Genomic DNA, 230,686 nt, shown 5'->3' with positions numbered 1-230,686 from the left:
GAGAACCTGTACAGCATCATCGAAAGTGATTTCTCCCCACGCATCAACCCTGTGCAGGCTTATTTCCACAGTTTACCGATAATGGAAGAAGCCAAGAAAGGAGCAATTACCGCACTTGCCGACTGCGTGAGCGTAGCCAGTCCAGAGAAATGGAGGGAATACCTCACCAAGTGGCTGGTTGCAGTGGTCGCCAATGCGATGGACGACAGGCAGTGCCGTAACCACACCTGCCTTGTACTGACAGGTGAGCAAGGGAAATTCAAAACCACATTTCTTGACCTGCTCTGCCCACCTGCACTGTCAGACTATCAATATACGGGAAAGATATATCCGCAGGAAAAGGATGTGCTGAGCCTTATCGGTCAAAACCTCATCATCAATATTGATGACCAGCTCAAAGCCCTCAACAAACGAGACGAGAACGAACTGAAGAACCTGATTACCTGCCCACAGGTGAAGTACCGTATGCCTTATGAGAAACACATCGAAGAGCGACCGCACTTGGCAAGTTTCGTGGCATCGGTCAATGGTAATGACTTCCTCACCGACCCGACAGGGAGCAGACGTTTCCTCCCCCTTGAGGTGTTGGGAATAGATATAGGCCGAGCCAAGACAATCCCGATGGATGCCGTGTATGGCGAAGCCAAAGCATTGCTGAAAGACGGATTTCGCTATTGGTTCAATGATGAGGAGATTGCCGAACTGCACCGAAACAGCGAGGCATTCCAAGTCTATACGGCAGAAATGGAACTGTTGCTCCGTTACTTCACCTTTCCCACGGAAGCCGAGAAAGCCGCCAAGCGTTTCTATATGACCAATTCGGAAATCGTGGGTTATCTCTCCTGCTATACCAGACAGCAGCTCTCACCCAAACGGATGGGCGAAGCCCTGCGAAAGGCAAGCTATGCGAGAGAATGCCGCAGGGTAAATGGCAATCCCGTATATGTGTATGCCGTCCGCAAGATTTTTCCCGAGCAACCTCCATAGCATTCAGTTATTACCAATCCCTTTGTTATACTCCTTTCTCTTTTCTTTCCTATTCTCCTTACTACATTACTACAAACAAGGATAATACGGTGAAAGAAAAAGGATTGCAAGGGGTATTCATCTTGCGACACAGCTTACTACCATCTTTCTACGCTTCTACGATAGTATGAATGAGGGAGGTGTAGAAAGGAGGTGTAGAAAGATAAAACCGAATGAAGCGTTACACTTTTCTCTTTCACTGTCAATTACTTATCCGACTGTAGAAGGGTAGTAAGATAAAAAGGGGAAAATTCCAAAAAGAGAAAACAGAGCGAACAATAAAATATCGAACAATCCAAATCCAACGATAACAACAATGAACAGCGAATATTACAATTTACAAAACATCAAGAACATACCCATAGTGGACTATCTTCATGCCTGTGGCATACAGCCCGTCAAGGAATACGGCAGTTATGCCCTTTACAACGCACCTTATCGGGAAGACCATAACGCCAGTATGAAAGTGGATTTTACACGCAACCTCTAGTACGATTTCGGCTTGGGAAAAGGTGGTAGCATCATAGACCTCGTGATGTTGTTGCAAGGGTGCGATGCTCACAAATCAATGTACCTTTTGGCAGGGAATAACCTTTCCTTTCATAGTGCAACTCCTCCAAAGGAAAAAGTCGCTGCACTGTCCCCGAGCGCAAGACATATTCTTGGTATCAGCGAGGAGTTGCCCCCACACCTGCAACACTATTTACAGGAGGAACGCAAGATAGACCTTTCGTTTACCAAACCCTATCTGCGTTCCGTATGCTATGAGGTGGAAGGAAGAACTTACACCGCCATAGGATTTTCCAACCGATCAGGAGGGTATGAACTTCGGGACGACAAGACGTTTAAGGGAACAATCGCTCCAAAGGATATTTCCGTGATTGCAGGAGAAGCGAACAACGTCCCTCACTGCATCTTCGAGGGCTTTATGGACTTCCTTTCCTATCTCACGATGAAAGGGAAAGAAATCGCTCCCTGCCTTGTGCTGAACTCCGTAAGCAATATCCATAGAGCCGTTGCATTTCTCCGTGAGCATCGTATTGCACACGTCCGTGCGTTTCTTGACAACGATGAAGCAGGACGGCAAGCCTTGCAGGTTGTTCAATCGGCAGGAATGAGCGTAGAAGATATGAGCCGACATTATGGCGGATATAAAGACCTTAACGAGTACCACGTTTCTCGCCAGAAAGCGATGGAACAGAGACAGAAGAAACCTCAATCGATTGTCAAACGGGGATTTCGCAGATAAGGCAAAAGAGTGCAATCAAAACCAAAAATCAATCGGGTATCCTTAGGGACTAAAAGAGAACAAAAGCAGACAGACGGCTTTGTTTCGAGAGCGATAGCAGTTTTCCCAACTGCAAGTTTCCTCAAAAGAAACTTAGAAACAAAGCCCTCTGCGCATTCAGAGAATGCAATTACCGTAAAGGCAGACTTCGGACAGGGCGGAGCGGCATTTAGAAGAAATGCCATAGCTCATTAGGGCATTTTCTTCACGCTCCACTCCGTTACCGCTGAAAAAAAACTCCTGAGCCAAGGGACTCCGCCCCTTTGGATACCCCTTAAAGCAATATTCAATTTATGGGCTACGCAGTATTACACATAGACAAGGCTCGGGGCAACGATTCGGCAATGACCGCCCACATCGAGCGTACATTCGTGCCGAACAATGTCGATGCCACCCGCACGCACCTCAACCGTGAGTTGGTGCTATTCCCCGCAGATGTCACCAACCGCACGGAAGCTATAGAACACCGCATTGCCACGGCAAACATCTATCGAAAGGTGGCAGACAACCAAGTCAAGGCTTTGCGATTTATCCTTTCTGGCTCGCACGAGGATATGCTCCGAATTGAAAGCGAGGGGCGTTTGGGAGAATGGTGCGACAGCACGATGCAGTGGCTTTACTCCACCTTTGGTAAGGAAAATGTAGTGGCAGCCACACTACACGCAGACGAGGATACACCGCATATCCATGCTACGATAGTACCCATCGTGCAAGGAGAAAGACGGAAAGCCAAGACGGAAGCCGAAAACGGCAAACGGAAGTACAAGACAAAGAAAGACAAGGTACGGCTCTGTGCTGATGATGTGCTTACCCCGAAGAAATTGGAGGAATACCAAACCACATACGCAGAACAGATGAAACCTTTCAGATTGGAGAGAGGTATATACGGATCGGAAGCCAAGCACCGCTCCAATATGGAGTATTATAAGGAGATACTCAAGGAGACGGAACAGAAACAAGCCGAAGAAGCCGAACTCATCGAAAAGGTAAGGGATTTGGAGAAGAAGGCAGGAAAACTTCGGATAAAGGATACGCTCTACTCGCTCTTTGGTAATACGGAACTTGACAAGGCGGAGAAGCGTATCGGAGAGTTGGAAAGGAAGATGGAGCATCAGAAGTTCCTTGCAGAAAAGGAGAAAGCTGAAATCCGTAAGGAGGTTATACTCCTGCAAGATACCGTTGCAGTCAAAGACAAGACCATAGCTGGACAGCAAAAGGAAATCAAGACGTATGAGGAGGAGTGGAGTTTTATTCGGCGTTTCTTCCACAGTTTCTACCTTTTGCTCAATATCCGTCTGATGCTCCGCAAGATGGGCGTTGATGACGACACCTTTGTCAGAATGCACCAAAAGCAGGTAGCGGTACATGGTACTGTCGATGTATATTCAGGAATGTACAAACGTAACTTCACAGAAGAGAATGCCGAACTCCGTATAACGACCAATGAGAAGCGTCAGCCTGTCCTCACCATCAATGGTCTGTCCGTCCCAGATTGGTGTGAGCAGAAGTGGCAACAATTCATTCATCGCAACCGCTCACAACGGCTGTAATCGCTTTTTCTTTCATCGCCAAAGAAGAAAAACACGAAAGAACGCTCACTTTTCCACACAAAGTGTTACTTTTGCAACTGAAATAGTGAGTGTTCTATACGACCTGCATCTAATCGCAGAACCTTGTAATTTAGGCACCTAGTCCGAAATCATATTTTTAGGGGAGCAAACTATTTTTGCCTTACTGGGTGGTCAATAACTCTCGCCCTGACGGGTTTATTTTCTCGACTTTTTCATAAGGTATTGGGAGGAATATAAAGTTCTACAACTTTAAACTACCCTGCCAAAGTATTAAAAATAATTGGTAGCATATAATATGGATAGTAGCAACTACATAGCAACAGCAAATAACTATGTTATAGAAAGGAAAAAAGTAGGTTTGTAACAGTAAAATAAACACCAACCTGTTGTCTAAAATGGGGAGGATACTAAAGGAATAAATTAATATGTCACAAAAGGGAAGTGTATTTCAAAAAGGAGGAGGTGGGACAAACTTTGAACAACTCGTTCAAACGGCGTTTCTTACAACTCTTATCATTCATGGTAATGCTCCATGTCTTGATTCTGGTGAATTATCGGAGGTTGCACTACAAGTAACTAATAGAGGCTATGAAACTGATGATTTTATGGTTACAGCAAAATCAGCAAGTGGTGAACATCGTATATTAATTCAGGTAAAACACGACATATCATTTACTGTTGGTAATGAAATATTCAAAGATGTAATTAATGCTTTTTGGAAAGACTATAATAATACTTCAATTTTTGACAAATCAAAAGATAAACTTATTATAGTAAAGAATGGTTTAACTAAAGATGAAAGAAATCATCTTAAATCGCTTTTTAATTGGGCAAAAAATCACGCAACAGAAGCAGATTTTATTACCGAAGTAAACAGGATAAAAGGAAAGAAAGACCGATTAGATGTTTTTCGTGAGGTGCTAAAAGAAGCGAATACAAATACATATTTGACAGATAAAGAACTTTGGGAGTTTTTGAAATGTGTTGATATTTTGGAATATGATTTCCTAAACGAAGGGAGTATTGATAAAACATATTTTCTCAATCTGATTAAGCTCAGTAAAAACAAAAAAACGGCAACAACCGAAAAAGAAATTTGGGACAGTATTTTTGCTTATGTTGCTACGCTTAATCCAAATGGTGGAAGTGCAACACTTGAAAGTATTAAAGATAAAGATTTCTTTCAGCATTTTGATAACACACATTTAACTCCATACTTCAAAGCCGTTGAAAAACTTAAATCAGACAGCAATGAGATTTTACGACCAATAAAAACTTATATTGGAAAAGGAGAAAACAAATTTCATTTACAACGATCAGAATTAAGAGAAAAAATTTTAGTAGGTCTAAGTAATTCCCAACTAACGATTGTGACAGGAAAACCTGGAGTTGGGAAATCAGCTGAAATCAAAGAGATCCTTGAAAAAGATTATCCTAATGCAAGTGTGTTTGTTTTCAGAGCAGACCAATTCAATGAATCTACGCTCGCCAATGTTTTCTCAAGTCAAGGGGTAAATGAAACGATACAAGATATTTTCTCATGTATCTCCCTCATTCCTGAAAAAATTATTTTCGTTGATAGCTTGGAAAAGCTATTGGAAGCAGGCCCCGAATGTGCCTTTAAACAGTTATTAGCGTTACTTAAAGAGCATCCAGAAATTAAATTAATTGCTTCGTCACGGAAATATGCGATTGATTTAATTACATTAAAATTTGGTGTTGACAAAGACAATATATGTATAATTGACATTCCAACGCTTAATGAAGAAGAATTAAAACTTGTAGCTGAAAAGTTTCCGCAGTTAAATAGTGTTCTAAAAAACGACAAAGTCAACAAGTTGTTGCAAAGTCCAAAATATCTGGATTTCTCAATCTTAGCAATCGGTAAAACAAACGATGATTATACTAATGTTTCGCTGACAGAATTTAAGGACAAGTTATGGAACTCATTAGTTGTAGATTCTACCAACACGAAAAATGGACTTCCAATTAAACGTGAAGAAGCTTTTAAAGAAATTGCAGTAAAGAGAGCAAGAGAAATGAAACTCTTTACTAAACCCGATAAGTCTGATGCAGAGGCAATAGCTTGTTTAGAAAATGATGAAATTGTATTTCAGGAAAACAACAACAGGAAGTATTCCCCTACTCACGATATTTTAGAAGATTGGGCATTAGTAAAATATGTTTCTTCAAAGTTTGAAGACTTTCCAAATCCAAAAGATTTTTTCAACAATTTAGGAAACGAGCCGGCTATCAGACGAGCATTTCGTCTTTGGGTGGAAGACTATTTAATTGACAACAACGGTAAAATAAATGAACTGATCAAGGTAACAATTGCTGACCAAACTATTGAAAAATATTGGGCAGATGAATTGTTGGTAGCTGTATTTAAGTCAGAAAACAGTAATTCATTTTTTACTTCTTTTGAAAAAGAACTTCTTGAAGACAATTCTGTTTTCTTCAATAGATGTTTGCATATCATAAAAACTTGCTGCAAAGAAAGCGACCAAAAAACGAACAACAGCAATTTGCTTTTGCCGATTGGTTCGGGTTGGAAAGAAGCATTGTTTTTTATTCAAAAGAACAATACTCAATTAGAATCAATAAAACTTACAATACTCAATTTTCTCACTAATTGGTATTACCGATTACTTTTTCAATACAAAAAAATTGAAAACGCAGAATTAGAGGCGGCCAAATCTATTGTCCTAACCTATTTGAAAGAAGTTGAAGAAGAAAAAGAATTTTGGCAAGAAGAAAATGCCAAAGGTAAATCATCAAACTTGATTTCAATTTTATTTGACTTGGCTTCAATTTCAAAGGAAGAAATTAAACAACTTATTGCAAGAGCATTTACCAAGAAAGAAAATCGGGAATCTTGGAGATCAAATTCTTTTTACGAAAATGTAATTGAAAGTTGTCTTTCAGGTATAGGAAACCAGCGTTTGATAAAAGAATTGCCTGAATTGATTATTGAAACAGCTTGGAAAAATTGGAAATATATACCACCCCAAAAAGAAGATTTTCCTGAAGATAGATTTGGCATATTGGCAAGGAATTCTTTGAGTTATGAAGAATGTTGGGGAATAAGAGATAGACATTCCTTTTTCCCTTCGGGAATTTACAAAACGCCTTTTTATCATCTATTGTGGATTTATCCTATGATTGGGATGAAATTCATCATTGATTTTATAAACTATTCGGTTGAATTTTATGTAAAGGCTTCTTGCGAACACAAGCACAACATTTCTCAAATAGAAATCGAACTTAATGACGGAACTGTAGTAGAAAAATGGGCAGCTTGGGAATTGTGGGCGGCATACAGAGGCTCAAGTGTTACAAACTACGCATTGGAATCATTGCTAATGAGCCTTGAGAAGTTTTTATTAGAAACGGCTAAAAGAAAGACAGATGTTAGTAGAGAGGACTTGAAGTTTATATTTGATTATGTTCTTAAAAACAGCAATAATGTTGCTCCATTAGCGGTTTTAACGAGTGTTGCTATTGCTTATCCCGGAGAAGTTGAAGAAGCGATGTTGCCATTATTGTCTGTCAAGGAATTTTATGAGTGGGATTTAAGTCGAGCACTTGAAGAATACTCTTCGTTTGCCACAATGGATTATGATATTTCATTTGCACAAAAAGAGCGTTTGGAATCAAATCAACTTCCACATAGAAAAAAATATCAAAGAGGGCTTCGAGATTTTATTTTAGACTACCAATTTAATGTTAGAAAATTAAACAAAGAAATTCACCAAATAATTGATAAACTAAAAGCACGAAATGATGGTAAAGATGTTATATGGAAAAAGAATTTAATTGAAATGGATATCAGAAACCATAAAGTTGGAGAATATGATGAAAAACTTGGTGGTTTTCCTATTCAACCTGAATACGATGATGAAGTTGTAAAGTTTATTGAATCCAATAAAGAAAGTTTTGAAGCAGATACAAAGTCTTTGAATATTTCAGGACAACTTTCAAAAACTTACGAAAAGAAAGAAATTATTGATTTTTCATCTTGGTTATCTTGCTATGAACAATATTCTTCATCAAAATCCCTAAATATCCTTTATGACAGACCAATCACGTTAGCTGTATTAGGACTGAGAGATTTTGCAACAAACATAAATGAAGAGCAAAAAACAAAGTGTATAAAAATAATTACTGATGCAACAACTTCTATTCTTCAAGATACATTTAGCAGAGATTATAGCCTTAATATGAGTGTCAGCATAATGGAAAAAGAAATTGCTTTATCTTCTTTCCATTTACTTTTGCAAAATGTTGATAACGAAGAAGATAAAAACGGCATAATAGCTACAATGATTTATATGCTATTCGCACCGTTCCACGACCACGAATTTGACAAAATCATACGATACTTTAGAGAAGTATTTTTCAAACAATTTCCTAATGAAGCAAAAAGAGTTTGGCTTGGTCTCATTATGTATTCCAATTTCAAAAAAGCAAATCCTAATTTCTATGGAAATCAAGATGAAAAAAGTTTGAAAAAGGAAAATGATTTTGTTCAGGAAATTGCATCTAACAAAAACTTAAAATTAGACCTTGCAGAAATAAGTTTAGAAAAATCAGAAGGTTATTTATTGGCAAGAGCTTTTGTAATTACGCCATATGACACAGCAGATAAAGATTTTACATATTTCATAAACCACATATTACCGATAGTTATTGGCGACTTAACTAAAGAAGAAGATTTTTCATATAACAGAGGAAGGGAATCTCGACAATTTCATCACGAATCAATTTCAGATATTGAACAATATCTTGCCAATTTATTTTTGGACGCAAATTTTGATTTTTCAAAATCTGTTTTAACTACATTGGTCAATTCACTGTCAAAAAATACGCAAAGACAAAGATTTGGAAGAGACGATTTGTTTCAATTTGTGAATACTACTTTGGATTATTTTGTATTGAAATTATATGACAATGGAAATTTAAAAATTGACCAAACAAAATACTCACAGCAACAGACCAACTTTTGGAATCTATGGGAAGTTCTGTTTGATTTAATCCCAAGTGATGGAACACACCCGCTAATTCAAAAACTTCTGTTGGACATTAGATATTTGCTATGGGATTATCAAGGTAATCCGAATGAAAGTGATTGGAGCGTTTTAAATGGGAAAAAAGAGTTTTATAAAAAAGTGTTTCTTGAAAAAGGGAAAAACAATGCTTCATCAGTAATAAACGTGTTTTCTACAATTGGAGGAAAAGAATTTTTGCCCGAAGGAATAAGTTGGCTGTCAGGCCTTTTCAAATCAAATAACATTGCCTCTTTGTCATTGACATCTGTTTCATCGGAGAGAATGATAAAACGACTTTTCTATAATCATATTTCAAAAATCAAAAACGACAAAACTCTAATAGATGACTATGTTTGGATTTTAAACCGGATGGTTGATTTGGGTTCGTCAGAAGCATATTTATTTAGGGAAAATGTAATTACGTATAAAAGCATTAAGTAAACTGCGAGTAGAAGGAACTCTCTACTCGTTCTTTGGAAACGCTGAACTTGAGCGTATTACGGAATTAGAGAAAGAAGGTAGGACAACAACGCTCCTCAAAGAGAAGGAGAAGAACGAAATCCGTAGGAAGGTGATTCTCTTATAGGATACCATCAAGGGAAAAGACAAAACAATCTCAGAACAACAACGAGAAATCAAGGTCTATGAAGAGGAGCTAAGTTTTATCCAGAGATTCTTTAATAGCTTCTACCTCTTTTGTGCAATATTTGTTTGATGCTCCGCAAGATGGCTTCTATGATGGCACCGTAGTAAAGATGCACCAAAAGCAGGTGGCGATACGAGTACGGCAACAGCTCATTCATCGTAACCGCTCACAACGACTATAATCGCTTTTTTCTTTCACTGACAAGAAGAAAAACATGAAAAAACGCTCACTTTTCCTCGAAAAGGGTTATCTTTGCAAGTGAAATAGTGAGCGTTCTTTGGCTATTCAAAATATTGTGTATCAGTGCACTTCGCTCATTTCTAAATCGTTACCTATACGACCTGTGTTTTATCGCAGAGCCTTGTAATTTAAGCATTTAGACCGAAATCATATTTTTCCTGAGGACAGCCTCTCTATAGTCAGATAATAAGATTGCTTGATAAGACAAAAATTTTAAAGTTGAGCAGCGAACTTGGTGGAGAACGCTATATAAAGCGGTTTGATTGTTGGACACATACCGTTGTCATGCTTTATGCTGTAATAATGCGTTTTGATTCATTACGTGAAATTACCGCATCCCTACATGTTGAAGCACGAAAGTTAAGTCATCTTGGTATCTCAATTATGACATCCCGTAATACATTGTCTGATGCCAACAAAAGACGTTCTGAAGCTGTGTTTGAATGCATATATCGTGATTTGTATGCAAAATATCATAATCAACTTTCTTCGGACAGCCACTCTCGCAAGGAGCCAAAATGGATGAAACGACTTCAAATAATAGATTCTACTACCATATCGTTATTCTCGAATCTGATTTTTAAAGGTGTTGGTCGTCATCCTAAAACAGGAAAGAAGAAAGGTGGCATTAAAGTCCATACTGTAATACATGCCAATGAAGGTGTACCTTCGGATATAAAATTCACTTCTGCCGCGACAAACGTATGCGTTCCAAGAGAGTGGTATTGACAGCCTAATAATTAATTATGAGTTTTGCAAGACATAATAATTATTAGCCATGGAGCAACAGAAACATGATTTTTCGCGTGAGTGGGCACAATACAAATCTGTCCTGGAACAAGATCTGAGTTTAGAACTAAAGACCTTCTGTACAAATAATGGATATCACTATCGAAAAATGCAGGACTGGATATACCGCCGTCATTTCAAGATATCTACAGTAAAGGCAAGGATTGCATCAGGATATAAAGGCGCAAAGCAAACAGATGCGCCTTCATTCGTCGAGGTTAAACTTCCTGCAACTCCTCAAGAACCAGCCATTCAATCTTCTACGGCAACAATAAAGGGACTTACTTTAGATCATGGAGATTTACATGTCCGCATAGACGAGTTACCCGTCGAAAGTATAGTTTCATTAAGCCAACTAATAAAAGAGATGCGGTCATGTTCTCTTTGACATCCTCTATCAGATATTGGGTATGCCGTAGGACAGTATACATGCGCAATGGGATAAATGGTCTTAGCATTATAATCCAAGGAGAGTTCAAACAGGACCCTACATCAGGAGATGCATTCGTCTTCTTCTCAAAGGACTGTTCATCCGTCAAGATACTAAGGTGGGATGGAGATGGGTATATCATTTACCACAAGAGGTTGGCCAAGGGTACGTTTGAACAGAGCAGACCCACCTCTGACGGATCAGTAAAATACGAGCTTCAATGGGAACGGTTTTGTCTTATAATGCAAGGCGTAAGTCTTAAGAAAATCAGGTTCAGAAAGCGGTTCAGACTACCTTCTAACAGTGATTTACAATGATAAAAAATATAGACTTTATCGCATAATACCTTGTGATTTATTAGGTTAACTCACTGGTTTTTCGTATCCTTAACACATGGTAAGGATGAGAAAATATCTAAATTGGAAGCAACAAACAAGCTGCTTAATGAGACAATAATGTCCCTAAAATCTACTTTAGAGACTATGCACTCTCTACTTATAGAGGCCAAGGCATCCAAGGAAGCAGACACTCTCCTTATCAAGGAACTATGCGCCACTATCGAGTCCCTTAAGCAGAGGCTCACTGAACGTGAAGCCGTTACCGAAAAAGTTGTAAATGAAAACAGGCAGCTGTCTGCAATGGTACGTAATGCCAACAAACAGAACGAGTCTGTAAAGATACAGTCGTCTTCAGCTGACAGGAAGGAAGATGATGATAGCAAAAAGGATGTGAGAAAAGTAATCAGAAGAAGTCATGCAGGATGCAAGATTATAGTCAGGCATGTTGACCTGTACCCTGATTCAAAAGATGGCGATGTAGTAGAAAATACCGGTCTCGAAGAAGAGACTGTACATTACAGCTATAAGAAGGGCTATATCGAAGAGATACATTATCATCGCCATAAGCAAAGGATCAATGATACATTAAAATGTGCCAAGGCTCCTCTCACACCTTTACAGAACTCACAATATGAGTCCTCTTTTATTGCCCATATAATAGCTCTGAGGTTCGGTTATGCATTACCTATTGAGCGTGTAGTGAAGATGGTTAATGCCGAGGGCTTTGACCTGTCGAAGACAACTGCATTTAATCTGCTTGAGGGTGCATATGTCTTATTGGAGAATATAGGCACTGCCATATATCAGACCATAATCGGGGATACTTACATAGGCATGGATGAGACATATCATCGTCTGACTAACTGCGTGGAACCAAACAAGAATGGCAAGCGCACAAAGAAAGCTTATATGTGGGAGATGTTCTCATATCAATATAATCTTGTACGCTACCACTTCTCTTCAAAGGGCTCACGTAGCAGTGAGACAGGTGCTGAGTTCCTTGGATCTTATAAAGAATTGCTTCAGTCAGATGCTCTTAGGTTCTATCGTAACCTTGGTGAGGAACAGGGCAACGGGATAACAAGACTTGCCTGTGTACAGCATGTAAAACGTGAATGGATCAATATCGGTGATACGATACCGGAAGCAGTAAAGATAGCAAGTCTGTATTCTGAGTTATATCACAAGGAACATATGCATAAGATAGGAGAAGACGGATGGACGGAGACCGATAATCTAAGATGGCGCGAGGAATATGCTTCACCTATCCTTGATGAGATTGAATCACGATGTAGGCTGATTATGAAATCAGGAGTGCCGAAGACTCCTATGTATATGGCGGCGCAATACTCGCTGAATGAGATGCCAGCCGTCAGGGAAATATTTAAAACGGGACATTGCAGGCTCGGTAATAACCTTTGTGAGATATTAAACCGCGACATATCGTTATCCAGAAGGAATTCTCTCTTCTTTGTAAGTGAAAACGGAGCAGTGTATGCTACATTGTTCTACTCAATTGTGGCTTCATGTAAGCTACATAACATAGATCCCGAAGAGTATCTGACATGGTTAATGGATAAGGTTATAAATATGTCGCCTTTATATAATTATGATCTCCTAAGACCATTGCTACCTGATATGTATAAGAAGGACGAGCCCGAACTTATATAATATAAGGTATCAGGTTAGCAATACGCCTCTCTTGGAACGCATACGATTGTTTGATTAATATTAATTTGTCCCGATTTTAACGGGACACTAATTTATATTGAGATATTTTCTACTAAAAACAATATTTATTAGCCTAGATGTTAATATCCAAAAATAAACTATATTTTATTTGAATCTACAAAATTTAGTTCTGAAAGTATTTTAGCTATTTCGTCTGGTTCTAAACTGCCCAGTACAAATATCAATCATTTTAGCAAATCTAAGTTTACAATTTCAAAATATCATCAAAGCGAGAGACACTCACTTACAACGCTATAAACAACTACTATTTATTAGAAAGTCTGACAACATACCTTTTCAGATGAAATCTCATGTAAGTTACTTATAGAACAATTGCTTTTGAATAGGAGATACCATTTTTTGAGATGATTCTATGTTTTTTCTTGTTTTACTTTCCGTTTCTTTGTATTCAGAAAAAATGTTATAAATAAATTTAGTATATCATGAAAAGAGTAAAACCATTTGCTTATCTATTGATTGCAGTAGGGCTATACTCCTGCAATACGCCACAAAAGGAAACTTCCTTTCAGAAAAACGAGCCTGTAAATTTTGCACAAGTTAAGATTGAAGATAATTTTTGGTTACCAAGAATAAACAAGCATGCTGAAGTTACATTGCCAGCTTGTCTAAATCAGTGCGAAGTTGAAACCCAACGTATAAAGAATTTTGCTATTGCTGCAGGAATGGAAGAGGGAGAATTCAAAGGGTTGGTTTATGATGACTCAGACCTTTATAAAATGATTGAAGGTTGCTCTTATTCCCTGATGAATCATCCCAATCCTGAGTTGGAGAAAAAATTAGATGAGATTATAGACAAAATTGCTGGTGCACAGCTTGAAGATGGCTACTTGATGACATACTTCATTTTAGGAGATTTGAATCAACGATGGACAAATATGGATAAGCATGAGATGTATTGTTGTGGTCACCTTATAGAGGCTGCAATTGCATATTACAATGCTACCGGTAAACGTACGCTGCTGGATGTAGCCATTAAATTCGCAAACCATATAGACAATACTTTTGGAAAAAATAAACGTAATTGGGTACCGGGACATCAGGAAATAGAACTAGCATTGGTAAAACTATATCGCGTGACTCAGGATGATAGATATTTAAAACTCGCACATTGGTTGCTTGAGCAACGTGGACACAACCACGGTGACTGGAAGGCTAAGGACTATTATCAGGACTTAAAACCAGTTAGCGAACTTTCCAAAATTAGTGGGCATGCAGTACGTGCCATGTATATGTTTACAGGTATGGCTGATTTAGCTTCCATCACACAAGATACAGCATATGTACGTGCCCTCGATCGGCTCTGGGAAGATGTGACTAAGACCAAGATGTATGCTACTGGTGGAATAGGTTCTTCACGTAAGAACGAAGGTTTTACTGAGGACTATGATTTGCCAAATGCAGAGGCATATTGTGAAACTTGTGCATCTGTCGGTATGGTTTTCTGGAATCAGCGTATGAATATGCTGAAAGGAGATGGTAAATATGTAGATATACTGGAAAGATCCATGTATAATGGTGCTTTAGCAGGTATCTCTCTGTCAGCTGACCGCTTCTTTTATGTTAATCCTTTGGAGTCAGCAGGAACACATCACAGAAAACCTTGGTATGGTACTGCATGCTGCCCAAGCCAAATCTCTCGTTTCTTACCTTCTGTAGGTAATTATGTCTATGCTACCTCTTCAGATGCTTTATGGGTTAATCTGTATATTGCCAGCGAAACAAACGTAACGATTGAAGATGTTCCTATGCACGTAAAACAGTTGACAGAATATCCTTGGAAAGGTGACGTCAAGCTGGTAATGACTCCTGAGAAAGAAACAAACTTTACGTTGAAAGTTCGTATCCCGAACTGGTGTAAGAACTATGAATTCATGGTTAATGGTGAGAAAGTAAAGACTGAAATAGATAAACAATACCTACTGGTTGAGCGCACTTGGAAAGCAGGTGATGAGGTTTCATTCAGTATGGCTATGCCAGTAGAAGTCGTAGCTGCTGATCCGCGTGTAAAAGCCAATATCGGTAAGCGCTGTTTGCAAAGAGGCCCATTGGTATATTGTATGGAAGAAATTGATAATCCCCTTTACAATAATGCCACTTTGCTACATTCTACAAACTATATGGCAAATTTTGAGCCCGATTTATTAGGGGGTGTTGTCAGCATTACTGCAGTTAACGGTGATGATACTTATAAGTTTATTCCATATTATGCCTGGGATAACCGTGAAGCCGGAAAAATGCAAGTATGGGTAAAATATGAAGAATAAAAGTGTGAATGCTTATGATGGTATTGAAAGAACATTTTCTAGTCTTAATGGTTTTGTTCAGCTGTATAAATGCAGCTGCAATGACTCCTAGGACCCCTATTGAAGGTCCATATGTAAACAACCGGTTTCCACTGGAACGGAAACCTTACATCGAACTACCTTTAGGCACCATAAAACCTACGGGTTGGCTGAAAGAGATGCTATTGCGCCAGTCAAAAGGTATGACATCTCATTTGGATAGTCTTTACCCAGAAGTAATGGGACACCGAAATGGTTGGCTAGGTGGTGATGGTGATCAATGGGAACGTGGGCCATATTGGATTGACGGGCTGTTGCCACTAGCATACATAATGGATAATGAAAGTCTGAAAAAGAAGGCACAACCTTGGGTAGAGTGGGCACTACAAAGTCAGCGTGCAGACGGATTTTTTGGACCAACAGTCAATTACCCACCTGAAAAAGGGCTTCAACGCAATAATTCAGAAGACTGGTGGCCTCGTATGGTTGTATTAAAATTCTTAAAGCAATATTACTCGGCCACACAAGATGAACGAGTAATTGACTTTATGACACGTTATTTCAAATATCAGTTGGCTACTTTGCCTGAGAAGCCATTGGACAACTGGACTTTTTGGGCCAAAGACCGTGCTTGCGATAATCTGCAGATAGTATACTGGCTATATAATTTGACGGGAGACACATTTCTGTTAGATTTAGGTAAACTATTGCACGAACAAAGTTATGATTACGTGGATATGTTCCTCAATAGGGACGACTTAACCCGTATTAATACCATTCACTGTGTCAACCTAGCACAAGGTATAAAAGAGCCGATTATTTATTACCAACAGGAACCTGACAAAAAGTATATTCAGGTTGTAAAAAAGGCATTTAAAGATATTCGCCAGTTCCATGGTCAACCACAAGGTATGTATGGAGGTGATGAAGCTATTCATGGGAACAATCCAACACAAGGGTCTGAACTTTGTTCGGCAGTTGAATTAATGTTTTCATTGGAAGAAATGGGACAGATAACGGGGGATATACAATTTTTCGATCATTTGGAGCGAATTGCCTTCAATGCATTGCCTACGCAAATAACAGATGATTTTATGGCACGACAATATTTCCAGCAGCCTAATCAGGTTTTGATAACTAGGGCACTGCATAATTTTGACATCAATCATGGTGAAACGGACCTTGTGTACGGACTTTTGACTGGTTATCCGTGCTGCACTTCTAACTTTCACCAGGGATGGCCGAAATTCGTTCAAAACCTGTGGTATTCTACAGCAGACTGCGGAGTAGCAGCTATGGTTTATTCTCCATCGGTAGTAGAGATGAAGGTTGCCGATGGAGCCACAGTAAAAATCACCGAGGAAACCTGTTATCCAATGGATGATGCTATTGTGTTCCATATAAACTTCACTAATGGAGAATCAGGAGTCACTTTCCCTTTCCATTTACGTATCCCAGAATGGTGCAATGAGGCTACAATTACTATCAATGGTGAAGTATATAACACGTATAAAGGAAATTCTATAGCTATCATCAACCGTAAGTGGCACACAGGCGATATTGTAAAACTAATGCTACCTATGTCTGTACGTTTGGAGAGTTGGTACGAGAACTCAGTGTCAGTCAACAGAGGTCCGTTGGTATATGCACTTCGAATAGAAGAGGAATGGAGGAAGAAAAAAATACCAGCAAGCGAAATCTATGGGAAAATGTATTATGAAGTATATCCTAAATCAAAATGGAATTATGGTCTACTAGATGTAAAACAACTCAATCTTGATGAATATTTCAAGGTAATGATTGACCATGAGAAAGTACGTGCAGATTTCCCTTGGACACTAGAAGGAGCTCCTATTCAAATAAAAGCTAAAGCCAAAGAAATACCTTCATGGCAATTATATAATAATATGGCTGGACCTCTGCCTTATAGCTGGATGATATATGGTCCTGGAACAGACGATGTCCCTGAAGAGGAGATCACATTGATACCTTATGGCTGTACAACATTACGCATCTCCGAATTTCCGGTAATATAAAACAGAAAAAATAATAAATGACATTATGAAGAAACTTATTTTATTTGGAATGTGCATTTCGATGTTGTTTTCCTGCCAACAGAAGGAGAATATCACTCTATCAGGTTTACAACGTGAACATTTTCAGACTAATATTGATGGTAATAAGACTGATCTATATGTGCTTACTAATCATAATGGGATGGAAGTATGTATTACCAATTTTGGTGGACGTGTTGTTTCAATTGTGGTACCTGACAAGGCCAGTAATATGCAAGATGTTGTATTAGGTTTTGATTCAATTCAAGACTATATGACAATTCCTACAGATTTCGGAGCCTCTATTGGCCGTTATGCCAATAGAATAAGCCAAGGCAAGTTAGTCATGAATGAAGATACAATTCAGTTGCCTCGCAATAATTTCGGGCATTGTCTGCATGGCGGTCCTAACGGTTGGCAATATAAAGTATATGATGGGTTACAAATTGATGCACAGACACTCGAATTAACTTTGAATTCACCGGATGATGATGAAAACTTTCCAGGAAATGTACTGGCAAAAGTAAAGTATAAGTTGACAGATGATAATTCCCTACAAATAAGCTATGAGGCTACAACCGACAAGAAGACAGTTATTAATATGACAAATCATAGCTATTTTAATTTGTCCGGCAATCCATCAAACCCGATTACAGACCATATACTTTATCTGAATGCTGGAGCATTTACTCCTGTTGACAGTACATTTATGACTACAGGTGAAATTAGACCGGTAAAAGGAACACCAATGGATTTTACAGCACCATCTATAATAGGAGATAAGATGAATATGAATGATGAACAAGTCGCTAATGGAAAAGGATTTGATCACAACTGGGTACTAGCGACCAAAGGAGATATGAATATACTTGCTGCACGTTTGGTATGTCCTTCAACCGGAATTGGAGTAGAGGTCTATACGGATGAGCCAGGCATACAAGTTTACTCGGGTAATTTCTTGGATGGAACAGTAACAGGGAAAAAAGGTATTGTATATAATCAGCGTACGGCAGTATGTTTAGAAACACAACATTATCCAGACTCACCCAATAAGCTTGACTGGCCTAGCGTATATCTAATGCCTGGTCAGAAATATACAAGTCATTGCACATACAAATTTGTGACAATGTAATTATTTATTGGTGTTGTTTACTATATTACGGTTAGATTTGAGTATTATGGGATAAGATTGTATGGGATAAATAACACATTAAAATATTGGATGTCTAAATGCGTGAAGTATTTAGGCATCCAATTTACATTTTGTGGTTTAAATTTCTAAGATAACCATATAATATTAATTAATACTCATTTTTACCTGTGATCCAAAGAACAACTTAATGACATGGATTCGCATTGTTTTTGATAAGTAGTCGTGGAAGTCATGGCTCCATTCGAGGGGATTTGTGTACCTTTGCATCGCAAAAAACTTTCTTGATTCGGGGGAGAAGTATTATGATGAACATAGAAATGAGTTAGTATGAAATCAGAAGACTTGATAAATGAATGTAGCGGATGTTCTTGTGGTGAAGAGTGTTCGTGTAATGGTGACTGCCAGTGTGATGGCCAGTGTCATTGCTCTTGTTGCGAACATGAAGCTGATGAGGTTGATTTGTATGTGAGTCGGTATTCAGGTATCCCTATAGTAGAACTTGATGAGGAGGATTTCAATGACTGGGATTAGGCGCTTTTGTGTCGCTCAAAATAGAAACGACAGGGAAACATATTTGTCGCCCCGTCGTTTGCTTAATCATAACTTTATTTATTAACTACTAGTTATTCTTGATAAACTTCGGTAAATTATTGTCTGCTGCTGAACCTAAAGCAAATTTATAATCATATTTAGTGATATAACCATCCTCTAGGGCAAGTCCAATGCCTTCGTTTAAGTCGTTAATTACATCATTGTTGTTCAATTCTGACGTTGGTGCAATTGCAGCGACACCCTTTTCTCCAATGCCGTTAGTCGCTTTGTGATTAGTAACGGTTTTCCAGTACGATTTATTGATGCTGTAAGAACCTCCGTTATTATACCCCATAAGACCTCCATGATATAAGGCAACGTTTGAGTATCTGCTAGAAGAGGAAATAAGGCCTGAAGCATAGCAACCATAGATGTTGGCGTCTTGACCTGTAATGCCACCGATATAAACATATCCATCCCATGTGATGTTTCTATCATAACTTATATCTCCTTGGTTGAAACATCCTACAATGGTGCCTTCTGATCCGTTGATGCCTCCTATGTTTGTATTTTGAGCCGTATTGTCATCCGCTGTTACTTTAATGGTTGCATAATTTTTACAGTTAATAATCTTCCCGCTGGCTCTTCCTGCAATTCCGCCCACTTCGCTAGCGTTTTTGACATTAATAGTTCCTTTAAAAGTACAGTTTGTAATAATATCACCACCAAATGCAAACCCTACTATTCCACCAATATATCCTGAAAAACCAGAAATTGTTGTGCCATTGATTTCACCTGACAAATTAATGTTTTTTAGCGTGGCCGCTATTGTTTCTGCAAATAGTCCACATTCATAATAGCTGATGCTTTGGTAAAAATTTGAGATTAGGAAATTTCCTCCATCAAATTGTCCTTGGAACCATCGCGTCGTATTACTGGAATCTACTCCGATTGGAATCCAATTTTCATTTTCCAGGTCTATATCGTTTGTGACCTTGTAATAATATTTGGCTTTTAATACACCAATATTTGTAAGCATTGCTAAATTTTTTAGATGTTCTTTGCTTGAAATACGAAAAGCCGTTTCCTCGGTTAATCCGTCTCCCCCAGCAAAGAAAGTTGAAAGATTCTTGGTGGAGATAAGTTGTTTTGTTACTGTGTATTTTTTTCCCACCTCAAATGCTTTTGTGTTTTTAATGGTTGAAATATAGGTTCTATCCGCAGTGCCGTCGTTAGTACAAACTGTAAGATTAATGTTTTTGCCTTGTAAACGATCCGTTTCGTTTGATACGCCCACCATCATGTAGGCTGTGATTTTTTTATCAGCGGGAACTACGACGTCACTAAAGGAAAGTCTAATATCTGTAGTGTAATCAAAACTTGAAGCACTTCCGTCAAAAGGAATATAAGCTTTCTGAACGAATATTTTTTCGCCACGATCAGAATAAATCTTTATGTATTGTACGTTTTCGCCGATAGCATCATCTGGGAACGTGATGTCGAATTTCAGGACCGCGCCATATCTTTTAAATGTGAATGTAGGGTCTTGTCCTTCTGTATATAACGAAGATGCCATCTGCAAATCGTAAGAACCAAGATGCTCTGTGTTATTGTTTCCTGTTTGTTTCTGGCTACTGTCGAATGCAACTTTGTAATCTATTGTTGCACAATATATGTTGTTTACTTTCGTGCTATATATTTTTGTGTCACCACACGAACATGCATAAAGCCTATTTCCTGTTGACCAACTGCCTGTACCTGTAAAATCAGCTTTTTTTTCGCCGCTGCCTGATGATAAAGTATAAGTTTGCCATCTACTTGCAATGTTTGCGTCTGCCAGTTGGCTTTTCAAACCAACATAGATTACGTCACCTTCACTCCAGGTGACTTCCATTCCGCTAGTCTTGTCACTATATCCCATTCTGGAAGATGATTCTTCGCTTTGAGTTCCATGTATAGTTATTACTTTCTCGGATATTTGGTTTTCTCCATTGTTTATTTCTGCTATATCTGAATCTTTGTTGCATGACGTGCCGTATGGCATGGAACAAAACAGTAAACTTGAATATAATAATGCGTTTATTTTTTTCATGGTATTAAGCTTTTGTTGAAATTATATGTTCATCATTTCCTCCAAATGGAGTGGCAATTGAAGATTCCCAACCTCCGCCATCTCTAAAATCATCTACTGAACTTTGTAATACTGAACTTTCTAATTCCAATGTGTATACTTCCATGGTAGGCTTTGTGTAAGTCTGTTTTTTCGCAATAATTGCTGTCTTTTCTTTTGTCTTTTCCATATATATGTATAGTTAACATTAAAAACATTTTCGTCAATACTAACTATTCCGAACCGCCTATTGGAGCGTTGTCAGTTGAATATGCATTGTGTTGTAGTACTACAATAGAATCCATGTTTTCTTGTTAAGAGAATATTGTATCATGCTTACGATGTAGATATTCCTCGCAAACATAGTAATTAATTGGAAATATGGCACACGAATTACATATATTATCATTAGTGTCCACTAAAACTTAGTGGATATATTTGTAATTTATTTGAATTTAGTGTGTTATAACGAGAAAATAACGGTGACGGTTTGAATTGGGTACATTTGCTTTTTAAAAGTAAATTAGTCATTCTATGAACACCGGTAAATATATTTTCTCTCAACTTATAGAGTTCTTGCCTCAGAGAATTTTTGATAGAATTATAATGAAATACGAAGGGAATAAATACGTAAAGCATTTCACCTGTTGGAATCAGTTGCTCATCATGATGTTCGGACAGCTGAGTAATCGTGACAGTCTTCGTGACCTCATTAGTACGATATCTGCTCATTCCACAAAAAGCTATCATCTTGGTTTTGGCAAGAATGTAACGAGAAGTAATCTGGCAAAGGTCAACGAAAGACGTGAACCTCGTATCTTCGAAGAATTTGCCTACCACATGATAGGTATTGCGAGAAAGAAGAGAATAAATAAGGACTTTGAGATAGCCGGAAAAGTCTTTGCATTCGACTCTACTACCATCGACCTTTGTCTTAGTATCTTCTGGTGGGCAAAGTTCCGCAGGACAAAAGCAGGTATCAAGATGCATACGCTCTATGAGATTGAAACGGAGATTCCTACGTTCATTCATATTACGGAAGCAAAGGTACATGATCAACGGGCTATGGACGTAATCCCTTATGAGCAGGGAGCTTACTATGTGTTTGACCGAGGGTATTTTGACCTTAGGAGACTCTATCATATCAATGAGATCGAAGCTTTTTTCGTAATAAGGCAGAGAGGAAATCTTCTGTATGATACCATCAAAGAGAATGATACCATGCATAATGCAGATGGTGTACTTTCTGACCAAATTATCAAACTTACCGGCTATCAGACGATGAAAAAATATCCCATATCTCTTCGTCGTATTGCATACTATGCTACAGATAAAAACAAGACATTTGTTTACCTGACCAATAATATGCAGATACCTGCCACTCAAGTAGCACTTCTTTATAAATATCGTTGGCATATGGAGCTCTTTTTTAAATGGATTAAACAGCATCTTAAAATCAAATCCTTTTGGGGAACTATTGAGACTGCTGTAAGAATCCAGATATACTCTGACATCACTGCATATTGTATGGTGGCCATTATTGAACATGATCTTAAACTGCATAGGAGCACATACGAAGTGTTGAGAATTTTGAGCGCTTCGTTGTTGGATAAGACTCCAATTAAGGAACTCTTTACCAAAAAATCTGAATATGTTGAAGATTATGGTCAATATAATCTTAATTTTTTTTAGTGGACACTAATGATATATTATAATAAAACTTATGTCAAGTGTATTTATTGTATGATAGAATTCTTATGGTTGATTCTTTCCGACTCGTTCTTTCTTCTTTTGTGGCTATATCTGCATGCCTTTCGATTGATTGAAATCGCTATATTCATTCATCCCCAAAGAAGGTTCAAATTATTGTAGATATGAACTGTTTTTGCCTTATAATCATGGTGTTAGTATGAGAAAAAAATCATATCTTTGCAAAGTGAATTAGTAATGACTAAGAACAATTGCAGGGATGATTTGCCATCTTTTTCCAATCAAAAAGCTTGGTGGAAAATTTGTTCAATGGTTATAAATGATAAAGATTTCCGGTCCATATTCTAGTAGACCGGATCGATATTCAGATAGAGATCGTTCCCGTCCCCTTCGAGAAGCTGTCGGAAGACAGATGCGGAGAGAACAGCGCGACCATCAGGGCCAGAGTTCTCCGGGCGAGAAAGATACAGGAAGAGCGGTTCGAGGCTTACCCCGGCATCTACTGCAATGCGCAAATGGAGAGCAGGTTGCTTCGGCAATTCGCCAAGCCGGATGAGACGGGACTTCGCCTGCTGAAGTCGGCCATGACGAAGCTAGACCTTTCGGCTCGGGCGTACGATCGTATCTTGAAAGTCTCGCGCACCATCGCCGACATGGAAGGGAGCGAACAGATCAGAACCGCTCATTTAGCCGAAGCCATCTCTTATCGGAATTTGGATAGAGAAGGGTGGACGGAATAATCTTCGTCCGTCGTTTGAGCAAGCAGATGCCGACGTAAAAGCGTAAAAACCGAGAGAAGCAGGTCGATAAAAAATAGCGAGGGAGAAACGGGTTAGTCGGTAAAATTCACTAACTTTGCAACTGAATCGAGAAAAAAAGATAAAACGTACCGATCCGTATGGAAAGAAAATTCAAAAGAACGACCGTAACAGCTGCCCTCCCTTATGCTAACGGCGGCGTACATATCGGCCATTTAGCCGGCGTATACGTACCGGCCGATATTTATGTCCGTTATTTGCGGATGAAAAAGCAAGCTGTCAAATTCATTTGTGGTTCCGACGAACACGGGGTTCCCATTACTCTTCGGGCGAAAAAAGAAGGTACGACGCCGCAAGCAATCGTCGACCGTTACCATCAATTGATAAAAGATTCGTTTAAAGACTTCGGCATCTCTTTCGATATATATAGCCGTACCACATCGGACATCCATGCCCAGGTGGCGTCCGATTTCTTCAGAAAACTGTACGAAACCGGCAAACTCGTGGAGAAAGAAAGTGAACAATATTATGACGAGGAGGCGCATCAATTCCTTGCCGACCGATACATTATCGGAGAATGTCCTTATTGCCATAATGAAAACGCTTATGGCGACCAATGCGAGAAATGCGGACACGACCTCTCGCCCATGGAACTCATCGATCCGCGTTCTACTGTGAGCGGTTCGAAGCCAGTCGTGAAGAAGACCAAGAATTGGTACCTCCCTCTGAATGAATACCAAGATTGGTTGAAACAGTGGATATTGGAAGACCATCCAGAATGGCGTCCCAATGTATACGGCCAATGTAAAAGCTGGTTGGACATGGACTTGCAGCCTCGCGCTATGACTAGAGATCTGGATTGGGGTATTCCCGTGCCCGTGAAAGAGGCGGAAGGCAAAGTGCTGTACGTCTGGTTCGACGCCCCTATCGGTTATATTTCAAACACCCAAGAGCTGCTTCCTCAAGAATGGGAGAAATGGTGGAAAGATCCGGAAACCCGGTTGATTCATTTCATCGGGAAAGACAATATCGTCTTCCATTGCATCGTCTTCCCCGTCATGCTGAAAGCTCACGGAGATTACATCCTTCCGGACAATGTGCCTGCCAATGAGTTTTTAAATTTAGAGGGAGATAAAATCTCGACTTCCCGGAATTGGGCTGTCTGGTTAGACGAATACTTAGTCGATTTTCCGGATAAACAAGATGTGCTCCGGTATGTATTAACGGCCAATGCGCCGGAAACAAAAGATAATGATTTTACTTGGAAAGATTTCCAGGCTCGCAATAATAACGAACTTGTCGCTATCTATGGCAACTTCATCAATCGGGCGTTGGTCCTTGCACAAAAGTATTTTGAAGGAAAAGTTCCTGCGTGCGCAGACTTGAAAAAGATTGATCGAGATACGCTGGCAGAGTTTGCCGATGTCAAAACGAAAGTAGAAAATCTGTTGGACGTCTTTAAGTTCCGCGATGCACAAAAGGAAGCCATGAACTTGGCCCGCATAGGGAACAAGTACTTAGCGGATACGGAACCTTGGAAAGTAGCCAAGACGGATATGAACCGCGTGGCAACCATCCTGAATATTGCACTGCAATTATCTGCGAACTTAGCCATTGCATTCGAGCCGTTTTTGCCGTTCAGCAGTCGGAAACTTCGCACCATGCTGAAGATGGAAAATTGCGATTGGAATCAATTGGGCAGGACGGACTTGTTGAAAGTCGGGCAACCGTTAGACAAACCGGAGCTTCTTTTCGAAAAGATAGAAGATGCGGCCATCGACGCTCAAATACACAAACTGGAAGATAGGCGGAAGGCGAATGCCGCAACCGCTTATAAGGCGAATCCGATCAAACCTACCATCGCTTACGGGGATTTCGAGAAACTGGATATTCGAGTGGGGACGGTGCTCGATTGTCAGAAAGTGCCGACAACCGACAAATTGCTTCGGTTCACTCTTGCCGACGGTTTGGCAAACCGTACCATCGTAAGCGGTATCGCAAAGTTTTATAAGCCTGAAGATTTGATCGGTAAGCAAGTTTGTTTCATCGCAAACCTTGCTCCCCGGAAACTCAAAGGCATTGAGAGCCAAGGGATGATTCTCAGCGCCGAAAACGTGGATGGAAATCTTTCTGTCATTACTTCTCTGAACGAAGTAAAACCGGGAAGCGAGGTAAAATAAAGAGATCGTTTTATAGAAGAACGGATGAAAATCCGTCTTCCTCATCTGGTGAATAAATGTCCGGACAATCCTTGAAAGAAAAGACAGCAAAAGGCCTCTTATGGGGGGGGGTGAACAATGGTTTTCAACAATTGCTCGGTCTTCTCTTCGGCATTATCTTAGGACGCCTGCTTTCTCCACAGGAATATGGTATGGTCGGCATGATAAGTATTTTCGCACTTATCGCGACAGCCTTGCAGAGTAGCGGCTTCAAAAATGCGATTGCCAATTTAAAAGAACCTGTTCACCAAGATTATAACGCTGTTTTCTGGTTCAATATCATCGTCGGTTCTTCCTTGTATGCCATCTTGTTTTTCTGTGCTCCTCTCATCGCTCGATTTTATCACAATGCCGCGTTGATCTCGCTTTGCCGTTACGCTTTCCTTAGTATTGTCTTTTCTTCTTTAGGAACAGCTCAATCAGCTTACTTGTTTCGTAATTTAAAGGTCAAACAGCAGGCAAAAGCCGGGATGATTGCGGTCGTAACATCTAATTTGGTCGGTGTGACAATGGCATGGAAAGGATTTTCTTATTGGTCATTAGCGACACAAACGTTGGTTTTCGTCTCCTTGAATACCGTTTTTTTATGGTATTATTCGCCTTGGCGCCCTACGTTTAACGTAGATTTCAAACCCATCCGAAAGATGTTCAGGTTTAGCTGTAAGATCTTGGCTACAACGATTCTTACACATATTAATAACAATATATTAACGGTCTTCTTAGGAAAACACTTTACTGCCAATGAAGTAGGAAATTATAATCAGGCATATATTTGGAATTCTAAAAGTTATTACCTGCTGCAGGGGATGGTCGATCAGGTGGCACAACCGGTGTTTATAACCGTATCCGAAGAAAAAGAACGGCAACTGAAGATCTTACGCAAGTTAGTACGTTTCACCTCATTTATTTCTTTTCCGCTTTTGTTTGGACTGGCTTTGGTTTCGCATGAATTTATCGTATTGACCATTACCGAGAAGTGGCTTACCTGTGCCGATTATTTGCAGATGCTTTGTATTAGTGGTGCTTTCATGCCTCTATATACTATCTTCTCCAATTTGATTATCAGCAAAGGGAAGTCGGGGATTTATTTATTGCTTACGTTTTTATTCTGTATCATGCAGATAGCGTTAATGTTGCTGATGTATCCGTACGGCATCCTTTGGATGATAATTGCTTATGTCATTCTGAATATTGCCTGGGTATTTGTAAATCATTGGTTTGTCAACCGTTACACCGGATATACGTTATCCTCTTTGTTGAAGGATATTTTGCCTTTCTGCTTGACGGCTTTAGGGGTGATGGGTATCACTTTTGTCTGTACGTCTGCAATGACTGACTTATGGGCTTTGTTCGTGACCAGGCTCGTTCTTGCCGCATCCCTTTATTATTTGGTTATGCGTGTCGCTAAAGCTAATATATTGACGGAGTGTATTCGTTTTATCTTCAGGAGGGGAGACGATGAATAGACCGACAAGCCTTACACTGGTTCCCGTCGGAGGGCTTGCCAACAGGATGAAGGCGATCGACGCGGCCCTCAATATGATTCAAGGAACGGAATGCCGATTGCATATTATCTGGTTTAAAGACAAAGGATTAAATTGCCGCTTCGAGGAATTGTTTAAACCGTTCGACAGACGGCATGTCGTGCTGAGAGAGGCAAGAAAAAGCGATTTCATCGCATATGATCGCCCTCGAAAGAGAAACGGATGGTTGCCACGGTTATTTCAGCTGATAGGTTTTGACGATTGTGTTTACGAAGATCGTGCAACGCAACTCTTTTATCAACATTTTGATTTCCGTTCTTGGATAAATGGAAAGAATGTGTATTTGGCAAGTTGTGTCTATTTTCAACCGATCGAGGAAGGCATGCCTTTTCGCTCTTTTCAGCCAATAGACACTTTACAAAAGCGAATAGACGAGGTATGCACGACTTTCCCCGATCGTACAATCGGCATACATATTCGTCGGACCGATAACGTCGCATCCTTAAGAGAGAGTCCGACGGAATTATTTATCGAACGTATACGACAAGAGATAGACAAAGATCCGGATGTTCGTTTTTATTTGGCTTCCGACTCCGACGAGGACAAGTACTTACTGAAGAAACGCTTCGGCCACCATATTATGACTTCTGGCAGACCGACTGATCGTAACAGCGTAAAAGGGATGCAGGATGCGCTTGTCGAACTCTTTATCCTCTCTAAAACGGAGAAGATTATTGGATCGGTAAAAAGCTCGTATTCCGAGACCGCAGCGCAATTAAGCAATATCCCTTGTGAATTATTAAAAAGGCCGTTATGAAAGTGTTAGCCATTGTCATATCTTACAACTTCGAGCACTGGATGGATCGCTGCCTGTGCAGTTTGCGAGCGTCCGACCTCAAGGTGGACGTGATGGTTATTGACAACGGTTCGCAGGATAAGACGGTGGAACGTATCCGAAAAGATTACCCGGAAGTCCGTTTGATTCAAAACTCCACGAACGTAGGCTTCGGCCGTGCCAACAATATTGGGATGAAGATAGCTCTCGAGGAACGATACGATTTCGTCTTTTTGCTGAATCAGGATGCGTGGATCGATCCGAATACCGTTGCGACGTTGGTAGCATTGAGCGAGCTGCATCCGGAATTCGGCATTCTGTCGCCGGTGCATCTGACGGGGAAGGGCGATCGGTTGGATTTCGGCTTCGCCGACTATGCCCATTTGCAACACAAGACAGATGTTCTTGCCTCCTCTTACACGGAAGTGTCTTTTGTCAATGCCGCCTTTTGGCTGATACCGGTTCGAGTGCTTAGAGAAGTTGGAGGATTTTCTTCGCTCTTTTATCATTGCGGCGAGGATTTGGATTTTACGAACCGATTGCGGTACCATGGTTATAAAATAGTGTATGCGCCGGTCTTCGGCTACCACGACCGCGAGAAAAGAGCGGTTACGAAACCGATGGAATATCGGGCGAAGACCGTCTATCTTTTCGCCGCTTATGCCAATATCAATCATTCGTTTGATTATTGTTTCGTAAAAGCGATCGGCGGAGGTTGCGAGCAGGTGGCAAAAGCGCTTCGTCGCCGGGCATGGAAAGATGCGGCAATCTATTTGAAGGTGACCGCCCATTTGCTGTCTCAAAGCATACATATCTGTGCCATTAGAAAATCGGTTGCTCGGAAAGCTCCGACATTTATTCTCCCATAAACGCATACGATCATGAGTTACGCACCCATTCTCCTGTTTGTCTATAATCGATTGGAACATACCCGGCGATGTGTGGCCTCGCTTCGACAAAATAGCTTGGCTGCAGAGAGCGACTTGTTCGTCTATTCGGACGGAGCAAAGGATCCGAACGGATGGAAGAAAGTAGAAGAAGTTCGAAAATTCGTCCATTCCATCGAAGGATTCAAGTCGGTTACCGCCATAGAAAACGAATCGAACCGAGGATTGGCGGAAAGTATTATCCGCGGTGTGACGGAAAAAGTAACGATACATGGCAAGGTCATCGTCGTCGAAGACGATTTGATCCTTGCTCCTTATTTCCTGTCATTCATGAACGATGCACTGGAAATCTATAAGGACGAACCGAAGGTGGGACATGTTCAGGCCTGCGATTATGTTCGAAACGACAAACTTCCGGATACGTTTTTGATCAAATGGACGGGAAGCTGGGGATGGGCGACGTGGAAACGCGCCTGGAAATACTTTAATCCGGATGGAAAAGCCTTGCTCCGCGAGTTACGGCAACGGAAGTTGACGCATGCCTTCGATTTCGACGGGAAGTATGGCTATACCCGAATGCTTCGTCGGCAGACCGAAGGTAAAAACGACTCGTGGGCTATCCGTTGGAATGCTTCTCTGTTTCTCCGCGACATCCTTTCTCTGAATGTCGGGAAGTCGTTGGTAAGGAATGCGGGCTTCGACGGAACCGGGACCAATGCTGGAGGGGGCGGACTGTATTCGTCGGAACTTTACATGCATCGGCTGACAGTCGATCGAATCGTTCCCGTCGAGGAGAATGAACAGGCTCGCAACGCTTATTCCGATTATTACGCCAGAACGAATTCCTTCCGCGCAAAAGCGATACGAAGGATCAAGCGTATGCTGCGGGGAGATTTCGGTGCATAAAGTCTTTATAAAAGCTGCACCCTATGCTTAAAAAATATACCTTTGCAGAAAAAGAAATCATGAGGGTACTGATCGTCAACACATCCGAACGTATAGGAGGTGCGGCTATCGCAGCCGACAGACTGATGAAGGCCTTGATCGACAACGGTATGAAGACAAAGATGCTTGTCCGGGACAAGCAAACGGAGGAGAGCAGCGTCGTCCAGCTCCGTAAGTCGTGGAAAACGACTTGGAACTTCCTTTGGGAGCGATTCCTCATCTGGGTGTCCAATCGCTTCAGCAAAACGAACTTGTTTGCGGTAGATATAGCCAATACGGGAACGGATATTACCTCTCTGCCGGAATTTGCACAAGCCGATATCATTCATTTGCATTGGATCAATCAAGGGATGCTTTCGTTAAAAGGCATTCGGAAAATAATTCGGTCCGGGAAACCGATCGTGTGGACCATGCACGATATGTGGCCGGTGACGGGTATATGCCATCATGCCGATACGTGCGAGAAGTATCGGACAGAATGCTACGATTGCCCCTTACTTGGCAGGAGAGGGAAAAGAGATCTGTCGTACCGGACTTTTCAGCGTAAGAAACGTATGTATCAGGGAGCGAATCTTACTTTTGTGGGATGCAGCCGGTGGATAGCCGAGCGAGCAGAGGAGAGCCGGCTCATTCAAGGGATGACGGTGAGGAGTATTCCTAACCCGATCGATGTAGATCTGTTCCGCCCGCGTGATAAACGGCAAGCCCGCAAGTATTGCCGCTTGCCAGAAGATAAGAAGTTGCTGCTCTTCGGCTCGGTCAAACTAACGAATAAACAAAAGGGCATCGATTACCTGATCGAAGCGTGTCGACTTTTGGCCGGGAGGAGTTCGCATTGGAGTAAGGACTTCGGAGTCGTCATATTTGGACAAAATGCAGACCGCTTTGCAGCTTTGTTTCCTTTTCCCTGTTATGCCATGAACTATATCAGCGATGAGAAAGAATTGGTAAACATCTACAACGCCGTCGATCTGTACGTCACCTCTTCCTTGATGGAAAATCTCCCGAATACCATAATGGAAGCCATGTCGTGTGGAATTCCGTGCGTGGCCTTCCATGTCGGGGGAATTCCGGAGATGGTTGATCATTTGCACAACGGATACGTTGCTCGCTATCGATCTGCCGAAGATTTGGCAAACGGTATCGAATGGGCTTTATCTCAAGAATACGAAAGATTGAGCGAAAGTGCACGCCGCAAAGCCGTATCCGCTTATTCCAAAAATCAGGTAGCTAAGCAATACATCCATTTATATCACATGATTACCGCCGGCCATGCCTAATATTCATCCTGCCCACCCGCACCCCAGATTCTCTATCGTCACCGTTACGTACAATGCGGAGAACGTGTTGAACGATACGATTCAGAGTATCGTTACGCAAACTTATCGCAACGTAGAATACATTATTGTCGACGGAGGTTCGACAGACGGTACCATGCATATCGTCGATCGCTACAGGCCAATGATCAGTATTGTCGTCAGTGAGCCCGATAACGGACTTTACGATGCCATGAACAAAGGCATCGCCCTGGCGACGGGCGATTATATCTGTTTCCTGAACGCCGGCGATGCGTTTCATGAGGACGATACGCTGCAACGGATGGTCCATTCCCTACGCGGTATGGAGCTGCCGGATGTGATCTACGGCGATACCGATATCGTAGACGCCGAGGGGCATTTCCTTCATAAGCGCCGCCTCTCTCCTCCGAAAAAGTTAACGTGGAAAAGTTTTGAGAACGGGATGCTGGTCTGTCATCAGGCTTTCTTTGCCAGAACGAAATTGGCGAAAGCTACGCCGTACGATTTAACCTATCGTTTTTCGGCCGATTTCGACTGGTGCGTCCGGATTCTGAAGCAGGCAGCTGTTACTCACCATACTCACCTGACGTTGATCGACTATTTGAATGAGGGTATGACTACCGAAAATCACCAGGCTTCCTTGAGAGAGCGCTTTCGCATTATGTCAAAGCATTATGGGTTTTTTGCTACCGTACTTCGGCACGCCTGGTTCGTTCTCCGCAACTTTACCTTTTAGGTACCGGTGCACTGTGCGATCGGACATTTTCATGTATCGTCCAAACGGATAGAGTCGCGTCCCACAACGTAGCCGGACACGTTCCGAATCCCGTCGGCAAGGTTGTTTATCCCGTCGGATAGGTTGGATAACCTATCCGGATACGTCCGAAACGTCAAATTTGAGGTCGTCTAACCTCAACGGACAGGTTGTCCAACCTATCCGACAAGATACGGAACGTCGAATTTTAGGTTACCCAACGTATCCGGCGGGATCCGGGACGTCAACGGGCAGGTTTTCCAACGTATCCGGCAGGGTTCGGGACGTCGACGAACAGATCTTTTTTTAGTTCCTTTCATACTAATTTCGTATTACTTTTCCTCATTCGAGAGTGAATAAGGAAAATCGCGGTCATCGATTCCTCGGTTGGTCACAGGTCGATTATTCATATCGAAAGAGATTTGAGCGCCTTTCAGTAAGTCGAAATGATTCAGATAATTCTTGGTGTACTTGTGTTTGTTGTAAGTCATCGATTTGATGTAGCAGTTTTCGTCACTGTTATTCGGAGCGCTGATAACGATTTCCTTACCGTTTTCCAGCGATACGACTGCCTTCTTGAAATAAGGAGTGCCGACTACGTATTGATTGCTGCCCGGACAAACGGGATAGAAGCCCAAGGCGGTAAAGACGTACCAAGCCGAGGTCTGTCCGTTGTCTTCGTCGCCGCAATAGCCGTCGGGCGTGGCAGCATACAGGCGGTTCATGACTTCGCGCAGTAAGAACTGCGCTTTCCAGGGCCGACCGGCATAATTGTAAAGATAGATCATGTGTTGGATCGGTTGGTTGCCGTGTGCATAGTTGCCGAAGTTCATGATTTGCATCTCGCGAATCTCGTGAATGGTTTTTCCGTAATAGCTGTCGTCGAAGATCGGCGGAACCTTAAAGACGGAGTCCAGCATCTGTACGAATTCTTCCCGGCCGCCCATCAAGTCGATCAAACCTTGCACGTCGTGGAAAACGCTCCATGTGTAATGCCAGCTGTTCCCTTCGGTAAAGGCGTCGCCCCATTTGAAAGGGCTGAAAGGCGATTGGAACTGCCCGTCCTTGTTCTTTCCCCGCATGAGTTTGTGCGCCGGATCGAACACATTCCGATAGTTTCGACAACGTTGCTTGAAGATGGCGATCTCGCTTTCCGGCCGTCCCAATTCCTTTCCCATCCGATAGATGCACCAGTCGTCGTAAGCATATTCCAAGGTACGGGCTACGTTTTCGTCGATATGTACGTCGTAAGGGATATAGCCCAACTCGTTGTAATAGCGATAACCGGTGCGGCCGGTCGAACTAATCTTCGGATGCACGCTGCCGGCGCCTTTCAGCAAGCCTTCGAACATCTGTGCCGCATCCGCTTTCGTGACGCCTTTTAAATACGCGTCGGCCACGACGGGAGCCGAGTTGTTGCCGATCATGCAATCGCGATGTCCCGGACTGGCCCACTCGGGGAAGAATCCGCTTTCCATATATGCGTTCAACAGGCCTTCCTGCATCTTCTCTCCCATTGAAGGATAAACGAAGTTGACTAACGGGAAGAGGCAACGGAACGTATCCCAAAAGCCGGTATCGGTGAACAGATAACCCTCGTGCACTTCTCCGTCGTACGGACTGTAATGGACAGGCTTTCCGGCCGCATCGTACTCGAAGAACTGGCGAGGGAAGAGGACAGATCGGTAGAGGCAGGAATAAAACGTGCGCAAATGATCGACGTTCGGATCCTCTACCTTTATTTTCCCCAAGACCTCGTTCCATCGATCGTATGCCGCTTCTTTCGTATCGTCGAAACTGAGGCCTTCCAACTCGTTCAGATTCCGTTCGGCCTGTTCCCAACTGATGAACGAAGAAGCTACTGCGGCATGAATCATCGTTCCATGTTCGGCATCGAAACCGACGGCGGCTCCTGCGTGATCGGCGGTCAGCTCCAGTTGATTTTCCACGATATTATTGTCCGCCCATACTTTGTTATACGTAAAAGGGGCGTCGAATTTGACGATGAAATAGTTTTTGAAATTCGACGGTACGCCGCCGCTGTTTCGGGTGGTGTATCCGATGATTGTCTGCTCTTCAGGAATGATCTTGATGTACGATCCCTGGTCGAAAGCGTCGATTAAGAGGTAAGCGTGATTTGTCTGAGGGAAATGAAAACGGAAGTAAGCCGCTCGTTCGGTCGGAGTGATTTCAGTCGTTACGTCATAGTCGGCCAAATAGACGCTGTAATAAAAGGGAGTGGCTACCTCCGCCTTGTGCGAGAACCAGGAAGCGCGTTCATTTTCGTCGATCTTCAGGTGGCCGGTGAGCGGCATGAGGGAGAACTGGCCGTAGTCGTTTATCCAGGGGCTCGGCTGGTGCGTCTGCTTGAAGCCGCGGATCTTGTCCGCACCGTAGGTATAAGCCCATCCGTCGCCCATTTTCCCCGTTTGAGGCATCCAGCAGTTCATCCCCCACGGCAAAGCGATAGCCGGGTACGTGTTGCCGTTGGAGAGCGTGAATTTCGAATCGGTTCCCATCAACGGATTGACATAATCCACCGGATTCTTGTAATCGTTTGTCGACCTTACCGCCGCCCAGTTTATGGCATTCCCGTTCAAGCTGAACAAAAGCGTTGCCGTCCATAATCCTAATTTACGCATATTGAGTATTTAATTTGTTCCTGTTTTGATGTTTTTCTTCAGATATTGAAAGGTCTGGAAGGCGAGGACGATTGCGACGAGCACCAATAGGCCTATGCCCGTGTAAGCGATCTTCTCGGTCAAAGCCAACGACTTCGGATGGAAATCGAAGACGACGGTATGCCTTCCTGCCGGGACGCTCATCGCCCGCAGGATATAGTCGGCCCGTCCGAAGGGCGCCTCCTGTCCGTCGATGGTTGCCGTCCATCCGGGATAATAGATTTCGGAAAAGACGATCACGCCTCCGTTTTTCGAGTCCGCTTCATATGTTAAGCGGTTGGGCTCGTACGCGATCAGTTTGACCGATCGGGTGGAATCGATAACATTCGTTGTTTGGATCCGTTTGCCGAACGATTCGTCGACGACAGCGATCTCCTTAGGATTGATCTCATGCAAAGCGTTTATTTCCTCGTTCGCATTTTTTACGGTTCGAACCTTGTCGACGAACCACGCGTTTCCCAACGCATAAGGATTCAGTACGGAGGTGGTCTGCCCTCCCTGCAAAGGTAGGATCACGTACCTTGTGTTCAGCATGTTCAAGACGGGGAATTCCGAAGCGTCTAACCGCGTCATATCGCCGTTCGCCTGCACGATGGCCTGATAGAGCCGAGTCATTTCTTTGGAAATATGCGCTTCTATCATTTCCTGATATCGGCGAAGTTTTGCCGCATGGTAACCGCCTATGCTCTTATGCCAATAAGCGGTGAAGTTTTCGTTAAAAGTATTCGTCGACAAATTCAGCACGCGGTAATCCAAAGCCTTATCCGCCAAGATCTGCTTGTCGGTATCCGACGGCAGGAAGGAATCGATCCGGGCCGACTGTGGGACGAATAGGCCGTCGTACAGATACCGTTTATTCACCGTCCATAGATCGATCAGACAAAGCAAAAAGAGCGAGACGACGGTCAGTCGTACTTTGATCTTCCCCGTGCAATAGGCTAGCAGAATCGCCGATCCGATCAGAATGAACAGGAAGCTGCGCCAGGCATCCGAAGTGAAAATGCTGACACGCATATCGGTCAGGTTACTCAGCAGTGGGGCTAACTGTTCCGCGGGGATGCTTTGCAGCGCTTGTATCTCCGCCGAAGAGACGAAACTGGGAAAAAAGAATGTCGGCGCGATGGCGAACAGCAAACAAACGATGCCTGTTGCGGCGAAGCTGACGACAAAAGCTTTCGGACGCTTTTTCCATAGCTGCGGTTGACGGATGATTTCTCTCAATGCCATGATGGCCAATAGCGGCATGGTAAATTCGGCGATCACCAAGATGGATGAAACGGCCCTGAACTTATCGTACATCGGTACGACATCGAGGAAGAAATCCGTGAAACCCATGAAGTTCTTTCCCCAAGAGAGGAGGACGGACAGGATGGTGCCCACCAGAAGCGCCCATTTCATCGGCCCTTTTACAATAAATGAACCTAACAGGAAGAGGAATGCCACAAAGGCGCCCACATAAACGGGGCCGGAGGTGCCCGGCTGTTCTCCCCAATACTGTCCCAACTGATTGTATATGTAATTATAAGCGGGATTGGCCTTGCTCATCGCCTTCTCGTTCTGCGACAGCGGGACGGAGGCGCCTCCCTTTACGTTCGGGATCAATAACGAGAATGTCTCCCCCGTTCCGTAACTCCATTGGGTAATGTAATCGCGTTCCAAGCCTCCTTTCGTCTGGTTTTCGCGATCCTGTTTCACAAGCTCGCTTTTGCTTCGCATTGTCTCTTTGCTGTATTGGTACGTATGGTATAAGTTGGAGAGGTTGATGCAAATCCCCGTCATTCCCGCCAGCGCGATGACCCCCGTCGCTTTCCAGAATCGGGACATTTCTCCCTTTCGGTATGCTTGGACGGCAAAAGCGACGACCATGAACAAGATGACAAAGAGGAAATAATAACTCATCTGGACATGGTTCGACATGATCTGCAAGGCGACGAACAGAGCGGTTAGAAATCCCCCCCACAGATACTTTCCCTTATAAGTCAGGACCAGGCCGGCGATGGTCGGCGGGATGTAAGCTAAGGTGACGAATTTCCAGATATGTCCTGCCGCAATCAAAATGAAAAAATAAGAAGAGAAAGCCCAAATCATCGCGCCGAAAGTGGCTAACCAAACGTTGAAATCGAATGCGCGCAATAGGATATAGAACCCTAACAACATTGCGAAAACGTACCAGACATACGTCGGAAGGAATAGGTGATAAAGCTTTTCCACCCCCTTTAAGGTATCCGTCGATGAATAACTCGGCGACATCTGATAGGTGGGCATGCCTCCGAAGATCGAATTCGTCCAGCGGGTCCGTTCACCCGTCCGTTCATAATAGGCTTGGGCTTCCCTCCCGGCACTGACTCCCTCTGAAGCGTCGTGACGGAACAGGATCCGCCCTTCGAACACTGTCGGCGTAAAATAGGCGAAAGAGATGACGATGAATACGATCACAGCGATAAAATCCGGCAGGAGTCTTTTGATGACATTCATAAGGCTTTCTTTTTATTTCTTACGCAAAGGTAATGATATACTCTGATAAAATTTATACATTTGCATGACAAAAAGAAGAGAGACGATCATGAATATAGGTATCGTAACGGCCATGGAGGCGGAAAGGGAGCAGGTGGATTCATTGCTTTCGGAAAAGGAGGCTTTGAGCGAAGGACCTTTTCGTTTCATGAAAGGAATGATCGGGTACAACCGGGTGATCCTGATGCAATGTGGCATCGGAAAAGTGAATGCTGCCGTCGGCACCGTGGAGCTGATCCGTCGCTTCCAACCCGATTGTTTGATCAGCACCGGCGTGGCGGGAGGCATAGATACCCGTTTAAACGTGATGGATGTGGTGGCGAGCAGGCAGGTCGTCTACCACGATGTTTGGTGCGGCGAGGGGAACGAATACGGGCAGGTGCAGAACTTTCCAGCGCGGTTTGAAGGAAACGAAACCTTGATGGATTGCGCCTTGAAACTGAAAACGGATATGAAAATCTACGACGGACTGATTTGCAGCGGCGATCAGTTTATTACGGCCGGCGAGCGACTCAAGCAAATCAAACGACGCTTCCCCGAAGGGCTGGCCGTCGATATGGAATCCGGAGCTATTGCGCAAGTCTGCTATCTCTATGCAGTACCGTTTATCAGCTTCCGTACCGTCAGCGATACGCCGGAGGCGGAAAACAGCTGGCAACAATATACGGACTTCTGGAAAACGATAGCCGACCGCTCGTTTAGTGTCACCCGAGCTTTTCTTAACGCTTTACCTCAAACTCTATCATTGAACAGCATATGAAAACCATTCCAAGTTTTACCATTGATCACATTCGCTTGTTGCGCGGTATTTACGTCTCCCGAAAAGATTATGTCAGCGGAGAAACGGTCACCACTTTTGATATCCGCATGAAAGAACCCAACCGCGAGCCGACGCTCCATGTCGGAGCTCTTCATACTATTGAGCATTTGGCGGCTACTTATTTGAGGAACCATCCCGTATGGGCTGACAGAATCGTCTATTGGGGACCGATGGGATGCCTCACCGGTAACTATCTGCTGGTAAAGGGAGATTGGGAATCGAGCGACATCGTGGAACTGATGAAGGAAACGTTCCGCTTTATGGCGGAATTTGAAGGGGAAGTGCCCGGGGCCCGACCGAAGGATTGCGGCAATTATCTGCTGCACGACTTGCCCATGGCTAAATGGGAATCGGCCAAATTCCTTCACGAAGTGTTGGAAAATCCCGCGAAAATTCATCTCCGTTATCCGGATTGAGGACGGGCTTCGCCAAGTCCGGTAAGAAGGAGGAGAGTCTGTTTGCGCCGACCTGTAAAGATGACGATGCATCTGAGGGGAATCTTTTGTCTATGCTATGGAAAGGGAACAAAAAATCGTAGAGGCACTCAAACGGGGAGATGAAGCTGCTTTTCGTTACGTGTACGATCGTCACTATGTACTATTGTGTCGAATGGCCGAGGATTTTTTGCAAGATCCCCTCTTGGCTGAAGCGATGGTGGAGGATACGATTTCTCATCTGTGGGAAATTCGAGAGGCGTTAGACATACAAACGTCGTTGCGGAGATACCTCATGCAAGCTGTGCGCAACCGCTGTCTCAACTGTTTGGAATCCGAACAGGCGAAACGGGAGATCCGTTTTCCCAATCTCCCGAATCAGCAGGCCGAATTCCGTTCGCTCTTTGAGAGAACCGATCGACATCCGTTAGGCTACCTGTTGGAAAAAGAATTGGAAAGCGAAATCGTCAAAGCGGTAAAAGCCCTCCCCGTCGAATCCCGGAGCGTTTTCAGAAAAAGCCGCTTCGAGCATAAAAAAAACGAAGAAATTGCCCGAGAGTTGGGAATTTCGGTCAATACCGTCAAGTATCATATCAAAAAATCGTTGGCTTTTCTTCGGGAAAGGTTGAGCCGTTATTGGGTTTTCTTCCCTTTGTTGTTTTTCCGAATTGCCGCTTTGTGATGATGCGTCGGAACTTCCATTTTGACACGCCCCCTTTTTAATTTCCCCCGGAATGCTTGCGGGAGGCCCGCAAATTATTTTTTTCTTCGTTTTGAAGGCTTCGAGAGTTCCGCAAACCTCTTTTTTCCTTTGTGAGGATTGATTTTTGAAAAATAAAATCGTGTTCTGCTACCCACCCTCCTTTTTTGTCTGTCTTTTAGGTATGAAAGAGCAAGAAAAAAGAGCAGACGATTTGTCCGATTTCCTTTTTCCGATGGAAATGGACGATACGGACGAAGAACTTTGGTTTTCGTCTCTCGCAGCCAACGATAGGCATACTTATGAGGCGGAAAAGGCTTTCGTACGGTTTCGAAAACGGATCTTCGCCAGTAAGCGGCAGCGGAAGTCATTCCGTCTGCTTCGAAGGCTGGGTTATGCCGCGGCGGCGGCCATCCTTTTGGGGGTGGTTTCCGTCGTATCGTATTGGCAAGGCCAGCAACGATTCGAAAAGAGTTTGACGGATATGGTCGTAGAAGCTCCCTTAGGTTCGAAAACCAAGTTGCAACTGCCCGACGGTTCTACGGTGTGGCTTAATGCCGGTTCCAGGCTTATCTATTCGCAAAGTTTCGGAATGAAAAGCAGAACGTTGACCCTTCGGGGAGAAGCCTTTTTCGAGGTGAAAACGAATAAAAACCTTCCGTTCTGTGTACGGACTTCCGACCTGAATGTGACGGTGCTCGGAACGAAATTCAATTTCCGGAATTACGAGGAAGACCGAGAGGTGATGGTCGAGTTGGAAGAAGGATGCGTAGCGTTGGATAATCGGGTGAAAAAGACGGATCTCCGATACCTTTCCCCTTCGGAGAAAATGACCTTGAACAAGCTCACCGGAGAAATGCGAATCTCGTTATCTGAGCCTCAAAAGGCAAAAGGGTGGATGGACGGCGTCCTGTTCTTCGATGAAGAATTGTTCCCCGACATCGTCCGCGAGTTGGAAAGGAGCTATCACGTAAACATCCGGATTGCCGATCCGAAATTGTGGAACGAGCGTTTTTACGGATCTTTCAACCGCGAGGAACAAAACGTGTATCAGGTCTTGGACATGCTCTCGGGCACACAGCGACTGAAATACAAAACCGAAAATGATACGCTCGTCGTATATAAATAAACCTTTGATGTCGAACCTTAAAAACGAATACGGTATGAACATGAAAATCCTTTGAACAGAGAGGATGGAAGATAAAAAAGTACCGGAAAATCTGACCATCTTCCGGTACCTCCATCTTCAATCCCAATGAAATTGCGGTATTAGGATCTACTAGCGATGCAAAGTTATACATTCTTTCTAAAAGATCCAGTTTATTTTATTTTTAATTCCTAAAAAATCAATTCATTTATGATTGCTATCAGAAAAGCCATTTATGCGGGAATGGTTTGCTGTGTCTTGTGTGGCACAGTCAATGCGCAGGGAATGATGTTGAAGATGGATAAGGTAACCGTCAAACAGGCGATGGACGAATTGAAAGAAAAAAGCGGATATACGTTCGTCTTCTCGTCTTCAGACTTGGATACCGGAAAGATCATTTCCGTCTTCGTGGAAAATAAAGGCCTCGAAGAAGCCGTCCGCCAGATTTTAAGCGGGCAGGATGTCACGTATGAAATCAAAGAAAAAAATATTATTGTTCGCAACATTGTCCCCGTACGGGGAGACGGGGGAAAAAGGAAAAAAGTGACGGGAAGAATAGTCGACTCGAACAAAGAACCCGTTATCGGGGCCAATGTCTTCGAAAAAGGAACGAACCGGAACGGAACCATTTCGGATACGAACGGGAATTTTTCTTTGGAGATTCCGGCAGGAGCCATCTTGCATATTTCGTATATCGGCTATTTGGATCAGGACGTCCCGGTCGACAACCGGGACAATTTCCATATTACGTTAAAGGAAGATGTCAAAACCTTGGACGAGCTGATCGTCATCGGCTACGGAACGGCTAAGAAATCGGATTTGACCGGATCGATCCAGCGGGTGGATGCCAACGCTTTTAAGAACCAGAATATGACGCAAATCGTCGATATGATCTCCGGTTCTGTGGCCGGTCTCAATACCACGCAAGGAACGACTGCCGCAGGCGGAGGTAGCATCGAAATACGAGGACAATCTTCTTTAAAAGCATCGAACGAACCGGTAATCGTGTTGGACGGATCGATTTTCAACGGCAGCTTTCGCGATATCAATCCTTCGGATGTGGCTTCGATTGATATTTTGAAAGACGCCAGCTCGTCGGCCATTTACGGATCGAGGGCGGCCAACGGAATCATTATGATTACCACCCATCGAGGAAAAAAGGGAAAACCGCGGATCAATTTCTCTACGCAGTTAGGCGTTTCGGACGTCACCCATACCTTCCCTCCGTACGATGCGAAAGGATACCTGACTCTCCGAAGAGATGTAATGAGAGCGAAAAATACGCAGCGCCCCTCCTATTTTTACGACGATCCGAACAACTTGCCGCCCGGGATCACGATAGACGACTGGCGCAACGCCAGTAACAATCCGCAGGCGGATAATACGCAGGAATGGTTGACCCGATTGAATTTCTTTCCCATCGAAATAGAAAATTATGTCAAAGGGAATTCGATTGACTGGCAAGGGGAAGTGCTTCGTACGGGAAGCAAACAGAAATACGATTTGAGTGTGAACGGAGGCACGGATAATCTGTCTTATTTCTGGTCTGTCGAGTACCAGCATAATAAGGGAGTGATCAAAGGCGACGACTATTCAACGGTCAGAACCCGGCTGAATTTCGACTTCGATATCAATCGGTGGCTCAATGTAGGCATCAATGCGCATTTTTCCGATCGAAACGAAGATGCCGTGCCCGCCGTATTGGACTGGACCTATTATCTGAGTCCGTACGGCTCGATGTACAACGAAGACGGCACGCTGAGGTGGTATCCGAGTTACGGAACAATTGAAAATCCATTTGTCGATTATTACGGATTGGACAAGCTCAGAAGGGTGTACTCGCTCTTCGCGACCATTTATTCCAATATCAAATTGCCGTTCGGGTTCAATTATAAAATTTCTTTTCAGCCTTATTACGAATTTATCAAAGATTATAGATTCTGGTCTTCCCAAACCTTTGCGGGCGGACGAGATCATTCCGGAGGATATGGAACGAGGAACGACTTCTCGTCCTATAACTGGATGCTGGATAATATCGTCACCTGGAAAAAACAGTTCGGCCCTCACCTTTTCGATGTAACATTGCTTTACAGTGCGGAACAGACCAGATCGTGGAATACTTTTGCCGCCAATCAATCTTTTATTCCCAATGAGAAGTTAGGATACAGCGGGCTCCAGTTCGGAACAAACCCGGCTGTCGGCACGACGGATACGGAGACTTCGGGCGATGCCGTGATGGGACGAATCAACTATACGCTGTCGAATCGCTACCTGCTCACCGTTTCCATCAGGAGAGACGGCTATTCGGCTTTCGGTTCTAAAAATCCCCGAGCGACGTTCCCGGCGGTAGCGTTGGCCTGGAAAATCTCCGAAGAAGAATTTTTCAAAGTTCCGAGTATCTATCAGCTTAAGTTACGAGCCTCTTGGGGGAAGAATGGCAATCGGGCGGTAGGTCCCTATTCGGCGTTAGCCCAGTTGGGGTCGACGCTGTATTATAACGGCAGCGAAACGAAGGTAGGCACTTATTCGAGCACCATGTCGAACAAGAATTTGTCGTGGGAGAAAACAGAGGCCTTCAATGTCGGTATAGACTTGGGACTCTTCGATAACCGGATCGATCTTACCGTGGATGCCTACCTGATGAAGACCCACGATCTGCTCATGGATCGCCAGCTTCCGCAAATAACTGGCTACAGGAGTATAACTTCCAATTTGGGAGAATTGCAGAACAAGGGATTGGAATTGACGTTAAATACGGTCAACATCGATCGCCCCCGATTCAAATGGCGTTCTAATCTCGTTTTCTCTATGAACAGAAATAAAATTCTGAAATTGTTCGGCGACTATGAAGAGATTGAAGTAAACGGGAAAAAAGTCAAACGGGAAGTACCCGATTATACCAACAATTGGTTCCCCGGTCGGGCCATCGACGTGATCTGGGATTACAAAATCAAAGGAATCTGGCAGGAAAACGAACGAGAAGAAGCGGCCAAGTACCGCTTGGAGCCGGGAGATTGGAAAGCGGAAGATGTCGACCAGAACGGAAAATACGAAGCCCTTGCCGATAAGATGTTCATCGGGTATAAGCAACCTCGTTATCGAATCGGTTTCCGGAACGATTTCGAATTCCTCAAACATTTTACGGCTTCTTTCTTCCTTCGAGCGGAATTAGGTCACAAGGCCCCCTTCGGAAACGCATTGCACCGGAGCGGCGCCGACTCTTACGATAAGATGAATATCTGGAAGTTTCCCTACTGGACGCCGGAAAATCCGATCAACGATTATGCGCGTTTGACGACCAACATCAATGTCTTCGGCGGAGGGTTGATGATCTATAAATCGAGATCGTTCGTCCGTTTGCAAGATGTTTCTCTTTCGTATGCTTTTCCCAAATCCCTTCTCGGACTTTTCGGGATAGAGAGCATGGATGTCTATTACTCCGGCCATAATTTATTGTATTTTTCCAAGTGGCCGGCTTGGGATCCGGAATCCTTGATGACGCCGATGCCTCGAACGCATATAGTGGGTGTCAGAATTTCTTTATAAACTATCATCACAAGCGATATGAAACAAAACATAAAAATACCGATTGTCGGACTTTTTCTGGTCCTCGTCCTGTTTTCGTGCGACGATGAATTTCTAAAAGTTAAACCGAAGTCTTTTTTCACTCCGGAAAATGTGTATGTAGATAAAGCCGGATTCGAATCGGCCTTGATCGCCATGAAAATGGACCTTCGAGCTGAACATACGGGCTATATCAACTATATTGCGGCTGATTTTTCCGCTTCCGACTTGGGCTCCCCTTGGTCGCAATTGGATTTCTATAACCTCACGCCCAGCACTTCCCGATACTATCCCTATCTGGTCTTTTTCAGAAATGCGTACGGGGCAATCAAAAATACCAATGTCGTAGTCTCTCGAATCGACGATATCGAATGGAAGAATCCGGAAGAACGGAATCGGATTCTTGCGGAAGCGCTTTGGTTCAGGGCCTACTGGTATTATCGATTGGTCAATACGTATGGCGACATCCCGTTTGTCAATGGAGAGATAACCTCTCCCAAACTGGATTTTTACACTCATAGCCGATGGACTATTTTGAATAAACTACAGGAAGACTTGGAGTTTGCGGAAACGTGGCTGCCCGAAAAAACGGAAGCCGGAACTCCCTCGAAAGGAGCTGCCCGACATTTGCTGACCAAGGTTTATCTGGCCAATTTGAATTTCGACAAGGCCATCGAAACGGCGAGCAAGGTGATCGAAGGGCCTTATAAACTGATGGCGCAGCGATTCGGCATCGATCGTAACAATCCCGTCAGGAATCTGATTTGGGATTTGCATCGCCCGCAGAATTTCAATTTACCGAATAATACGGAAACTATCCTGGCTACTGTCGATCGCTACGAGGCGCCTCCGGCGGCAAGGACCCCGGGTTTGTACACGATGCGCATCTATCATTGTACGTGGTTCCAGCCTCAGGTGCTCGACAGCGAAGGAAAGCAAGGCATGGTTGCAGAAGGCCTGATGTATGATTCGTTAGGAAGAGGGAATGCGAATGTCACGCTGACTTATCATTATCAATACTCTTTATGGAACTATAAAGGTCAACGTTGGAACAATACGCAGGACCTCAGACGGGCGAATATAAACTGGGTAGATGTGGATGAGATTCTCTATAACAACCCGAAATCCGTCGACTTCGGGAAGCCGGTAAACGTTAAAAACTTTGCCAATCCGATCGATACCTTCAAATCGATTTATGCCATGCCTTTCTATATTACGTACGCCCCGCAACAGGATGCCAAAGCCACGCCCGTAGGGGGTAATTACGATTGGTATGTCTTTCGGTTGGCCGAAACTTATCTTCTCAGAGCGGAAGCTTATTATTGGAAAAATCAATTGACTGAAGCAGCCGAAGATATCAACGCGGTGAGGGAAAGAGCAAATGCCCTTCCCGTTAGCCCGGAAGAGGTTACTATCGACTTTATCTTGGATGAACGAGCCCGGGAGCTTTTTGCCGAAGAACCCCGCCATTCGGAATTGATACGGATCTCCTATATCTTGGCGAAAATGGATAAGGAAGGGTATAGCCTCGACCGATTCAGCCAGAAAAATTTTTATTATGATCGAGTCATGAAGTATAATAAAACATACGAACAAAAAATTACCCAATTAGGAAATACTGCCAATATGGCTCCTTTCCATGCACTTTGGCCGATACCCGATTATATTATTCTGGAAAATACGCTCGGGGTCATCAATCAAAATATCGGATATAACGGGGCGGAAAAAAATCAGCCGCCATTGGAAAAGATAGAATAACCAGTTGCTTCTCTGAAGACCGAGGGCGTATCGGATTTTTGGTACGCCTTCGGTTAGAAGTATCGACAATGATTAAAGAAAAAGGAATTAACTGCATGATCAATTGAAAAGACAACGATGGAACGAAGAACTTTTATTAAACAGATGGCAATGGCCGGCGTAATGGCCGGATTACCGGGGGGAATCGCCGCCCGTCCTTTTGTACAGAAAGTAACGGCGAACAAGAGAGAAGAGATGATATGGGCGAACCTGATCCATTTGAGTTTCAATATGTGGTTGGATAATTCGCATACCATCTTCCCGGGAATCACTCCCGATGTATGCAAGCAAGATTTTCAGCCTAAGAATTATCTCGAACAGAATACGTGGGCATTGGAATATCATCCGTTTCTGACATTCGACGAAGCGATCTGGAACAAGCTGCTTCTTCAGATGAAAGAGGAAGGGTTCAATACGGTTATCATCGATTTGGGAGATGCCATTCGGTATGAAAGCCACCCCGAAATAGCGGTAAAGAATGCGTGGAGTACGGAGAAATTACGCACGGAATTGGCGAAAATAAGGAATTTAGGGTTGGAACCCGTTCCCAAACTCAATTTTGCGACAGCCCATGACGCTTGGTTAGGCGAGTATGCTAGAATGGTTTCTACCCGAAAATACTATGACGTTTGTGCCGACCTGCTTTCGGAAGTCGTCGAACTCTTTGACACGCCGCGCCTCTTCCATATCGGAATGGACGAAGAAGATGTCTTTAACCAGAGAAATCTGGACTATTTGGTCATCCGACAAAAAGATTTGTGGTGGGAGGATCTTTATTTCTATGTCAAGCAATTGGAGAAAAAGAATGTCCGGGCATGGGTATGGTCGGATTATGCCTGGGCGAATCCGGAAATGTTCTATAAAAAGATGCCGACTTCCGTATTGCAGAGCAACTGGTATTACGATGCGGAATTTGATCCGGAAAAAATCGAAGAATCGCGAAAGGTAATGCTTGAAACCTATTATACTTTGGAAAAACACGGATATGATCAGGTTCCTACCGGGAGCAACTGGACGGTCGATACCAATATGGAAGACACTGTCGGCTATTGCAAAAACATCATCGATCCTTCGCGTTTGAAAGGGTTTATGATGGCCTCGTGGCGAGTGACTTTGGACCGATGCCTCGACAAACACCGGGATGCGATCGAACAGTTGGGAAGAGCGAAAAAAGACTTTTATAAAGAGATCTAAATGGTTAAATACAGTAATTTGCAAACCTTTTCGTTAGTGGTGCTCCGTTTGTTGATAGGATGGCATCTTCTCTATGAAGGAATAGCGAAATTGTTAGATCCTCAATGGTCTTCGCTCGGATTTCTGAAACAGTCTCAGGGGCTGTTGGCGAGTTTTGCCCACTGGATCGTATCCGATTCTTCCATGTTGGCGATTGCCGATTTGCTGAATATTTGGGGGTTGATCTGTATCGGTCTGGGATTGCTCCTGGGCTTGTTTGCACGGGCGGCTTCCATCGCAGGTTTCCTGTTGGTTTTTCTTTACTACCTGAACTACATTCCGTTTATCGATACTCCGACCACGGTAGTTGACGGGAGTTGTCTGTTAGTCGACAAAACCCTGATCGAGGCGGCTGCTTTAGGGATGTTGGCATTATTCCCGACCAGCCGCATTTACGGATTGGACCATTTTCTCTGTAAAAATAAAGACGCGGATAAATAATGGAAGCAAACAATAATAAACAAACACCCCCGGAAAAAGAAAAACGGGAAGGGGTGAACGCCGAACGCCGGAAAGTGCTGAAAACAATAGTCGGACTTCCCGTCGCCGGTTTGTTAGGATTCGAAATCCTGAAAAAGAAAAACTATGACGCGGAACGCAAACGAATAATGTTAAAAGAATTGGGTCTCGACTCGTTCGAATACCCGGAGTGGAACTATGGACAACAGCAACATTCCGGAGATTTGCTTCGCATCGGATTCATCGGATTCGGTAGCCGAGCCAAATCCCTTGCCAACGCGCTCGGATTCATGCATCCTGCTGACGTGGAAACTCACCGAAAGAATCGCTCGCTCGAGAACTGGCAAGCACAGGAATGGATGAATGTCGCTATTACCGGAATTTGCGATGTGTTCGACCTTCATGCCCAAGAGGGTATCGCCACGGCAAATAACAGTCTGCACCCGGAGAAAACGCCGACGGTGGAAGTTAAACGATACAAAACCTACGAAGAGATGCTCGACGACCCCGCCATCGATGCCGTCGTGATTGCCACCCCCGACCATCACCATGCCCGTATGACGATCCGTGCGATCCGCGCCGGGAAACATGTTTACTGCGAAAAATCGCCAGCCATACGGGAAGCGGAACTTTTCGAACTGTACGATACGGTTAAGAACAGCGAAAAAGTTTATCAGTTAGGGCATCAAATCACTCAGAGCGCAGTGTTTCAGCAAGCAAAAGAAATTATTCGAAAAAATATATTGGGGAAAATTACGCTGATCGAAACGACGACTAACCGAAATACGGCCGATGGCGCGTGGATCCGACATCTGGATGCTGAAGGAAATCCGAGACCCGGAAACGACAAGACGATCGACTGGGAGCAGTGGCTGGGAAATACTCCTTATGTGCCTTTCAGCATAGAGCGTTATTATAATTGGACCCAATGGTTCGAATACGATATGGGAATGATCGGGCAGCTGTTTACGCACGAATACGACGCCGTCAATCAACTTTTACACCTCGGAATACCTCGGTCGGTGACTTCTTCCGGAGGAATTTACTATTGGAAGGATAGTCGGGAGATCCCCGACGTGCTGCACTGCGTATTCGAATATCCGGCACGGGAATTGACCCTTTTATATAGCGGCGACTTGGCCTCAAGCCGTAATCGGGGCAGAATATTTTTCGGGAACGAGGCTTCGTTGGAATTGGGCAGCAATGCGATTGTGACCGCTGATCAACATTCTGTGCGATATGCGCAAAGCATCCGTTCGGGAGTGATCGATCCCTCTTCTCCGATGATGTCGTTCAATCCGAATGCCGGACAAATAGATGCGGTAACTTCCGCTTCCGAGAAATATTACGCTATGCGTGGGCTTACCACGACTTCTATCAACGGTAGACAGGTGGATGTCACCCACTTGCACATGCGGGAATGGATTCAATGCATCCGAAACGGAGGCACTCCGAGCGCCGATATCGAAATGGCTTTCCAGGAAGGTATTACCTGCATTATGGCCCATCGTTCCTATTTAGAGAAAAGACCGGTCTTTTGGGATGAAGTCTCCCGAAGGATCGTATGACAAGTACTGCCGACGACATGTAATTCCGTTATAAATGAGTGATTTCCCTGAAAAAATATTGGCAGAATATTTGATTCTATGACATAAATTCAATACTTTTACCCTCGCATCGGGTGCACTCTACACGAGTGATTAAAAGGGAATCGGGTGGAAATCCCGAACTGTCCTGCAGCTGTAAATCGCATATCCAGGCAAACATGACGTCACTGAGATTCTTGGGAAGACGTTTGCCACCGGGCGACAAGTCAGAAGACCTGCCTTTGCATTGTCATTCAAAGCACCCTCGGGATGGGCTAAGATTGAAAATGTCGAAAAGGAAACTCATATTCAGCAGACGCTTGCTGTCGGTATTTGTGTTGTGCGCATTTGCCAAGTGTATGATGGCGCAGCATGTCGGGAGTTCGGACAGACCGAGCCGCCTCGACAGTATCCAACATCTATCGGAAGTACTCATCACCGCCCGGCAGACCGGGCATGCCGTAATCCCCGTACAACAACTCTCGGGCAAGGAACTCCGGCGCCTGAGCGTGCACAGCGTGGCCGACGCCATGCGTTACTTCGCGGGGGTGCAAATCAAGGATTACGGCGGCATCGGCGGCTTGAAAACCGTGAACGTGCGCTCGTTGGGCACCAATCACACGGGCGTTTTCTATGATGGTGTGCAACTGGGCAATGCGCAGAACGGACAGATAGATTTAGGCCGCTTTTCGCTCGACAACATGGAGGCCCTGCAACTCTACAACGGACAGAAGTCCACCATCCTGCAACCCGCCAAAGATTTCGCCTCGGCATCGGCCGTCTATTTGCAGACGCGTAAGCCCGAATTTGCGGGGAAAGGCAGGAAAGACAATCTCGACGTCGCGCTCAAAGCCGGGTCGTTCGACACCTACAACCCCTCTCTCCTATGGGAACATAAGCTTTCCGACAACCTCAGCTCACAGCTCAGCGCCGAGTATATGACTACCTCCGGACGCTATCGTTTCCGTTATGCCAAGAAGAACGGCTACGACACCACCGAAGTGCGCCATAACGGCGATGTGCGGGCCGTCCGTACGGAGTACGCCTTGTTCGGCAGGATACCCCGCGGCGAGTGGCGGGCCAAAGTGTACTTCTACAACAGCGAGCGGGGCTTTCCCGGCGCCGCCGTGCGCGAAGAGCCCGGAAAGTTCCGCCACCAAGACCGGCAGTGGGACACCTCCCTCTTCGCTCAAGGCTCGCTCCGCCGGAAAATCAGCGGGCACTATACGTTGCTTGTCAACGCCAAAGCCGCCTACGACTACTTGCACTACCTCAGCGACCCGCGATTGGACGTCACCACCATGTATACCGACAATCACTACCGCCAGACCGAAGCATACCTCTCGGCCGCGCACCTCTATGAGGTAGGCGGATGGTGCTCGCTATCCTTGTCCAACGACGTGCAGTACAACTATCTCGACGCCGACCTCACGGACTTCGTCTACCCCACCCGGTGGACGTTGTTGTCCGCCTTGTCCGCAAGTCTGCGCCGGGGCAGACTCTCCGCCCAGCTATCGCTGCTCCATACCTATGCCGTCGACGAGACCCGCAAGGCCGGAGGAGCGGCGGGAGACAAGAGCAGGCTGACTCCCACCGTGGCACTCAGCTACGAGCCTTTCGGCAGTCCGACCGACAAACTCGCCCTTCGCGGTTTCTATAAACGCATATTCCGTATGCCCACGTTCAACGACCTGTACTACACCTTTATCGGCAACAAGGACTTGAAACCCGAGTACACCACGCAGTATGACCTCGGCCTGACGTACACCAAGATCCTGCCCGGACGGCTGCTGCAAAAGATAGAGCTGCAAGCTGACGGCTATTATAACGAAGTGGAGGATAAAATCGTGGCTATGCCCACCAGCAACCAGTTCCGATGGACGATGATGAACTTCGGCCTGTGCCACATTTGGGGGCTCGACGCTTCCGTAAGGGCGGACTGGCGCATCGGGAAAGCCGACGTCTCCTCCCACGTCACCTATACCTACAACAAAGCGATGGACCACACGGACAAGGAAAGCCGGTTCTACGGCGGACAGCTGCCTTACATCCCGTGGCATGCCTTTTCGGCCATCCTTGCCGCCTCCTATCGCCAATGGACGGCCAATTACAGTTTCATCTATACCGGCGAGCGCTACGAGGCGAGCGCCAACATTCCGGAGAACTATTCCAAACCGTGGTACACCAGCGATCTGTCGTTGTCGCGCACGCTCCCCCTCGGTAAGCTGACCCTCCGGATTACTGCCGAAATCAACAATATCTTCAATCAGCAATACGAAGTGGTGCAGTGCTATCCCATGCCCGGCACCAACTTTAAAGTAAAACTAAATGTAATGATATGAAAAGGTTAGTGGAGTATTTGATGGCATTTCTGTCGCTCTGTGTGGCCATATCGGCTTGCCGCAGCGACGACGAAAGAATCGTTCCCCGCCAAGAGGAACAGGTAGAGCCCGGCAAGACCGATACGATTAAGAAGGATACGACTACCATTAAGGGATTCTTCCTGCTCAACGAAGGGAACATGGGCTCGAACAAGTGCACCCTCGACTATTACGACGCCTTGACGGGCAAGTACATCCGCAACATCTATGCGCAAGCCAATCCGGGCGTGGTGCAGGAGTTGGGCGATGTAGGCAACGACATACAGATTTACGACGGCAAGATATGGGCAGTCATCAACTGTTCTCACTTCGTGGAGGTGATGAATCAGACTGATGCGCGGCACATCACCCAAATCTCCATACCCAACTGCCGCTACATCACGTTTTCAGGCCGTCATGCTTATGTCAGCTCCTACGCCGGCCCCGTACAGCTGGATCCCAATGCCCGCTTGGGATATGTGGCGAAGATAGACATCGACCGTCTGGCTGTTGTAGATACTTGCAACGTGGGGTATCAACCCGATGAACTGGTGGTTTACGACGGCCGGCTCTACGTGGCCAACTCGGGCGGTTACCGCTTCCCCAACTACGACCGCACCGTGTCTGTCATCGACTTGCAGACTTTCCGCGTCGTCAACACCATCGATGTGGCCATCAACCTTCATCGGTTAGAGGTAGACCGGCAGGGCTATATCTGGGTTTCATCGCGAGGCGACTACTATGGTGTACATTCCAAGACCTACGTCATCGACCCGCGTACCGATACCGTTTGCGATGCTCTCGACGTGGCGAACACCGAAATGACCCTGTCGGGCGACTCCCTCTATATCTACGGAACGGAATGGAGCTACGTCACCAATTCGTGGACTTTCAGCTATGCCATTATCGATACCCGAAGCCGGGATATCGTCACCCGCCGCTTTATCACGGACAATACGGAACGGAGAATCAAGATGCCCTACGGCATAGCTGTCAACCCCGATACGCACGAGTTCTATATCACCGATGCCGGCAATTACGTATCTCCGGGAGACCTTTATTGCTTTACTCCCGACGGGCGTAAGAAATGGAGTGTCCGCACGGGCGACATACCCGCACACTTCGCCTTTACAAAGAAGAAACTTCATTATTAATCACAATTATATTACTCATTTAAACATTTTAGCACGTATGAAAAAGTTTATGAATTTATTCTGCACGATGTGCGTTGTTGCAACCGTATTTGCGGCTTGCGGTAAAGATGACCCGGAACCTCTGACTATCGGTTTGCAGGCGCAGTATGAAACTCCCAACTGCAAGGTGCTGGAGATTAAGCCGACGATTGCCAACGGCACGGCCGCCAAGTACAAATGGAGCTGCGGCGACTCTATCTACAGCACGGATGAAGTCTTTACCTTTATCACAGCGGAAGTGGGCAAGAAAGACTTTGTGCTCACCGTGACCGATGCCGAAGAGAAGGTTTACACCGCCAATTTCGCCATTAATGTGAAGGACGGCGGATATAAGCATATACAGACATCCGTTATAGAATACGACCCGACACCGTATGAGTTTATCAATACTTACGTGATTAAGAATAGGAACAAGGCTACGGTGATGAAGGAACTGAACGATATGCTGAAAGAGGGTAAGAAATTTAAGGAGATCGACATCGATAACGGTTATCGTTTGGGGCTTCCGATAGGGAGCATGGGCGGTTCTGCCGTACTGGGTTTCGACCACACGATTGTCAATGTGCCCGGCGAGGATGATTTCAAGATGGAAGCATCGCCGGATGGCATGACAGGCGTGGTATATGTGGCCTACGATAAAAACCGGAACGGGTTGCCCGATGAAGACGAGTGGTATGAACTGAAAGGCGACAACTATGGTAATGAAAAAGTCGAAACCCTCAATGCTTTTGTCACCTATTCATCCGTAGTTTATCTTCAGGATTTTGACTGTTTTGAGATCCATTATAAGGATGATTTGGATGAACTATCCTTAATGACAGGGATTGCTTGTTTTCCCGGTTATGACGAACAGGGTAATTTCATGAAAGGATCCGGATGGAGAGAACCGCCGTTCACGATTAATTATAAAAGAGTTTTTGCCAATGAAGATAACAAGGGATATGTATGCGCTTTTAAGAATGCATTCAATATAGCAAATGCGGTGGACCAAAAGGGAAATAGCGTGAATTTGCCGGGTATCGACTTTATCAAGATTGTTGTAGGAGGCTCTGCTGTTGATGAACTTTCTGTTCCCGGTATAATTGTTGAGGATATTTATGATTGTCATTTAACCAAATGACTTTTTTATTAATAATTTTAAATTTTATTTTTTATGAAAACAAAAATTTTTGTGCTGGGTGTCATGGCTTTGACCTTTGCTGGTTGCAGCAAAGATGATCCGAAGCCTCTAAGCATAGAGGGCTTGGCATCGCAGTATGAGACGCCCAATTGCAAGGTGCTGGAGATTAAGTCGACCATTGTCAACGGCACGGCCGCCAAGTACAAATGGAGCTGTGGAGACTCTATCTACAGCACGGATGACGTCTTTACCTTTATCACAGCGGAAGTGGGAAAGAAAGACTTCGTGCTCACCGTGACCGATGCCGAAGAGAAGGTTTACACCGCCAATTTCGCCATTAATGTGACGGACGGTGGATATAAGAATATACAGACATCCGTTATAGAATATGACCCGGCACCATATAGGCATATCAATACTTATGTGATTAAGAACAGGGATAAGGCCACGGTGATGAAGGAACTGAACGATATGCTGAAAGCCGGTAAGAAGTTGGAAGAAATCAATATCCACAATGGCTACCGCAGAGGTCTTCCGATAGGCTATATGGGCGGTTCTGCCGTATTGGGGTTCGACCATACGGTTGTCAATGTACCGGGTAAAAACGATTTCAAAATAGGAGCATCACCGGATGCCGGTATAACAGGCGTGGTGTATGTAGCTTACGACAAGAACAAAAACGGGCTGCCCGATGAAGATGAGTGGTATGAACTGAAAGGGGATAGTTATGGTCAAGGAAAATATGAGTATCCGAATTCATACACCAAATATTCTGCCCCTTATGATTTTAGTGAGTATGGATATATGAAACTCGATATTGAAGACAGTTTCGGAATAAGCGGTACTACTCGCATTTTACGAGGTTTCCCCGGATATGACGATCAGGGTAAGTATATGGAGGGTTCAGGGTGGAGAAAACCACCATTCACCCTTTATTACAAGGCAGTAGATGTCAATGAAGACAATTTGGGGTATATATGTGATGCTATTAATTTCTTTAATATAGAAAACGCAATAGACAAAAATGGGAAGAGCGTGATTTTGCCGGGTATCGACTTTGTCAAAGTTGTTGCCGGAGGTTATCATATCAAAGCTTCTATTATCGGTCTAACTTTAAGGGATATTTATGATTGTCATTTAACCAAATGACTTGTTGTTTAATTAATGTCTAATTTAAAACTTTTTCAATCATGAGAACAAAATTGTTTGCAATGAGTGTAATGGTATTAGCCTTTGCTGGTTGCAGCAAGGATGATCCGGAGCCTCTAAGCATAGAGGGCTTGGCATCGCAGTATGAGACGCCCAATTGCAAGGTGCTGGAGATTAAGCCGACGATTGCCAACGGCACGGCCGCCAAGTACAAATGGAGCTGTGGAGACTCTATCTACAGCACGGACGAAGTCTTTACCTTTATCACGGCGGAAGTCGGCAAGAAAGACTTTGTGCTCACCGTGACCGATGCCGAAGAGAAGGTTTACACCGCCAATTTCGCCATTAATGTGACGGACGGTGGATATAAGAATATACAGACATCCGTTGTGGAATATGACCCGACACCGTATTGGTATATCAATACTTATGTGATCAAGAACAGAGATAAGGCTACGGTGATGAAGGAGTTGAACGATATGCTGAAAGCCGGTAAGATGTTTAAGGAGATCGATATGAAAAAGGCACTCCGCAGAGGGCTTCCGATAGGTTGTATGGGCGGTTCTGCCGTACTGGGCTTCGACCACACGATTGTCAATGTGCCCGGCGAGGACGATTTCAAGATGGAAGCATCGCCGGATACCGGTCTGTCAGGTGTGGTATATGTGGCTTACGACAAGAACAAGAACGGAAAGCCCGATGAGGATGAATGGTATGAGCTGAAAGGCGACAACTATGGTAAAGAAAAGGTGGAAAACCCGAATGCCTTCGTCACCTATTCATCCGTGGTTTATGATCAGGATTGGAACGAGTTTGAGATCCATTATAAGGATGACTTAGAGAAACAGCCCTTAATGGTAGGGGAGGCCTGTTTTCCCGGTTACGACGATCAGGGTAATTTCATGAAAGATTCCGGATGGAGAGAACTTCCATTCACGATTAATTATAAAAGAGTTTTTGCCAATGAGGATAGAAAAGGGTATGTGTGCAATTTTAAGAACGCATTCAATATAGAAAACGCGGTGGATCAGAAGGGGAATGCTGTAAATCTGCCGGGTATCGACTTTATCAAGATTGTTGCCGGAGGCTTTGTTTTTAATGAAGGAACTCTTCCCGGTATAAGTGTTAGGGATATTTATGATTGTCATTTAACCAAATGACTTTTTATTAACAATTTTAAATTTTATTTTTTATGAAAACAAAAATTTTTGTGCTGGGTGTCATGGCTTTGACCTTTGCAGGTTGCCAAAACACAGAGTGGGAAAACGATTTGTCAGTCGTTAACCAACGTACGGAAGAAGTAAAGGCCTTGGTCGATCGGCCTTTAGTTATGGAAGCCCCTGTCAAGGGTGCCGATTCTTATGCGTGGTTCCGGAACGGAAAGTTGGTTTCTACGGATTCCGAGTACACTTTCCAGGAAGAGAAGTCGGGAACGTACAATGTGGTGTTGGAAACCACTACGCGCGGGGTGCAGAGCAAGGTGACCTATGCGGTGTCAAACGAGATTACCTTGAGTTCGGAACTGAATCAGTTCGTGTTGAATTCCGGTAACGGCATTCAGCCGGAAGGGCAGACGGGCTACTATTGGAAGAAGACCTACACCAATACGAAGTTCCACGAGACTCCTCATTTTACTTTCTCGCACACGGGAGGAAATGTATCCGGTTATGCGTATTGGGACGGGTTCACCGTTTCCAATGTGTACGACGACTCTAACTTCGGTACATATACGACGGATACCATCCATTCGGGTTCCGTCAACTGGATCCTTCACCAGTGGGGATGTATGGACAAGAATAACAGCAATACCAATTTTATGTTGGGCTATTGGGGGTATTACCGTAAGGATATTCAGAGTTTCCCTATCGACCCTGAAAACATTCCTTATCCTACCGCTTTCACCGAAACCGGCTTCTCGAACTGGATTAAGTTAGGGGATGGCAATACCAACTATACCGTAAAACGTATAAAAATCACTAACAGTCCGTGGGCTTACTACGGTTGCAAGGAGGGCGACGGATTCGCCACGCCGTTCAACAGTCCTTCCGACTATCTCCATCTGTTGGTTTTCCCGGTCTACGCATCGAGCGTTATCGGAAGTCCTGTGATTATCGAGCTTGCCAATTTTGGAACTAATGGATTTTGGGGAATCAATGAATGGACTACTAGGAATTTGGGGTTCCATAATGTCAGATACCTGCTCTTCCAGATGCGTTCGTCCGATTCGGGGCAATACGGCATGAATACCGCAGCGTATTTCTGCTTGAACGATATTGAGATGTTTTGATATGCTGAATAGGGATTATAAACAGACTAAGTTCCTAATGCCGCTTTTTGCGGCATTAGGATTGTCCGCTGCCCTCTTCTCCGCGTGCAGCAAAGAGGAGGACAGAAGCCCGATTGTGATAGAGAAATCGGTACCGGCAAAGTTCTACACGATGGAGGAAATCTCCACAAAGGAGGCTGCGGACGGGCATTGCGTGTGGAGGATGGACAGTCTGCCCGATCCGAAGGCCAACTATATCTTGCAGGATACCACGTCCGCCACGGTGCGCTTCATCCCCATCACGGCAGGTACTTACATGCTGTCGATGAACACGATGAAGGACGAAAGAGAGTACAAGGAGGTGTACACCGTCCGGGTGAGTGCGCCGGAAAAGGAGCCGTCGCCTTACATCGCAAAGATTTTTGAAATTCTCCCCGCTCCGGGACAGTTTACCAACCAATTGCCGCTGTATCGGCCGGATGGCGAGGAATGGGCGAGATGGACCGACTACATGAAATGGACGGAGCGCAGCTTGGTGGGAAAGGCGAAGGGCGAGCTTATCAGCTTGGGCGGATTCGGCGGCTACATCATCTTCGGATTCGATCATACTATCTTGAATGTGGCCGGGTTGCGCGACTTCCGTGTGGATGGCAACGCCTTCTTCGCCGCCGCCAACCCTAACCCCAACGCGCCGAAGAAGGGAGGCAGTTGCGAACCCGGCATCATCGAGGTGGCCTACGACAAAAACAAGAACGGCAAGCCGGACGACGGATGGTACGAGATTGCGGGCAGCGAATACAATAACCCCAAGGCCATCCGCAACTACGAAATCACCTACTATCGCCCCGAGACGGAAGAAAAAGATGCCGACTACGACCCTGAAAAGACGTTTGTCACCATCAAGAAGTACATCCGCTGGGAAGACAATCAGGGCCATAGCGGCTATTTGGAAAAGAACACGTGGCACAACCAGTCCTACTATCCCGGCTGGGTGAAGGAGGACAAGCTGACCTTCCGCGGCACGCGCCTGCCCGATAACGCCGTGGAAGAGAGCGGCGAGGGCAAGTATTGGGTGCAGTACTGTTTCGACTACGGCTATGTGGACAACCTGCCCAACGGCGATATCGACAATGCGGTGGACATCGACTGGGCGGTGGACAAGGACGGCAAGAAGGTGCACCTGCCGGGCATCGACTTCGTGCGCGTCTACTGCGCGATGCGGCAAGAGTGCGGATGGCTGGGCGAGACTTCCACCGAAATACAAGGTGCCACCGACCTCCATCTGCGGGGCATCCGCTTGAAAACAAACGGTAAATAGACACGCTTTTTAATGTCTCTCTTCCGCAGGGCACATCGGATTCGATGGCCCTGCGGATTTTTTTTGCCGACGGGATAGACAATCGCGTTGGATGGGTTAAAGATCGGACCGGATACGTTGGATAACCTGTCCGTCGACGTCCCGGATCCCGTCGGATACGTTGGATAACCTGTCCGTCGAGGTCCCGAATCCCGCCGGATACGTTGGATAACCTGTCCGTCGAGGTCCCGAATCCCGTCGGATACGTTGGGTAACCTGTCCGTCGACGTCCCGGATCCCGTCGGATACGTTGAATAACCTGTCCGTCGAGGTCCCGAATCCCGTCGGATACGTTGGGTAACCTCAAATTCGACGTTCCGAACCTCGCCGGATAGGTTGTACAACCTGTCCGACGGGATAAACAACCTCACCGGTGGGGTCCGGGACGTATCCGGATAGGTTGTACCACCTGTCCGACGGGATAAACAACCTCGCCGGCGGGGTCTGGGACGTATCCGGCTACGTTGTGGGACGTATCCGGCTACGTTGTGGGACGTATCCAGCTACGTTGTGGGACGTATCCGGCTACGTTGTGGGACGTATCCAGCTACGTTGTGGGACGTATCCGGCTACGTTGTGGGACGTATCCGACCACGTTGTGGGACGTATCGACGGGATAAATTACGGACGGGATGCATAAAAAAAGAGGATATCCCCCACGGCATATCCTCTTTCCGATAAGTTTCAGTTGCTTACTTGCGTAATTGCAAGGTCTCGACGATAGTACGATAACGCATGATATCGCGATCTTTCAAATAATTCAGCAAACTGCGGCGTTTACCTACCAATCGAGTTAAAGCTCTTTCCGTACTATAATCTTTTTTGTTTGACTTCAAATGTTCGGTCAAATGAGAGATACGGTATGAAAACAAAGCAATCTGGGCTTCGGCAGAGCCAGTATCAGTGTTAGACTTTCCGTACTTCTCGAAGATTTCTTTTTTCTTGGCAGCATCTAAATACATACGCTTAATACTTAATAAAATATGATTTTTTCGCTGCAAAGTTAGGTATTATCTTTTAGATAACAAGTATTTACGTATTTATTTTTCTTCGATCCGATTAATTTATACCTTTGCGTGGTTAAAACAGTTTTGAAGACGATGGAAAGCAAACTGGTCATATATAATACGCTGAGCCGACGGAAAGAGCTTTTCGTTCCCGTGGACGCTCCCCATGTAGGGATGTATGTCTGCGGTCCGACGGTCTACGGCGATGCCCACTTGGGGCATGCCCGTCCTGCCATTACGTTCGATATCTTATTCCGTTACCTGACTCACCTGGGATATAAGGTTCGTTATGTGCGTAACATGACCGATGTAGGGCATTTGGAGCACGATGCCGACGAGGGGGAGGATAAAGTCGGGAAGAAAGCGCGCTTGGAGCAGTTGGAACCGATGGAGGTGGCGGAATATTACGCGAACTGCTATCACGACGCCATGCGAGCGCTGAATGTGTTGCCGCCCAGCATCGAACCTCGTGCCTCCGGGCATATCATCGAGCAGGAGCAGCTGGTCCAAGAGATCATGGATAACGGTTATGCGTATGTCAGCGAGGATTCGGTCTATTTCGATGTGGTCAAATATAACCGGGACTATCGTTACGGCATTCTCTCGGGACGTAATTTGGAAGATGTCTTGCATGCTTCGCGCGAACTCGACGGACAGGAGGAGAAGCGTCATGCTGTCGACTTTGCTTTGTGGAAGAAAGCTCACCCCGAACATATCATGCGTTGGCCGAGCCCGTGGGGCGACGGTTTCCCCGGTTGGCATTGCGAATGTACGGCTATGGGACGCAAGTACTTGGGCAATCATTTCGATATTCACGGAGGGGGGATGGACTTGATCTTTCCTCATCACGAATGCGAAATAGCGCAGGCCGTCGCTTCGCAGGGCGACCAGATGGTGCGTTACTGGATGCATAACAATATGATTACCGTCAACGGGCAGAAGATGGGAAAGAGCTATCAGAACTTCATCAATTTGAACGAATTCTTCCACGGTTCTCACAAGCTGTTGACGCAAGCCTATACGCCGATGACCATCCGTTTCTTTATCCTTCAGGCGCATTATCGCAGTACGGTCGACTTCAGCAACGAGGCTTTGCAAGCGGCGGAAAAGGGATTGCAACGAATCACGGAGGCGATCGGAAATCTGAACCGGATCGTTCCCGCCCAGGTTACGAACGGCATCGAAGTGAAAGGTCTTCGGGAGAAATGTTACGAGGCGATGAACGACGATTTGAATACGCCGATCGTCATCGCCGGTCTTTTTGAAGCGGCCCGCATGATTAACTCGGTGGTAGATCGGAAAGCTACGATCTCGGCTGTCGATTTGGAAGAAATGAAAGCGGTTTTCCGTACGTTTTTCTACGAACTCTTAGGAATGAAGGCGGAGAGCGATGAGAATCGCAAAGCTCGCGAAGAAGCTTACGGAAAAGTGGTGGACATGGTCCTCGAACGCCGCCGACAAGCAAAGGCCGATAAAGACTGGGCGACGAGCGACAAGATCCGTAACGACCTGACGGCATGGGGCTTCGAAATAAAAGATACGAAAGACGGTTTTACCTGGAAGCTGAATAAATGAAACGGCGTAGATACCGGCGCCGTTGTGCAATAAAAATAGCGTAAGCTCGAGGGCTTACGCTATTTCTTTCTCAAAGCGTGTCCTTATTTCTTCTTGCTTAAGTCCAAAATCCGGATATGACGGAATTTAACGCCTGCGCCGTGACCGCAGAAACTGATATGACCGTCCTTGTTGAATAAGCCCGGATGGTTTTTATGATCTACGGTATAGGGGTTTTCGCTCGATCCGTCGGGCGCCACGTTATGCCCTTGGCAGGCTTCGCGGATATTGCCGTCTGTGATCGTTTCGCCGTCGACAATCACGGTAATACGATCGCCGATGGCACGGATTTCTTCCGTATGCCAGGTGTTCAGCGGTCCGAAGTTCACGTGTTTCGGGACGATAATGCCGTATACTGCTCCATGTTGCTGATAATCGTGCAACCCTTTGTAAATGGGCGCATCGTGATCGAGAACCTGAATCTCCATGCCGTCGTATGCCGCATCCGATCCGATATTCGTACGGATGCCGATGCCGTTGTTTACCCCCTCGACGGCGAAACAGAACTCAAAGCGATAAATGAAATCACTGTATTTCTTTTTCGTATAGAGATTGCCTGAACCTCCGTAATTGGCTGAGACGTAAATATTGCCGTCTTCAGGGACATAGGCCGTCAGATTTCCTTGCCAGTTCTCCAGAGAACGTCCGTCGAAAAGAACCACGTAACCGGCTTTCTTTTCCTCGTCGGAAAGAGTGAATACCGGCGTAGCAGGAAGTTCGCGAATGTAAAGGTTGCGAAGTTCCGCTTCGCCTCTTTTTCCCGTGGCGAATTCGATCAATCCCTCCGTGCGGATGGGCTTCGTGTCGGGAGTATTTTTCAAAACGGCATTCTCTACGACCGTTTTTCCGTTCGATTTGACGAAAAGGCGATCGTTCAACACTTTTACGTACAAGGTGTTCCATTCGCCCGGTATGGCCGCAGCTTTACCTTCGCCGTGCAGGAACACGACTTCCGACGGACTCAGACTGACAGCCGGCATCGAGCGAACAGCCAGCACGGCGGCGTCTGCCGATTTCCAATCGATGTAGAATTCGACATTTTCGTACGTTTTCGTCGACTTGAAAGGTTTCTGCCCCGTCGCATTCGTGACGGCGACAGGTTCGAAACCTTCCGGAGCGACTTTCGCCAACAGTCCGTCGATCTCGTCGACCGCATAGCCTGCATCGGCGTCCTGCTCCCCGCGTAAGATCTGTCGGGCCTTCGTCAGCATTTGTTTTACCGACGAGCCTCCCAGTAAATCCGTATTTTTCCCGAGAATATCTTTTATGGCGTAGGCGGCCTGAACAGCCGTAGCTCTGTTGTCCAAGTAGGTGGATATGAGCATCAATGCCGGGAGTGTTCTGGTGGTGCCCAAGGCATTGATCAGCTTATTCTCTACGGCCAAGGAGGGATGCAGCTCGAGGGCTTGACGGTAAAGGCCGAATTTCCAGTCATGATTGGCCGCAGACGCGTTGACCAGTGTCAGATATCTGTTCAGTATACCGTCTTTGGAGGGAGTGTCGGCCTCTTTCGCTAAGCGATAGAGCACTTCGATCATTTCTGGATTGTCGACCTGCAGTAAAGCGTTCAACGCATCCGTATGATTCCCGTTGCGGTAAGCCGTCAATAACTGTTGAATTGCCGCAGGGTTACCCGCCTGCCCCAATAACGGATAATAGAATGTCGGGTTGGAAGTCTTGTCTAACTGCCGGTCGATCAACTCGCATTGCTCGTCGCCGGGAAGCGTCTTGATCGCATTCATGGCCGCAGCCTGCACTTTCGGAACGTTTTCGCCCTTTTCGAGCAGCCTGCACAGCGCACTGAAATGGTCGGGCCCTGCCACTCCGCCGAGTGCATCGTATGCAGCCTCTTTGACCGAGGGATCCGAAGCGTTCAACAAGGAGACAACCTTCTCGTAAGTGCGATACATTTTACGGGCCGACGCCAGTTTCAGGGCTTGAACCTGAGTTGCCGCATGACCGTTCAACGCGCTTACCACACCGTCGTTGATATTGCCGTTGAACGCCATGAGCGCAACGCTGGCCGCAGGGGCATTCTTCCCGCCCAATTGGCCGATCAAAGCGTTCAGCGCTTGCTGTCCGCCGATGATGCCGGCCGCCCGGATTGCAGCTTTCGATAAGTCGTTATCGGGAGAACCGATGGCATGGACTACCGCATCAATCTGAGAAGATACGCGGTGGTCGGCTAACCAGTTCATCACATCCACCTGCGCCTCTGTCGATAGTGCAGTGAATTTCGAGACGACTGCTTCATAGATGTTTGGATCGGCATAGGCGCTTGCATTGCTCAAGGCGGCATTGCGGAGATCCTTATCGCCGCTTGTCAAAGCGGATAAGAGATAGGAAGCGATATGGGCTTTATCCGATTTCATGAGGATTTGTAAGGCTGCATCTTGGATGAAGGTATGCTCGTTCTTCTTCCACAGTTCCTGGGCTTCTCTGGCTGCGATCTTTGTCCGGCCTGCTGCCGACAAACGATGTAAGAGCGTCAGATAGGCGTCTATGGCATTGGAAGGATAAACAGCCTGTTGAGCCGCCGTCTTCAATACTTTCAGCGACTTGACGGTGCCGCAAACGGCCAATGCGGGGTAAATGGCCGAGAGGGTCTTCTCGTCGGCGCCTTTTACCCAAGAGAGCAGAATCGGCTCTGCGGCATCGGCATTCAGCTTGCGGAAGCCGGCGATATTCGCCAACGCTTCTTTTGACGTCGATCCCTGCTGCATCAAGCGAATTACTTCATCGTCGATGCCGGGTATTACTTTTAACCCCCTTTCCGCGAAAGCACTCAGATAAGGATCCGAAAGATATTTCTCGAAGACGGATACGTCGGCGGAAGTGGCGCATTGCTGGAGTTCGGTCATAAGAAAAGCTTTATTGGGATTATCCGTGCAGTTTTCCAATCCGGTGATCAACGCTTTGCGTACGCCTTCGCGGTATTTTTCGTTTTCCGGTGCTGTCGCATAGTTGACGATGCCGCTGATAGCATATTCGAAGGTGGCATTCTTTCCTTTGTCGGCAGGGACTAACATCTGGATAATCGACAGCAGGCCTTCGGAACCGGTATCGGCCAGTTCGCCGATCACTTGGCTGTATGTTTCGGGATTCTGAGTCGGCAATTGTGCCAGATTATCGGCGATGATGGTTTCGGTCGTACGGTTACGGCTGTCCAACTGGGCGAAAGCTGCTGAACTGAACGATAGGAGATACGTCAGTAAAGCGATGGAATATATACTTAATCTTTTCATTTTTTTATTCTTTTCTGTGTGAAACATCATAACTTCCATGGGCCGCGCATCGGCTGATCGATCAATGCGTTAGCAGCATCATCCCCGATAAACAGTTGAGTCGCCGGGTCGAAACCTAATGCCCGACGACCTAAGCGCAAGGCGACGGTAGCCATATTGACCAGCGTGCAGCTGTGATGTCCGTTTTCTTCATTTAACGCAAACTTCTGACGGGTTTTAATACATTCGAAGAAATCGGTGCGTTGGGGTTCCGGATCGGGGAATTCGGCCAATCTGTTCATGATATCCGGAATCGTACAACGAAAGCCTTTGTATACTTTTCCTTTCGGGCCTTCGATATAAGGGGTATCGCCTTTGCTCTCGAAACCTTCCCCTTCGAGAACGATTTGACATCCGTCGGCGTAAGTATACGTGATCTTATGCCAGATACCCACGGCGTCGGGGTGTTGCTGAGGGGCATCCACTTCGACTTTCACCGGCAGGTCGTTGTCTTTTCCTAACAAGTATTGTATCGGGTCCAGATAGTGTTGCCCCATATCGGTCAGTCCGCCTCCGTCATAATCCCAATACCCGCGGAAAGTTTGATGGGTGCGATGAATGTTATAAGGCTTGTATGGAGCCGGTCCTAACCACATATCGTAATCCAGCTCTTTCGGGACGGGTTGAGGCTGCAAATTCTCTTTGCCTACCCAGTAGAACTTCCAGGCAAATCCTGTTATACCGGAAACGACGATTTTCAACGGCCAGCCTAATAAGCCGCTATTTACCAGTTTCTTTAAAGGTTGAACGGTCGTGCCTAATCCGTAGAACGTATCCTCGAAACGGAACCACGTGTTTAAACGGAAGATGCGTTTATAGCGATTGACAGCTTCGATAACCCGTTTCCCCTCGCCGATGGTGCGCGTCATCGGTTTCTCGCACCAGATATCTTTTCCCGCTTTGGCCGCTTCGATAGACATCAGGGCGTGCCAATGCGGAGGAGTCGCGATATGGACGACATCCACGTCGGGATCTTTGATCAGGTCACGGAAATCATGATAGGTTTGTACCGACTCGTTGAATTTCTTTTTTGCCAAGTCGACAGCTTGCCGCACATGATTCTCGTCTACATCGCACACTGCCACCAAGCGACATTTGCTATCGCTGGAGAAGTGATAAGAACTCTTTCCGATGCCGCCGACACCGATAATGCCTTTTGTTAACTGATCACTGGGGGGGATGTGATTGTTCCCTCCTAACACGCGACGCGGAACAATGGTAAATAGGCCAATTCCTCCGAGCGCTTTGAGAAATGTTCGTCTGTTTGTTGTCATTTTTATAATTATAAAGAGTAAAATGTTTTTCGGTATTATCCGCATCATGTTTTAGCAAAGATAGATAAATTATTCTAAATGCGGAATTAAATGAACCACCCCAATTATTATTTTGTTTTAATTTGCTGTTCCGGTCGATGGAACTTTGTTGAATCGGGAAGAAATAATACGTTTCCGGAACGGTGTCCGCCTTTACGCTCGAGAGCGGAGTCTGATGAATGAGGTAACGAAAGTTCTCTCCACTCAGTTCGTACCGGCCGGTCTTATCTTTCGCTTCCTCGACGGACATGCCCGATCCGTCCGTATTGATGGCGATCGATTCGACATTTGGTGCACATATCGGATTCCGTCTTTCCGATCGTACGTTAGGCGTATCGTCGACACGTACGCGCAGCTCGTTTTTTTGGGGGCCAAACTTTCATTTTTGCATACCCTCGGCTATGCCTTCACCAAGTCGAAATCCAGTTGTTTCTTTTCCAAGTCGGCGCGGCTGACCTTGATTCTTACGGTGTCGCCCAAGCTGTATTTGTGGCGATGCCGGCGTCCGACCAGGCAATAGTTCTTTTCGTCGAACTCGTAATAATCATCGTCCAGACAATGCATCGGGATCATTCCTTCGCATTTGTTTTCGTTGATTTCCACGTATAACCCCCACTCGGTGACGCCCGAAACGGTGCCTTCGTATTCCTGTCCGATGCGCTCGCTCATGTATTCCACTTCTTTGTATTTGATGGAAGCGCGTTCGGCGTTGGCCGCCGTCTGTTCCATGTTGGAACAATGTTCGCAGAACTCTTCGTATTTGTCGGCCTGTACGCTTCGTCCGCCGCCCAGATACCGGGTGAGCAGGCGATGGACCATCATGTCCGGATACCGGCGGATGGGAGAGGTAAAGTGCGTATAATAATCGAAAGCGAGTCCGTAGTGTCCGATGTTGTAAATGGAGTACCGTGCTTTTTGCATGGCTCGCAACGAAACGGTTTCGATCAGGTTCTGTTCTTTTTTGTGTTTTACGTCGCGCAACAGGCGGTTGAGCGATTTCGAGATCTCGCCTCGTTTGCCGGAGGTGCGGATTTTATATCCGAAGCGATTGACAAAGGCGTTCAGCCCTTCCAACTTGTCGGGTTCCGGAACGTCGTGAATACGATACGGGAACACTTTCGTCTTCTTGTCTTTCGGTGCCTTTCCGATGCGCTCGGCAACCGTGCGATTGGCTAAAAGCATAAATTCTTCGATCAGCTGATTCGCTTCTTTCGATTCTTTGAAATATACGCCGACGGGCTTGCCTTTCTCGTCGATTTCGAAGTGCATCTCGATACGATCGAAATCGATCGCGCCGTTTGCCAGCCGGTTCTTACGCAGAATCCGGGCTAACTTGTTCAATTCGAGGAGCTCGTCCTTGTAATCGCCCTCGCCTGTTTCGATAATCTGCTGGGCTTCTTCGTAAGAGAAGCGACGATTGCTCCGAATGACCGTATGAACGATGCGGGAGTTCGATATTTCCGCTTTCCCGTTCATTTGAAAGACGACGGAGAAAGTCAGTTTTTCTTCGTCCGGACGTAAGGAACAGAGCATGTTGCATAAACTTTCCGGCAACATCGGGACGGTGCGGTCGACCAAGTAGACGGACGTGGCGCGCTTGAAAGCTTCTTTATCGATGAGGGTTCCTTCCTTCACGTAATGAGTGACATCGGCGATGTGCACGCCGACTTCCCAGAGCCCCGAAGGTAATCGACGGATGGACAAGGCGTCGTCGAAATCTTTCGCATCTTTCGGGTCGATAGTAAACGTGGGTACGTGGCGGAAGTCTTCCCGTTGGGCACGGTCTTCCTTCGAGATCGTTTTTGGCAGTTTGTCCGCCGCTTTTTCTACGGCTTTGGGATAGACGTAAGGCAAACCGAACTCCGCCAGAATCGCATGCATCTCGGTATTGTTGTCGCCGGCTTTGCCTAAGATATCGACGACCTGCCCGATAGGATTCTTTGCCTCTTGCGGCCATTCGATCACTTTGACGATCGCTTTGTCGCCGGTCTTCCCGCCTTTCAGCTTTTCTTTCGGGATGAAGATATCGTTGGCTAAGGTGCGGTTTTCGGTCAACAGGAACGCATAATGCTTATCCACTTTCAGCGTGCCCACGAAGGTACTATTCGACCGTTTCAAAATCTCGATCACCTCCCCTTCGGGTGCACGATTGCGGCGCCGGGCGAAGAAGCTGATCTTCACCTGATCGTTATTCATGGCATGGGCCGAATTGCGTTCGGCGATCATGACGGGTTCGCTCCCGTCTTCGGGAAGAAAGATGTTTTTGCCATTGCTCTTGCGTTGGAAGGTGCCCGTCAGCACCTGTCCGTGGGTATTTAGCATATATTCGTTGCTCGACGCTTTTTTGAGAAAACCGTTGTCGGCCATTTCTTCGAGTATCTCGAAGCAAAGTCGTTTCAAGGGGTGCGTTGCTAAGTGAAGTTCGCGGTTGATTTGTGTTAAACCGACGACTTTATCCGGTCGGGCGATAAAGAAGTTGTTCAGCTTGTCGGCAAGGTTGTTTTTGGTCATTCGTTTCCCTGCTTTCTTTTCTCTGCTTTTGCTCATGGCGAAGTATTTTATTTTCCGTTTGCAAAGTAAACGAAATTATTAGAATGCCAATTCTTTCTATTGCGTTTTTTCAGCAAAGAGTACGAAAAAACGCTTGCTTAAAATCGAAACGATCTTCTGAAAAGAAAATGAAAAATCTTTGATTTTTATTTTTCTCTACATTATCTTTGCCCCACGATAGCGCATAATTCAATGAACGAGAAGATTCTAATTACAGGTGCAAGCGGATTCGTAGGCAGTTTTTTGATTGAAGAAGGTTTACGTCGGCAAATGTTGACGTGGGCGGGAATACGAAAGACCAGCACTCGGCAGTACTTGCAAGATGAGCGCATCCGATTCGTCGAACTGGATTTCATTCATCTCGACGCATTGACCCGACAACTCTCCGCACATAAGAAAGCGCATGGAGGCTGGGATTATATCGTTCATTGCGCCGGTATTACCAAATGCCGGCGTACGGAAGACTTCGAGAGGGTTAACCATATCGGTACGAAAAACTTTGTCGAGGCGCTGCAGGCATTGGATATGGTACCGAAGAAATTCATTTACATCAGCACCTTGGGCGTGTTTGGGCCGATCCATGAAAAGGATTACCGGCCGATCCGGGAGAACGACGAGCCGCAACCCGATACGGCCTACGGCAGGAGCAAACTGGAATCGGAACATGTTATCGCTTCCCGGAAAGGTTGGCCTTACATCATCTTCCGTCCCACAGGGATATATGGCCCGCGCGAGAAGGATTACTTCCTGATGGTCAAAGCGATTAAAAACCATGTGGACTTCTCGGTCGGTTTCAAGAAACAGTTGATCACCTTCGTATATGTAAAAGACTTGGTGCAGGCGATATACAAGGCCGTCGAAAAGAAAGTCGTTCGCCGGACCTATTGCTTGACGGACGGTCACGTATATACCGGTCGTTCTTTTTCCGATTATCTGCGGAAAGAGTTGGGAAACCCTTGGGTGATTCGCATAAAGAGCCCGCTCTTCGTGCTGAAAGCCATATCGTGGCTGGCGGAATTCGCGGCAAGTTGTTTGGGAAAGGTCAGTACGTTGAATCGGGATAAATACAAGATTATGAAACAACGTAATTGGCAATGCGACATCACCCCCGCTGCGACCGAACTGGGATACACCCCCGAATACCCGTTGGAACGAGGGGTAAAAGAGATTGTTTCGTGGTATAAAGAAGAAGGATGGATCTGAATTTGTTCAAAAGGTTAGAGGTGAAAGGATTCTTCGCTGTGGAGAGCATTAGCTTGATATACAATGCCCTTACTGCTATGTTGATCCTCTTGCTGTTCAACCGGCTCGACCACCCCTTTCGGATGTTGATCGAACGGGCGGGCATCGCCGCCGTCACGTTGGGTTTTGTCTTCCTTTACCGAAAAGTTCCCTGTAAACTGACCGCCTTTCTCCGCGTCGCTTTTCAGATGTCGTTATTGGCTTATTGGTATCCGGATACGTACGAGTTCAACCGGCTCTTTCCCAATATGGACTGTTATTTCGCTTCCACCGAACAATTCCTCTTCCGTTGCCAGCCTTCTGTCGAGTTTTCCCGATACTTCCCTTCCATGTGGTTCAGCGAACCTTTTAATTTGGGGTATGTCAGTTACTATCCGATGATTGCGGTGGTGACGGTTTATTATTTTCTATATCGTTTTCAGTGGTTTGAAAAGATTTCTTTCGTCTTGGTCACGTCTTTTTTCATATATTACTTCATCTATATCTTGATTCCCGTAGCCGGGCCTCAATTTTATTTTCCAGCCATCGGGATGGATAAAGTGAACGTGGGAGTTTTTCCGGCCATAGGCGATTACTTTAATAACAACTCCATCCTCTTACCGGGGCCAGGCTTTGATCACGGCTTTTTTTACAATTTGGTCGAGGCTTCGCAGGAGGTGGGCGAGCGCCCTACCGCCGCTTTCCCGAGTTCGCATGTCGGCATATCGACCATTGTCATGATCATGGCTTTCAGGGCCAAGCGGAGTTTGGGATATTTCCTGCTTCCTTTTTACGTACTGCTCTGTTGTGCAACCGTATATATTCAGGCGCATTATTTCATCGATGTCGTGGCGGGATGGGTGACGGCCGTGATCATTTATAAGATCACCACCGTCATGTATAAAAAGTGGTTTATTTCCGCTGCTTTTATGATGGATTAATAATTAATTGTATTTTTCATGTAACATTTCTACCTGTTTGCGAGTTTAATAAACAGGAACAAAAAAATAATCGAGATGAAAAGAACCAATCATTTATTCCAAACCGTCCTTTTTCTTACAACCATGACAATCTTCAACAGTTGTATCTATGCAGGAGGTATCAGACCGAACTTGAATTATGTGACGAAGACCGTACGAGTCGGTTCGTTCAGCGCCGTTTCGTTGAGAGGCAATTGTGACGTGATCTTCACGCCTTCTTCCGACAAGCAGCAGTTGGAACTGTATGCCAGCGATAATGTGATCGACTATTTGGAGGTCTATGTCAAAGGCGAGACTTTGATTGTCGGCGTCAAGAAAGGTGTCAATATCTTGCGCAGAAACAAAGATAAGATGGAGTTGCACGTATCTGCTCCGATGATAGGCAATGCTTCGGTAACCGGCTCGGGAACCATCCGCTTTACTCGCGATTTCGCCCTTGCCGGCCCGTTGACGTTTGAGGTGACCGGCAGCGGCGATATCTTCACCGAAGCGGTTACGTGCAAGGACTTCCGGCTGCATGTAACCGGCAGCGGTGACATCACGGTCAAAGAAGCTAAGTGTGAAGAACTTCGGTTGGGCGTGACCGGCAGTGGCGATATCACGCTCTCTGCGATCGAGGCCAACGTGGTTAAAGCGAAAGTGACTGGCAGCGGCGATATCGAACTGGCGGGAAACGCGGCGGAAGCGCAATACGGTGTAACCGGCTCGGGGGATATCAATGCCAAGAACTTGCGGGTGAAAGTGGTAATGGCCGAGGTGAGTGGCAGCGGTGACATCGACTGCTACGCCGTAGACCATCTGACAACTCATTGGAGCGGCAGCGGCGATATTAGTTACAGGGGAAATCCGCAAATCACCACTTCCCACAAGCAGCGCGGCTTGCATAAGATCGGAGATTGAAATATTTCTTCTCGGCAAAGTGTTTGCTGGCGTTTTCAATTCGTTTTCAGGTGTAGGCAGCATGTCTGCCGGCGGGGGCAAGAGGGCGGAACGAAATGTCGTATCCGGCTAAAAACGGAGTTTCATACCTACGAGGAAGTTCAGCTTTTCCTGCGGATAACCGATCATATCGTACGCTTTGTTCATCAAATTGTGAATGCGGGCGAAAGCGGCTACATGCTTTAAGAATTCATAATCGGCACCGACGTGCAAATCGTTCACGTCATTCAAGAAATCGCCGCAACGCTTCACATAGTAAAAGCCCCCGCCGACAGTCAATCCTTTATAAACCTTCCCTTTGGCATCGATATCGAAAATGAACTTGGATTTGCCGGCATAGACATGCTCGTCTTCGTAGCCGGTTATTCCCTCGATGTTCCAGTCGAAATAAGAGGCATTCATTTCCACCTCGAACCAATCTTTGTACCCGTATTTCCATGCTGCACCCACGTAAGGAACTTTGGCCTTATCCTGTAAAAAGACGATGCCGTAGTAGGAACGGTTGATCAGTTCGGGAATGGCGAACGTTTCGTGAGCGCGAATACGGTACCCGCCGTAAATGTTGAACCAAAGTCCGTTCAGGGGAGCGGCACGGAGTCCTACTGTCGCATCGAGCCGCGTGTAAGTAGGCTGTAACCACGTTTTCAATACCCAGTAAGGAGAAACTCCATCTAATTTCCGGTATTCGTTCAACTGACGTCCGCCATCGGCATGGGCATAGAGTATGAAACTGTCGGAAAAGATGTATTCGGCTTTCACATTCGGTGCGGCGTCGACTCCTTCCTTTTCTCCGGGAAACCAGTCTACATGCGCTCCCAATCTCAATCTCCAGACATCGTCGGTCAGCGTATAGTAAGGATTCAGCGATACGGAGGTGTAATTGTGCATGATGCTGTTCGAATAGCGCAGATGATCCACGTCGAATGCGATGCCGATCTGTTGCTTTTCAGCCGATTCCGCCCAGACATCTCCCGTGGCATGTATTTTCTTTTCGGCGGTATCGTCGTTTTCGGAAGGGGACCGGCCGTTTTCGTTTTCATGCGATATTTCCAAGGGATTATGCTTCTGTGCGAAATATTGAAATCCTGTTTGAAGCCTGAATTGGAAAGGAAGTTCTTTATCGCGCGAGGCCACGTCCACAAAGAAATCGCCCGCCGTGTGCCGTTGCCGGTACCGATTATCCCAACTTAGCGCATCCGTCGGCTTTACGCCCATATAGGTAAACGTCTGCGAGGTATAGTTCCCGCCTGCGTTTAGGCTCACAGGGGCGAATAGATGATTGTACAGGGCTTTGACATCGGTCGTGTAATGTCTCGCTCCCCAATGGCCGTTGCGTCCGAACCCCTTGTTGGGGATGTTCCCGTTCATGCCGTCCAATGCGAAGTCGACTTTTAATCGGTCTGCGTTAGTCATATCCCAGAGATATCCCGTCCCGAGGCATACGTTCCCATAGTTTCCGTATCCTGCTTTCAAATAGCCTCTTTTGGCGGTCTCCGTCTTCTTCCGACTCTCTATAGGAACCATCGGTTCGCGATCCCATGCAGCAATTTTCCTCCAAGCCGTGGCGTACTCCGCCTCTTTCTTGGCGAGAGTCGGCTCCTCCACTATAGGGAGCACGTTGATCTTCGAAGCGTCCATGACGGTGGGATTGTATTCGTTCTCGACCACGATCGTCCGATGCAATGCCGAATCTTTCTGCGCATACAGCGTAATCCACGGCGATAATCCGATCAATGCTATCATCAGTTTCTTCATTTTCATCTGGTTTTATTTATTTTCCAACTTATTCAATCTGCTTGCGATCATCTCGGCAATATCATCGTTTGCCCGGTAATTCTGTTGCAAAGACAGGAGGTATTGCTTGGCATCCAGTTCCCTGCCCGATTTCATATAGATATCCGAGAGCAGGATGAAACTTCTCGCCAGCCAATAAGCATGCGGCGTACTGACGTGGATATAGTCGAGGATTTCTTGCTCGGCGGAGTCCGCATGGCCGGCATCGAAATAAGCCTGAGCCAGCCGATATTTCGCTTCTGCACCATAGACATTCCTCGTATCTGTGCCCAGCGTTTTCCAGTCGGCGACGGCGCCTTCCGTATTTCCGGCATCTGAATAGGCCTTTGCCCGATCGAAACGGGCTTCGTTAGCCAATTCGGGCGATAATTTCGGTTGGTTCAACAGATCGCCTGCCGCAGCGATCGTCTCTTTCGCATCATGCAATGCAGCGGCGCAACGCAGTGCACCTAACAGGGCGTCCTGCCGGCGTTCCGGAGCTGTCGCCCTCTCTTTCAACCGGTTGTAAATCGATAAGGCTTTTTCATAATCTTTCTCGTCGGACGCTATTTCGGCGTTCATGACCATGGCCTCTTCCGAGAACTTGTTATCCGGATAGGCCAAAACCTTATCCAAATGCAAGGAAGCGCTGTCGTACCGCTTTTGATTGTAATCGATCAGTCCGATATAATAGTTTGCATTCAGACAGAATGCTCCTTCGGGAAACGATTGGAGATAACGGGTAAAACTTTCTTTGGCTTCCGTCGTATCGCCTTTCATGTATACCCGCTCCGCTGCGACGAAGGTAAGAGAATCCCGTTCGTTCGTGTCGAAGTTCACGCCGCCGGGAATAGCGGCGGCGAAATCCGCATATTCGTCCACCTTATTCATGTCTGTATAGATGGATTTCAAATCGCGTTGAGCCAATCGGGCTTCTTCGCTGCCGGGATATTGGCGGATTACTTTCTGATAAGCCCGGATGGCTTGTGGATAGTTGTCGTCCTGATAATAAAGCAATCCGATCTCGTTGGATGCTTTCCGCGCCATACGGCTGCCCGGGAATTTATCGACCAGCAACTGATATCGTTCAATCGCACGGGCATTATCTTCCAATTGAACAAACGCTCGCCCCTGTTCGTAAAGGGCTTCGTCCGCATATCGGCTTTCCGGGTAATCCTTCAACAAGCTGTTCAACGTCTGTATTTTCCGGGTGTAATCCCGTTGCAAGCCTTGCACGAATGCTTCCTGATATAGCGAATAATCTCCCAGAGCGGGATCGATGTCGCGGGCGCGATTATAATGCTGACGGGCCACGTCAAACCGGCGCTCGTAGAAGTTACAGTCGCCTATCCGGTTATGCGCGTCGGCCCGCATCGATTTTTCGGCCGTTGCGCCGTCGGCGACAAACCGGTTGAACCACGCCAACGCCTCGGCATAGTTTTTCTGCTTGAAGCAGGTGTATCCTAAGTTATACAAAGCCAATCCGTACTCCGCGCTGTGCTTATCGGTTGCTAACGAGAGGTATTGCCGAAAATCATCGTTCGCCTGCGCATAGCGTTCCAACCGATAGTGCGATTCTCCTCTCCAATAATAGGCATCCGCCTTTGTCTTTTCCTGATACCGACCGATGGTCAACGACCGGTCGAAGTAATCGATCGCTCCCTTAAAGTCGGAATTGGCGAAAGATTGCGTCCCCCTTCGGAACAACAATTTTTGCTTGGCTTCCATCATCCGCTCTCCCGGATGTTCGATCTTCTCTATCGATCGTAAAGCCGCATCGTAGCTTCGGGTGTTCATATATACCTCTATCAGGTAATCCTGAACCTTTCCGATATAGGGCGAATTCGGAAATTCGTTCAGGAAACGCTCGAAGACCGTTACGGATTCCGCAAACGGAGAGTAAGCTGTTTCATGAACGCATAGCGCATAATTGTATAAAGCCTGTTCTTTCACCTCCTTATCGTAATCTTTTGTCGAGGCTTGCTCGAACGCCATACGGGCCTGATTGCGCTCTTTCAGATTCAGATAAGCCAATCCTCTGTTCAGATAAGCATGTTGTGTCAAGGCATCGTCCGTCGAAGCGACTTCCCCCAACACGGCGGCGGCTTTTGAATAGGCGCCGTTCTGATAGTAACTCATACCCAAATCGTATAATGCTTTCCGCTGCGGCCGACCGACGGCCGAGCAGTACTGTTCCAACGGGGCCACGGCTTGCTGATATCGGTTCTGCCCGAAATGCGCCTCTCCGAGAATGCGTTTCATCTCTGCCTCGTCTTTTTCTCCGGCAAAACGCTGCAAATAATCCTCCGCCGTTGCTTGAGCCTGTCGGTAATCTCCCTTCTCCAACAGCGTTTCGCCTATATAGTATGGGACCAATGCCTCGTAAGCTTTATTGTTCTGTAAAGAACGGAAACTTTCCAAAGCTTTATCGTACTGCTTTTCGCGATAAGCGATATAAGCCAGGTTATACGCCGCCTCGTCCCGATACTGTCTGCCGATATCCTGCAGCAGGGTATACCATACCTTGGCATCCTGCATACGGCCGTCTTTCAGATAAGCATGGGCCAGCTGCAGGATAGCTTTTTCCCGCCGGTCGTCCGCCAAGTGTTCGATATCGCAGCTTTTCAGCTGTGCGATCGCTTCTCCGTATCGCCCGGCCTGATAATAGGTAGACCCGATATAAGCCCGCACTTCGTTGGTATGGCGGGAATCGGGGTACTGTTCCAAGTAATCTTCCCATGCTGCGACCGAATTCCGTACGCCTAACCGATATTCTTTTTCCAACTGCCTGAAAGCAGTCTCTCCGCCCGTATCCCGCTGAGCGGAAACAGGTGCGAAAAGGCATGCCGACAGCATGATTCCTATAATCTTTTTCCTCATATCTCCATATTATTTAAGATGTTCTGCCATAAAACGCTTTATCCCTTTTCGAACGGATTCCAACCCGAATGCTTCCGGATGGATCTGATTCAAAGGCATCCAAAAGGCGTCGGCTACGTCGTCTTTCGCTTCCAGGCGGACGGCTTGCCTCACTTTGCAAAGGAAGAATAGGTCCAGCGTATGAACCAGAAACCCGGAATACAAATAGGTATTGGGAAGAGAAAACAGGTAGACGGCCTGTGCTACTTGTAGTCCCGTTTCCTCCATGATTTCGCGGGCGACTCCTTCTTCGCCCGTCTCGTACATGTCGATGAAACCGCCGGAGAGATCCAGGGTGCCTTTTGCCGGTTCCTTTCCGCGGCGACAGACCAGCAGCTCTCCTCTTTCGTTTTGGATGAAGGCGACGGTCGCAGCGCTGGGATTGAAATAATAGGTGAAGCCGCAATCGGCACATCGCTTCGATTTCGCATTGTGTTCCTCGAACAGGGAAGAACCGCACTTGGGACAATGGCTGAATAAGTCCAATGGATGCATGATTCGTCTTTTTAGGATGTAAAGATAGTGCAAATAGGAGATGGAAACAAATTTAAGCCGGTTTATTCAGCTTTGTTACGAACTCTCCGAATACGGGAAGAAAAAACGAAGACGCTTTCTCAGTCTTTCTTCCCGAAATAACGGCGCAGCAAGGTGTTCAACCCCACGAAGAACAAGAGGCAAACGGAGGTCATCGCCCAGAGCGTCGGATTAGATGGGATCGCGTCTACCGAAGGCGCAAGCTGCTTGAAGGAATGGTGGAAAAATTCCTCGAAGAACGGGGTGCAAGTCAAGACCAGCGCCGCGATTCCTCCTGCCGAAACCAGGAAGAGCAAGGCGGCCTCGAGAAGGTGGATCCGTTTCGTCTCCGACGATTTCTTTTCCTGGATACGTCGCATGGTCAAGTACGACAGGTTGGTCGGACATTTCAGCGCGTTCCCCGATTCCAGCTTCCGCCGCAGCGCCTCTCGCAATGCCAGGTCGCGGCTTCGCATGCCCGCTGTCTGTTCGTCGGCGTGTCGCATCGTTTTATCCATTTTCATTTCTATCTTGTTTTATCATGACATAAAGTTTCTTTCGTATCCTGCAGAGTCGTGTAGATAACATATTCACCGCCTGATCGATTTCGTTTTCGGATTTTCCCAGGATGTAGGCAATTTCTTTGAACGAGCGGTTTTCATAATAAAAAAGCATGACGAGCGTTCGGTCTTCCGGCAGCAATCGGTCGATCGCCTTTTCCAATAAGGCGATTCGGTCGTCGTCGTCGGCCGGCGACAGTACCTCGTCCGCCATATTGTCCGAAATGCTGTTCAACAGTTTGTCGTCTTCATCGTAACGGAATAGATCTTTCCGCTTTTTCCTCAGCGAAGAAATGGCGCAATTGTAAGCGATCCGGTATATCCACGTCGAGAACGACGACTGCCCGTTGAAGGAGTCCAAATGAGCGAAGGCTTTGACGAATGCATCCTGGGTGATTTCCTCGGCGTCTTCCTGCTGCATCACGATTCTGGCCACGATAGCGAAGACTTCTCGGCCGTACGTATCGAGGAAATAGCCGTAATCCTCCGTATGTCCGCAGAGGATACGGCTAATCAGTTGCATCTCGTCCGTCTTCATCGAAATCAGATCTCTTTCCGCGTGCCTTTAATCTCCTCGTTTCGTTCTATTAGATAAGAGATAACTAAAGCCATACCGCCGAAAAGGCAGACGCTCGAAGTATACACTACGCTCTTGGCTTCGTAGGTACCCGGCTCGTAGTAGTAATTCAGGTAAAAACCGATCAGCAGGCCCAGACCGATGCCCCACAGGATACACCCCCATCGCAAAGAAGCATTTCTTCGCATTCGGAGCTGGAGGCGGCCGAATAATCCCAAATAAGGGGTTATCACGCCTTTGGCGTCTTCCGAAGAGATCTCCGCCATTTTGCTGATCAACATCTTACGTTCTCCGCGTCGAGCGAAGAGTTCGAATACGGCATAAATGGCGCCGAAAATAATCAGCAAGCATAAAGGTTGTTCTATCCAATCCATCATTCTATCATTTAAAGGTTTTATTTCTACATGATTTGACGTATCGCATTCAAAAATAGTACAAAAAAGCACATTTTTTTTTGCAGAAAAAAATTTTCTGAGGCAGCGGAGATTTCGGAAAAGCCGTGTTACCTTCGGCCGTAAGACTTCGGTGGAGGATTTTTTTTCGGATTTCGCAGATTGCCTGCGAAATTTATTATTTTTGTATCGCTGAATCCATAAATTCTACGAATATGAAAAGAAAAACGGTCGATACCAAAGACATAAAACTGCCGCAACGGCTGCAATCGTTAGACGCCCTTCGAGGCTTCGATATGTTTTTTATTATGGGAGGAGCCGCGCTGCTGGCTACCTTGGTTCATTTCTTCCCCACGCCTTTTTTCGAAGGGCTTGCCCGACAGATGGAGCATGCCTCATGGAACGGACTGCGTCATCACGATACGATCTTCCCGTTATTCCTGTTCATCGCCGGCATCTCTTTTCCTTTTTCCTATGCCAAGCAACGAGCGCAGGGGAAAACGGGCGGCGAGATTTATCGCAAGATCATCCAAAGGGGCCTCGTGTTGGTTCTCTTAGGCGTCGTATACAACGGTTTCCTGACCACGCTCGATTTTGTGAATCAGCGTTATGCCAGTGTTTTAGCCCGTATCGGGCTGGCATGGATGTTCGCCGCCTTGATCTTCATCCGTACGAAGACCGTCGTCCGGATTTGGCTGACGGGCGGCATTCTGATCGGCTATTGGGGCTTGTGCATGATCGGTGCGCCGGATGCGGCCGGGGCCGACCCTTTCTCGCACGACGGCTGTTTGGCGGGTTACATCGATCGTCTGCTGCTGCCGGGTAGGCTCTACGAAGGGAATTTCGATCCGGAAGGCCTGCTCAGCCTCATTCCGGCTATCGCCACGGCTTTGATGGGCATGCTGACCGGAGAATGGGTAAAGAGAAACGACGTGAGCGAGGGTCGGAAAGTGCTTTACATGGTGGCGGCCGGGGCGGTATTGCTCGTGGTCGGGCTGCTTTGGAGCCATGTTTTCCCGATCAATAAGAAATTGTGGACAAGCACTTTCGTCTGCGTGGTGGGCGCGTATTCCGTCCTGATGTTCGCCCTGTTTTACTTCCTGATCGACGTTTGCAACCTGCGCAAGTGGTCTTTCCCGCTGGTGGTGATCGGGATGAACTCCATCACCATCTACTTGGCCCAAGCCTTTATCCATTTCGGTTATACCTCCGAGAAGGTGTTCGGCGGCTTCGTAAAATTATTCCCTCAAACTTGTCAACCTACCTTGAAAGAGTTGTTTTACACGCTTGTCTGCTGGTTGTTCCTGTACTTTCTCTACAGGAAGCGTATCTTCCTTAAAGTATGAAAGACGGCGGCAACCATGTACTTTTTTTCTTCTTTTCGCAGGAAGAATGAAAAAAAACGCTATATTTGCTTACAAAATGAAAATGATTTATCATGGAGAAGATTGATAATTTAGATCGGAAAATCTTAGAGATCATTACGCTCAATGCGCGTATTCCGTTTAAAGATGTAGCGGCTGAGTGCGGCGTTTCGCGCGCCGCAATCCATCAACGCGTTCAACGGCTGATCGACTTGGGCGTTATCGTAGGTTCCGGATACGTCGTAAATCCTAAGAGCTTGGGGTACCGCACCTGCACCTATGTCGGCATAAAATTGGAAAAAGGCTCTATGTACCGAGAAGCTGTGAAACAACTGATGAAAATTCCGGAAATAGTAGAATGTCATTTCACGACGGGGCCCTACACCATCTTGACGAAACTATACTCTCGCGACAACGAACATTTGATGGATTTATTGAATTCGAAGATCCAGGAGATACCGGGCGTTACCGCTACCGAGACGTTGATTTCGCTGGAACAGAGCATTAAACGGGAAATACCTATTAACTATATCCAAGAGCCGGATGGAAACGCTAAGTAATTTCCATTTCGACGGATTGATCATCGGAGTCTGTACCTTTCTCATCATCGGCCTCTTCCACCCGATCGTGATCAAAGCCGAATATTATTTCGGCGTGTGTTGCTGGTGGTTTTTCCTCTTCCTGGGGCTTGCGGGGATCGTTACCTGCCTGTTTGTCGAGAGCATCGCTTTATCTTCCTTGTTAGGCGTCTTCGCCTTCTCTTCTTTTTGGAGTATCAAAGAAGTCTTCGACCAGCGGGAACGGGTACGAAAAGGCTGGTTCCCGATGAACCCCAAGCGCCGGAAGGAATACGGGCAGTAAGAGGGCGGGAAGCCATGAAAAGCGCAAAGGCGAATCTGTGAAAACATTCGCCTTTGCGCTTTCGGTTTTGTAAGGCGTAGCTGTGCGTGGGAAATTTCATAGGCATGAAACCAATATTTCGTAGGCATAAAAATTTGTTAACGTACTTATGTTAACATTTTTTTATAAGCATGAAACGGAGCTGCCTTTGCTACGGAAACCGAATTCCGTGCCGAGGGGCGCATGCCGGAACCGTTTTAATCCGGATGGTATTCTTGCAGAGGCAACTTCCCCTGCAAGGCACCCAGCGCGTTGAAAGCCAAGGCGCCCATCTCGTCCTCGCCCGGCATTACGACTACCGGAGCCAAGTAATGAATGCGTTTTTTCAGCATTTCCACGCAGTATTCGCTGTGTGCGATTCCGCCTGTCAGGATGATGGCATCCGCTTCGCCGTACAGGGTGATGTACATGGCGCCGATTTGCTTGGCTACCGTGTAGATCATCGCGTTCAACACCGAGCGGTAGGGTTCCTCCCCTTGGCTTGCGCGATCCGTAATGGTGGGAATGTCGTTCGTTCCCAGATGGGCGATGAGGCCGCCTTTTCCGTTGAGGAGCTTTTTTATTTGCGTCAAGGCGTATTTCCCGCTGTAACAAAGTTCCGCGAACTGATCGGCGGGAAGCGTGCCCGCTCGCTCGGGCGAAAACGGCCCCTCGCCGTTGAGGGCATTGTTCACGTCGATCACTTTTCCGTGGTGGTGTGCACTTACGGAGATCCCCCCTCCCAAGTGAGCGACGATCAGGTTCAGGCTCTCATAAGGCCTTGATAGGGAGGCTGCATATTTTCGGGATATCGCCTTGCTGTTCAACGCGTGGAAGATGGAAATGCGGCGGATTTCGGGCAACCCCGTCAGACGGGACTCTGGCTGAAATTCATCCACCACCTCCGGATCGGCGATGAAGGCGGGACAACCGCACATCTTCGCCAAGTCGTCGGCAATCAAGCCGCCCAAGTTGCACACATGCTGCAGCCAGGCATGGATCAGATCGTGCTTTATGCGTTCCGTAACCGGATAAACGCCGCTCTGCGTGGGTTTTAACAACCCTCCTCGCCCGATGACGGCGTCGAACTTGAGCGGAATGTCCGACTCTTCTAATTCCCGTAAAATGAAATCTTTTCGGTATTCGTATTGATCGATCACACTCTTAAATCGGTCCAGTTCTTTGGCCGGGTGATGAGTACCCGCCGCCCATACCGACTTTTCATCTTCGTACAGGGCGATCTTGGTGGAGGTCGATCCCGGATTGATGACAAATATCTTCATACCATCTTGCTTAACTATCTCCTATTTTACAAGCTAACGCCAAACTGTGATACTTGGACAAACCGCTATCGGCACGGGAGGTGACGACCACGGGCACGGCGGTGCCCCTCAAAACGGCCGCCATCCTGGAACCTGCAAAAAGGGTCAGGGTCTTGTAAAAGACATTGCTCGATTCGATGTTCGGGAAGATCAATACGTCGGCCTGCCCTTCGATGGGAGAATGAATATGTTTGTCATGGCAACTCGAGATATCGCAAGCCGACTTCACATCCATCGGACCGTCCACGATCGCATCGCCGTAAACGCCTTCGGAGGCACGCTGCTTCAACGCCACGTAATCCAGCGTATGCGGGAACTTCGCATGCTCTTTCTCGGTAAAATGAATCAGGGCTACCCGTGGCGTTGCTATGCCGCACCGATGGCATGCGTCTATATCGTACCGAAGCATGGCGTCGAATTGTTTCAGGTTCGGACGGGGGATGACCGCCGCATCGGAGAAAAATAACAATTTGGGATAAGAAGGAATCTCGGCGACAGCCACATGCGACAAGATCCCCCCTTCAACAAGCAAGCCGTATTCCTTATTCAATACGGCTCGAAGCAATATGTCCGTATTGATCAAACCTTTCATCAATACGTCGGCCTGCCCTTCGTGAACCAACATCACGCCTTTCCGGGCGGCCTCCTCCAGGGAATCGACTTCGAACAGTTGAACGTGAGCAGGGGACAGGCTACGCAACGCTTCGCCATGAGCACGATGCGATCTCTCGACAATCAACAGGAAATCGGTTAATTCTTCTTTCAAACAGCGCTCCACGATATAATAGGAATGTTCATCGTTCGGGCAAATCAACGCGATTCTTTTCCGAACCTTTCGGATTTCTTCTACGAGTTGGCTAAAATTTTTCATCCATCCGTGATCATTAGATTTTTGACAAATATGAAAAATAAATCTGAATTTATACCTATCTTTGCGTAGTTTAAATGAAAAATTTAACTTATGAAAACAGTCCGACAATTTGATATTTCCATTGCTTATGACCAAATGCACCGACATTTCAACCCTCGCCGGCGAACGCCGATCATCGGTCTGACGGGAAATTATCATGACAATGAATGCGGACTTGCAGAAGGATATTACACATCCGTTCTGAAGGCCGGAGGTACGCCGCTCATCATTCCTCCCTTCGAAGACGACGATGCGTTGGTCGATACGCTGAATTCGATCGACGGGCTCATCCTTACGGGCGGAGACGACCTCAATCCCCTTTTCATGGGCGAAGAACCGATAAAAGAATTACACAGTATCAACCCCCGGCGGGATCGGCAGGAATTGCTGCTGACCCGGCTGGCCGCCGATCGGCAGATCCCGATCCTGGGGATCTGCCGAGGCGTTCAAATTCTTAACTTCGCCATGGGGGGGACGTTATATCAGGACATCTATTCCCAACGAGACGGGACATCTATCAAGCACGGGCAGGAGTTGGACCGTGCTTCCGCCTCGCACACGGTCGATATCGAACGGAACAGTCTGCTGTTTCGTATCATGGGCACGGAGCGGCTCCCCGTCAACTCTTTTCATCATCAGGCGATAAACCGTATAGCTCCGGGGTTCCGAGCGACGGCGACAGCTCCCGACGGCATCGTCGAGGCGATCGAATCCGCCGAATGCAAGGCCATGCTCGGCGTGCAATGGCATCCGGAATGTTTCGTCTTGACCGGCGACGAAGCGATGCTGCCCCTCTTCCGCTGGCTGATTGAGGAAGCTTCCGTCTTCAAAGAGGCGAAACGGCTGCACCGAAGGATCCTCACCGTGGATTCCCATTGCGACACCCCCATGTGCTTCGACCGGCACGTAGACTTCGGGAGCAGGGATAAAAAGATTCTCGTCGACCTCCATAAAATGTCCGAAGGAATGCTCGACGCGGTCGTCATGGTGGCTTACCTGGAACAGTTGGGCCTGGACGACGAAGAATTGCAGGCGGCGACGGCAAAGGCCGATCGCATCCTCGACGAGATCGAAGCGATGGTAGAAAAGAATAAAACTTCCGTGGACGTTGCCTATACGCCCGCAGACGTCCGCAGGTTGAAAGATGCCGGGAAGAAAGCTGTCTTCGTAGGCATAGAAAACGGATATGCCATCGGGAAGGACATCCGGAACGTGGCACGCTTCCGCAAGCGCGGAGTGATTTATATGACGCTCTGCCATAACGGAAACAACCTCATCTGCGGCTCGGCGAAATATAACGACGAGGAGGTGGGCGTGACGGCTTTCGGAGAACGGACGATCCGCGAGATGAACCGGGTCGGCATGATGATCGATATTTCCCATGCAGGGCGCCATACGTTCTACGATGCGCTGGATATCAGCGAAAAACCGATTCTCGCCTCCCATTCTTCCGCCCGCGCGCTGTGCGACCATCCGCGAGATTTGGACGACGATCAGCTAAGGGCGTTAGCGAGGAAAGGCGGCGTCGCCCAAGTGACGCTGTACAACGGCTTCCTTCGTACCGAAGGGCAAGCCACCGTCATGGACGCCATTCATCATTTGAATCACATGGTCAGCGTGATGGGTATTGAACACGTAGGCGTAGGAACCGACTTCGACGGCGACGGCGGTATCGTCGGCTGCGCCTGTGCCTCCGAACTCCTCAACTTTACCAAGATGCTGCTGAAAGAGCGTTACGCCGAAAACGATATCCGGTTGATATGGGGCGAAAACTTTCTGCGTGTCATGAAAGAAGTACAAGGAAAGTGATTAACTTTGCATCGATCAAATTCAAGCGATTATGAGAATGACCAAATATCTGTTCTTATCGGCGGTCGCCTTCTTGCTCGTCGCCATTGTCTCGTGTGCCAACAGCCATAAGGTTCGGCAAACCGAAGAAGGTACCAAAGAGGAAATTCCCGTCCCGACTTTTAATGCCGACAGCGCCTTCGTCTTCGTCAAAGCGCAAACCGACTTCGGCCCCCGCGTGCCGAATACCGAAGCTCATAAGGCTTGCGCAGCCTACCTCGCCGCACAGTTGGAGAAATACGGCGCCAAGGTCATCGTCCAGCAAGCCGACCTCGTTGCATGGAACGGAACGATATTGAAAGCCCGAAATATCATCGGAAGCTATCTCCCGGAAAAGAAAAAGCGGATCCTGCTCTGTGCCCACTGGGACAGTCGCCCTTATGCCGACAACGATCCCGACGAACGGAATCATCGCACCCCCATCGTCGGAGCGAACGACGGAGCCAGCGGCACGGGCATCCTGCTCGAAATCGCCCGTCAGATACGCATGAAGCAACCTGCTTTGGGAATCGACATCATTTTCTTCGATGCGGAAGATTACGGAACCCCGCAATTCGAAAAAGATAACAAGGAGGATACATGGTGCCTGGGGGCGCAGTACTGGGCAAGGCGTCCGCATGTGGCCGATTACAAAGCCCGCTTCGGAATCTTGTTGGATATGGTCGGCGGGAAGAGGGCGACGTTCTACTACGAAGGCTTTTCGAAAGAAACCGCATCGACCCCGATGAAGCGTATCTGGAAAGAAGCGGAGAGAGCCGGCTACGGCAACTATTTCGTCAAACGCAACGGAGGCTATGTCACCGACGATCATTACTACGTTTACCGATTCGCCCGCATCCCCTGCGTGAACATCATTCATTACGAACCCGACAACCGCCAGTCGTCGTTCGGCTCTACATGGCATACTTTAGAAGACGACATGAGCCACATCGACGTAAATACCTTGAAAGCCGTGGGACAGACGGTGATGAACGTTATTTATAAGGAACAGTGAGCATGAAGACGATTGACGAACTGCAGGAGGAGGTGATCGAGGAGTTCGACGGTTTCGAGGACTGGATGGATAAGTACCAGTTGCTTATCGACATGGGTAACGGACAGCAACCCCTCGACCCGAAATACAAGACGGCGCAGAATCTGATCGACGGATGTCAAAGCAGGGTCTGGCTGCAGGCCGACTTGGTGGACGGAAAGGTTCTCTTTAAAGCGGAAAGCGATGCGCTGATCGTCAAAGGAATCGTCGCGCTGCTTATCCGAGTGCTCTCCGGTCACACTCCCAACGCAATACTGAATGCGGATTTGTACTTTATCGACCGGATTGGCTTAAGCGAACATCTCTCTCCCACCCGCAGCAACGGCCTGCTTGCCATGGTGAAACAAATGCGGAGGTATGCCCTGGCTTTCGAAGCGAAATTGGCGGAAGAGAATGCCTGATGCCGTTTCGGGGCCTTTGCTGCGCCAGCCGAAGCGTTCTGCTTATGTCTTTCTGAATTTGTTGCCGTTTCCCACCGGTTTATTCGTTGGAATTGTTAAAATCCGCCATATTTCAACTCCTTCCGTCGGCTACGGGAATAGCTTTAATCAGTACCTTTTCTTCGGTTGATAGCGTGGTGGCGAAGAGATAGATGTCGCCTCCTTCTTTAAGTTTCAGCTTCCTTCGCAAGTCGACTACCGACGTGGGGAAGTTACGGATGGTTACGTTCGCCCGATCCGTATCTTTCAAGAAATGCTTCAGTGCTTTCTTCCCGAAGTCGGAGACCGCTTCTACCTCGAATTTCCTTCCGGGGAAATCGGGCACATGGGCAGAAGAGGTATAAAGATGACTGTTAGCATGCAATTTTCGGACGGCATAGCGCTGCGCAAGCAACTTGTAAGCGCCGCCTTTCATCAGGGCGGCATTCGGTTCGTAAAGGTAACGGCTCATCGCTCGGGCATAAGGGCAGTTCGCAGCCTGTTCCTCCTGTTCGGTAAACGCTAAAGACTGAATTCCTTCTTTTGTCAGATTCACGCAACGGATCGGAATCTGCGCATATGCAAAGCGAACGCCTTTTTCGAGGACGAGCAGCAATTCCTTGCATTCGTTGTTCACGGCAACGATGTGGATGGCACTGATATGTTTCAACGCTTTCATGGCCAAGGAAATATCGAACATCGGGGAAAGTTTCACGAGGGTTGTCTTCGCTTTCTTCGTCAGAAGCGGTTCTAACGTCGAAATATTCGGTTCGCAATCGTTCATGGCGACTACCTTGCCGCCGCGTCTGTCCCGTCTTGAAGGATCGAGGTAGAGGACATCGACCGGTGGCATCTGGTAAAGATAATCTACTCCATCGGATGCTACCGCCGTGATTTTATCGGTCAAGCCTAACGTTTTGAAGTTATGTTCGGCCAGTTCGACGAGATGTGTTTGCCGTTCGACGTAAGTCGCCTGACGGAACCGACGTGCCATGAACGAGAAATCGACTCCGAAGCCTCCGGTCAGATCCACCAACGTATTTCCTTTAAGCAACGAAGCTTTGTACCTGGCCGTCTGCTCCGAAGAACATTGTTCCATCGAGAGATGCGGCGGATACAGTATGCCATCCGTTTGATACCAAGAAGGGAGTTTGATCTTGGCGGTCTGTCGTCCTTCTATTTGAGTAAGGACGGTCGGCATGTCGACATCGGGATACTTGTCGCTCTGAAGCGCAAGAGCATGTACGTCATCGTGTACATGTTCCTTTACAAATCGCAATGTCTCGATCGTGTTCATCTTTGGTTCCGTAGACGGTAATGGGGTAATAACTCAGCTTTTGCTGGCGCGTTTCCGTTCTGTCTCGTCCAAAATGATCTTGCGTATTCTCATGCTCTTGGGAGTCACTTCAAGATATTCGTCCGCTTTGATGTATTCGAGCGCCTCTTCCAACGAGAATATGACCGGAGGGATGATGTGAGCCTTGTCATCGGCGCCGGAGGCACGCATATTCGTCAGTTTCTTCGATTTAGTCACATTCACCACCAGATCGTTGTCGTGTACGTGTTCGCCTACGACCTCTCCGGCATACACTTCATCCTGGGGATTGACGAAAAATCGGCCTCGGTCCTGCAATTTGTCCAATGCATAAGCGAATACCGTCCCACTTTCCATTGCGATCATCGAACCGTTGACGCGTCGCACCATATCACCTTTGTAAGGCTGGTACGCTTTGAAGCGATGAGCCATGATCGCCTCGCCTTGTGAGGCGGTCAACACATTGGTGCGTAAACCGATAATACCGCGCGAGGGCATGTCGAACTCGATGTTTACCCGGTCGCCTTGTGTCTCCATGGAAGTCATTTCGCCTTTCCGGCGAGTGACCATATCGATCATCTTGCTCGCATACTCTTCCGGGACACTGATCGTCAACTCTTCTACCGGTTCACATTTCATACCGCCAATCTCTTTGATGATTACTTGCGGCTGACCTACCTGCAACTCGTATCCTTCCCGACGCATCGTCTCTATCAATACCGAGAGATGCAGCACGCCGCGACCGGAAACAATCCATTTACCATCCTCGTTTTCCGCTTTCTTTACCCGAAGCGCCAAGTTCTTATCCAATTCGCGCATCAAACGATCCTGAATATGGCGGGAAGTAACGTACTTACCTTCCCGGCCAAAAAAGGGAGAATCGTTGATCGTAAAGGTCATGCTCATGGTTGGCTCGTCGATCGCAATAGGCGGCAAGGCTTCCGGATTTTCACTGTCGCAGACCGTGTCACCGATCTCAAAGTTCTCTACGCCTATGATCGCACAAATATCGCCCGAGGAGACCTTTTCGACTTTTTTCCTACCCATTCCTTCAAACGTATCGAGTTCTTTGATTTTCTCTTTGAGGAATGTTCCGTCGCGTTTGGCCAATGTGATGTCCATTCCTTGGCACAGCGTACCGCGATGAACTCTGCCCACGGCAATCCGTCCCGTGTAGGATGAATAATCCAGTGACGTGATCAGCATCTGCGGAGTTCCTTCCAGTTGTTTGGGAGCCGGAATATATTTGACGATCGCATCGAGCAGCACATGGATGTTTTCCGTCGGAGTCTTCCAATCGGTACTCATCCAATTGTTCTTTGCAGAGCCATAGAATACGGGGAAATCCAATTGTTCCTCCGTCGCATTCAGGTTGCACATCAAGTCGAACACCATTTCGTATACTTCTTCCGGCCGGCAGTGAGGTTTATCCACCTTGTTGACGACTACGATCGGTTTCAATCCTATGTTCAACGCCTTCTGGAGCACGAAACGTGTTTGCGGCATGGGGCCTTCGAACGCATCGACCAACAGGATGCAACCGTCCGCCATATTCAATACGCGTTCTACCTCTCCGCCGAAGTCGGAGTGTCCCGGCGTATCGATGATGTTAATTTTCACTCCATTGTAGCGAATAGAAATATTTTTTGAAAGAATCGTGATCCCTCGCTCCCGCTCCAGGTCGTTGCTGTCTAAAATCTGGTTGCTGTTGTTTTCCCCTTCCCGGAACAAATGTCCCGCCAGCATCATCTTGTCCACCAGCGTTGTCTTACCATGATCAACGTGAGCAATGATGGCAATGTTTCTAATATCCTGCATATACAACTGATTTGGCTGCAAAGGTATGCTTTTTTAATCGAAAAGCGTTCTATATGAAGCTTTTTTTGAACGGGACTATACCCTTATCAGCAGGGCGACTTCCTCTCTGTCTTTTTTCATTTGTTCGACGAGTTCTTCCACCTGTTCGTACTTTCGTTCCGGGCGAAGGTATTTCAGCAATTCCATACGAAGCGGCTGCCGGTAGATATCGTCGGAGAAATTCAGGATATGCACTTCGACGGTCCGATCCGTTCCATTGTCCATGGTAGGGCGTTTGCCTATATTCAACATGCCGGCGTATCGATCCTTTTTCATGTAGACGTATGCGGCGTAAACGCCATCTGCGGGCACCAGTTTACCGACATCGTCGATTGTCAGATTAGCCGTAGGGAAACCTAATTCTCTGCCGATGCGATGTCCTTCGACAACTATTCCGCTGAGGGAATAAGCATAACCGAGAAAGGCATTGGCTTGTTCCACCTTTCCCTCTTTCAGCAGGCGTCGAATGAGGGACGAACTCACCGTATGACCTTCTTCCACATACTTCTTTGCGCATACCACTTCGATATGCAGTTCTTTTCCATAATGGCAGTAGTCTTCGAATTTCTCCGTGCGGTTATGCCCGAATTGGTGGTCGTAACCGACCACTAACGTACGGATATGAAAACGCTCGCGGAGCAGTTTCATGAAGTCATAGGCGGATGACAGGGAAAGTTCGTACGTAAAAGGCAGCATTATGCAATGCTGGACACCGGTTGTTTCCAACAGAGCTAACTTTTCGTCTGCAGTGGAAAGCAGCTCCGGTTGGAAAGATTTATTCAGAACCTTGCGAGGATGGACGGGGAAAGTAACGACGGCAGAATCGATTCCTCGTTTCCGTGCAGCAGCCTTTACTTGCTCCAACAAGAAACGATGCCCTCTATGGACTCCGTCGAAGAAGCCGATAGTTGCCACACTGTCCTGGAAGGAACCGATCGAAGAGCCGCTGATAATGTCCATATGCTACAAATCGAACAATCGGGTTAAATCCGTCCCTACTCGATATCGATGGGTTGCCATGCCGACGGAGGCTGCACCTCGGCAATTAACGTCCAAGTCGTCGATAAAAAACGTTTCTTCCGCTTTTAACTGTGCATCATACAGCATTTCTTTGTAAATTGCCGCATCAGGCTTCTCCAAATGCATCTCGAAAGAGAGGTAAGGCTTCGTGAAGAAATCGTTTACCGTATGCCCTTGGCATCTGAACAGCTTTTCGCGTGCATAGTTCCAATGCAATTCATTGGTATTGCTCAGGAGATAAACCCGGTACCGTTCTTTCAGTTTTAGCAAGAGATTCAACTTGTAAGAAGGAATAGTGCCTAACATCTCGTTCCACATATCGCTGATATCCTTATCGGACAAACCGGAATTCAGATGCTTTCGAAGTTCATTTCGGAACTTGTCGGTTGATATTTCGCCTTTTTCGTATAAGTCGAATATGCGGTCGCGTTTTATTGCGCTGAATCGATCCTCGATATCGGAAAATCCTGCTGCCCGAAAGGCATGGAAGCAACGCTTGAAGTCTAAATCGACAAGTACTCCTCCGAAATCAAATACTACGTTTTTTATCCGCGTATCCATTTGCTGCTATTTTTCTTTTTAATCTCCGTCGTTTCAGTAACCGATCGATCTCTCCGATCCATAAGATCAGAGAGGTGACACTTATTATAGAAATCCATTCTACAGCACTCAGCGGAACCGTACGGAATATCTCTCCTCCGAATTGCACAATGCCCCACTGCCCTATGAGAATGATTGCGGCGACGCCTAACATCCCCAAGGCATGATGAACTTCCTTAAACGCAGCATGATTCGTTCCGAATACGCTCACATTGAACAAGTTCCAGAACTGAAGCATGACAAATACCGTGAAGAAAACGGTAAGCGCCCAGACCGTTTTTTCAGGGGGGAGCAGTCTGATGACGGACATCATGCCCAGCAATACGGCGAGGAAACCGCTTCCAACGCTTACGATGTTATTTCGCATCGCTTTTGTGATGATGAAATCGCCTGTTTTTCTCGGCTTTTCATTCATCACCTCCGGCGAAGGAGGTATTGACGACAAAGCCATTGCAGCGAAAGTATCCATAATCAAATTCACCCAAAGCATTTGAGTCACGGTTAAAGGCAGAGCCGTCCCGATAAATGCGCCGAGGAGCACGCTTACCAGCGCCACCAGATTGATCGTCAGCTGGAAGACGATGAACCGCTGGATGTTCTTGTACAAAGAACGTCCCCACATCACCGCCGTGGCAATGCTGTTGAACGAATCGTCGAGCAAGGTGATATCGCTGGCCTCTTTGGCAACCGACGTTCCTGATCCCATCGAAAGGCCTACTTGCGCATGGTTTAAAGCGGGAGCGTCGTTGGTGCCGTCTCCTGTAACGGCAACCACAGCTCCTTTCTTCTGAAGCAGTTGTACCAGCCGTTGTTTATCCATCGGGCGAGCACGACTCATGACTTTTATATCCAATACTCTCTCCAAAGCTTCTTCGTCCGACAATACGCCGAATTCGATTCCCGTGATCCTGTTTCTCTCCGTGTCCTTCGAAGTCCACAGACCGATCTGGCGAGCTATTTCCGTCGCCGTTCCCGGCGTATCTCCCGTTACGATCTTTACGTCGATGCCTGCCGAGCGACATTTTTGCACGGCAGCAGGAACGTCCGGACGAACCGGATCGTTGATGGCAAAAAATCCTAAAAAGGTCAGCTCTCCCTCTTCAAACAACTTCTCGCATTTCTTTCCGTCTTCTTCCGATACATATTTATAAGCCACTGCCAAGGTACGCATCGCCTTCCTTTGGCAATCGGCCAACTGTTGTTCGTAGGATCGTTTCTCATCGATTCCGATCCGCGCTTTCGAGAGGATAATTTCGGGCGCACCTTTCACATATAATATCTCCCGTTGGGCGACGGCAGAATAGACCAGGGTCGCCATGTATTTCCTCTCCGTCGAGAATGTCTGCTGATCGAGGATCGTCGCATTTTTCCTCAGTGCGAGATAATCGCCGGCCCGTCGTTTCATCCAGAGCAGCAGTGCCGCCTCTGTCGGATTGCCCACCCCGTTATTTTGTTCGTCTAAGAATGCGGTAGAATTTACGCAGAGGCCTTCGTCAATCAAATCCATGTTCCGTTCGTCCAGCGTTGCTTCATAGACCTGCATCTTGTTTTGGGTCAGCGTTCCCGTTTTATCCGTACAGATCACGGTAATAGCTCCCATCGTTTCGCAAGCGTGCATTTTACGGACCAAGTTGTTCGTTTTCAACATCCGGCGCATATTCAATGCCAGACTGAGTGTCACGCTCATGGGCAAACCTTCCGGTACGGCCACTACGATCAAGGTGACGGCCATCATGAAATATTTCAAGACGATGCGGGCGATGTGCACGCCTTCTTCCCAGCCGTTAATCCCTTGTTCGCTGATATAAAGGTAGAGGTCTCTGACCGTAAAGACGAGGAAGGTGATAATCGCTATGGATAGGCCGACTTTCTCGATGAAATGGGCTAATTTCGACAATTGGAGATGTAAAGGCGTCTCTTCCTTATCCTTCTCGGAAGCTTGCTGAGCCACGTTCCCGATCTCCGTAGCGTCGCCGACCTTCCGTACCTCCATCACGCCGTGCCCGTCCACGACAGTCGTCCCGCGGTACACCCGATTGCTGGGATAGGTCGCCTCCTGCTGGAAAGACGCTTCGTCGGTAGTCTTTATCGCGATCAATTCTCCCGTCAGGTTCGATTCGTTAACTTGCAGAGAAATGGCCTCCAACAATATCCCGTCGGCAGGAATATCCTCGCCGACGTTCAGCATGACGATGTCTCCCACTACCAGATCTTTCTTAGGTATTTCCTGCACTTTTCCGTTGCGGACGACGGTGACCGGAGTCTCTTCGTTCACTTCGTTCAGCAGGTCGAATTTCTTGTTCGCGTCGTACTCGAAGTAGAAGCCGATACCGGTAGCCAGAAAGATGGCGAAGAATATGCCGATCGTTTCGGCATATTCCCCTTCTATCAGGGAGACGATAAAGGACAAGAGGGCGGCCACCAACAGTATACGAATGACAGGATCGCGGAACTTCTCCAAATAGAGTTTCCACGCAGACGGACGTTGGGGAGGTGTCAACAAATTGATGCCATGGGCCTTTCGACTGTCGATCACTTCCTGATCCGTCAATCCGTTGAGTATATTGCGGTGAATGGGACTTATCATACGTTTCTCTAACTTGTTGCAAAAATACGAATTAATATGCTCCCGTTTATTATAAAGAGTCGAATTAATTCTTTTTTATTAATTTTGTGCAGAAAGGTTTTTAGGGACACTGCCATATTTTAAATCGCATTCCGATGAAAAAGATCATCTTGGCATTCGACTCTTTCAAAGGGTCCGTCTCTTCGGAAGAAATTGCCGTTGCGCTCGACAGAGCAATTCGCAAGGATTTTCCCGGCATCACTGTCCGGACATTTCGGATAGCGGATGGAGGGGAAGGTACTACCGAAGCGTTATGTTCATCGCTCAACGCTTCCCGAACCACCTGTTGGGCGCACGATGCGCTGATGCGCCCCATAACGGCTACTTACGCTATCGCGGAAGACGGTAGGACGGCCCTGATCGAGATGGCTGCGGCGGCCGGGTTGTCCCTGTTGAACGGGAGAGAGAGGAATCCGCTGCACACCACGACGTACGGAGTCGGAGAAATAGTCAAAGATGCGCTTTCAAAAGGTTGCAGGGAGATGATCTTGGGGCTTGGAGGAAGTGCGACGAACGATGCCGGAACGGGAATGCTTTCAGCCTTGGGCGTCAAATTCTTTACTGCCGAAGGAGAAGAAATTTCACCCTCGGGAGGACGATTATCCGCCATTTCATCGATAGATACCAGCCTGTTGCTACCCGAATTGAGCGAGACGTCGTTTCGGATCCTCTCCGACGTTGACAATCCTTTCTGCGGCAGGGAAGGCGCAGCATACATCTTCGCCCCGCAAAAAGGAGCGGGCGGGAAAGAGGTCGTTCTCTTGGACAACGGCCTGCACCGTTACGGAGAACTGATCTTAAAAACGACGGGGACGGACATCTTCCATCTCCCCGGAGCAGGCGCCGCCGGAGGCATGGGCGGCGGACTGCTTCCCTTCCTTCGAGCCGAACTCTTGCCGGGAAGCAAGACCATCTTGGAAATACTTCATTTCAGAGAAGCGATTAAGGGCGCTTCGCTCATTCTGACCGGCGAAGGGAAGATCGACCGCCAAACTGTCAGAGGGAAGGCCTTGAAAGGTATTGTCGATATAGCCCGAGAAGAAAACGTGCCGGTAGCGGCTCTCTGCGGGGCGGTAGCAGATACCGAAGAGCTCAACGGGGCGGGCTTCGCGGCGATTTTCTCCGTCCAGTCTTCTCCCGTGACTTGGAAAAGGGCCATGCGGAGAGATATCGTTCTCGGCAATTTGTCCAGAACGGCCAGACAGATAATCCGACTGATGTTTTACAAAGAGTGGACGAATCCGGGCAATCGCTCATGACGATGAGAAACGGCGCGCCTTTCTGCCGACCAGCCTGTCTCCAACTTTTTTATTAATTAACTTGCAAAAGCAGAAAGAATCGATTACTTTTGCAGCGTACTGAATAAAAGCCGTCTGCTGCGAAGGAACTTCGTGGCAGCAGAGCGAGCTTAACGGTATGCCGGACTTGTAGCTCAGTTGGTTAGAGCAACAGACTCATAATCTGGAGGTCCCTGGTTCAAGCCCAGGCTGGTCCACATTGAATATCAAGCACTTACAAAGATTTTGTAGGTGTTTTTTCTTTTATTGGCGAACATAAGGTGAACATAGAGCACTCGGAGTGACCTTTAGGTGACCTTTTGAAATACAAGAGTATTTTATGAGAGTTCACGAAATACTATCCCCTTATCAGTAGACGGAAATGTATGAGTGATAATGAAAAACAACTTTCGTAGGCGTTCCATTCCGTCCATCTTGGTCCATGTTTTGTGAGTCTAACTTAACTACAAAAGTAAACATGTAACTTTGTAGCCAAAATAATTTGTTTAACTCTAAAATACATCAAGAAAATGAAGAAATTAAGCATGTTACTTTTGGCTACAGGTGCATTCTTGTTCACCTCATGTGGGGATTTGAAAAGCTATGTGGCAAACTATTCTGTTGGACTTGCAACTGTAGAAAGCCCTGCAGATGCGAAACAACAGTTCGGAGAAACGAAAGTTGTAAATTTCGATGAAGGTGGTATCAGCAAATATCGCTACGAAGATGATTACATTGACATCGTATGGTATGTAGGATTGAAACAGTTCAATTTTACTCTGAAAAACAAATCTGGACACACATTGAAGATAAACTGGGATGACGTTAGCTATGTTGATGTTAAAGGACAGGTTGGTCGTGTAATGCACTCTGGCGTGAAATATACCAACCGTAACAGTTCTCAACCAGCAACAACAGTTCCCAAGGGAGTAAGCATTAGCGACATTCTTCTGCCAACAGAAAATGTATACTATGTGTCGGGCCAATATGGAGGATGGAGAGAGACCTACCTAATACCTTGTGTATAGAAGACACCAGAGGATTTCAAATCAGAAGTGCCCTCTCTTGTGGGAAAGACCTTGACAGTAATGATGCCCATCATGATTGAGAATGTTCAGAACGACTACACGTTCACATTTAACATCGATAAGCTTCTCAACGAAGCGAAATAAGAATTACACATTATGCTGAACGCCATCCCCAAAGGGTGGCGTTCAGTGCTTAATTCCATATCTTAATAGCAAAAACTTCACCTTGTGTTTTGTAGTTTCCAACATTATTTCCCCTATATACATGTTCAGCTTCAAGAATGGATCCTTTACATATTTTATATATGTCGCATTTGTCTCCTACCATCAAACTACTGTTTTCGGATTTCTCAACTTTTAATATATTTTCGCCGTTTCTTTGAACCACAATAAAAGATACTTCCCTATTCAAATATGAAAGATCTATATGAGTACCGACTTCAAGTGAATGAATATAAATGGTTTCATCTTCATACTCCCATACGCTATCAATATTAACTTGTTGGATTAGTTCTCTCCAATCCTTATATCCAAGATAAATTGCTATTGTATTTAGGGTATAGTCGCTCGCTTTTCTGTCATCATCAACATAATTGAAAAGACGCTTAAGTGTAGTAACTCCTATAGTACGTCCCGTTTCATTAAAGACGTACATAGATAAAAGGTCAAAATCACCAGCTTTATCAAATAGCAGTTTTGACCGTTTCTTAATTTTTTCTATTATAATATTATTCAATGTCATAGTCTTATGATATTTATTTCCAAGCATCCCAATCATCAGCATAACTAAAGCCACCAAAGGCACTGCCAAATTTAGTATTACGGCTGGATTTGTGGTGATGCTCTTCTTCATAACCTCTTATCCCTTCAAATATGTCTTTGAAGGGTTTCATAATGATGTTGTCGTTTTCTGTACTGATTGCCAAACCGTATGCTGTGGAAAGAATGGGGCAAAGTTCTTCATCTATGATTTCATCAATATCTTTAATACTTTTGGCGTTCCATTCTTTATGTGAAATCTGCTTTTTGTCTTGATAACCAGCATAGCTGACTCGAAGAGTCTTGAATGTGCTTCCACCTCCGCAATATACGAGAGGACGGTTTTTTAGGGCATCCATGAGGCGATGCATATTTAAACCAGTCTGTTGCTTAAATTCTTTCTGTAATTTTGAGCGCAGGGTGTCGCACACTTGGTTTACCTCATTGATATAAATGTTTCTACGTCCTTGGATGATTGAAGAAGCATCCTTTACATTGACTTCTGTCCCTGTTTGGTTACTCTCATTGGCTCCTGTCAGATAGTTCAACCCTTTGTTAATTGAATAAAAGTCATAGACTTGTGGCTTGTTGTCTTCAATTGTGAAGAAAGAAATGTCTGTGGTACCACCACCAATATCAATCATTAGGCTCATCCCTGTAGCAAGTTTGCCCTGACTAATAAGAGGTTTCAGACAAGCATAAGCTTCAGGAAAAACCAATAGTCCGTATTCGTCTTTTATCTCTTGTGAATACGGCACGAGATCCGTCAATTCGGTTAGCTCCTTCATTGGAGTAGCCAGAAACTTTTCTTTGTTGTTGGCAAACACATCTTCAACCAGTCTGTATGCTGATGCTATTATCCGTGTTGCGATGACTTTAACTTGATGAACATGGCCACTGTCAGTAGGTGCTCCCATCTGAATAGTGAATTCCTGTCCATACTGTTTTTCCAGATCGAAAAGGATATATGCAAGATACCATGTGGAGAAATACATGGCGTTCACCTGTGACATGCCAGAAGGATAGGGTCGGAATGTACTTTGCTTAAAGTATCTGATAATTCTCCCGTCATATCTGCGAGGAAGATAGCCGTATGACAAGAGCCCGTCTTTCCCCACGCCGACTAAAGAGGGAAGAGTATAAAAAAACCTATTGTATGTATCGAAGAACTTCATGAAGGTGTACTCCTTTTCTACGCCGTCCTTATGCTCGATACAGACCTTTGTCTGATGTGTCCCAAAGTCAAGCCCTACTGTAATCATAACGTCAGATTATATTTATAAGGTTTAGTGATACGATGCTTTCGCCAATCTCTATCTGTGATGCTTCGCGGATTTGAATCAAACGATCCTCTTTCTCTTTTTCCATTTGCTGTATTCGAGCCTGAGCGAGGCGAATAGCACCCTGAAGCTGCTGCACTCTTTTCTCGTCTACATTAAAAAGCATCTCTATGTCAGATTCCCAGTTGCGGATATATCTGCGAAGGTTGTCAATGATAGAGGCATAGTATTCATTCGTCTGCTTTTCGTTTCTTTGTCTGTCACTTTCTACTTGTAGCTTTATTTCGGACAACCTTTCACTTTTCAACTCGCTAATCTCCTCAGCAAAATCATAACGCATATCCTGAAGCATTTCCGCATCGATGTCTCTATTTGAGGCATTGTGTTCCTCACCATCTGTTTGAGAACGTGAGAAAACACGGTCAACCATTTCTTCATTCTTTACAATTTCCCTATCATTTATGCTATACAGTAAAGGAAGCAAGGTTTCCGTATGCTTAGGAACACCAAGCACTTTTCGTGTTACGCTTATCTGATATACAATAAGATAATATGCAGCACCTGCTTGTAACATATCATCTTTTGTCAGGGCATAGCAGAATGATGTTTTTGATGCGTCATCGTGTTTGTGGAAATAACTCAGACAGGCTTGTATGATTGGATGGTAGATATTCATAAACAGCAGCTTGTTGTTATCGTATGCCATTTGTTGATTAAATGTCATACGAAGCACTTGTTTGTCTTCAATCTCACGTTTGAACTGCCTAAATAACGTATCATTTTCTTCACCGCCTGGCTGGTAAAGAGTCAAGAAATTTTTGAGAATACGGGGATTACTCAATGGTAACTGCAACTCGTAAACAGCGTTGTCCACTTTTGTAAGCGTACATGTAGATAGTTCTTGACGGATAGCAGACTCCAGATAGTTTCTTAGTTCTATCTCAGTTACATAAGCATTGTTATTCTGAATCCGATTGATTTCATCCTTGAAATATGCGTCATTTGTAAGAGCGTTGTCCAATCCCTCTTCCAGATGCTTAATGCTTTCTTTTTCATTAGCAACGGCAAGCTCAATTTCAGTAATTTTCCTTCGTTTCTCCTCGTCTGTCAACCGGCTTGTATATAACTCCTTTTCCAATTTATTATACACATCTTGGATTGTGACGCTGCCACCTCGTTCAAGTGGAGCATCCAATATGGCTTCCATGTCACCAATTGTGCCACGGAATATACCGATACGGTCAAGAAGTCGGATATAGATGTCTTCTTGAATAGAATCGGCAACGATGATGTTGTAGATATTTACAGTTGGTGATTTCTGACCGAAGCGGTCAATACGACCGATACGCTGTTCAACAACCATCGGATTCCATGGCAGGTCGTAGTTCACCATAGAATTACAGAACTGCATGTCCAAACCTTCACTACCTACTTCAGAAGAAAGGAGAATATGGGCGTTAGGGTTATTTTTGAACTCATCAAGCACATCTATACGGTTATCAATCATACCGTGAATCATCAATGTGCCAAAACCTCGATTCTTAAACCGAATCTGTAGGTATTTCAGAGTCTTTCGGAATAGAGCAAAGATGACAATTTTCTTTGTTCCATGCTTAAAAACCTCGTCGATAATTTTAAGAAGCTCCTCAAATTTGGCATCCGTATAATCTGCATACTCATCAATGCTTTTGTCAAGACTGTATTCAGAGTTAAGATAGGCATAGACACTACTTGCTACCTGGCGTTTCTTCTGCACCAAGCCTAATGTCCCTCCCTGAGTGAGCACTTCTTCGCCCCAATAGTCCGTATAGGAATTGTCATCAATATATTGCTCGATTACATTATCGAACTCCGTCCGTTCTTTTTCGGTCAAAATAACCTTCCTCATGTGAGGCTTTCGCTCTGCCTGAGACATATCAGTCGTGACCTCGCGTTTGCGGGTACGAGAGAATATGTTATTCATCATGCTCATGGATGATATAAGATATTGCAGACAGGCACGATTCTTCGAGTTGTCTTCACCATTGAGCATTTGAATGATTTCCTTATACATCGCATCATCGGCGAAAGCCTTCCCTACAGTCGTTTGATGAGAGTAGATTTCCACTTCGTCAGAGAAGAAGCGAGTAAGTATTTCAGACTCATTCAGCTTCTTTGCAATAACAGGAAGTGCGACATGATGATTTAAATCAGTCAGTGCCTCGACAAACGGACGGTTTTCTTGAAGCCGGTTATCAAAGATCTGATAATTATAATATCTCGTGTTATCAAGCAGATGAAGCAAGTTATACAGGTTTTCTGTGCTAATCATCACAGGTGTTGCCGTCAAGAAAATGGCTGCGTTTGCCTGACTCATTATAATTTCAGCACCTTTGTATGTCTGAGTCTCACGATTACGCATCTTATGAGCTTCATCACATAGCACAAGACTGAAGTGGAAGTCATTCCCAGAAAGGAAATCGACAATATTCTTAGGCATATTATCCTTTTCCTTCTTAGCCTTATCATTTTCCTTATGTTTCTTCATGCGAATCTTCTCATAATTAACGATTGCATGAACAGAAACACGATGCTCCTGCATATCAGTGATGAGCTCCTTCTGGCTGTCGTATATCTTGAACTGTAGTCCGAATTTGAAAGCCAGTTCATCCTTCCATTTCCTCTGCAAAGATTTCGGACATACGATAAGTACATGATGCAACTCACGGCGAGCCTTCAACTCCAGCATGATATGTCCAGCTTCAATAGTCTTACCAAGACCCACTTCATCCGCAACCAAAAGCCTCCTATTAGGTGAGTTGAGAAATTTGAGCAAGGGTTTAAACTGATATGCCCGGAAGAGCGTCTTCGATGCTTTCAGTGAAGATATGGTACTGTTGTTAGAACTGCGTATCTTAAAAGTCGTGTTCTTTTTCGAATACTCAGAATAAGAACCGAAGATGCCACTCATACAACGCTCAAACGGATCAGCAATATTACAGTCAGGCAACAGATTCACTTCAAGTTCATCAGTCACGATGTTTCCCCAGCTAACTTTGTATAACTGGCGACCACGACGTGGCGGCATGACCTCAATGATTGTGCCATGCCCTTCTGAATCAGCTTTGATGACTTTATTTCCTATATTGAACTTGCTCATTGTCAATTCTTACTTCCTTTATACAACTATTTTTATAAATGAATAGTTGTCATTCATATTATTTGCTTTTGCGTCAAGTTTTTCTGTGGATGACTTTGATTCATTCAAAAGAATGCGCACATCCAGTTCTTTGTGAAAGCCATCTGTACAGAGTATCAGCACATCATTTGGCTCAACTTCCAATTTTAAAGTTTCTATATTGCCAAGCTTGTCATCACCCATAACACAGCGAGTAACGATAGAGGCATATCTGTCTTCATCGTAACCTCGCAGAGTCTTGATTTTTTTTAGCTGGCTTAAAATAGAGTGATCCTGTGTGCAGAATAATTGTTTCCCATTACGGAAGAGATAACATCTGCTATCACCTAACCAAGTAATATGTGCTGCATGTCCATCGTAGTATAGAGACACTACCACAGTACCCATTTCACAACCGCCCATAGCAATGCGTTTAATTGCAAGTGTGTCATTAGCATAGTCGTATGCTTCTGCCATGAGATGCACAACATCTGCTTCCTGTAAATAGTGTGAAGACACACAGTCAATAATCGCATCAGCCACAAGGCGAGAAGCAACGTCGCCATGTGAGTAGCCTCCCATACCATCAGCAACTACGAATATAGCATGATTGTTTTCTAACAATTCATGTGTTACGTAATCCTGATTTTGATTTCTAGACCCTTTATTTGTATATTCAGTAATTGTCATTTATTTAACTGCTTGAATAGTGTCGCCCCCATGTTTTGTAACACGTGGGCGTACATTTATTTTAACAGGCTTGGATGTGATAATACTATCAGATGCCTTGTTGGCCCAGAGATATGCTTCGCCAGACTTCAGGCTTGACATTTCGGCAGCAGTTAATGATCCCAGTGGGGTTATGGACTTTTGAACATGTTTAACCCACTGTGGGGAATTAAAGCGATGCAGCAAAACTATAGAACTAAGTTCTATGATTTCATTTGGCAAACTCATTGGGTCTTGGCTGGCAATCATTATCGAAACTCCTTTGTGGCGCATTTCGCGTATTGCCGTTGTAATTGAACCGACAAGTTCTTTATCATTCATGTATTTGTGTGCTTCATCAAAAACAATGAATTTGTTAAATGCCTGTCCATCAACCTGCATAACACCAGAGAAAATATTGAGCATTACTACAAAAAGACCAAGTGCTTCATTTTTCTCAATAAATTCGTCTCTTAGATCAACAATTATCAAGCGACCAGGTTTCAAGTAGTTGCGTAATTGTGTACCATCAGTAATATATTCCTCAGCAAAATCAAGCCTTTGTGAAGCTAATGCCTTTTGTCCATTCGACAAAGAACTGCTGGCGGCAACACCTCTTCGGATGTTCCGGAGGGACATGTCGCTGCGAATTTTCTTCATTATCATCTTCAATTCTCGGATATAGGTTGAATCATTCCCCATAGCACCTAAAAGGAACATCCAGTCTTTTACCTGTAATTCAGATGAATCGAAACCTATAGGATGAACTTCTATATTCGGATATTCAGCCCTGCGTTCCTCAACCTTACTATCTGGAGCAAGAAGGATAACATCCTCCACAGAACCAGCTTCAGCACCATAGCGTTCTTTCAGCAATGCTAATTGACGCGCATCGTCATTTGGTGCGGCCATCGATGTGAATTCTGGTGCATAATCCATACTGTCACTATAATGGAATATAACACTTGCCAATGGAGCCTGCAGCTTATTTACTTTGCTAAATTGCTTCAGCACCATTTCCGTTACAGTGCCTATGGTGTAACTCTTTCCAGCTCCTTGAACACCGAACAGGCTAAAGGTGTTACAGCCATCCAGGTCAACAGCTACCAGCTTATCTTTCACAACAGTATGGCCAAGTATTCCATATTGTGAGGATTGGGATTCTTTCCCCAACAAAATGTCATATTCAGGCTCCACGTAATTTGTATCCATTACACTTCTTTGAGAATCATTAGAAGTTAATATCTCATTTTCTCTTTGGGAATCTTGTTTTTCTGAAACGCGCTCCACTGAATCTGCCTTTTCTGATGGATTTTCATCTTCAATTTTCAAAGAAGAATCAGAGGAAACTATATCAGAATGGTTTTCCTGATTAACAAATTTAACCGAAGGCTCCGTCTCTTCATCTTGGATGATACGTTCAATTTCGCGTTTTTGTCTGCGCTTTGACATAATTGTCTCTTTACGATTTGGTTCCATGAAAGAGATAAAATCCACGTCTTCTTGACTGAGCCGCTCGGTATTTAGAGTTTTATCTTTAGATAGGATGTCGTGAATAACAGGGTATCCCATTCTGTAGAATACGGCATCCCCCCAACAATCTTTCTTTTGTTTCTCTTGCTGGCTCAGGTCGTAAATGATACCCATTCTCTTGAACTTGATATCATAGCCTTCATTAAGAGTATTCAAGAAATCTCTAAATTCTATCATCATTTCGGGGTCTAATATGTTATATCTATTAGCCCTGTCGATATAGAAATTTAACAGATTTGCCAATTCTAATGTCTTCAGCTCCCTATCCAAACGATCTGATTCTGCAAATGCTTTTTCAAAATGTTCTTTCAGTGCTTCAATTGTATTCTCAATTTGAGCAAGCATTTGTTCTTCGAGATTATCCGTTTCATCTTCTGTGAGTGACTGACGACATTTTACTTCAATAACGGTAAATACAATCTCTCTACTTTCAGTATTGAGATTTACCAAAAGAGCATCGGCTCGATTCTTTTTTTGACTTTCAAGGTTTTCAAACAATTCCTTATGCAAATCAATTGGTATCAAGAATGCCTCTGAAAGCAAATTTTTCTTCTTTAGCAATCTCTTGGTGAAAGTCATGCCGAGCACTTCAAATGCTTTATTTTGCGTGCTGTTTACCTGCATCACTAAAGAACTACTAACAGTGCGCACGTCTTCAAGCAATTCTTTGAATAATTCATCCTCTACATTGATGCCAATTTTTTTGAAATGTGGCTTCATTAGTCCTTCAATTTCGCTTGTAGGACGTGTGGTAAGGAAGGATGAAATTCCAGTTCTTTCTTGTCCAGGAATATAATCAAGAAGATATGGTGCTTCTTGACCTTCTCCTTGTGGAAGGTCATAGAACTCCGGCCCCATATTCTTGTCGAAGGTAACAACCCAGTCGCTTACTTCATGGACAAAAGATAGCATCATGCTTTCATTCTCATTCAAAATAAGCTTTGTAGCAGGTACAGATTCTTTTGCCGTAGAAGAAATAATCTTACCTATCACATATTGAAGATTTGCAAAGAGGCTTACGGCATCGTTTGCGAACTCATTTATTGGAGAAGGTATAGCTTTCTCGGCGAAATATCGATTCCATGAGAATTTATCCGTGGTCACCTCCATTCCCACTTGGCTTTTTACTATTACGCCATTGAGATAGAATGATCGCTGTCCTTTTTGAGGTCTTGCCATTCCTGTAACCACAGGGAAAGGATTAACAAGGAATGACAGATGCGCCTGATATTTTTGATGATTGTTAATGAAGTCCTGAATTGGATTTATTGAGAATCGCAACTTTGGGAATAAACGATTTTTCGAAGCAAGGGAGAATACTTCCGCCGCTTCGCTTTGGTTCGTTTCCGGATTGATTAAGTCGCGTAAGGCTTCTCCTGGCTGAATGAGGCGGTCATCTGCGAACAGCCTTATTTCATAGTCATAATGTTTGCCATATTTTTCCATCTCAACCATAGCATCTGCAAATACATTAGCATCGCCAGCATTGAAGAGGTTCATGACAAGTTTATTTGTATATGGATGGCTCTTAACATAGTTAAGCATGTGATGGAAAACCAAATCTTTACTAACGTCGCTATCAATGGTTTTATCACGACTGATGTTCAACAGTGAAGAGACATAAGATTTCAGCTGGCGGAATTCAGATGCGAATGTGTCATTTACATCTATAGTGGGAATGGCAAATAATCCCCATCCGAAAGTAAGTTCACCAACATACTGATATATCTGCATTGATGTTTCTGGCAAGACTAATGGGGAAACATCCATCGGGAGCTCTCCCATAAACAGTTTGGCCAAATCTTTCCATTGACTTTTGTAATCAGGGTTTTCAATGGTCTTGCTTTCCCAATCTTGGAATAAATCGTAAAGATTTATGAGCCATGCCAAACGCAGAGGATGAAGAGGTGACAAAAGTTTTACTTTTTGTTTACCTCCATCAGGCATTTCTACATTAAGCAGTACGGTATCGATATTTTGTATTGCAATCAATGCAGATTCATTTGGTGCCCCTTCGATAAACGAGTGCAGCCATTGAGAATAAGCGTTAACGTATGCCTTTATTTCTTCTGTGTAATTGTAAATAGGGAAGATGTTCAATACTCCAGATTCGGATGCAGCACACATCTGAATGTGGTTGAACAAGGTGCTACGAAGCTCTTTCAATTCTTGTGGCACGACAACCTCTGCCGGAATTTGTTCAAAACTCCAATCCTGCAGCTTTGTGTCTGTTGGATTTCCGCTAATCTCAGCTAACACTCTTCCTAATTGAGTACAATGTTTGTAGAAGGCGCGTTCAAGTTCCAATAGTTTCTTAGAGCACTGAATTTGGTAAGCGTAAGCAGCTTTGCCGTAATCAAAATGGTACACATCATTAAGTGTTCCTGTTTTCCATTCAGTTTTCTCAGAAATCTCAGGTACTACAATTTCTTCTGTCTGTTCGGCTTTACGCAATGTTTCAATCCTGTATGTGAAATATGCCTGTAGCATATTGTCAGGATGATTACGTTTACTGTTCTCTGTATCAATATCTTCTGGTGGCTCACCATCAACAAGGTTCTTAATTGTAAAATACGTTGTCTCATTGGTGGTAAGATATTGGCCTTGTGTATGGAACTGTTCTTTGGGCAAATCAGGGTTTTGCTCATGTTCCATTTCCCACAATGCCTGTATGCTATCCGGCTTGAAAGGGTTGTCTTTGTCTAACTGAAGCCCTTGTCCATCGAGGGCATGAACACGAAGAAAATACTGTCCATCATCAAATGCGTCATAGTTGATGGGGATGGTGACTGTCTTAGATGAATTCTTGCTATTTATCTTCGCCATCTTCAAGCAGTCTTCCACGACTTGGTAGCCATCTTGATTAACCAGCTGAATCAGATACTTTTCGAGAAGTGGCAACTGAGCGGGTGAAGGATTAAAAGTAATCTTCACTTTAAGTTTTGATTTCTTCCCGTTAGGAATTTGCATGATTAAGTCACCCGAAGTGTCTTTAACCAATTCTTTGTCTGGGTCTTTTCCAGGAACAATCTCAGCTGTAACTACAACATTATTCTTCTCTATATCCTCCAAACTTTTAATTCTCCATTCAGAGAAGTAAAGGTTAGGATAATCCTCCAATATACGAAGACATACGGATAAGTTGTCAAACACATCATTTTCTTTCTGGAAGAATTTGACAATATCCTTTTGTATGGTATCTGGTGCCAACGGTAGGGCAGAAGCCTTATCAACTGGTGAAAGAGAGAAATCGCAAAGGAAATTCGTACATTCCCGATTATAAACAAATCGGCTACGGATATTATCCAAGTTATCCATTAGCTTACTGTCAGGCAGTAAACCAAGTATGGCAAGGCCTTCACCCCATGATGAGAGTTTCCAGCCACATATCTCCATGTAAAGAAGATAGTTAATTCTGTCAGACAAAGGAATGCCAAACTCGTTGAATATTTTATTCAGGTCTTCAATAAAAGGCTTCTGCTCATCAGGCATTTCTCGATTGAGCTTTTGCCAGAATTCAATCTGCAAATCCTTAACTGCAAGATCTTGGAAGGTCGCATCACCGTAAGAGTCTTCTGCAGATGTTCGACTATTAGCTGGAATAAGAACAAGCAATGGCTTTTCATTGTTGTTTCTTAGTTCAATGAGTTTGGTTGCATGGATATAATCTGGGCCAGTTTCGGCATCAGATAAAATAAACACCTGTAACTCCTTATTGATTGGCTTCAATAAAGGGAGCAATTGTTTAAGCTCATTCATGGCAAGCCCAGTCACCTTCATGCAATGACCTGGTTTTGCTTGCTTCAAATCCTCGCGATAGAATTCAACAACAAGTGCAAGGAACTTCTCGTAATATAATGATTGAATATCCATATTTCAAAGTTTATCAGTTTAATAACGAGGACGAATTTTCTGTAACAGGCAAGCATCGCTCATGTCGGTATAGAAACCTATTTGGCGCAACTTGTTTTTAAGAGCATCCATGTTTTCCTTAAATGCAGCGTGTGTTTCCACATCAGCACTTTCAAACCTCGGCTCATTCACGCCATTGATGACGAGACCATATCTTGAACGTATCAGGTTAGCTAATTCGTCAATACTAAGAGAACGGCTGGTATAACTGCCGTTTCCATCCGGCTGAAGAACCAGTAGCTGCACCATAGTTTCTAACAGCTTTGAACCAATCACTCCTCTGCGTGGATGTTTTCGTGACCTTCTGCCATCAGCCAGAAGCATAGAATCCGAGTTTTTCATGCAGAGAGAATCCAGCATCCACAAGTGGTATGAGTATTGATATGCACTACCACCACTTGTTTTTTCGAGTATATGAACATAACGGTCGAAGTAATCATCAGTATCATAGTATTGAAGCATGTCTTCGACAGCTTTTTTATCTTCATCTTCATTTATGCTGTCCATTATTTGTTTGATTTCAGAAACAAACAATGGAGAAGACTTGTCAAGATCATTCTTCAGCGTACTTAAAACACCTTCGATGGAAGCATCTTTGCCCATCACCTCATTGAATGGTTGAACGACATTGATTTCAAAGGTTGTCTTGAAATAACGATTGAGAGTGTTAATCATACGCTCGGTGTCCTTGCAAGCGTATTTAGCCACTCGGCTCTCAAGGTCGTTGGTCAAATCAACAACCATTGACCAATCATCATCAACCTGTGTAGTACCAGCTTCACGCATTTTGGGAAGCAGGTATATGAGTTTCATAACATATAGGCTTAGGTGAAGCCCCACTAGAATACGCAAATACTCGATAAATACTATTCGAGGAAGTTTGTCTTTATAGAAAAGCAATCTGCGTATATCATCATTGAACAAATTTGTTTGTTCTGTCAATAGAGGTTTGTTGTTATTGACCTCTGTGACTGGTTTCTTTTTCTCTCTGGGCAGTGTCTGCTGGAGTAGAAGGATTCCTGCCGTATCAACATCCAGTTTATCAGAATCAACAACATGACCGGCAGCATTATCCCATCCAGTAGTTAGATAATCCTTTAAGCCACTCATCACTTCAGGAGCGGCTTTGAGCATCATATAAAGCTGGTCAGACATACTATAGTCTCGGTTATGCTTTTTGTTCTGGATGCGATAACTCATCAAATGAACAGGTCGCAATGATGTGATATGTTCCTTCACGACATTGCCACGGAAAACCATGTTCACCAGGTTGCTTCTCAGCCAGTCCTCTACAGCTTCAATGTTTTCATTTGCGCCCTTAATCTTTCCGCCATTTTCAAGCACCTTCATACTATCCATGAGCGTATCCATTGTATGCCCTCCTTTGGGGGCTGCCAATGTGATAGGTGCGCCACCTGAAGAAATCAATAAAAACAGGTTGGACAAAACACTTTCCAGGTTGATAGCCTTCGCCTCTCCAGCAAACAACTGAGGATTTCTGAAGACGACATTTTTCTTCCTTAACTTAATTATCATAATGCTTGCTGATTAAGAGGTTCAATAGTAATGGTTTTATCTTCATTCAAGCGAACAACGAAGAACTTCTTGTTGTTCTTTGTCACAAGAATCTCGTTATATGTCTTGCTTTCGAGTAAGTTCTTGAATATCTGCAGTTCAATGAATTTACCCTGCATATCATTGATAGACGGGCTGAATCCGTTGTTAATGTATTGCAGCATTTCAAACAAGTCAAGCGACACAGTAAGTTGGATAAACTGTTCGTTCTTGTGGCGGAATATAAAGCTGTCGCTCTCATATTCGAGATATTCCACAAGATGCTTGTTGTCTTCTTCTGCAATACAGAAATCTTCAATATTGAAAACGCGATAGCTCTTCGACAATGGATCATTAACATGCGTACACGACAGTAGCATGTAATTTTCTATCATGTTTCCGCTATTGATGCACCCCTCACTTCTTGAAATTGCCTTTGCTATGCTGTGCATAATAGCAACATTCATTTCTTCCGTCTTGTTACGCAGGTAATCATAGAAGGCTTTGATATTCTGGTAGGGAAGACGCTTCATGAAGTTAAACTTCTTGATGTCGCTACATCCTTCAAAGTATTGATGACGAATAAAGGATTGGTGACGCTCATTGAGAAGGAACTTGTCGTTATCGCTCAATTCATAGCTGGGGACAACAGTACCTACTTCATTAAAGACCTTCAAAAGTGGCTGCTTGCGTTCCCCAAATACAAGATAATTCCCTTCCTCTTTCTCTTTATAATAGAGGTCGCGGTCGTATGCAGGAAGAGAAACACGAGCAATGTCTGTTTCTTTCAGCATCTGAACAAGACGGTCGTTTGACTCGTTTGTTGGGAATGGGAAGTAGGTGTCTATGCGGTTGAAAAACTCTGGAGCTGTTACATTGAAGTAATAGAACTGCCAGTAGAATTCCGGGCGCATATTATCAGCCTTAATATGTTCAAGCATCAACTTCACCTGCTCACATGAGTAATCACGGGTAAGCATGAAGGCGATGAATGAACGAAGGTCGCGCATTGTAATATGCAATTCACGCTTATATACAATCGTGCGAACCAGCCACTCCAGGCGATTGATGACTTCATCACCAGCGTTGGTGTCTTGGAAAGTGTTTACGTTGTACTTGATGAAGCATCGGTCTTTTATCGGGCAGCTCTCGCATTTAGACCAAAGAATAGGATTGGTGAGCTTTTTAATCTGTGAATGAAGTAGGCTTTCGCCGTTCTCATCACGGGCTGTTACTGACCTGAGATTAAGATTTATAACCATCAATCCAGGCAACAAGTCCACTTTTCCACCTTTGTAGAAGTAGTTGTCGATGTTGTCATGCAACACCTTCAAATCATCCTGCGTGCTTAGGAAATCAACCAAACGGCCTTCATTGATGGCAATGATACGTCCTGTTGTGGCCTGCGTATAGTCAGAAAGCCCCATAAATGGATGGAAGAATGAGCGGAGGACATCATCGTTTAATTTGTCGGCTTCATCCTGCGAACCGTCGTAGTTGCTTTCAAAAGCAACTCCTCCGATGTCAAATCTGGCACCATTCATTCCTTCTATCATCTGGCGATTTTCGCCTTTCTTTTCAATTTCATGTATCAGGGCAGTCTTACCATCACCAGCATTACCTGTAATGATAACCAGTTTGTATTTCCCTGCCACAATATCCTTGATAAGATGACGGTGCAACTTTGTTTCCGTATATGTCAACTCATCCAATGAAGACTGATTCAAAGAGGCTCTTGTTCCTGCGTTACCATGACGGCTTTGGCTGTATAAGGAGTTAATGTAATCAACAATGTCTATTTCATTAACCTTGCCATTTGTGCTTGTTAAGAAAGAAGCCTGTGTCTGAGCTTTAAGAAGCCCATTCACACCAATTGTTTCCAATGCTTCTTTCATCTCACGCGCAGATGTGAAGCGCTTTGTACGATCAGTGACAATGCTTTTCATGATAAAATCTGCAAATGGCTCAGACAAAGTCTGCTTCGAGCTGTTGTAAACCCTTATGTCGGTAGGTGCAACATTTATCTTCGGGCAAGGGTCGCTTCCAGACCACGGATAGCTATGTGCAAGTAATTCATAAAGGGTGACACCCAATGAGAAGGTATCTGCTGAATTGTCCCAATTCACCTTATGACCATTTACAATCAGGTCGGGAGCCATATATGGACGTGTACCAGCAAATGCGGTATCATCTTCTAATGCTGTAGAGATATTGAAGTCTATAAGAACATATCTCTGACGCTTATCCCAGACGATATTATTAGGCTTGATGTCACGATGGAAGATTCCCTTATCTTGCATATACACTAAAGCGTCCAACAGCTGCGTAGCCATCTTGTAAATTTCATCGATGGGAAGACGCAGGTCGCCTTTGGTATTTGTGTAGTCACTTAGACTCTCACCATCTAACAGTTCCATCAATGTGAAGAAAAGTCCTTGGTCGGAAAGTCCATTATAAACGAACTTGACGATGTTGGGATGGTAAAGGTCTTTCAATGCTTCATATTCATTGATGATTTCCTGCGCGGTACTGGACTTGTCAAAAAGCTTAGCTGCATACCATTTTCCCATGTAGATATGCTTTGCCTTGAATACACGACCGAAGCCACCTTTACCCAACTCTTCACCAAGAACCAACTCACGAGTGATGGGCATTGTCGGTTTCAGGTCGCGAAGGTCAAATACTTTAGACTGGTCCGTTTGTTCTCCTGAACCGGCTCCTGAGCCATCAGTAGTTTGGAAAGCATGACTTGTAATATATTCTATCAGCTCATCGACCTTTTCAAAACGATCTGCTGGCTCAATGGCAATGGTTTCTTTAATCACATTGTCTAACCAATCAGGCAGTTCCTTTACATGCGATGGAAGAAGGTCATCTGGGAATTTACCCAAAGCACGGAAAGAACTGGTATCATTGAATGGTGTCTTGCCAACCATAAGTTCATAGATGATAACACCGAGCGAATAAATATCGCTTTGAGCACCTACAGCATTATCTTTGAATTCAGGCGGAGTATATGGGCTTTCTTCACCGGCAAGCATGGAACGAACAGTATAATCCATTTTCTGTTCCTCATGCTCTACAAACCACGACTTTCCGAAATTCGCCAATGCAGCAGTACCATCATTCAGTATGTATATGTTGGCAGGGCATACGTCACGATGGAAAACGCCATTGTCGTGTGCCATCTTCAGCGCATTGGCAACATCAATGATGATTTTAACCTTCTCCATCTGTGTGAGGGTCTTCATTCGCAGGATAGACTTTAAGGTGCGGTCATCCATATATTCCGACACCTCATAGAAGTAAGTACCCTCCTCGTTTAGACGGTATTCACTCTTGATGATATAGGGACTGGAAGAAAGATGATACTGTGCGTTTCGTGCATTCTCAACTTTCTTCTTACGGGCTTGCTGTTCCATAGGGGAAAGACCTGCAACACTCAAAGAGTATTCACGAACCTTGAAATGCTTAAAGTCAATGCCACGAGGGTGTACGAGATATTCAGTAAAGAGTTCTGTCTTCTGTAATATCTCATCAATCTGATAATCAAGAATCTCTGTTTTTTCTTCTGCTGTGCGTTGGCTTGAAGCACCAGTTAGGAAGTTGGTTATAGCTTCCTGGTATTCGGCAATAGCATCTTCACGCTTTCCTGCTCTATCCGCATCCTTGATAAATTCTTCGAGGTCGGAGTTGAGCGTGAATATCTGGTCGAAGCTACGTGCATTAGGGTCAAGTCCGAACTTTGTTTGAGAAGGATTACTCAGTGTGACAAGTGTGATAACCTTTGCAAAGCGCCATTCAGGATTCTTCTCAATGAGCATACTCTTCAGCAGCTTGCTTTTCAGTTCTGCTGTACGCAATGGATTAGGACGCTCATGCCCGTTGATGGTCCACTGGAAATCATCACCGTACAGTTGCCCTGCCCAATCCTTATTCTCTATGTGATAGATTGCATGGGGAGCTATAACAATACAGTCGTATTCCCAGAACTGCACCATTCCCTGTGGGTTTTTATGGGCATATTCTCCATTAGGCACGATGTAATAGTTGTCAGGCAGCTGTACTTCCAGACGTTTAAGCAGTCTTTCTTCTCCAGCATTTACTGGGCCAGCGCCTTGTGTGGGGTTACATATCTTTGCCATATTGTTTAGATGTTATTTTTCAAATTTAGTTCCATTTTTCTATTTCTTGTTCGACTAAAGAGATTGCTTTTTCTTCAGCATTGAAAGCTCTATATGTAAAATCCATGTAGTTGCGAATAATCCCAGTTATCTCCTCACTGAGTTCCTTTGTTGGCTTGACTACAGGAATGGATTCCACATGGAATGGTTCTATGCGTTCAATCACAGCTCCATATTTCATGGACTGAATATAGTCATAGACAAATGGTTGTTGTAGATAAACAAACATGTATTCTTTCGTATAAAGAGCATCATAAGATTCAAGACGAATGATGTCTTGAGAACCTATAGATTGTTTGTCAATATATTCTTTTGTAATAAGCTTTATGTCTCCAACAGAACCCGCACATGTTATCAATATCTGCCCTTCTTTCATGGCCATCTCGTCTATGAATGGGGTGCGTGTTCGACTAAGATAATCACAACGGCGGAATGGATTGTTAAGAAAAATTTCCGAACCTTTAATATAAGGAATTCCATCTTCGACATAATTTCTCTTGAAAATTCCGGGACGATATACTTTTCCATTAATTTTTCCAATAGTTGTATGTTCTAATCTATTTTTCAACTCAAAAATTGTTTTCACACCATCATTTATCAATGCTGGAGGGTCAAGCCTATGCTGAAGAGAATCTAATATTTCTTTATATGATACAGATGACGTTTTGAAATAATGCTTTTCAAATTCTGCATTAATCCACAAAGCAAGGATGTCTTTAGCTTTTTCAAGTGCTGCTGCCGCATCTTCACGCAAACGTGCAGATTCTTTAATAGAAGAATCGACCTTCACCTGAACGTCTTCTGGGAAAAGGGGAATTACAATTTTCCCAACATCTTTATCATTAGTGTGCTTTACAACTCCACCAAACTGCGACTGTGTAATTTGATAATAGCCATATTTTCCTGCGAGGAAAGCATAAACAACTCCTTTCAGGATATTCTTGTCATTGGGTACAATGCGGATAAGATCATGGGTCGCAATCTTATCTTCAAATGTGCTATTGGTATAAGTTACATTACCCAATGTACCAGAACAAGTAACCAAAATCCAGTCTTTTTTCAGCCATAGATGTTTTAACTGTTCCGCTTGTTTATTCGAAAGATAACGGCCTGTCTCTATATTAGAAAGAACAGTATCTGAAGCTGCAAGATATGTTTTGCCATGTGCTTTATCTTTCACAAAGACTCTGGAAAAGATGTTTCCCAAAAACACCTTTTCTGAAACATCGTTTATAGTTATAAGTCCGTATGGTAACTTTGCCAGATCTTCACGAACTTGTAACCCTTCGCTTAGATGAAGCGATGGGTCTAAGCGGAAGCCCATAGATGCAAAGTGCTTTGTTGATGTCACCCCTGTTTTCATAAGCCTCTTTCCTCCTTAAAATGCTTATATTCGGTACTCACCTTAGGTAGATCATCATCCAAATGCTTGATGCGCTCCTTGCGCTGCATCAGGCGTTCACGACCATTATCTTCGATTATCAGGTTCTGCTTGATGTGGTCGAATAGCAATTCTGCTCCATCATCATCACGCTCATAGATGGGTACACCTCGGCGGTCTTTGCCCGCCTTCTCCACTATGGCCATGAAAACATCATAGTCCTCTTGGATGTAATCAACACTGATGTCTTTCTTCTTCTGAAGGAATAATAGGGAGGCTTGCACACCCACCTGCGGAAGGAATGCTTCTACGGGCAGATCGACACTTGCCAACAAACGGAAGTGACGAAGAATCCACTTACGCGTCTCTTCCATGTTGGGATTTCCAAGAATACTATCAGGAAGAACGATAGCCATCTTACCGCCAGGTTTCAAGAAACGATAGCATTGTTCTATAAAAAGAACTTCAGGCGCATTGCTCTGGAGTTCAAACTGAGCGCGTTGAATGATGGCAGGGTCAACTTCCACCTTAGCACCGAATGGCGGGTTCGTGAAAATCATATCGAACTTGCCTTGTGCATTTTCCCTTGCAGTTCCAAAGGGGAAGGATTTATCAGCACTTGCTTCGATACTTCGCTGAACAGCCGGTGCGATGTTGGGAACATCGGGACGGTCGCCATGGGGATAGTCAAGCGAGTTGATGTTGAAGATGTTTGCATGACCATCACCAGCCATCACCATATTCATTCGAGCAGCCTTCTTCAAGTCCGGGTCGAAGTCGAAGCCGAATATCATCCTCTCCGCATACTTGCGCACTTCCTCATTTACATCAGGTGTATTGAGCATTGCTTCCTGATGAAGCGCATCCATATCAGGATATAGACGCTTCACTATCTTATGACGCACATGGTCAAGTACCATCACGAGGAAGCCGCCGCTACCACATGCAGGGTCGAGCACACGGGTATTCTCGTCTGGATCAAGCATCTCAACCATACATTTGATAATGTTTCGAGGTGTGAAGAATTGTCCTGCCTCCTGCTTCAGCGTATTGCTGACAATTGTTTCATAGGCAGTACCCTTCACATCGACGGTAGCATCAAGGAAAGAATATTTAGCTAATTCTGCGGCAACCCTTGCAAGTCCGGCATCCGAAAGATTAATTTGCTCGTTGCCGTCGAAAACATCCTTGAAGGTGCCGTCGGTCTTCAGCTCCTCGAAGAGCGATTTGATGCGCTGTGCAACTGCCTTTTGTCCTTCCTCTGTATTCTGTTCTTTCACACCTACCCAGAACTTACGGCGATAGCTGATGCCTTGTTTTGCATCGCTAAAACGGCGCTTCTCATCAAAGAGTTTGCAGAATATAAGATTGAGCAATTCCCAGAAGGCGGTTTTCTTCATGCCCTCGTTGCCATAAATGTAATCGTGGCAACGCTTGAATGTCTTTACCAGAGACTCATTAGCTGGCTTGCGTGGAACGGAGCGGTCGCCCTGTGCAACAAGTTGTTCAAAGGTTTGGTCGTATGCAGGGAAGTCAGTGATGTCCTCACAGGTCATATAGTGGTACTCATCTTCCACACCATGCATATAATGCAGGTCCTCACCATTAGTCCAGCAACCAAACTCACAATTCGTATTGAGAAGAATAGGTTCAAGAAGTGCAGCAACACCTTGTTTCTGGTCTGTGTCCTTCACCTTGGCATCTTTCACGACTTGAACGAATCGAATCATGTTCCCCACATCGTGGGCGCGACCTTCCTCAAAAACGGCAATTGACACTTTCATTGTTCGACTGCGGCCTTCATCCTGGTCTTCAAACTTGACAGAGAAATCTCGTTCCATGTCATCCAGACTAAAACCATACTCATCTGTCAGCATGGTTATCATTGATTGAAGCGTAAGCTCTTTGTCAGTGACCTTCACAATTTTATTCGTGAGGGCACAGATCATTTGATTCTCATCGAGTACAACCTCGTTTCTTGTTGCCTGTTCTTCTTGGACACTCATATCGTATGATAATTCTTAAATTTGCAAAATTAATTCTTTTTTGTCTCAAATATATGGGTTTAGCCCATCCATGTTAGTCCATCCTTGTTTTTACCTATTTTAAACACATTATGGCATTCTCAGAAGTTCATTCACATCTACCTCCAACACTTTGGCAATCTCCATGAGATTTTCCAAATTTGGCTGTGCCGAGTTGGTACACCACTTACTCACAGTTGCAGGGTCTTTACCCAACTGCTCTGCAAGCCATTTATTGGTGCGCTTCTTTTCTGCAAGCACCACTTTCAACCGGTTCAAATCTTTACTTTCCATGTTTATCGCTTTTAGTTATTGGGTACAAAGATAATGTTTTTATCGCAATTATCGTTCTAAAATCGGAAAAATATGGTTTTATAAATCATATAATTTGCTTTTTAATCAATTTTTGCAGATAAATTCAAAGTCAAAAGTGATAAATTAGCAAGGGGAGCGTCAAAATACCCCCACTCTTGATGTTGTGGAAACATAGTATCACCTTAAATTCCCCAGCCAGTCTTTTTCTTCGTGCCGTCCCAGTTGGTAAGCTCACTGCTGGAACCACCACCGCCAATGCCGACACCACCTCTTCCTCCTGCCATAAGAAGCAAGTTTTGCATCAAATCTTTGGAAACCGTCATCGCATCGCAAAGTTGTCTGGTACGGGAAGCGGTGAGATCAATTTTGAAATCTGATGAGATTCCTGTCCATGACACCTTCTCTAACAGATAGGCGGCAGCAATCCTGCGCTGCTTTTCATCTGTTGGGTCAAGGTCACACTCGAATGCTTCAGCTATGATGCCCCATGCAACGGCCTCACCCTTCTCTGGTTGGAAGTCGCTGTTTTTACCCTCTGCGTAATCCCTGATGGCAGCAACACCATTTTCAATCCATTTGTCAATCTGTTTCTTGAAGGCTTCCTTATTCTGTTGAATACTCTCCCAGATTTCCTTGATTTCAGGAATGCCCAACATTTCTCGGACTTGACCCTCTGCGTGTTCAGCTCGTTTATGCTCACTATACGCCTTGTTGCCTGAACGGACAGCCTCATACTCGGCTTTGCCAAGTTGCTCCTGCAGTTCTTTGATTTCTGCATTCTTCTGGATGCGAAGTCTTGTAATGGCATTCTCGTCAATCGAAGTTATGCGTTTTTTGAGCCCATTGTTTTCTTCGGTCAATCGACCGTTCTCCTTTTGCAGTTGTTTGTTCTGCTCAATAATCGTTCTCGCCTCCTTCATTGCTTTGTTGAAGAGTGACTTTCCCAATTTCAGTATGTCCTGCTTCTGGGCTTCTTTGGCTTGCATGAGTGCAGTCTGCAATTCTGTAAGGATGGTTTTAATTACTTCCCGTCGTTCCTCGCGCCATTCCTTCTGACCGAAAGCAGGAATGGGCTTTTCAAGTTCTGTTTTTATGGTATCCCATGCATCCTTTACAAGTTGATCGGTTTTCAATATTGGCACCATAAGGTCTTCTTCCTTAATGTCCAATGCCGCAGCATATTCTTCCAGTTGGGAGACACTATCTTCGAGGTTTTTCTTCTGCTGCTCCACACTCCGTCTCCGACCTTCCATCTTATCCACCTCTCCTTCCAAACTCTCCTTTTGCCTTCTCATGTCCTGCACCTCACTCGCCATCTTTTCCTTCTGACCTTCCAAACGTTCATTTTCCATTTGGTTCCTGACAATGGCATCTTTTGCCTGACGTTCTGCCTCCAACACGGCCTTGTTCTTGTGAACTCGCTCACGCTTTTCCTCACCTGGCAGCATGGCTATGTCATCGCCACGCTCCAGCCCATATTTTCTGCCAACCTCGTTGTAGTAGTCAGTATGCATCTGGTAGTAGGTTTTTCCTACAGCATATTTGTCCTCGCCCCATACACGGGCATACGATACACATTCCTTTTCCCTCCGTTCGACTTCTGTTCTTACGAAGTTCGAGCGGATTTCTTCAGGCAGTTTCTTCCATTCCTTATGGGAGAGAACCTTCGACTTGTCATCCTTATGTACATACTTGGCGGACGCACGACCTCTGGTTTTTGTCTTTGCCATAGGGATGGTCTGGATTTGAATATGCGGTGTAGTTTCGTCAAGATGAACATCAAAACCGATGATGTTCTCTGCTCCCCAATGGTCACACGCCCAATGGTAGGTGTCCATTGCCCAGTCTTTGAAGCCTTGCCTCAGCACGATATGAGCATTGCTCTTTTGAAGGGTAAAGTCCACATCTTGGTCACCGAAGGCGAGTCGGGTCAGCACATCATGGTCACCACTGACGATGATTCCGACGGTACAATTTGGACTGTTGTCGGAGATTCCCAATGGGTTGTTCTTGTCCATGTAGGGTTTGAAACCGAGTTCATCAAGACGCTTCTGCAAGCGTTCATGAAGTGGCACGGGATTGGAACCGAGAGGAACGATTTCACCCTTTCCGTTAATCTCAAAGTTGAGATGCTTGCGTAAGAAATCGTAGTGGTTGTTGGTGTCCTGATTCTTCAGACGATAAGTTTTCTCGTCCCATCCGCGACGTTCCGGTTCGTAGCCTTCCGCGGCAGAAAAGGACTTTGTTGGTGCGCCAACACGAATGGCGGCACGAGGAATGTTGTTTCTAGCTTTAGACATATTTTTCTTTTTTAAAAGTGAATGGATAAATGTTCTTTGGGTCTCGGGTGGAACCTGAGTGGAGGGTTGAGGGAGAGAGTTACTCCCTCACAGATGCCATTTGGCTACTGGCGTTAGTTTTGGTAATCAGCATAGCTTGCAGGTGTGGTTCAACCCTCGGAGAGCATAATGGGACTTTTTAAGGGAGCGTGCGAATCTAAAAGTCCATATTATGTTATGGGATTATTGCGTAATCCCCTCGGCGTAGCCATGCTTTCGTGAGGAAGTCTTATGAATCGTCCTCTACGATTTCGAGTTCAAGAGCATCTATAAGTTTCTGGAGAACTGGATTTAATTCTATCATTCTTGCCAGAAGCATCTGCTTGGTTTCTTGCATCAGCAGGAAATCAGCGATGTCAAGTCCAGCCTCACGTTGCTCATCGGTTGCCGTTTTCTCCAAAACATCAGATACCATCACACTATGACAAATAGGTTTGAGTATATCAGACTTCACTTGCCATTTTTCCGTGGCTCCAAGGTCGGGCATGAGAATCACATCTCTACCCCTAAGCACTTGTAGGGCATCCTCATTGAAACAACCGTTTTTTCCACCAGTTGCCAACCAGAGGAAATCTGGCATAAAATGTGACGCAATGAGACAAGTCTTCTCACTTTCCACGAGCATGATGGGAGTGGTTGGATGTGAGTTAAGCAAGTGCTCACCAAACAAACATTGCTTCAGGTTATAGTTGGGTAGTTTCAACAGGGAGTGTACCCAACTGACGTATGCCAGTGGTTCCTTGATGCGATGGCCGTTCTGCGGATTGTATGCCATGACTTTTCCTCCACGAATGTTGCTATTCACATCAATCTGCCAGAATACAGTCGAACCATTCCACTTGTTGGAAGTGCCAACACAATAGCGTTCAAACTGACGGTTCGTAGCATTGTTTCCTATTGTCTTGCACAGGTAACGATGTAATGGATTAATCTCATAATGTGAAAGGGACTTTCTCATTAGTTCTTCAGATATAAAAGACGGAACCAGAGGTTCGGTCTTTACATTGTTGGAGTTACGTGACGTATGTGGCTTATAAGTGATGTCGTCATTATCCTTTGCATCAGGTTTTTCCTCTGGGTTATCATGGAAGTAATCCTTGGGAGTATAGTGGTAACCACAAGCGTCCTCATGGTCGCATCGACCTACATAGTCAGGGAAGATGATAATACCTTCCTCGTCAACATACTTGACGAAACAATTACGTTTGCCACATTGAGGGCAGGTGAGCTTGTTGTTTCTCCTGCTCGTATCATATTTCTTCAGATGGAATCTATACTGGTTCATAATAATGGAGTTTGATTTTGCTGATTATCATCGTTACACTTTGGAACTACAGAATTTTGGGTACTTTGGGAACTTTCGGTATCAACATGAGCTTCTGAAAGTGGAAAAGTACCCAAAGTGGAAAGAGTTTGAAGAGAGCAGGAGGGAACTTTCTCATATAGCCCATGTGCTTTCTTGTAAATGTACTTCTGGTGAATTAACTTGGGCAAATTCTTCTTGACACCACTGGCAGACATACCAACCTCCACACCAGCAGCTATCGCCTCCGCTGTAGTGAAAGAATTACCGAGCAAATCAAGGAACTCCTTTTTGTCAGGTTCCATACTGTGCGTATCAACTATACTTAAGATTCTCATATATGATTCCTCCATGAAAGCATGCATACGCAAAGCACAACGGATGGACTTTTCATCAATAAGCGTATCTGTTGCTTCCCCACATGCCCAACGGAGCATCTGGAAGATAAGAGCCAAGCGTCCGACATTCGCCTCCATCTTGGCCGTTCGGCGTACCAAACAGTTTGCTTCTATGTTCCCTTGTCTGCCGATGGCAAAAGCCTCCTCCTTTAGTTTGTTGCGCCAATTATAAAACAAGCATTTGGCATCATAAGTCATATCAAGGACTATAGTTGCCAGTTCCTTGCCATCCTCACTGAATGGACATTCTATCTGAATCAGACGGGTCAGAATATTGTTCCATCGTATATTACAAGGGGCCTTGACTAAGCCCACAGGTTTCTCTTTGTCAGTAATAGTCCAAAGTGTAGGTCTCACCTCTTTGGGAATGACGAACATGAAACGGTCAATCAATCCGCTGTTGACATTCTCATCTGTGAAGAACTCATGAATGCGCTCGGTCTGGGTGGTACCGATGATATTGATGCATGGCTTTCGAATAATGGATGGTATGGGGTTATTGCAACGAGTCACCTTCACCTGCTTTCCAGTATAAGCTGTAAGCATCTGACTCATGAAAGGATTATCATTGTATCGGCAAACGGAATGGAAGAAGCCCATTATCTCGTCAATCAATAGTACAACACCACGTTGGTTGTCATTATGCAGTCGCCACAGACTTTCAGGAGTTGAGTCCGATAGGATGGTTTGTATTAAGACTGGTTTTTCCATACCACTTCCAACATCTGCTTTGCCCTTCTCTGCTGTGGCATTATATTGATCCATTTCGTCCTTGAACTTAGTGTACATGGCATAGTCGTGATCTTCTATGGGCTTATACGCAAAGTCCAAGGGAGGGGTCTTACCCTGCCCTGGCTCACCCACAAGGATGACGTAAAGGCTGGGATTACTCTCCCATGAGGGTTTAAGTCGGATGTGTCGAGTATTTCCAATGGCTGTTGAAACCGCAGAAAGCATGGCAACTGTTGTATACTCTACAGGGAAATTGTCCTCAGCTGCGAGGTCAAGAATAATTTCCTGTACTTTGGCAGGAAACACATCCAAGGGCAATCCTGTGTCAGAAACGTGGGCAGCCTCTGCTCGTACAGCATTGATGGTGGCCAATGCAATACTATTAAGCTTTGTTGGTTCATCCATGGCACTCCTCCTTACATTTTTTATTGTCACCATCTTCTATAGCGGACGAGAATATGTCCGTGACCTCTTTCTTGGAATAGAGGTTACGTCGGCCCATCTTGTGTTTCTTGATGACACCTTCGTTCTCCTTTCGCCAGAGAGTCGTGTAAGTGATGTGCAGCAATTCGCACACCTCCTCACGGGTTAACCACTCGCCTTCTTCAACGGAAGGCTTCTCATTCAGTCCGCGCTTTGTGCAGACTTCTTCTACAATCTCAGTGACAACCTGCCTGAGGTCATCCATCTGTAACATTACAAAATTTCCTTGCATATAATCACTTTTTTTGATTTCATGCCGCAAAGTTATTGTAATGTCATAGGGTGTTCCCTCGGCAAAATTTGGAACGAATTCTGCCGAGGTGCATTTAACAGCTCTTTAACAAATAGGCCCTAAAGAGAACAAAAAAGGATGCCTAAATGAGCATCCTTGAGAATCTAATCGATATTGGGGTTGATGGCCGAAAGTAGCCGGATCTTTATTCTTGTCGTGTACTTTCTGGCTCGCTCTATCTGGGCATTTGAAATATTCAGGTTGCCATCACTGTCTTTGGATATGATGGCGTTATATACTGCTTCAGCCCAGTCAAAGCCTTTATTAATATGGATGTCAGGAAACTTCTCCTGTATGGCGGTATGGAAGGTGCGGTAATTGTATTCGCCGTTTGTAAGTTTGCCCTTGACCAATGCAGCGAAAATATATGCCAATATGGAATCCGTTTCTTCAATCTTTTTCCATTCAGAAAGTACTTTCTCAATTTCTGCAATCAGAACAGACACATCCTCTGGCAGTAACATTTCTTCAAGTAGGACAACTTTTTTCTTCCTACCTCCGCTGCTCTGCACTTCAAGTAAGGCGGCATCTATCACCTGTTTGGCTTCGCCTTTCTTCAGTTGTCTGGCAACCTCCTTCCATTGACCTTTTGAGTAATGGGCCTTATCAACACTTGCACCTATGAGTGTTTCGATGCACCGTCTTCCTAAAAGCCTTTGCCAATAAGGACTTTCTGGCTTAAGGAAAGTTTGTGAAAGAAGGTCGGCAGCATGAAGGAATCCATTATCGAAGACAATCCAATAATAAAGGCTGAACAGATAGGGATTCTTATGAAGCAGCCGTTCACGGATAACTTCATTGTTAAGCGAAGAGTCAAGCATTTCGGACAAACGTCCCTTCAATGGGTTGTCGTCGGTTCCCATCAGGCTTTGTTCGTAGTGCTTGTTGCCAGGGAACAGGCCAGCCACTATTTTCATCATTCCTTTGACTCCACCGAAGGAAAGCATTTCCATGAGGAAGAAATAGTTGTTCTGGATGAAAGTCATGTCGCCATCATAGGCTTTCTGAAACGTGGCTATAAATTCACCATACTCATCAGGATGATCATAGTGCCAGCGACGGAGGGTAAGCAGGTTTAGTTCATCTGATGTTATCTCTGTGGTTTCTCGGTTATGATTCTCATCGCGGAACCGTTTGTAATCCTCTGCGGCATCAATGATTTCTTGGATGCCTGGTTCCTCTGACTTTTCCTCGATGGCTTTTGCCAGTCGGTCTGCACCCTTATCAAAGAGGAGATAGCAGCATAAACAATATGCAGAAGTGTCGCCCTCTTTGACTGCCTTGGAGTATAGCTTTTCTACATCAATATCATCTTTGGATGAAATGGTGACAAGATTGGCGATGACCGATTGCAGCGGTTCGGCATTGCCATCACCAAGGTCTAAGATGTTCTGATGATAAGGTTGCAATAGTTGTGCTTCCAAATCTTGCTTAAACTTGGAATAGACATCTGAGTGGGTTTCTTTCCAATCTAATAGTACTTTCTCGTCCATGAATATAGCAACTATTCTTTTGTTTCTTTATCCCCAATCCCAGTCAGGTCAAACTTATAAACTTCTTCTTCTGTCTGAATCTGCTCAAAGAAGGTTATCATATAGATGGGATAATAAGTGATTTTTCCTTTGGTTTGTACATTTTCTTGACAGAATACAAAGGACTGTGGTACATCATATTCTTCATTTGCCATGACATTTGAAAGTGCGTTATGGCGTTCATAGTCCTTACCGGACTTAACCTCTATTGGCAACACATTGTTGTCATATTCCACTACAAAGTCCAGTTCACCCTGTTTCTTACTATTGAAATAATATAGAGAATGTTGCTGTTCCTCTGTAAAACCATGTGCGTAAAGTTCTTGTGCCACGAGATTCTCGAAAACAGAGCCAAAGTTGATATTGGGATCTTGGCTGAGCAATCTGGTCTGTATGTTCCCTCCGTACATAGCAGCAAGTAGCCCCACATCATTCAAGAACAGTTTGAACAGATTACGTTGTTTGCTTAGAAGCAATGGCACTCGTGGCTCTTCAACATTATATGTCGGAACGGCAACACCAGCATCCTTTAACCACAAGAAACTATCCTCGTACTTGCTGAATCTGGCTTTTTCGTTTAATGCTTTTAGGATGAAACGCTTGTTCTTTGCATTCAGTTCAGATGGAATGAGGTCATATATTTCCTCAATCTGCAACTTGTGATCTGGGTCGTATTTTGTGATGTCTCTTTTGTAGGTACGGATAATACCACGTTGTTCTTCATATACTTTACGAAGATTATTTGTGTCAAGATGCTTTTGTACAGCTGCAGGCATTCCACCTATGATAAGATATAGCCGGACGGCTTCCAACATTCTCTTGTGAATAAAGTTATCGACAGGCTGCTTTCCCTCAAAGCTCTTACGCAGATGACCGATGACATCAGACCCTATGCCAATAGCCTCAAAGAATTCCAGAAGGTCGAGAGGGTACATTTCTATCTCATCCATATACCCGACAGGTACACTGCGCAAGTCTTTCAATTCAACACCCAACAGAGAACCGCTCATTACATACTTATAACTACCCTCGTCCACAAGAAACTTGATGGCCGTTACCATTTCCTTGCATTCCTGAACTTCATCGAAGAATATCAGAGTCTTTCCTGGAACCAATGGCTTTTTCGTAAAAGCAGAAAGACGTAAGAGCAAATCTTTCGCTCCCTTTTGCTCACTGAACAGCTCTATGGCATCGGGCTGCTCTACGAAATTAATCTCAACGACATTTTCAAAGCATTCTTTACTTGCCTTTCTTATAGCATACGTTTTGCCGACCTGTCTTGCACCTGTTACCAACAAGGCGCGTCTGTCGTTGAGTATAAAGTTACGTATTAGCTCGTCAGCTTTGCGTGTAATCATATAAACTTGACTTTGTGGGTGCAAAGATACAACATTTTGCTTATATATAAGAACAAAATGCAAATTAATTACATTTTTCCAAGGTAAAAAACGACGTTATATTACACTTTTCCAAGATAAAACCAATACAAAAATTACATTTTTCCAAGTATTCGGTTAGCAGGTTTATCTTTTATAGAAGACAAAATCAGTCATTTTTATATTTTTATCTTGTATAATTCACATCTTAGGTTCTGATAGTTCTCGATTTGCGTTCTGTATTATCTAATTCGAAAGAAGGGGGAAAATACCCACGTCTATTTTCGTTTAGAGGATTATAATCTTGCGCAATCTCGACTTTTTTGCCAGATTGCGCTAACTTATAACTTATTTTGATGCTTCTGCCATGAGTGCTGCGCGTTCTTCTTCACTCATACCCTTTAGCAGATTAAGGAGAGCAGCCTTATCATCGGCCGGTCCATTTTCATTTAGTAGGTAAGAATTATATTCCAGCATCTTGGCCAGTGGGTAAGTACCAATGTAGTTTGAGGTAATATCACCACTGCTGCTATGTCCCATGCTGTCGCTTATATATTTATAAGGTACACGACCTGAGTTGTTCAGATTTGTTGCGAAACTGTGGCGGGCCCAAGTCGGCGAGGGCTGTTGCTCTATCTTAAGCATTCCTGCCACTTTACGCACGTGCTTACGAATGTATTTATTATAGCGCTGTACTACCCACATTTCTTTTTCTGGAGTAAGAAACTGCTTCATAATAGGGAATACACGCTGTCCGAGCTTAGGCTCATTCGCATACTTATCGAGAATCTTCTTGATTTCTGGGGTTATGGGAAAAATAACCTCACTGGATTTCTTGTTACGTTCTTTAGTTTTGTGGCGTAGAAACCTAAATTGTTTTCCGTGAGTGGCAAAATACCACTCGTCATATTCCAAACGTAGCGTGTCCGCCAAGTTCTGACCATCGCCCAAATACATGAAAAGAAACAGACCAAGGTCACGGAATAAGGCGTACTTTTCCTTAGGGAGAAATTTCTCGTTACCATTCTCATCTTTAGCCTCGTCTTTTTCCCAAAACTCATAGAGTTTATGCATCGTGGCTACATCAAGGAACTCATGTTTACGACTGGCAATCTTGTTGTAACCAGTATCTTTGAACATTTCCTTGGTATTTCCTTTAATATAGCTCTTACTGATAGCTCTGTTGACAATGGTTCGAAACGAGCGCAATATAATACTGATATAGGTCGTACTTAACCCTGATTTCTTCAGGTTTGATTCCCATTTTTGTATAAAGGAACGGTCAATTTCAGCAAATACAACATCCTTACCATGATCTTTAATGAACCGATTCCGAATATCTCTACCCACCCTTGCAGTGCCTGCATCACCTTTTTCTTTCTTTTCCTGGATATACTCATCCCAAATGGAATATATGGTGTTATTATCGTCAGCGATTCCATTGTACCTATCCTTAATTCGGGCAAGAGAAAAAGTACCTGCATCTGCCATCTCGCAAACTATCGGCTTTAGATTGTTAATGTGTTTTTTTAGTTGTGCTCTCCTCTCAGAATCAGCCCTCACTCTGGTACTTTGTTCGTGCTTGCACATTTCCAACCAATTACTCCAAGTGCTTTTTTCGCCTACAGGCAAATAAAGACGTTTAGACTCCTTGGTCACTCTTAGGACAATTGGTAATTCCTGAGACAGGTCATGTTCAGCAGGACGACCAGCTTCATCCCTTTTTGTAACAGTCCATTTTCTTATGTCAATTGTAAGTGACACATAGACACCTTTGTAGCTAAAATTGGCTAAATCGGCCGAATTGGTGAACATAAAGATTTTCTTTGGCATAACAGAATCCTTTATTTATAGGCATTTGCGAATAATTCTTGGCGAACATGAGGTGAACATAGACCTCTAAATTCAGTGCAAATTTACGCATTTTTCTGCAAACCACAAATATATAACTCCCTTATATATCGACATTTATCATTTTTTGTGATTTCGTAAAATTACTATGGAAAAGACTCATAATCTGGAGGTCACAGGTTCAAGCCCTGTCTGGTCCACGGTGAAAATCCACCCCCTGCGGAGGGAAAGGCGGGCGATCCCCCAAGCCGCGAAAACGACCTGCGCGGCAGGCGATGTGCCCGAGCAGTAGGGAATTCGACTTCGGCAGCGGAGGTTTCTCCGTTTCATGCTGATAAAAAAATGAAAACATAGGCACGTTAACAAATTTTTATGCCTACGGAATTTTTATTTCGTACCTATGAAATTCCGGTTTCGTGCCCATGAAATTTTCGATGCGAGGTGTTCGCCCGGATCATTCGGGGACATAGATGATTTCTCCGTTTTCCAATTCATAGGCAACCCCTACTTTCTTCCCTCTTTTACCGGAGGCATTCGACGCTTCCGAGGGGGTATACCGATTGATTTTCTCTCCCTCCTTGGTGATGATTTCCATATTGTCTTTGCCCGGATTCTTTACGATGGTAAAGTTTTCCTTGCTGAACATTTCGGTCATATTATAATGCGCCACCAAAGCGACCATGAGGGCTACGGCAAAGACCATGGCCGCGTCGAAGAGGTTGCCGACTACGCTCATGGGGTCGTTGTCGGCTTCTTTTCGCAACAATCTCCTTCTCATCCTTTCAATGTTTTCTGCGTTAATACTTGCACGATGAATTCCAGATTGCTCATGTCTCGAACGTACCAGCGTTGTTTAACCTGCAGCGTAATGAATCCGATCCCGCTGGAAAAGAGTCCGATGACGGTGGTGGCGAAAGCAACCTGCATGTTATAGGCCATAGACGAGATGTCTCCCGTAGAGAGTCCTACCAACGCCGGCCCCATCGGAATCAGTGTCCCCATCAGACCGAGCATCGGCCCCATCTTTATCAATGTCTTCGAAACGGAAAGATCTTTGTCTGCGAACAGTTCGAATTCGTCGAGCAATTTCTGCATGTGCGCCGGACTGTTCTGGGCATCGATCAGTTTGCGAATATACGAGACGACGGGGAGCGGATTTTTGTCCGGCAACCGACGGCAGATGTCCGTCACGTTTTCGTAATCGAGCTTGTCTAATTCGGCACGGAGCAAGCTCTCCGTTTTGTGAATGGAGACGTACTGTCCGAAAAAATTGCCGATGAGCAGCAACGATCGGATAAAGAACAAGATGAGCAATATCACCACGGGAACCAGAAGCCCCGTCGAGATCCAATATAAAACGCCTGAGATGTAATTCATGATTTATACTATTTTCTTTTTAGTTCGTTTCGAAATACGATATCTTCTAAGCAGATATCCTGCCGATATGCCGGTCAGTACTAGGATAAGGATACCTGATAACGCACCGATATTTACGCTTGTGTTCCCCTCGACGGCAGTCCTCCCGTTGACCGTGGCAATGGTTCCGATAATGGCCGCCGCCGCATTGAGCAGGAATAGCAGCTCTATCCGCAACTCTTCTTCCGGCAACAGCTTCTTCAGCAGCATTCTCCCTGCGGGTATGATGACGAGCACGATCGCCGCCAGGCTCCATGCGATTAGCGGGAACGACTTGCCCGGCATGGAAAAGATAAGGGACACGAGCGTGCTGAAAAGTACGGGGAATATCAACAGTCCCGGATACAGTTTCAGGATTTTGTAAATCCATATTTTCTTTTTGTTACGCGATCGGTCTATGTGGACATATACATAAAGGATGCAGTACACCATTTGCACGATCACGTCGATACTTAGAACCACCGCCGTGTCGAGCATCAGAGACGGGTTTTCCAGCCAACTGGCTATCTGTGTCTTGGATTGGGTGATGGCATACGGCCATATCAATCCCGTAAACAAGGCGCAAGCGACGGCGACGGCGAAGGTAATCCCATACGGACAGTCAGTCTGTTTCAATAAGAAATTGAAGCAAACCAACACCATCAGAACGAATACGAGCGTTTCCATTATCGCAGGTGCTTCCTTTTGTAACGGATAAAGAGAATCAGCGCCAGGATGAGGGTCAAGACGGAAATACCGACGAGGGTGTTGCTCAGTTTGTTGACATGTTCTTTGGCCGACGAGAGTTCTTCCTTTTTCATGACGATGTCTTTCTTGTCGGCGGAGGCAGCGCTCCGCACGTCTCGTATGTTCCGGTTGTAGCGTACGGCCGTTTCGGCATCGGTTTTCGAGGCGATGAACTTCCTCAGTTCGGCGTTGTCGCACACGAAACGGGAGCAGGAGGGTTTGAACCTGTTTACCAGATCCGTATGCATTTTTACGATCTCGGCTATTTGCTCTTCGCTGGCTTTCCACATCCCCTTGCGCACCGTCTCCAGCATCACGGCGGTGATTTCCTCCAGCGCTGCGGGATTTTGCTGCTCGAAATACGGGCGGATGCCCAGGTCGAACTCATCCTTGACATATACTTCGAAGATCCGGTCCCACATTTCTTTGTCGATAGCCTTCGGTTTCATTACGTTCCACCCGTACGTGTTCTGAACGATTTCGGCAAAAGTTCCCGCACCGCCGGCCCCGCCTTTCATCTTTTCCTTGATGTACGTCGGGTTGAACAGGGTCGTCCGGCTCTCTACGCCGATGGCTTCTTTCACTTCCTGCATTTTAAAACGGTTGCGATTGCGATAATCGCTCAGATAAGCATCGGGATCTTTTCCCGTCACATTTCGCACAGCCAGGTTCAGTCCGCCCATAAACTCGTAGACATGATCGAGGCTCAGGGCTCCCCACGTATTGCTTTGACGGGGCTGCACCACCGCATCGGTACGCGTGAGAGCCGCTTCGAAAGCATACGTTCTGAATACCTCCCAGTTCTTTTCGCTTCCGTAGTAGGCGCCCATGTTATGGAGGTAGGTGTCCGCTATTTCTCTTTCGGTTTGCCAACGATCTCCGCTCATCACCATCGCTTGTATGCCCGTGCCGTACCCGCCATTGAGGCCTCCGAACACACGGTAGGTCGATATCTCCCGTGCATCCTTGGGCGTAATGCCTTTTTCGATCAATGTGCGCTCGGTTTCTACCACTCCGTCTGCCACTAAGTTTTCATACTCGTCGTACTTGGCTTCGGCAGCCATTTCGACAGCTTTGTTGATCAGGAACAGCCGGGATGCAGCCAGGTCTCTCAACTGCCCGCTGGTTTGTACTACCACGTCGATACGCGGACGCCCTAACTCTTTCGAGGGAATCAGTTTCAGGTCCGTCACGCGGCCGAAGGTATCCCGGATCGGTTCTACTCCCAACATATAGAGAACTTGTGCGATGGTGGCGCCTCCCGTCTCGATGAATTCTCCGCTCCAGAGCGTGTAGCTGACCTTTCTGGGGATGCTGTCGTGATGCCGGCGCCTATACATTTCGATGGTGTTGTCGGCCAGCATTTTGCCCTTTTCCCACGCCGATTCGCTCGGGGTGGCTTCTGCATTGATGCCGTACAAATTGCGTCCGGTCGGCAAGGTGTTGGGATTGACGATCGGATCGCCTCCCGGCGACGGGAGCGTATAGCCGCCGTTCAGGGCGTTTATCATGGATGCCAATTCTCTGTACGGACTCTCCGTCAGTTCCTTTTTGTATCGATTTACGTTTTGGATGGTTCGTTCGATTTCCATGACGGCCATGGCGAAGTTTATTTCCTCTTTGGAATATGTTTTCTTTTTCTCCGTCATTTTCCCGGCCATCTTCGCCATCGCCGTATCGATCGGTGCGGAGCCGTGTCCGCCTTTCGGGGTATCGGAAGCGTGTTGGCGTTTGTGTGCTCCCTCGGTCGCAGCGTTACCGTTCCGCTTGTTGGGACCGTTTCCTGCGTTAGCCATCATGGCCATCATGTCTACCGGTTTGCTTTTGGAATCGTTGATCTCATGCGCCTTGGCCAATTCTTCCGGCGATATGTTTGCGATGCGACAAACCGATTCTTCCGGATTCGTCGTCCGATTCGCCAATAGTCCGGCGATGAGGGCGCGTGCAGGATTCAAGTACCGTTGGGTGAATGCGATCGCATGTTTTTCGAATTTTTCATCGACCCTGTGACGCAGTTTATCCAACGCCAACACGCTATAAGCTATCGGATCCGTACACATGGCATAGATGCTGCTCGTGATCCTCGCCTCTTCATACGGTACGCCCATCGTGTAAAGCTGCCCGGTTATCTTTTCCGTCGCGAGCTCCTCGGCAAAATTCTCGATCCGCGAAATATCTTCTTCCGAATACGGATCGGTGAGTAGACTATCCAATTCCAAATCGCGGTGAATACCCATCTTCACTGTCAGCGATTTGACGGCGATGGAAGCTTTCTCGGTTTCCGCTTCCAATTTTCGGGTGTTTGCGTGCTCCTTTGCTGCTGCCTCCACCAACTGGTTATATATCTTGATTTTCTCCATCAGTTCGTGATAGGTACTCCTTACGCTGCTTTCCAGGAAAGGAGGCGTTAAGTACGATTGCAGGCCTGCGTAAGAGCGTCGTTTGGCAATCAAACCTTCTCCTACGTTGCCTATCGTATAAATGTAAAAATGAGGCAATGTTCCTACCAACCGGTCAGGCCAATCCTTACTGCTTAAAGCGACTTGCTTTTTCGGCGTGAACTCCAAACTTCCGTGCGTGCCGAAATGGATTAGGGCATCCGCTTTGAACCCGTATTGCGTCCATAGATAAGAAGCGATGTAAGGATATGGAGGCGCTGCGTCGACGCCATGAACCACTTTGAATTCATTGTCGCCTTTACCCGCTGCATTTTGCGGTAGCAATACCACATTGCCGAACGCTAATCTGGGAATCGCCAACGTTCCGTCGACCGACATATAGTCGCCCGGGAATTCTCCGTACTTAGCGACGACTTCCGCCTGTTTCTCATGCCGAAGAGCCTCGTTCGCCCATTGCTCATATTCTTCTTTGCGGACAATTGCCGGATCGGCTGTCTTTACGAAGCGGGCGGACGTTCCTTCCGCATAGGAGCCGAATACGGCGCCTTGTTCCTGGATCATTCGTTCCAGCTCTTTCGACGAGGAGGGCAAATGGTCGACCCGATAGCCTTCCTGTTTCATCCTCGACAACAAGTTGTAAAGCGAGGGGCCGACTTCCATCCCTGCCGCAGTGAGTGCATTCTGCCCCGGTCCTTTGTAATAGTATATGGCGATGCGTTTATCCCTGTTCGGCTTGTGTCTCAGGCTGATATAACTATTGATCGTCTTGACGTAGCTGTCCAATCTTTCGGGCATGGCAAAGGCGTGCCGAAGTCCTTCCTCATCTTTGTAATGACCGAAAAGCGCGAAGGGACGTACGGCGCCGTCGATTTCGGGAGTGACGATGCTCTGCGAGAGGAATCCTCCGCTCATGCCCATTTTATCTTCTTCCCAATCTTCAAGCAGTCTGTTCACGTTCAACGGGTTGAATAGAGGGATGTTTCGCTTCTCCAAATAGCGGACGGCATAATCGCCCAAGCGTCCGTGCGCCATATAAATAACGGCAGAAGGCTGTATGGAATCTATCTGATGCTTATCCACCAAAGTCCTGAAATTTCGGACGGGATATACCACATTTCCGGTTTCCTCCAATTTCTTAATCAGATCTTTCGGTTCTCCCATCACGCCTGTAATGATGATCCGCGGTGCCGTTGCGCTATAGAGATGATGTTTCTCGAGAAAGCCGTTATACTCGGAAACGTGATTGAAGCCGATCTCTTCGTCCTCCGGCTTGTCGGGGTCGAGGTGATACAGAAGTTCATCGGGACGTTTGACCAACGCTTCCGGTTCTTTGATAAAAGTTATTTTCCCGTCTATGTGTTTCCGTACGTAATTCAAGGCACTCCGGTAATTGCGACGTCCGCCGTTGAGTAGATACTGCCTTATCGAATCGGCCTGAATGGAATCGACGGATATGATCTTATTGGCGGGATTGGTCGCCCACGTCGTCAAGACGGGTAAACCTTTCTCCGCATATCTCTTGAGCCGTTCGCGTTGCTCTTCGGTAATACGCATACCCATTGCATTGATAAATACCATATCGTATCTCGGCAATTTGTCTAATTCTTCCGTCGTCACTTCTCTAATTTTAATAAAGGAATTATCGTTCGCTTTCGATATTTCTCCCAGATTTATCACCTGGTAGTTCACAAAAGCGATTCGGGTGGGAGCAAACCATTTGAACCAGACGAAAACAAGTACGACGGCAGCTATGAGAAAGCTGCCGCCTACGATGATATAATTCTTTTTCAAGGTCATTTTATTATAGATTAAACATATCGGCCAAATTGATGTTGACGGTCGCTACATAGGAGGTTCCTTTTTGCGGCAACTGTAAAACGCTGTCGGACGACTTGTCCTTGTAATTGAACAGATTATCGATACCTAAGCTTAAATTGACCCCCCTCGGCAACTGAACTCCGGCATTCAGCGTACAGATGGTGCGGGCATCGTAATGGCGGAGTTCGTACTTCTTTTCCTTCTCTCTGAAGGTGTAACAATCCAATGCCGACGCCCACTGTCCGTTTACGGAAAGATTAGCTCCTATCTTGCCGAACTTATGCGCGTAGAGGGCGCTGAACGTCACCGCATGCGGGCGTACGTACGAGGTATTTTTCCCTTCTATTTCCTCATAGTCGTCGACATACGCGTACGATCCTGTCAATACCAGTCCGTAACCGCTTTTCCATCGCACGATACTTTCTATGCTGGTAGTTTTGGCTTTGTCTGCATTCTCATACCTGACGTCGCTCGATCCGTCGCCGATCAATTTCAGGGCGATTTTGTCTTTGAAACGGTTATGCGCCGCAGAGACGGAAAAATTGAAGCTCCCCAGCGTCAATTCTCCAGATAGCGTGTATTGGTTGCTCGTTTCCGGCTTTAAGTGCTCGTTTCCGTAGATCATCAGCCAGCCTCTGCCGCCCATGTCGTAACATTCGTACAATTCTTTTAGCGTAGGCGATCGGAAACCCTGCGAATAGCCTACGCGGATAGTTAGGATATCTGTCGGGCGGTACATGGCTGAAAGTTTGGGAGTAATGTGCCAATGATACTTTTTATGATAATCGGAACGTACGCCGGTGATGAGGGATAATCTGTCCGTCACTTTCCAATCTTCCTGTGCATATACGGCATGGTATTGCGTTTTGTTATCGGCGCTGTCTTTGAACATATAGTGTTTGAGGTATTCGAAATTAGCTTCGAGGCCTGCGCTGACGGTATGTTTACCGAACGTACCGGCATAATCTACGTGGGCGATGTGATTGAGGTTCTTATAATCGGTACGAGTGAATCCCGCTTCGAAATAATCTTTGTTCTTCTTGTATTCGTCGTAGACGTACGAAACTTTCAGCTGTTGGCGAGGATCGATGATATAGGTCAGTTTCCCGCTCCCCGTATAGTCCATGAAAAAGTCCTGAAATACTTTTCCTTTCCGAATGTCACGTTTATTGTGATAGAACGTGCCTTTTATTTCCATGTTCAGCTTATCGGAAAACGCATAGCCGAATTTCTGAGAAGCGTCCCAAATGCGATAACCGTAGATGGTGGTGGTATATCGCTCGGCCGTTTTTTGGATTGTACCCTCGGGCGTCACGATCGTTACGGTCTTTCCCTTCGAGTCGCCGATAGTGTACGTGTCCCGGGTTCTATAGGTTATATTGGTCAGCGAAGAGAAACGGTTCTGTTTTGTACCGGCCGAGAGAGTATATTTCTGTCCGTTATTGCCGGCGTATCGAGCATTGATATTCCCTGTGAAAGGGCGGTTCGCACTCTTTGTAATGATATTGATTACACCTCCCAACGCATTCGACCCGTACACGGTGGACTGTGCGCCTTTGATGACCTCGATCCGTTCGATATCGTCTACGTTGAAGCGGCTGAAGTCTACGTTATGGTCTGAACCTTCTCCGCTAACCCGTTCTCCGTCGACGAGGAACAGCATGTATTCGCCTTCCATCCCCTGATATTTAATCTCCGGAAGCTGGCTCATGGAGTTGTATACGATTTGCAGGCCCGGCAGTTCATACTGGAGCAAGGATTCCATATTCGCCGGGTTCAGCGTCTCTATGTCTTTGTGCGAAATGACTCTGGTAATAACGGGCACCTCTTTCAGCGGTTTTTCAATGCGCGTTCCTGTTACTATCACATCGTTCAACTGATTATCGGACGGAATGAGCCGTATCTGCAACCTTTCTTTCGATAGGGGGGAAGCCATCAGCTCTACCGACTCATATCCGGTGAACGAGATTCTCAGTTTCACCGGATTATTCGAACGGAGCTGGATACGGAATACCCCTTCTGCATTCGTTCCGGCTCCCACGGTAGTGCCTACGACAAGAACCGACGCTCCGGGCATCGGTTTATTGTCTTCGTCTACTACGATTCCGGTGATGGAATATGGATAGGAGGCATGGTCTTCGTTCGTAGCCCACACGGCTATCGTCGCTAATAACGTGAGGAAAAGCACCAAAAAGAGCGTTTTTTTCATAATCGGTCTTTATTTAGATACGAATTCAGACGAGAAAGTGACGTGGCCGACTTTTCCCGTACTGTTTTGGTGATTCGTAAACTGGAGCTTCGCATAACTGCCGTCTAAGAATTTGACCACATAAATCAGCTTGGTCGGCTCATAGATGTAAGGTGGCATCGAGTTGGTAGGGGTGGCCTTTACCCATTTGCAAAGCACAGGATTGAGTTTTGCCGTCTCAGTGACTCCTATTTTACCTTTCATCATTCCGCTCATATCCGTGTAGAGTTTATTTTTTATGGTTTCGTCGGCAGTATATCCTGTTGCGGGGATCTCGGTTACTTTGCTGAATTCCGTTTCTGTGGTAGCTATTGCCTGTCCGTTGTTCGTTCTGATATCCAAATAATGGATGGCAATGTGCCATTTGATCGTGATGTCTTTCTCCGAGCCCTGGGCTTCTTTCGTCTCGACGAGTTTCCCTTTGCTGAAATAGTTCCATCGATTGAAATCGCGCAATGTCTGAGTTTCGCCTGTTTCCAGATTGATATACGTCCAGTTGGCATAATTGGTAGCATCGACGGTTTGGGTCTTTTTTACCGGATCTTTTACTTGGGGCTCGTCATTATGATTCTTACTGCAAGAGAGCAAGCTTGCACTGATGGCAAGCACCGTTAAATATTTCAGTTTGTTATTCATAACACATAAGTTTAATTGGTAAATTTTGTGCAAAGGTATTGGTTCCTCGGATAGGCGTCAATACCTAAAAAAGGCGATATTTTTATTCGGTGCAAGGGACGGCGTATGTAATTTCTTCGTATCTTGCCGTGCCAAATAAAGAAAACGATGAAGAAGATAAAAAATCCTTGGGTGCATAAAGAAGGCTATTGGTGTTTCGGTTGTTCGCCCGAGAACCCTTTCGGTGTGAAGATGGAGTTTTACGAAGATGGGGACGAGATCGTCAGCTTCTGGCATCCTTCAGCGTATTACCAAGGTTGGATTGACACTCTGCACGGAGGAATAGCAAGTACGTTGCTGGACGAAATCGCCGGATGGGTGGTAACCCGAAAATTACAGACCACGGGAGTGACGAGCCGCCTGAACGTTCGCTTTCTCAAACCGGTATCGACCACCGAAACCGTCATCACGCTCCGAGCTCGTTTAGTAGAGATGAAACGAAATTTGGCTTTTATCGAGGCCCGAATCATCAATGCGGAGGGAGAAGTGTGCACGACCGCCCAGGCCGTGTATTTCACCTTTTCGCAGCAAAAAGCGACGGCAATGGGATGGTGCGGTTGCGAGACGGAAGAATAAGACATCGGGCGTCCTTCCCCTGCTGTCGTTGTGTCAGAAAAGAATTTCTTTTTCGAATACGCGCTTGGAAAATATTAAAGAGAGCCTTCGCCGGAGAGCATTCGGCTGCCGGAGAAACGTTATCGCACTAAAACCATTTAATCTTCTTGAACACGATGAAGGCGAAGAAGGCCAATCCGACAGAGATGCAGACGATGATGGCGAAAGCGAACGGAACGTTTTCGAACCCGATCTCCACATTCATGCCGTAGAAGCTGGCGATCAACGTCGGAACCATCAGGATGATGGATATGCTGGTCATCCGTTTCATGATAGTATTCACGTTGTTCGAAATGATGGAAGCGAAGGCATCCATCGTGCCGGTTAAAATATCGTTGTAAATATTGACCGTGTTGTAGGCTTGCTTCAGCTCGACGACCACGTCCTCCACCAAGTCTTTATTTTGATAGCCCTTCGATTGGAAGAGGCTCTCCAAGCGCCCGATCAGGACTTCGTTGCCTCGGATGGAAGTATTGAAATAAACCAAAGCTTTCTGCAAGTTCCTCAATTGCAAGAGTCCTTCGTTGCGGATGCTTTTCTCCAATTCCTTTTCCGCAACATTGACCTTGTTGTTGATTTCCTTCAAATACTTCTGAAACCAGACGGTAGAGGAGAAGAGCAGCCTCAGAATCAGTTCGAACTTGTCGGAGACGAAAATGTTCTTGCGTTGAGTATGAGCGATGAAGTCGGGTATCATTTCCGTCTTTCTGTAACAGATCGTCACCACTCGGTCGTCATTGATAAGGATGCCGAAGGGTATGGTGGAGTAGGGCAAGTTATCGTCTTGCTGGCGAAGCGGAATCCGGATGATAGTCAACGTCCAATTGTTTTCGCTGTCCGTTCGGGAACGCTCGTCGGCATCGGCGATATCGTCCAGGAAATCTTCGGGTACATTCAAGGTTTTCGTCATGAAGAAGAAGTCGCTTTCATCGGGGCATTCCACGTTCACCCAACAGTCCAGCTGCCACCGGTCACGTTCCTTGAAGCCGGTCTCTTCGCTATAAAAGTATTTTCTCATCTGTCTTGGTCATTTGTTATATTTCTGGTGAGCAAAAGTAGTAAACCTTTCATTATTCGGATAGAAAAGAGCCATAAATAATCGTTTCTGTCCTGTTAAATCGCATCGAAAGAAGTAAAAAGTCGATTCGTGCTATATCGGGAAAGAAATATTTTCTATCTTTGGGGAAATTAAATCAATTGCCAACCTCAAAATAAGATGACCATGACACTCAAATCGAAATTAAGCTTGTGGGGATGCATGCTCGCAGTACTCTTTTCCAGCTGCGTACACAAGGCCCAGAAGCCGGATAATCAACTTCAGGAGGAACGACAGTCGGTGGTTACCGCCTCACTGCCGAGACAAGTACCGACTGAGAAGTTTTCTCAAGGCATGAAGGCTTACCTGAAGGCGGTCGAGGAAGATCGCGAGGATATTCATAGCATCATGATCCTCCGGCAAGGCAAGGTGGTGTACGAAAAATGGATGGGCGATGGAAGCCCAGACAAGCCTCACGCGCTCTGGTCGGTTAGCAAGACTTTCACGTCGATGGCAGTGGGACTGTCTATCGGTGACGGTCTGTTGAAACTCGACGACAAGTTGATCACCTTCTTTCCCGATCTGCTACCTGCGAAAGTCAGCGAAAACTTGAAGCAAATAACCGTTCGCGATTTATTGACCATGAATTGCGGTCACGATACCGATCCAACCGGAGAATTGCTTTCCGGAAAGGGAAGGGATGAGAACTGGGTAAAGAAATTCTTAGCCTGGCCGGTAACACATCGACCGGGAACCTATTTTTGCTATAACAGTTTGGGTACTTATATGCTTTCCGCCATCGTGCAGAAAGTAACGGGGCAAAAGGTTGTCGATTACCTGTCGAAGCGGCTGTTCTTCCCTTTGGGTATAGACAAGCCCGAATGGGAAGAGAGCCCGCAAGGCATCAACTGTGGCGGATGGGGACTCTATCTGAAAACGGAAGACCTGGCGAAGATGGGCTTACTGCTCCTTCAGCGAGGAAGTTGGAATGGAAAACAGATACTGCCCGAAGAATGGGTCGAAGAAGCTACGAAATGTCAAGTACCTTCTGTTCCCGCGGGAATGAGGCCGGAAGATGCGGCGAAGAACGGACTGACTGAGGAAACCAGCGATTGGGTGCAAGGCTACGGATACCAAACGTGGCAATGCCGCCATCATGCTTTCAGAGCAGACGGAATGTACGGGCAATACATCATCGTCATCCCAAAAGCAGAGGCCGTCATCGTCGTTACAGCTCATGTGGACGATATGCAGAAAGAGCTGAATATGATTTGGAATCATATCCTGCCCGTGCTCTGACCCTTGTTTTGCCGTAACAAAAGACGGGATATGTCCGTTACGACTATTCAACTATTCAACAGAATCGTTTATTAAATAGATACGAATATGAGAAAGACGAAAGAAACGGGAAATGCCCGTAACCGATTCAAAGGAAATATTTCCAGAAGAGATTTCCTTTCCCTATCAGCGTTGGGACTTAGCAGCCTAACGATTTTACCGAGTTGGAAAACCGAAAGCGGCATTAAGATCGCACCGAGCGATCGGGTGGTCATGGGATTCGTAGGGTTAGGTCAACAGGGATGCAGCGATTTCAAGAGCTTTTCTTCCTGCCCGGGAGTTCAAGTGGCGGCCTGCTGCGATGTCGATTCCGTCAAACGGGAACGCTTCCGCCGCCGCGTCGCGGAATGGCAGAGAGTGCAGGGCATGAACGAACGGTGCGATATGTACGAGTTCTATGAAGATTTGATTGCACGCAAGGATATCGATGCCGTCGAGATCGCCACTCCTGATCATTGGCATGCACTGATCGCTATCGAGGCTTGTCAGGCAGGCAAGGATGTGTTCTGCCAGAAACCGTTGGCCTATACCATTACGGAAGGCTTGGCCGTTCAGACAGCCGTCCGCACCCATCATCGCATCTTCCAGATGGGTAGCCAGCAGCGTTCGAGCGCTGAATTCCAGCAGGCGATCAAGTTGGTGCGCGAAAAGGCCATCGGACATATCGATAAGGTCTATGTCCGTGTAGGAGATCCTCCCAAGCCCTTGGACTTGCCGGAAATGCCCGTCCCGTCCAATCTGAATTTCAACCAGTGGTTAGGCCCACTGAACGACCCGAAGATTCACTATCATCCGGACCTCTGTCCGCCCATCTCGCTCGATCCGGAGGTAGACGAGCAGCTCTGGGGAGCCTGGCGATGGTATCAGGAGACTGGCAACGGCTATCCTGCAGATTGGGGCGCACACATGTACGACATTGTTCAGGTAGCCCTCGGCATGGACGGGTTAGGCCCTGTCGAATTCATTCCCAAAGGATATGAGGGTATCCTCTATGCAACCATGAATTACGCCGACGGAGTAGTGATGACCGATCAGCCTTTCCGCGAGGATAGGCCAGACGATAAAGGCATCCAATTCATCGGTGACAAGGGATGGCTGAAAGTGGCGCGTGGTTATATTGAATGTTCGGATCCTTCCCTTTTGCAGAAACAGGAGCAGAAAGTAGAAAAGGGACAATACGAAGTAAGTTCTCCGCACATGCAGAACTTTATCGATGCCGTTCGCGCCCATCGGGATCCCATCGCTCCAGTCGAATACGGAATAAGCACCAATACGCTCTGTTGCCTGTTTAACATCGCCCGGGAATTGAACCGCCCGGTACGCTGGAACCCGGCTTTGCTGAGCTTCGAAGGAGATCGGCAAGCGGCGCGCCATCGACTGTATTACTACGAGTATCGCAAACCTTACAAATTGCCTTATCTGAATACGCGAAACAATCTGTAAGTCGGCTGAAGATTCGGTTCTCGAGGGGTTCTGTGCAGCTAGCTCCTCGAGGGCTTTTGCAAAAAAGACGTGGATTTCTGCAAGAAGAGGCGAGGGTTTTTCACAGAAACATTAAACGGATATAGAATATGAAAAAGACGGAAAGGAACATGAGCCGTCGTCGTTTCCTGAAACGGGCGACGATGACGGGAGCTGCTATCTGCATCGCTCCGACTTTGCAGCGAGTGACGGCAACAGGAAAGGCGATAGGCAGTATTCCGACCGAAGCGACAAGTTCGGTCGGTATGCCGGCCGTGCACGGCTCCCGTACGTTGGGTAGCGGTATTGCTGCCATGAACGTGTCGGCAATGGGTTTCGGGTGTATGGGGTTGAACTATCACCGTAGTGAGCATCCCGATAGGAAACGGGAGATCGTCCTCGTGCACGAAGCTGTCGAACGAGGTGTTACCCTCTTCGATACGGCGGAAAGTTACGGCTATCACATAAATGAACGATTAGTCGGCGAGGCGCTGAAAGGATATACCGACCGCGTATTCGTCTCTTCCAAATTCGGACACAAGTTCGTGAACGGCGTGCAGATAAAAACCGAAGAAGATAGCACTCCCGCCAATATCCGTAGGGTATGCGAAAACTCGTTGCGCAATCTCGGAATAGAAGTGCTCGGCCTCTTTTACCAACATCGTATCGACCCCCATACACCTATCGAAGTAGTAGCCGAGACAGTGGGGCAACTTATCAAAGAAGGGAAGGTGTTGCATTTTGGACTTTGCGAGGTGAATGCCTCCACGATCCGCCGCGCTCATGCCGTTTGCCCCATTACTGCGATCCAGAGCGAATACCACCTCATGCATCGTCAGGTGGAGGAGAGCGTATTACCTGTGTGCGAAGAGTTAGGCATTGGTTTCGTACCTTACAGCCCGCTTAATCGCGGTTTTCTGGGCGGTATGATTAACGAATATACCGCATTCGATCCTACGAACGATAACCGCCAGACCTTGCCCCGCTTTCAGCCCGATGCCATTCGCGCCAATACACGGATCGTGGAGGTGCTCAATGCATTCGGAAGGACAAGAGGTGTCACGCCGGCACAAATTGCATTGGCTTGGCTGATGAACAAGAAACCGTTCATCGTCCCCATCCCCGGCACGACGAAACTCTCGCACTTGGAAGAAAATCTGCGGGCTACTGAGATCATCTTTTCGGTCGATGAGATGACGGCATTGGAAAATGCCGTAGCCGCTATTCCAGTCGTGGGCAGTCGGTACGACACATTGCAGGAGTCGAAAGTACAAAAGTAATGAAAGATGGGGTTATGAAAGAGATCGTGTCGCTTTGCATAAGCGTTTTGTTAGCGGGGTGTAACGCTCGTAATAACGGCGTCATGCGAATCGAGGCGCAAGGCAGCTTCGCCGTCGGTGGTACGGTGTTAGCCGATTCGCTCGGACATTCTTTCCATGGCGACCACGCTTATACTTTCTATCAGATACCGCCCCATGCGCGGAAATACCCGCTCGTGTTCGCTCATGGTGTCGGTCAGTTCTCCAAAACGTGGGAAACGACGCCCGACGGTCGGGAAGGATTCCAAAACATTTTTTTGCGACGCGGATTTTCGATCTATCTTGTGGATCAACCTCGTCGCGGAAATGTCGGACGTAGTACGAAAGCGGCCACGATTATCCCGACTTTCGATGAAGAAGTATGGTTCAATCGCTTCCGGGTAGGCATCTGGCCGAACTATTTCGAGGGCGTACAGTTCAGCCGCGATAGGGAAACGCTTGAGCAATACTTCCGTCAGATGACACCCAATATCGGCCCTGTCGACTTCGAAGTGTATTCCGATGCTTACGCCGCTTTATTTGAGAAAACCGGCCCGGCAATATTCATCGTTCACTCGTAAGGCGGTGGCATTGCATGGGAAACTCTTCCGAAAACCAAAAATATTAAAGCGATCGTCGCTTACGAACCCGGCTCCAACGTGCCTTTTCCTGAAGGAAGGATGCCCCAAGAAGCCCGATTTACAACGCTTTCGAAGAAAACGGAAGGTATCGAAGTCCCTCTATCGGTATTCAGGAAGTTCGTGAAGATTCCTATTATCGTGTACTATGGCGACAATCTGCCCGAAACCGACGAACGGCCGGAATTGTATGAATGGACACAGCGGCTGCGTCTGATGCGACAATGGGCGAAAATACTGAACGATGAAGGTGGAGACGTTACTGTCATTCATTTGCCTAAAGTAGGATTGCATGGCAATACACACTTCCCGATGTCGGACTTGAATAACGTGGAGGTAGCGGATCATCTGTCGAATTGGTTACACGAGAGAAATCTGGATTGAACGAAACGTGCACACAAGTTCGAAATGATAAAGGAAGTTACCTGTCCCGTGGAGAATATCTGATTAGGCGTGCTCCTCTCATAACTTTTTCCTTCTCCTCTTTTGAACGACGACAGCCGTTAAAAACTATTTTCTTGGCTCGGGCAAGCGGTGTTTTTAAGGCAATCCGTTCTGGCGGATTTTTATTTTGACGCACCTTAGCTTGATTATGATCGCTGCGTGGTCGAAAAAACGAATGGGTAAAAAGCTTGTAAAACACGCAATTTTAAGAATAAAAAGCGGAATATTACGACAATAAGTAAAAAACAAAACGTATTTTTGTGACTAAATAGCAAAAAGGCGAATTATGGGGGCGAAAGAGCTTTTTCCGACGATAGGGAAAATCGGATTCGAAAAGAAGACAAGCAAGAATCTGATGCCGTTTCATTATTGCTATGAAGCGGACAAAGTCACCTTAGGAAAACCGATGAAGGATTGGTTGAAATTTGCAATGGCTTGGTGGCACACCTTAGAACAGGCGGGCGACAAGAACTCTACGGACGTAGGGTGTGCCTGTACTGCTGACAACTGCATGCCATCATGAAAAAAAATCGGATACCATGGAAACGCTGAAGCAGGAAAGTAAGATGACGAACTACCGATGGGTGATTTGCAGTATGTTGTTCTTGGCTACGACCATTAACTATCTCGACCGCCAAGTTTTATCACTGACATGCAATGAGTTTATCAAACCCGAATTTCATTGGAGCGATACCGATTATGGCAATATTACGTCGATATTTGCCATCGTCTATGCTTTTGCGCAGCTTTTTGCAGGGCGAATCGTCGACAGATTGGGAACTAAAAAAGCATACGCCGTAGCCATTGCCGTTTGGTCGTTCGGCGCATGTATTCATGCGCTCTGCGGGATAGCGACAGAGGCTTACGTAGGAGCTTCGTCCCGGTTGGAACTGCTTCAAGCCACAGGCGAGGCCGCCGTCATGATATCTACTTTCAGTACGTATGCTTTTATCGTTGCGCGATGTGTTTTAGCCATCGGTGAAGGAGGGAACTTCCCCTCGGCGATCAAAGCTACAGCCGAATATTTCCCGAAGAAAGATCGGGCGTATGCAACTGCCATTTTCAATTCCGGGTCTTCGATCGGAGCCTTGATCGCCCCTCTTACCATTCCCGTGTTGGCTGCTCGTTACGGCTGGGAAATGGCTTTTCTGATTGTCGGTCTCCTGGGGTTCGTTTGGATGGCAATCTGGCTCTTCGTCTATAAAAAACCGGATGAAAATCCACATGTCAATGCCGTAGAACTTGCCTACGTGGAACAAGATAAAGTAAATGATGCGACATTCGAACAGAAGGTACAGGATGACGTTCCCCACCAGAAAGTTTCTATTCTCCACTTCTTTAGATTTCGTCAGACATGGGCTTTTGCCTTGGGAAGATTTTTAACGGACGGGGTATGGTGGTTCTTCTTATTCTGGATTCCTCCTTATCTTCAAACGCAGTTTGGAATCAAGGCTTCGGATCCTCTCGGCATGATCTTGATCTTTATGCTCTATCTCATTACCATGCTTTCTGTTTTCGGGGGTAAACTGCCTACTATCTTCATGAATCGTACGGGGAAAGATCCTTATTCTTGCCGTATGAAAGCCATGCTGATCTATGCGTTCATCCCCTTGCTCGTGCTGCTCGCCCAACCGTTAGGACAAATATCTCCCTGGCTTCCGGTAATCTGTATAGGTTTGGGGGCGGCAGCCCACCAGTCCTGGTCGGCCAACATGTATACCGTCGGGACGGACATGTTCCCCAAACATGCTTCCGCAACGATTACGGGTATATGCGGTATGGCTGCAGGGCTTAGTTCTTTTATTTTCCAACAGGTTGCAGGACGTTTGTTCGACTATGCCGAGGCGACCGATCTCCTATTCTTTGGATTCCGAGGGAAGCCAGCAGGCTATTTCATCATTTTCTGTATTTGTGCTGTGGCCTATTTGGTAGGTTGGATGGTGATGAAAAGTTTAGTACCGAAGTATAAATTAGTCGTTATTTGATCAGTATGAATCACATAAAACCTTTCATGGACGAGAATTTCCTCCTTCGGACAGACACGGCCCGCATGCTTTTTCACGAACATGCCCAATCGATGCCCATCGTCGATTATCATTGCCATCTTGTACCGAAGATGATTGCGGACGATTATCGATTCCGTTCCATTACGGAACTCTGGTTGGGCGGTGACCATTATAAATGGAGGGCAGAACGCGCCAACGGCATAGAAGAGCGCTATATCACCGGCAATGCGAGCGACTGGGAGAAATTCGAGAAATGGGCGGCGACCGTTCCTTATACATTGCGTAACCCCTTATACCATTGGACGCACTTGGAGCTTAAAACAGCCTTCGGCATTACGGAACCCTTGAATCCGTCTTCGGCCAGACGCATTTACGAGCATTGCAACGAGCAATTGGCGACGGAAGCGTTTTCCGCTCGCGGACTGATGCGGCATTACCAGGTAGAAACGGTCTGCACCACCGACGATCCCGTCGATTCGTTGAAATATCACCGGGCGATCAGAGAGTGTGGCTTCGAGATCGGAGTGTTGCCGACATGGCGTCCCGACAAGGCGATGGCTGTGGGCGATGGCAAAGCCTATCGCGAATACATGGAAAAGTTGTCGGAAGCGAGCGGCATGACGATTTCCGCTTATCCGGATTTGCTCGAGGCCTTGCGTCGTCGCCAGGATTTTTTCGCTTCCCAAGGATGCAAGTTGGCCGATCATGGAATCAGCTATTTCCCATGGACGGAATGCTCGGAACGGGAAGCGGATGGCTTGTTTCGAAAGGTCCTTGACGGTGAAGAATTAGCCAAGGACGAGATCGATAAATTGCAAACGGCCTTATTGCTCGATTTCGCCAGAATGAATGCGGAAAGAGGATGGACGCAACAGTTCCATTACGGTGCCCAACGCAACAATAATACCGCTATGTTCAAAAAACTCGGTCCCGATGCCGGTTACGATTCGATCGGAACTTATAATTGCTCCGAAGCGATGGCACGTTTCTTAGACCGATTGAATAGCGAAGAGAGATTGGCGAAGACCATCCTCTACAATTTGAATCCGTCGGACAATGCAATGGTCGCCACAATGACAGGCAATTTCCAGGACGGTTCCGTCCCGGGTAAGATTCAATTCGGTTCGGGATGGTGGTTTAACGATCAAATCGACGGAATGAAAAAACAAATGAACGACTTGTCGCTGCTGGGATTGCTGAGCCGCTTCGTCGGTATGCTTACCGATTCGCGCTCCTTTCTCTCTTATTCTCGACACGAATACTTCCGGCGCGTATTGTGCAACCTGCTCGGCGACGATGTGGAAAACGGATTGATTCCGGAGAGCGAATTGCCGCGGGTATGCCGGATGGTGGAAGACATCAGTTACTATAATGCAAAGAATTATTTTAATTTTTAATCGATATGGAAAAAACGTGGAGATGGTTCGGTCCGAACGACAAAATAACCTTGGCGATGCTCCGGCAAATAGGTGTGGAGGGTATCGTGACAGCCTTGCATCATATTCCTAACGGAGAGGTATGGAGCTACGAAGAAGTGATGAAGATGAAGCATTTTATCGAAGCTGGCGGATTGCGCTGGTCGGTGGTAGAGAGTTTACCGGTCAGCGAATCGATTAAATACGGAGGGCGGGACCGCGACGAGTTGATAGAAAACTACATCGTCAGTCTGACCAACTTAGGGAAGGCCGGCGTTCGCACCATCTGCTACAACTTCATGCCGGTACTGGATTGGGCGCGTACGGATTTGGCGCATCCCAATCCGAACGGAACTACCAATCTTTACTTCAGTCATGCTGAATTTGCTTATTTCGACATTTGTATTCTGAAGCGCGAAGGAGCAGAGAAGAGTTGGAGCAAAGAAATTCTTGAGGAAGTGGAGAAATTAAAGAAGACTATGACTCCGGAAGACGACCATCAATTGGTAGAAAATATTATCGTCAAGACGCAAGGCTTCGTCAGTGGCAATATCAAAGAAGACGATCGCCATCCGGTCGAATTATTCCGCCGGTTATTGGATTTGTACAAAGGTATTACACGGGATCGATTGCGCGAGAACATGCGTTATTTCTTAGCCGCCATTATGCCTACTTGCAGTAAGTACGATATGTACATGTGTGTGCATCCGGACGATCCCCCCTTCCAAATTTTAGGACTCCCGCGTATCGTTACCTGCGATGACGACATCGACTGGTTCCTGAAAGCAGTCGATGATCCGCATAACGGACTGACGTTCTGTGCCGGAAGTCTGTCGGCCAGAGCACAGAACGATGTGGTCGAATTAGCTCGTAAGTACGCCGAGAGGACGTGGTTCGTGCATTTGCGTTCTTGCCACGTCTTCCCCAACGGAGATTTCACCGAAGCATCGCATTTGGGTGGACGGGCCGACATTATCGAACTGGTTCGAATATTCGAAAAGGCGAATCCGCATCTCCCCATGCGAGTGGATCACGGAATGACCATGTTGGGCGATGCGGAAAGGGGATATAATGCTGGATACAGTTTCTTGGGAAGGATGTTCGCTATGGGGCAGGTACAAGGCATCCTCGCCACCGTAGATAGAGAACTGGGCATGACATACAGACAACCGGGATTTTACGATTGATCATCAGCGTATATCACTTAAAAATATAACATCATGAACGATTTATTCAATATTACAGACAGGGTCGTCGTCATTACCGGCGGATGCGGAATCTTAGGTACTACGATCGGTAAGTATCTCGCCGAAAACGGAGCTGTTATCATCATGCTTGACCGTGACTCGGGAGAAGGCGCCAAACGCGTTCGAGCTGTGGAAGATGCCGGCGGTAAAGCCGATTTTTTCGTAACGGATGTGTTGAATGCGGAAATAGTAGAAAGGAATGTCGCAGAAATCATCGCGAAATACGGAAGAGTAGATGCACTTTTAAATGCGGCCGGCGGAAACATGAAAGGGGCTACCATCGGGCCGGATCAGACTATTTTCGATTTGGAACCCGAAGACTTCCAAAAAGTATTAAATCTGAATCTGACCGGTACTGTGATCCCCTCTCAGGCTTTCTTAAAGCCGATGGTCGAACGGCAGAAAGGCTGCATCGTCAACTTCTCTTCGATGGCGGCATTCCGTCCCTTAACGCGTGTCTGCGGCTATGCGGCCGCCAAAGCTGGCATTTCTAATTTTACCGCATATTTGGCTGCGGAATGTGCCAAGAAATTCGGCGACGGCATTCGTGTGAATGCTATTGCTCCGGGATTCTTTATTACCAATCAGAATCGTGCACTGTTGACTAACCCCGACGGTTCTTTGACTCCGAGAGGACAAGATGTGATTCGTCAGACTCCGTTCGGTAGAATGGGAGAACCGGAGGAACTCTGCGGAACGATTCACTATCTGATCAGCGATGCGGCGAAATTCGTGACCGGAACGGTGGCGGTGGTCGATGGCGGATTCAATGTTTTTGCCATGTAACGATTATAAACGCAATGATAAAAAGCTATGAGTAAAATTGTCACGTTGGGTGAAATCATGCTGCGGTTATCGACACCGGGAAATATGCGTTTCGTCCAGACCGACAGCTTCGATGCGGTATACGGCGGCGGAGAAGCGAATGTTGCCGTCAGCTGTGCCCATTACGGGCACGACGCCTATTTTGTAACCAAGTTGCCGAAGCACGAGATCGGGCAAGCGGCGGTGAACTCTTTGCGACGTTTTGGCGTTCATACGGATTATATCCGCCGGGGAGGAGACCGGGTCGGCATTTATTATTTGGAATCGGGGGCGGCCATGCGTCCGAGTAAAGTGATCTACGACCGGGCACATTCCGCCATGGCGGAGGCCGATCCGTCGGATTTCGATTTCGACTCGATCATGGAGGGGGCCGATTGGTTCCATTGGTCGGGTATTACTCCTGCTATCTCCGACAAAGCGGCGGAACTGACCCGTTTAGCCTGCGAAGCGGCCAAACGACAGGGGGTAAAGGTGTCCGTCGATTTGAATTTCCGTAAGAAGCTGTGGACGACGGAAAAAGCGCAGGCCGTGATGCGGCCGCTGATGAAGCATGTAGATGTGTGCATCGGCAACGAGGAAGATGCGCAGTTGTGCTTAGGCTTCAAACCCCATGCCGACGTAACCCGAGGCCGGACCGACGCGGAAGGCTATAAAGACATCTTCAAAGCGATGGCGGAGGAGTTCGGATTCGACTACGTGATCTCCACCCTCCGGGAATCGTTCTCTGCGAGCCATAACGGCTGGAAGGCCATGAGCTATGACGGAAAAGAGTATTACGTATCCAAGCGATACGACATAGTGCCGATCGTCGACCGGGTGGGCGGCGGCGATTCGTTTTCGGGAGGTATCATTCACGGACTGCTGACCCTGCCTACGCCGGGGGAAGCTTTGGAGTTCGCTGTGGCGGCATCGGCCTTGAAACATACTGTTCCTGGCGATTTCAACATGGTTTCCGCCGAAGAGGTGGAGGCCTTGGTGAAAGGAGACGCCAGCGGTCGAGTACAACGTTAATAAGAAAGGATAATGGCAAAGTTCGATAAGTTAGCCGTGATGAACAAAATCGGTTCGACCGGCATGGTTCCTGTCTTTTACAATCAGGATGCAGCAATCGTAAAGAAAGTGGTAAAGGCATGTTACGACGGTGGTGTGAGGGCTTTCGAGTTCACCAATCGGGGCGACTTCGCACACGAGGTGTTCGCAGAGGTGGTCCGGTTCGCAGAGGAAGCTTGCCCGGAACTGGCCCTAGGAGTCGGAACGGCGGTAGATCCTGCCACAGCCTCGCTCTATATTCAGCAGGGCGCATGCTTTGTCGTAAGTCCGCTGTTCAATCCCGACGTAGCAAAGGTCTGCAATCGTCGGCTCATTCCCTACTCCCCCGGATGCGGCTCCGTTTCCGAAATCGGCTTCGCACAAGAGGCGGGGTGCGATCTGACGAAGGTGTTTCCCGGCGATGTTTACGGCGTCCGTTTCGTACAGGATCTGATGGCGCCGCTGCCGTGGAGCAAGATCATGGTGACGGGTGGAGTCGAACCGACGCAGGAAAACCTCTCTGCCTGGATAAAGGCCGGCGCTTTTTGCGTAGGCATGGGCTCGAAACTCTTCCCCAAGGAAGTGATAAAGGCGGGCGACTGGCAGACGATCGCCGACCGGTGCCGAGAGGCGTTGGACTATATCGACGAAGCGAGGAAGGCATAAGGATGAAAGCGCCGATCGGCATACGGGAAGCGGAGCCGAAGGATCTCCTCGCCCTCATGCAGCTTTTCGAATACGCCAGACGATTCATGGAATCGACGGGAAACCCGCATCAGTGGGTCGACGGCTATCCGCAGAGGGCGTTGATGGAGAAGGAAATCGCGGCGGGGCATTGTTTCGTTTGCCTTGACGGGCGAGGAAGAATCGTCGGGACCTTTTGCTTCATCGTGGGCGACGATCCCACCTACGCCCTGATCGAAAACGGGCATTGGTTGAACGAGGAGCCTTACGGAACCATTCACCGACTGGCATCCGACGGAACGGTAAGGGGAGTCGGCGACGCGTGCATCGCCTGGTGCCTGGAACGGATGCCGAATCTCCGCGCGGATACGCACGAGGATAATCGAGTGATGCAAAACCTGCTGAGGAAGAACGGTTTCAAAACGTGCGGCACGATTTATACACATAACGGAACCCCTCGATTGGCTTTCCAGTTAGAAAAAACAAATCCTGTTCCGATATAAATCCCGTTCTGATGCTGCCGATCCGCTCGACGGGACCTAAAATTCGTTTTAGGCGTAATCGATCCGCTCGACGGGACCTAAAATTCGTTTTAGGCGTAATCGATCCGCTCGGCGGGACCTAAAATCCGTTTTAGGCGTAATCGATCCGCTCGGCGGGACCTAAAATCCGTTTTAGGCGTAATCGATCCGCTCGGCGGGACCTAAAATTCGTTTTAGACGTAATCGATCCGCTCGGCGGGATCTAAAATCCGTTTTAGGCGTAATCGATCCGCTCGGCGGGACCTAAAATCCGTTTTAGACGTAATCGATCCGCTCGGCGATTTTTCGATCGTTATTCCAAAGCGGTGCCTTTGCTCAGCAGCTTCGCATATGCAGCTTTATTTTTTAAAACCTCGATCGCTTTGTTCAGATCGGGATCATCTTTTAACTGTTCGACGATGCTGCCTTTCAAATAAAAATAGCGTTTCACCGCTTCGGCCGCAATCGCTCCTCGTATATCCTTTTCGAAATGATCCAGATCCCGATCCAGGTTGTGCGTGAGTTTCTTTTCTAAAGCGGCGAACTCTTCGGAAGCGTCGTTCAGATATCCTTCGAACTTGGCGATCTCCTTCAGGTTCTTCAGCACGGCATCGCTTTGGCGGTCGTAGGTGAACTTCCGCTCTTTGACGAATTGCTTGAAATCGGCGTAATCCTCTTCCGTAATTTTAAAATCGGAGAGAGAGGATACCGCAGGATGTTTCTGCACGTACCGCGTGGCATAGTCGAAGATCACGAAGTCATTGATCAAGTAAAACAGGATGTTAGGCAACTGTTCTCCCTTGACTTCGATGTCGGGGCGGATGCCGCCACCGTCGCGCACTTCTCTTCCGGCCGCCGTATGGAATACGTTTGTCAGGCTGTCGGGTACGCGGGCAATGCTGCCGTCCACATTTCGTTTGGAGTAGTCGATGGCCTGAATACACCGTCCGCTCGGGATGTAGTATTTGGAAGTCGTTATCTTTACGCTGCTGTTATAAGGCAACGGGCGTACCGTCTGCACCAATCCCTTGCCGAAGGTGCGATTCCCGATGATCACAGCCCGGTCGAGGTCTTGCAAGGCTCCGGAAAAGATTTCGGAAGCCGATGCGGTCTCTTCGTTCACCAGCACGGCTAAAGGCATGTCCAGGTCCAGCGGATCGCTTTCCGTCCGGTATGTTTGCATGGCCTGTTTCAGCTTTCCTTTGGTGACGACGATTTCTTGGTTCTTCGGCACGAAGAAATTCACCGTGCTGACCGCCTCGTTCAACAGTCCGCCCGTGTTGCCGCGTACGTCGAAGACCAGCGCTCGGGCTCCCTGTCGCTTTAACTCGATCAACGCTTTCTTGACTTCTTTCGAACAATTCTCCACGGCGAAGGTCGCCATATTGATGTAACCGATGCTGTCCGTCACCATCGCATAATAAGGCACCGGACTCGTCTTGATGGTCTGGCGGGTGATTTTGAATTCTTTTATTTCTCCTTTTCCGTCGAGTGTAGGACGTTCCACCCTGACCATGCAGACCGTGCCCGGCTCGCCGCGCAGGCTTTTGCTTACCTTATTGAGGTATTCCTGCGGGCTGTCTTTGCCCCGGCGCATTTCTTTCCCGTCGACGGTCATGATTAAATCGCCCGCTCTTAATCCGGATTTGGCCGCCGGCGAGTCTTCGTTCGGTTCGGAGACGACCACCCGATCCCTCGCCTTATAATACCGAATGTAGGATCCGATACCGCCGAACTTGCCCGTAGTCATTTCTTTGATGGTATTATCGTCTTCCGGATAATATTCCGTATACGGATCGGTCTGCATGAACATGCCTTCGATGCCGTCCCGGATAACCTTCTTCGGATCGATGGTATCGACGTAAAACATATCCAACTCCCGGTACGCTGCATTGAAAATATCCAAATTCTTTATTATCTGGAAACTTCGGTCGTCGCCTCGGTTAAAGCTGAGCATGCCGACTCCCATTATGCCTATGCAGGCTGCAATCGTCACTTTCTTCCTATTCCGTTTCATCTTAATTTTTCTCTATCGTGAGTTTGCAAAGTAACAACTTATTCTTTTTACGAATGCATCAAGCGTGCTATAATTAACTTTATTTCATCCAATTTCCACGGCGGAAAGTTCGTCCCTACTACCTAGATCACTTTTTATTGTCAGATAGTTGTTCTCGTCGATGAGTGGCATGCTGCCTTTCGACAGATTCGGGACTTCCGACAGCGAGTCGTCCGGCAGCGTCGCCAGCATGTCTGCCAGCGCATTTTCTATTCCAACAATTTTATCCATTCCCCGATTTTTTCTACAAAGATATTGTTTATTTCGAAAATAGCTGTTATCTTTGCCCCGCATTTGTAAGCGTATCATTCTTCTTTAGCTCAGTTGGTTAGAGCATCTGACTGTTAATCAGAGGGTCCTTGGTTCAAGTCCAAGAAGAAGAGCTGAGATGCGCAAATATTCTTCTTTAGCTCAGTTGGTTAGAGCATCTGACTGTTAATCAGAGGGTCCTTGGTTCAAGTCCAAGAAGAAGAGCGGCGGGGTTTGTTCTATGAGCGAACCTCTTCTTTCATAAGAACTCGAATGATATCGAATATACGAATAATCTCTGCCCTCTCGTTCCTGCTCGTTTGTTTACCGGCCGTTTCACAAAAGGAAGAACGGGCCAGGCAAATCATCTTGAAATCACTCGATCTTATCCAAACGCCGAGCGGTATCCAATTGGATTATCGTGCTCATTGCACACGCCTCTTTACCAAAGACGGCACGTTGACGATGAAAGGCAAGATGTTCCGTCGACAATCCAAACGTACGATAGAATGGTATAACGGCTCGAATCATTGGTCGTTGAACCGTGCTTCGCAAAAGCTGAAGCTGAATATGCCCAGCGAATACGGTAACGACAAGGACATCGGCGTATACCTGCAGCAAGTGCGGACAGACTACGATTTTACCGTGAAAGAGACCCGAGAAGGGTATTTAGTGAGTCTTAAGGCTAAAAAGAACGCGCGAGTCGATATCAAAAATGCCGTCGCCTTGATCGATCGTACCACTTACGAGCCTATACGGCTGAAGATGAGATGGGGTATCTTCTGGGTCACTGTGGATATAAAACATATCAAGAAGGTTTGTTACCCCGATTCGTATTACGAATTCGACCCGCGCCAATACCCGAACGTAAAAGTCATTGTGAAGAAGAGATAAGAGCTTGTCCATAGATAAGGTTCGCCAGCGGCGAACCTGTCCTGTTTTTCTATCATTCGGTTACATCTTGCGGATCCATATATTGCGGAAACTGATCGGTTCGCTCGGATCGCCGTGCATTTGCAGCCGGATCGGCCCGTTACCATGAGGTTTCACGCGAGGGAATCCGATGTACTGTGTCGTTCCCAGAATCTCCGTATTGTTTTGCAGTACGACGTTGTTGTGGATGACCGTCACGCGCGGGCGGTAGAGATAGGTGCCGTCTTCTTTGAATACGGGAGCGGTGTAGATAATGTCGTACACATTCCATTCCCCTGGCTTGCGCATGGCGTTTACCAAAGGAGGAGTCTGTTTATAGACAGAGCCTACCATGCCGTTGACGTAAGTTTCATTGCGATAGTTATCCAAAATCTGAATTTCATACAACCCCTGCATGTATACGCCGCTATTACCGCGTGCCTGGCTTTCACCTTGGATGGTCGGCGGTACGCACCATTCGAGGTGCAACTGATAGCTGCCGAACTTCTCCTTTGTTTGAATGTCGCCGGAATCTTTTCCTTTGACCACGGTTACTACTCCATCGTGTACCTTCCATGTCGGGGCGCCGCCCTTGAGGTTTTCCCATTTCGACAAATCCTTGCCGTCGAACAGTACGATGGCATCGGAAGGGGCCGTATTCGTTCGAATATCGCCCGGCGTAACCACTTGGGGTTGAGGAGTCCAATATTCCGACATTCCCGGTCGCATCGCTTCCTGTTCCGGATACTTCTTTTCCTGCGCATGAGCTGTGTATGCCGTAGCTATCGCAGCCAAACTTAATAAAACTGCTTTTTCCATCATTTCAATATTTAATATGAATCGATTCCTGGATTTGACTCAGCGCTTTTGTAAGCGCTGGGTAAAGATAGAAATTTATCTGTCAGTTTGTACCTTTTCTTTCCGAAAAAATAAATATCGGAAGGAAAATAAAAACAGAGACTTCTTGACGAAGCCTCCGTTTTTACACTTAACTTTAAGAGAAATTTATGATATCGCATCATAGTCGTAAACTGTTTATTCCTGCATAAAGCGTAGCGCTTTGATATACCAGGGCAGGATTGCCGGAAGCGGTAAAGCTGTGAGCTTTCTCGTTCCATTCGTAATTTTGTATGGAAACGACGTGATTTCGTATTCCACGGTATTCTGCTTTCTGGGCAGGGATGTACCGCTTCTTATGTTCGTTCCATGTAAGGAATTCGATGGCATATCCGTCGGGTGTATACGAGAATACGTATTTGAAACGACGTTCCCATCTTTTGGCCGAAGTGTTCCATCGCTCCGTTTCTCTGCTGATCAATCGGTTTTCTTCATCGTAAGCGCTTCGCGTTCTCGCTTTGTTTACGAGGTAATTTCCTTCTTGTCGATAAGTTACCGTTGTCGAAATCCGATCTTTTTCCGTCTTCGTATGATGATAATACGGAAGGTTATCGACAACATGCATCGATACCGATAAAACTGTTGCTGCTAAAGATAAAAGTACCATAGTCGTTATAATTAAATTATTATTTTGATTTCTGTTTATTAGACACGTCTGCCAAGTGGAATATTACACGAAAATGTCTTAAACTATTTTTTATTTCCGTTCGGCAGATAAGAAACAACTACCGTGCCACGTTCTTTAGTTCGCTAAAAATCAGTTCTATATGGAAATCTCGATTAAAACGAGCTGTCCAATTTTTATATGCAACCGTCCATTTATTAGACAGATTCAAGTAGAGCATACGAGTAAATTCTCCATGTTCACTTAAAAAACAACGAGTAAAATATGAAGCAAAAGTTATTGGATATAAGGAAAAAAAACGCGAAATTTGCAGGCGATTGGAAAGGCTCTTTACGAATAGTCTTTGATCAGGCAAAAAACTTAATAAATACCATCATTTAAATTTTTCGATTATGAAAATAGAAAAGATTGTGGCTCGTGAGATTATCGACTCTCGTGGCAATCCTACCGTGGAGGTCGACGTTACTTTGGAAAATGGCGTATTAGGTCGCGCAGCCGTTCCTTCCGGTGCTTCTACCGGCGAAAACGAAGCCCTTGAACTTCGTGACGGCGACAAGAACCGTTTCGGAGGAAAAGGCGTTTTGAAAGCTGTTGAAAACGTAAACAAGGTGATCGCTCCTGCGTTGAAAGGCGAATGCGTATTCGGTCAGCGCGCGATCGATAAAAAGATGCTTGCCTTAGACGGTACGCCTACCAAGAGCAAATTGGGCGCCAACGCCATCCTCGGCGTATCGTTGGCTGTCGCCAAAGCTGCTGCCAGCGCCTTGAACATACCTTTATACCGGTACATCGGCGGTACCAATCCCTACGTCCTCCCCGTTCCGATGATGAATATCATCAACGGTGGGGCTCATTCCGACGCACCGATCGCTTTCCAGGAATTCATGATTCGTCCGGTCGGCGCTTCTTCCGAAAAAGAGGCTATCCGTATGGGGGCAGAAGTGTTCCACGCTTTGCAGAAAGTACTGAAAGGCCGCGGATTAAGTACGGCCGTAGGCGATGAGGGTGGTTTCGCTCCTTCCCTAAACGGCATCGACGACGCTCTCGATTGCATCGTTAAAGCGATCGAGGCCGCCGGTTATGTTCCGGGCAAAGACATTAAAATCGCTATGGACTGCGCCGCTTCCGAATTCGCTTACAAGGAAGGCGATAAATTCTTCTACGATTACAAGCAACTGAAGGATGGCAAACAGAAAGATCCTAACGGCAAGCGCCTTTCTACAGAAGAGCAGATCGCTTATTTGGAAGAATTGATCACTAAATATCCTATCGATTCTATCGAAGACGGTCTGAGCGAAGAGGACTGGGCAGGTTGGGTTAAACTGACCACTGCTATCGGGCATCGCTGCCAGCTCGTGGGCGACGACCTGTTCGTTACAAACGTCAAGTACTTACAGAAAGGCATCGAAATGGGCGCCGGCAATTCCATCCTCATCAAAGTGAACCAAATCGGATCTCTGACAGAGACGTTGGATGCCATCGAAATGGCTCATCGGCACGGTTATACGACGGTTACTTCTCACCGCTCGGGTGAAACGGAGGACACCACCATCGCCGACATCGCAGTGGCTACCAACTCTGGACAGATCAAGACTGGTTCCATGAGCCGTACGGATCGCATTGCCAAGTACAACCAATTGATCCGTATCGAGGAAGAACTGGGCGATACGGCCGCTTACGGTTACAAGAAACTGAAATAGTCCACATTCCCGAATACTCGAAAGAAGCTGTCTCTGCACTTGTAGGGACAGCTTTTTTATCATTCCTGCAGCCGACTGCCGATTTTTATTTCGGCACTTTCTTAACGAACATCGTTTTTCGTATTAACTTTGCATCGATGAGTATTAATCTTAAAGAGGAAAAGAAGATGAAAAAGGTAGTTTTGATCGGTGCGACAGGATTTGTCGGCAGTGCCGGCACCCTATTCTGCGCTCCGGGTTTGAGAGTGGTCGATTCGGGGGCTATTCCCGACGAGATTATGGGAGGCGTCCGACCGTTGGGCGATTTCTACTTGAATACGTTGACCAAAGAGGATGCCGTCGACTGGGTGTTCTTCTCACCTGCCGGCACATTTGATGCCGAAGGCAAACGGACCGGCAAATTCCGCTTGGGAAAAGATGATTTGATCGTCGACGCCGAGGGGAACAGTCACATCTCTGTCCAGGATTATGCTATGGCGATGGTAGATGAATTAGAGCGCGCACAGCACCATCACGAACGCTTTACCATCGGTTATTAATGCCGCTCGTCGACGGGGCAGTAGGCGGTATTTGGGTTATTGTAAAAAAGTTGACCGGCGAGTGTAAGATTGCGCATAATTTATAAGACTTCTCTTTTTGTCAGGAAAAAATCCGTGTGCAGGAATTATGCGGGTTGCTATTTTATCAGCAATAGTTCTTTGCGCTCGTAGCTCAGCAAAGTCGGCCGTTTCGAGAGGAATTCGTATCCCAAAAGGCCGTCGATTTTTACTTCTTTATCCTTATTCAGGTGGGCGATGTCGTTGAATACGAAATGAGTGTTTTTATACGCAGTCGTTCCCGCATGGAATTTCTTCAAGAGGGCACTGGTCACTTTTTTCTTGCCTTTCGAAGCGCCGCTCAAACTCTTTGACGATATTTTCCGCAAGAGGTTTTTCATCTCGGGGAAGAGGTTTACGTCCAGCAGATTCATACCGGCTCCGCAATCGATGCCCATCTTGTAGTCACGGTCTCCTATCCGAATCTGCATGATGGGAATATGCCCCCGCCATTCGAGCGGAACGGTCTCGAGGAGATGCCCGGCAAGTTTTTCTTTCCGGTAGGTTGCGAAATAGGCGGGTTTGATCAGCGTAACGAGGTTTTGGGCGTAATCGTACAGCACGTCGTATTTACTCAGGAAATCGTGCCCGATGAGTCCGTAAATCTGTCGGCCGTCGAGTTCCAAGTGCGAAATGTCGTGCGTCAGCATCTCTTGCCCATCCACGCGAATACCGTAGAAATCGATGCTCGTTTTGACAAGGTTCGTTCCTGACAAACTCTCGTCGTGAACCCCTTTGGCGGTACTTAAAACGGTTTTCTCCTGGCCGGCATCGGTCGTGTTTTCGATGTATTTCGAATTGATGATAGTGAATCCCGATCCGCTATCCAGTATGAAGTCTCTCTCCTGGCCGTTGACGGAAGCCTTGACGATAATCAGATCTTTCATTCTTGTAAACGGAATTTCGATTATGTGGCTCGGATTGTATACGATTTTGGAAGGGTCTATCTTGGCGGTTTTTATCGCGACTTTCAACAGTTCCAGCCTTTTTATCTGATTGTTTTCGTCGAACTCGAACAGCGCCTGTTTCTTTCCGTGTTTTTCATATTCGACCTCGTAGTTCAACGTTAAACCGACATCCGCGCTTGCTTCCGTCAGGTTGAAACCTTTGATGTTTCCCAGATTGTGAACCAGCTGCTCCAGCACCTTTTCCGCTATGGGCGAGGCTTGACCTGCGATTTTGAATTCCTCCGACAGATAAGGTTTTATCTGACTCATGTTCTGACTGCTGACGGCCTCGAAAACGATGCCGGCGATGCGTTCGCATTCGGCCCTGTCCTGTGCAAAAGCCGTCATCGTGAAGGCGGCTGTCAAGATCGATAATAAGATACGTTTCATGATAGATGCTTTTTTCTGTTACTATTAATTGGTTTTACCTGCATAGGGTTCGTTTTCGAAGTTTTTATAGATTCCTTTGGCAAAGTGCTCGTTCAGGTTCAGTTCCTTACACGTGTTTTTACATTCTCTGTAGGCCTTTACGGCCTGTTCTCGCTGCCCGACCATGTCGTAGCAAAACCCTAAATTGCGCCAGTAGAAGGTCTTGACGAACCATTGGCTTTCTTTCGGAATTTCGTTCAACCGGTGGGCGATGCGTTTGGCTATTCCGATAGCGTCGGAATAATCTTTTTGCAGGAATTTGATCCAGGATTGCTCGAATTGCAGGGATACCGATCGAGGATGCCGTTTCTCCCATTCCTCGACGATGGGCAGCGCTTTTTCGATATTCTCCGCCGGTATGAGGGTAGGGTCTTCGTCCATCCCCATGCCGTGGATCAAAGGGACTAACGCTTCGCCGTACATCGCGTCCACGGCGGAAGAATCCGCGGCATCGTAGTAGCCTCGCGCTAACCCTTTCTCTATGAACGCCGTCATATTTTCGGTTTGCGGCGTTTCTTTCAGCGGCAATATGTCCTCTAAATGAACGAGTTTTATTCCTTTCTGCTTGGATAGGGCGATATCGAAATAATATTTGTGCTCGGCGCCTGTGAGGACGATCACCCGCTTCCCTCGATTTTCGGCTATCGCCTGATTGATCAGCTCCATCATCCGGGCATTGCGCTGCTCGGAATGCAGGTTCATGCATCCGTCCCCGTATACATCGACGGCAATGGTGTACATTTCCCGAATGTAATCGTTGTAATCTTTGCCGTTGAAGAAGCGGTAGTCCATCCGGTTGTTTTTCCAAATGCTGTCCATGGAGCCGTATTTTTTTATAAATGTCTGCATGACGGCATTCGCATTCACTAACGAATCCGCTGTCTTTTCTTTCCGTTTATAGTCGGCTGTTTGCATATATTCCCTTCGTTGGGCTCGTGCATCGGAGGAAGTATCCCACCAGTCGATCGGATAGACTTTTAGGTGATGGTCGAGACCGTAAATGGAGGCGATCATCATTTCGGTCAGATAGGATCGTTTTCGAAAGTAGGAGGGCGGTATTTCCACGCAAACGGCATCGGGGGCATAGGTCCCCAGGATGTTCACAAGGTCTTGATCCGAGTAGTTGGGATTGCTTTCGTGACCTTCGTGGATGGTGCCCACTACCAGGACTTCCGTTTTTCTCTGAGCTCTTCCTTCGTCTGCAAACAGGAATCCTGCTGCTAACAACAGGGGAAAGATCTTGAGGAGTGGTTTGTTCATGGTGTTTTTCTGTATGGTTTGTCGATCTGTTGTCTTTACACTTTATGTCGAGTCCTCGGTTCTTTGTCATTTGTCTACGGTGGTATTTTCAATTCCCTCCTGTTTCTCTTCAAATTGTCTGCGCAGCGAATTCAAATTGTCTGCGCAGGGAATTCAAATTGTCTTAGGAGACAATTTTTACCCTCTCAGATGCGCTGATTATCAGTGTATTATGAGGGTCGCTCGGGGCGCTTTGAAAATGGTATTTCCGACGTGCGGAAACGCTGTTTCTCCGCACGCCGGAATGCACTTTTTTAAGGCGTTGCGGTGCCTCCGCCGCCGTTTCCCGTGGCGTTCACGATGTCTTCCTGCAGTGCGAAGTTCAGGTTGTGCACGTCGAGTGCATCGCGCATGGCGGTACTTTTGGTAAACTGTACGTTCACTTGTTTGATGAGCCTTGCGCCCTGCATTCTGGCTTCGGCTGCCGTGGGCATGCCCTGGGCTCTCAGGGTGAGGCGGAACGAGCCGAGATCGCCGAAACGGACACTGTTGCCGTTTTCCAATGCATCGATCACTTCATACTGCAAAGCGTCCAATACGGCTTTCACATCGGCGCTGGATACGGTAGAACGTTTTTCCACGCGCTTTACGATCTGCGCCAGCGTCATCGGTGTGCTCGGCGCGATTTGCGGATAGTACTTCACTTCTTCTTTTTTCTGCGGATTTTTCTTCGCTTGAATAACGTACTTAATCATGTTTTTTATTTTAAAGGTTAGTAGTATGGCAAAGATATGTTTTTTTATTTATAACGACAACATAAAGTGTTAATTTTCTGTTAGACAATGCGATTTTTTATCTCTTCGGAGCAGGAAACGGAATGGAGATAGCGACTTCTCGAAGCGCATCTCCCGTTCGAACGGAACATACTTCGAGATCGGACGATTCGGAGATGTGGGATGTACTCGAAGCGGGACTTGAACCCGCACAGGCGCAATGCCCAAGGGATTTTAAGTCCCTCGTGTCTACCGATTTCACCATTCGAGCATCCTCTACGGGAAGAGCGGAAAACGAGACTCGAACTCGCACTCCCGCTCTTAGACAGGGTGGTGTTCTACTCGCTGAGCTGTTTCCGCAGCGGTTTGGACGGGGACAAAGATAAAACCTTTTTGTAGGATCAGCAACATTTTGCGGTCAATTTTTTAAGGAATGTACGCTGCGGTCCGTATTCAGCGGGTCAGGAGATTTTGCTCCGCTTCTTCTATCTTGGCAAAGCCGAAGCCGTCTGTCACCTGCCGCATCAATGCGGTAATTCGGTCGTTGCATAAATTGCCGATACTGCCTTCGTGGGTATGACGGACTTCTTTCCTCGGCACGAACTTTCCCTTCGCTATGTCCTGTCCCACTTTCCGGTACGCATCGCGAAAAGGCATTCCTTCCAAGGTCAGGCGGTTCACTTCTTCCACACTGAACAGGTTGTCGTACCGTTCGTCTTCCAAGATACGGCGGTTTATCTCCGTACGTTCCACGATGTAGGCGGTCATGTCCAAACAGTCTTCCAACTCTTCGAAGATCGGCAAAAAGACTTCCTTTATAATCTGTAGGTCGCGGAAGTAGCCCGAAGGCAAATTGTTTGCGATCATCATAATCTGTGAAGGTACAGCCTGTATCTTATTGCATCTGGCGCGGATGAGCTCAAAGACGTCCGGATTTTTTTTGTGCGGCATAATGCTGGAACCTGTCGTACACTCGTCCGGCAGTTTTACAAAGCCGAAATTCTGGCTGCTGAACAGGCATGCGTCGAAGGCCAATTTGGATAATGTTCCGGCCACGGAGGCCAAGGCAAAAGCGACGTTACGCTCCATCTTCCCTCGCCCCATCTGGGCGTACACCACATTATAGTTCATCGAATCGAATCCGAGCAGGCGGGTGGTCATCGTTCTGTCCAACGGAAACGAGGAACCGTAACCCGCCGCAGAGCCCAACGGGTTGCGATTGGTAATCCTGAATGCGGCTTGCAGGAGCGTCATATCGTCGACCAAACTTTCGGCATAAGCGCCGAACCAGAGACCGAATGACGACGGCATGGCCACTTGCAGGTGCGTGTAACCGGGCATCAACACATCCTTATAAGCATCGCTTTGCCTGATGAGGACGTGAAAAAGGATTTCGACTTTTCGGGCGATCTGTTTGAGGTGAGCGCGCGTAAAGAGTTTCAAGTCGAGCAGCACCTGATCGTTCCGAGAACGCCCGCTATGGATTTTCTTTCCGACATCTCCCAGTTTCCGGGTCAGCATCAGTTCCACCTGCGAATGCACGTCTTCCACGCCTTCTTCTATGAGGAATTCTCCTTTTTCGGCGGAAGCATAAATTTGTTTCAATTCGGCTGACAACATCGCCCACTCGTCGGTTTTCAACAGTCCGATTTGTTCTAACATGGTGATGTGAGCCATCGAGCCCAATACGTCGTACGTGGCCAGATAGAGATCCAGTTCCCGGTCTTTGCCGACCGTAAACGTGTCAATCTTACCGTCGACCCTTCCGTTCTTTTCCCAAAGTTTCGTCGTCATCACGTTCATTGACTAATATGGCATTACGGCCAGGAAGTCGGCCAACTTTTCTACGCCTTCCTGCAAGGGTTTTTTCATCACCGATTTCATGAATACATTCACTTCTGCGCGGATCGTCAGTTTCATCTTGGCCTGTTCGTCGGTTTCATGAGGGAGAATCTGGATCCACATCTTCAACGGGACAGGCGTATTTACTCCCTCGAATTTAATGCATTTGTTCGGATCTCGTTCCACGATACGCAACGTAAGGTCGAATCCCTGTATTCTCACCGTGATGGAATCCCGATCGAGAGAAAGGGTTTCCACCTGGTTTTGCAACTTGTCTTTCATCGCTTTCCATCTGTCGTGCAGATCGTTCAGGCGGGTCGGGTCGGATAATTTGCCGTATACTCGTTCCTGACTGAAAGGCATATATTTCACACTGCTTTCGTACTGAACCATCTTCGCGTATCATTTAGCTATGTCCCAATGTGCGGGATCTTTACGCCAGGCATTCAATACGGGAATATCTTCCTCGTCGATATAATCGGTCTTCAATGCTTCTTCCAGGACAGCCTCGTAATTGGTCAACGTAATCAGGGTTACCTTGGCGGCCTTGAATGCTTCGAGGGAAACGGGGAACCCGTAGGTAAACGAAGCGACCATCCCTATGACTTCGCAGCCGTTGTTACGGATCGCCTCTACCGCTTTCAGACTACTGCCGCCGGTGGAGATGAGATCTTCGATCACTACCACTTTCATCCCCGGACGGAGTTCGCCTTCTATCAAATTTTCCAATCCGTGATCCTTGGGAGTAGCGCGCACGTAAACGAAGGGTAAGTTGAGTTCGTCGGCCACCAACGCTCCCTGCGGGATGGCGCCTGTGGCCACGCCGGCAATGGCATCGACCTGCCCGAAACGTTCCAGAATGATCCGGCTGATTTCAAGTTTTACAAAATTACGCAGAGAAGGATAAGAAAGCGTCTTACGGTTATCGCAATAAAAAGGTGATTTCCACCCCGAAGCCCACGTAAACGGATTGGCCGGCTGCAACTTAATGGCCTTAATTCTCAATAATTTCTCTGCAAACAGTTTCTCTAACGTTTTCATAAGTAAATAGCTAAATATGCTGTGCAAAATTAAAGAAATCCATCGGAATAATAAAATCTGCGATAGAGTATTTTTATCTGTTCGTCAATCGTGGCCGGCCAATGCCAACGTTAAAATGCTGATGCGCAATCCCTCGATCCCTTTCATGGCATCGGCCGTGGCCACCAATGTGGCACCGGTGGTCAGCACATCGTCTACTAACAAGATATGTTTGCCTTTTAGCATTTCCGGGTCGGAACATTGAAATAGTCCCTGCATGTTTTCGAAACGTGCTATCCTCGTCTTGTGGGTCTGCGTACTCGAATAGGAACTACGGCTCAGCAGGTGTGTAACGAGCGGGATCTCTGTCACGTCCGAGATTCCTTTGGCGAGCCATTCGCTCTGATTATATCCGCGTTCTTTTTCTCTTTTCGGATGCAGCGGCACAGGCAGGATGTAATCGATGTGCCGAAAGAATCCGGAGGGGAGGATTTCTTTAGCCATGCATCGTCCTAACAGGTTGCCGATTTCTTTATTGCCGTAATATTTGAGTTCATAGAGAATGGGGCGTACGTCTCCTCCTTTGGTGTAATAGAGGAAGGCTGACGCTTTTTGAACGGGTATCTTTCCCCAAAAGTTTTTCTCTACTTCATTGTCGATTTGCAGGTGCATATTGGTTCGAGGCAAACCTTTCAGACAATGCAGGCAAAGATATTCTTCGGTTTGCAGCAAAGGTTTCCCGCAAACTACGCAACATTTGGGGAAGAACAAGTTCCATAAGCTATTCCAGAGAGTCTTCATCGGTCGGTTGTTTTAGTACGCGAAGAATTTCATTCATTTCATATCCTTTGCCGAGCGCCAATCTAATCAGTTTTCCGTTTTGTTCGTAGGCCGTTTTCCCTTTTACGGTCTTTCTTTTCCGTTGCAGGAGTGCCTTCAACGTTTGTCGGTATTCCCGTTCGTCGATTTCGTTCAGTCCCGCGTCGATCGGTTCGTTCGGGATTCCCTTTTGTCTCAAAGCCATGGCGATCTTCAGTCTTCCCCAACCGTTGAACCGGTATTTATCGCGGACGAAAGCCTGGGCATATCGCTTTTCGTCGAGGTATCGCTCTTCGAGCAAATGGGACAGAATGCGCTCCATCGCTTCGGGAGATGCGCCCCACTGTATCAGCTTCGATGTTACGTCCGAGAGGCAGCGTTCTGCAGCAGCGCAATAAATTTCCGCCTTGTTCCGCATTATTTCTTCCGTATCTGTGCTTGTCATAGTGAAGCCTTTACCATACGCTCGTTTCCGTCCGAATCTTTTTTCAATGCTATCCGGCCGTATCCTTTGTTCGCCAATAGATTCGTCACTTCCCGTCCGAATCTTTGATTAATTTCGAGATAGAGTTTCCCGTTCGGTCGCAACATTCGCCTGCCCCATAAGGCTATTTTCCGGTAGAAGAGCAAGGGATCTTCGTCCGGAACAAACAACGCGATATCCGGTTCCCACGCCGAGACGTTCTTTCCCATCGAAGCCTTTTCCTCTTGTGCGATGTAGGGAGGGTTACTGACTATGATATCCGTCTCCTGCTCCATAGAAACTGTTCGCAGCACATCCCGCTGTTCAAAAATGATCTGAACGCCATTCCGTTCCGCATTCTGTCGGGCTGTGTCCAATGCCTGCGCCGATATGTCCCATGCCTTTACCTCAGCATGATTCAAGTGCTTTGCCAATGCAATCGCAATGCACCCGCTTCCCGTACCGATATCCAACACCCGCAAACCTGTCTTCGGATTTTCTGTAATGATCCAGTCTACCAACTCGGCCGTTTCGGGGCGAGGGATAAGCACCGACTTATCGACTTTGAACGTCATCCCGTAAAAACATTCCGTACCTAATATGTACTGCAGAGGTTCGTATTTTATTAGCCGTTGCAGAATATTGTCCAATTCTTTCTGCTCGTTCGCCGAAAATCTTCTAACTTTGCCTCCGTACAGCTGCACCGTCGTAAAACCGAAATGCTGCACGAGCAACCATTTGGCCATGCACAAGGCTTCGGAATCGTCGTAGATTTCGCGAAGGGTCTGCCGGATGTACGCGATGAGAGGATGCATGCGTTCGATTTGTACGACAAAAGTAAGCAATTTAGCCGAAGGATATGACAAAAGATGAAAAATATATGTCGCGCTGCCTCGAATTGGCAAACAACGGACGTTGCACCGCTCCGCCCAATCCGACGGTCGGCGCCGTAATCGTCTATCGAGATCGAATTATCGGAGAAGGTTATCATATTCGTTGCGGACAAGCTCACGCCGAAGTCAATGCCATTCGTTCCGTGAAAAAGGAAGATCGGAGCTTGTTAAGGGAAGCTGTCATTTACGTCACCTTGGAGCCGTGCTCTCATTGCGGAAGAACACCGCCTTGCGCCGATCTGATTATCGAGACGGGCATCTCCCGAGTGGTCATCGGTTGTACGGATCCCTTTCCGGCGGTATGCGGAAAAGGCATCCGAAAATTGAGGGATGCGGGGATCGATGTAACGGTAGGCGTATTGGAACAAGAATGCCGCCGACAGATAGACCGATTCGCTACGTTCCATATCCGAAGACGACCGTATGTACTGCTGAAATGGGCGGAATCCGTTGACGGATTCATCGGCAAAGAATGCCATGACCGAAAGCCGATCGTGCTCTCTTCCGAACTGACTCAAATGGTAGCCCATAAACGAAGGGCGGAATATGCGGCGATTTTGGTAGGAAGAGAAACCGCATGGATAGACAACCCGTCGCTGACCACCAGATATTGGTTCGGAAAAAATCCCGTTCGATTGGTTATCGACAAAGACCTGACGCTGCCTGCCGATTATCGACTGTTCGACGGAAAAGCTCCTACCGTTGTATTTACGACAAAATCGACTTTACCAATCCTTCCCCGTACGAAATTCGTCACCCTGAACTTTTCCGAAGACATCCTGCCGCAAATCATGAAATTCCTTTATCAGGAAGGGTTACAGTCGTTGATGGTAGAAGGGGGAAGAATCTTGCTTCAGTCATTCATTCGTGCCGATTTATGGGACGAAGCTTTCGTGGAAGAATGTCCTGTCAAGTTGAAAAACGGCGTACCCGCTCCGGATTTACCCCGAACTGCTTTGGAAGAAAATCTACCGTTCTTGGGCAGGAATATCAAGCATTACCGGAATACCCCCGCCGTTTGTACCCGAAATGTCTCCGTTTAGGTTCCGAACCCCGTCGTTTAGGTTAAATATATATCCGTTTACGTGGAGGGACGTAAACGTTGACGTTCCGAACGTCAACGGATAGGTTGGAGAACGTAAATTTTTAGGTTCCCGACCTCACCGTTTAGGTTGTCGGACGTCGACATTTAGGTTAGGGGACGTAAACGGAGGTATCCGGAACCTCATCGTTTAGGTTGAGGAACGTATCCGAATAAGTTGTCAGACGTCGAATTTAAAAATATTCCATCCCGCCCTCTTTCCTTATTCCGATGGATCGCGACTTTCCAAGTAGCAAAAAGCACGAATTTATCTATAATTTTTATAAAACTTAATTCAAAAGTACGATAGAGAAAAAAAACTTTTTACTTTTGCAACTTGTAACCAAAGATTCATTTACAAATGAAATTAAAGTTTTTATCGGTTTTTACAAGTCTTTGCATAATGGCTGTTACATTCTCATCGTGCTTGCACGGCGACGAAGGGGATCATGAATATCCTTCGGATGCCAGTATTACCGCTTTCTCTATCGGTAATATAAAGACGAGATACACTAAAAAAATCAATGGCAAAGATTCTGTGTTGACAGCTACCGTAATCGGTAAAAACTATCCTTTCGTCATCGACCAGCTATCGCACCTGATTTACAATCTCGATTCGCTTCCTTACGGTACCAGTGTAAGCAGAGTCGTCACGTCCATCACTTCCGACACTAACTATATCGTATATACCAAAAACGACAAGGATACGGTCTGGACTTCAACAGATTCCATCAACTTCGAAAGTCCCGTCATGTTCAAAGTGGCGGCTTATAACGGAACGTACGGGACTCCTTATCGAGTCTCCGTCAATGTACACCAAGTAAATCCGGAACAGATGGTCTGGTCTCGGTTGGCAAGTAATTTCCCCGGCAACGAGATCAACGCTCAGAAAGCCGTTTTGTTCAACCATAGAATCTATGTATTCGCAGAGAAAGACAAGCAGGTCGAAGTTACTTCTACTTCCGTTTCAGACGGATTGAGTTGGACCAACTTGCAGGCTGTCGGTATTCCCGAAAAGGCGGATTACCACTCGGCGATGGCTTGGGGAAATAAATTATATCTGGTTGCCGAGGGAAATTTATACGCCTCTCCCGACGGTTCGACATGGAACGCTGTAGGGACGGCCCCTGCCCTGAGCCAGCTCGTGGCTAATTATGATGCTTCGGACGATCGTAAATTAATGGTGGCTATCGATCGAGCGGGGACGACATTTGTAGAAAGTAAAGACGGTTCGACATGGAATGAGACGACATCCATCCCCGACGACTTCCCGAAAGAAGGACTCTCGTATACGAGCTATCCCCTGCAAACGAACAAAAACATTCGACGAATGATCGTCATGGGAAAAAATACCGATAAGAATTATACGGTCACTTGGTCGAGATTAAGTACGGAATCGACATGGGGCGACAATATTCCGAATCATAAAGATTATTGCCCACGCCTTGAAAATATGGGAATGATCTATTACAACGACAGTATATATGCTTTCGGAGGAAACGGCGTGAAAGATACGCTTCAAATTGCGGCGTTCAACAATTTCTACGTCTCGAAGAATCAAGGCATCGACTGGAAAGTCGTCAAAGAAAACGTCTGCTTCCCAAACGAATTCAATGCTTTCTATGCTGCGGCGAATGGAAATTATTCTTATGCCGTCGATCCCAACAATTACTTGTGGATCATGTGGAGCAACAGGCAGGATATTTGGCGAGGACGAATAAATAGATTAGGATTTCAAAAATAAGATAGATGTCTTATCGAGAAAAGATAAATATGGAGCGCATCCCTGTCCATGTGGCCATCATTATGGACGGTAACGGGCGGTGGGCCAAACAGCGGGGACAAATTCGCAGCTTCGGGCACCAAGTCGGTGCCCAAACCGTTCATGCCATTGCCTCGGAAGCAGCACGACTGGGGATTGAGTTCCTTACGTTATATACCTTTTCGGCAGAAAACTGGAATCGCCCGACAGAGGAAGTATCTGCGTTGATGTCGTTATTGATGAACTCCATCGAAGAAGAAACATTCATGAAGAACAACATCCGTTTTAGAATTATCGGCGAGGTAGAGAAATTGCCAAAAGATGTGCTGGAACGCTTGAATCGATGTGTCGGACACACCCGCTCCAATACGGGGATGTGCTTGGTTTTAGCGCTCAGCTATTCTTCCAAATGGGAAATCGCCGAAGTGACGAAACAAATTGCAAAAGAAGCTGTCGAGGGGACGTTGAACCCTGATAAAATTACGGAAGAGACCATTTCTTCCCATCTTAACACGAACTTCATGCCCGATCCGGACCTGTTGATTCGCACAGGTGGCGAAATTCGGTTGAGTAACTTCCTGCTTTGGCAATGCGCTTATACGGAATTTTACTTTTGCGATACTTTTTGGCCGGACTTTAACGAAGAAGAGCTTTGCAAGGCGATTTACGATTACCAGCAAAGAGAACGACGTTTTGGAAAAACAAGTGAACAAATATAAAGATTTATACAGACTATGCGATATCGTTTATTTCCTATCATATTGACTTTCATTTCCCTGTTGAACATTCCGATAGACAGTACCGCCCAAATAGCTGAGACGGATACCGTTTTCAATCCTGTTATTCTGTATAACGGAACACCTAAAAAGTATACGATTGAAGGAATAAGCGTGAAAGGTATTGAAAACTACGAAGACTATGTATTGATAGGTTTATCCGGACTATCGGTAGGCCAGGTCATCACTATTCCGGGAGACGAGATTACGACTGCTCTGAAACGGTATTGGAAACACGGACTGTTTTCGGATGTCCAAATCTTGGCGGAGAAAGCGCTGGGAGATAAGATCTGGCTGAAAATCATATTGACGCAACGTCCCCGTATTGCAAATATCCGTTATCAAGGGATAAAGAAAAGTGAAAGAGAAGACCTCGAAGCGAAGTTGGGCCTTGTCAAAGGCAGTCAGATTACTCCCAACCTGATTAGCCGTGCCGAATTCCTTATCAAGAAACATTTCGACGATAAAGGATTTAAAAATGCAGAAGTAAATATTATAGAACGGAATCTGGACGGCAATAAAGATCAAGTGGATGTAGAGGTGATGATCGATAAAAAAGAAAAAGTCAAAGTCCACAAAATCACTATTGAAGGAAACTCCGTGCTGAGCGACAGCAAACTCAAACGCGTGATGAAGAAGACAAACGAGAAGAATAAACTCAAGAATATCTTCCGCACCAAGAAGTTCATAGAGGAAAACTATGAAAAGGATAAACAATTGATCATTGACAAGTATAACGAGCTGGGCTATCGGGACGCCATGATCGTAGCTGACAGCATTTCTAATTTCGACGATCGGACGGTTAACGTTTTCCTTAAGATCGACGAAGGAGAACGCTATTACTTGCGGAAAGTCACCTGGGTAGGCAATACCGTCTATCCTTCCGATTATTTGCAAGCAAAACTCCAGATGAATCAGGGGGACGTGTACAACCAGAAACTGATGAACGCCCGTTTGTCTAAAGACGACGATGCGATCGGAAACGATTATTATAACCACGGTTATGTATTCTATAGCCTCGATCCCGTGGAAGTAAATATCGACGGAGATTCTATTGATCTCGAAATGCGTATCCACGAAGGCCCTCAAGCGAGTATCAGTAAAGTACGAATCAACGGCAACGACCGATTATACGAAAACGTCGTGCGCCGTGAATTGCGTACGAGGCCCGGCGACTTGTTCAGTAAGGAAGCGGTAGAACGTTCGTACCGCGAAATCGCCCAAATGGGGCACTTCAATCCTGAAAATATTCAACCGGACATTCAGCCCGACGTACAAAACGGTACGGTCGACATCAACTGGAACTTAGAATCCAAAGCGAACGACCAAGTTGAGTTCTCGGCGGGTTGGGGACAAACCGGTATCATCGGGAAATTAAGCTTGAAGTTTACGAACTTTTCCCTATCTAATCTGTTCCGTAAGAGTGATAACTACCGCGGCATTCTTCCTCAAGGAGACGGACAAACGCTGACGTTGAGCGGACAAACCAATGCTCGTTACTATCAACAGTACAGCATATCGTTCTTCGATCCTTGGTTCGGCGGGAAACGACCGAATTCGCTGTCCGTTTCCGCTTTCTTTTCCAAACAAAGCGACATGAGCAGTAGGTTTTACAACTCCGCTTTTCGTAACAGTATGTATAGCATGTATTATGGCTCTTATGGCGGTTACAATTATGGAAATTATGGGAATTACGAACGTTATTACGATCCCGACAAATCTTTTAAAATGTACGGTATTTCCGTCGGATGGGGCAAACGGCTAAGATGGCCCGACGATTATTTCTCGTTACAAGCGGAATTGTCTTACCAACGTTTTATTCTGAAAGACTGGGATTTTCTATATGTCCGTTTAAATAACGGCGATTATTTGAAGACGGGGAAAAGCAATAACTTGAGCCTTGGCTTGACGCTCTCTCGTAATTCTACTGATAACCCGATTTATCCGCGTCGCGGTTCCGAATTCACCGCTTCCGTTCAGGCTACTCCTCCCTATTCCTTGTTCGATAATAAAGACTATCGCGTTTACGGAACAAAAGATTATAACGAAGCAGCCAGTATGTTTAAATGGATTGAATACCATAAATGGAAATTCAAATCGAAAACTTATACCGCGTTGAGTACCGTACAGAAGACGCCCGTCATTATGACACGTTTTGAATTCGGCTTGTTAGGTCATTATAACAAGTATAAGAAATCGCCGTTCGAGACATTCTACGTAGGCGGAGACGGTATGACCGGATACAGTACCAGTTACGCTTCCGAAACGATTGCTCTGCGCGGCTATGAAAACGGTTCGTTGACATATTACGGCGAAGAGGGATACGCATATACCCGAATGGGGGCAGAACTTCGCTACCCGTTGATGTTAGAGAACTCCACCAGCATTTATGTGCTTGGCTTTGTCGAAGCGGGTAATGCCTGGCATGATGTAAGCAAGTTCAATCCTTTCGACTTGAAGCGATCTTCAGGCGTTGGTGTCCGTATCTTCCTGCCGATGATAGGTATGATGGGTATCGATTGGGCATACGGATTCGATAAGATTAAAGGTTCCAAACAATATAGTGGCGGCCAATTCCACTTTATCTTAGGACAAGAATTTTAACCATAAAAACGAATGATGATGAAAAAGGTAATTTTTACAACCCTATTTTTGATGACAGCTGCATTGACTGTCGGCGCTCAAAAGTTTGCTTTGATAGATATGGAGTATATCACTAAAAATATTCCTGAATACCAACAGGCAAATAATCAACTGAATTCGCTTTCTGAAAAATATCAGAAAGAGGTGGAGGCTCTCTCAAAGGAAGCTGAAAACCTTTACAAACAATACCAGCAAAGTTCCGAGAAACTTTCTTCAACACAACGGAATCAAAGAGAAGAAACCATCGTTGCCAAAGAAAAAGAAGCTCAACAACTTCGTCAAAAATATTTTGGACCGGAAGGAGAAATGAAAAAAAAGCAGGAAGCCTTGATCTCACCCATCCAGGATAAGATTTACGAGGCGGTAAAGCAATTAGCCCAACGTTATGGATACGACATTGTATTCGATCGTGCTGCAGCAGAGAATACTATGTTTTTCGCTTCTCCAAGGATCGATATAAGCGATGAAGTGCTTTCAAAATTAGGATATTCAAAATAAATCCTTATATTTGCAGCATGATTGTAAAAGAAATGACTAATAATTAAATAAAGCTATGTTGAAGAAAATCTTACTTTTATTCTTACTTGTCGCACCGCTAAACGTATTTGCACAAAAGTTTGGGCATATTCGTTCTATGGAGATCGTAAGTCTCATGCCAGAATTTACTAAGGCCCAAACAGACATCGAAGCAATGCGGAAACAATACGAAGATGAAATGAAGCGAACTCAGGATGAACTGCAGAAAAAATATACTGAGTACCAGCAAGAACAGGCTAACCTTCCGAAAAACATCCAAGAAAGGCGTCAGAAAGAACTGCAGGATTTAAACGAAAAAGGCATTCAGTTTCGAGATGATGCTCAACAGAACTTGCAAAAGTCCTATCAGGATATGATGGAACCGATTGTCAAGAAAGTCCAGGACGCTATTAAGGCGGTAGGCGATACCGGCGGATATACTTATATATTCGACTTGGACCGCACAGAAATTCCTTATATCGGTTCTACTTCTACCGATATTACTGCCGATGTTAAAGATAAATTAGGATTGAAATAACGATCGTTTTCTCTCCTAATTTTATTTCGATTTGGCATCGTGGCATATCGTATCTCTCGATTGTTTGACAGCAAATAATCGGGAGATTTTTCAATTAAAACAGGTCGATTGGAAATGATAAACGCAATGACAGTTTCCGCTAACGGCCCCATCGGGATATTCGACTCAGGCTACGGCGGTTTAACGATATTAAAAAGTATACGGCAGTTAATGCCAGAATACGATTATATCTATTTGGGTGACAATGCCCGTGCTCCTTACGGGACACGCTCTTTTGAAATTGTCTATGGGTTTACACTTCAGGCAGTAAGTAAACTGTTCGAATTGGGTTGTCCGTTGGTCATACTCGGTTGCAATACGGCCTCGGCAAAGGCCCTGCGATCTATCCAACAAATCAATCTTCCGCAAATCGCTCCCGACCGGAGAGTCCTCGGTGTCATTCGTCCAACAGCTGAAAGCATTGGCGTTCTGACAAAGACTAGACATATCGGAATCATGGGGACTATCGGAACCATCCAATCAGATTCTTATCCGATCGAAATACATAAATTATTTCCCGATATTACTGTTACCGGCCAACCCTGCCCGATGTGGGTGCCTATGGTCGAATATCGTGAATTTGAGAATGAAGGCGCCGACTTTTTCGTTCGAAAATACGTCGAGGAATTGTTGACTAAGGATCCTGCCATCGATGCTATCATTTTAGGATGTACTCATTATCCCTTGTTATGGAAAAAAATAAGAAAATATGCTCCGAAAGGGATACGGCTCATTTCGCAAGGAGACTACGTCGCTAGAAGTCTTCGTAATTATTTGAACCGCCATGTAGAAATGGATGCCAGATGCACTAAGGGGGGATCTTCTCTTTTCCTGACCACCGAAAGTATTGAGAAATTTGAAGAGTCTGCTTCTGTCTTCCTTGGAAAAGAAAGAGTAAAGGTAAGTAGGGTTTCTTTGGAGCAGATATAATTTGAGGCATGTTACTAAAACTTATATAAATGTAGATATGAAAAGATATTTCTGTTTCTTGTTCAGTTGTTTCATGTTGATAATTCTGAAGAGCCAGCCCTTGGAGAAAGTATCTCCCGAAGCGGTCGGAATGAATGCTGAACAATTTCTTTTTGCAGATGAAGCCATTCATTCCGCTATTCAGGAAGGGACAATCCCGGGAGCTGTCTTGGCGGTGGTGCGTCAAGGGAAAATGGCTTATTTGAAAGCTTATGGCAACAAGCGGGTCATTCCTCGAAAAGAAATAATGACCGTCAATACCGTCTTCGACTTGGCCTCCTGTAGCAAACCGGTATCGACAGCGATTTGTACGATGAAACTGATAGAACAGGGAAAGATCGGATTACTCGATCCCATAAAACGGTATATTCCCGAATTCCAAAATTGGAAAGAAGGTAGCAGAGACGAGGTAACGATCCGTATCGAAGACCTTTTGACGCATTCATCCGGGCTTCCTCCTTATGCTGAAGTCGACGAACTAATTGCTCATTATGGCAGCGCCGACTCGACTACCCTTATCAATTACATTGCAACCTGTAAGAGGGATTTTCGACCGAAAACGCAATTCCAGTACAGTTGTCTCAATTTTATCGTTTTGCAGCGAATCATCGAGACCGTTAGTGGAGAATCGTTACGGACGTTTGCACAGAAGCATATATTCAGTGTGCTCGGTATGAACTATACAGACTACCTGCCGATCAGACAAGACCAGAAAGGCGATTGGAGGAATACAATCCCAGCTCATTGGGCCAAACAGGGAGAAGCTTGGAATAGTATTGTCGCCCCGACTGAAGTCCAGAAAAACGGTCAGGTGCTATGCGGACAAGTTCACGATCCTTTGGCAAGGATCATGAACAAAGGTGTCAGCGGGAATGCCGGACTATTCTCGAATGCTGAAGATTTAGCCGTTCTTTGCGCTGCCTTGCAAAATGGAGGAGAATGGAACGGAAAGCGAATCCTCAGTGTAAGAACGGTCCAGACGATGATCGGTATTCCTCGTACGACAAAAGAATTAGGCAGAACCATAGGATGGGACAGTTTTTCGGATTATGCTTCTTGTAAGGGCAGCCTGCTCAGTGAACATGCCTATTGTCACACCGGCTACACCGGAACCTCGATAGTCATCGATCCTGATAACGATATTTCCATTATTCTCTTAACGAATCGAGTCCATCCGAAAGACGAATACAGTGTAAACCGGCTTCGCTCCATCGTATCGAATGTAGTGGCTGCGGCAATAATGAAATAAAAAAGATATGAAGAGGAATACACAATCAATAAAACGTTAACGAATATGAATTCACCAAAAGAAAATAATACGCTTATCCTTGATCAATCTTTTTGACTATCTTTGCCCCTAAAGCTAAAAAGCCTTAAAACTAACATGTAAAAACAGCTGTTTGATTTGTTGGCTTTAAATAGCGTTTAAGTATAAAAAACATTTAATAAAATTAGCAAAAGAAAATCTGAAAATCAATACAAATAAAATGAAAAAAATCAGTAAAGCCTTATTGAAGGTATGCATGGGCTCAATGCTTGCCTGGGTATTCCCTGCCAGCGATGCATGGGCAACAAACGCCCTTTCTGCAGCGAAAGACGTAAAAAACGTTCAGCAGCAGAGGAGTATTTCCGGTACGGTAAAGGATACGAAAGGTGATCCTATCATCGGTGCTAACGTATTAATTAAAGGGACTACCAACGGTACCATTACGGATATCGACGGTAATTTCTCCTTAAATGTTCCTAACAACGTAACTTTAGTTGTTTCTTTCATCGGTTACGAAACTCAAGAAATTGTTGTCGGTAACAAAAGTCGAATTTCCGTTTCGTTAACGGAAGATATGGAGAAACTGGACGAGGTCGTTGTTGTCGGTTATGGTACGCAAAAGAAAGTCAACTTAACGGGGGCTGTCGACCAGGTTACAAGTGAAGTAATAGAGAACCGTCCGGTCTCGAATTTAACCCAAGGTCTGCAAGGCGCAATCCCTAATTTACAAATTTCATTCGCTGACGGTAAACCCACTCGCAGCTCTTCCTATCAAGTCCGCGGCACTTCTTCTATTGGACAAGGAGGGAGCGCCTTGGTGTTGATCGATGGTGTTGAAGGCGACCCTGCGATGCTGAATCCGAGCGATGTAGCCAGCGTTTCTGTTTTAAAAGATGCCGCCGCCTCTTCTATTTATGGCGCACGCGGTACTTATGGGGTTGTTTTGATTACGACTAAGAATCCTAATAAGGAACGTACGGCAATTACTTATAACGGAAACTTTATGGTGAAGGCACCCACAGTTGTCCCTAATGTCATTTCCGATGGATACGAATTCACCACGTACTTCTTGGAGGGGTATCAGAACTGGGCAGGAAGTAAGCCGAACAAGTTCCACAGTTCTTTGATGTATACGGATCAGTGGTACGAGGAATTGGCTAAGCACCGTCCTTGGATGAACGCTCCCGACGTGGAAGTGGATGCCAATGGCAATTACCAATATTACGGTAATACCGACTGGTGGGATTTGTTATATAAAGACCATTTCATCGGACAAGAACAGAATTTAAGTATTCAGGGAGGTGGTGAAAAGACAGACTTTTTGGTTTCCGGTCGTTTCTATTCTCAAGGTGGTATATTCAATTTCGATCCTGATAGGTACAAGATGTTTAACGTTCGCGCAAAAGGTAGCTTACAGGTTACTCCCTGGTTGAAGGTTACCAATAACTTCGAGTTCAACCAGATGCAATATCACAATCCCATGTCGGTAGGAGAAGGGACTGTCTGGTACGCTATCGAAAGCGAAGGTCAAGCGCCTAATGTGATGTTTAATCCTGACGGCACTTTAACCAAAGCGGGCGCATATACGTTAGGCAGTTTTTATTATAAAAACAATTATCAGAATACGACAAGTCGCGTGTTACGTAATACGACGAACTTTACAGCTAAGCTGCTTGGCGAACGCTTGACCCTGAACGGCGATATTACTTTCCGTTATAACGATGAGAGAATAGAAGGGAAGCAGACCCCCGTCCCTTATAGTCAGTCGGTAGGGAAAATCAATTACGCCGGCGCTGGATATAACAGTATTATGAATACACTTTCGAATACCAAGTATTTAGCGACGAACGTATACGCCCAGTACAACCAATTATTCGCAAATACTCACGATGTCAAAGCAATGATCGGTTACAATTATGAACAGTCCATTTACAATTATGATTTCGAACGCAGAAATGGTCTGTTGTTCGACGATGCGGAAAATATCAACATGGCGACCGGCTCGATTTCGATAAACAGCGACTATCAGAAATGGCGTATTGCCGGCGGTTTCTTCCGTTTGAACTATGGCTATAAAGATCGTTACTTAGTGGAGATCAACGGACGTTATGACGGTTCTTCCAAATTCCCCACCGATCAACAATGGGCGTTTTTCCCTTCGGCATCGGCAGGTTGGCGAGTATCTCAGGAACCTTTCTGGAAAATCTCTCCGAAAGTCGTTTCTGACTTGAAGATCCGTGCCTCTTACGGTTCATTGGGTAACGGTAATATCTCGCCTTATCAATTCCAGGAATTATTCAAGATTTATATCCAAAACCGCTTGTTAAAAGGAGAGAAACCGACCACCACATCTTCTCCAAACCCGATCCCGACGGGTTTAACATGGGAGACTGCGACTACAGCTAACGTCGGTGTCGATATCTCTTTCTTGAACGGAAGATTAAAATTCGTAGGTGATTACTATATCCGTAAGAATAAGGACATGTATGTAACTGGCACACAATTACCCGCTGTTTACGGTGCCGATGCACCTAAAGGCAATTATGCGGACATGACGACAAAAGGCTGGGAACTCACGTTGACTTGGCGAGATCAATTCAAAGTGGGTGGCAAACCTTTCAACTATGAGATCCGCGGGACATTGGCTAACGCTAAGTCTGTTATTGATAGTTATCCTAACGATGAATTGTTCATTGGAGCCCGTACAAATTCGGGTGATGATCATAATTATTACAAGGGGATGGAATTGGGCGAAATCTGGGGTTTTGTCAACGACGGCTATTTCACCGCTTCCGACATCGATGAAAACGGTCATATTATCAATGGCCCCGATCAATCGTGGCTCTCGATCAGTAGCAACCAGAGATGGGCTGCCGGCGACGTCCGTCTGAAAGACTTGAATGAAGACGGAAAGATCGATTGGGGAAACAGTAAAGTGGGCGATTCCGGCGACCGAAAGATCATCGGTAACAGATTGCCGCATTATACGTTCAGTTTGAACGTGGGCGCTGATTGGCAAGGTATTTTTGTCAATGCGTTTTTCCAAGGCGTTGGGAAACAGAATTGGTGGCCGGGATCTGATAACGGCATGTTCTGGGGACAGTATAGCCGACCGTATTCGAATATCCCCAAAGAGATGATGAAAGATGTTTGGAGCGAGGAGAATCCCAATGCTTATTTTCCCAAATACAGGGGATACATCTCGCACCAACATACACGTATTCTTCATTTGCCACAGACCAAATACTTGCAGAATGTGGCTTACATTCGGTTGAAAAACCTGCAAATAGGCTATACCTTGCCTACAGGCTTTGTTAACAAGTTAGGCGTGCAGCAGACGAAAGTATATGTGTCGTTAGAAAATATTTGGACCTATACGCCATTTTATAAACATATTAAGCAATTCGACGTAGAAAGCATCAACGGCGAAGATTTCGAAACAGTCGAATTGATCAAACAAGGGATGTATTCTTCTCCCATTATCGAAGATGGTGGCAGACCATACAGCTATCCGATTATGAAAAGCATGACACTCGGTCTTTCTTTAACATTCTAAAACGATAATACAATGAAAAAAATTATATACTTCATCACTTTGGTTTTGGCTTTCACTTCTTGCGACTTGGATGAAACTCCTAAAGCGCGAGCCAATCAAGATCCTATCTTCGGTAGTGAAAGAGGATTAAGCATCTATACTAATTCTTTCTATACCGTCTATTTGGCAACCGGTTTCATTCCTAATTGGGGGGATATCGTTAATACGTTCTATGCAGCATATAACGGTATCAATAAATTCTATAGCATGGAATATACGTCCAGTATGGAAGGCAGTTGGGACTGGGGGGCATTGCGGAATATCAATTATTTCCTCGATCACAATGTCAATAAAAACTTAAATGAAAACGTACGTAATAATTACAATGGGATAGCTCGTTATTTCCGCGCTCGTTTCTACTTCGACAAGATGAAAACGTATGGAGACGTACCTTGGATCGACCATGCTTTAGATGTAAAAGACCAGTTGTTGACCGCCTCGCGTACTCCCCGTACCCAAATTGCCGACCGTATTTACGAAGACTTACAGTTCGCCATCGAGCATATTACCGATTCGGATCCTACTCGAACGACAATCACCAAATACGTGGCGGCTGGTTTGCAATCCCGTTTCTGTTTGTGGGAAGGTACCTTTCGTAAATACCACACCGAAGCCGGCTTGCAAGATTCGGCCGACAAATGGTTGCAGCGCGCCCGACAAGCGGCGGAAATCGTCATCAACAGCGGTCAATTCTCTATCTATATGAAAGGGGATACTCCTTATCGCGATATGTTCGTTGCCAAAGAGCCCAAGACGGAGGAAGTAATGTTGGCAACCGTATTCGATGCGGCGGAAGGTATTACGCACTCGGAAACCCGTCGTTCAAATACTACTACCTTAGGTGGCCCGTTCTCTCCTATCCGTCAGATCGTCAATCTGTATTTGAAGAAAGATGGAACTGCTTTCACGGATAATCCAGCTTACAAGACGACCCCTTTTACCCAAGAATTCGATAATCGCGACGAACGCGCCGCACAAACCTTACGTACTCCCGGATTATTGCGCCTTTCAGGCGGGAAATGGGTGCGTACGGCTCCCGATTACGCTTGTGCAAAGACGGGTTATCATGCATTAAAATTTGCATTGGATGACGTTGTGTACGACGGTGGCGGAGACTGCGAAAACAATAAGATCGAAATGCGGTATGCTGAAATTCTGCTGAATTGGGCGGAAGCGAAAGCTGAGTTAGGGACTTTGACGGATGCTGACTGGACGAAGTCTATTGGCGCCCTTCGCGCCCGCGGAGGGATCACAGGCGGCCTGACAACAAAACCGACTAAGGTCGATACCTATATGCAATCCGTATTGTTCCCCGAGATATCCGATCCGACCGTTATGGAAGTACGGCGTGAAAGACTTATCGAATTGATGTTCGAAGATTTCACGTTGGGCGACCAACAGCGTTGGAAGAAAGGCGACTTGATGGCCTTGCCTAGAGAGGGTATCTATGTCCCGCAATTTAATACATTGCTCGATATGGATAACGATGGTACCCCCGACGTATACTTTTACACTTCCGATTCAGCTCCGGAAAATAAAGTCGCTGGCGTATATTACCGCCATGTACAAATGCAGCAAAGCGGCAGCTATTCTGACGATACGGCCGTAGCCGCCGACGGTCATACATTATTGTTTAACGTGAATACCGATCCGATCCAATGGAATGACCGCATGTATTTTCATCCTGTCTCACAGACAGACAGAATCCTGAACCCTAACTTATCGCAGAATGCTGGCTATTAAAGGGCATTAGATGTAAACAGAGGGTATATCTCCCTCAGCGTTTAGGGTATTCCGTTTCGACGGCGTACATGCGATTGGACATTTTTACCTTTTAGGTCGACTTTTACGGCTATTCGCCACGCGAATAGAGGGAGAGGGACAATAGGGACCATTCACTCGGAGATTCCGTTCTATGCATGTCGATTGATGATAGCGCATCTTTCGACGCGATATTCCACTTGCATCGGTTATGCAGTGCTGATAGTTAAATAAATGCTAAAATGATATTTTTATAGAAAAAAAAACAGAAACGTATCTTATCATAGAAGGATGCTTTGGCTTTTTTTCTACTTTTGCCACGAATTTAAATGGGTGGAATATAATCATGATAAAAAATTTAGTGATAGTGGAGTCTCCAGCGAAAGCTAAAACGATTGGCAGGTTTTTAGGGAAGGATTTTAAAGTAATGTCAAGTTTCGGTCATATTCGCGACTTGAAAAAAAAGGTTTTCAGTATCGATGTGGAAAACCATTTTGAACCGACTTATGAAATCCCGGCGGATAAAAAAGCGTTGGTACGCGAATTGAAAGCCGCAGCGAATGAGGCAAGCACCGTTTGGCTCGCATCCGATGAGGACCGCGAAGGAGAAGCTATTTCGTGGCATTTGTCCGTAGTCTTGGACCTGGATCCTCAAAAGACGAAGCGGATCGTTTTTCATGAAATCACCCAATCGGCGATTTTACAAGCGATAGCACACCCCAGAGAGATCGATCGGAATTTAGTGAACGCCCAACAAGCCCGACGCGTACTTGACCGCATCGTAGGCTTTGAACTTTCGCCTATATTATGGAGAAAGGTGAAGCCGGCGCTATCGGCAGGACGCGTGCAGTCGGTGGCCGTCCGACTGATTGTCGAACGGGAACGGGAAATTCAAGGGTTCCGTAAAGAATCGAATTACCGGGTCACCGCCGAATTCTCGCTCCCGGATAGCGAGAGAGAGAAGCACGTAGTGAAAGCTGAACTTGACAGGCGTTTCGAACGGAAAGAGGATGCATGGGAATTCTTGTCGGCATGCAGGAATGTTGATTTTACAGTCGAAGAGATCACGAAACATCCGCTGAGACGAACGCCTGCACCTCCTTTTACGACCTCGACTTTGCAACAAGAAGCGGCGCGCAAATTGGGATTCACAGTGGCGCAAACGATGGTCGTGGCACAGCGATTGTATGAAAACGGCTTGATTACCTACATGCGTACCGATTCGGTCAACCTCTCTTCCTTAGCCCTCGGGACATGTAAAGAAACGATTTTGACGCTGTGGGGAGAAAAATACGTAAAGACCCGGCAATATACGACCAAGGCAAAGGGCGCCCAGGAAGCGCACGAAGCGATCCGACCCACCTTCGTGGCCAATCAGACGATAGAAGGCAACGTACAGGAAAAAAAATTGTATGACCTAATCTGGAAACGTACGATCGCTTCCCAGATAGCCGATGCCGAAATGGAGAAGACCACGGCGACCATTGGTATTGGTGGAAAGGAGGAAAAATTTATCGCGACTGGTGAAGTCGTTACTTTCGATGGGTTTCTCCGTATCTATCGGGAATCCATCGATGACGATAAAGAGCAGGAAAACGAGAGCCTGCTGCCTCCTTTGAAGAAGGGGGAGTCTCTCATTCCCCAAGAGATCGTAGCCATGCAACGCTACACGCAACATCCGCCCAGATATACCGAAGCTAGCCTGGTGCGTAAAATGGAAGAGTTGGGAATAGGCCGTCCGTCTACCTATGCCCCCACGATTTCTACCATACAGCAGCGCGAATACGTGGTGAAAGGAAATGTGGAAGGGCAGATGCGCGTCTATCGTTTCATGAAGCTGGAAGCAGGAAAATTGATCGATATCGATAAAAAGGAACTGGTAGGGGCGGAAAAATCGAAGCTGTTACCGACGGATACGGGTATGGTGGTCAATGACTTCCTGTTGACTTATTTCCCGGAAATTATGGACTACCATTTTACGGCGAATGTGGAACGAGATTTTGACGAAGTGGCCGAAGGGAAAGAAAATTGGACCACCATGCTCGAGCATTTTTACGACGATTTCCATCCCCTGGTAGATAAAGCACTTCACGTAAAGAGCGAACATAAAGTCGGGGAACGTATCTTGGGCGTCGATCCGGAATCGGGGAAACCGGTTTCGGTGAAGATTGGCCGGTTTGGCCCCGTGATCCAGGTGGGTTCTGCGGAGGATCAGGATAAACCCCGTTTTGCGCAACTGCCAAAGGGAGTGTCTATGGAGAAGATTACGTTGGCCGAAGCGTTGGACGCCGTGAAACTGCCGCGTGTTTTAGGGCGATGGGAAGATCGGGAAGTAATAGTCGGGCAAGGGCGTTTCGGGCCTTATGTCCGTATGGATAAAAACTACGTATCCGTCCCGAAGAATATGGATCCGATGAGCATTACCCTGGACGAGGTCTTGACCTTGTTCAAAGCGAAGCAGGACGCGGCGAAAGAAAAAGTGATCAGAACGTTCGAGGACGAGGTGGATATGCAAATTCTTAGAGGGAGGTATGGCCCTTACATCGCTTATGAGAAAAAGAATTATAAAATACCTTCGGATAAAGAACCTGCGAGCCTGACCGTTGACGATTGCCGTAAAATTATCGAAACCTATAGAGAAAAAGCATCGAAGCCTCGCGGATCGCAATCTGCAAGCAGAAAAAAATGAAACGTATTTTTCTAGTTGGATATATGGGGTCGGGTAAAACGACTTTAGGTATGATCCTTGCTCAGGAAAAAGGATGGACGTTTATCGATTTGGACTGGTATGTGGAAGAACGTTTTCACAAGTCCGTGCAACAATTGTTTAGAGAGAAGGGAGAAGACGGTTTCCGCGAATTGGAAAGACAGATGCTGCATGAAGTAGGCGACTTTGAGGAAGTGGTGATTTCAGCAGGTGGAGGGACGCCCTGCTTCTTCGATAATATGGAATATATGAACAGCCGGGGGGAAACCGTTTTTTTACAAGCCAAGCCCGAAACCTTGTTCGAACGATTGCGAACGGCTAAAACTAAACGTCCTTTGCTCGTAATGAAAAAGTCGGACGAGGAATTGAGGGATTTCATCGTTTCCGGTTTAAACAAACGAGAGATTTTTTACGCTAAGGCGAAACATCGTTTTCCGTCCGACGAATTGGAAAGTCATGAACAGATAGTCGCGTCAGCCCGAAAATTAGCCGAATTATTGAATATCTAATATTATAATCACACTTTGAAATACTGGAAACAATGAGAAAATGGCGTATTGAAGACTCGGAAGAGCTTTATAACATTACCGGATGGGGTAAACCCTATTTTACTATTAATGAGAGTGGCCATGTAGTGGTGACGCCTAAAAAGGACTGTGTGAGCGTCGACTTAAGAAATGTGATTGACGAATTGCAGCTGCGCGACGTATCGACCCCCGTCCTGCTTCGCTTTCCCGATATCTTGGACAATCGCATCGAGCAGATTTCGAAATGTTTCGACAAAGCTTCGAAAGAATACGGATATAAGGGTGAAAACTTTATTATCTATCCGATAAAAGTGAACCAGATGAAACCAGTGGTCGAAGAGATCATCAGCCATGGTAAAAAGTTCAACTTGGGGCTGGAAGCCGGTTCGAAACCCGAGTTACATGCCGTGATTGCCGTTAATTCGGATTCGGATTCTTTGATCATCTGCAATGGGTATAAGGATGAGAGCTATGTCGAGTTGGCTTTGCTCGCCCAAAAGATGGGAAAACGGATATTTCTTGTCGTCGAGAAATTGAATGAACTTCGATTGATCGCTAAAATGGCGCGGCAATTGGCTGTTCGGCCAAACATAGGCATACGCATCAAATTAGCTTCTTCCGGAAGCGGGAAATGGGAAGAAAGCGGCGGCGATGCAAGCAAATTCGGACTTACCTCGAGCGAATTGTTGGAAGCACTCGATTTCCTCGAAAAGAACAAGATGAAAGACTGTCTCAAATTGATCCATTTCCATATAGGCAGCCAAGTTACCAAGATCCGTCGGATCAAGACCGCTTTGCGGGAGGCCTCTCAATTTTACGTGCAGCTCCATTCGATGGGCTTCGATGTAGAATTTGTCGATATAGGTGGAGGTTTGGGTATCGACTATGACGGGACGCGTTCGTCGAATAGCGAGAGCAGCGTGAATTATTCCATTCAAGAATACGTCAACGACTCGATCTCCACTCTGGTCGACGCCAGCGATAAGAATGACATTCCTCATCCGAACATCATTACGGAGAGTGGCCGTTCGTTAGCTGCTCATCACTCCGTTTTAATTATCAATGTACTCGAGACGGCCAGCCTTCCCGAGATGCCGGAAGAATTCGAGGCTACTGCGGAAGAACATGAATTGGTACAGGAGCTCTATCAGATATGGGATCATTTGAATCAAAGCCGGATGCTCGAGGATTGGCACGATGCTCAGCAAATTCGCGAAGAATCGCTCGATTTGTTTAGTCATGGCATCGTCGATTTGAAGACGAGAGCGCAAATCGAACAGATGTTCTGGTCGGTCGCTCACGAGATCAATCAGATGGCTAAACAGTTGAAACATGCTCCCGAGGAATTGAAGCAATTGGACAAGCAGTTGGCGGATAAATATTTTTGCAACTTCTCGTTGTTCCAGTCCTTGCCCGATTCGTGGGCAATCGACCAGATATTCCCCATCATGCCTATTCAGCGTTTGGACGAGAGGCCCGACAGAGAAGCCACGTTGCAGGATATCACTTGTGATTCGGATGGCAGGATCGTAAACTTCGTCACTTCGCGAACCATTTCGCAATCTCTTCCGATCCATTCGCTGAAGGTAAAGGAGCCTTATTATGTCGGCGTTTTTTTGGTGGGGGCCTACCAAGAAATCTTAGGGGATATGCATAACCTGTTCGGAGATACGAATGCGGTTCATATTACTGTCGACGGGGAACGTTATTCGATTGATCAGGTGATCGACGGCGAAACGGTGGCCGATGTATTGGACTATGTGCAATATAGTCCGAAACGCTTGGTCCGCACTTTGGAATCTTGGGTGACCCGATCGCTCAAAGAAGGTAAAATCTCTGTGGAAGAAGGGAAGGAATTCCTTTCTACCTATCGTTCAGGATTGTATGGCTATACGTATTTGGAATAGGCGATGAAAGAGAAACTGACTGTCGTAAAGGTGGGCGGGAAGATTGTGGAAGGGGAAGCTTCTTTGCAAGGCTTGCTTGCCGACTTCGTCACTCTCCCCGACCATAAGCTGTTGGTTCACGGAGGAGGAAAATCGGCTACGAAATTGGCCGACCGCATGGGAGTCGAAACCCGAATGATCGACGGACGTCGCATTACCGACGAAGCTATGCTCGATATCGTTACAATGGTCTATGGAGGCCTGGTCAATAAACAAATCGTGGCGGGCCTGCAAGCAAAGGGGGTGAATGCCGTCGGACTGACGGGCGCCGATTGGGATACGATCCGATCGGTTAAAAGACCGGTGAAAGAGATAAATTATGGGTTCGTAGGCGATGTGAAGAAAGTGAACGGCAAGGTTCTCGCCTCCTTGATTCGACAAGACATTGTTCCCGTGATGGCCCCTCTTACACACGATGGGAACGGGCAACTGCTGAATACGAACGCCGATACGATTGCCGGAGAGCTTGCGAAGGCTTTATCCGCATACTTCGATGTAACGTTGATCTTTTGCTTTGAAAAGAAAGGTATTCTGATGAATGCTGCAGAGGAAGACAGCGTCATACCGGTTCTCACCAGACCGGATTTTGAACGCTATGTGGTTGAGGGAATCATTCGGGGGGGCATGCTGCCTAAATTGGAAAACGCTTTCTCGGCTATCGATGCGGGAGTCACGCAAGTAATTGTTACTGCAGCCGCTGCGTTGCGAAGCGGTGGAGGTACGGTGATCCTGCCCTGAGATTTAGAGGGGATTTTTGATAGCCGTTGCTCTTTGAAAGGGAGCTGTTACGGAGCGTGTGGCGGTGCCGGAGTAAGTTATTCTTCCGCTGCAGGGCATCCGGAGCTCCGAAAAAAATATTTGCCGGCGTCTAAATTTGTCTTCAGGTCTCGGCGAAGGATAACAAGCGAATTATGGCCACAAAAAGAATCATTGCAGATCAGGATTTTGAACAACTAATCATTCGAACCCATCGAGGAATGCGGAATGTAACGATGCGGGTTAAGCCGGACGGACTTTATCTGACGGTACCGCCGTTCAGTAAGACTGCCGAGGTGTTGAAAATCTTGGAGCCGTATCGTCTGGCTTTGCTGGAGAAATATGAAGAAATCCGTAGTCGCCCCATCGATTTGAATTTTCATATCGATGCGCCTTGCTTCAAGCTTTCCTTGCGGCAGGGGACGCTTTCATTCTTTTCCATCCGCTTTGAAGAGGAACAAGTAACCATCTTTTGCCCTTACAATGTCGATTTTGCGCAAGAAGATATACAGCGCTTGGTGCGCAACGCCATCGTCCGGGCCTTGAAGAAGCGGGCGGAAGAGTACCTTCTTCCTCTGTTGCAAACACTTGCCGACCAGTATCATTTTACCTATCGGAAAGTTCGGATTAAAGCGGTCAAAAGTCGATGGGGGAGTTGTTCGACTGCTGGGAGTATCAATCTTTCCTGTTATCTCCTGCTGCTTCCTCCCCATCTGATGGATTATGTACTGCTCCACGAGCTTTGCCACACGAAAGAAATGAACCACGGACCGAAGTTTTGGGAGCTTTTAGACGACGTGACGAGCGGCATGGCCCGCGCTCTTCGGAAAGAGTTGCGCCACTATCGAGCTGGTTTCCTCTTTTCGTAACCCGCAAGTGTAACCGTTGGGATAGGAGCAGACTTGCGGGAAGTTCATTTCAGCTTTACCTTCACGAAGACAGGCCGATGATCGGAGGCAAGGGGTTCGTTCACAACCTTCGTTTGCTTCACTTTGATGGTCTTCGGACCGCCTTTCATCAGGACGATGTAATCGATCGTTCTGTCGGGCATCGGCGAGGGGAAAGTTGGAGAGGCGGTATCGGTAAGGATGATGAAGTCCTTTTGAAGTTCTTGAATAAACGGAGAGCCTGGAAGCGAATTGAAGTCGCCTGCCAGAAATACAGGCTTCTCTTTGTCCAAATTTCCTAACGTGTGCTTGAGCTTCTCGATGGAAGCCATCCGATCGGCCTCGGTGAGGGAAAGGTGTGTCCCGCAGAAGATGAATCGTTCGAATTCGGCGATAAACAGCGCGCGTTGCTCCTCCCTTCCCGGCAACGATACATAGTATTCCCTTACGGGTATCTTTTTGCTTAACAGACCGATGCCGTATTTCCCACCGTCATAATGGATAGCGGGGGCATAAAAAGCATGCATTCCCGTCCGTTTCGCCAATTCCCCCAACACATAATCACCGTGACTGCGTCGGGTGACGCTGTCCAACTCCTGAACGGCCACTACATCCGGCTTCAGCTTGCGGATTATTTGGGCACTTCGGTCGTAGTTGCGCACATTGTCCATGCCCACTCCGCTCTTTATGTTGTAGCTCATGATCTTCAGCGATTGAGCATGGGTGGAAAAGAGCAGCAGAGAAAGGGCGACAGAGAAGAGTATTCGTTTCATATACAGTTATTTTTCGGTTTCCAGCAAATAGATGATGCCGTTTTTTCGAGTAAGTTTGACACGGCTGCCCTTGTCGCTTAGATTAAACGGCGTGGTACCGTCCGTACGGTTATCTACTACCAGTAGAGCGCTGTTTTCGGCAAATCTCTTTACGGATAGTTGCAGTGTCTCATCCGGCATGATCCTGTCGAGCAGCAAACTGTCGTTGATGTAGATGGCGATGCTGTCTCCGGCAAAGTCGTTTGAAATCTCGATCGTATATTTGCCTGCATACGAAATAGCGTGTTCAGCCTTTTGTTGGTACCGGAACGATAAGTAAAAGAAAATGGCGACGATGACGAACACACCGAAGGCCAACAGTCCGTTACCGATCATGAATTGCTTATTTATATTCAATCCGTTTTTCTTTATCATCGTTACTTGCTTATCGTTTGTCTTCTATAAAAACCTACCGATTGATCTTCGGAAAGATCAGTCCCTTTTCCCGGCAAATACAAGATCTTCGCTGCAAAAATAGTTTTTTTTCCTGAATATTTTGTGCTACTGACATATAATTCGTATCTTTGCACCGAGATGGATGAATGGTGGGGCTTGACCGAGCCCTTTTTTTATTCTTAAAAACGTGTAAATGATAGAAAAAAAAGAGGTAACCCGAATAGTGGAAGAATGGTTGTCCGTTAAAGACTACTTCTTAATCGACATTATGATTAGTCCGGGAAACAAGATCGTCGTAGAGATCGATCATGCCGAAGGCGTGTGGATCGACGATTGCGTCGATTTGAGCCGCTATATTGAATCTAAACTGAATCGGGAAGAAGAAGACTTCGAGCTGGAGGTCGGTTCGGCAGGGATCGGGCAACCCTTTAAGGTCTTGAAGCAATATCAAAACCATGTCGGGAAGGAAGTGGAGGTCATGATGCTCGACAATCGCAAATACACCGGCATCTTGAAAGAGGTGACGGACGAACATTTTTCCATTACGGTGGAGAAAAAGGTAAAACCGGAAGGATCCAAACGTCCGAAGAAAATTCAGGAAGATCTTACGTTTGCTTATAATGAAATAACTTATACTAAATATTTAATCAGGTTTAAATAATTATGGCCAAAAAGAAAGAAGGAACAATCAGTTTGATTGACACGTTTGCTGAATTCAAGGAACTCAAAAACATCGATAAGACTACGATGGTCAGCGTGTTGGAAGAATCGTTCCGCAATGTGATAGCAAAGATGTTTGGCACGGATGAGAATTATGACGTGATTGTAAATCCGGATAAAGGTGATTTGGAGATTTATCAGAACCGCAAGGTCGTAGCGGACGAGGAGTTTACCAATTCCAATATGGAAATAAAACTCTCGGATGCGCGACAGATAGATGCTTCTTACGAGATCGGCGAGGAAGTGACGGATGAAGTACCTTACTCCAAGTTCGGGCGTCGGCTGATTTTAACCTTGCGTCAAACCTTGGCTTCTAAGATTTTGGAATTGGAAAAAGACAGCTTGTATAACAAATATATCGACAAGGTAGGTACCGTGGTCAGTGCGGAGGTCTATCAGGTATGGAAGAAAGAAATTCTGCTGGAAGATGACGATAAAAATGAATTGTTCTTGCCGAAAGCGGAACAGATCCCGAGTGATTTCTTCCGCAAAGGGGAGACCGTTCGCGCTGTGGTAGCTCGGGTGGAGAATACGAACAATAATCCGAAGATTATCCTGAGCCGCACCTCCCCTGTGTTTTTGCAACGTTTGTTTGAAGCCGAAGTACCCGAAATTATCGATGGGCTGATTACGATCAAGAAAATCGCCCGAATTCCCGGCGAACGGGCTAAGATCGCTGTCGAATCTTACGACGATCGCATCGATCCCGTTGGAGCTTGCGTCGGCGTGAAAGGTTCCCGTATTCACGGTATCGTTCGTGAATTGCGGAATGAGAATATCGATGTTATCAATTATACTTCGAATCTTCAGCTGTTTATACAGCGTTCGTTAAGTCCGGCGAAGATCTCTTCCATTGTGCTTCACGAAGATGAGCGCAAGGCGGAAGTCTATTTGAAGCCGGAAGAAGTATCTTTGGCAATCGGTAAGGGCGGTATGAATATCAAACTCGCCAGCATGCTTACCGAATATACGATTGATGTGTTCCGCGAATTGGATTCGGATGTGCAGGATGAAGATATCTATTTGGATGAATTCAGAGACGAGATTGATGATTGGGTGATCGATGCCATTAAAAGCATCGGTTTGGATACGGCAAAAGCCGTGTTGAACGCTCCGCGCGAGATGTTGGTTGAAAAAGCGGACCTGGAGGAGAGCACGGTAGATAATGTGCTGAAAATTTTAAGAGCTGAGTTTGAAGAATAATTCTTCCAAGCTTCGATTCTTCGTTATTAATTAAAACAATTATGGCAATAAGACTGAACAAGGTAACAAGAGATTTGAATGTGGGAATATCGACGGTAGTGGAATTCTTGCAGAAGAAGGGTTATGAGATAGAAAGTAACCCGAATGCTAAAATTACCGAAGAACAGTATGAGGTACTTGTGAAGGAATTCAGCAAAGACAAAAAACAAAAGGAAGAGTCGAATAAATTCTTCCAGAAACGTCAGAATAAGGATCGGAGCCGCAATGCCGGTACGGGTGATATGAATGAGAAAAAGAATGATGTCGTAGAAACCGTCATTCCCGAAGAGATCCGTCCGAAGTTTAAATCTGTTGGTAGGATCGATCTGGATAATATTAGCAAGCGAACTGTAACTCCGAAGAAAGAAAAAGAAGAAACAAAGCCTGAGGCGGTGACAGAATCGCAGGAACAAAAGGAGGTTCGACCCGAAGCGATGAAATCGGAATCTGTTTGGGAAGAAGCGAAAGGGGTTATTGCCGGACGATCGGAGCAGGAAGCTGAAAAAGGAACCCCTGCCACAGAAGAAAAAGAGCTGGAAAACATAGTAGAAGATAGATCTGCACAATTGGAACAAGTAGAAGCGATGCCTGTCGTAGAATCGATAAACGAAGATGAGAAAGAGTCGGAAACGGAATCTCCCGGTGCAGCCCAGCAAGAGGAATCAGAAGTGAAGGAAGAAGCCCCCGAGATGAAAGGAGAAAACGCCGATACGGATCCGGTGTTTAAACTGGATACACCAGAGATCAAATCGAAACTGAATGTGGTAGGACAAATCGATCTGGATGCATTGAATCAATCGACTCGCCCGAAGAAAAAATCGAAGGAGGAACGTCGCAAGGAAAGAGAAGAGAAAGATCGGTTGCGCCTCGAACAGCGAAAGCAAATGAAAGATGCTATCATCAAAGAGATTCGTAAGAACGACGATAAAATAGTAAAAGAAGATAAGGGCACGCAGGGTGATGGCAAGAAAAAACGTCGTAACCGCATCAACAAAGAACGGGTGGATCTCGATGCTACGGAAACGATGAATACCGGCAATCAAAGGCGGGATAAGAGCCCCGATAACAAGGATAATGGTGGCAGAGGCGGCAAGAATAAAGACCGTTTTAAAAGAACGGTACATAAGCAGGAAATCAATGACGAGGATGTGGCCAAGCAAGTGAAGGAAACGTTGGCCAGACTCACGAATAAGACCAAGAACAAAGCTGCCAAGTATCGGAAAGAGAAGCGCGAATCCATTCAACAACATCTCATCGAAGAGGAAAAGGAAGAAGAAAGAAAGAGCAAAATCCTGAAGTTGACCGAATTCGTCACGGCCAACGAGCTGGCGAACATGATGAATATATCGGTCACGCAAGTGATCAGCACGTGCATGAGCGTGGGTATTATGGTGTCTATCAATCAGCGTCTGGACGCGGAAACGATCAATCTTGTCGCGGAGGAGTTCGGTTTTAAGACCGAATACATCAGCAATGAGGTAGCTCAAGCTATCGTCGAGGTTCCGGATGAGGAAAAAGATCTGCAACCTCGCGCTCCTATTGTGACGGTGATGGGACATGTCGATCACGGTAAGACTTCATTGCTGGATTATATCCGTAAAGAGAATGTCATTGCTGGCGAGGCGGGCGGTATCACTCAGCATATCGGAGCCTATAACGTAAAATTGGATAACGGACGTCATATAACCTTCCTCGATACCCCCGGTCATGAAGCGTTTACCGCCATGCGTGCCAGAGGAGCGAAGGTAACGGATATCGCTATTATCATTGTCGCGGCCGACGACAGTGTGATGCCTCAGACGAAGGAGGCCATCAATCATGCCGTAGCCGCAGGAGTGCCTATTGTCTTCGCCATCAATAAGATTGATAAACCCCATGCGAATCCGGATAAGATCAAGGAAGAACTGGCCGCTATGAATTTTTTGGTGGAAGAATGGGGGGGTAAATACCAGTCGCAGGATATTTCGGCCAAGAAAGGCATTGGCATAAAAGAACTCTTGGATAAGGTTCTTTTGGAAGCTGATATCCTCGACTTGAAGGCCAATCCGAATCGCAAGGCTACGGGATCCATCATCGAGTCTACGTTGGATAAGGGGCGCGGATATGTCGCCTCGTTGTTGATCTCGAACGGCACGTTGCACATGGGCGACATTGTGATGGCGGGAACTTATTTCGGCCGAATAAAGGCGATGTTCAATGAGCGTAACCAGAAATTGAAAAGCGCAGCCCCGTCCGAGGCCGTTCAGATCTTAGGCTTGAACGGTGCTCCTGCAGCGGGCGATACTTTCCACGTATTCGGTACCGAACAGGAGGCTCGTGAAATAACGAATAAGCGAGAACAGTTGCAACGCGAACAAGGTCTTCGCACGCAGAAGATGCTGACTTTGGACGAGGTAGGCCGCCGCTTGGCTTTAGGCGATTTCCACGAATTGAACGTGATTGTCAAAGGCGATGTGGACGGTTCTGTGGAGGCGTTGAGCGACTCTTTAATCAAATTGTCTACGGAGAAGATAAAGGTCAACGTCATTCATCAGGCTGTCGGGCAGATTACGGAATCGGATGTGACGTTGGCTGCCGCTTCGAATGCCATTATCATCGGTTTCCAAGTTCGTCCTTCGAATACGGCGTCGAAGTTGGCAGAGCAGGAAGGAGTCGATATACGTAAGTACTCGATTATCTACGATGCGATCGAAGAAGTAAAGTCTGCGATGGAGGGCATGTTGGCTCCAACGGTGAAGGAGCAGGAGACTGCCGCCCTTGAAGTACGTGCTGTATACAATATCAGCAAGGTAGGTACGGTTGCCGGCGCTTATGTGACTAAGGGGAAGGTGAAGCGAAATAATAAAGCTCGTTTGATACGCGACGGTATCGTCGTATTCACTGGCTCTATCAATGCGCTGAAGCGCTTTAAAGACGATGTGAAGGAGGTTGGGACCAATTTTGAATGCGGTATCAGCCTGAACGGTTGTAATGATATTAAAGTAGGCGATACGATCGAAACATTTGAAGAGATCGAAGTAAAGCAAACTTTGTCATAACAGGTTTTTAGTAAACGTCCTGAGTGGAAATGTCATCCTGAACGACTCGGAGTTTGCAACGGCATACAGATTTCCACTTTCGTTCGGTATGACATTTTAACTTCGGCAGAGATAAAATGGCAACGATTGATATTATCATCCTTATCTTTATTGGAATCGGCTTCCTGCAGGGATTAATGCAAGGTTTGCTTAAACAGGTCGCTTCCATAACCGGGTTTATTGTCGGATTACTCTTGGCAAGAGCCCTGTTCGGATTAGTGGGCGAACAGTTGGCCCCGACTTTAGGAACGTCTGTCACTGTAGCTCGAGTGATCGCTTTCATCCTGATCTGGGTAATCGTCCCCGTGGGTTTTTCTGTGATTGCTTCGGCCTTGTCAAAGGTCCTGAACGTCGTTCGTTTAGGGTGGCTGAACCGTTGGTTAGGGAGCGGAATCGGAGCTGTGAAGTTCCTGTTGCTGATCGGATTGTGTATTCATCTATTTGAATACATTGACGTAAACGGAGACTTGATTCCGGAGAAGACGAAGCGAGAATCGGTGTTATACGAACCGATAAAAAATCTTACCGGTATATTCTTCCCTGCCACGAAAGGCGTAGTAAAACAAATTTTTTGAATATGCGATCAGAACCCAATAAATATGTGAAGGAGTTGACGCAGGAGAAGTATAAATACGGCTTCACTACGGATGTCCAGACGGAAATTATACCGAAGGGATTGGACGAAAGCATCATTCGTCTTATCTCTGCGAAGAAAGGTGAACCGGAATGGTTATTGAAGTTTCGCCTGAAGGCTTATCGCTATTGGCTGACTATGAAGATGCCTCACTGGGCACATTTGACGATTCCTGAAATTGACTATCAGGCCATATCCTATTATGCCGATCCTACCCGAAAGAGCAAAAAAACTGCGCAGGAAAAAGAGATCGACCCGGAACTGATTAAAACATTCAACAAGTTGGGCATTCCGCTGCATGAACAGCGTCAACTGACGGGGATGGCGGTGGATGCCGTCATGGATTCCGTATCGGTGAAGACCACCTTTCGTCGGACGTTGATGGAAAAAGGAATTATCTTCTGCTCCATGAGCGAAGCTGTAAAAGATCACCCGGATTTGATCCGGAAATACATCGGGTCGGTCGTCGCTTACAGGGATAACTATTTCGCTGCATTGAACTCGGCGGTGTTTAGCGATGGTTCTTTCGTATACGTGCCCAAGGGTGTCCGTTGCCCCATGGAACTGTCTACTTATTTCCGCATCAATGCTGCGCAGACGGGGCAGTTCGAGCGGACATTGATTGTCGCCGATAACGATAGTTATGTCTCTTATTTGGAGGGTTGCACAGCTCCCATGCGCGATGAGAATCAGCTTCATGCCGCCATCGTGGAGATTATCGTACACGACAATGCCGAAGTGAAATATTCTACCGTACAGAATTGGTATCCCGGCGACGCAAACGGACAGGGCGGCATTTTGAACTTGGTTACCAAACGTGGTTTATGCAGCGGAGCGAACAGTAAGTTGAGTTGGACACAGGTCGAAACCGGATCGGCCATCACTTGGAAGTATCCCAGTTGTATCTTGTCGGGAGACCACTCCTCGGCCGAGTTTTATTCGGTTGCCGTAACCAATAACTGGCAACAGGCTGATACGGGAACTAAAATGATTCATCTGGGGAAGAATACGAGCTCTACTATCGTAAGTAAAGGTATCAGCGCGGGCAGGAGTCAAAATTCTTATCGCGGATTGGTGCGTGTCTCCGAATCCGCCGACAACGCCCGCAATTACAGTCAGTGCGATTCTTTGTTGTTGGGCAGCGAATGCGGTGCGCATACTTTTCCTTACATGGATATTCATAACGATACGGCCGTCGTAGAACACGAGGCGACGACGAGTAAAATCAATGAGGATCAGCTGTTCTATTGTAACCAGCGAGGAATACCTACCGAACAGGCTATCGGCTTGATCGTGAACGGTTACGCGAAGGAAGTTATTAATAAATTGCCCATGGAATTTGCCGTCGAGGCTCAGAAACTCTTGTCTGTTTCTTTGGAAGGAACGGTAGGATAATAAACAATAAAATGATGTTACAGATAAAAGACTTGTATGCCGCTATCGGCGGCAAGGAAATATTGAGGGGAATCGATCTGACTGTCAACGAAGGTGAGATACACGCTGTCATGGGGCCTAACGGATCCGGAAAAAGTACTTTAGCGGCGGTACTGGCTGGGAATCCCGCTTATGAAGTTACCAAAGGGACGGTTCTCTTTCGCGGAGAAGATCTGTTGACGCTGAAACCGGAAGAGAGAAGCCATTTAGGACTGTTCCTCTCTTTTCAGTATCCGGTCGAGATCCCCGGCGTGAGTATGGTGAACTTTATGCGTACCGCCGTGAATGAAAAACGAAAATACGAGGGGAAAGAACCTTTGTCTGCAGGTGCTTTCCTTCGAATGATGAGGGAGAGGAAAGCCATCGTGGAATTGGATAATAAACTGACTGATCGGGCTGTCAACGAAGGATTCTCCGGCGGAGAAAAAAAACGCAATGAGATCTTTCAGATGGCCATGCTCGAACCGAGGCTCAGCATCCTCGACGAAACGGATTCGGGCTTGGATATCGACGCCCTGCGTATCGTTGGGAAAGGGGTTACCAAGCTGCGGACTGCCGAAACGAGCTGCATCGTCATCACTCATTACCAGCGTTTGTTGGATTATATCAAGCCGGATATCGTGCACGTGCTTTATGACGGGCGGATTGTGAAAACCTCAGGACCGGAATTGGCGCTCGAACTGGAAAAACGAGGGTACGATTGGATTAAAGAAGAATTGGAAGACGGATTATGAAAGCCGAACAGCAATATATCGACCTCTTTCAGCAGCATGAAGTCCTGATTGATCAGCAGAGTTCCGAAGTGATGAATGCGCTTCGGAAAGATGCTTTTACCGAGTTCAAGCTCCGAGGCTTTCCTTCTAAAAAGACGGAAGAGTACCGATATACGGATGTCGACAAGCTTTTTAGACCGAATTACGGCGTGAATCTGAAACGGATGGAGAGGCTTATCAACCCGTACGAGATTTTCAAGTGTGATGTCCCTCGCATGCGTACGGCACTTTATTTCGTAGTCAACGATTCTTTTTACACCGCATGTCCGACGAGTGCACTCTTGCCAGAGGGCGCGCTCTTGGGCAGTCTTAAAGAATTCTCTTCCGCTCGCCCGGAACTGATACGGAAGTATTACGGACAATTGGCGGATTCGTCGAAGGACAGTATCACGGCGCTGAATACCTGCCTCGCGCAAGACGGATTCTTGCTCTATGTCCCTAAGAATAGGACGGTCGACAAACCGATTCAGCTGGTCAATATACTGCGGTCCGATTGCAATTTGATGGCGAATCGCCGTATCCTGGTCATTTTGGAAGAAGGAGCTCGCGCCCAACTGTTGGTCTGCGATCATGCGATGGATAAGGTAAACTTCTTGACTACCCAAGTGGTCGAGGTGTTCGTCGGCGAGCACGCTTCGCTCGACTTCTACGAGCTGGAAGCGACGCATACGAAGACGGTCCGCTTCAGCAACCTGTATGCCGATCAGGCTGCCGACAGCAAACTTCTACTCAACGGAATGACGCTTCAGAACGGTACGACGAGGAATATGACGCAGGTGTCGTTGAGCGGAAAAGGATCGGAAATGAACCTTTGCGGCATGGCGATCGCCGACAAGAACGAACAGGTAGACAATCATACGCTGATCGATCATCTGGCGACGGATTGCACCAGCAACGAACTGTTCAAGTACGTGCTCGACGATCGGGCGATAGGCGCCTTCGCAGGGAAGATCCTGGTTCGCGAAGGGGCGCAGCGAACCGTTTCGCAGGAAACGAATAAGAATCTTTGCGTCACGAAAGAGGCGCGCATGTATACGCAACCGATGTTGGAGATTTACGCCGACGACGTGAAGTGTGCGCACGGCTCTACCGTCGGACAGTTGGACGAAAGCGCTCTGTTCTATATGCAACAGCGAGGTATCCCTCGTCAGGAAGCTCGCATGCTATTGATGTTCGCTTTTGTCAACGAGGTTATCGATACGATTGCTTTAGACGCGTTGAAAGAGCGTTTGCACGTCCTGGTCGAGAAACGCTTCCGTGGACAGTTGGATCAGTGCGACGGCTGTGCGATCTGTAAAAAATAAACGCTTATGTATGAGGTGCAAAAGATACGGGAAGACTTTCCCATTTTAAGCCGGACGGTTTACGGTAAACCCTTGGTTTATCTGGATAATGCTGCGACTACCCAGAAACCCCGTTCCGTAGTCGAATCGATCGTCGACGAGTACTATTCCGTGAACGCTAACGTACATCGCGGCATTCATTTCCTTTCCCAGAAAGCGACGGAATGCCACGAAGCCGCACGCGAGACGGTGAGGAAATTCCTTCGCGCCCGAAGTACGAACGAAATCGTGTTTACCCGCGGCACCACGGAAAGCATTAACCTGCTGGCCGCCACGTTCTCCGAAAGCCGGATGCAACGGGGCGACGAGGTGATCGTCTCGAGCATGGAACATCACAGCAACATCGTCCCTTGGCAGTTAGAAGCGGCGCGACGCGGCATAGCGATCAAGGTGATTCCCATTGACGACTGCGGCGAGCTAGTGCTCGAAGCATACGAAAAACTCTTCACGAAGAAGACAAAGCTGGTCAGCGTCACACACGTCAGCAATGTGCTCGGAACAATCAATCCGGTCAAGGAGATCGTTGCCATGGCGCATGCTCACGGAGTGCCGGTGATGATAGACGGCGCGCAAAGCATTCCTCACTTGCCTGTCGACGTGCAGGACTTGGATGCGGATTTCTTTGCTTTCAGCGGGCATAAAGTGTACGGGCCTACGGGTATCGGCGTGCTTTACGGAAAGGAAGAATGGCTGGACAGGTTGCCTCCCTACCAGGCCGGTGGCGAGATGATCCGAAGTGTCTCGTTCGAGAAGACGGCTTTCAACGAATTGCCTTTTAAGTTTGAGGCGGGGACGCCGGATTACATCGGATCTACCGCACTGGCGAAAGCCCTGGACTACGTGTCTGCGTTGGGAATGCCTGATATCGCCGCCCACGAACGCGCCCTCACCGCCTATGCCGTGAAGCGCCTGAAGGAGATAAAAGGTATGCGCATTTTCGGTCAGGCGGTTCAGAGGGGAGGAGTGATTTCGTTCCTCGTAGGAAACATTCACCATTTGGATATGGGAACGTTGCTCGACCGTTTGGGAATCGCTGTCCGAACGGGACATCATTGCGCAGAGCCACTGATGAACCGCTACGGCGTCGAAGGCATGGTACGCGCTTCGTTCGGGCTCTATAATACGCAGGAAGAGGCGGATGTCCTGGCGGCAGGCATCGAGCGGGTGAGTCAAATGTTCTGACATGCTATTGCCTTTTTTGAATAAAGACTTGCTTGAGGCGGGGTGCGACGAGGCCGGACGCGGCTGCCTGGCAGGCGCTGTTTATGCTGCCGCCGTCGTCTTGCCTCCGGATTTCGAACACGAAACGCTGACCGACTCCAAACAACTGACGCCGCACCAGCGGTATGCCCTGCGGGAGGTGATCGAGCGAGAGGCGATCGACTGGGCGATAGGACGAGTCGATCCCCAGGAAATCGATGAGATCAACATCCTGAACGCTTCATTCTTAGCCATGCATCGGGCGCTCGATCAACTGAAAATCAGGCCGCAATTCTTACTGATCGACGGCAATCGCTTCCGTCCATACCGAAATCTGCCTTACCGGACAATCGTCAAAGGCGACGGCAAATACCTGTCGATCGCGGCGGCTTCGATCCTTGCCAAGACCTACCGCGACGATTACATGACAGAGCTCGATGCGGCCTACTCGCAGTATGGCTGGAAGCAGAATAAGGGTTATCCCACCAGGCAACATCGTCTCGCGATCAGGAAATACGGAAGCACTCCTTTTCACCGCCTGACATACAATTTGCTCGGCGATGAAAGGCAACTGGACATTCCCTTCGAATGAAGGTAAACGTTGTCGTTCGGCCGAACCTTCCCCGCAGTTTTGGGAAAACTCGGACGGCAACCCCCATTGAGTGGCTCGATAACGTCTAAAATGGATTTTAGCTCCCGCCGAGTGGCTCGATAGCGTCTAAAACGGATTTCAGGTCTCGCCGAGCGGCTCGATAGCGTCTAAAACGGATTTTAGGTCTCGCCGAGCGGCTCGATAGCGCCTAAAACGGATTTTAGGTCCCGCCGAGTGGCTCGATAACGTCTAAAATGGATTTTAGCTCCCGCCGAGTGGCTCGATAGCGTCTAAAATGGATTTCAGGTCCCGCCGAGCGGCTCGATAGCGCCTAAAATGGATTTCAGGTCTCGCCGAGTGGCTCGATAACGCTTAAACTGAATTTTAACTCCTGCCGACTCGTTCTGTCTCTGCGTGTTGGCGTTTGTAAGTACGGAAGCCGTACATGCAAACGACGACGAAGCAGATGAACGGTAAAACGAACGAAACGTGGACGGCTGGCATGCCGTCTATCTTCCCCAAGTCGATAATGCTCGCCTGAAGTGGAGGCAGCACGGAGCCGCCGAGGATAGCCATGATCAGTCCGGCCGCGCCGAATTTCGCATCGTCGCCCAACCCTCTGAGCGCAATCCCGTAGATGGTGGGGAACATCAGAGACATGCATCCGCTGACGGCTACCAGGCAGTATATGCCGTACCGGTTTTGCAGAAAGATAACGCCCATGGTGAAAATCATTCCGCCCACGGCGAAGATTGCCAGCAGCTTGGGCGGGCGGAAGAATTTCATCAGATAGGTACACAGGAAGCGGCTGCATATGAAGAGTAGCATGGCGTAAATGTTATACCGTTGCGACAAGACTTCCGCCGCCTGTTCGCTCATCCCTTCGTGCATGAAAATTCGCGTTCCGTATTGGATGATGAAGGTCCAACACATGATTTGTGCTCCTACGTAGAAGAATTGGGCGATCACTCCTTCGCGATATTTGGGCAGACTGAAGATGCGTTTCAGAGTGGAAACGAAGTGAAGCTGACGGTTTCGATCTCCGTTTTTCGGCATCCGGGTGAACAGGATGAGGAAGAACATCAGGACGATGAAGGCTCCGATTGCCAGGTAGGGAGCGATCAACACGTTCAGGTCGGATGCCTTCAGTGCATTGAACTGATCCTCGTCCAATAGAGCGCGTTCGGCGCTACTGGCGGGGTTCAGTCTTGCCTGTATGAAGTTCATGGCTACGTACATGCCGACGATCGAGCCGCAGGGGTTGAAGCATTGCGCCAGATTGAGCCGTCGGGTGGCGGTCTCTTCCGTTCCCATGCTCAGGATGTAAGGGTTGCAGCTCGTTTCGAGGAACGACAGTCCGCAAGTCATGATAAAGTAGGCCGCCAAGAAATAACCGTACACCCCGACGGCTTTAGCGGGGAAGAAGAACAAGGCGCCTGCGGCGTAAAGCCCGAGTCCGACCAAGACTCCCGCCTTGTAGGAGTACCGGCGGATGAACATGGCGGCCGGGAAAGCCATGGCGAAGTAGCCGCCGTAAAAAGCCACCTGTACCAATGCACCGTCCGTCACGCTCATGCGGAAAATCTTGGAAAAGGCTTTTACCATCGGGTTGGTAATATCGTTCGCGAATCCCCAGAGGGCGAAACAAAAGGTGATCAGCATGAAAGGAATCAGGTAGTTCACACCGTCCTTCCAGAGAAGGGATTGTCTGTTCTCACTCATGGTAACTGTTTTCGGGATGAAAAACACCAGCGAGCGGTCGACGTAAAGGTTTGCGGGAGCTGTTTCCCTTTTGAGTCGAAACCTTCATTTTGACGCCTCCTCCTCGCTGTGCGATATGATGATTTACTTGTAAATGGGGCCGTAATTGGCACAAGCGCGAAAGTCGGCGCCTTCCTTGTCCATACCGAAAGCATTCCACGCAGCTGGGCGGAAGATGTCACTGTCTTTGACGTTGTGCAGGCAAACGGGGATTCGGAGCATGGAAGCTAACGTAATCATATCGGCGCCGATATGTCCGTAAGTGATAGCGCCGTGATTGGCTCCCCAGTTGTTCATGACGGAATAAACGTCTTTGAATGCGTCTTTTGCCGGATCCAAGCGCGGCGTAAACCAAGTAGTGGGCCACGTCGGGTCGGTACGTCGGTCGAGGATCCGATGTATCTCCGGATCGATGTCGACGATCCATCCCTCCGCAAGCTGGAGGACGGGGCCCAGTCCTTTGATCAAGTTGATGCGCAACATGGTAGCGGGCATTTCGCCTTTCGACAGGAAACAGCTGCTGAACCCGCCTCCGCGGAAATAGTCGCGGTCAGCTGGCATCCACGAGGTGGCTTGCAGGCAGTTCGCGATATCTTCTTCGGTCATTTCCCAGAACGGCTTCATCGTGGGAGCGCCCTGCTCGTCCTTGCTCTGCCCTGTGCCGTCCAAGGTCGTAGCGCCCGAGTTGATCAAGTGGATGATGCCGGGAGCGGCGGTGCCGGACAGCGTTCTGCCGGTTACGCGCTTTACGGCCTCCGGGCTCCAATAGGTGCGGACGTCGGAGAATAGCTGCGGGCGGTTGGTCAGGAGATGAGCCAACAGCATGGCGGTGCCGTTGAGCGAATCGTTTTCGGTAGCCAGGATAGACGGTTCGCGCCGGCCGTTCCAATCGAAGGTGGTATTCAATAAAGCTTCCGTGAAGTCGCCGTTCGGCTTCCAATCGGTCCACTGCCGCTGCCCTTGGAAGCCGCCGGCGATGGCATGATGTCCCAAAGCTTCTTCGTGGAATCCCATTGCCGACAACTTCGGATTACCGTGCATAAGATCCATGACGATCAACGTCATCTTCACGATAAATTCCCAATCTGCATCTTTCTGGGTGCGAGTCTTTTGTTTTTCCGGGCGGTTTTTGTCCCAGCCTTCGTTGACTTTACAGTATTTCTCTACCCAAGCCATCGCTTTCTTAAATTCTTCGGGGTCGTAAATACCTTCGTCCATCCGGCGCAGAATCTCTACTTCGTCCACGCTTTCGTTTCGCATGCCGAGGTATTCCTGAAAGAAGTCGTCGTTTACGATTGAACCGGCGATACCCATCGTCACGCTGCCGATCGAAAGGTAGGATTCTCCTCTCAACTCGGCGACTGCTACGGCGCCCTTGGCGAAACGGAGTAATTTCTCTGCCACGTCGTGGGGGATGGAATGGTCTTCCGAGTCTTGCACGTCGTGCCCGTAAATGCCGAAGGCCGGCAGTCCTTTCTGTGCATGAGCCGCCAATACGGCAGCCAGATAGACGGCTCCCGGGCGTTCCGTCCCGTTAAATCCCCAAACGGCTTTGGGCCAGTAGGGGTTCATGTCCATCGTCTCGGAACCGTAACACCAGCAAGAGGTTACCGTAATGGTGGCACCCACGCCGGCACGTTCGAACTTGTCGGCGCAGGTCGCGCTTTCCGCCACTCGTCCGATGGTGCTGTCTGCAAGGATACATTCGACGGGAGCGCCGTCTTTATACTTCAGGTTTTTCGATATCAAATCGGCTACGGCTTGCGCCAAAGCCATCGTCTTGTGTTCAAGACTTTCGCGTACGCCGCCTTGCCGACCGTCTATGGTGGGGCGTATACCAATCTTCGGATGTTTCATGTGATGATGATAAGTTAAATATTGCTGTTTTTCAACGTACAAAGGAAGGCATTTTCGGTAGAAAGAGCAATATAGAACGAATGTTATGCAACATGATTATAAGGGAATTTAAGTTAATATCCTGCGAACGAGACGATGATTTTCGGCGGGTTTTTCCTAACTTTGCATCCGATTGACGATAGCAGATTAAAATATGATTATGAACAGAAAAACGTTTTTGATCATTCTCGACACTTGGGGCGCCGGCCACGGCGGGGAAAATGATGCGATCGCTAATTGCCCAGTAGACATGCTCGTCCCGAATGAAGCGGATCTTTTCACGTTTGGACTTTAGTCGGAATTATCTTATATGCAGATAGGCACAACGATGATAGAGGTAGGCGATGTGGTCGTCTCATTGGATATTTTCAGGGAGAAATTTCTCTGCGACTTGAATGTTTGCCGGGGAGCCTGTTGCATCGAAGGCGATGCCGGAGCTCCGCTGGAATCGGAGGAAGTGTTGGAAATCGAAGACGCCCTGCCCGTTGTCTGGAATGACCTCGCGCGGGAAGCTCGTGCCGTTATCGATAGGCAAGGCATAGCCTGTGTCGACCAAGAAGGCGATTTGGTGACGTCGGTCGTAAGCGGAAAGGATTGCGTCTTTACTTGTTATGACGAGAAAGGTTGTTGCAGCTGTGCTTTGGAGAAAGCTTATCGCGTCGGGAAGATCCGATTCTGCAAACCGATCTCCTGCCATCTTTATCCGATCAGGGTCAAGGATTTCGGGCGATTCAAAGGGGTGAACTACGACCGACGGGAGGTGTGCAAGGCGGCGGTCGTCCTTGGCCGGAAGAGCGGTCTCCCCCTCTATAAGTTTTTGAAAGATCCGTTCGTCAGGAAGTTCGGCGAGGAGTGGTACGAGGAATTGGAACTCATTGGCGAGGAATTGAGAAAGGGTGGTTATCTCTGACATTTGTCACACCTCGTCCAACGGCTTCCGTCTATGTTCTTTGATGGCTTTGAAATGAGATGGTGTCAGACCGGTAACGCTTTTGAATTGTGATGAGAAATAAGCCGTGCTGCTGTAGTTCAGTTTGTCGGCAATCTCGTTGATGGTCAGCTCACCGTAAACTAATAGCTCTTTCGCTCGTTCTATTTTCTGCGCGATGAGGTATTTCTCGATGGTGGTGTTAGTCACTTCGCTGAACAGCTTGCTCAGCGAGCCGTAATTCCTGTGCAGTTTATCTTGCAGGTAATCGCTCAGGTTCGTCTTCAGTGCCTCGTCGTGATGGTGTACGACGTCGACGATCGTGTTCTTTATTTGTTCTATCAGCTGCTCTCGTTTGTCGTCCAGCAGTTCGAAACCGAAGGGCCCGATCGCTGCTCTTACTTGTCGGCGGACGGCTTCCGTGATCGTTTCCCGAAGGATCGCTTCGCCCAGGCCAACCGATTGCGGATGCAGTCCGAGCCTTTCCAGCGATGCCCGTACGACCATGATGCAGCGGTTGCAAACCATGTTCTTGATATGTAAGGTATGTGCTTGGGCGGAGGTATCCATGATACGCAGAAATGAAAGTTCGAACAAAAATAACGATTTTATTCCAATAACGAGGCGTCGATTTTCTTAAATCTTTTATTTCCGTTTTCTCCACTGCCAAATAGGGGTGAAAAAGTTGTCGGTTCTTTTAAATAAGTCTTATATTTGTGCTGTTTGAATTTTAAGAGCAGGAAAGCGAGGGCATGCAACATTTGAAGAAAGGGATAAGAGATGCGTTAATGGGAGTTGTTTTTTCAATGCCTCTTTTGTGTCATGCTTCCCTTGCCGATACGCTCTTATTGCCGGTCGACTCTCTCCCTTTCGGCAAACGAATCGTTCATCAGGTGAACATCGAGTATCAGCCTGCCTTTGTCTTTCGTTCCAATCCGTTTTTGAAAGGCATCAATTACGCGAATAAGAAATCGGGATACGGCGACTCCTATCATTTGAAGTATGCTTTCCGTTTTCGTCCGGAGTCTGTGCTCGGTCGGATCTATCCGGGATCCTATCAAGGCATAGGTCTTTCCTTCAGTCGATTCGGCTTGTCGGACGAGTTGGGCGATCCGGTCAGCTTCTACCTTTTCCACGGGGCGACGATCGTTTCTTTCGCTCCTCGCCTGTCTTGGAATTACGAATGGAATTTTGGCCTCTCGTTGGGGTGGAAGCCCTATGATCCCGATACGAATGATTATAATCAGATGATCGGTTCACGGACAAATGCTTATTTGAATATCGGCAGTTACCTGAGCTGGAAGCTCTCTCCCCTGTTCGATCTGCATGTGGGCGCTTCGCTGACTCATTTCTCGAATGGAAACACGAAATTCCCCAACGCCGGATTAAATTCCGCCGCATTTAAACTCGGACTGGTGTATAACTTCAACCGGACTACGGAGCCGGTCGGTTCCCAAACGGTTGTCATACCTCCTTTCAGGCGACATATCAGTTATGATCTGATCTTCTTCGGTTCGTGGCGGAAAAAGGGCGTTTATCTCGGTGACGAACGCGTTGCCGCTCCGCATACGTATGGGGTAGGCGGGTTTAACTTCACCCCGATGTGTCATTTTAGTTATCGCTTTCGGGCAGGACTCTCTCTCGACGGCGTGTTCGATGCCAGTGCGAATCTGGTGACCGAGGATTACATCTCCGAGACGATGCCTGATTTTTATGCTCCGCTGTTGACTAAACAATTGGCTTTAGGGCTGTCCGGAAGGGCAGAGTACGTCATGCCGTTCTTTTCGATCAATGTCGGTTTCGGTGCGAATGTACTTCATCGGGGGGGAGATTTGAAAGGTTTCTACCAAGTGCTGGCGCTGAAGATCGACATGAGTCGGAATCTCTTTCTGCATATCGGATACAATTTGCAGGATTTTAAAAATCCGAATTATCTGATGTTGGGTTTCGGTTTCCGTTTTCATTCTGTAAAACCGAAGTTATTTTAGAGAATGATTGAAAAAATCGAAAGAAAAGTACCGCATGTGAAATATATTCTTTAATTTTACCCCGATCAATGACTTAAAAATAGATGCTATGATTAGAAGAGATTTCTTAAAAGCTACCTCGTTGTTGACGATGGGAGCTTTAGCGGGTTGCACTCCGAAGACGAAACCTGAAGGAGCGGATGCAAGGGAGACAAACAATGTTCACAAAACATTGGGTTTACAAATTTACACCTTAGGACCGGAACTCTATGCCGGCGATCTGGCAGCCAACTTGAAGCGCATCAAGGAGATGGGCATCGATAACCTCGAGTTGGCGGGGTACAATCCGGCTAACAGCAAGATCGGCGGGGTGGATATGATGGAATTTAAGCAGAAAGCGGAAGATGCGGGCCTGACTATTGTCAGTTCGCATGTGAATCCACCGCAACTCTTTGCCGGCGTTGCAGGAAAGGAGAAAAGAAGTTCGGACGGCATGTTCTCTGCTTCCATGAAAGATGCCATTCTGGAATCGTGGAAGAAAATCGCCGACGACCATGTGAAGTTAGGCGTAGAATACGTCGTGGAACCGATGATGCCGATTCTGTCCAGCGAAGAAGCCGTAAAGAGCTTCTGCGACATCCTCAATGCCTCGGGAGAAGTCGTGAAAGCCGCCGGACTTCGATTCGGTTATCATAACCATAACATGGAGTTCGCCCGCGTCGTTCCGGGTGGTAAAGAGGCCACATTCGGAACGCTTTTCACTAAGAGGGAAGGAACTCAGATCCTCGACCTGTTCTTAGCCAATACGGATCCCGAGAAGGTACTGTTCGAGATGGATGTCTATTGGACGGTCATGGGGCAGAACGATCCGGTGGAATACTTGCAGAAAGCTGCTGATCGGATCCATATGTTGCACATTAAAGACCGCATGGTATTGGGCCAGTCGGGGATGATGAACTTCGAAAATATCTTCAACCAGTTCTATGCGAACGGAATGAAGTACTTCTGGATCGAAATAGAAGATACGCATAGCGGCAAACAGTTCGACAGGGTGAAAGCAAGCGTCGATTACTTGTTGAAAGCCTCGTTTGTAAAATGATCGCTTGTCCGATCTAATAATCGCCTCCCTTAAGATCAACCTTAAGGGAGGCGGTGTCTTCAGGAGCCTGTTTCGAAACGAATGCTTCCGCATAATGAGGGCGATTTGATTCTTTTATTATCATAATCCTCAATATGATTTTCTAAAGTCTTTATGAAAACTTCCGCTGATTGAAAATTTTCAGGGGAGGAGTTTTTACTTTCAAAAAGCTGCCCGTCTCGTGACGCCGAAATCCCTATTCTGACGCGGCGTACATATTCCCTTTTACTTCGGCATTACAGAAATATCTATCGGAACAGTAAGGGGGCGAACTGTGACAAATAAATCCGCCAATTTTTCCAGATATGCCCTTCGCCGGTTTCGTAATATGTATACCGATAATCGTGTTTATCCAGGATCTGTCGGAAATCGACGTTGGCTTTGTACAGGAAGTCTTTCTCGCCGATGCCGATCCAATATAGCGCAGGCTTCTTGTCGAACTGCACCTTCAACTTCCCTTCCAAGTCGTCGTAGACCGGTGATCGAGCATCCTTACGAGGCGTTACCGCTGCGGAGAACAAGCCGACGTAATCGAACAGATCGGGATAATATTTAGAGATATGCAAGGCATGGAAACCTCCCATGGAAAGGCCGGCGATAGCCCGATTGGCCTTGTTGTTTATCGTACGGTAATGCTTTTCCACATACTTCAGCACATCGGGGAAGGCTTCTTCAAAACTGCCTTGCATAAAGACTTTGCTCGACTGCGCTTTCTCGTCCGGAGCGAACCCCGGAGCTCCTTCCTGATCGACATTGCCGTTGGGCATGACCAGGATCATCGGCTTGGCCTTTCCCTGTGCAATGAGGTTGTCGAGGATCTGCGAGGCTCGTCCCAGCGTCATCCATGCTTCTTCGTCGCCGCCCATGCCATGTAACAGATAGAAGACGGGGTAACGTCGGCGGCCGTCTTCATAGCCGGCGGGGGTGTAGACCGTCATGCGTCGCTGCATGCCTAACGTCGGGCTGTCGTACCACACCTTGGCGATCGTTCCGTGCGGCACTTCGTTGACTTTGTACAGATCGCCCTGCCCGCCGCCGACCAAAAAGATATTGCTCAAGGTGGCCACGTCACGGTTCACGTTTGTATTCGCAGGGTCGAGCATTTTCAGATCATCCGCGATGAAGGCGTAGCTGTAAAGCTCCGAAAGCAACGGCTCAGGCGTAGTGTATTCCCAGACGCCGTCGTCGGTCTCCGTCAGTTCGGCAAGGCCGGAAGTCTCCGCTTCGCCGCGCGGGGTTTGAATCTTTCTGGGAGGGAGGAAATCGCCCGTAATCTGAACGCGGACAGCTTTAGGAGCTTTTAGTCGGAAGGTGACCGTACGGTCGGGGTGAATTTCGGGAGAGACGACGGGAGCGCGGTCCCATAAAGCTTGTTGAGCGAAGGTTGCCAGGCCGATGAGCAAAGCAATCCAGAGAGTGAATGTTCTTTTCATATAATACTTGGTTTAATAATTGATTCCAACCGCATCCATCCGTCACCGACCATCTTCCACGACCGAGGTCAGCGGATGTCGGTTGCCTTTGATGCTCGAGAGGAAGGCTTTCGCCGAACCGAAACTCAGGTAGAGGTCCAAGCGTACGGGCAGATGGTTCAAGTCGTCGGTCACGAAGAAGGTGATGACTTCTCGTTCCCGGTTTTTCTTGTCGTATTCCACCAACGAGAAAACCAGGCACCGATAATTCACGCCGTCTTCCGCCTTGAAATTTTTCTTTCCGCGATAGATCAGCGTCTGTTCCTCGATCGCTTTCCCCGTCGCCATCTGGAAGAGGATCCGGTCTCCTATCCGATAGTTGGCGGAATCGTAGGAACGGGCTTGCAGAAGGATGCTCAGCATGTCGAAGATACATTCGTCCCTCTTCTCGTTCGCATGAACCGTGCCGTGTTCCGGTCGGTATCGTTGCTGGCGGACGTGGCATTTGTTTCCTTCGTAGGAGAACCATATTTCGTCTACCGTATAGCGCTTCCCTTCTTCCGCTCCTTTTCTGAAATACCACGGTTGCAGCTGGCGGGAGGTGATGCAGGTCAACGTGTCGCGCATCTTGAAGAAGTGATCGATTTTTCTGTTTGTGGTCGAGTAGAGCATAGTGGTGAAACTCGGTTTGCCGTTGTAAGTGGAGGCGACGAGATTCATCTTCGCATAGCCGGCATTCAGCCACACGAATTTCCAGTTGAACTTCAGTTTATAAGTCAGTTCCTCACCGGCCTGTATGGCATCGTTGGTGGCGATGCATTGCGCATTCGCTCCAAACGCGAGACTTATCAGGGGCAATACTAATAGCATTATTCTCTTCATGAACGGTTTAATTTTTTAGCTCGTTCAGCATTTCTGTTCTTCACTTTTCTCTCCTGCTCAGGTTTCTGTTTCTTTATCTCATCCAATTTCTGCCGATCGAGGGGCAGGGCATGCACTTCCCACGTTTCCTCAAATTCGAAATTGGCTTTCATTTCCCATACTTTAGGGAAGTAATACATTTCTTCTGGCTGCAAGTGTCGCTCATAGTTCCCCGTATCCCACACGCCGTTTCCGTTGCGGTCGACGAACATTCGGATATAGAACTTTGTTCCCGGATTCAGGAAGTAGAAATCGGCTGTTCCATCTTTGGTCACGGACGTTGTGCGCAGCACTTTCCCTCCTCCGTCCAGCAATTCGACGATACCCCCCTCACCGTCCGGAATATTCAGCAGGATGGTTCCGTAGTGATCGAGCGGCTGGGTTTTCATCGCCATCGGTTTTATGGGATCCGAGCAGTGCCCGTAGATGCCTACGAAAGCCATCGAGTCCACTCCTATCTGGTATTCTTTGTCCGGTTCCCATTCGGCCATCACCTGATACTGTCTGGGTACGACCGGATCGGCGACAAAGATGAAAGGCAGATCATGCCAGGTAGAATCTACTTTCAGCTGCAGATGGATGGCGTTCGTATCGATTTGAGCCAAAGGTTCTTCGAAGGAGAACTGTACATTCCTGTCCAGATCCAGGGTACTGGGAGCATCCATTTTCATTTTCAGGAATTCTTTTTCCGCTTCGATCTTTTCTCCTCGTTTTTCTTTTCTCTTTCTTTCCTTGGCTTGTTTCTCTTCTTCTATCTTCCGCATCCTCTCCCGTTGAGCTCGATCGTATTTATTGGCGAGGTACAGCGTATCCGTTTTCGGAGCCAACTTATCCAAGGTATCGGTGGCCCAGTAATCCATCCGGACCACCAGCGTATCCATATTATACACCAGCGAATCCTTTATCCAGTAACAGATGGAATCGTTCGTGACGGTCGCCTCGACGATAAAGGCGTTACCCGCATTGAAATTCAAGCCTTTCAGGGTAGGTAATGTATCCGCTTTAGCACTGAAAGTAAGTATGAAGTGATTCAACTTGTCGCGCGTGAAATTTTTCAAGTATTGCCGGTCGTTCTCCGCCTTAAAGGCGCGAAGCACCACATCGTCGGGTAGATAGTGCATATACCCGACCGTCTTTATCGTATCGATGGTCAAAGAGTCTACCCAGACCGTATCTTGCCTCGTATCCGGCTTCAAACTCGGAATGATGATGGAATCGCTAAAGGCGATTTGCTCTGTTTTGGAATCGTAAAGATAGTTCTGATTGCCGTCCATCAGCGCGAAAATATGATATTTCCCCGGGGCTACGCCGCGGATGGAAAAACGCCCCCGACTGTCGGTGCGCGAGATGCGATCGAACGGGAGCTTGGTAAAAGCGGAATCGTTCAAATTGGAATGCAACCCGACCGAGATTCCTTTCACGGGTTCCAAATCTTCCGCATTCAGGACTGTTCCCGCTACCTCCATCGTATCGATCGATTGGCCGGTAGAAAAAGTGAAGGCAAAATTACCTAAAGGATTGCCTTCGTTATTGTCGACAATCGCGTCCGAGAAGTCGATTGTATAGGTAGCATTCGGTTTTAAGGAGTCAATCAATTCTATTTCTATCTTCTTTCCGTTCGCTTTAATCTCCGGTTGCTCCAACTGCGGAGGAGAGATCACCACCTTCTCCGAAGCTTTTTCTATTTTGACGTATTCATCGAATAAGATAGAAATCTTCTTCGCCTTGCTACCCGTCTCGCCCTGTCGCGGAGTGCTGCTCAGGAAACGGGGCGGCATCTCGTCGTAAGGGCCGCCGTCGGGATGCCCCGTACTGGCGCAAGCATAGACGAGGACGATCAGCCCGAAAACGAGCAGAGGATAGTTTTTTTTCAAATTCATGGATTAGTGATTCATCGTTATTATTTCATCCATATACTCGCGACTGTTGCTCAAACGGGGCACCTTATGCTGACCGCCCAACTTGCCTTTTGCTTTCAGCCAATCATGAAACAGACCCTGCCGAGCTACCATGATCTCCGGCGGTTGCAAAGTCATATTCTTATACCGTTTCGCTTCGTAATCCGAATTGATTTCCTGCAACGCGCGATCGAGCGCCTCGCCGAAGTGAGCCACAGAATCAGGCCTGACGGCAAACTCGATCAACCATTGATGCCTGCACTTCGCATCCGCATCCATGAAGACGGGAGCCGCCGTATATTCCGACACCTGAGCGCCGGTTTCGGCGCATGCAACCGCCAATCCTTTCTCCGCATTATCGATCATCAGTTCTTCGCCGAATGCATTGATATAATGTTTCGTCCTTCCGGAAATGATGAATTTATACGGGGTCTTGCTGGTGAACTTCACCGTATCGCCAATCATGTACCGCCACAACCCGCACGCAGTGCTGATAACCATCGCATAGTTTTGATTCGTTTCCACCCCCGATAGTGGGACGGGAGTCGGCTGTTCTTTCTCCCATTCATCCATCGGAATAAATTCGTAAAACACGTCGTAATCGATCATCAGCAACATCGCCGGATCCGTCCAATCGTTCTGTAAACCGAAGAATCCTTCGCTGGCATTGTAAGTCTCCAGGTAATGCATCCGATCGCTCGGTATGAGCTGCTTATACTGCGCGCTATACGGCGTGAAAGCCACCCCGCCGTGGAAGAAAACTTCCAAATCGGGCCACACTTCCGTCAAGTTGTCCGTTCCTTTTAGCTCCAATATGCGTTTCAAGACGGCTAACATCCACGACGGAACGCCCGAGATATTGGTGACCCGCGCATTCATCGCACTTCGGGCAATTTGCTCCCGCTTTTTCTCAAAATCGTTCAGCAAGGCTATTTTCTTTTCCGGAATACGATAGAGATTCACCAACGGATTGATATGCTCGATCAATATGGCGGACAAGTCACTCGCCGAACTGTTTTTGACATAGCAGTCCGGATCATGGCTTCCTCCTAAAATCAATCCTTTTCCCGAGAACATTCGGCTATGCGGATTTTGCGCGAGATAGAGCGCTACCGCATCTCTTCCACCGGCATAATGTATATTGTGGAGCCCGGCTTTGCTGACAGGGATAAACTTACTTTTATCGTTCGTCGTCCCTGACGATTTGGCATACCAATTCACCTTCCCCGGCCAAAGTACATCCTTTTCCCCCTGCCTCATCCGGTCTACATAGCCTTTGATCTCCTCGTAGGTTTGTATAGGAACTCGTTGGAAATCCTGATAACTTTTGATATGTTCATAGTCGTATTCTCTCCCCCATTCCGTAGAAGCTGCCTCCCGAATCAAATGGCGGAACACTTTATGCTGAACGGCCTCAGCTTGCGAGGTATATGAATCAATTGCTCGAAGCCTTGAGGAAAAGAAAGGACGCACTAACTTCGTTATATTCATTTTATCCAGTTCCATTCAATACTTCTTGCAAAGGTAATTTTTTCTATATAAATGTAATCGATAAAAACTTTTTTTTACAGTTTTCTACGTTACTTTACGCTTCCAGTCAACTTTGCCCTTCCCGAATCGTTTTTGCGACCGCTATTCGTTTTTTGAGGGTAGCATCTTTTTTGAGTTTTTCCAATGCTATCTCCGCTGCTTTTTGTTGTGATTCTTTTTTGGAATACCCGGAGCCATTGCCGGCCGCGATCTGTTCGATATATACTTCCGTCTCAAAGGTCGGGTTATAGAGTCGATCGTGAGACTGAGTAACCAGTTGAAAATCTAAAAGGAAATGATTCTTTTGGCTCCATTCCAGTAATTTGGATTTGAAATTGACTTCCTCTGAAGATATTTTGTCCAAATTAATATAAATTCCGATAATACGGTGTTCTATAAAATACTTGCAGGCCTTGTAGCCCCTATCTAAATAGATAGCGCCTATCATCGCTTCAAAAGCGTTCCCCGGCAAGTAGTTGTTATGCGCAGACTGTCGAATGGTCGTGCATTTTACCAGTTTATCCAAGCCGATCTTCTCCGCCAGTCGGTTTAATGTCTCCCGTTGGACGATTTTCGAACGGGTATTGGTAAGGAATCCTTCTCGCTTTCCGTCGAACTTGCAGTAAACGATGTCCCCGACGACGGCATCCAACACAGCATCCCCTAAGAATTCGAGACGCTCATTGTTTATCCATCGTCCCTTATCCGATTTTAAAGATAAGGATTTATGGAGTAAAGCTTGTTCATAGAATTTAATTTGGCGGGGATAAAAGCCCAGAATTTGATAAAAACGAATATAAGACTCCTTATCCTTTCGAAAAAGAAGTCTTATTCTATCTAATAAATTGCCATGCACGATTATTCAGCGCATTTTTTAACGATTATACATGCATTATGGCCGCCGAATCCGAACGTATTGCTTAATGCAGCGCGGACCGTGCGTTTCTGAGCCTTATTGAATGTAAAATTCATGTTATAATCGATATGCTCGTCGTCATCTCCTGTTGCGTGATTAATCGTCGGAGGGACGACACCATTCTTCACGCTCAAGACGCAAGCAATCGCTTCGACAGCACCCGCCGCTCCGAGTAGATGCCCCGTCATCGATTTCGTGGAACTGATATTCAACTTGTAGGCCGCCGCCCCGAATACGTCCTTAATGGCTTTTGCCTCAGAGACGTCGCCGACGCTCGTCGATGTACCATGTACATTGATATAGTCGATATCTTCCGGAACCATTCCCGCATCCTCCAGCGCCGCTTTCATCACCAATTTTGCTCCCAATCCTTCCGGATGTGAAGCCGTAATGTGGTAAGCGTCGGCAGAAGCGCCGACACCGGCTATCTCCGCATATATTTTCGCTCCGCGGGCTTTGGCGTGCTCCAATTCTTCCAATACCAAACAACCGGCACCTTCACCCATGACAAAACCGTCACGCGATGCACTAAATGGGCGTGAAGCATGTTCCGGGTCGTCATTGCGCGTCGACAGCGCATGCATCGCATTAAACCCGCCTACTCCCACCGGCGAGATCGCAGCCTCCGCACCGCCTGCCAAAATCGCATTTGCCTTGCCTAAACGAATGTAATTGAATGCATCTGCAATCGCGCTCGAAGAAGAAGCGCAAGCGGAAGTCGTGGTGAAATTGGGTCCGCGAAAACCGTACATAATCGAAATATGGCCGCAGGCGATATCGGCAATCATCTTAGGTATAAAAAAAGGACTGAACCGAGGCCCGATCGTATCTTTAATCGTCGCATAATCCTCCACTTCGTTTTCAAAAGTAGAAATGCCTCCGATACCGACTCCGTAAATAACCCCTATCCGATCCTTGTCCTCTTTTTCCAGATCCATTCCCGCATCGGTCACCGCCTCGATGGCAGCCACAATAGCATACTGCGTATACAAGTCCATCTTACGCACTTCTTTTCTATCGATATAGGCAGAAGCGTCGAAATTCTTCACTTCACAAGCAAATTGCGTCTTAAACTTGGATACGTCGAAATGAGTAATAGGTCCTGCTCCGCTCTTGCCGTTCACCAAGCTTTCCCAATACTCGGGAACACGATTGCCTATAGGGGTCAGCGCACCAAGACCTGTTACGACTACTCTCTTTAATTCCATCTTAAATAATTACGTAACTATTAAGCTTCTTTATTGGAGTTTGCTTCAATATAGGAAATAGCGTCACCTACCGTAGCAATTTTCTCCGCCTGATCATCAGGAATAGAAATTCCGAATTCTTTCTCGAATTCCATAATCAGTTCTACCGTATCCAATGAATCTGCGCCCAAGTCATTGGTGAAGCTTGCTTCGTTCGTAACTTCCGATTCTTCTACACCTAGTTTATCCACGATAATAGATTTTACTTTTGATGCAATTTCAGACATAACTTTAATTTTTTAGTTAATAAATTGATTTATTTTTGTTTCTTTGCGGGTGCAAAGGAATGAATATTTCTTATGATGAGCAAATATTCGAGCAAATAAATAACGAGTTTTGCACATTTTTTTAGTATTTGTGCAGGTAAGAGATTGAAATATGATCAAAATAGCCATTCTTGCTTCCGGAGAAGGAACAAATGCTGAGAATATGATCCGATATTTTCAGAAAAAGAAAACAGCCGAAGTCATCGCGGTTTTTGCGAACAAACGACATGTAGGTGTATATCGACGAGTGGAACCGCTCGGAGTGCAGGTCCAGTATGTCCCCAATGCGGACTTTTCCGATGGGAAAGCGCTGCGAATGCTGCAGGAACGCAAAGTCGACTTTATCGTTCTGGCCGGGTTTCTCTTTAAAATACCCGACGATATACTGGTTGCTTATCCCGATAGAATAGTAAATGTCCATCCGGCGCTATTGCCCAAACACGGAGGCAAAGGAATGTACGGAAACAAAGTCCATGCGGCGGTCATTGCGGACGGTGACCTGGAAAGCGGCATTACCATCCATTATATAGACGGCAATTACGACGAGGGGAAGACCTTGTTCCAAGCAAAATGCCCGGTGCTGCCCGATGATACTCCGGAGACACTGGCACAACGGGTTCATCAGTTGGAACATACCTATTATCCGCAGGTCGTCGAGGCGGTCGTATTGGGAAAGCCTTTGGATAAACTTACCCTGTGAACTTCATTGCCGATCCGGTTTACAGATATCGCTATGCACATGAAAGTAATCTACTACATAACATATTGTCTCGGATACCTGATTTCGCTTTTTCCGTTCAGGATACTCTACGTGTTTTCCGATTTGCTTTATTTCCCCTTGTACTATCTGATAGGCTATCGGAAGAAAATAGTAAGGAAAAACCTTACCGAATCTTTTCCCGAAAAGGATAAAAGCGCTCTCAGAGTCATCGAGCGGCAGTTCTATCGCTGGCTATGCGACTACTTGGTAGAAACTTTGAAACTTTTCAGCATATCGAAGAAAAGCATGATGAAACGCATGACGTTCTCCGATATCCATGAAATCGCCGAACGGATGGAGACCGAGCACAAAAATTTCTGTTTCATCTATTTAGGCCATTACTGCAATTGGGAATGGATAGCTTCGTTAGGTTACTGGGCTCCGAAATGGATGCATTGCGCACAGATCTACCATCCTCTTTACAATAAAATGTTCGACCGTCTCTTCCTTAAGTTGCGCAGCCAATTCGGAGGAGAATGCATCCCCATGAAAGAAACGTTGCGACGAGTGATCGAGTTGAAAAGGGATAAGCAGCGGAGCATTGTCGGCTTTATCTCCGATCAAGCCCCGAAATGGAATAGCATTCACCATTGGATCGACTTCCTGCATCACCGGACGCCTATCTTCATTGGGACGGAGAAAATTGGGAAAAAGATAGATGCGCTGATTTATTATGCGGATGTTAAACGAGTCAAACGGGGATATTATCACTGCGAATTCAGGTTCATCGCCGACGACATCACTGCGATTCCTGACTTCGAGTTGACCGACCGGTATACGAAACTTTTGGAAGAGAGCATCCGTCGGGCTCCGGCCTTCTGGCTGTGGAGCCATAACCGATGGAAACGAACCTACGAAGAATGGATCCATCGGCAAAAGACATAGGAAAGTAAAATTTCTACTTCTTCTCCTCAATTCTCCCCTTATCAATTCGTCTCTTTTCCCCTTCGCGAAGAAAATCTCTAATTTCAAAAGAAGCAAGTTAGGGAAAAGGACGTATTGGCAAAGAACGATTTAGATATCGTAAATCCGTATTCAAAGATATGGTAACTCTTATTGCTTGCGGATTGCACAACTTCAGCATTACTCACAAATCAGGTAGGTGACGTTCAAATAAATGAACATACGTCATGCTACTTCCATCTCCGAACCTTTTCCTTCATCTTTCCTTTCATCTCTAATTTTTCCAAGAGCCTGAACTCTTCGGAAAGGACTTTTTCCACGTCCCAGCAGCGGATAGAGGCGTATCTCCGAACAATGTATTCCAATAAATCCCGGCGATGAGTCAACCGAGTTAAATTGTGCAGGCATTCTCTCTTGGTCAACGCGGATTTGAAACGCGAGCGATTGATATCGATGACGGAAAAACGGTACCTTTCTCCTTCGCGACGATAAAGCACATTGCTTAAATTCAAGTCACCGTGCAGTATTCCCTGCTCGTGCATACGCACCAGGAAGGCGGCGAACTCGTCGGCCAGCTTCTTATCGAAGTCCGTCCGATCGCGCAACCCTTTGCGCAAATCGGAATCGTTGCAGACTTCACAGATCAAATAGCCCGTCTTGAATAACCCTCTTTCTTTCATTTCGACGTAGGCGATGCTCGGCGGCGTAGAAATGCCCAACGCTCGAAACCGGTCGGCGAACTCGTAAGCCCGTTCCGCTTTCGTCTTCCGGAAAAAGGTATAGACCATTCGCTGCATGAGGTTAGGGACTTTGTATCGCTTGACGATCCATTCCCCGAGAGCGGTATCGAAACGTTTTATCTTGTTTCGCTGATCGTAGATCGTGGTGCCTCTCTTCTCAAAATTCTGCGGAAGATGCTCGATGAAAATCCGCTCCGATTCGTATTCCGGTTTGATAACGACTTTCATCCAGCAAGTATCTTATTGATTTTACTCATGATCATTTCGACGGAGATTCGACGGAGGCAGGCGTAATCTTTCCGCAGACAAGGCTGATTGCCGAAGACGGAACAGGGGCGACAGGGCAAATCCACCTGCACGGCATGTGCCATGCATTGATTCCAACCCATGAAACCGGCATAGGGATGAGTTGCTCCCCACACCGATACGACGGGTATTCCCACCAACGAAGCCAGATGCATGTTCGCCGAATCCATCGAAACCAATACATCCAGATAGCTCATCAAAGCGAGCTCGCCGTTCAGTTTGAGCTTGCCGGCCACCACCGTTACCTGCGGCCGGTCCGCCGCCCATTCGTGTAGCTTTGCCGTCTCTTCCTCTCCCCCACCGAAGAGGAACAGGCGATTATCATCCGAAAGGAGCAGTTGTCCGATCAGTTCTTTCACCGTTTCCTGCGGCAGAACTTTCCCCGCGTGCGCAGCGAAAGGGGCAATGCCTACCCAATGTTTCTTCTGCTTTACGTCGGCCAGCGAAACGAACAAGTCAGCATCGCCTTTCTCCTCGCCGTAGATAGAGCGAAAATGCAGCCCCACCGGATATCCCAACTTGCGTAAGACCGCCACATAGCGTTCAAAGGAAGTGGGCAACTGTTTCAATCGTTTATTTACGGAACGCACCAGCGCCCTCTTCTCCTTCCGCCCCTTGTCGATATGGGCTGCTCTCACGCCGACGATCCGGAAGAAAAAGCGTATGATCCGACTGCGCAAGACATCGTGCAGATCGGCTACGGCATCGAACCGATCCTGTTTCAACAATCGGAATAAACGGTATAGTCCGCCCAGCCCCTGATACCGACGGAGATCAATCCCTTTAAACCGTACGTTCGAAGGCATTCTTTCGTAAAGAGGAGCCACGAAATCCTTGCTCAGCATCGTAATGCGGAGATCGGGATACTGGTCGGCCAACGAATAAAGCACCGGGACGGTCATGGCTACATCGCCCAAAGCGGAAAAGCGGATGACGAGGAGCTTCATCTCTTGCCGTAAAGCACCGGGTTGAGGGCGGGATCGTTATACATTTTCATCTGTTTGTAGACTTTCATATATTTCCGCCCCGTTTCGATATCCGTCAGTAATTGGTCGATCGCTGTGCTGAGGTCGATCTGTTGCTCTAACAACACGTTCAGCTTTTTTAAGCAGGTTTCGTGATGGTCGGGAGTCGTATCCGTCCGGTCCGCCTGTTCTTTCATGTGATAAATCTTCAGTGCGAGGATAGACAGGCGGTCGATCGCCCAAGCCGGACTCTCGGTATTGATGGTGGCTTCCGGCAAGATTTCCACGGCTTTGTATTTATCGAGGAAATAGCTGTCGATCAACTCTACCAGATCCGTCCGATCCTGGTTCGACCGATCGATTCTTCTCTTTATTTTCAACGCTTCGGCAGGATCGATATTCGGATCGCGGATCACATCTTCCAAGTGCCACTGAACGGTATCGATCCAGTTCTTCAAATACAGGTAATACTCGATGCTCTTTAACGGATACGGGTTCCGGATGGGTGCATTCACATCATCCGTCTTATGATAGTCGAGGATCGACCTCTCAAAAATCGGATGACTAAGCGCTGCAAATTTCATAGTTACCATACTTTTATTTTCCACAAAGATATGGATATATCCGATAAGAGCAAACTTTTAAAGATAAAAGTCAGGAAATAATCGGCAGGGGATGCTTGCCGCCACGGTTTCGGTCGATTTTCACTAAAACGTTGACGATCGCTTATTTTTACGATGAATGATAACCGGCGAGCCGCTCGACGGAAGCTAAATCTGTTTTAGGCGCTGCTTATCCACTAACAGGAAATAAAATACGTTCTAATCACTGCTTAACAAAAACATACACGGGGTTATTTTCATATGTGATCGTATTGTATTGGTTGTTCAAAATAAGAGTACGTGTTCCACTCGGATAACAGGTGCATTGAATCTTAGTCCCATCTACCGTATATTTGCCCGTCAACAAATAACATTGTTTGACCCCGTTTAAATCGGATTCGAAAAGTATAAAGTTATGGGATGGCAGGAACTCGAAACTTTCATATCCGTAAGTTTTGTCCGCAATAAGTCGTCTTGTCCACGTGGTATTAGTTAAAATATCATCGTCTGTTTCAATTTCGTTGCCATGGTCGGAGCAAGCGGGAAACATGAGCAGCAGCAAAGCGGTCAATATTAAAAATGGATTTTTCATATGTAAGTTGTTTTAAGCGTTAATAATAATAGGCCCCCAATCGGGCTCTTCCTTTCGATGGAGTTGTTATCTTTTCGGTTTTACAGTCGAATGTTCTGGTCAGACTTATTACATCCGTATTATACGGCGCTTTCGGATATAATAACAGGGTAACCTTCGCAACGAATTTAAATGCTTTTTCATTAAAATAAAAATTCGGAGTTTCTTTTCTTTCAAAATTATCGGAATTGACCATTTGCCAATATGACTTATAGAATTGATACCTGTACTCGGTTATCTTATAATATTTTTTATCAACCCATTCTTGGTCTATGAGAGTAGTATCGGTGATCTCATTTTCTTTATAAAACATTGTCGATTGAACCTCATATTTTTCGATTTTTTTCAATACTTCCTTATTTAGTATAACATCATTTTTCCCATAAGTGGGTGTTTCGACGTAGATATATTCACAAAAATCTCCGGTGACTGGGTAGTCATTGTCATTCATCGGGTAATGGCTATAATTTTCAATCGTCGGATAAGTATGGTTTCCTATACATACGGTTTTGTTCGTCTTAATGTTCCAAACACCTAATTCCTTTTCGTCTATTGGCAGTAAAATGGAAGCCCCCGGGAGCGCTCCGGGAACCAATATGTTTTGTATCGGAATGGCCGGAGGCGGTAAATTTTCGGTTATTGCTCCACTCATATTCATCTTTCCTGCAAGTTTGACATCTATCGTTTTGATTATTGAATCTGTTTTACCCCATGTAGAAGTCCATGATTGGGTAACAGCGCTTATCGTCTTTGAAATCACCGATGAAGCAATACTCCCGAGGATTGGGAGGACAGAAACCTTAGAGGTTGGTTTCTTTGGAGGGTTGATTACATCCTTTACCGCGTTACCTGCAACACTTGCAATGGAATTAAATATTCCTTGCGCAAAATTGCCAGCCGGATTACTGGTATTCGTCGTAACGTAACTGGCAGTTCCCTTAATGTCTACATCGCCTGTAATTTTTATTGTCATTATTTTTTGATCATAAAATGAGATGCTCATCGAAACGTTTTTATCCTTTAGGTATTGGTCGTAAGATAATTCAACTTCGAAACAATTCCACCCGTAATAAAATCCGCTGACCGGCGTTGCAGATATACCACAGGCATATACGGTTTTGCTTCCTTGCTGGTCCATAGGTAAACATGCTCGCCCTGTAGTCGAACTATTGAATAATCTGGTATTTTGATCGTGAATGGTAATTTGAGCAAAACTTGTTCCCGCTTGGGAAGGGAATAAGGTATTGTAATAATATATTCTCATCAATCCTCTGAATACGTTATAGAATATAAAAACATACCTGTTAGATAAGTTTACATTTTTATCGGTAATAAAGTTGTAAATCATAATCCATCCGTCTCTTTTTTTATAGTCGGTAAAAATGTGTTCCGGCAAATTGGCTGGAGCTCCGCTATACCAAGGTAAAATAATATCTTGGCCTTGTATTTTGACCGTCGTATTATTTTCCCAATCGTAACCAACATTTTTGTGAACACTACTCGATTGAAGTTCGTCCAAGCGTGTGTAAGCATTTTCGTAATCATCCTGGACCGGAAAATCTACATTATCACAAGAGTATGTGATAAGAGTTGAGAACCCGAGCAAAAGTAAATAACGCGCATTCATAGTTTTTTATTTTTAATGGTTAATTGGCTTGTCAAAGATATGGTATTTTTTTGTCGATTACAAAAATAAAAAGTTTAAAATACCTTAAATCGCAGACGTAATATTGCAGTATTGAAATAATCTCATGGAAGAGACGCTTAGGCCTCTTGTGTGGCCGGCGCTACCTTGTTCGTTATTCATAGTGCAGACGTTCCCTGCTTCGTTGGCGGCGCATCGGGTATATGCCTTCGGAGCCTGTTATCGACGGGAATTGAAGAGCAGATAAACTTCTTTTAACGGTATAGTTATAACGATACGGGAAGCATTTCGTCGAAAGACGGGCGGTATTTCGTCGAAAAGTCGCTTGCACTGCCTTGCCGTGCCCTTACATTTGTGCTATCAAATAAACCATGAAGATATGAAAAGTTTTAAAGTGCTGTTCATCGTTGCCATGCTTGCGGCCGGTCCATCGGCCTTCGCACAGCAAACCATCGTAAAGGGAGTATTGACCGACTCTCTCACCAACGAAGGCGAACCTTACGCCACCGTGCGCGTGTTCAAGGAAAAAGATATGAGCAAACCCGTCGCCATGTCGATAACCGACCTCGAAGGCGCGTTCAGTCAGCCTGTGGCGGGGGAAGGGAACTTTACGATCATGTTCTCTTCGGTCGGGAAAGTCAGCGTACTCCGCCGCTTCACGCTCCACGGACAGGCGACTCTCGACTTAGGCACGATCCGCACCCGCGAAGACATGCAGACACTCGAAGGCGTGGAAGTGGTCGCTCAGAAACCTTTGGTCAAGATGGAAGTCGACAAGATGAGTTACAGCGTAGCGGACGATGTGGACGCTCAGTCGAACACCATCCTGGATATGCTTCGCAAAGTGCCGATGGTCACGGTAGACGGTCAGGACAACATCACGGTGAACGGGAGCAGCAACTTCAAGGTATATGTAGACGGAAAACCAAACGTCATGATCAGTGCCAATCCTTCGCAGATCCTCAAGAATATGCCGGCCAGCATGGTAAAAAGCATCGAGGTCGTTACCAATCCGGGCGCCAAATATGACGCCGAGGGAGTGGGCGGCGTACTGAACATCATCCTGAACGGATCCACTCAAGGAGCTAAAGAAAAGATGAACGGATATAATGGCAATATCCGCGCGACAGTAGGGACGAAGTCGCAGGGAGCGGGCGGCTTCGTGAGCCTGCAACGGAATAATGTTTCTTTGAGCACCAACCTGATATACAATCACAGCAAACTGAAGGATACGGAAATGGCGATGGATCGTACACAATATGCCGATACCGGCAATTCCCTGACAAACTTTTATCAGAAAATGCCTATGGAGAACAACTTCAAAATGGGAAATCTGACGTTCAGTTGGGATGTCGATTCCGTCAGCAATCTCGGACTGTCGGCAAGCTTTACCGATTTCGACAACGATGTCGACGGGGGGCAGGCTACCACCCGCATGAGCGGAGGCATTTATCACGACGGATTCGGCTATTCGAGCCTGACGACCAATCAAATGAGGAATACCTCCTTTAACGGAAGCGTGGACTACCAGCGTTTCTTAGGGAACAGAGAGCGTTCGATCACCCTGAGTTACTTGTTTACGTCTACTCCTACTAAAGACGATGCGTATACCACCTTCAACCGAAAGCTTCCGTCCCCGTATCTCGATTTGACCGATCGTTATTCGCACGGAAAAAACAAGACATCGGAACACATCGGACAAATCGATTTCACTGCGCCGATAGCCAAAGGACAGACATTCAACGTGGGAGGGAAATATACGAGTCATTCCAGCTCTTCCAAATCGTCCTATTACCTGAAAGAAAACGGTATTTATACGTATAATCAAGAGGCCAGTCTCTATTACAAGCATCACGACGATATCCTCGCCGGCTACGTCGAATACGACGGGAAGTTCGGCAGATTTGGCTTCAAAGGCGGCATCCGCTACGAACATACGTGGCAAGACGTGGCGTACGTTTACGGAGCGGGCTCCGACTTTACCAAGAAATACGGCAACTTGGTTCCTTCGGCCAATCTTCAATATACGCTTTCCCCGTTCAGCAATCTCGGACTCACTTATAACCTGCGTATTTCTCGCCCCGGCATCTCGTACTTGAACCCGTATATCAACCGTACGGACCCGACAAGCCTCGTTTACGGCAATACGGACCTGGACGTGGAGGAAACGCACCACATCCGTATGGTATACAACCTCTTTGGTAGCAAATTCATGATGAACGTATCGCTTCGCCAGAGCTTCTGTAACAATGCCATCGAGGAGTACCGCTTTTATAAGAACAACTTGTTGAACACGACTTACGGCAATATCGTCGAGAACCGTCAGACGGGAATGAACTCCTACATCAATTGGGCGTTAACCAAGCATATCCGATTGATCTTCAACGGAGAGGTCAGTTACACAGACTTGAGAAGCTCGATGCTCGAGACGACGAACAACGGTTGGCAAGCTAATGCCATGATAGGCATGCAGCAAACGTTACCCGCCAATATCCGACTCAGCTTGAATACGATGGTCTCTACGAAAAAATACAACCTTCAAGGATACAATTCCGGATTCAATATGCTGATGGGCAGCTTGAACAAAGCGTTCCTGAAAGACAGGCTGAATGTTTCCCTCACCGGCATCACTCCGTACTTCAGCAAGTTGAAGATAAAGAATTTTTCGAAAGGAAAAGAATTCGAAAGCAGGCAAGTCGTCCGGATTCCTCTCCACATGGTGATGCTGAACGTCAGCTGGAGCTTTGGGAACTCCAGGCACCAAGTTAGGCAGCATACGTCGAACATCTCGAACGACGATTATATCGAACACAAAAGCGACAGCGAACAGATTAACAGTTATACAGGCAACTAATCTCAAAAAGAATTGTTAGCTTTGCCATATGACGAAAAAAGACAAGATCGTATTATTTACGCAGGTGGGGCTCGTGGCAGCCCTTCTGCTGATTCCGGGCGTGATCGGTTTCTCCTTGAAATACGATATAAAAGCCGCCTGCAACTCCACATTCCGAACGCTGACCGCGATCTATCCCTTCCTCATCGTATACTTCACCAACTTCTACGTACTCTGTCCGAAGCTGTTGGAAAGAAAGCGATACGGCTTATTCTTGGTCGCCAATATCGGAGTGATCGCTTTGGCGAACGTTCAGATTTTTTTCACGGATTTCTCGAACGTAGACGAAAAATATCGTTGGGGAATCTGGATCGGGATCGCTTTCTTTTTCGTTTTCAATCTGTGCATTGCAGCTTTAGCTACCGGCATCCGCTCTATCATGCGCATCAACGAGATGAAGAAAAAACTGAAAGAAGAACAGCAGAAGAATACCGAAGCGGAACTGTCATGGTTGAAAAACCAGTTGAACCCCCATTTCCTGTTCAATACGCTGAACAACATTTCCGGCCTGATTCAGATAAACCCCGACGCGGCCCAAGACAGCATCGCCAAGTTGAGCGATCTGCTCCGCTATACTTTGTATGAAAGCAATCGGAAATATGTTTCTGTCCGGGAAGAAATCGAATTCATGCAAAATTACATCGATCTGATGAAATTGCGTTGCGGTCCCAACACGACGGTCGAGACGAGTTTCCACGTCCAGGACACCTCCATGCAAATGGTGCCTCTGTTGTTCGTTTCCTTAATAGAAAACGCTTTCAAACACGGAGTAAGCAGCAACAAACCTTCGTTCGTTCGTATTCGAATGTCGAATAAAGGCCGTGAATTGATCTTCACTTGTCAAAATAGCAATTATCCGAAAGACGATAAGAACCGAAGCGGATCGGGCATCGGGATAGAAAACATGAAACGCCGATTAGAATTGCTTTATAAGGACTCTTACAACTTTAAACAAACGTTGGAAAAGGAAATTTATCAAATTCAAATCTATATTACCTGCCCCTCATGAAAAACATTACCTGCGCCATCGTCGACGACGAACCTCTGGCGATAAGCCTGTTGGAAAACTTCGCGAACCGAACTCCCTTCCTCGAATGGAAGGCCTCGTTCACCGATTCCGTCCAAGCGATTTCCGCTCTGAAAGCGCGTCCGGTCGATCTGGTCTTCTTGGACATCCAGATGCCCGACCTCGACGGGATGGAGCTCTCGCGCATGATTCCTCCGGAAACCCGGATCATCTTCACAACGGCTTTCAAGGAATACGCGCTCGACAGCTACGAGGTGAGTGCGCTCGATTTCCTTTTGAAGCCAGTCCGCTACAATAAATTCTTAGCGGCGGCGGAGAAAGCCCGTCGATGGTTCGAGCGGACGACCGATCCAACGAGTCGCGATCGGGAAAGCGTTTTCATCCGTGTCGACGGAAAACTCCGACGCGTCGATCTGGGCGATATCCTCTACGTCTGCGGGATGAAAGACTATGTGATGGTCTATTTAAAGGATGAAAAACGTCCGTTAGTGACGCACCTCACGATGAAAGCGGTCGAAGAGATGTTGCCTCCCAACGATTTTATGCGCATCCATCGTTCTTATATCGTCGCCTTGAATAAAATCCGCTCCATCGACCGCAACCATTGCATTTATATCGGAGAGGAAGTGATTCGCGTGACGGAAGCCTATAAAGAAGTCTTCGATCAATTCCTGAAAAAGAATATTCCCAGCGTTTAACCGCTTTTCGACATACGGCCCCGTTCGCTCTCCTTCTCCGCAGGAACATGAGCGGAGAAGGGGGATCCGCCGCTAACGAATATTAATATTCTAAAAAGAATCTTTTTTATTTTTTATGGGATAAAACGGAATTCCGATCAAAAAAATGATTATCTTTGTCCAGCCTAAGGCAGAGACGTCCGTCGATGCCATACCTTATTTAATCTTGTAAATAATTTTTTTAGAGAGTTATAAATCTTTTTGTTAAATCTAATCAACTGGTAAATCAAATCTATGAAGAAAACAGTTAGACTACCAATCAAAAGAGTAGCAAAAATCTCCATTTTTGCGTGTTGCTTTCTGCATTTTCCTGTAAATGCCATGCCGAACGAAGGGATCGATATGCCCGGAATAGACGTCGTGCAGCAGCAAAACAGGACGATAAGCGGAATAGTCGTAGACCAAAACGGGGTACCCATCTTAGGAGCCAACATTGTGGAAAAAGGAACGATCAATGGAACGGTCACCGACATGGATGGTAACTTCACCCTGGAAGTAAAGGCGGGAAGTACGCTGATCGTCTCGTACATCGGTTTCGTGACGCAAGCCGTAATCGCCGAAAGAAAGATGAAAATCGTGTTGAAGGAAGACATGCAAAGCCTGAGCGAAGTAGTTATCGTGGGGTACGGCACCCAGCAGAAGAAGGACATCACCGGTTCCGTAGCCGTAGTAGATACGAAGGCCTTGTTGGCTGCTTCGGGATCGTCGGCCACCCAACAGCTGCAAGGCAAAGCATCCGGCGTATACATCGGACAGTCCGGCTCTCCGGGATCGCCTTCCATGGTGCGTATTCGCGGTATCAACACCGTGAACGATAACGGTCCGCTGTACGTGATCGACGGCGTTTCTACCCGCAATCAGGATCTGAGTTCCCTGAACCCGAACGATATCGAGAGCATGCAGGTATTGAAGGATGCCTCTTCCTCAGCGATCTACGGCGCTCAGGCCGCCAACGGCGTCATTCTGATCACCACGAAAAAGGGAACGAAAAGCGGAAAACCGCAACTGTCCTACGACGGTTATGCCGGCATACAGCAAACAGGCAAACGGTACGAGATGTTAAACGCCATAGACCGCCTGAACCTGGAATGGAAAGCCAAAAAGAACAATTACACGTTGCTCGGCTCCGATGAGAAGCCCTCGCACGTACAGTTCGGAACAGGTGAAAGACCGGTCATTCCCAATTACATGACGGAAAAAGGCGCAGGAGGCGCGCAGGATATTGTCCCGAGCGGGAAAATGGTACCGTTCTCGGATACCGACTGGTGGAAGGAAATCGATCGCACGGCATGGATGCAGAACCACCAGGTCAGCCTTTCCGGAGGCACGGAAAAGGGACAGTACAACATGAGCGCCAATTATTTCAAACAGGACGGCACCGTGATCGAGTCGTACTATCAGCGGTATCAGGTGCGCGCCAATACTTCGTTCCATGTGCGCAATTGGTTGCGGGTGGGCGAAAACCTGACGTACGCTCATACGAAAGACAACGGCCTGAACGCCAACGGATCGGAAGCCAGTCCTTACTCCTGGACCTACCGCGCTTCGCCTTGGGTACCGGTATATGACGTGTCGGGAAATTTCGCCGGCTCCAAGATCGGCGGTACCGGCAATTTCCGCAATCCGGTCGCTATCCAGAAGCGCAATAAAGACAATTACTACACCAATAACCGGATCTTCGGAAACTTGTGGGCGGAGTTGGATCTGATGAAGGAACTAACCCTCCGTACCAATTTCGGTTTGGATTATACGAATAATTATTCTTACCGGATGAGCAAAAAAGATCCGGAGTTCTCCGAAACTACCGGAGACAACAATTTGGAAGAAGTTTCCGGCTTCAACTATCGGTGGGTATGGACTAATACGCTGACTTACGATAAGACGTTCAACGACGTGCACAAGCTGACCGTCCTCTTGGGAACCGAAGCAATCCGTGACGGCTTGGGACGGAAAATGACTGGCCGCCGGTACTCTTACCTGTACGAAGACAATACCAATACTTGGGTCCTGGATATGGGCGCCAACGACGGCCGCCGACTGGCCAAATCCGAGTTCAACGGCGAATTTGCCTTGTTCGGCATGTTCGGGCGCGCAGACTACTCCTTCGCCGATAAATACTTGGTAACCGGAATCATTCGTCGCGACGGTGTATCCCGTTTCTCGAAATCCAATCGATACGGTACCTTCCCCTCGCTTTCGCTGGGGTGGCGTATTTCGGAAGAAAAATTCATGGAACGTACGCGCGACTGGATGGACGACCTGAAGCTGCGTATCGGATACGGACGGACCGGAAACTCGGAAGTACCCCGCAATACGAACTTCGCTTACGAATATATGACCAATCCGAGACGTACCGATTACGACATCTCTGGTATGAACTCGTTCGCAGAAGTCGGGTACCGTTTGGATAAATACGGAAACGAAGATACGAAGTGGGAAGCCACCGAAATGTTCAACGTCGGCGTCGATGCCACGTTCCTGAAGGGCAAGTTCGGCGCTTCGTTGGAATGGTATTACAAGAAAACGACCGACATGCTGATCGCCGCCCAGTATTCCGCCTTAGCCGGCGAAGTGGTAAAACCGTACATCAACTTCGGCGACATGAAGAATACGGGATGGGACCTCAACTTCAATTATCGCGACAAGAAAGGCGACTGGTCGTGGGATATCGCTCTGAACCTGTCGCACTACAAGAACGAAGTGCTTAAGATCTCCGAATCCGAGAACGCTTCCATGTGGGGGGGCGGAACCCGTTTATCGGGGAACGTGACCCGCACGACGAAAGGACATCCCATTGCCGAATTCTACGGTTACAAAGTAAACGGATTCTATGAAAACGTCGAGGAGGTGATGGCCTTGCCGCCGTTGGGAAAATCGTTCACGAATGCGGAAGACGCCAAAGCCTGGGTGGGCAAATTCAAATTCGCTGATACGAACGGCGACGGCAAATTGAACGGCGACGACCGTACCTTTATCGGTTCGCCCCATCCCGACTTGATCGCCGGTTTGAATACGACGGTCACCTTTCGGAATCTGGATTTCTCCATGTTCTGGTATTCGACCCTGGGGAACGACCTGTTCGACAATACGAAGTATTTTACCGACTTCTGGCTGTTCGAAGGAAACCGCTCTAAGCGGATACGCGACCGGTCCTGGACACCAGGCGCCGACAACAGCAAGGCGATCCTGCCCATACTGGACTACGGAGACACCTATTCGGGCACCAATCCGAACTCGTATTACGTGGAAGACGCGTCGTTCCTGCGCCTGAAAAATCTCGTGCTGGGTTACACCTTCCCGAAAAAATGGCTGAAGAAATGGAGCATTTCCAACCTGCGCCTCTATGTGCAAGCCGAGAACTTGCTGACCATTACCGGTTACTCCGGCCTGGACCCCGAGTACACCAATGCGGAGGTCGGTGGCGGTAACGGAGCCGACTTGCAGAGAGGGGTCGATATGGGAGGCTGGCCTACCACCAAACGCTTCCTGTTCGGCATCAACTTTACACTTTAATCCGACTA

General features: G+C 46.5%; 164 protein-coding genes, 4 tRNA genes, 8 pseudogenes and 1 riboswitch (1 of these 177 only partly in view). Of the genes and pseudogenes, 100 read left to right on the top strand and 76 right to left on the bottom strand.

What is annotated here, in order from left to right:
* The 11 genes and pseudogenes from BN102_RS01465 to BN102_RS01415 form a co-directional block, all read left to right on the top strand.
* Positions 1-987 carry the 3' portion of a VapE domain-containing protein gene (locus BN102_RS01465; protein WP_019207278.1) on the top strand. It extends 207 nt beyond the left edge of the window, so only the last 987 of its 1,194 coding nucleotides appear in the window; its start codon lies beyond the left edge, outside the window; it ends in the stop codon at positions 985-987.
* Positions 988-1,342: 355 nt separating this feature from the next.
* A pseudogene (locus BN102_RS01460) lies at positions 1,343-2,275 on the top strand (toprim domain-containing protein).
* 332 nt (positions 2,276-2,607) lie between these two features.
* On the top strand, positions 2,608-3,864 hold the full coding sequence (gene mobV, locus BN102_RS01455; protein ID WP_019207275.1) for a MobV family relaxase: 1,257 nt from the start codon (positions 2,608-2,610) through the stop codon (positions 3,862-3,864).
* A 446-nt stretch (positions 3,865-4,310) separates the two neighbouring features.
* The gene (locus BN102_RS01450; protein WP_019207274.1) at positions 4,311-9,377 is read left to right on the top strand and encodes a hypothetical protein; all 5,067 of its coding nucleotides are present in this window, start codon (positions 4,311-4,313) and stop codon (positions 9,375-9,377) included.
* Between the two features lie 607 nt (positions 9,378-9,984).
* A pseudogene (locus BN102_RS01445) lies at positions 9,985-10,524 on the top strand (DUF4372 domain-containing protein); the annotation flags it as partial.
* A 76-nt stretch (positions 10,525-10,600) separates the two neighbouring features.
* Positions 10,601-10,999 (top strand): hypothetical protein, encoded by a 399-nt coding sequence (locus tag BN102_RS01440; RefSeq protein WP_019207272.1) that lies wholly within the window; start codon positions 10,601-10,603, stop codon positions 10,997-10,999.
* Positions 10,987-11,358: an IS66 family insertion sequence element accessory protein TnpB gene (gene tnpB, locus BN102_RS01435; protein WP_036786913.1), complete on the top strand. Its 372-nt coding sequence runs from the start codon at positions 10,987-10,989 to the stop codon at positions 11,356-11,358. The genes BN102_RS01440 and tnpB overlap by 13 nt, the downstream gene beginning before the upstream one ends.
* Before the next feature lie 102 nt (positions 11,359-11,460).
* Positions 11,461-13,050, top strand: coding sequence for an IS66 family transposase (gene tnpC / locus BN102_RS01430; RefSeq protein WP_019207270.1), 1,590 nt, complete (start codon positions 11,461-11,463; stop codon positions 13,048-13,050).
* A 503-nt stretch (positions 13,051-13,553) separates the two neighbouring features.
* Entirely contained in the window at positions 13,554-15,395 is a 1,842-nt protein-coding gene (locus BN102_RS01425; protein ID WP_036786910.1) for a glycoside hydrolase family 127 protein, read from the top strand.
* Positions 15,396-15,412: 17 nt separating this feature from the next.
* Positions 15,413-17,449 (top strand): beta-L-arabinofuranosidase domain-containing protein, encoded by a 2,037-nt coding sequence (locus BN102_RS01420; RefSeq protein WP_425357563.1) that lies wholly within the window; start codon positions 15,413-15,415, stop codon positions 17,447-17,449.
* 22 nt (positions 17,450-17,471) lie between these two features.
* A complete protein-coding gene (locus tag BN102_RS01415; RefSeq protein ID WP_425357562.1) occupies positions 17,472-18,599 on the top strand; it encodes an aldose epimerase family protein in 1,128 nt (375 codons plus the stop codon).
* 640 nt (positions 18,600-19,239) lie between these two features.
* Here BN102_RS01415 and BN102_RS01410 read toward each other — a convergent pair.
* Together BN102_RS01410 and BN102_RS01405 are read right to left on the bottom strand one after the other, a co-directional pair.
* Positions 19,240-21,243 (bottom strand): GLUG motif-containing protein, encoded by a 2,004-nt coding sequence (locus BN102_RS01410; protein ID WP_083867161.1) that lies wholly within the window; start codon positions 21,241-21,243, stop codon positions 19,240-19,242.
* 4 nt (positions 21,244-21,247) lie between these two features.
* On the bottom strand, positions 21,248-21,451 hold the full coding sequence (locus tag BN102_RS01405) for a hypothetical protein (protein ID WP_019207266.1): 204 nt from the start codon (positions 21,449-21,451) through the stop codon (positions 21,248-21,250).
* Between the two features lie 344 nt (positions 21,452-21,795).
* On the opposite strand from BN102_RS01405, the gene BN102_RS01400 reads away from it, so the two are divergent.
* The 9 genes and pseudogenes from BN102_RS01400 to BN102_RS01360 all read left to right on the top strand — a co-directional run bounded on the left by BN102_RS01400 (position 21,796) and on the right by BN102_RS01360 (position 32,133).
* Positions 21,796-22,953, top strand: coding sequence for an IS4 family transposase (locus BN102_RS01400; protein WP_019207265.1), 1,158 nt, complete (start codon positions 21,796-21,798; stop codon positions 22,951-22,953).
* Positions 22,954-23,315: 362 nt separating this feature from the next.
* A pseudogene (locus tag BN102_RS10640) lies at positions 23,316-23,711 on the top strand (magnesium chelatase subunit ChlI family protein); the annotation flags it as partial.
* Between the two features lie 158 nt (positions 23,712-23,869).
* Positions 23,870-25,909 carry a methionine--tRNA ligase gene (metG, locus tag BN102_RS01390; protein ID WP_019207262.1) on the top strand — a complete coding sequence of 680 codons (2,040 nt, stop codon included), beginning with the start codon at positions 23,870-23,872 and terminating at the stop codon, positions 25,907-25,909.
* A 56-nt stretch (positions 25,910-25,965) separates the two neighbouring features.
* Positions 25,966-27,414, top strand: a complete 1,449-nt coding sequence (locus tag BN102_RS01385) for an O-glycosylation flippase (RefSeq protein ID WP_019207261.1) — start codon at positions 25,966-25,968, stop codon at positions 27,412-27,414.
* Complete coding sequence (locus tag BN102_RS01380) at positions 27,407-28,249, top strand: O-fucosyltransferase family protein (RefSeq protein ID WP_019207260.1); 843 nt, start codon at positions 27,407-27,409, stop codon at positions 28,247-28,249. The genes BN102_RS01385 and BN102_RS01380 overlap by 8 nt, the downstream gene beginning before the upstream one ends.
* Entirely contained in the window at positions 28,246-29,136 is an 891-nt protein-coding gene (locus tag BN102_RS01375; protein ID WP_019207259.1) for a glycosyltransferase family 2 protein, read from the top strand. Before BN102_RS01380 ends, BN102_RS01375 begins: the two co-directional genes overlap by 4 nt.
* A 12-nt stretch (positions 29,137-29,148) precedes the next feature.
* Positions 29,149-30,060, top strand: a complete 912-nt coding sequence (locus BN102_RS01370; protein ID WP_019207258.1) for a glycosyltransferase family protein — start codon at positions 29,149-29,151, stop codon at positions 30,058-30,060.
* 59 nt (positions 30,061-30,119) lie between these two features.
* Positions 30,120-31,379 (top strand): glycosyltransferase family 4 protein, encoded by a 1,260-nt coding sequence (locus BN102_RS01365; RefSeq protein WP_036787084.1) that lies wholly within the window; start codon positions 30,120-30,122, stop codon positions 31,377-31,379.
* A 1-nt stretch (position 31,380) separates the two neighbouring features.
* The gene (locus BN102_RS01360) at positions 31,381-32,133 is read left to right on the top strand and encodes a glycosyltransferase family 2 protein (RefSeq protein WP_036787081.1); all 753 of its coding nucleotides are present in this window, start codon (positions 31,381-31,383) and stop codon (positions 32,131-32,133) included.
* Positions 32,134-32,483: 350 nt separating this feature from the next.
* Here the strand turns inward: BN102_RS01360 and BN102_RS01355 are convergent, their stop codons facing one another.
* Both BN102_RS01355 and BN102_RS01350 read right to left on the bottom strand, forming a co-directional pair.
* Entirely contained in the window at positions 32,484-34,793 is a 2,310-nt protein-coding gene (locus BN102_RS01355) for a GH92 family glycosyl hydrolase (protein ID WP_051007698.1), read from the bottom strand.
* 9 nt (positions 34,794-34,802) lie between these two features.
* Complete coding sequence (locus BN102_RS01350) at positions 34,803-37,307, bottom strand: YfhO family protein (protein ID WP_019207254.1); 2,505 nt, start codon at positions 37,305-37,307, stop codon at positions 34,803-34,805.
* A gap of 88 nt (positions 37,308-37,395) precedes the next feature.
* Between BN102_RS01350 and BN102_RS01345 the strand changes: the two genes are divergently transcribed.
* The 16 genes from BN102_RS01345 to BN102_RS01270 all read left to right on the top strand — a co-directional run bounded on the left by BN102_RS01345 (position 37,396) and on the right by BN102_RS01270 (position 58,492).
* Complete coding sequence (locus tag BN102_RS01345; protein ID WP_019207253.1) at positions 37,396-38,106, top strand: 5'-methylthioadenosine/adenosylhomocysteine nucleosidase; 711 nt, start codon at positions 37,396-37,398, stop codon at positions 38,104-38,106.
* Positions 38,103-38,582, top strand: coding sequence for an S-ribosylhomocysteine lyase (locus BN102_RS01340; protein ID WP_019207252.1), 480 nt, complete (start codon positions 38,103-38,105; stop codon positions 38,580-38,582). The genes BN102_RS01345 and BN102_RS01340 overlap by 4 nt, the downstream gene beginning before the upstream one ends.
* 97 nt (positions 38,583-38,679) lie before the next feature.
* The gene (locus BN102_RS01335) at positions 38,680-39,282 is read left to right on the top strand and encodes an RNA polymerase sigma-70 factor (protein ID WP_019207251.1); all 603 of its coding nucleotides are present in this window, start codon (positions 38,680-38,682) and stop codon (positions 39,280-39,282) included.
* Positions 39,283-39,484: 202 nt separating this feature from the next.
* Positions 39,485-40,429 (top strand): FecR family protein, encoded by a 945-nt coding sequence (locus BN102_RS01330; RefSeq protein ID WP_019207250.1) that lies wholly within the window; start codon positions 39,485-39,487, stop codon positions 40,427-40,429.
* Positions 40,430-40,657: 228 nt separating this feature from the next.
* Positions 40,658-43,993 (top strand): TonB-dependent receptor, encoded by a 3,336-nt coding sequence (locus tag BN102_RS01325; protein WP_019207249.1) that lies wholly within the window; start codon positions 40,658-40,660, stop codon positions 43,991-43,993.
* Positions 43,994-44,011: 18 nt separating this feature from the next.
* Entirely contained in the window at positions 44,012-45,769 is a 1,758-nt protein-coding gene (locus BN102_RS01320) for a RagB/SusD family nutrient uptake outer membrane protein (protein ID WP_019207248.1), read from the top strand.
* A gap of 117 nt (positions 45,770-45,886) precedes the next feature.
* Positions 45,887-47,002, top strand: a complete 1,116-nt coding sequence (locus BN102_RS01315; protein ID WP_156810911.1) for a glycoside hydrolase family 20 protein — start codon at positions 45,887-45,889, stop codon at positions 47,000-47,002.
* On the top strand, positions 47,003-47,482 hold the full coding sequence (locus tag BN102_RS01310) for a DoxX family membrane protein (RefSeq protein WP_019207246.1): 480 nt from the start codon (positions 47,003-47,005) through the stop codon (positions 47,480-47,482).
* Positions 47,482-49,068: a Gfo/Idh/MocA family protein gene (locus tag BN102_RS01305; protein WP_019207245.1), complete on the top strand. Its 1,587-nt coding sequence runs from the start codon at positions 47,482-47,484 to the stop codon at positions 49,066-49,068. The genes BN102_RS01310 and BN102_RS01305 overlap by 1 nt, the downstream gene beginning before the upstream one ends.
* A 93-nt stretch (positions 49,069-49,161) precedes the next feature.
* Positions 49,162-49,344, top strand: a riboswitch (cobalamin riboswitch).
* A 104-nt stretch (positions 49,345-49,448) separates the two neighbouring features.
* Positions 49,449-51,428 carry a TonB-dependent receptor plug domain-containing protein gene (locus tag BN102_RS01300; protein WP_198006547.1) on the top strand — a complete coding sequence of 660 codons (1,980 nt, stop codon included), beginning with the start codon at positions 49,449-49,451 and terminating at the stop codon, positions 51,426-51,428.
* Entirely contained in the window at positions 51,425-52,600 is a 1,176-nt protein-coding gene (locus BN102_RS01295) for a DUF5074 domain-containing protein (protein WP_019207243.1), read from the top strand. Before BN102_RS01300 ends, BN102_RS01295 begins: the two co-directional genes overlap by 4 nt.
* A 37-nt stretch (positions 52,601-52,637) precedes the next feature.
* Entirely contained in the window at positions 52,638-53,759 is a 1,122-nt protein-coding gene (locus tag BN102_RS01290) for a PKD-like domain-containing protein (RefSeq protein ID WP_019207242.1), read from the top strand.
* 33 nt (positions 53,760-53,792) lie between these two features.
* Complete coding sequence (locus tag BN102_RS01285; protein ID WP_019207241.1) at positions 53,793-54,908, top strand: hypothetical protein; 1,116 nt, start codon at positions 53,793-53,795, stop codon at positions 54,906-54,908.
* Between the two features lie 41 nt (positions 54,909-54,949).
* Positions 54,950-56,068: a PKD-like domain-containing protein gene (locus tag BN102_RS01280; RefSeq protein WP_156810910.1), complete on the top strand. Its 1,119-nt coding sequence runs from the start codon at positions 54,950-54,952 to the stop codon at positions 56,066-56,068.
* Positions 56,069-56,100: 32 nt separating this feature from the next.
* Entirely contained in the window at positions 56,101-57,195 is a 1,095-nt protein-coding gene (locus tag BN102_RS01275) for a DUF4465 domain-containing protein (RefSeq protein WP_019207239.1), read from the top strand.
* Between the two features lies 1 nt (position 57,196).
* Positions 57,197-58,492, top strand: coding sequence for a hypothetical protein (locus tag BN102_RS01270; protein ID WP_051007697.1), 1,296 nt, complete (start codon positions 57,197-57,199; stop codon positions 58,490-58,492).
* A 731-nt stretch (positions 58,493-59,223) separates the two neighbouring features.
* Here BN102_RS01270 and rpsO read toward each other — a convergent pair.
* Positions 59,224-59,493 carry a 30S ribosomal protein S15 gene (gene rpsO / locus BN102_RS01265; RefSeq protein WP_019207237.1) on the bottom strand — a complete coding sequence of 90 codons (270 nt, stop codon included), beginning with the start codon at positions 59,491-59,493 and terminating at the stop codon, positions 59,224-59,226.
* Between the two features lie 138 nt (positions 59,494-59,631).
* Here rpsO and cysS point away from each other — a divergent pair, with 138 nt between their 5' ends.
* Positions 59,632-61,113 (top strand): cysteine--tRNA ligase, encoded by a 1,482-nt coding sequence (gene cysS / locus BN102_RS01260; RefSeq protein WP_019207236.1) that lies wholly within the window; start codon positions 59,632-59,634, stop codon positions 61,111-61,113.
* 83 nt (positions 61,114-61,196) lie between these two features.
* On the opposite strand, the gene BN102_RS01255 is transcribed toward cysS, so the two are convergent.
* From BN102_RS01255 to rnr, 3 genes are all read right to left on the bottom strand, one after another.
* The gene (locus BN102_RS01255; RefSeq protein WP_036787067.1) at positions 61,197-64,397 is read right to left on the bottom strand and encodes a 3-keto-alpha-glucoside-1,2-lyase-like domain-containing protein; all 3,201 of its coding nucleotides are present in this window, start codon (positions 64,395-64,397) and stop codon (positions 61,197-61,199) included.
* A gap of 26 nt (positions 64,398-64,423) precedes the next feature.
* Complete coding sequence (locus BN102_RS01250) at positions 64,424-65,710, bottom strand: Gfo/Idh/MocA family oxidoreductase (protein WP_035456691.1); 1,287 nt, start codon at positions 65,708-65,710, stop codon at positions 64,424-64,426.
* A 438-nt stretch (positions 65,711-66,148) separates the two neighbouring features.
* On the bottom strand, positions 66,149-68,296 hold the full coding sequence (gene rnr, locus BN102_RS01245) for a ribonuclease R (protein ID WP_019207233.1): 2,148 nt from the start codon (positions 68,294-68,296) through the stop codon (positions 66,149-66,151).
* Positions 68,297-68,491: 195 nt separating this feature from the next.
* On the opposite strand from rnr, the gene BN102_RS01240 reads away from it, so the two are divergent.
* The 3 genes from BN102_RS01240 to BN102_RS01230 all read left to right on the top strand — a co-directional run bounded on the left by BN102_RS01240 (position 68,492) and on the right by BN102_RS01230 (position 71,400).
* On the top strand, positions 68,492-69,502 hold the full coding sequence (locus BN102_RS01240; RefSeq protein ID WP_019207232.1) for an NAD-dependent epimerase/dehydratase family protein: 1,011 nt from the start codon (positions 68,492-68,494) through the stop codon (positions 69,500-69,502).
* Positions 69,493-70,461 carry a phosphatase PAP2 family protein gene (locus BN102_RS01235; protein ID WP_019207231.1) on the top strand — a complete coding sequence of 323 codons (969 nt, stop codon included), beginning with the start codon at positions 69,493-69,495 and terminating at the stop codon, positions 70,459-70,461. Before BN102_RS01240 ends, BN102_RS01235 begins: the two co-directional genes overlap by 10 nt.
* A gap of 75 nt (positions 70,462-70,536) precedes the next feature.
* Entirely contained in the window at positions 70,537-71,400 is an 864-nt protein-coding gene (locus BN102_RS01230) for a head GIN domain-containing protein (protein WP_019207230.1), read from the top strand.
* Positions 71,401-71,508: 108 nt separating this feature from the next.
* Here the strand turns inward: BN102_RS01230 and BN102_RS01225 are convergent, their stop codons facing one another.
* The 6 genes from BN102_RS01225 to BN102_RS01200 all read right to left on the bottom strand — a co-directional run bounded on the left by BN102_RS01225 (position 71,509) and on the right by BN102_RS01200 (position 78,158).
* On the bottom strand, positions 71,509-73,200 hold the full coding sequence (locus BN102_RS01225) for a TonB-dependent receptor (protein WP_019207229.1): 1,692 nt from the start codon (positions 73,198-73,200) through the stop codon (positions 71,509-71,511).
* Positions 73,201-73,206: 6 nt separating this feature from the next.
* A complete protein-coding gene (locus BN102_RS01220; protein WP_019207228.1) occupies positions 73,207-76,092 on the bottom strand; it encodes a tetratricopeptide repeat protein in 2,886 nt (961 codons plus the stop codon).
* A 9-nt stretch (positions 76,093-76,101) separates the two neighbouring features.
* Positions 76,102-76,626 (bottom strand): NUDIX hydrolase, encoded by a 525-nt coding sequence (locus BN102_RS01215; RefSeq protein ID WP_019207227.1) that lies wholly within the window; start codon positions 76,624-76,626, stop codon positions 76,102-76,104.
* Positions 76,627-76,745: 119 nt separating this feature from the next.
* The gene (locus BN102_RS01210; protein WP_019207226.1) at positions 76,746-77,168 is read right to left on the bottom strand and encodes a hypothetical protein; all 423 of its coding nucleotides are present in this window, start codon (positions 77,166-77,168) and stop codon (positions 76,746-76,748) included.
* Positions 77,155-77,742, bottom strand: coding sequence for an RNA polymerase sigma factor (locus tag BN102_RS01205; RefSeq protein WP_019207225.1), 588 nt, complete (start codon positions 77,740-77,742; stop codon positions 77,155-77,157). The genes BN102_RS01210 and BN102_RS01205 overlap by 14 nt, the downstream gene beginning before the upstream one ends.
* A gap of 5 nt (positions 77,743-77,747) precedes the next feature.
* On the bottom strand, positions 77,748-78,158 hold the full coding sequence (locus BN102_RS01200; RefSeq protein ID WP_019207224.1) for a DUF6249 domain-containing protein: 411 nt from the start codon (positions 78,156-78,158) through the stop codon (positions 77,748-77,750).
* Between the two features lie 230 nt (positions 78,159-78,388).
* Between BN102_RS01200 and BN102_RS01195 the strand changes: the two genes are divergently transcribed.
* The 3 genes from BN102_RS01195 to BN102_RS01185 all read left to right on the top strand — a co-directional run bounded on the left by BN102_RS01195 (position 78,389) and on the right by BN102_RS01185 (position 80,398).
* A complete protein-coding gene (locus BN102_RS01195; RefSeq protein WP_019207223.1) occupies positions 78,389-79,519 on the top strand; it encodes an acyltransferase family protein in 1,131 nt (376 codons plus the stop codon).
* A gap of 92 nt (positions 79,520-79,611) precedes the next feature.
* Positions 79,612-80,097: an Lrp/AsnC family transcriptional regulator gene (locus BN102_RS01190; protein ID WP_019207222.1), complete on the top strand. Its 486-nt coding sequence runs from the start codon at positions 79,612-79,614 to the stop codon at positions 80,095-80,097.
* A complete protein-coding gene (locus BN102_RS01185; RefSeq protein WP_019207221.1) occupies positions 80,081-80,398 on the top strand; it encodes a DUF4491 family protein in 318 nt (105 codons plus the stop codon). The genes BN102_RS01190 and BN102_RS01185 overlap by 17 nt, the downstream gene beginning before the upstream one ends.
* Before the next feature lie 236 nt (positions 80,399-80,634).
* Here the strand turns inward: BN102_RS01185 and buk are convergent, their stop codons facing one another.
* The gene (buk, locus tag BN102_RS01180) at positions 80,635-81,699 is read right to left on the bottom strand and encodes a butyrate kinase (RefSeq protein WP_019207220.1); all 1,065 of its coding nucleotides are present in this window, start codon (positions 81,697-81,699) and stop codon (positions 80,635-80,637) included.
* 10 nt (positions 81,700-81,709) lie between these two features.
* The gene (locus tag BN102_RS01175; RefSeq protein ID WP_019207219.1) at positions 81,710-82,609 is read right to left on the bottom strand and encodes a phosphate acyltransferase; all 900 of its coding nucleotides are present in this window, start codon (positions 82,607-82,609) and stop codon (positions 81,710-81,712) included.
* A gap of 90 nt (positions 82,610-82,699) precedes the next feature.
* Between BN102_RS01175 and BN102_RS01170 the strand changes: the two genes are divergently transcribed.
* The 3 genes from BN102_RS01170 to BN102_RS01160 are packed head-to-tail and all read left to right on the top strand — an operon-like array spanning position 82,700 to position 85,930.
* Positions 82,700-84,457: a gamma-glutamyl-gamma-aminobutyrate hydrolase family protein gene (locus tag BN102_RS01170; RefSeq protein ID WP_019207218.1), complete on the top strand. Its 1,758-nt coding sequence runs from the start codon at positions 82,700-82,702 to the stop codon at positions 84,455-84,457.
* A 31-nt stretch (positions 84,458-84,488) separates the two neighbouring features.
* Positions 84,489-85,490 carry a M28 family peptidase gene (locus BN102_RS01165; protein WP_036786896.1) on the top strand — a complete coding sequence of 334 codons (1,002 nt, stop codon included), beginning with the start codon at positions 84,489-84,491 and terminating at the stop codon, positions 85,488-85,490.
* A 2-nt stretch (positions 85,491-85,492) separates the two neighbouring features.
* The gene (locus tag BN102_RS01160) at positions 85,493-85,930 is read left to right on the top strand and encodes a SufE family protein (protein ID WP_019207216.1); all 438 of its coding nucleotides are present in this window, start codon (positions 85,493-85,495) and stop codon (positions 85,928-85,930) included.
* Positions 85,931-86,042: 112 nt separating this feature from the next.
* On the opposite strand, the gene BN102_RS01155 is transcribed toward BN102_RS01160, so the two are convergent.
* The 5 genes from BN102_RS01155 to BN102_RS01135 form a co-directional block, all read right to left on the bottom strand.
* Complete coding sequence (locus tag BN102_RS01155; protein WP_019207215.1) at positions 86,043-87,245, bottom strand: THUMP-like domain-containing protein; 1,203 nt, start codon at positions 87,243-87,245, stop codon at positions 86,043-86,045.
* Between the two features lie 33 nt (positions 87,246-87,278).
* Complete coding sequence (gene typA / locus BN102_RS01150) at positions 87,279-89,081, bottom strand: translational GTPase TypA (RefSeq protein ID WP_019207214.1); 1,803 nt, start codon at positions 89,079-89,081, stop codon at positions 87,279-87,281.
* A gap of 75 nt (positions 89,082-89,156) precedes the next feature.
* Positions 89,157-90,080 carry a bifunctional riboflavin kinase/FAD synthetase gene (locus tag BN102_RS01145; RefSeq protein ID WP_019207213.1) on the bottom strand — a complete coding sequence of 308 codons (924 nt, stop codon included), beginning with the start codon at positions 90,078-90,080 and terminating at the stop codon, positions 89,157-89,159.
* A 3-nt stretch (positions 90,081-90,083) separates the two neighbouring features.
* The gene (locus tag BN102_RS01140; protein ID WP_036787061.1) at positions 90,084-90,701 is read right to left on the bottom strand and encodes an HAD family hydrolase; all 618 of its coding nucleotides are present in this window, start codon (positions 90,699-90,701) and stop codon (positions 90,084-90,086) included.
* Positions 90,670-93,327 (bottom strand): calcium-translocating P-type ATPase, PMCA-type, encoded by a 2,658-nt coding sequence (locus BN102_RS01135; RefSeq protein ID WP_019207211.1) that lies wholly within the window; start codon positions 93,325-93,327, stop codon positions 90,670-90,672. Before BN102_RS01135 ends, BN102_RS01140 begins: the two co-directional genes overlap by 32 nt.
* 134 nt (positions 93,328-93,461) lie before the next feature.
* Here BN102_RS01135 and BN102_RS01130 point away from each other — a divergent pair, with 134 nt between their 5' ends.
* From BN102_RS01130 to BN102_RS01120, 3 genes are all read left to right on the top strand, one after another.
* On the top strand, positions 93,462-94,625 hold the full coding sequence (locus BN102_RS01130; protein WP_019207210.1) for a glycerate kinase family protein: 1,164 nt from the start codon (positions 93,462-93,464) through the stop codon (positions 94,623-94,625).
* A 162-nt stretch (positions 94,626-94,787) separates the two neighbouring features.
* Positions 94,788-94,861, top strand: a tRNA-Ile gene (locus BN102_RS01125).
* A gap of 312 nt (positions 94,862-95,173) precedes the next feature.
* Complete coding sequence (locus BN102_RS01120; RefSeq protein ID WP_019207209.1) at positions 95,174-95,671, top strand: hypothetical protein; 498 nt, start codon at positions 95,174-95,176, stop codon at positions 95,669-95,671.
* Positions 95,672-95,864: 193 nt separating this feature from the next.
* On the opposite strand, the gene BN102_RS10975 is transcribed toward BN102_RS01120, so the two are convergent.
* The 23 genes from BN102_RS10975 to BN102_RS01005 form a co-directional block, all read right to left on the bottom strand.
* The gene (locus BN102_RS10975) at positions 95,865-96,413 is read right to left on the bottom strand and encodes a hypothetical protein (protein ID WP_036787058.1); all 549 of its coding nucleotides are present in this window, start codon (positions 96,411-96,413) and stop codon (positions 95,865-95,867) included.
* Between the two features lie 13 nt (positions 96,414-96,426).
* Positions 96,427-97,692 (bottom strand): acetate and sugar kinases/Hsc70/actin family protein, encoded by a 1,266-nt coding sequence (locus BN102_RS01110; protein ID WP_019207207.1) that lies wholly within the window; start codon positions 97,690-97,692, stop codon positions 96,427-96,429.
* Between the two features lie 4 nt (positions 97,693-97,696).
* Positions 97,697-100,849, bottom strand: a complete 3,153-nt coding sequence (locus BN102_RS01105; RefSeq protein WP_019207206.1) for a DEAD/DEAH box helicase — start codon at positions 100,847-100,849, stop codon at positions 97,697-97,699.
* 18 nt (positions 100,850-100,867) lie between these two features.
* The gene (locus BN102_RS01100; protein WP_019207205.1) at positions 100,868-101,557 is read right to left on the bottom strand and encodes a PP2C family protein-serine/threonine phosphatase; all 690 of its coding nucleotides are present in this window, start codon (positions 101,555-101,557) and stop codon (positions 100,868-100,870) included.
* Complete coding sequence (gene mads8, locus BN102_RS01095; protein ID WP_019207204.1) at positions 101,558-106,981, bottom strand: methylation-associated defense system ATP-binding protein MAD8; 5,424 nt, start codon at positions 106,979-106,981, stop codon at positions 101,558-101,560.
* Positions 106,982-106,999: 18 nt separating this feature from the next.
* Positions 107,000-108,556 carry a methylation-associated defense system protein MAD7 gene (gene mads7, locus BN102_RS01090; RefSeq protein WP_019207203.1) on the bottom strand — a complete coding sequence of 519 codons (1,557 nt, stop codon included), beginning with the start codon at positions 108,554-108,556 and terminating at the stop codon, positions 107,000-107,002.
* Positions 108,553-112,719, bottom strand: a complete 4,167-nt coding sequence (mads6, locus tag BN102_RS01085) for a methylation-associated defense system protein kinase MAD6 (protein ID WP_019207202.1) — start codon at positions 112,717-112,719, stop codon at positions 108,553-108,555. The genes mads7 and mads6 overlap by 4 nt, the downstream gene beginning before the upstream one ends.
* Before the next feature lie 25 nt (positions 112,720-112,744).
* Positions 112,745-114,121, bottom strand: coding sequence for a methylation-associated defense system restriction endonuclease subunit S MAD5 (gene mads5 / locus BN102_RS01080; RefSeq protein ID WP_036786892.1), 1,377 nt, complete (start codon positions 114,119-114,121; stop codon positions 112,745-112,747).
* A complete protein-coding gene (mads2, locus tag BN102_RS01075) occupies positions 114,118-116,145 on the bottom strand; it encodes a methylation-associated defense system DNA methyltransferase MAD2 (protein ID WP_019207200.1) in 2,028 nt (675 codons plus the stop codon). The genes mads5 and mads2 overlap by 4 nt, the downstream gene beginning before the upstream one ends.
* Positions 116,146-116,253: 108 nt before the next feature.
* The gene (locus BN102_RS01070) at positions 116,254-116,457 is read right to left on the bottom strand and encodes a helix-turn-helix transcriptional regulator (RefSeq protein ID WP_019207199.1); all 204 of its coding nucleotides are present in this window, start codon (positions 116,455-116,457) and stop codon (positions 116,254-116,256) included.
* A 203-nt stretch (positions 116,458-116,660) separates the two neighbouring features.
* A complete protein-coding gene (gene mobV / locus BN102_RS01065) occupies positions 116,661-118,778 on the bottom strand; it encodes a MobV family relaxase (protein WP_019207198.1) in 2,118 nt (705 codons plus the stop codon).
* A 268-nt stretch (positions 118,779-119,046) separates the two neighbouring features.
* Positions 119,047-120,102 (bottom strand): DUF6371 domain-containing protein, encoded by a 1,056-nt coding sequence (locus BN102_RS01060; protein ID WP_019207197.1) that lies wholly within the window; start codon positions 120,100-120,102, stop codon positions 119,047-119,049.
* Positions 120,099-121,655 carry a DUF3987 domain-containing protein gene (locus BN102_RS01055; RefSeq protein WP_198006531.1) on the bottom strand — a complete coding sequence of 519 codons (1,557 nt, stop codon included), beginning with the start codon at positions 121,653-121,655 and terminating at the stop codon, positions 120,099-120,101. The genes BN102_RS01060 and BN102_RS01055 overlap by 4 nt, the downstream gene beginning before the upstream one ends.
* Entirely contained in the window at positions 121,648-121,965 is a 318-nt protein-coding gene (locus BN102_RS01050; protein ID WP_019207195.1) for a helix-turn-helix domain-containing protein, read from the bottom strand. Before BN102_RS01050 ends, BN102_RS01055 begins: the two co-directional genes overlap by 8 nt.
* Positions 121,966-122,129: 164 nt before the next feature.
* A complete protein-coding gene (locus tag BN102_RS01045; RefSeq protein WP_019207194.1) occupies positions 122,130-123,518 on the bottom strand; it encodes a DUF6043 family protein in 1,389 nt (462 codons plus the stop codon).
* An 11-nt stretch (positions 123,519-123,529) separates the two neighbouring features.
* Positions 123,530-124,915, bottom strand: coding sequence for an ATP-binding protein (locus BN102_RS01040; protein WP_019207193.1), 1,386 nt, complete (start codon positions 124,913-124,915; stop codon positions 123,530-123,532).
* A gap of 366 nt (positions 124,916-125,281) precedes the next feature.
* On the bottom strand, positions 125,282-126,748 hold the full coding sequence (locus BN102_RS01035) for a tyrosine-type recombinase/integrase (protein WP_036787052.1): 1,467 nt from the start codon (positions 126,746-126,748) through the stop codon (positions 125,282-125,284).
* A 490-nt stretch (positions 126,749-127,238) separates the two neighbouring features.
* The gene (locus tag BN102_RS01030) at positions 127,239-127,562 is read right to left on the bottom strand and encodes a DUF2149 domain-containing protein (RefSeq protein ID WP_019207190.1); all 324 of its coding nucleotides are present in this window, start codon (positions 127,560-127,562) and stop codon (positions 127,239-127,241) included.
* Complete coding sequence (locus BN102_RS01025; RefSeq protein ID WP_019207189.1) at positions 127,559-128,161, bottom strand: MotA/TolQ/ExbB proton channel family protein; 603 nt, start codon at positions 128,159-128,161, stop codon at positions 127,559-127,561. The genes BN102_RS01030 and BN102_RS01025 overlap by 4 nt, the downstream gene beginning before the upstream one ends.
* A 3-nt stretch (positions 128,162-128,164) precedes the next feature.
* A complete protein-coding gene (locus BN102_RS01020) occupies positions 128,165-128,866 on the bottom strand; it encodes an HmuT family protein (RefSeq protein ID WP_019207188.1) in 702 nt (233 codons plus the stop codon).
* A complete protein-coding gene (locus tag BN102_RS01015; RefSeq protein WP_425357561.1) occupies positions 128,866-133,116 on the bottom strand; it encodes a cobaltochelatase subunit CobN in 4,251 nt (1,416 codons plus the stop codon). Before BN102_RS01015 ends, BN102_RS01020 begins: the two co-directional genes overlap by 1 nt.
* Positions 133,117-133,126: 10 nt before the next feature.
* Positions 133,127-135,352, bottom strand: a complete 2,226-nt coding sequence (locus BN102_RS01010; RefSeq protein ID WP_019207186.1) for a TonB-dependent receptor — start codon at positions 135,350-135,352, stop codon at positions 133,127-133,129.
* Positions 135,353-135,361: 9 nt separating this feature from the next.
* Positions 135,362-136,027 (bottom strand): HmuY family protein, encoded by a 666-nt coding sequence (locus BN102_RS01005; protein ID WP_019207185.1) that lies wholly within the window; start codon positions 136,025-136,027, stop codon positions 135,362-135,364.
* A 147-nt stretch (positions 136,028-136,174) separates the two neighbouring features.
* Between BN102_RS01005 and BN102_RS01000 the strand changes: the two genes are divergently transcribed.
* Entirely contained in the window at positions 136,175-136,642 is a 468-nt protein-coding gene (locus tag BN102_RS01000; protein WP_019207184.1) for a PaaI family thioesterase, read from the top strand.
* Between the two features lie 127 nt (positions 136,643-136,769).
* On the opposite strand, the gene BN102_RS00995 is transcribed toward BN102_RS01000, so the two are convergent.
* On the bottom strand, positions 136,770-137,699 hold the full coding sequence (locus BN102_RS00995) for a magnesium transporter CorA family protein (RefSeq protein ID WP_019207183.1): 930 nt from the start codon (positions 137,697-137,699) through the stop codon (positions 136,770-136,772).
* A 204-nt stretch (positions 137,700-137,903) separates the two neighbouring features.
* Between BN102_RS00995 and BN102_RS00990 the strand changes: the two genes are divergently transcribed.
* The 12 genes and pseudogenes from BN102_RS00990 to BN102_RS00935 all read left to right on the top strand — a co-directional run bounded on the left by BN102_RS00990 (position 137,904) and on the right by BN102_RS00935 (position 150,605).
* Positions 137,904-139,016 carry a serine hydrolase domain-containing protein gene (locus tag BN102_RS00990; protein WP_021312041.1) on the top strand — a complete coding sequence of 371 codons (1,113 nt, stop codon included), beginning with the start codon at positions 137,904-137,906 and terminating at the stop codon, positions 139,014-139,016.
* Between the two features lie 87 nt (positions 139,017-139,103).
* Complete coding sequence (locus BN102_RS00985) at positions 139,104-140,498, top strand: Gfo/Idh/MocA family protein (protein ID WP_019207181.1); 1,395 nt, start codon at positions 139,104-139,106, stop codon at positions 140,496-140,498.
* Positions 140,499-140,626: 128 nt separating this feature from the next.
* Positions 140,627-141,796, top strand: coding sequence for an aldo/keto reductase (locus BN102_RS00980; protein WP_019207180.1), 1,170 nt, complete (start codon positions 140,627-140,629; stop codon positions 141,794-141,796).
* 14 nt (positions 141,797-141,810) lie between these two features.
* A pseudogene (locus tag BN102_RS00975) lies at positions 141,811-142,836 on the top strand (alpha/beta hydrolase).
* A 346-nt stretch (positions 142,837-143,182) separates the two neighbouring features.
* Positions 143,183-143,365 (top strand): annotated as a pseudogene (locus tag BN102_RS00970) (xylose isomerase); the annotation flags it as partial.
* Positions 143,366-143,435: 70 nt separating this feature from the next.
* On the top strand, positions 143,436-144,881 hold the full coding sequence (locus tag BN102_RS00965; RefSeq protein WP_019207176.1) for an MFS transporter: 1,446 nt from the start codon (positions 143,436-143,438) through the stop codon (positions 144,879-144,881).
* A gap of 14 nt (positions 144,882-144,895) precedes the next feature.
* Complete coding sequence (uxaC, locus tag BN102_RS00960; RefSeq protein WP_036787047.1) at positions 144,896-146,299, top strand: glucuronate isomerase; 1,404 nt, start codon at positions 144,896-144,898, stop codon at positions 146,297-146,299.
* Positions 146,300-146,304: 5 nt separating this feature from the next.
* Positions 146,305-147,504 (top strand): mannonate dehydratase, encoded by a 1,200-nt coding sequence (gene uxuA / locus BN102_RS00955; RefSeq protein WP_019207174.1) that lies wholly within the window; start codon positions 146,305-146,307, stop codon positions 147,502-147,504.
* A gap of 33 nt (positions 147,505-147,537) precedes the next feature.
* A complete protein-coding gene (locus BN102_RS00950; protein ID WP_019207173.1) occupies positions 147,538-148,350 on the top strand; it encodes an SDR family oxidoreductase in 813 nt (270 codons plus the stop codon).
* A gap of 27 nt (positions 148,351-148,377) precedes the next feature.
* A complete protein-coding gene (locus tag BN102_RS00945; protein WP_019207172.1) occupies positions 148,378-149,400 on the top strand; it encodes a sugar kinase in 1,023 nt (340 codons plus the stop codon).
* Positions 149,401-149,412: 12 nt separating this feature from the next.
* Positions 149,413-150,084, top strand: coding sequence for a bifunctional 4-hydroxy-2-oxoglutarate aldolase/2-dehydro-3-deoxy-phosphogluconate aldolase (locus BN102_RS00940; protein WP_019207171.1), 672 nt, complete (start codon positions 149,413-149,415; stop codon positions 150,082-150,084).
* A gap of 2 nt (positions 150,085-150,086) precedes the next feature.
* Positions 150,087-150,605 (top strand): GNAT family N-acetyltransferase, encoded by a 519-nt coding sequence (locus tag BN102_RS00935; protein ID WP_019207170.1) that lies wholly within the window; start codon positions 150,087-150,089, stop codon positions 150,603-150,605.
* Between the two features lie 331 nt (positions 150,606-150,936).
* Here BN102_RS00935 and BN102_RS00930 read toward each other — a convergent pair whose 3' ends face one another.
* Together BN102_RS00930 and BN102_RS00925 are read right to left on the bottom strand one after the other, a co-directional pair.
* Entirely contained in the window at positions 150,937-152,640 is a 1,704-nt protein-coding gene (locus tag BN102_RS00930; protein ID WP_019207169.1) for a S41 family peptidase, read from the bottom strand.
* A gap of 84 nt (positions 152,641-152,724) precedes the next feature.
* Positions 152,725-152,910 (bottom strand): hypothetical protein, encoded by a 186-nt coding sequence (locus tag BN102_RS00925; RefSeq protein WP_019207168.1) that lies wholly within the window; start codon positions 152,908-152,910, stop codon positions 152,725-152,727.
* A gap of 78 nt (positions 152,911-152,988) precedes the next feature.
* On the opposite strand from BN102_RS00925, the gene BN102_RS00920 reads away from it, so the two are divergent.
* The 3 genes from BN102_RS00920 (at position 152,989) to BN102_RS00910 (ending at position 153,822) form a co-directional block, all read left to right on the top strand.
* Positions 152,989-153,062: transfer RNA gene (locus BN102_RS00920), tRNA-Asn, on the top strand.
* A 17-nt stretch (positions 153,063-153,079) separates the two neighbouring features.
* Positions 153,080-153,153: transfer RNA gene (locus BN102_RS00915), tRNA-Asn, on the top strand.
* 48 nt (positions 153,154-153,201) lie between these two features.
* Entirely contained in the window at positions 153,202-153,822 is a 621-nt protein-coding gene (locus BN102_RS00910) for a LolA-like putative outer membrane lipoprotein chaperone (protein WP_019207167.1), read from the top strand.
* Positions 153,823-153,882: 60 nt separating this feature from the next.
* Here the strand turns inward: BN102_RS00910 and BN102_RS00905 are convergent, their stop codons facing one another.
* Positions 153,883-154,662 carry a 3-keto-disaccharide hydrolase gene (locus tag BN102_RS00905; RefSeq protein WP_019207166.1) on the bottom strand — a complete coding sequence of 260 codons (780 nt, stop codon included), beginning with the start codon at positions 154,660-154,662 and terminating at the stop codon, positions 153,883-153,885.
* A 196-nt stretch (positions 154,663-154,858) separates the two neighbouring features.
* Entirely contained in the window at positions 154,859-155,344 is a 486-nt protein-coding gene (locus tag BN102_RS00900) for a DUF3836 domain-containing protein (protein WP_083867160.1), read from the bottom strand.
* A gap of 410 nt (positions 155,345-155,754) precedes the next feature.
* Between BN102_RS00900 and eno the strand changes: the two genes are divergently transcribed.
* Together eno and BN102_RS00890 are read left to right on the top strand one after the other, a co-directional pair.
* A complete protein-coding gene (eno, locus tag BN102_RS00895) occupies positions 155,755-157,062 on the top strand; it encodes a phosphopyruvate hydratase (RefSeq protein WP_019207163.1) in 1,308 nt (435 codons plus the stop codon).
* Between the two features lie 203 nt (positions 157,063-157,265).
* Positions 157,266-157,601: pseudogene (locus BN102_RS00890) on the top strand (NAD(P)-dependent oxidoreductase); the annotation flags it as partial.
* Positions 157,602-157,738: 137 nt separating this feature from the next.
* On the opposite strand, the gene BN102_RS00885 reads toward BN102_RS00890, so the two are convergent.
* From BN102_RS00885 to prmC, 10 genes are all read right to left on the bottom strand, one after another.
* A complete protein-coding gene (locus BN102_RS00885; RefSeq protein ID WP_019207161.1) occupies positions 157,739-158,995 on the bottom strand; it encodes a pepsin/retropepsin-like aspartic protease family protein in 1,257 nt (418 codons plus the stop codon).
* Positions 158,996-159,019: 24 nt separating this feature from the next.
* Positions 159,020-160,294: a DUF5694 domain-containing protein gene (locus BN102_RS00880; RefSeq protein ID WP_019207160.1), complete on the bottom strand. Its 1,275-nt coding sequence runs from the start codon at positions 160,292-160,294 to the stop codon at positions 159,020-159,022.
* A 293-nt stretch (positions 160,295-160,587) separates the two neighbouring features.
* Complete coding sequence (locus BN102_RS00875; RefSeq protein WP_019207159.1) at positions 160,588-161,028, bottom strand: HU family DNA-binding protein; 441 nt, start codon at positions 161,026-161,028, stop codon at positions 160,588-160,590.
* 204 nt (positions 161,029-161,232) lie between these two features.
* Positions 161,233-161,317: transfer RNA gene (locus tag BN102_RS00870), tRNA-Leu, on the bottom strand.
* Between the two features lie 182 nt (positions 161,318-161,499).
* Positions 161,500-162,840, bottom strand: a complete 1,341-nt coding sequence (gene argH, locus BN102_RS00860) for an argininosuccinate lyase (RefSeq protein ID WP_035456481.1) — start codon at positions 162,838-162,840, stop codon at positions 161,500-161,502.
* Between the two features lie 12 nt (positions 162,841-162,852).
* Positions 162,853-163,281 carry an SRPBCC family protein gene (locus tag BN102_RS00855; protein ID WP_019207157.1) on the bottom strand — a complete coding sequence of 143 codons (429 nt, stop codon included), beginning with the start codon at positions 163,279-163,281 and terminating at the stop codon, positions 162,853-162,855.
* Between the two features lie 9 nt (positions 163,282-163,290).
* Positions 163,291-163,929: an orotate phosphoribosyltransferase gene (gene pyrE / locus BN102_RS00850; RefSeq protein WP_019207156.1), complete on the bottom strand. Its 639-nt coding sequence runs from the start codon at positions 163,927-163,929 to the stop codon at positions 163,291-163,293.
* A gap of 84 nt (positions 163,930-164,013) precedes the next feature.
* Complete coding sequence (locus tag BN102_RS00845; RefSeq protein ID WP_019207155.1) at positions 164,014-164,709, bottom strand: ComF family protein; 696 nt, start codon at positions 164,707-164,709, stop codon at positions 164,014-164,016.
* Positions 164,690-165,172: a regulatory protein RecX gene (locus BN102_RS00840; protein ID WP_019207154.1), complete on the bottom strand. Its 483-nt coding sequence runs from the start codon at positions 165,170-165,172 to the stop codon at positions 164,690-164,692. Before BN102_RS00840 ends, BN102_RS00845 begins: the two co-directional genes overlap by 20 nt.
* Entirely contained in the window at positions 165,169-166,005 is an 837-nt protein-coding gene (gene prmC / locus BN102_RS00835) for a peptide chain release factor N(5)-glutamine methyltransferase (RefSeq protein ID WP_019207153.1), read from the bottom strand. The genes BN102_RS00840 and prmC overlap by 4 nt, the downstream gene beginning before the upstream one ends.
* Before the next feature lie 44 nt (positions 166,006-166,049).
* Here prmC and ribD point away from each other — a divergent pair, with 44 nt between their 5' ends.
* From ribD to BN102_RS00760, 15 genes and pseudogenes are all read left to right on the top strand, one after another.
* The gene (ribD, locus tag BN102_RS00830; RefSeq protein ID WP_019207152.1) at positions 166,050-167,126 is read left to right on the top strand and encodes a bifunctional diaminohydroxyphosphoribosylaminopyrimidine deaminase/5-amino-6-(5-phosphoribosylamino)uracil reductase RibD; all 1,077 of its coding nucleotides are present in this window, start codon (positions 166,050-166,052) and stop codon (positions 167,124-167,126) included.
* A gap of 399 nt (positions 167,127-167,525) precedes the next feature.
* On the top strand, positions 167,526-168,908 hold the full coding sequence (gene bamI, locus BN102_RS00825; RefSeq protein WP_036786884.1) for a BamI family beta-barrel-assembly machinery protein: 1,383 nt from the start codon (positions 167,526-167,528) through the stop codon (positions 168,906-168,908).
* A gap of 5 nt (positions 168,909-168,913) precedes the next feature.
* Positions 168,914-169,645: an isoprenyl transferase gene (locus BN102_RS00820; RefSeq protein WP_019207150.1), complete on the top strand. Its 732-nt coding sequence runs from the start codon at positions 168,914-168,916 to the stop codon at positions 169,643-169,645.
* Between the two features lie 15 nt (positions 169,646-169,660).
* Positions 169,661-172,306 carry an outer membrane protein assembly factor BamA gene (bamA, locus tag BN102_RS00815; protein WP_019207149.1) on the top strand — a complete coding sequence of 882 codons (2,646 nt, stop codon included), beginning with the start codon at positions 169,661-169,663 and terminating at the stop codon, positions 172,304-172,306.
* 18 nt (positions 172,307-172,324) lie between these two features.
* Positions 172,325-172,843, top strand: coding sequence for an OmpH/Skp family outer membrane protein (locus tag BN102_RS00810; RefSeq protein ID WP_035456482.1), 519 nt, complete (start codon positions 172,325-172,327; stop codon positions 172,841-172,843).
* A 55-nt stretch (positions 172,844-172,898) separates the two neighbouring features.
* A complete protein-coding gene (locus tag BN102_RS00805; RefSeq protein ID WP_021311858.1) occupies positions 172,899-173,399 on the top strand; it encodes an OmpH/Skp family outer membrane protein in 501 nt (166 codons plus the stop codon).
* A gap of 114 nt (positions 173,400-173,513) precedes the next feature.
* Positions 173,514-174,368, top strand: coding sequence for a glutamate racemase (murI, locus tag BN102_RS00800; RefSeq protein ID WP_019207146.1), 855 nt, complete (start codon positions 173,514-173,516; stop codon positions 174,366-174,368).
* Between the two features lie 37 nt (positions 174,369-174,405).
* Positions 174,406-175,647: pseudogene (locus tag BN102_RS00795) on the top strand (serine hydrolase domain-containing protein); the annotation flags it as partial.
* Between the two features lie 247 nt (positions 175,648-175,894).
* Positions 175,895-179,230 carry a SusC/RagA family TonB-linked outer membrane protein gene (locus tag BN102_RS00790; RefSeq protein ID WP_019207144.1) on the top strand — a complete coding sequence of 1,112 codons (3,336 nt, stop codon included), beginning with the start codon at positions 175,895-175,897 and terminating at the stop codon, positions 179,228-179,230.
* 12 nt (positions 179,231-179,242) lie between these two features.
* Entirely contained in the window at positions 179,243-181,012 is a 1,770-nt protein-coding gene (locus BN102_RS00785; RefSeq protein WP_019207143.1) for a RagB/SusD family nutrient uptake outer membrane protein, read from the top strand.
* Positions 181,013-181,376: 364 nt separating this feature from the next.
* Positions 181,377-183,719, top strand: coding sequence for a type I DNA topoisomerase (gene topA, locus BN102_RS00780; RefSeq protein ID WP_019207142.1), 2,343 nt, complete (start codon positions 181,377-181,379; stop codon positions 183,717-183,719).
* On the top strand, positions 183,716-184,246 hold the full coding sequence (locus tag BN102_RS00775) for a shikimate kinase (protein ID WP_036786880.1): 531 nt from the start codon (positions 183,716-183,718) through the stop codon (positions 184,244-184,246). The genes topA and BN102_RS00775 overlap by 4 nt, the downstream gene beginning before the upstream one ends.
* Before the next feature lie 32 nt (positions 184,247-184,278).
* On the top strand, positions 184,279-186,171 hold the full coding sequence (gene speA / locus BN102_RS00770; RefSeq protein WP_019207140.1) for a biosynthetic arginine decarboxylase: 1,893 nt from the start codon (positions 184,279-184,281) through the stop codon (positions 186,169-186,171).
* Between the two features lie 3 nt (positions 186,172-186,174).
* Positions 186,175-186,948 (top strand): acetylglutamate kinase, encoded by a 774-nt coding sequence (gene argB, locus BN102_RS00765; RefSeq protein ID WP_019207139.1) that lies wholly within the window; start codon positions 186,175-186,177, stop codon positions 186,946-186,948.
* Between the two features lie 173 nt (positions 186,949-187,121).
* Positions 187,122-187,835, top strand: coding sequence for a M48 family metallopeptidase (locus BN102_RS00760; RefSeq protein ID WP_019207138.1), 714 nt, complete (start codon positions 187,122-187,124; stop codon positions 187,833-187,835).
* Between the two features lie 44 nt (positions 187,836-187,879).
* Here BN102_RS00760 and BN102_RS10800 read toward each other — a convergent pair whose 3' ends face one another.
* Entirely contained in the window at positions 187,880-188,626 is a 747-nt protein-coding gene (locus BN102_RS10800) for an endonuclease/exonuclease/phosphatase family protein (protein ID WP_019207137.1), read from the bottom strand.
* A 6-nt stretch (positions 188,627-188,632) separates the two neighbouring features.
* Complete coding sequence (locus BN102_RS10795; protein ID WP_035456487.1) at positions 188,633-189,037, bottom strand: hypothetical protein; 405 nt, start codon at positions 189,035-189,037, stop codon at positions 188,633-188,635.
* A 217-nt stretch (positions 189,038-189,254) separates the two neighbouring features.
* Between BN102_RS10795 and rimP the strand changes: the two genes are divergently transcribed.
* From rimP to BN102_RS00705, 9 genes are all read left to right on the top strand, one after another.
* Positions 189,255-189,722: a ribosome assembly cofactor RimP gene (gene rimP, locus BN102_RS00745; RefSeq protein ID WP_019207135.1), complete on the top strand. Its 468-nt coding sequence runs from the start codon at positions 189,255-189,257 to the stop codon at positions 189,720-189,722.
* A gap of 2 nt (positions 189,723-189,724) precedes the next feature.
* Entirely contained in the window at positions 189,725-190,984 is a 1,260-nt protein-coding gene (gene nusA, locus BN102_RS00740; RefSeq protein ID WP_019207134.1) for a transcription termination factor NusA, read from the top strand.
* 41 nt (positions 190,985-191,025) lie between these two features.
* A complete protein-coding gene (gene infB, locus BN102_RS00735; RefSeq protein WP_019207133.1) occupies positions 191,026-194,061 on the top strand; it encodes a translation initiation factor IF-2 in 3,036 nt (1,011 codons plus the stop codon).
* Between the two features lie 116 nt (positions 194,062-194,177).
* On the top strand, positions 194,178-194,675 hold the full coding sequence (locus BN102_RS00730) for a CvpA family protein (protein WP_019207132.1): 498 nt from the start codon (positions 194,178-194,180) through the stop codon (positions 194,673-194,675).
* Positions 194,676-194,677: 2 nt separating this feature from the next.
* Positions 194,678-196,129 (top strand): Fe-S cluster assembly protein SufB, encoded by a 1,452-nt coding sequence (gene sufB / locus BN102_RS00725; protein WP_019207131.1) that lies wholly within the window; start codon positions 194,678-194,680, stop codon positions 196,127-196,129.
* A 14-nt stretch (positions 196,130-196,143) separates the two neighbouring features.
* Entirely contained in the window at positions 196,144-196,902 is a 759-nt protein-coding gene (gene sufC / locus BN102_RS00720) for a Fe-S cluster assembly ATPase SufC (protein WP_036787033.1), read from the top strand.
* On the top strand, positions 196,899-198,245 hold the full coding sequence (sufD, locus tag BN102_RS00715; RefSeq protein WP_019207129.1) for a Fe-S cluster assembly protein SufD: 1,347 nt from the start codon (positions 196,899-196,901) through the stop codon (positions 198,243-198,245). Before sufC ends, sufD begins: the two co-directional genes overlap by 4 nt.
* A gap of 6 nt (positions 198,246-198,251) precedes the next feature.
* Positions 198,252-199,466 (top strand): aminotransferase class V-fold PLP-dependent enzyme, encoded by a 1,215-nt coding sequence (locus tag BN102_RS00710; RefSeq protein WP_019207128.1) that lies wholly within the window; start codon positions 198,252-198,254, stop codon positions 199,464-199,466.
* 1 nt (position 199,467) lies between these two features.
* Positions 199,468-200,076, top strand: coding sequence for a ribonuclease HII (locus BN102_RS00705; protein WP_019207127.1), 609 nt, complete (start codon positions 199,468-199,470; stop codon positions 200,074-200,076).
* A gap of 384 nt (positions 200,077-200,460) precedes the next feature.
* Here the strand turns inward: BN102_RS00705 and fucP are convergent, their stop codons facing one another.
* Together fucP and fucI are read right to left on the bottom strand one after the other, a co-directional pair.
* Positions 200,461-201,798: an L-fucose:H+ symporter permease gene (gene fucP, locus BN102_RS00700; RefSeq protein ID WP_019207126.1), complete on the bottom strand. Its 1,338-nt coding sequence runs from the start codon at positions 201,796-201,798 to the stop codon at positions 200,461-200,463.
* Positions 201,799-201,921: 123 nt separating this feature from the next.
* Positions 201,922-203,694 carry an L-fucose isomerase gene (gene fucI, locus BN102_RS00695; RefSeq protein ID WP_036787031.1) on the bottom strand — a complete coding sequence of 591 codons (1,773 nt, stop codon included), beginning with the start codon at positions 203,692-203,694 and terminating at the stop codon, positions 201,922-201,924.
* A 367-nt stretch (positions 203,695-204,061) separates the two neighbouring features.
* Between fucI and BN102_RS00690 the strand changes: the two genes are divergently transcribed.
* The gene (locus BN102_RS00690; protein ID WP_036787027.1) at positions 204,062-204,643 is read left to right on the top strand and encodes a DUF3109 family protein; all 582 of its coding nucleotides are present in this window, start codon (positions 204,062-204,064) and stop codon (positions 204,641-204,643) included.
* Between the two features lie 6 nt (positions 204,644-204,649).
* Here the strand turns inward: BN102_RS00690 and BN102_RS00685 are convergent, their stop codons facing one another.
* On the bottom strand, positions 204,650-205,231 hold the full coding sequence (locus BN102_RS00685; protein WP_019207122.1) for a helix-turn-helix domain-containing protein: 582 nt from the start codon (positions 205,229-205,231) through the stop codon (positions 204,650-204,652).
* 218 nt (positions 205,232-205,449) lie between these two features.
* Here BN102_RS00685 and BN102_RS00680 point away from each other — a divergent pair, with 218 nt between their 5' ends.
* Positions 205,450-206,649 carry an acyloxyacyl hydrolase gene (locus BN102_RS00680; protein WP_245545292.1) on the top strand — a complete coding sequence of 400 codons (1,200 nt, stop codon included), beginning with the start codon at positions 205,450-205,452 and terminating at the stop codon, positions 206,647-206,649.
* Positions 206,650-206,737: 88 nt separating this feature from the next.
* Positions 206,738-207,727, top strand: coding sequence for a sugar phosphate isomerase/epimerase family protein (locus BN102_RS00675; protein WP_019207120.1), 990 nt, complete (start codon positions 206,738-206,740; stop codon positions 207,725-207,727).
* Between the two features lie 287 nt (positions 207,728-208,014).
* Here BN102_RS00675 and BN102_RS00670 read toward each other — a convergent pair whose 3' ends face one another.
* From BN102_RS00670 to BN102_RS00640, 7 genes and pseudogenes are all read right to left on the bottom strand, one after another.
* The gene (locus tag BN102_RS00670; RefSeq protein WP_019207119.1) at positions 208,015-209,199 is read right to left on the bottom strand and encodes an esterase; all 1,185 of its coding nucleotides are present in this window, start codon (positions 209,197-209,199) and stop codon (positions 208,015-208,017) included.
* 42 nt (positions 209,200-209,241) lie between these two features.
* Positions 209,242-210,060 (bottom strand): DUF3108 domain-containing protein, encoded by an 819-nt coding sequence (locus tag BN102_RS00665; protein ID WP_021311852.1) that lies wholly within the window; start codon positions 210,058-210,060, stop codon positions 209,242-209,244.
* The gene (locus BN102_RS00660; protein WP_019207117.1) at positions 210,057-211,979 is read right to left on the bottom strand and encodes an Ig-like domain-containing protein; all 1,923 of its coding nucleotides are present in this window, start codon (positions 211,977-211,979) and stop codon (positions 210,057-210,059) included. The genes BN102_RS00665 and BN102_RS00660 overlap by 4 nt, the downstream gene beginning before the upstream one ends.
* Before the next feature lie 3 nt (positions 211,980-211,982).
* Positions 211,983-213,488 carry a GH3 auxin-responsive promoter family protein gene (locus BN102_RS00655; RefSeq protein WP_035456494.1) on the bottom strand — a complete coding sequence of 502 codons (1,506 nt, stop codon included), beginning with the start codon at positions 213,486-213,488 and terminating at the stop codon, positions 211,983-211,985.
* A gap of 118 nt (positions 213,489-213,606) precedes the next feature.
* A pseudogene (rnc, locus tag BN102_RS00650) lies at positions 213,607-214,383 on the bottom strand (ribonuclease III); the annotation flags it as partial.
* Positions 214,384-214,385: 2 nt separating this feature from the next.
* Positions 214,386-215,651, bottom strand: a complete 1,266-nt coding sequence (gene fabF / locus BN102_RS00645; protein ID WP_019207114.1) for a beta-ketoacyl-ACP synthase II — start codon at positions 215,649-215,651, stop codon at positions 214,386-214,388.
* A 20-nt stretch (positions 215,652-215,671) separates the two neighbouring features.
* On the bottom strand, positions 215,672-215,917 hold the full coding sequence (locus BN102_RS00640) for an acyl carrier protein (RefSeq protein ID WP_019207113.1): 246 nt from the start codon (positions 215,915-215,917) through the stop codon (positions 215,672-215,674).
* A 151-nt stretch (positions 215,918-216,068) separates the two neighbouring features.
* Between BN102_RS00640 and purN the strand changes: the two genes are divergently transcribed.
* Together purN and BN102_RS00630 are read left to right on the top strand one after the other, a co-directional pair.
* Positions 216,069-216,656, top strand: coding sequence for a phosphoribosylglycinamide formyltransferase (purN, locus tag BN102_RS00635; protein WP_019207112.1), 588 nt, complete (start codon positions 216,069-216,071; stop codon positions 216,654-216,656).
* Between the two features lie 39 nt (positions 216,657-216,695).
* Positions 216,696-217,601: a lysophospholipid acyltransferase family protein gene (locus BN102_RS00630; protein WP_156810925.1), complete on the top strand. Its 906-nt coding sequence runs from the start codon at positions 216,696-216,698 to the stop codon at positions 217,599-217,601.
* A 248-nt stretch (positions 217,602-217,849) separates the two neighbouring features.
* Here the strand turns inward: BN102_RS00630 and BN102_RS00625 are convergent, their stop codons facing one another.
* From BN102_RS00625 to BN102_RS00605, 5 genes are all read right to left on the bottom strand, one after another.
* Entirely contained in the window at positions 217,850-218,587 is a 738-nt protein-coding gene (locus BN102_RS00625; protein WP_019207110.1) for a lipopolysaccharide kinase InaA family protein, read from the bottom strand.
* Entirely contained in the window at positions 218,584-219,612 is a 1,029-nt protein-coding gene (locus BN102_RS00620; protein ID WP_019207109.1) for a glycosyltransferase family 9 protein, read from the bottom strand. Before BN102_RS00620 ends, BN102_RS00625 begins: the two co-directional genes overlap by 4 nt.
* Entirely contained in the window at positions 219,609-220,214 is a 606-nt protein-coding gene (locus BN102_RS00615; protein WP_019207108.1) for a DUF4254 domain-containing protein, read from the bottom strand. The genes BN102_RS00620 and BN102_RS00615 overlap by 4 nt, the downstream gene beginning before the upstream one ends.
* Before the next feature lie 241 nt (positions 220,215-220,455).
* A complete protein-coding gene (locus BN102_RS00610) occupies positions 220,456-220,824 on the bottom strand; it encodes a hypothetical protein (protein ID WP_156810908.1) in 369 nt (122 codons plus the stop codon).
* 19 nt (positions 220,825-220,843) lie between these two features.
* A complete protein-coding gene (locus BN102_RS00605; protein WP_019207106.1) occupies positions 220,844-222,490 on the bottom strand; it encodes a hypothetical protein in 1,647 nt (548 codons plus the stop codon).
* 397 nt (positions 222,491-222,887) lie between these two features.
* Here BN102_RS00605 and BN102_RS00600 point away from each other — a divergent pair, with 397 nt between their 5' ends.
* The 4 genes from BN102_RS00600 (at position 222,888) to BN102_RS00585 (ending at position 230,678) form a co-directional block, all read left to right on the top strand.
* Entirely contained in the window at positions 222,888-225,362 is a 2,475-nt protein-coding gene (locus BN102_RS00600) for a TonB-dependent receptor (protein WP_019207105.1), read from the top strand.
* Between the two features lie 28 nt (positions 225,363-225,390).
* On the top strand, positions 225,391-226,410 hold the full coding sequence (locus BN102_RS00595; RefSeq protein ID WP_019207104.1) for a sensor histidine kinase: 1,020 nt from the start codon (positions 225,391-225,393) through the stop codon (positions 226,408-226,410).
* Positions 226,407-227,126 carry a LytR/AlgR family response regulator transcription factor gene (locus BN102_RS00590; protein WP_019207103.1) on the top strand — a complete coding sequence of 240 codons (720 nt, stop codon included), beginning with the start codon at positions 226,407-226,409 and terminating at the stop codon, positions 227,124-227,126. The genes BN102_RS00595 and BN102_RS00590 overlap by 4 nt, the downstream gene beginning before the upstream one ends.
* 381 nt (positions 227,127-227,507) lie before the next feature.
* A complete protein-coding gene (locus BN102_RS00585; RefSeq protein ID WP_425357560.1) occupies positions 227,508-230,678 on the top strand; it encodes a SusC/RagA family TonB-linked outer membrane protein in 3,171 nt (1,056 codons plus the stop codon).
* Positions 230,679-230,686: the final 8 nt, after the last annotated feature.

This window comes from Phocaeicola abscessus CCUG 55929, from assembly GCF_000312445.1.
Taxonomy (GTDB): Bacteria; Bacteroidota; Bacteroidia; order Bacteroidales; family Bacteroidaceae; genus Phocaeicola; species Phocaeicola abscessus.
The sequence above is the reverse complement of the archived record's forward strand: the minus strand, read 5'-3'. Positions and strand labels throughout refer to the sequence as shown.

Coding starts and splice junctions, on each gene's coding strand:
- mobV (WP_019207275.1), top strand. CDS start 2,608: ATGGGCTACGCAGTATTACACATAGACAAGGCTCGGGGCAACGATTCG.
- BN102_RS01450 (WP_019207274.1), top strand. CDS start 4,311: ATGTCACAAAAGGGAAGTGTATTTCAAAAAGGAGGAGGTGGGACAAAC.
- BN102_RS01440 (WP_019207272.1), top strand. CDS start 10,601: ATGGAGCAACAGAAACATGATTTTTCGCGTGAGTGGGCACAATACAAA.
- tnpB (WP_036786913.1), top strand. CDS start 10,987: ATGTTCTCTTTGACATCCTCTATCAGATATTGGGTATGCCGTAGGACA.
- BN102_RS01425 (WP_036786910.1), top strand. CDS start 13,554: ATGAAAAGAGTAAAACCATTTGCTTATCTATTGATTGCAGTAGGGCTA.
- BN102_RS01420 (WP_425357563.1), top strand. CDS start 15,413: ATGGTATTGAAAGAACATTTTCTAGTCTTAATGGTTTTGTTCAGCTGT.
- BN102_RS01410 (WP_083867161.1), bottom strand. CDS start 21,243: ATGAAAAAAATAAACGCATTATTATATTCAAGTTTACTGTTTTGTTCC.
- BN102_RS01405 (WP_019207266.1), bottom strand. CDS start 21,451: ATGGAAAAGACAAAAGAAAAGACAGCAATTATTGCGAAAAAACAGACT.
- BN102_RS01400 (WP_019207265.1), top strand. CDS start 21,796: ATGAACACCGGTAAATATATTTTCTCTCAACTTATAGAGTTCTTGCCT.
- metG (WP_019207262.1), top strand. CDS start 23,870: ATGGAAAGAAAATTCAAAAGAACGACCGTAACAGCTGCCCTCCCTTAT.
- BN102_RS01385 (WP_019207261.1), top strand. CDS start 25,966: ATGTCCGGACAATCCTTGAAAGAAAAGACAGCAAAAGGCCTCTTATGG.
- BN102_RS01380 (WP_019207260.1), top strand. CDS start 27,407: ATGAATAGACCGACAAGCCTTACACTGGTTCCCGTCGGAGGGCTTGCC.
- BN102_RS01375 (WP_019207259.1), top strand. CDS start 28,246: ATGAAAGTGTTAGCCATTGTCATATCTTACAACTTCGAGCACTGGATG.
- BN102_RS01370 (WP_019207258.1), top strand. CDS start 29,149: ATGAGTTACGCACCCATTCTCCTGTTTGTCTATAATCGATTGGAACAT.
- BN102_RS01365 (WP_036787084.1), top strand. CDS start 30,120: ATGAGGGTACTGATCGTCAACACATCCGAACGTATAGGAGGTGCGGCT.
- BN102_RS01355 (WP_051007698.1), bottom strand. CDS start 34,793: ATGCGTAAATTAGGATTATGGACGGCAACGCTTTTGTTCAGCTTGAAC.
- BN102_RS01350 (WP_019207254.1), bottom strand. CDS start 37,307: ATGAATGTCATCAAAAGACTCCTGCCGGATTTTATCGCTGTGATCGTA.
- BN102_RS01345 (WP_019207253.1), top strand. CDS start 37,396: ATGAATATAGGTATCGTAACGGCCATGGAGGCGGAAAGGGAGCAGGTG.
- BN102_RS01340 (WP_019207252.1), top strand. CDS start 38,103: ATGAAAACCATTCCAAGTTTTACCATTGATCACATTCGCTTGTTGCGC.
- BN102_RS01335 (WP_019207251.1), top strand. CDS start 38,680: ATGGAAAGGGAACAAAAAATCGTAGAGGCACTCAAACGGGGAGATGAA.
- BN102_RS01330 (WP_019207250.1), top strand. CDS start 39,485: ATGAAAGAGCAAGAAAAAAGAGCAGACGATTTGTCCGATTTCCTTTTT.
- BN102_RS01325 (WP_019207249.1), top strand. CDS start 40,658: ATGATTGCTATCAGAAAAGCCATTTATGCGGGAATGGTTTGCTGTGTC.
- BN102_RS01320 (WP_019207248.1), top strand. CDS start 44,012: ATGAAACAAAACATAAAAATACCGATTGTCGGACTTTTTCTGGTCCTC.
- BN102_RS01315 (WP_156810911.1), top strand. CDS start 45,887: ATGGAACGAAGAACTTTTATTAAACAGATGGCAATGGCCGGCGTAATG.
- BN102_RS01310 (WP_019207246.1), top strand. CDS start 47,003: ATGGTTAAATACAGTAATTTGCAAACCTTTTCGTTAGTGGTGCTCCGT.
- BN102_RS01305 (WP_019207245.1), top strand. CDS start 47,482: ATGGAAGCAAACAATAATAAACAAACACCCCCGGAAAAAGAAAAACGG.
- BN102_RS01300 (WP_198006547.1), top strand. CDS start 49,449: ATGGCGCAGCATGTCGGGAGTTCGGACAGACCGAGCCGCCTCGACAGT.
- BN102_RS01295 (WP_019207243.1), top strand. CDS start 51,425: ATGAAAAGGTTAGTGGAGTATTTGATGGCATTTCTGTCGCTCTGTGTG.
- BN102_RS01290 (WP_019207242.1), top strand. CDS start 52,638: ATGAAAAAGTTTATGAATTTATTCTGCACGATGTGCGTTGTTGCAACC.
- BN102_RS01285 (WP_019207241.1), top strand. CDS start 53,793: ATGAAAACAAAAATTTTTGTGCTGGGTGTCATGGCTTTGACCTTTGCT.
- BN102_RS01280 (WP_156810910.1), top strand. CDS start 54,950: ATGAGAACAAAATTGTTTGCAATGAGTGTAATGGTATTAGCCTTTGCT.
- BN102_RS01275 (WP_019207239.1), top strand. CDS start 56,101: ATGAAAACAAAAATTTTTGTGCTGGGTGTCATGGCTTTGACCTTTGCA.
- BN102_RS01270 (WP_051007697.1), top strand. CDS start 57,197: ATGCTGAATAGGGATTATAAACAGACTAAGTTCCTAATGCCGCTTTTT.
- rpsO (WP_019207237.1), bottom strand. CDS start 59,493: ATGTATTTAGATGCTGCCAAGAAAAAAGAAATCTTCGAGAAGTACGGA.
- cysS (WP_019207236.1), top strand. CDS start 59,632: ATGGAAAGCAAACTGGTCATATATAATACGCTGAGCCGACGGAAAGAG.
- BN102_RS01255 (WP_036787067.1), bottom strand. CDS start 64,397: ATGAAAAGATTAAGTATATATTCCATCGCTTTACTGACGTATCTCCTA.
- BN102_RS01250 (WP_035456691.1), bottom strand. CDS start 65,710: ATGACAACAAACAGACGAACATTTCTCAAAGCGCTCGGAGGAATTGGC.
- rnr (WP_019207233.1), bottom strand. CDS start 68,296: ATGAGCAAAAGCAGAGAAAAGAAAGCAGGGAAACGAATGACCAAAAAC.
- BN102_RS01240 (WP_019207232.1), top strand. CDS start 68,492: ATGAACGAGAAGATTCTAATTACAGGTGCAAGCGGATTCGTAGGCAGT.
- BN102_RS01235 (WP_019207231.1), top strand. CDS start 69,493: ATGGATCTGAATTTGTTCAAAAGGTTAGAGGTGAAAGGATTCTTCGCT.
- BN102_RS01230 (WP_019207230.1), top strand. CDS start 70,537: ATGAAAAGAACCAATCATTTATTCCAAACCGTCCTTTTTCTTACAACC.
- BN102_RS01225 (WP_019207229.1), bottom strand. CDS start 73,200: ATGAAAATGAAGAAACTGATGATAGCATTGATCGGATTATCGCCGTGG.
- BN102_RS01220 (WP_019207228.1), bottom strand. CDS start 76,092: ATGAGGAAAAAGATTATAGGAATCATGCTGTCGGCATGCCTTTTCGCA.
- BN102_RS01215 (WP_019207227.1), bottom strand. CDS start 76,626: ATGCATCCATTGGACTTATTCAGCCATTGTCCCAAGTGCGGTTCTTCC.
- BN102_RS01210 (WP_019207226.1), bottom strand. CDS start 77,168: ATGAAAATGGATAAAACGATGCGACACGCCGACGAACAGACAGCGGGC.
- BN102_RS01205 (WP_019207225.1), bottom strand. CDS start 77,742: ATGAAGACGGACGAGATGCAACTGATTAGCCGTATCCTCTGCGGACAT.
- BN102_RS01200 (WP_019207224.1), bottom strand. CDS start 78,158: ATGATGGATTGGATAGAACAACCTTTATGCTTGCTGATTATTTTCGGC.
- BN102_RS01195 (WP_019207223.1), top strand. CDS start 78,389: ATGAAAAGAAAAACGGTCGATACCAAAGACATAAAACTGCCGCAACGG.
- BN102_RS01190 (WP_019207222.1), top strand. CDS start 79,612: ATGGAGAAGATTGATAATTTAGATCGGAAAATCTTAGAGATCATTACG.
- BN102_RS01185 (WP_019207221.1), top strand. CDS start 80,081: ATGGAAACGCTAAGTAATTTCCATTTCGACGGATTGATCATCGGAGTC.
- buk (WP_019207220.1), bottom strand. CDS start 81,699: ATGAAGATATTTGTCATCAATCCGGGATCGACCTCCACCAAGATCGCC.
- BN102_RS01175 (WP_019207219.1), bottom strand. CDS start 82,609: ATGAAAAATTTTAGCCAACTCGTAGAAGAAATCCGAAAGGTTCGGAAA.
- BN102_RS01170 (WP_019207218.1), top strand. CDS start 82,700: ATGAAAACAGTCCGACAATTTGATATTTCCATTGCTTATGACCAAATG.
- BN102_RS01165 (WP_036786896.1), top strand. CDS start 84,489: ATGAGAATGACCAAATATCTGTTCTTATCGGCGGTCGCCTTCTTGCTC.
- BN102_RS01160 (WP_019207216.1), top strand. CDS start 85,493: ATGAAGACGATTGACGAACTGCAGGAGGAGGTGATCGAGGAGTTCGAC.
- BN102_RS01155 (WP_019207215.1), bottom strand. CDS start 87,245: ATGAACACGATCGAGACATTGCGATTTGTAAAGGAACATGTACACGAT.
- typA (WP_019207214.1), bottom strand. CDS start 89,081: ATGCAGGATATTAGAAACATTGCCATCATTGCTCACGTTGATCATGGT.
- BN102_RS01145 (WP_019207213.1), bottom strand. CDS start 90,080: ATGGACATTATCAGCGGCTCTTCGATCGGTTCCTTCCAGGACAGTGTG.
- BN102_RS01140 (WP_036787061.1), bottom strand. CDS start 90,701: ATGGATACGCGGATAAAAAACGTAGTATTTGATTTCGGAGGAGTACTT.
- BN102_RS01135 (WP_019207211.1), bottom strand. CDS start 93,327: ATGATAAGTCCCATTCACCGCAATATACTCAACGGATTGACGGATCAG.
- BN102_RS01130 (WP_019207210.1), top strand. CDS start 93,462: ATGAAAAAGATCATCTTGGCATTCGACTCTTTCAAAGGGTCCGTCTCT.
- BN102_RS01120 (WP_019207209.1), top strand. CDS start 95,174: ATGAAGAAATTAAGCATGTTACTTTTGGCTACAGGTGCATTCTTGTTC.
- BN102_RS10975 (WP_036787058.1), bottom strand. CDS start 96,413: ATGACATTGAATAATATTATAATAGAAAAAATTAAGAAACGGTCAAAA.
- BN102_RS01110 (WP_019207207.1), bottom strand. CDS start 97,692: ATGATTACAGTAGGGCTTGACTTTGGGACACATCAGACAAAGGTCTGT.
- BN102_RS01105 (WP_019207206.1), bottom strand. CDS start 100,849: ATGAGCAAGTTCAATATAGGAAATAAAGTCATCAAAGCTGATTCAGAA.
- BN102_RS01100 (WP_019207205.1), bottom strand. CDS start 101,557: ATGACAATTACTGAATATACAAATAAAGGGTCTAGAAATCAAAATCAG.
- mads8 (WP_019207204.1), bottom strand. CDS start 106,981: ATGGATATTCAATCATTATATTACGAGAAGTTCCTTGCACTTGTTGTT.
- mads7 (WP_019207203.1), bottom strand. CDS start 108,556: ATGATAATTAAGTTAAGGAAGAAAAATGTCGTCTTCAGAAATCCTCAG.
- mads6 (WP_019207202.1), bottom strand. CDS start 112,719: ATGGCAAAGATATGTAACCCCACACAAGGCGCTGGCCCAGTAAATGCT.
- mads5 (WP_036786892.1), bottom strand. CDS start 114,121: ATGAAAACAGGGGTGACATCAACAAAGCACTTTGCATCTATGGGCTTC.
- mads2 (WP_019207200.1), bottom strand. CDS start 116,145: ATGAGTGTCCAAGAAGAACAGGCAACAAGAAACGAGGTTGTACTCGAT.
- BN102_RS01070 (WP_019207199.1), bottom strand. CDS start 116,457: ATGGAAAGTAAAGATTTGAACCGGTTGAAAGTGGTGCTTGCAGAAAAG.
- mobV (WP_019207198.1), bottom strand. CDS start 118,778: ATGTCTAAAGCTAGAAACAACATTCCTCGTGCCGCCATTCGTGTTGGC.
- BN102_RS01060 (WP_019207197.1), bottom strand. CDS start 120,102: ATGAACCAGTATAGATTCCATCTGAAGAAATATGATACGAGCAGGAGA.
- BN102_RS01055 (WP_198006531.1), bottom strand. CDS start 121,655: ATGGATGAACCAACAAAGCTTAATAGTATTGCATTGGCCACCATCAAT.
- BN102_RS01050 (WP_019207195.1), bottom strand. CDS start 121,965: ATGCAAGGAAATTTTGTAATGTTACAGATGGATGACCTCAGGCAGGTT.
- BN102_RS01045 (WP_019207194.1), bottom strand. CDS start 123,518: ATGGACGAGAAAGTACTATTAGATTGGAAAGAAACCCACTCAGATGTC.
- BN102_RS01040 (WP_019207193.1), bottom strand. CDS start 124,915: ATGATTACACGCAAAGCTGACGAGCTAATACGTAACTTTATACTCAAC.
- BN102_RS01035 (WP_036787052.1), bottom strand. CDS start 126,748: ATGTTCACCAATTCGGCCGATTTAGCCAATTTTAGCTACAAAGGTGTC.
- BN102_RS01030 (WP_019207190.1), bottom strand. CDS start 127,562: ATGAGAAGGAGATTGTTGCGAAAAGAAGCCGACAACGACCCCATGAGC.
- BN102_RS01025 (WP_019207189.1), bottom strand. CDS start 128,161: ATGAATTACATCTCAGGCGTTTTATATTGGATCTCGACGGGGCTTCTG.
- BN102_RS01020 (WP_019207188.1), bottom strand. CDS start 128,866: ATGGAAACGCTCGTATTCGTTCTGATGGTGTTGGTTTGCTTCAATTTC.
- BN102_RS01010 (WP_019207186.1), bottom strand. CDS start 135,352: ATGAAAAAAACGCTCTTTTTGGTGCTTTTCCTCACGTTATTAGCGACG.
- BN102_RS01005 (WP_019207185.1), bottom strand. CDS start 136,027: ATGAATAACAAACTGAAATATTTAACGGTGCTTGCCATCAGTGCAAGC.
- BN102_RS01000 (WP_019207184.1), top strand. CDS start 136,175: ATGAAGAAGATAAAAAATCCTTGGGTGCATAAAGAAGGCTATTGGTGT.
- BN102_RS00995 (WP_019207183.1), bottom strand. CDS start 137,699: ATGAGAAAATACTTTTATAGCGAAGAGACCGGCTTCAAGGAACGTGAC.
- BN102_RS00990 (WP_021312041.1), top strand. CDS start 137,904: ATGACACTCAAATCGAAATTAAGCTTGTGGGGATGCATGCTCGCAGTA.
- BN102_RS00985 (WP_019207181.1), top strand. CDS start 139,104: ATGAGAAAGACGAAAGAAACGGGAAATGCCCGTAACCGATTCAAAGGA.
- BN102_RS00980 (WP_019207180.1), top strand. CDS start 140,627: ATGAAAAAGACGGAAAGGAACATGAGCCGTCGTCGTTTCCTGAAACGG.
- BN102_RS00965 (WP_019207176.1), top strand. CDS start 143,436: ATGGAAACGCTGAAGCAGGAAAGTAAGATGACGAACTACCGATGGGTG.
- uxuA (WP_019207174.1), top strand. CDS start 146,305: ATGGAAAAAACGTGGAGATGGTTCGGTCCGAACGACAAAATAACCTTG.
- BN102_RS00950 (WP_019207173.1), top strand. CDS start 147,538: ATGAACGATTTATTCAATATTACAGACAGGGTCGTCGTCATTACCGGC.
- BN102_RS00945 (WP_019207172.1), top strand. CDS start 148,378: ATGAGTAAAATTGTCACGTTGGGTGAAATCATGCTGCGGTTATCGACA.
- BN102_RS00940 (WP_019207171.1), top strand. CDS start 149,413: ATGGCAAAGTTCGATAAGTTAGCCGTGATGAACAAAATCGGTTCGACC.
- BN102_RS00935 (WP_019207170.1), top strand. CDS start 150,087: ATGAAAGCGCCGATCGGCATACGGGAAGCGGAGCCGAAGGATCTCCTC.
- BN102_RS00930 (WP_019207169.1), bottom strand. CDS start 152,640: ATGAAACGGAATAGGAAGAAAGTGACGATTGCAGCCTGCATAGGCATA.
- BN102_RS00925 (WP_019207168.1), bottom strand. CDS start 152,910: ATGGATAAAATTGTTGGAATAGAAAATGCGCTGGCAGACATGCTGGCG.
- BN102_RS00910 (WP_019207167.1), top strand. CDS start 153,202: ATGATATCGAATATACGAATAATCTCTGCCCTCTCGTTCCTGCTCGTT.
- BN102_RS00905 (WP_019207166.1), bottom strand. CDS start 154,662: ATGATGGAAAAAGCAGTTTTATTAAGTTTGGCTGCGATAGCTACGGCA.
- BN102_RS00900 (WP_083867160.1), bottom strand. CDS start 155,344: ATGGTACTTTTATCTTTAGCAGCAACAGTTTTATCGGTATCGATGCAT.
- eno (WP_019207163.1), top strand. CDS start 155,755: ATGAAAATAGAAAAGATTGTGGCTCGTGAGATTATCGACTCTCGTGGC.
- BN102_RS00885 (WP_019207161.1), bottom strand. CDS start 158,995: ATGAAACGTATCTTATTATCGATCTTGACAGCCGCCTTCACGATGACG.
- BN102_RS00880 (WP_019207160.1), bottom strand. CDS start 160,294: ATGAACAAACCACTCCTCAAGATCTTTCCCCTGTTGTTAGCAGCAGGA.
- BN102_RS00875 (WP_019207159.1), bottom strand. CDS start 161,028: ATGATTAAGTACGTTATTCAAGCGAAGAAAAATCCGCAGAAAAAAGAA.
- argH (WP_035456481.1), bottom strand. CDS start 162,840: ATGACGACGAAACTTTGGGAAAAGAACGGAAGGGTCGACGGTAAGATT.
- BN102_RS00855 (WP_019207157.1), bottom strand. CDS start 163,281: ATGGTTCAGTACGAAAGCAGTGTGAAATATATGCCTTTCAGTCAGGAA.
- pyrE (WP_019207156.1), bottom strand. CDS start 163,929: ATGAAAACGTTAGAGAAACTGTTTGCAGAGAAATTATTGAGAATTAAG.
- BN102_RS00845 (WP_019207155.1), bottom strand. CDS start 164,709: ATGAAGACTCTCTGGAATAGCTTATGGAACTTGTTCTTCCCCAAATGT.
- BN102_RS00840 (WP_019207154.1), bottom strand. CDS start 165,172: ATGACAAGCACAGATACGGAAGAAATAATGCGGAACAAGGCGGAAATT.
- prmC (WP_019207153.1), bottom strand. CDS start 166,005: ATGCATCCTCTCATCGCGTACATCCGGCAGACCCTTCGCGAAATCTAC.
- ribD (WP_019207152.1), top strand. CDS start 166,050: ATGACAAAAGATGAAAAATATATGTCGCGCTGCCTCGAATTGGCAAAC.
- bamI (WP_036786884.1), top strand. CDS start 167,526: ATGAAATTAAAGTTTTTATCGGTTTTTACAAGTCTTTGCATAATGGCT.
- BN102_RS00820 (WP_019207150.1), top strand. CDS start 168,914: ATGTCTTATCGAGAAAAGATAAATATGGAGCGCATCCCTGTCCATGTG.
- bamA (WP_019207149.1), top strand. CDS start 169,661: ATGCGATATCGTTTATTTCCTATCATATTGACTTTCATTTCCCTGTTG.
- BN102_RS00810 (WP_035456482.1), top strand. CDS start 172,325: ATGAAAAAGGTAATTTTTACAACCCTATTTTTGATGACAGCTGCATTG.
- BN102_RS00805 (WP_021311858.1), top strand. CDS start 172,899: ATGTTGAAGAAAATCTTACTTTTATTCTTACTTGTCGCACCGCTAAAC.
- murI (WP_019207146.1), top strand. CDS start 173,514: ATGATAAACGCAATGACAGTTTCCGCTAACGGCCCCATCGGGATATTC.
- BN102_RS00790 (WP_019207144.1), top strand. CDS start 175,895: ATGAAAAAAATCAGTAAAGCCTTATTGAAGGTATGCATGGGCTCAATG.
- BN102_RS00785 (WP_019207143.1), top strand. CDS start 179,243: ATGAAAAAAATTATATACTTCATCACTTTGGTTTTGGCTTTCACTTCT.
- topA (WP_019207142.1), top strand. CDS start 181,377: ATGATAAAAAATTTAGTGATAGTGGAGTCTCCAGCGAAAGCTAAAACG.
- BN102_RS00775 (WP_036786880.1), top strand. CDS start 183,716: ATGAAACGTATTTTTCTAGTTGGATATATGGGGTCGGGTAAAACGACT.
- speA (WP_019207140.1), top strand. CDS start 184,279: ATGAGAAAATGGCGTATTGAAGACTCGGAAGAGCTTTATAACATTACC.
- argB (WP_019207139.1), top strand. CDS start 186,175: ATGAAAGAGAAACTGACTGTCGTAAAGGTGGGCGGGAAGATTGTGGAA.
- BN102_RS00760 (WP_019207138.1), top strand. CDS start 187,122: ATGGCCACAAAAAGAATCATTGCAGATCAGGATTTTGAACAACTAATC.
- BN102_RS10800 (WP_019207137.1), bottom strand. CDS start 188,626: ATGAAACGAATACTCTTCTCTGTCGCCCTTTCTCTGCTGCTCTTTTCC.
- rimP (WP_019207135.1), top strand. CDS start 189,255: ATGATAGAAAAAAAAGAGGTAACCCGAATAGTGGAAGAATGGTTGTCC.
- nusA (WP_019207134.1), top strand. CDS start 189,725: ATGGCCAAAAAGAAAGAAGGAACAATCAGTTTGATTGACACGTTTGCT.
- infB (WP_019207133.1), top strand. CDS start 191,026: ATGGCAATAAGACTGAACAAGGTAACAAGAGATTTGAATGTGGGAATA.
- BN102_RS00730 (WP_019207132.1), top strand. CDS start 194,178: ATGGCAACGATTGATATTATCATCCTTATCTTTATTGGAATCGGCTTC.
- sufB (WP_019207131.1), top strand. CDS start 194,678: ATGCGATCAGAACCCAATAAATATGTGAAGGAGTTGACGCAGGAGAAG.
- sufC (WP_036787033.1), top strand. CDS start 196,144: ATGTTACAGATAAAAGACTTGTATGCCGCTATCGGCGGCAAGGAAATA.
- sufD (WP_019207129.1), top strand. CDS start 196,899: ATGAAAGCCGAACAGCAATATATCGACCTCTTTCAGCAGCATGAAGTC.
- BN102_RS00710 (WP_019207128.1), top strand. CDS start 198,252: ATGTATGAGGTGCAAAAGATACGGGAAGACTTTCCCATTTTAAGCCGG.
- BN102_RS00705 (WP_019207127.1), top strand. CDS start 199,468: ATGCTATTGCCTTTTTTGAATAAAGACTTGCTTGAGGCGGGGTGCGAC.
- fucP (WP_019207126.1), bottom strand. CDS start 201,798: ATGAGTGAGAACAGACAATCCCTTCTCTGGAAGGACGGTGTGAACTAC.
- fucI (WP_036787031.1), bottom strand. CDS start 203,694: ATGAAACATCCGAAGATTGGTATACGCCCCACCATAGACGGTCGGCAA.
- BN102_RS00690 (WP_036787027.1), top strand. CDS start 204,062: ATGATAGAGGTAGGCGATGTGGTCGTCTCATTGGATATTTTCAGGGAG.
- BN102_RS00685 (WP_019207122.1), bottom strand. CDS start 205,231: ATGGATACCTCCGCCCAAGCACATACCTTACATATCAAGAACATGGTT.
- BN102_RS00680 (WP_245545292.1), top strand. CDS start 205,450: ATGGGAGTTGTTTTTTCAATGCCTCTTTTGTGTCATGCTTCCCTTGCC.
- BN102_RS00675 (WP_019207120.1), top strand. CDS start 206,738: ATGATTAGAAGAGATTTCTTAAAAGCTACCTCGTTGTTGACGATGGGA.
- BN102_RS00670 (WP_019207119.1), bottom strand. CDS start 209,199: ATGAAAAGAACATTCACTCTCTGGATTGCTTTGCTCATCGGCCTGGCA.
- BN102_RS00665 (WP_021311852.1), bottom strand. CDS start 210,060: ATGAAGAGAATAATGCTATTAGTATTGCCCCTGATAAGTCTCGCGTTT.
- BN102_RS00660 (WP_019207117.1), bottom strand. CDS start 211,979: ATGAATTTGAAAAAAAACTATCCTCTGCTCGTTTTCGGGCTGATCGTC.
- BN102_RS00655 (WP_035456494.1), bottom strand. CDS start 213,488: ATGAATATAACGAAGTTAGTGCGTCCTTTCTTTTCCTCAAGGCTTCGA.
- fabF (WP_019207114.1), bottom strand. CDS start 215,651: ATGGAATTAAAGAGAGTAGTCGTAACAGGTCTTGGTGCGCTGACCCCT.
- BN102_RS00640 (WP_019207113.1), bottom strand. CDS start 215,917: ATGTCTGAAATTGCATCAAAAGTAAAATCTATTATCGTGGATAAACTA.
- purN (WP_019207112.1), top strand. CDS start 216,069: ATGATCAAAATAGCCATTCTTGCTTCCGGAGAAGGAACAAATGCTGAG.
- BN102_RS00630 (WP_156810925.1), top strand. CDS start 216,696: ATGAAAGTAATCTACTACATAACATATTGTCTCGGATACCTGATTTCG.
- BN102_RS00625 (WP_019207110.1), bottom strand. CDS start 218,587: ATGAAAGTCGTTATCAAACCGGAATACGAATCGGAGCGGATTTTCATC.
- BN102_RS00620 (WP_019207109.1), bottom strand. CDS start 219,612: ATGAAGCTCCTCGTCATCCGCTTTTCCGCTTTGGGCGATGTAGCCATG.
- BN102_RS00615 (WP_019207108.1), bottom strand. CDS start 220,214: ATGAAATTTGCAGCGCTTAGTCATCCGATTTTTGAGAGGTCGATCCTC.
- BN102_RS00610 (WP_156810908.1), bottom strand. CDS start 220,824: ATGAAAAATCCATTTTTAATATTGACCGCTTTGCTGCTGCTCATGTTT.
- BN102_RS00605 (WP_019207106.1), bottom strand. CDS start 222,490: ATGAATGCGCGTTATTTACTTTTGCTCGGGTTCTCAACTCTTATCACA.
- BN102_RS00600 (WP_019207105.1), top strand. CDS start 222,888: ATGAAAAGTTTTAAAGTGCTGTTCATCGTTGCCATGCTTGCGGCCGGT.
- BN102_RS00595 (WP_019207104.1), top strand. CDS start 225,391: ATGACGAAAAAAGACAAGATCGTATTATTTACGCAGGTGGGGCTCGTG.
- BN102_RS00590 (WP_019207103.1), top strand. CDS start 226,407: ATGAAAAACATTACCTGCGCCATCGTCGACGACGAACCTCTGGCGATA.
- BN102_RS00585 (WP_425357560.1), top strand. CDS start 227,508: ATGCCCGGAATAGACGTCGTGCAGCAGCAAAACAGGACGATAAGCGGA.